Annotated in this window: 181 protein-coding genes and 16 pseudogenes (2 of these 197 cut by a window edge); 103 read left to right on the plus strand and 94 right to left on the minus strand. The window is 64.1% G+C overall.

Going from position 1 to position 230686, the window contains the following annotated elements:
- The 4 genes from PQB87_RS23690 to PQB87_RS23705 all read left to right on the plus strand — a co-directional run.
- Window positions 1-1062, plus strand: the 3' portion of a protein-coding gene (locus PQB87_RS23690; RefSeq protein ID WP_489244018.1) for an MSMEG_0569 family flavin-dependent oxidoreductase. Its footprint begins 240 nt before the window's first position; the window shows 1062 of its 1302 coding nt (coding positions 241-1302); its start codon lies off the left edge, out of view; its stop codon occupies window positions 1060-1062.
- 5 nt (window positions 1063-1067) lie between these two features.
- Window positions 1068-1901: a Pnap_2097 family protein gene (locus PQB87_RS23695; RefSeq protein WP_489244020.1), complete on the plus strand. Its 834-nt coding sequence runs from the start codon at window positions 1068-1070 to the stop codon at window positions 1899-1901.
- The gene (scpA, locus tag PQB87_RS23700) at window positions 1898-4039 is read left to right on the plus strand and encodes a methylmalonyl-CoA mutase (RefSeq protein WP_489244021.1); all 2142 of its coding nucleotides are present in this window, start codon (window positions 1898-1900) and stop codon (window positions 4037-4039) included. Before PQB87_RS23695 ends, scpA begins: the two co-directional genes overlap by 4 nt.
- 473 nt (window positions 4040-4512) lie before the next feature.
- A complete protein-coding gene (locus PQB87_RS23705; RefSeq protein WP_502291563.1) occupies window positions 4513-5058 on the plus strand; it encodes a hypothetical protein in 546 nt (181 codons plus the stop codon).
- 277 nt (window positions 5059-5335) lie between these two features.
- On the opposite strand, the gene PQB87_RS23710 is transcribed toward PQB87_RS23705, so the two are convergent.
- The 5 genes from PQB87_RS23710 to PQB87_RS23730 all read right to left on the minus strand — a co-directional run bounded on the left by PQB87_RS23710 (window position 5336) and on the right by PQB87_RS23730 (window position 13182).
- Complete coding sequence (locus PQB87_RS23710; protein WP_489244025.1) at window positions 5336-7510, minus strand: TonB-dependent siderophore receptor; 2175 nt, start codon at window positions 7508-7510, stop codon at window positions 5336-5338.
- A 180-nt stretch (window positions 7511-7690) separates the two neighbouring features.
- Window positions 7691-9715, minus strand: coding sequence for a Fe(3+)-hydroxamate ABC transporter permease FhuB (gene fhuB / locus PQB87_RS23715; RefSeq protein WP_489244026.1), 2025 nt, complete (start codon window positions 9713-9715; stop codon window positions 7691-7693).
- The gene (locus PQB87_RS23720; RefSeq protein WP_111940855.1) at window positions 9708-10682 is read right to left on the minus strand and encodes an ABC transporter substrate-binding protein; all 975 of its coding nucleotides are present in this window, start codon (window positions 10680-10682) and stop codon (window positions 9708-9710) included. The genes fhuB and PQB87_RS23720 overlap by 8 nt, the downstream gene beginning before the upstream one ends.
- Window positions 10679-11509, minus strand: coding sequence for an ABC transporter ATP-binding protein (locus PQB87_RS23725; protein WP_153489341.1), 831 nt, complete (start codon window positions 11507-11509; stop codon window positions 10679-10681). The genes PQB87_RS23720 and PQB87_RS23725 overlap by 4 nt, the downstream gene beginning before the upstream one ends.
- Window positions 11506-13182, minus strand: coding sequence for a cyclic peptide export ABC transporter (locus PQB87_RS23730; RefSeq protein ID WP_153489342.1), 1677 nt, complete (start codon window positions 13180-13182; stop codon window positions 11506-11508). The genes PQB87_RS23725 and PQB87_RS23730 overlap by 4 nt, the downstream gene beginning before the upstream one ends.
- 219 nt (window positions 13183-13401) lie before the next feature.
- Between PQB87_RS23730 and PQB87_RS23735 the strand changes: the two genes are divergently transcribed.
- The gene (locus PQB87_RS23735) at window positions 13402-14187 is read left to right on the plus strand and encodes an AraC family transcriptional regulator (RefSeq protein ID WP_124531797.1); all 786 of its coding nucleotides are present in this window, start codon (window positions 13402-13404) and stop codon (window positions 14185-14187) included.
- Window positions 14188-14266: 79 nt separating this feature from the next.
- On the opposite strand, the gene PQB87_RS23740 is transcribed toward PQB87_RS23735, so the two are convergent.
- Window positions 14267-15025: an SDR family oxidoreductase gene (locus tag PQB87_RS23740; RefSeq protein ID WP_489244028.1), complete on the minus strand. Its 759-nt coding sequence runs from the start codon at window positions 15023-15025 to the stop codon at window positions 14267-14269.
- 127 nt (window positions 15026-15152) lie between these two features.
- The gene (locus PQB87_RS23745; RefSeq protein WP_489244030.1) at window positions 15153-16097 is read right to left on the minus strand and encodes a LysR family transcriptional regulator; all 945 of its coding nucleotides are present in this window, start codon (window positions 16095-16097) and stop codon (window positions 15153-15155) included.
- A gap of 166 nt (window positions 16098-16263) precedes the next feature.
- On the opposite strand from PQB87_RS23745, the gene PQB87_RS23750 reads away from it, so the two are divergent.
- Window positions 16264-17478 (plus strand): FAD-dependent monooxygenase, encoded by a 1215-nt coding sequence (locus PQB87_RS23750; protein WP_489244032.1) that lies wholly within the window; start codon window positions 16264-16266, stop codon window positions 17476-17478.
- A 123-nt stretch (window positions 17479-17601) separates the two neighbouring features.
- On the opposite strand, the gene PQB87_RS23755 is transcribed toward PQB87_RS23750, so the two are convergent.
- Entirely contained in the window at window positions 17602-18534 is a 933-nt protein-coding gene (locus PQB87_RS23755) for an alpha/beta hydrolase (RefSeq protein WP_111940869.1), read from the minus strand.
- A gap of 61 nt (window positions 18535-18595) precedes the next feature.
- Entirely contained in the window at window positions 18596-19693 is a 1098-nt protein-coding gene (locus PQB87_RS23760) for an OpgC domain-containing protein (protein ID WP_042973026.1), read from the minus strand.
- A gap of 380 nt (window positions 19694-20073) precedes the next feature.
- On the opposite strand from PQB87_RS23760, the gene PQB87_RS23765 reads away from it, so the two are divergent.
- Window positions 20074-21228: a porin gene (locus PQB87_RS23765; RefSeq protein WP_021156938.1), complete on the plus strand. Its 1155-nt coding sequence runs from the start codon at window positions 20074-20076 to the stop codon at window positions 21226-21228.
- Window positions 21229-21270: 42 nt separating this feature from the next.
- Here the strand turns inward: PQB87_RS23765 and PQB87_RS23770 are convergent, their stop codons facing one another.
- Window positions 21271-22182, minus strand: coding sequence for a LysR family transcriptional regulator (locus PQB87_RS23770; RefSeq protein ID WP_059687109.1), 912 nt, complete (start codon window positions 22180-22182; stop codon window positions 21271-21273).
- A gap of 138 nt (window positions 22183-22320) precedes the next feature.
- Here PQB87_RS23770 and PQB87_RS23775 point away from each other — a divergent pair, with 138 nt between their 5' ends.
- Together PQB87_RS23775 and PQB87_RS23780 are read left to right on the plus strand one after the other, a co-directional pair.
- Window positions 22321-23337, plus strand: a complete 1017-nt coding sequence (locus PQB87_RS23775) for an aldo/keto reductase (RefSeq protein WP_222154388.1) — start codon at window positions 22321-22323, stop codon at window positions 23335-23337.
- A 211-nt stretch (window positions 23338-23548) separates the two neighbouring features.
- Entirely contained in the window at window positions 23549-24289 is a 741-nt protein-coding gene (locus PQB87_RS23780; RefSeq protein WP_489244036.1) for a sulfite exporter TauE/SafE family protein, read from the plus strand.
- Window positions 24290-24391: 102 nt separating this feature from the next.
- On the opposite strand, the gene PQB87_RS23785 is transcribed toward PQB87_RS23780, so the two are convergent.
- Window positions 24392-26578 carry a hypothetical protein gene (locus PQB87_RS23785; protein WP_059687107.1) on the minus strand — a complete coding sequence of 729 codons (2187 nt, stop codon included), beginning with the start codon at window positions 26576-26578 and terminating at the stop codon, window positions 24392-24394.
- 632 nt (window positions 26579-27210) lie between these two features.
- Window positions 27211-28107 (minus strand): LysR substrate-binding domain-containing protein, encoded by an 897-nt coding sequence (locus PQB87_RS23790; protein WP_060061559.1) that lies wholly within the window; start codon window positions 28105-28107, stop codon window positions 27211-27213.
- A 521-nt stretch (window positions 28108-28628) separates the two neighbouring features.
- On the opposite strand from PQB87_RS23790, the gene PQB87_RS23795 reads away from it, so the two are divergent.
- From PQB87_RS23795 to PQB87_RS23805, 3 genes are all read left to right on the plus strand, one after another.
- Entirely contained in the window at window positions 28629-29486 is an 858-nt protein-coding gene (locus tag PQB87_RS23795; RefSeq protein WP_489244038.1) for a peptidoglycan DD-metalloendopeptidase family protein, read from the plus strand.
- 219 nt (window positions 29487-29705) lie between these two features.
- Window positions 29706-30605 carry a class A beta-lactamase gene (bla, locus tag PQB87_RS23800; protein ID WP_222154385.1) on the plus strand — a complete coding sequence of 300 codons (900 nt, stop codon included), beginning with the start codon at window positions 29706-29708 and terminating at the stop codon, window positions 30603-30605.
- A 127-nt stretch (window positions 30606-30732) separates the two neighbouring features.
- On the plus strand, window positions 30733-31605 hold the full coding sequence (locus tag PQB87_RS23805) for a LysR substrate-binding domain-containing protein (protein WP_489244041.1): 873 nt from the start codon (window positions 30733-30735) through the stop codon (window positions 31603-31605).
- Window positions 31606-31631: 26 nt separating this feature from the next.
- Here the strand turns inward: PQB87_RS23805 and PQB87_RS23810 are convergent, their stop codons facing one another.
- The 5 genes from PQB87_RS23810 to PQB87_RS23830 all read right to left on the minus strand — a co-directional run bounded on the left by PQB87_RS23810 (window position 31632) and on the right by PQB87_RS23830 (window position 37429).
- Entirely contained in the window at window positions 31632-31967 is a 336-nt protein-coding gene (locus PQB87_RS23810; RefSeq protein WP_060061562.1) for a type 1 fimbrial protein, read from the minus strand.
- A gap of 263 nt (window positions 31968-32230) precedes the next feature.
- Window positions 32231-32869, minus strand: a complete 639-nt coding sequence (locus PQB87_RS23815; RefSeq protein ID WP_489244043.1) for a fimbrial protein — start codon at window positions 32867-32869, stop codon at window positions 32231-32233.
- A gap of 385 nt (window positions 32870-33254) precedes the next feature.
- Entirely contained in the window at window positions 33255-35849 is a 2595-nt protein-coding gene (locus PQB87_RS23820) for a fimbria/pilus outer membrane usher protein (protein WP_489244044.1), read from the minus strand.
- Between the two features lie 173 nt (window positions 35850-36022).
- Window positions 36023-36766 carry a fimbrial biogenesis chaperone gene (locus PQB87_RS23825; RefSeq protein WP_233343976.1) on the minus strand — a complete coding sequence of 248 codons (744 nt, stop codon included), beginning with the start codon at window positions 36764-36766 and terminating at the stop codon, window positions 36023-36025.
- A gap of 105 nt (window positions 36767-36871) precedes the next feature.
- Window positions 36872-37429: a fimbrial protein gene (locus PQB87_RS23830; protein ID WP_059687101.1), complete on the minus strand. Its 558-nt coding sequence runs from the start codon at window positions 37427-37429 to the stop codon at window positions 36872-36874.
- A gap of 347 nt (window positions 37430-37776) precedes the next feature.
- Here PQB87_RS23830 and PQB87_RS23835 point away from each other — a divergent pair, with 347 nt between their 5' ends.
- Complete coding sequence (locus tag PQB87_RS23835) at window positions 37777-38220, plus strand: hypothetical protein (protein WP_146756325.1); 444 nt, start codon at window positions 37777-37779, stop codon at window positions 38218-38220.
- Window positions 38221-38310: 90 nt separating this feature from the next.
- Here the strand turns inward: PQB87_RS23835 and PQB87_RS23840 are convergent, their stop codons facing one another.
- From PQB87_RS23840 to sapR, 8 genes are all read right to left on the minus strand, one after another.
- Complete coding sequence (locus PQB87_RS23840; RefSeq protein ID WP_059687100.1) at window positions 38311-38565, minus strand: GlsB/YeaQ/YmgE family stress response membrane protein; 255 nt, start codon at window positions 38563-38565, stop codon at window positions 38311-38313.
- A gap of 129 nt (window positions 38566-38694) precedes the next feature.
- Window positions 38695-39471, minus strand: coding sequence for an ABC transporter ATP-binding protein (locus tag PQB87_RS23845; protein ID WP_059687099.1), 777 nt, complete (start codon window positions 39469-39471; stop codon window positions 38695-38697).
- Window positions 39468-40382 carry an ABC transporter ATP-binding protein gene (locus PQB87_RS23850; protein WP_489244047.1) on the minus strand — a complete coding sequence of 305 codons (915 nt, stop codon included), beginning with the start codon at window positions 40380-40382 and terminating at the stop codon, window positions 39468-39470. The genes PQB87_RS23845 and PQB87_RS23850 overlap by 4 nt, the downstream gene beginning before the upstream one ends.
- A 1-nt stretch (window position 40383) precedes the next feature.
- A complete protein-coding gene (nikC, locus tag PQB87_RS23855) occupies window positions 40384-41298 on the minus strand; it encodes a nickel transporter permease (RefSeq protein WP_174413822.1) in 915 nt (304 codons plus the stop codon).
- A gap of 67 nt (window positions 41299-41365) precedes the next feature.
- A complete protein-coding gene (locus tag PQB87_RS23860; protein ID WP_059707184.1) occupies window positions 41366-42436 on the minus strand; it encodes an ABC transporter permease in 1071 nt (356 codons plus the stop codon).
- Between the two features lie 10 nt (window positions 42437-42446).
- The gene (locus tag PQB87_RS23865) at window positions 42447-44048 is read right to left on the minus strand and encodes an ABC transporter substrate-binding protein (protein ID WP_489244049.1); all 1602 of its coding nucleotides are present in this window, start codon (window positions 44046-44048) and stop codon (window positions 42447-42449) included.
- A 61-nt stretch (window positions 44049-44109) separates the two neighbouring features.
- Window positions 44110-44673 (minus strand): D-alanyl-D-alanine dipeptidase, encoded by a 564-nt coding sequence (gene ddpX, locus PQB87_RS23870; RefSeq protein ID WP_489244051.1) that lies wholly within the window; start codon window positions 44671-44673, stop codon window positions 44110-44112.
- A 26-nt stretch (window positions 44674-44699) separates the two neighbouring features.
- The gene (sapR, locus tag PQB87_RS23875) at window positions 44700-45593 is read right to left on the minus strand and encodes a sap1 transcriptional regulator SapR (protein WP_489244052.1); all 894 of its coding nucleotides are present in this window, start codon (window positions 45591-45593) and stop codon (window positions 44700-44702) included.
- A 259-nt stretch (window positions 45594-45852) separates the two neighbouring features.
- Between sapR and PQB87_RS23880 the strand changes: the two genes are divergently transcribed.
- The 4 genes from PQB87_RS23880 (at window position 45853) to PQB87_RS23895 (ending at window position 50492) form a co-directional block, all read left to right on the plus strand.
- Window positions 45853-46101, plus strand: a complete 249-nt coding sequence (locus PQB87_RS23880; protein WP_021161351.1) for a helix-turn-helix domain-containing protein — start codon at window positions 45853-45855, stop codon at window positions 46099-46101.
- Between the two features lie 3 nt (window positions 46102-46104).
- Window positions 46105-47439, plus strand: coding sequence for a type II toxin-antitoxin system HipA family toxin (locus PQB87_RS23885; protein ID WP_489244053.1), 1335 nt, complete (start codon window positions 46105-46107; stop codon window positions 47437-47439).
- Window positions 47440-47819: 380 nt separating this feature from the next.
- The gene (locus tag PQB87_RS23890) at window positions 47820-49076 is read left to right on the plus strand and encodes an oxalate decarboxylase family bicupin (RefSeq protein ID WP_059553582.1); all 1257 of its coding nucleotides are present in this window, start codon (window positions 47820-47822) and stop codon (window positions 49074-49076) included.
- 90 nt (window positions 49077-49166) lie between these two features.
- Complete coding sequence (locus PQB87_RS23895; protein WP_153489355.1) at window positions 49167-50492, plus strand: Nramp family divalent metal transporter; 1326 nt, start codon at window positions 49167-49169, stop codon at window positions 50490-50492.
- Window positions 50493-50524: 32 nt separating this feature from the next.
- Here PQB87_RS23895 and PQB87_RS23900 read toward each other — a convergent pair whose 3' ends face one another.
- The 7 genes from PQB87_RS23900 to PQB87_RS23930 form a co-directional block, all read right to left on the minus strand.
- A complete protein-coding gene (locus PQB87_RS23900) occupies window positions 50525-51778 on the minus strand; it encodes a hypothetical protein (RefSeq protein WP_489244054.1) in 1254 nt (417 codons plus the stop codon).
- A gap of 27 nt (window positions 51779-51805) precedes the next feature.
- A complete protein-coding gene (locus PQB87_RS23905; RefSeq protein ID WP_021161346.1) occupies window positions 51806-52348 on the minus strand; it encodes a class I SAM-dependent methyltransferase in 543 nt (180 codons plus the stop codon).
- Window positions 52349-52526: 178 nt separating this feature from the next.
- The gene (locus tag PQB87_RS23910) at window positions 52527-54116 is read right to left on the minus strand and encodes an ABC transporter substrate-binding protein (RefSeq protein WP_060061573.1); all 1590 of its coding nucleotides are present in this window, start codon (window positions 54114-54116) and stop codon (window positions 52527-52529) included.
- A gap of 153 nt (window positions 54117-54269) precedes the next feature.
- Complete coding sequence (locus tag PQB87_RS23915; protein WP_059522513.1) at window positions 54270-54605, minus strand: hypothetical protein; 336 nt, start codon at window positions 54603-54605, stop codon at window positions 54270-54272.
- Window positions 54606-54862: 257 nt separating this feature from the next.
- Window positions 54863-55192, minus strand: a complete 330-nt coding sequence (locus PQB87_RS23920; RefSeq protein ID WP_489244056.1) for a hypothetical protein — start codon at window positions 55190-55192, stop codon at window positions 54863-54865.
- A 154-nt stretch (window positions 55193-55346) separates the two neighbouring features.
- Window positions 55347-56906 carry a DHA2 family efflux MFS transporter permease subunit gene (locus tag PQB87_RS23925; protein ID WP_060061574.1) on the minus strand — a complete coding sequence of 520 codons (1560 nt, stop codon included), beginning with the start codon at window positions 56904-56906 and terminating at the stop codon, window positions 55347-55349.
- A gap of 422 nt (window positions 56907-57328) precedes the next feature.
- Window positions 57329-58231 (minus strand): LysR family transcriptional regulator, encoded by a 903-nt coding sequence (locus PQB87_RS23930; RefSeq protein ID WP_489244058.1) that lies wholly within the window; start codon window positions 58229-58231, stop codon window positions 57329-57331.
- Window positions 58232-58376: 145 nt separating this feature from the next.
- Here PQB87_RS23930 and PQB87_RS23935 point away from each other — a divergent pair, with 145 nt between their 5' ends.
- Entirely contained in the window at window positions 58377-60407 is a 2031-nt protein-coding gene (locus tag PQB87_RS23935; protein ID WP_489244060.1) for an FUSC family protein, read from the plus strand.
- A gap of 113 nt (window positions 60408-60520) precedes the next feature.
- Here the strand turns inward: PQB87_RS23935 and PQB87_RS23940 are convergent, their stop codons facing one another.
- Window positions 60521-61441 carry a bestrophin family protein gene (locus PQB87_RS23940; RefSeq protein WP_059697417.1) on the minus strand — a complete coding sequence of 307 codons (921 nt, stop codon included), beginning with the start codon at window positions 61439-61441 and terminating at the stop codon, window positions 60521-60523.
- Between the two features lie 12 nt (window positions 61442-61453).
- On the minus strand, window positions 61454-63778 hold the full coding sequence (locus PQB87_RS23945) for an FdhF/YdeP family oxidoreductase (RefSeq protein WP_174413944.1): 2325 nt from the start codon (window positions 63776-63778) through the stop codon (window positions 61454-61456).
- Between the two features lie 155 nt (window positions 63779-63933).
- On the opposite strand from PQB87_RS23945, the gene PQB87_RS23950 reads away from it, so the two are divergent.
- Window positions 63934-65355: an aminotransferase-like domain-containing protein gene (locus tag PQB87_RS23950; protein ID WP_059650396.1), complete on the plus strand. Its 1422-nt coding sequence runs from the start codon at window positions 63934-63936 to the stop codon at window positions 65353-65355.
- 52 nt (window positions 65356-65407) lie between these two features.
- Here the strand turns inward: PQB87_RS23950 and PQB87_RS23955 are convergent.
- Window positions 65408-66157 (minus strand): annotated as a pseudogene (locus PQB87_RS23955) (mechanosensitive ion channel family protein); the annotation flags it as partial.
- Between the two features lie 295 nt (window positions 66158-66452).
- Between PQB87_RS23955 and PQB87_RS23960 the strand changes: the two are divergent.
- Genes PQB87_RS23960 through PQB87_RS23975 form a run of 4 tightly spaced genes read left to right on the plus strand, consistent with a single transcriptional unit; the run spans window position 66453 to window position 71836 of the window.
- Complete coding sequence (locus PQB87_RS23960) at window positions 66453-69116, plus strand: TnsB C-terminal domain-containing protein (RefSeq protein ID WP_489244063.1); 2664 nt, start codon at window positions 66453-66455, stop codon at window positions 69114-69116.
- Complete coding sequence (locus tag PQB87_RS23965; RefSeq protein WP_143262258.1) at window positions 69082-70242, plus strand: AAA family ATPase; 1161 nt, start codon at window positions 69082-69084, stop codon at window positions 70240-70242. Before PQB87_RS23960 ends, PQB87_RS23965 begins: the two co-directional genes overlap by 35 nt.
- 1 nt (window position 70243) lies before the next feature.
- Window positions 70244-71641 carry a TniQ family protein gene (locus tag PQB87_RS23970; protein WP_489244064.1) on the plus strand — a complete coding sequence of 466 codons (1398 nt, stop codon included), beginning with the start codon at window positions 70244-70246 and terminating at the stop codon, window positions 71639-71641.
- Window positions 71642-71692: 51 nt separating this feature from the next.
- Window positions 71693-71836 carry a RidA family protein gene (locus PQB87_RS23975; protein ID WP_143262259.1) on the plus strand — a complete coding sequence of 48 codons (144 nt, stop codon included), beginning with the start codon at window positions 71693-71695 and terminating at the stop codon, window positions 71834-71836.
- Window positions 71837-72132: 296 nt separating this feature from the next.
- Here PQB87_RS23975 and PQB87_RS23980 read toward each other — a convergent pair.
- A pseudogene (locus PQB87_RS23980) lies at window positions 72133-73535 on the minus strand (GGDEF domain-containing protein).
- A gap of 206 nt (window positions 73536-73741) precedes the next feature.
- Between PQB87_RS23980 and PQB87_RS23985 the strand changes: the two are divergent.
- A pseudogene (locus PQB87_RS23985) lies at window positions 73742-74566 on the plus strand (cache domain-containing protein); the annotation flags it as partial.
- A 282-nt stretch (window positions 74567-74848) separates the two neighbouring features.
- On the opposite strand, the pseudogene PQB87_RS23990 reads toward PQB87_RS23985, so the two are convergent.
- Together PQB87_RS23990 and PQB87_RS23995 are read right to left on the minus strand one after the other, a co-directional pair.
- Window positions 74849-75096, minus strand: a pseudogene (locus PQB87_RS23990) (IS21 family transposase); the annotation flags it as partial.
- A 184-nt stretch (window positions 75097-75280) separates the two neighbouring features.
- A pseudogene (locus PQB87_RS23995) lies at window positions 75281-76379 on the minus strand (IS256 family transposase); the annotation flags it as partial.
- A 974-nt stretch (window positions 76380-77353) separates the two neighbouring features.
- Here PQB87_RS23995 and PQB87_RS24000 point away from each other — a divergent pair.
- The 16 genes and pseudogenes from PQB87_RS24000 to PQB87_RS24075 all read left to right on the plus strand — a co-directional run bounded on the left by PQB87_RS24000 (window position 77354) and on the right by PQB87_RS24075 (window position 98335).
- Entirely contained in the window at window positions 77354-77632 is a 279-nt protein-coding gene (locus PQB87_RS24000; protein WP_027791979.1) for an HU family DNA-binding protein, read from the plus strand.
- Window positions 77629-78783: a PDDEXK nuclease domain-containing protein gene (locus PQB87_RS24005; RefSeq protein ID WP_027791978.1), complete on the plus strand. Its 1155-nt coding sequence runs from the start codon at window positions 77629-77631 to the stop codon at window positions 78781-78783. The genes PQB87_RS24000 and PQB87_RS24005 overlap by 4 nt, the downstream gene beginning before the upstream one ends.
- A 103-nt stretch (window positions 78784-78886) precedes the next feature.
- Window positions 78887-79315, plus strand: coding sequence for a hypothetical protein (locus PQB87_RS24010; protein ID WP_080982102.1), 429 nt, complete (start codon window positions 78887-78889; stop codon window positions 79313-79315).
- Between the two features lie 279 nt (window positions 79316-79594).
- Window positions 79595-80446 carry an FRG domain-containing protein gene (locus PQB87_RS24015; protein WP_049098169.1) on the plus strand — a complete coding sequence of 284 codons (852 nt, stop codon included), beginning with the start codon at window positions 79595-79597 and terminating at the stop codon, window positions 80444-80446.
- Window positions 80447-80460: 14 nt separating this feature from the next.
- A pseudogene (locus tag PQB87_RS24020) lies at window positions 80461-80686 on the plus strand (integrase); the annotation flags it as partial.
- 96 nt (window positions 80687-80782) lie between these two features.
- Window positions 80783-85285 (plus strand): tetratricopeptide repeat protein, encoded by a 4503-nt coding sequence (locus PQB87_RS24025; protein WP_124919377.1) that lies wholly within the window; start codon window positions 80783-80785, stop codon window positions 85283-85285.
- 552 nt (window positions 85286-85837) lie between these two features.
- The gene (locus tag PQB87_RS24030) at window positions 85838-89446 is read left to right on the plus strand and encodes an SIR2 family protein (RefSeq protein WP_124919378.1); all 3609 of its coding nucleotides are present in this window, start codon (window positions 85838-85840) and stop codon (window positions 89444-89446) included.
- Window positions 89447-90298: 852 nt separating this feature from the next.
- Entirely contained in the window at window positions 90299-90685 is a 387-nt protein-coding gene (locus PQB87_RS24035) for a transposase (protein WP_226129905.1), read from the plus strand.
- Window positions 90673-91017 (plus strand): IS66 family insertion sequence element accessory protein TnpB, encoded by a 345-nt coding sequence (gene tnpB / locus PQB87_RS24040; RefSeq protein ID WP_133372528.1) that lies wholly within the window; start codon window positions 90673-90675, stop codon window positions 91015-91017. Before PQB87_RS24035 ends, tnpB begins: the two co-directional genes overlap by 13 nt.
- A 65-nt stretch (window positions 91018-91082) precedes the next feature.
- Window positions 91083-92615: an IS66 family transposase gene (gene tnpC, locus PQB87_RS24045; protein WP_034195837.1), complete on the plus strand. Its 1533-nt coding sequence runs from the start codon at window positions 91083-91085 to the stop codon at window positions 92613-92615.
- Window positions 92616-93041: 426 nt separating this feature from the next.
- Window positions 93042-94268 (plus strand): IS21 family transposase, encoded by a 1227-nt coding sequence (gene istA, locus PQB87_RS24050; RefSeq protein ID WP_248557994.1) that lies wholly within the window; start codon window positions 93042-93044, stop codon window positions 94266-94268.
- The gene (gene istB, locus PQB87_RS24055) at window positions 94265-95131 is read left to right on the plus strand and encodes an IS21-like element helper ATPase IstB (protein ID WP_489241748.1); all 867 of its coding nucleotides are present in this window, start codon (window positions 94265-94267) and stop codon (window positions 95129-95131) included. The genes istA and istB (PQB87_RS24055) overlap by 4 nt, the downstream gene beginning before the upstream one ends.
- 333 nt (window positions 95132-95464) lie before the next feature.
- Window positions 95465-96601, plus strand: a complete 1137-nt coding sequence (locus PQB87_RS24060; RefSeq protein ID WP_236593027.1) for a TnsB C-terminal domain-containing protein — start codon at window positions 95465-95467, stop codon at window positions 96599-96601.
- A gap of 9 nt (window positions 96602-96610) precedes the next feature.
- Complete coding sequence (locus tag PQB87_RS24065; protein ID WP_011548525.1) at window positions 96611-97480, plus strand: TniB family NTP-binding protein; 870 nt, start codon at window positions 96611-96613, stop codon at window positions 97478-97480.
- The gene (locus PQB87_RS24070) at window positions 97473-97985 is read left to right on the plus strand and encodes a TniQ family protein (protein ID WP_011548524.1); all 513 of its coding nucleotides are present in this window, start codon (window positions 97473-97475) and stop codon (window positions 97983-97985) included. The genes PQB87_RS24065 and PQB87_RS24070 overlap by 8 nt, the downstream gene beginning before the upstream one ends.
- 8 nt (window positions 97986-97993) lie before the next feature.
- Window positions 97994-98335 carry a hypothetical protein gene (locus PQB87_RS24075; protein WP_011548523.1) on the plus strand — a complete coding sequence of 114 codons (342 nt, stop codon included), beginning with the start codon at window positions 97994-97996 and terminating at the stop codon, window positions 98333-98335.
- Window positions 98336-98421: 86 nt separating this feature from the next.
- Here the strand turns inward: PQB87_RS24075 and PQB87_RS24080 are convergent, their stop codons facing one another.
- The 6 genes from PQB87_RS24080 to PQB87_RS24105 all read right to left on the minus strand — a co-directional run bounded on the left by PQB87_RS24080 (window position 98422) and on the right by PQB87_RS24105 (window position 103327).
- Complete coding sequence (locus tag PQB87_RS24080; protein ID WP_011548522.1) at window positions 98422-98640, minus strand: tautomerase family protein; 219 nt, start codon at window positions 98638-98640, stop codon at window positions 98422-98424.
- Window positions 98641-98698: 58 nt separating this feature from the next.
- Complete coding sequence (locus tag PQB87_RS24085) at window positions 98699-99907, minus strand: MalY/PatB family protein (RefSeq protein ID WP_011548521.1); 1209 nt, start codon at window positions 99905-99907, stop codon at window positions 98699-98701.
- 380 nt (window positions 99908-100287) lie between these two features.
- Complete coding sequence (locus PQB87_RS24090) at window positions 100288-101397, minus strand: alkene reductase (protein WP_011548520.1); 1110 nt, start codon at window positions 101395-101397, stop codon at window positions 100288-100290.
- Window positions 101398-101545: 148 nt separating this feature from the next.
- A complete protein-coding gene (locus PQB87_RS24095; RefSeq protein ID WP_011548519.1) occupies window positions 101546-102226 on the minus strand; it encodes a DsbA family oxidoreductase in 681 nt (226 codons plus the stop codon).
- 69 nt (window positions 102227-102295) lie between these two features.
- Complete coding sequence (locus PQB87_RS24100) at window positions 102296-102637, minus strand: carboxymuconolactone decarboxylase family protein (RefSeq protein WP_011548518.1); 342 nt, start codon at window positions 102635-102637, stop codon at window positions 102296-102298.
- 126 nt (window positions 102638-102763) lie between these two features.
- The gene (locus PQB87_RS24105) at window positions 102764-103327 is read right to left on the minus strand and encodes a TetR/AcrR family transcriptional regulator (RefSeq protein WP_011548517.1); all 564 of its coding nucleotides are present in this window, start codon (window positions 103325-103327) and stop codon (window positions 102764-102766) included.
- Between the two features lie 358 nt (window positions 103328-103685).
- Here PQB87_RS24105 and PQB87_RS24110 point away from each other — a divergent pair, with 358 nt between their 5' ends.
- The 3 genes from PQB87_RS24110 (at window position 103686) to PQB87_RS24120 (ending at window position 106180) form a co-directional block, all read left to right on the plus strand.
- Window positions 103686-104240 carry an OsmC family protein gene (locus PQB87_RS24110; RefSeq protein ID WP_011548516.1) on the plus strand — a complete coding sequence of 185 codons (555 nt, stop codon included), beginning with the start codon at window positions 103686-103688 and terminating at the stop codon, window positions 104238-104240.
- 152 nt (window positions 104241-104392) lie between these two features.
- Window positions 104393-105163 (plus strand): SDR family NAD(P)-dependent oxidoreductase, encoded by a 771-nt coding sequence (locus PQB87_RS24115; protein WP_011548515.1) that lies wholly within the window; start codon window positions 104393-104395, stop codon window positions 105161-105163.
- A 144-nt stretch (window positions 105164-105307) separates the two neighbouring features.
- Window positions 105308-106180 (plus strand): fumarylacetoacetate hydrolase family protein, encoded by an 873-nt coding sequence (locus PQB87_RS24120; RefSeq protein ID WP_011548514.1) that lies wholly within the window; start codon window positions 105308-105310, stop codon window positions 106178-106180.
- A gap of 503 nt (window positions 106181-106683) precedes the next feature.
- Here PQB87_RS24120 and PQB87_RS24125 read toward each other — a convergent pair.
- From PQB87_RS24125 to PQB87_RS24140, 4 genes are all read right to left on the minus strand, one after another.
- Window positions 106684-108126: an amidase gene (locus tag PQB87_RS24125; RefSeq protein WP_011548513.1), complete on the minus strand. Its 1443-nt coding sequence runs from the start codon at window positions 108124-108126 to the stop codon at window positions 106684-106686.
- A gap of 36 nt (window positions 108127-108162) precedes the next feature.
- Window positions 108163-109392, minus strand: coding sequence for an MFS transporter (locus PQB87_RS24130; protein ID WP_011548512.1), 1230 nt, complete (start codon window positions 109390-109392; stop codon window positions 108163-108165).
- Window positions 109393-109414: 22 nt separating this feature from the next.
- On the minus strand, window positions 109415-110353 hold the full coding sequence (locus PQB87_RS24135; protein ID WP_011548511.1) for a SphA family protein: 939 nt from the start codon (window positions 110351-110353) through the stop codon (window positions 109415-109417).
- A 78-nt stretch (window positions 110354-110431) separates the two neighbouring features.
- Window positions 110432-111385, minus strand: coding sequence for a helix-turn-helix domain-containing protein (locus tag PQB87_RS24140; RefSeq protein WP_226113973.1), 954 nt, complete (start codon window positions 111383-111385; stop codon window positions 110432-110434).
- Between PQB87_RS24140 and PQB87_RS24145 the strand changes: the two genes are divergently transcribed.
- The 7 genes and pseudogenes from PQB87_RS24145 to PQB87_RS24175 all read left to right on the plus strand — a co-directional run bounded on the left by PQB87_RS24145 (window position 111375) and on the right by PQB87_RS24175 (window position 117770).
- On the plus strand, window positions 111375-111782 hold the full coding sequence (locus tag PQB87_RS24145) for a hypothetical protein (RefSeq protein WP_226113972.1): 408 nt from the start codon (window positions 111375-111377) through the stop codon (window positions 111780-111782). The genes PQB87_RS24140 and PQB87_RS24145 overlap by 11 nt on opposite strands.
- 626 nt (window positions 111783-112408) lie before the next feature.
- Window positions 112409-113785, plus strand: a complete 1377-nt coding sequence (locus PQB87_RS24150) for a glycoside hydrolase family 28 protein (RefSeq protein WP_011548508.1) — start codon at window positions 112409-112411, stop codon at window positions 113783-113785.
- A 143-nt stretch (window positions 113786-113928) separates the two neighbouring features.
- Window positions 113929-114066, plus strand: a pseudogene (locus PQB87_RS24155) (IS66-like element accessory protein TnpA); the annotation flags it as partial.
- 1236 nt (window positions 114067-115302) lie between these two features.
- Window positions 115303-115698, plus strand: coding sequence for a transposase (locus PQB87_RS24160; RefSeq protein ID WP_011694460.1), 396 nt, complete (start codon window positions 115303-115305; stop codon window positions 115696-115698).
- On the plus strand, window positions 115698-116789 hold the full coding sequence (locus tag PQB87_RS24165) for a Mu transposase domain-containing protein (protein ID WP_011694461.1): 1092 nt from the start codon (window positions 115698-115700) through the stop codon (window positions 116787-116789). The genes PQB87_RS24160 and PQB87_RS24165 overlap by 1 nt, the downstream gene beginning before the upstream one ends.
- The gene (istB, locus tag PQB87_RS24170) at window positions 116764-117552 is read left to right on the plus strand and encodes an IS21-like element helper ATPase IstB (protein ID WP_011694462.1); all 789 of its coding nucleotides are present in this window, start codon (window positions 116764-116766) and stop codon (window positions 117550-117552) included. The genes PQB87_RS24165 and istB (PQB87_RS24170) overlap by 26 nt, the downstream gene beginning before the upstream one ends.
- Window positions 117549-117770 (plus strand): hypothetical protein, encoded by a 222-nt coding sequence (locus tag PQB87_RS24175; protein WP_011548505.1) that lies wholly within the window; start codon window positions 117549-117551, stop codon window positions 117768-117770. The genes istB (PQB87_RS24170) and PQB87_RS24175 overlap by 4 nt, the downstream gene beginning before the upstream one ends.
- A 340-nt stretch (window positions 117771-118110) precedes the next feature.
- Here PQB87_RS24175 and PQB87_RS24180 read toward each other — a convergent pair whose 3' ends face one another.
- Entirely contained in the window at window positions 118111-119124 is a 1014-nt protein-coding gene (locus PQB87_RS24180) for a LacI family DNA-binding transcriptional regulator (RefSeq protein ID WP_011548504.1), read from the minus strand.
- Window positions 119125-119359: 235 nt separating this feature from the next.
- On the opposite strand from PQB87_RS24180, the gene PQB87_RS24185 reads away from it, so the two are divergent.
- From PQB87_RS24185 to PQB87_RS24210, 6 genes are all read left to right on the plus strand, one after another.
- Entirely contained in the window at window positions 119360-120514 is a 1155-nt protein-coding gene (locus PQB87_RS24185) for an ABC transporter ATP-binding protein (protein ID WP_011548503.1), read from the plus strand.
- Between the two features lie 63 nt (window positions 120515-120577).
- The gene (locus PQB87_RS24190; protein WP_011548502.1) at window positions 120578-121816 is read left to right on the plus strand and encodes an ABC transporter substrate-binding protein; all 1239 of its coding nucleotides are present in this window, start codon (window positions 120578-120580) and stop codon (window positions 121814-121816) included.
- A gap of 90 nt (window positions 121817-121906) precedes the next feature.
- Window positions 121907-122824 (plus strand): carbohydrate ABC transporter permease, encoded by a 918-nt coding sequence (locus PQB87_RS24195; protein WP_011548501.1) that lies wholly within the window; start codon window positions 121907-121909, stop codon window positions 122822-122824.
- Window positions 122825-122835: 11 nt separating this feature from the next.
- Entirely contained in the window at window positions 122836-123687 is an 852-nt protein-coding gene (locus PQB87_RS24200; RefSeq protein WP_011548500.1) for a carbohydrate ABC transporter permease, read from the plus strand.
- 36 nt (window positions 123688-123723) lie between these two features.
- Window positions 123724-125694: a beta-galactosidase gene (locus tag PQB87_RS24205; protein ID WP_011548499.1), complete on the plus strand. Its 1971-nt coding sequence runs from the start codon at window positions 123724-123726 to the stop codon at window positions 125692-125694.
- A 4-nt stretch (window positions 125695-125698) separates the two neighbouring features.
- Window positions 125699-126994: a sugar efflux transporter gene (locus PQB87_RS24210; protein WP_011548498.1), complete on the plus strand. Its 1296-nt coding sequence runs from the start codon at window positions 125699-125701 to the stop codon at window positions 126992-126994.
- A 43-nt stretch (window positions 126995-127037) separates the two neighbouring features.
- Here the strand turns inward: PQB87_RS24210 and PQB87_RS24215 are convergent, their stop codons facing one another.
- From PQB87_RS24215 to PQB87_RS24270, 12 genes and pseudogenes are all read right to left on the minus strand, one after another.
- Window positions 127038-128201, minus strand: coding sequence for a glycoside hydrolase family 53 protein (locus PQB87_RS24215; protein ID WP_011548497.1), 1164 nt, complete (start codon window positions 128199-128201; stop codon window positions 127038-127040).
- 61 nt (window positions 128202-128262) lie between these two features.
- Window positions 128263-128950 (minus strand): annotated as a pseudogene (locus PQB87_RS24220) (PDDEXK nuclease domain-containing protein).
- Between the two features lie 19 nt (window positions 128951-128969).
- Entirely contained in the window at window positions 128970-129278 is a 309-nt protein-coding gene (locus tag PQB87_RS24225; RefSeq protein ID WP_011548496.1) for a YciI family protein, read from the minus strand.
- A 12-nt stretch (window positions 129279-129290) separates the two neighbouring features.
- Window positions 129291-129935 carry an FMN-dependent NADH-azoreductase gene (locus tag PQB87_RS24230; RefSeq protein WP_011548495.1) on the minus strand — a complete coding sequence of 215 codons (645 nt, stop codon included), beginning with the start codon at window positions 129933-129935 and terminating at the stop codon, window positions 129291-129293.
- A gap of 51 nt (window positions 129936-129986) precedes the next feature.
- A complete protein-coding gene (locus tag PQB87_RS24235) occupies window positions 129987-130430 on the minus strand; it encodes an alpha/beta hydrolase (RefSeq protein ID WP_011548494.1) in 444 nt (147 codons plus the stop codon).
- A 602-nt stretch (window positions 130431-131032) separates the two neighbouring features.
- Window positions 131033-131736 (minus strand): annotated as a pseudogene (locus tag PQB87_RS24240) (transposase); the annotation flags it as partial.
- 169 nt (window positions 131737-131905) lie between these two features.
- Window positions 131906-133909 carry a UvrD-helicase domain-containing protein gene (locus PQB87_RS24245; protein WP_027791961.1) on the minus strand — a complete coding sequence of 668 codons (2004 nt, stop codon included), beginning with the start codon at window positions 133907-133909 and terminating at the stop codon, window positions 131906-131908.
- A gap of 3 nt (window positions 133910-133912) precedes the next feature.
- A complete protein-coding gene (locus PQB87_RS24250; protein WP_051363320.1) occupies window positions 133913-135970 on the minus strand; it encodes an ATP-dependent nuclease in 2058 nt (685 codons plus the stop codon).
- Between the two features lie 874 nt (window positions 135971-136844).
- Entirely contained in the window at window positions 136845-138092 is a 1248-nt protein-coding gene (locus PQB87_RS24255; RefSeq protein ID WP_027791960.1) for a citrate synthase family protein, read from the minus strand.
- A 60-nt stretch (window positions 138093-138152) separates the two neighbouring features.
- Window positions 138153-138545, minus strand: a complete 393-nt coding sequence (locus PQB87_RS24260; RefSeq protein WP_011548570.1) for a VOC family protein — start codon at window positions 138543-138545, stop codon at window positions 138153-138155.
- A 47-nt stretch (window positions 138546-138592) separates the two neighbouring features.
- Complete coding sequence (locus tag PQB87_RS24265; protein ID WP_489244274.1) at window positions 138593-139879, minus strand: MFS transporter; 1287 nt, start codon at window positions 139877-139879, stop codon at window positions 138593-138595.
- 94 nt (window positions 139880-139973) lie between these two features.
- Window positions 139974-140732, minus strand: a complete 759-nt coding sequence (locus tag PQB87_RS24270; protein WP_011548568.1) for an SDR family oxidoreductase — start codon at window positions 140730-140732, stop codon at window positions 139974-139976.
- A gap of 313 nt (window positions 140733-141045) precedes the next feature.
- Here PQB87_RS24270 and PQB87_RS24275 point away from each other — a divergent pair, with 313 nt between their 5' ends.
- Window positions 141046-142008: a 2-hydroxyacid dehydrogenase gene (locus PQB87_RS24275; RefSeq protein WP_174416004.1), complete on the plus strand. Its 963-nt coding sequence runs from the start codon at window positions 141046-141048 to the stop codon at window positions 142006-142008.
- Window positions 142009-142078: 70 nt separating this feature from the next.
- Here PQB87_RS24275 and PQB87_RS24280 read toward each other — a convergent pair.
- The 4 genes and pseudogenes from PQB87_RS24280 to kdgD all read right to left on the minus strand — a co-directional run.
- Window positions 142079-142186, minus strand: a pseudogene (locus PQB87_RS24280) (carboxymuconolactone decarboxylase family protein); the annotation flags it as partial.
- Between the two features lie 312 nt (window positions 142187-142498).
- A pseudogene (locus PQB87_RS24285) lies at window positions 142499-142876 on the minus strand (ATP-binding protein); the annotation flags it as partial.
- Window positions 142877-142886: 10 nt separating this feature from the next.
- A complete protein-coding gene (locus PQB87_RS24290; RefSeq protein WP_027791958.1) occupies window positions 142887-144239 on the minus strand; it encodes an MFS transporter in 1353 nt (450 codons plus the stop codon).
- Window positions 144240-144331: 92 nt separating this feature from the next.
- Window positions 144332-145249, minus strand: coding sequence for a 5-dehydro-4-deoxyglucarate dehydratase (gene kdgD / locus PQB87_RS24295; protein ID WP_027791957.1), 918 nt, complete (start codon window positions 145247-145249; stop codon window positions 144332-144334).
- A gap of 207 nt (window positions 145250-145456) precedes the next feature.
- On the opposite strand from kdgD, the gene garD reads away from it, so the two are divergent.
- Window positions 145457-147046 (plus strand): galactarate dehydratase, encoded by a 1590-nt coding sequence (gene garD, locus PQB87_RS24300; protein ID WP_027791956.1) that lies wholly within the window; start codon window positions 145457-145459, stop codon window positions 147044-147046.
- A 128-nt stretch (window positions 147047-147174) separates the two neighbouring features.
- Window positions 147175-147477 (plus strand): hypothetical protein, encoded by a 303-nt coding sequence (locus PQB87_RS24305; protein ID WP_051363319.1) that lies wholly within the window; start codon window positions 147175-147177, stop codon window positions 147475-147477.
- 26 nt (window positions 147478-147503) lie between these two features.
- Here the strand turns inward: PQB87_RS24305 and PQB87_RS24310 are convergent, their stop codons facing one another.
- On the minus strand, window positions 147504-149402 hold the full coding sequence (locus PQB87_RS24310; RefSeq protein WP_226129765.1) for a glycoside hydrolase family 28 protein: 1899 nt from the start codon (window positions 149400-149402) through the stop codon (window positions 147504-147506).
- A gap of 521 nt (window positions 149403-149923) precedes the next feature.
- On the opposite strand from PQB87_RS24310, the gene PQB87_RS24315 reads away from it, so the two are divergent.
- The 4 genes from PQB87_RS24315 (at window position 149924) to PQB87_RS24330 (ending at window position 155477) form a co-directional block, all read left to right on the plus strand.
- Entirely contained in the window at window positions 149924-151480 is a 1557-nt protein-coding gene (locus tag PQB87_RS24315) for a methyl-accepting chemotaxis protein (protein WP_027791954.1), read from the plus strand.
- Window positions 151481-151505: 25 nt separating this feature from the next.
- The gene (locus PQB87_RS24320) at window positions 151506-152603 is read left to right on the plus strand and encodes a lactonase family protein (protein WP_027791953.1); all 1098 of its coding nucleotides are present in this window, start codon (window positions 151506-151508) and stop codon (window positions 152601-152603) included.
- A gap of 323 nt (window positions 152604-152926) precedes the next feature.
- On the plus strand, window positions 152927-154072 hold the full coding sequence (locus PQB87_RS24325; RefSeq protein ID WP_057056503.1) for a mandelate racemase/muconate lactonizing enzyme family protein: 1146 nt from the start codon (window positions 152927-152929) through the stop codon (window positions 154070-154072).
- 118 nt (window positions 154073-154190) lie between these two features.
- Window positions 154191-155477: an MFS transporter gene (locus PQB87_RS24330; protein ID WP_027791969.1), complete on the plus strand. Its 1287-nt coding sequence runs from the start codon at window positions 154191-154193 to the stop codon at window positions 155475-155477.
- A 951-nt stretch (window positions 155478-156428) separates the two neighbouring features.
- Here the strand turns inward: PQB87_RS24330 and istB (PQB87_RS24335) are convergent.
- From istB (PQB87_RS24335) to PQB87_RS24370, 8 genes are all read right to left on the minus strand, one after another.
- On the minus strand, window positions 156429-157172 hold the full coding sequence (gene istB, locus PQB87_RS24335; protein WP_034196178.1) for an IS21-like element helper ATPase IstB: 744 nt from the start codon (window positions 157170-157172) through the stop codon (window positions 156429-156431).
- Window positions 157132-157710, minus strand: coding sequence for a hypothetical protein (locus PQB87_RS24340; protein ID WP_060078926.1), 579 nt, complete (start codon window positions 157708-157710; stop codon window positions 157132-157134). Before PQB87_RS24340 ends, istB (PQB87_RS24335) begins: the two co-directional genes overlap by 41 nt.
- 566 nt (window positions 157711-158276) lie before the next feature.
- Window positions 158277-158978: a lytic transglycosylase domain-containing protein gene (locus PQB87_RS24345; protein ID WP_226113885.1), complete on the minus strand. Its 702-nt coding sequence runs from the start codon at window positions 158976-158978 to the stop codon at window positions 158277-158279.
- Between the two features lie 418 nt (window positions 158979-159396).
- Window positions 159397-160869 carry an NAD-dependent succinate-semialdehyde dehydrogenase gene (locus PQB87_RS24350; RefSeq protein ID WP_027791950.1) on the minus strand — a complete coding sequence of 491 codons (1473 nt, stop codon included), beginning with the start codon at window positions 160867-160869 and terminating at the stop codon, window positions 159397-159399.
- Window positions 160870-160980: 111 nt separating this feature from the next.
- The gene (locus PQB87_RS24355; RefSeq protein ID WP_027791949.1) at window positions 160981-161472 is read right to left on the minus strand and encodes an Lrp/AsnC family transcriptional regulator; all 492 of its coding nucleotides are present in this window, start codon (window positions 161470-161472) and stop codon (window positions 160981-160983) included.
- Between the two features lie 84 nt (window positions 161473-161556).
- On the minus strand, window positions 161557-162957 hold the full coding sequence (locus tag PQB87_RS24360; RefSeq protein ID WP_027791948.1) for an aspartate aminotransferase family protein: 1401 nt from the start codon (window positions 162955-162957) through the stop codon (window positions 161557-161559).
- 162 nt (window positions 162958-163119) lie between these two features.
- On the minus strand, window positions 163120-164046 hold the full coding sequence (locus tag PQB87_RS24365) for a 2-hydroxyacid dehydrogenase (protein WP_027791947.1): 927 nt from the start codon (window positions 164044-164046) through the stop codon (window positions 163120-163122).
- Window positions 164047-164058: 12 nt separating this feature from the next.
- The gene (locus tag PQB87_RS24370; RefSeq protein ID WP_027791946.1) at window positions 164059-164919 is read right to left on the minus strand and encodes a GNAT family N-acetyltransferase; all 861 of its coding nucleotides are present in this window, start codon (window positions 164917-164919) and stop codon (window positions 164059-164061) included.
- A 392-nt stretch (window positions 164920-165311) separates the two neighbouring features.
- On the opposite strand from PQB87_RS24370, the gene PQB87_RS24375 reads away from it, so the two are divergent.
- The 16 genes and pseudogenes from PQB87_RS24375 (at window position 165312) to PQB87_RS24450 (ending at window position 183618) form a co-directional block, all read left to right on the plus strand.
- Window positions 165312-165980 carry a haloacid dehalogenase type II gene (locus PQB87_RS24375; protein ID WP_021156521.1) on the plus strand — a complete coding sequence of 223 codons (669 nt, stop codon included), beginning with the start codon at window positions 165312-165314 and terminating at the stop codon, window positions 165978-165980.
- An 815-nt stretch (window positions 165981-166795) separates the two neighbouring features.
- Window positions 166796-168388, plus strand: coding sequence for an ABC transporter substrate-binding protein (locus PQB87_RS24380; protein ID WP_253567436.1), 1593 nt, complete (start codon window positions 166796-166798; stop codon window positions 168386-168388).
- Between the two features lie 76 nt (window positions 168389-168464).
- Window positions 168465-169418, plus strand: a complete 954-nt coding sequence (locus PQB87_RS24385; protein ID WP_027791944.1) for an ABC transporter permease — start codon at window positions 168465-168467, stop codon at window positions 169416-169418.
- A gap of 30 nt (window positions 169419-169448) precedes the next feature.
- A complete protein-coding gene (locus PQB87_RS24390) occupies window positions 169449-170405 on the plus strand; it encodes an ABC transporter permease (RefSeq protein WP_027791943.1) in 957 nt (318 codons plus the stop codon).
- Window positions 170405-172270 carry an ABC transporter ATP-binding protein gene (locus tag PQB87_RS24395; RefSeq protein WP_027791942.1) on the plus strand — a complete coding sequence of 622 codons (1866 nt, stop codon included), beginning with the start codon at window positions 170405-170407 and terminating at the stop codon, window positions 172268-172270. The genes PQB87_RS24390 and PQB87_RS24395 overlap by 1 nt, the downstream gene beginning before the upstream one ends.
- A 196-nt stretch (window positions 172271-172466) precedes the next feature.
- Window positions 172467-173744, plus strand: coding sequence for an NAD(P)/FAD-dependent oxidoreductase (locus PQB87_RS24400; protein WP_027791941.1), 1278 nt, complete (start codon window positions 172467-172469; stop codon window positions 173742-173744).
- A 24-nt stretch (window positions 173745-173768) separates the two neighbouring features.
- Window positions 173769-174200 carry a helix-turn-helix domain-containing protein gene (locus PQB87_RS24405; protein WP_027791940.1) on the plus strand — a complete coding sequence of 144 codons (432 nt, stop codon included), beginning with the start codon at window positions 173769-173771 and terminating at the stop codon, window positions 174198-174200.
- Between the two features lie 118 nt (window positions 174201-174318).
- The gene (locus tag PQB87_RS24410; protein ID WP_253567438.1) at window positions 174319-175053 is read left to right on the plus strand and encodes a cupin domain-containing protein; all 735 of its coding nucleotides are present in this window, start codon (window positions 174319-174321) and stop codon (window positions 175051-175053) included.
- 2 nt (window positions 175054-175055) lie between these two features.
- Window positions 175056-176381: an NAD(P)/FAD-dependent oxidoreductase gene (locus PQB87_RS24415; protein ID WP_027791938.1), complete on the plus strand. Its 1326-nt coding sequence runs from the start codon at window positions 175056-175058 to the stop codon at window positions 176379-176381.
- A 93-nt stretch (window positions 176382-176474) separates the two neighbouring features.
- Window positions 176475-177752, plus strand: coding sequence for an NAD(P)/FAD-dependent oxidoreductase (locus tag PQB87_RS24420; protein WP_034191862.1), 1278 nt, complete (start codon window positions 176475-176477; stop codon window positions 177750-177752).
- Window positions 177749-179206 carry an aldehyde dehydrogenase family protein gene (locus PQB87_RS24425; RefSeq protein ID WP_027791936.1) on the plus strand — a complete coding sequence of 486 codons (1458 nt, stop codon included), beginning with the start codon at window positions 177749-177751 and terminating at the stop codon, window positions 179204-179206. The genes PQB87_RS24420 and PQB87_RS24425 overlap by 4 nt, the downstream gene beginning before the upstream one ends.
- A gap of 247 nt (window positions 179207-179453) precedes the next feature.
- Window positions 179454-179765, plus strand: a complete 312-nt coding sequence (locus PQB87_RS24430; RefSeq protein ID WP_034196183.1) for an ATP-binding cassette domain-containing protein — start codon at window positions 179454-179456, stop codon at window positions 179763-179765.
- Between the two features lie 476 nt (window positions 179766-180241).
- Window positions 180242-181234 carry an ornithine cyclodeaminase family protein gene (locus tag PQB87_RS24435; RefSeq protein WP_489244082.1) on the plus strand — a complete coding sequence of 331 codons (993 nt, stop codon included), beginning with the start codon at window positions 180242-180244 and terminating at the stop codon, window positions 181232-181234.
- A gap of 11 nt (window positions 181235-181245) precedes the next feature.
- Window positions 181246-182217 carry a threonine/serine dehydratase family protein gene (locus tag PQB87_RS24440; RefSeq protein WP_027791934.1) on the plus strand — a complete coding sequence of 324 codons (972 nt, stop codon included), beginning with the start codon at window positions 181246-181248 and terminating at the stop codon, window positions 182215-182217.
- A gap of 36 nt (window positions 182218-182253) precedes the next feature.
- Window positions 182254-182361 (plus strand): annotated as a pseudogene (locus PQB87_RS24445) (aldehyde dehydrogenase family protein); the annotation flags it as partial.
- A 69-nt stretch (window positions 182362-182430) separates the two neighbouring features.
- The gene (locus PQB87_RS24450; protein ID WP_027791933.1) at window positions 182431-183618 is read left to right on the plus strand and encodes a M20 aminoacylase family protein; all 1188 of its coding nucleotides are present in this window, start codon (window positions 182431-182433) and stop codon (window positions 183616-183618) included.
- Window positions 183619-183788: 170 nt separating this feature from the next.
- On the opposite strand, the gene PQB87_RS24455 is transcribed toward PQB87_RS24450, so the two are convergent.
- The gene (locus PQB87_RS24455) at window positions 183789-184868 is read right to left on the minus strand and encodes a tartrate dehydrogenase (RefSeq protein WP_027791932.1); all 1080 of its coding nucleotides are present in this window, start codon (window positions 184866-184868) and stop codon (window positions 183789-183791) included.
- Between the two features lie 133 nt (window positions 184869-185001).
- Here PQB87_RS24455 and PQB87_RS24460 point away from each other — a divergent pair, with 133 nt between their 5' ends.
- From PQB87_RS24460 to PQB87_RS24475, 4 genes are all read left to right on the plus strand, one after another.
- Entirely contained in the window at window positions 185002-185901 is a 900-nt protein-coding gene (locus PQB87_RS24460) for a LysR substrate-binding domain-containing protein (RefSeq protein ID WP_027791931.1), read from the plus strand.
- Between the two features lie 591 nt (window positions 185902-186492).
- Window positions 186493-186699: a type II toxin-antitoxin system VapB family antitoxin gene (locus tag PQB87_RS24465; RefSeq protein WP_234743363.1), complete on the plus strand. Its 207-nt coding sequence runs from the start codon at window positions 186493-186495 to the stop codon at window positions 186697-186699.
- Window positions 186696-187079: a type II toxin-antitoxin system VapC family toxin gene (locus tag PQB87_RS24470; RefSeq protein WP_234743364.1), complete on the plus strand. Its 384-nt coding sequence runs from the start codon at window positions 186696-186698 to the stop codon at window positions 187077-187079. The genes PQB87_RS24465 and PQB87_RS24470 overlap by 4 nt, the downstream gene beginning before the upstream one ends.
- Before the next feature lie 43 nt (window positions 187080-187122).
- Window positions 187123-187374 (plus strand): hypothetical protein, encoded by a 252-nt coding sequence (locus PQB87_RS24475; protein ID WP_489244085.1) that lies wholly within the window; start codon window positions 187123-187125, stop codon window positions 187372-187374.
- On the opposite strand, the pseudogene PQB87_RS24480 reads toward PQB87_RS24475, so the two are convergent.
- A pseudogene (locus PQB87_RS24480) lies at window positions 187371-187574 on the minus strand (transposase domain-containing protein); the annotation flags it as partial. The gene PQB87_RS24475 and the pseudogene PQB87_RS24480 overlap by 4 nt on opposite strands.
- A 617-nt stretch (window positions 187575-188191) precedes the next feature.
- On the minus strand, window positions 188192-189064 hold the full coding sequence (locus PQB87_RS24485) for a slipin family protein (protein ID WP_011548844.1): 873 nt from the start codon (window positions 189062-189064) through the stop codon (window positions 188192-188194).
- 327 nt (window positions 189065-189391) lie between these two features.
- Here PQB87_RS24485 and PQB87_RS24490 point away from each other — a divergent pair, with 327 nt between their 5' ends.
- The 3 genes from PQB87_RS24490 to PQB87_RS24500 all read left to right on the plus strand — a co-directional run bounded on the left by PQB87_RS24490 (window position 189392) and on the right by PQB87_RS24500 (window position 198942).
- Window positions 189392-189844: a type II toxin-antitoxin system HicB family antitoxin gene (locus PQB87_RS24490; protein ID WP_489244086.1), complete on the plus strand. Its 453-nt coding sequence runs from the start codon at window positions 189392-189394 to the stop codon at window positions 189842-189844.
- Between the two features lie 62 nt (window positions 189845-189906).
- The gene (locus PQB87_RS24495) at window positions 189907-198561 is read left to right on the plus strand and encodes a glycoside hydrolase family 94 protein (RefSeq protein ID WP_489244088.1); all 8655 of its coding nucleotides are present in this window, start codon (window positions 189907-189909) and stop codon (window positions 198559-198561) included.
- A gap of 162 nt (window positions 198562-198723) precedes the next feature.
- A complete protein-coding gene (locus tag PQB87_RS24500; RefSeq protein ID WP_041489507.1) occupies window positions 198724-198942 on the plus strand; it encodes a YMGG-like glycine zipper-containing protein in 219 nt (72 codons plus the stop codon).
- Between the two features lie 123 nt (window positions 198943-199065).
- Here PQB87_RS24500 and PQB87_RS24505 read toward each other — a convergent pair whose 3' ends face one another.
- Window positions 199066-200127, minus strand: a complete 1062-nt coding sequence (locus PQB87_RS24505) for a helix-turn-helix domain-containing protein (protein ID WP_226153370.1) — start codon at window positions 200125-200127, stop codon at window positions 199066-199068.
- Between the two features lie 140 nt (window positions 200128-200267).
- Here PQB87_RS24505 and PQB87_RS24510 point away from each other — a divergent pair, with 140 nt between their 5' ends.
- The 4 genes and pseudogenes from PQB87_RS24510 to PQB87_RS24525 form a co-directional block, all read left to right on the plus strand.
- Entirely contained in the window at window positions 200268-200609 is a 342-nt protein-coding gene (locus PQB87_RS24510; RefSeq protein ID WP_153259979.1) for a hypothetical protein, read from the plus strand.
- A gap of 189 nt (window positions 200610-200798) precedes the next feature.
- On the plus strand, window positions 200799-201170 hold the full coding sequence (locus PQB87_RS24515) for a hypothetical protein (RefSeq protein WP_127479540.1): 372 nt from the start codon (window positions 200799-200801) through the stop codon (window positions 201168-201170).
- Entirely contained in the window at window positions 201167-201484 is a 318-nt protein-coding gene (locus PQB87_RS24520) for a hypothetical protein (RefSeq protein ID WP_226153369.1), read from the plus strand. The genes PQB87_RS24515 and PQB87_RS24520 overlap by 4 nt, the downstream gene beginning before the upstream one ends.
- Before the next feature lie 240 nt (window positions 201485-201724).
- A pseudogene (locus PQB87_RS24525) lies at window positions 201725-202071 on the plus strand (transposase); the annotation flags it as partial.
- A 174-nt stretch (window positions 202072-202245) separates the two neighbouring features.
- Here PQB87_RS24525 and PQB87_RS24530 read toward each other — a convergent pair.
- Together PQB87_RS24530 and PQB87_RS24535 are read right to left on the minus strand one after the other, a co-directional pair.
- A complete protein-coding gene (locus tag PQB87_RS24530) occupies window positions 202246-202449 on the minus strand; it encodes a hypothetical protein (RefSeq protein WP_006413539.1) in 204 nt (67 codons plus the stop codon).
- A gap of 140 nt (window positions 202450-202589) precedes the next feature.
- On the minus strand, window positions 202590-203291 hold the full coding sequence (locus PQB87_RS24535) for a Crp/Fnr family transcriptional regulator (protein ID WP_272543436.1): 702 nt from the start codon (window positions 203289-203291) through the stop codon (window positions 202590-202592).
- Window positions 203292-203736: 445 nt separating this feature from the next.
- Between PQB87_RS24535 and PQB87_RS24540 the strand changes: the two genes are divergently transcribed.
- Together PQB87_RS24540 and PQB87_RS24545 are read left to right on the plus strand one after the other, a co-directional pair.
- The gene (locus tag PQB87_RS24540; protein ID WP_041489508.1) at window positions 203737-203955 is read left to right on the plus strand and encodes a YMGG-like glycine zipper-containing protein; all 219 of its coding nucleotides are present in this window, start codon (window positions 203737-203739) and stop codon (window positions 203953-203955) included.
- Between the two features lie 91 nt (window positions 203956-204046).
- Entirely contained in the window at window positions 204047-205228 is a 1182-nt protein-coding gene (locus tag PQB87_RS24545) for a DesA family fatty acid desaturase (protein ID WP_489244091.1), read from the plus strand.
- A gap of 64 nt (window positions 205229-205292) precedes the next feature.
- On the opposite strand, the gene PQB87_RS24550 is transcribed toward PQB87_RS24545, so the two are convergent.
- Both PQB87_RS24550 and PQB87_RS24555 read right to left on the minus strand, forming a co-directional pair.
- Window positions 205293-205472: a hypothetical protein gene (locus tag PQB87_RS24550; RefSeq protein ID WP_006413543.1), complete on the minus strand. Its 180-nt coding sequence runs from the start codon at window positions 205470-205472 to the stop codon at window positions 205293-205295.
- Window positions 205473-205539: 67 nt separating this feature from the next.
- Window positions 205540-205812 carry a hypothetical protein gene (locus tag PQB87_RS24555; protein WP_006413577.1) on the minus strand — a complete coding sequence of 91 codons (273 nt, stop codon included), beginning with the start codon at window positions 205810-205812 and terminating at the stop codon, window positions 205540-205542.
- Between the two features lie 262 nt (window positions 205813-206074).
- Here PQB87_RS24555 and PQB87_RS24560 point away from each other — a divergent pair, with 262 nt between their 5' ends.
- A complete protein-coding gene (locus PQB87_RS24560; RefSeq protein ID WP_034196223.1) occupies window positions 206075-206269 on the plus strand; it encodes a hypothetical protein in 195 nt (64 codons plus the stop codon).
- A 58-nt stretch (window positions 206270-206327) separates the two neighbouring features.
- Window positions 206328-206675 carry a hypothetical protein gene (locus PQB87_RS24565; RefSeq protein WP_011548858.1) on the plus strand — a complete coding sequence of 116 codons (348 nt, stop codon included), beginning with the start codon at window positions 206328-206330 and terminating at the stop codon, window positions 206673-206675.
- 121 nt (window positions 206676-206796) lie between these two features.
- Here PQB87_RS24565 and PQB87_RS24570 read toward each other — a convergent pair whose 3' ends face one another.
- Entirely contained in the window at window positions 206797-206973 is a 177-nt protein-coding gene (locus PQB87_RS24570; RefSeq protein WP_027792671.1) for a CsbD family protein, read from the minus strand.
- 582 nt (window positions 206974-207555) lie between these two features.
- On the opposite strand from PQB87_RS24570, the gene PQB87_RS24575 reads away from it, so the two are divergent.
- Complete coding sequence (locus PQB87_RS24575) at window positions 207556-207702, plus strand: DUF3096 domain-containing protein (RefSeq protein ID WP_006413561.1); 147 nt, start codon at window positions 207556-207558, stop codon at window positions 207700-207702.
- Window positions 207703-208113: 411 nt separating this feature from the next.
- On the opposite strand, the gene PQB87_RS24580 is transcribed toward PQB87_RS24575, so the two are convergent.
- Entirely contained in the window at window positions 208114-209403 is a 1290-nt protein-coding gene (locus PQB87_RS24580) for a cation:proton antiporter (protein ID WP_489244277.1), read from the minus strand.
- Between the two features lie 280 nt (window positions 209404-209683).
- On the opposite strand from PQB87_RS24580, the gene PQB87_RS24585 reads away from it, so the two are divergent.
- Window positions 209684-209902: a hypothetical protein gene (locus PQB87_RS24585; protein ID WP_079999368.1), complete on the plus strand. Its 219-nt coding sequence runs from the start codon at window positions 209684-209686 to the stop codon at window positions 209900-209902.
- Window positions 209903-210167: 265 nt separating this feature from the next.
- Here PQB87_RS24585 and tkt read toward each other — a convergent pair whose 3' ends face one another.
- From tkt to PQB87_RS24605, 4 genes are all read right to left on the minus strand, one after another.
- Window positions 210168-212243, minus strand: a complete 2076-nt coding sequence (gene tkt, locus PQB87_RS24590) for a transketolase (protein WP_011548861.1) — start codon at window positions 212241-212243, stop codon at window positions 210168-210170.
- Between the two features lie 75 nt (window positions 212244-212318).
- Entirely contained in the window at window positions 212319-213098 is a 780-nt protein-coding gene (locus tag PQB87_RS24595; RefSeq protein WP_011694893.1) for a PRC-barrel domain-containing protein, read from the minus strand.
- Window positions 213099-213421: 323 nt separating this feature from the next.
- Entirely contained in the window at window positions 213422-213784 is a 363-nt protein-coding gene (locus PQB87_RS24600; protein WP_502291564.1) for a hypothetical protein, read from the minus strand.
- Between the two features lie 90 nt (window positions 213785-213874).
- The gene (locus PQB87_RS24605) at window positions 213875-214252 is read right to left on the minus strand and encodes a Spy/CpxP family protein refolding chaperone (protein WP_011548864.1); all 378 of its coding nucleotides are present in this window, start codon (window positions 214250-214252) and stop codon (window positions 213875-213877) included.
- A 340-nt stretch (window positions 214253-214592) separates the two neighbouring features.
- Between PQB87_RS24605 and PQB87_RS24610 the strand changes: the two genes are divergently transcribed.
- Complete coding sequence (locus PQB87_RS24610; RefSeq protein WP_011548865.1) at window positions 214593-214775, plus strand: hypothetical protein; 183 nt, start codon at window positions 214593-214595, stop codon at window positions 214773-214775.
- Between the two features lie 244 nt (window positions 214776-215019).
- Window positions 215020-215448, plus strand: coding sequence for a PRC-barrel domain-containing protein (locus tag PQB87_RS24615; RefSeq protein ID WP_027792673.1), 429 nt, complete (start codon window positions 215020-215022; stop codon window positions 215446-215448).
- Window positions 215449-215547: 99 nt separating this feature from the next.
- Here the strand turns inward: PQB87_RS24615 and PQB87_RS24620 are convergent, their stop codons facing one another.
- The 4 genes and pseudogenes from PQB87_RS24620 to PQB87_RS24635 all read right to left on the minus strand — a co-directional run bounded on the left by PQB87_RS24620 (window position 215548) and on the right by PQB87_RS24635 (window position 219411).
- Window positions 215548-216267 (minus strand): Crp/Fnr family transcriptional regulator, encoded by a 720-nt coding sequence (locus PQB87_RS24620; RefSeq protein ID WP_489244096.1) that lies wholly within the window; start codon window positions 216265-216267, stop codon window positions 215548-215550.
- Between the two features lie 463 nt (window positions 216268-216730).
- Window positions 216731-217319: pseudogene (locus tag PQB87_RS24625) on the minus strand (BPSL1445 family SYLF domain-containing lipoprotein).
- Between the two features lie 846 nt (window positions 217320-218165).
- Window positions 218166-218717, minus strand: coding sequence for a DUF1003 domain-containing protein (locus tag PQB87_RS24630; RefSeq protein WP_234743373.1), 552 nt, complete (start codon window positions 218715-218717; stop codon window positions 218166-218168).
- Between the two features lie 448 nt (window positions 218718-219165).
- Entirely contained in the window at window positions 219166-219411 is a 246-nt protein-coding gene (locus tag PQB87_RS24635) for a helix-turn-helix domain-containing protein (protein WP_041492845.1), read from the minus strand.
- Between the two features lie 660 nt (window positions 219412-220071).
- Between PQB87_RS24635 and PQB87_RS24640 the strand changes: the two genes are divergently transcribed.
- Window positions 220072-220590 (plus strand): 3'-5' exonuclease family protein, encoded by a 519-nt coding sequence (locus PQB87_RS24640; RefSeq protein WP_489244098.1) that lies wholly within the window; start codon window positions 220072-220074, stop codon window positions 220588-220590.
- Window positions 220591-220660: 70 nt separating this feature from the next.
- Here PQB87_RS24640 and PQB87_RS24645 read toward each other — a convergent pair whose 3' ends face one another.
- Entirely contained in the window at window positions 220661-222433 is a 1773-nt protein-coding gene (locus tag PQB87_RS24645; protein ID WP_080322612.1) for a site-specific integrase, read from the minus strand.
- Between the two features lie 365 nt (window positions 222434-222798).
- Here PQB87_RS24645 and PQB87_RS24650 point away from each other — a divergent pair, with 365 nt between their 5' ends.
- Genes PQB87_RS24650 through PQB87_RS24660 form a run of 3 tightly spaced genes read left to right on the plus strand, consistent with a single transcriptional unit; the run spans window position 222799 to window position 227616 of the window.
- Entirely contained in the window at window positions 222799-223503 is a 705-nt protein-coding gene (locus PQB87_RS24650; RefSeq protein WP_489244100.1) for a hypothetical protein, read from the plus strand.
- A gap of 9 nt (window positions 223504-223512) precedes the next feature.
- Window positions 223513-224619 (plus strand): ImmA/IrrE family metallo-endopeptidase, encoded by a 1107-nt coding sequence (locus PQB87_RS24655; protein WP_489244102.1) that lies wholly within the window; start codon window positions 223513-223515, stop codon window positions 224617-224619.
- A gap of 27 nt (window positions 224620-224646) precedes the next feature.
- Window positions 224647-227616, plus strand: a complete 2970-nt coding sequence (locus PQB87_RS24660) for a DEAD/DEAH box helicase (protein ID WP_489244104.1) — start codon at window positions 224647-224649, stop codon at window positions 227614-227616.
- Between the two features lie 362 nt (window positions 227617-227978).
- Here PQB87_RS24660 and PQB87_RS24665 read toward each other — a convergent pair.
- Window positions 227979-228500, minus strand: a pseudogene (locus tag PQB87_RS24665) (mechanosensitive ion channel family protein); the annotation flags it as partial.
- Between the two features lie 295 nt (window positions 228501-228795).
- Here PQB87_RS24665 and PQB87_RS24670 point away from each other — a divergent pair.
- On the plus strand, window positions 228796-230686 hold the 5' portion of the coding sequence (locus PQB87_RS24670) for a SulP family inorganic anion transporter (RefSeq protein WP_404824604.1). It continues 26 nt past the right edge of the window; the window shows 1891 of its 1917 coding nt (coding positions 1-1891); its start codon is at window positions 228796-228798; its stop codon lies beyond the right edge, outside the window.

Consider the following 230686-nt stretch of genomic DNA (forward strand, 5'->3'; position numbering starts at 1 on the left):
GGTGCCGATCCGCACGGCTTCATGACGAAGGACGAGATCGTCGAGTATCTCGACGGATTCATCCGCAGCGTCGATGCACCGGTGCTGGAACATACCGCCGTCGAGCGTGTGACGCGCGACGCGGACGGACGTTATCGCATCGCGACGTCGCGCGGCGCGTACACGGCGGATCAGGTCGTCGTTGCATCGGGCGGCTACCATCGGCCGATCGTGCCGCGGATGGCCGAGCGGTTGCCGGCAACGATCGTCCAGATCCAGTCGTCGGAATACCGGAATCCGGCCGCATTGCCGGACGGGCCGGTTCTCGTGGTCGGATCGGGACAGTCGGGCGCGCAGATCGCGGAAGACCTCCACCTCGCCGGGCGGAAGGTGTTCCTCGCGGTGGGCGATGCACCGCGCTGTGCCCGTTTCTACCGGGGCAGGGACGTCGTCGACTGGCTGGCCGACATGCAGTACTACGACATGCCGGTCGATGCGCATCCGCTGCGCGAAGGCGTGCGCGACAATACCAACCACTATGTGACCGGCCGCGATGGCGGGCGCGATATCGATCTACGCCGCTTTGCGGCCGAAGGGATGGAACTGTACGGCCGGCTGGAGGATTTCGCGGGCGGGCAGTTGCGCTTCTCCGCGGATCTGTCGGCGCAGCTCGACAGCGCCGACGATACGTATAACCGGATCAATGCCGGCATCGATGCCCATATCGAGAAGAACGGGATCGCGGCGCCGCCGGCGACGCGCTACGAGCCCGTGTGGCGTCCGGCCGGCGAGCGCACGGCGCTCGATCTCGCGGCCAGCGGCATCGCATCGGTCGTCTGGTGCATCGGCTTCACTCCGGATTTCAGCTGGCTGGATGCGCCGGTATTCAACGGCCGCGGTTATCCCGCGCACCGGCGCGGTGTGACGCCGGTTCCGGGGCTCTACTTCGTCGGGCTGCCGTGGCTATATACGTGGGGTTCCGGGCGATTCTCCGGGGTGGCGCGCGATGCCGCCCATATCGTCGACCAGATCCAGGTCGGGACGACGGCCGCGCGACGCTCGGCCGAAGGCCTGGCCGCCTGACGCCGATGCATACCGCCATCCATCGCTATCGGGCCGGCATGCCGCAACTCGCGCACACGGGGCTCGCGGAGAACTGGCTGCTCAAGGAGTGCGGGCAGCGTCACTGGGAAGCGTTGGCCGCGCACGGCGGCCGCGACGTCCCCGAGTTCTTCGACGACGAGGGGCGGCGCGCCTATGCGTCGTTCGTTGCGGTGCACGTCGACATGAACCGCCGTCACGCGATTCGCGAGAACGACACGTTCGCGCTTCATGTCGCGCTTCGCAGGGTCGGCCCGATTCGCCATTTCAGCGAGCAGCGGATCCGGCACGGCGACGACGAAGCCGGTATCGTGCGGATGATGTCGACGTTCGTGACGCGCGAGCACGCCGGCAGCAACCGCTCGGTGGCGAAGGCACGCATGACCGGCATCGACGGCCGCACCGGACCGGTCCCGGCCGATGCGCTGGCGATGGCGGAACGTGCGAAGAAGTTGCGCGTGCGGGATGCGTCGATCGTGCCGGCGCTCGCCGGCCTCGCGGAGGGCGACGGCGCAAGCGTCTCGTTTCTGCCGTGCCCGAACATGGATTTCAATGGCGCGGACCTGCTTTACTTCGCCAGCTTCCAGGCATTCGTCGACCGCGCGGAATGGCAGCATTACCGCTTCGAGCAGGCACCCGTGCTGGCGGCGCGTCAACTGTACTTTCATGGAAATCTCGACATCGGCGATTCGTTGACCGTGCGTTTCGCGCGTGCTCGATCCGATGCGGATGGCCTGTTGCACTGGAGCGAAATCGTGCGCGACGGCGACGGGACGAAGATTGCCGATGTGATCACGCAAAAGCGCTGGAGTCGGGCATGAACGAAGCGGCATGCAAGGAGCCGGGCACCGGCGTGGAGAACGTCGCGCGGAACGATCGAGGCGCGCGCGCGGTGCCGCTGCGGAAACTCTACACGCGCAGCGATCTCGACGCCGTCGCGCATCTCGACGGCATGCCCGGAGCGTGGCCCTATGTGCGCGGGCCGTACGCGTCGATGTATACCGATCGCCCATGGACGATCCGGCAATACACGGGGCATGCCGACGCCGCAGATTCCAATCTCGCGTTTCGCACGGCACTCGAGCAGGGCGCGCAGGGGTTGTCCGTGGCATTCGACCTGGCAACGCAGCGGGGCTACGACTCGGACTGCACCGAGGCGCGGGCCGACGTCGGCTTGGCCGGCGTCGCGATCGATACGGTCGAGGACATGGTGCGGCTGTTCGACGGCATTGCGCTCGACGCCACGACCGTGTCGATGACGATGAATGGCGCGGTCCTGCCGATCATGGCGGCGTTCGTCGTGGCCGCCGAGGAGCAGGGCGTGCCGCCCGAGCGGATCGGCGGAACGATTCAGAACGACATCCTGAAGGAGTACATGGTCCGTAATACGTGGATCTTCGAGCCGGAGCCGTCGATGCGGATCGTCGCCGACGTCGCGTTGTGGCTCGCGCGGCATGCGCCGCGCTTCAACGCGCTGTCGGTGTCGGGATATCACTTCCAGGAAGCCGGCGCCGATGCCGTGCTCGAGCTCGCGCTGACGCTGTCGAACGCGCGCGCGTACGTCGACACGCTGGCCGCACGCGGCATGCCTGCGGATGAAGCCTGCTCCCGTTTGAGCTTTTTCTTCGGCGTCGGCAGCGATTTCTATACGGAAATCGCCAAGCTGCGCGCGGTGCGCCTGCTGTGGGCGGAGATCGCACACGCGTGCGGCGCGCGTTCGCCCCGGGCGTGTGCACTGCGCATGCATTGTCAGACGTCGGGCTGGTCGTTGACGGCACAGGAGCCGGAAAACAACATCGTTCGCGTGACGGCGCAGGCGATGGCCGCGGCGTTCGGCGGCACGCAGTCGCTGCACACGAATGCGTACGATGAAGCGCTTGCGTTGCCTTCCGCGGCGGCGGCGCGCCTCGCGCGCAATACGCAGCTGATTCTGCAGCATGAAACGGGACTGTGCGACACGGTCGATCCGTGGGCCGGCTCGTACATGATGGAGTCGCTGACGGACGACATCGCGACACGCGTGCGCGCCGAGCTGGCCGCCATCGACGCGCAGGGCGGCGTGATCGCCGCGATCGAGTCCGGCTGGGTCAAGCGGCGCTTGCTGCGCGCCGCGGCCGCGACGCAGGCACTGGTCGATTCCGGGCGCCGGACCGTGGTTGGCGTGAACCGTTTCGTCGCGGACGAAACGACTGGCGAATTCATGGTGTGCGAGATCGACGGCCGTCATGTGCGTGCCGGGCAGGCGCGGCGAATCGCAGCCGTCAAGGCCGCGCGCGATCCGGCGCGGGTTGCGACGGCGTTGCAGCGGCTGGCCGATGCCGCGCGCGACGGCACCGGAAACCTGCTGGCACTGGCGATCGACTGCATGCGGGCACGTGCGACCGTCGGGGAGTGTACGCGCGCGCTGGAATCGGTATGGCCGCGGCATGTCGTGGCGGTGGAAGCGGACGGCGAGGGCGTCTACGGCGAACATCGGCGAGACGACGCTGCATGGCGGGCGGCGAAGGGCTGCGTCGACCGGCTGGCGAAACGCGTGGGACGCAGGCCGCGCATCATGATCGCCAAGCTCGGCCAGGACGGGCACGACCGCGGTGCAGCCGTCGTCGCAGCTGCGCTCGAGGACGCCGGATTCGACGTCCTGCGCCTGCCGCTGTTTCAGCAGCCGGCATGTGTGGCGGCTGCCGCGCAGGCGTATGGCGCCGACATCGTGGGCATTTCGTCGTTGTCGGGTGCCCACCTCGAACTGGTCGAGGGGCTACTCCACGCACTGGCGTCGTATGACGCCGCGATTCAGGTGGTGTTGGGCGGAATCTTTCCCGTGGCGGATGCGCGACACCTGAAGATGAAGGGTGTCGCGGCGACGTTCGGGCCCGGCGCACCGATCGACGCTATCGCCGAAGCGCTGTGCGCATGTATCGAGCGGGCTCGGTGTGGACACCTGGCGGCGGGCGCCAACTGACGCGGGGCGGCCGGCCGTTCGGGCGACAGGGGGCATCTCGCGAACGAGCGGTGGGTGCCGTGTAACGCGATCACGGCGACGCCCTCGGCCGCGCGCACGCCCAGGCCAGCGTCGAGCGCGAATAGCGGTTTTATGGTGGCGACTCGTGTGGCCGGTGCCGGGTCGTCCTGGCTGGCCTTGCTCGTCGGTGGCGCGTGTCTCGCACGGGATGCCGCGCGCTGCGCGACGCACACGGGATTCGTTATTTGCGCGCGGCAGCGAAGCATCCCAGTAATCGGTATTTTGGGCGCGCTGGAGGTTGACTAAGATCAAACCCTCGGGCGGACACCCGTATCGTCAACCGGTCCGCCCGCGCCCGGACCATGGACAACCCTACAGATTCCCCACCGCTCATTTCGCTGCCGGAAAGCGAGCATCGCCCACTCTCGGTGCGCGCGAAGGCGCTCGTGTTCGCCGATCCCGCATCGCGTGCCGTGCTGCGCTTCGTCGAGCAGATCGGGCCCAGTGCCGCGCCCGCGCTGATCCTCGGCGAGACGGGCACTGGCGCGTTTCGGCAGTCCGGCGGCGTCTATGCCGCGCTGCAGGTCGCGGGCGCGATTGCGGCGGTCGCGATCCTGTTGTTCGTCGCGCGTATCGAGATCTCGCGTGTGCGGCTTGGAATCGTCGCATTCGTCGCGATCGCGGCCGGCGGCCTCGCGATGGGCATGGCGGGTTCGATTGCGGTGAACGCCACCGGTTTCCTGTTGGTTGTCGGCTTCGACAAGATGTTCAACGCGTACATACGCAGTGCACGGCAGGCCATCATCCCGCCTCGGGACTACGGCAAGACGACGGGTGTCATCGTCTTGCTGAATAACGCGACGCAGCCGCTTGCCGGGCTGCTTGTGGGGCGCTTTTCCGGCCACGGGCGCGTTGCGCCCGTCGTGACGTTGACCTCGATCGTCATGGCGATACCGGGTGGCGCGGTCGTTGCCATTGGCGCCGGCCGGGCGCGATCGACCGCACGCGTTTCGGATTGACACCTGACGCCCGGTGTATTTGCCAGTCGTGCCTGTCCTGCCGTACGTGACGACTTCCATTGTGTTGACGTCGTGCGCCGGATCGTCGTGCGTGCGCTCGTGCCAGATCATCGTCAACGCGAACGGTGCGACCTCGACTGGCAGCGGCACCAGCGTGACCGGCATCGACAACGCGACGTGCTGCGTGAGGCGGCGCGGCAGCACCACCTTCATGTCGCTCTTCGCGACGATCATCAGGGTCGCCGTACGTCGCGACGTATTCGTCGCGCGGCGGCCCCTAGAAATCCGAACGCACGGTCAACATCACGTTGCGCGCATCGCCGAATACGCTGTAATAGGTGCTGGGCGGACGAATGTAGTACCTGCGATTGAACACGTTATTCAATTGCAAGGACGCCGTCACGTGCTTGGTGAAACGATATCCCGCTTGTGCGTCGAAAACCGCATAGCCACCCTGTTCGACGCCACGGGAAATCCGCGTTTGGGCGAGCATGCCGCCCCCGATCGAGAATCCGCGTAACGGGCCTTGCGAGAGCGTATATCGGGTCCACAGCTTGAACAAATGCTTCGGATCCGTGCCGTCGGTGAGATCGGGCGAGTCGTTCTCGTAGTGTGCGTTCAGATACGTGTAGCCAGCATAGAGATTCCAGTCCGGCGTCGGCTGGCCAGTGAGTTCGAGCTCGATACCCTGATTGCGTGCCTTGCCTGCGGACACGTAATAGAACTGATGGGCAGGATCGGCAACGGCGCGGTTGTCGTCGTTGATGCGGAACAGCGCGGCGTTCGCATTCAGGCGGCCATCGAGCAGGCTGCTTTTTATGCCTACTTCGTACTGCTCACCCGAGCGCGGCGGCAGGCCCGGCCCCGAGTACGTGCCTTGCGTTTGCGCATCGAGGAAACGCGCATAGTTGGCATAGGCCGTCAGCGACGGCACGATGTCCCACAGCAAGCCGGCGGACGGCAGGAAGCGATGATTGACCTGTGCGTTGGTCGTCCAGTCCGCGACGCTCGGCAACGTCGACTGCGTGCGGTCTTGCAGGAACGCCTCGCGGCCGCCGAGCACGAGCGTCAGCGGCGTGGCGAGCTTGATACGCGCCTGCGCATAGACGCCGTATTGCACGGTGCGGTGATTGGTGCCGAACGTGTACGGTACGTCCACGGCGGGTACCGCATTGGGATCGTAGAGACTGTAGGCGCCACCGTACGGGCCGCTCAACGCGCGGTAACCCGATTGCGCGCCCGATGTCATCACGGCGTAGTTCGCGCCGATGGTCAGCGTATGCGTCTGTCCCCAGAAGCGGACCGGGCCGGATACATTGGTGTCCGCGCCGAACCAGTCATAGCTCGTGCGCTGCCGCTGGTCTCCGAAGCGCGCGAGGCCGTTTGCGGTCGCACCGGGGCCGGAGTACGCGTAGTAGGCCTTGGAGAGTTCGTGGCGGTAGAACAGCGTGGTCGAAGATTGCCACGCGTTTTCGAACCGATGCACGAGGTTGGCGTTGACCTCCTGCAACGAGGTGTACGCGTAGTTCCAGCTCGGACTGAAGTTCCGCGTGTATTCGCTCGGCACGCGCCCGGTGAGCGCGGTACGCGTGCTGTTCAGCACGCCGCCGGCACCGTAATCGATGCCGGAAATCGGCGAGACCTGATAGCCGCCCGAGAACGACAGCGTCGTGCGCGGCGTGAGGTCCCAATCGAGCGCACCATAGGCCATCACCTCCTTGCTGCGCGTGCGCTCTATGGATTGCGTACCGGTGCTGCCCACGAGAACGGCGCGTCCGCGCAGCGTGCCGTCCTTGTTCAGCGGCCCGGTGACGTCGATCATCTGGCGCACGCTGCCGAACGAATCGACCTGTGTTTCCGTGCCGACGTGGAACTGATCCTGGGGGCGCTTGCGCACGAGATTGACGACGCCGCCCGGCTCGCCCATGCCATCGATCGAGCCTGCCGGGCCGCGCAGGATCTCGACGCGGTCGTACATCGCCAGATCGAATTGCAACTGGTACTGCAGGCCGCTCAGTGTCGGGACCCCATCGAATTCAATGCCGAGCTGCGAGCCGCGCGCGCGGAAGTACGCGGTACCGTCGCCGTAGTCGATCGAACTGACGCCGGTCACGGAGCGCAACGCCTGCTGGATGGTCGTGACGTTCTGGTCGTCCATCCGCTCGCGCGTGAGCACCGAGACCGAGTTCGGCGTCTCCTTGATCGATTGCGCGACCTTTCCGCCGATGGTGGCCCACTTAGCAGCGTAGTTGCCGCTGCCTTCGGTTGTCGCGTCGGCGTCCTTTGTGCCCACCACCGTCAAGACGGGCAGCATGCCGCCGGCCGGGGCGGGCGAGCCTTGCGCGTTCGCCCACGAGGAGGCGAGGCACAGCGCCGAAAAGGCGAGCGGGGCACCGCTGCGTCGTCCCGTCGTCACGCGCCGCGCGCGCGGGTGGTCTATTCTCGTTGTCATGGTTGATCATCCCGATGTTGAAAAAACGTCGAACTGCTTCCTCCCGCCAGCGGCGGGTTGAAAAATGGGGGGGACGATCTTTATCGACGGGCATCTGACGGCCTCGTCTGTCCTGAATCCATGCACTACCGAACAATCGCGGGACCGACATCGTGGTCGATCCCGCGACCCGCGACGCAATTACCGCCGCAACCCGCGCAGCATCACGAGCGCGACGAGCCACGGTCCGCCGAGCAGCGTGGCGACGAGGCCGGTCGCGATTTCCTGCGGAAAAGCGATCTGCCGCCCGAGCCAGTCCGCCGTCACCATCAGCAGCGCGCCGAGGGTTGCGGCCAGATAGAGCTGCGGCACGGGGCGGCGCGCACCGGAAAACCGTGCGATATGCGGCGCGATCAGCCCGACGAACGACAACGGCCCGACAATCACGGTAGCCGCCGCCGTTGACATGGCCGCCAGCAGCAGCAATGCGAAGCGCGCGCGACCCACGGGCACGCCGACGCTCGCCGCGACGTCCGTGCCGAGCGCCAGAGCGGCGAGCCAGCGTCCGGTCAGCGGTGCAACGGCGAGCGTGAGGAGCGCGAGTGCCGCGATGCTCCATGCGATGTCGGGCGCGACGTAGTAGGTGGATCCGATCAGCAGATCGACGAGCACGCCCGCGCGCGGATCGCCGCTTGACATCAGCGCGCCGACTACCGTGTTGAACAGCGCACTGATCGACAGCCCGACGAGCAGCAGGCGCTCGGGCGCGAATCGCGCGCGCCGTCCGAACCAGACGAGCAGCACCAACGTCGCGAACGTGCCGGCCACGCAGCCTGCCACCAGCGCGGCGGGAACGAGGCGGTGACCGAGAAACAGCACGGCGACCATGCCGAACATGCCGCCGGAACCCACACCGAGCACGTCGGGACTCGCCATCGGATTCGCGCTCATGCGTTGCAGCAGTGTTCCCGCGACTGCCAGCAGAGCGCCCGCCGCCAGCGCCGCGACGAGGTGAGGGCCGCGCCAGAACAGCAGGCTTTCGATTTGCGTGAGCGTTGCGACGCTCGTGCCGGTGGGGCCGCGAGAGACCGCCAGCGACAGCAGGCATGCGAGCGGCAGCAGCATGGCCCACACCAGCGCCATCGCACGAGGCGCGCGGCGATCATGCCGGGGGCCCGCTGCAGCATGCGCATCGGGCCGCGTGCGCAAACGCGGCAGCAACGCGACGAGCAGCGGCACGCCCACGATCGCGGTCGCGCTTCCGGTTGCGATCACGTGCGCGGAAAACAGGTCGGCCCGCGCGGCCGTGCGCACGATTTCATCGGTGAGCCACAGCAGCGCCGCGCCGGTGAGCGGTGACCACACGAGCCGCGCGCGCAATTGCCGCGCGCCGGCCAGGCGGGCCAGCAACGGTGCGGCCAGGCCGATGAAGCCGATGACGCCCACTTCGGCGACCACGAACGCCGTGAGCGCGACCGCGACGAACAACGCGGCGCCGCGCACCCATCCGACCGCGACACCGAGATGGCGCGCCGTGGTGTCGCCTGCGTCGAACAGACTCAGCGGACGATAGAGCAGTGCGGCGCCGCCCGCGCAGGCGGCGAGCTGCATGCCCAGATGCAGCGTCGGTTGCCAGCCGTTCTGGTCGAGCGCGCCGCCGCCCCAGATCTGCAAGCCCGCAAGCCTGTCGAAATGCACCACCGAGATCGCGAGACTGATTGCGCCGCAGTACAGGTTCACCACCATGCCGCCGAGGATCACGCCGAGCGGCGACATACGTTGCGCCCATGCCAGCGCGAACACGACGAGCATCGCGGCCGCGCCGCCCGCGAGCGCCAGCGTGCTTCGACCCATGGCCAACCAGCCGGGCATCCAGATCGTCGCGACAGACAGCGTGAGGTACGCGCCCGGGAACACCCCGAGCGTCATGGGTTCAGCGAGCGGATTGCGCAGCACCTGTTGCATCAGCGCGCCCGCGAGACCGAGTGCGGCGCCGCACAGCAGCGTCATCGCGACGCGTGGCAGCAGACTGTAGTGGACGAGCAAGGCCCCCACGTCCTGCGTGTCGGCGGTGGCCGCGAGCGCGCGCCAAAAGGATGCGCCCGCCAGTGCGCGATGCACGTCCGTGCCGGTGAGGCAGGCGGCGAGTACGGCCATGGCGCCGACCAGCGCCAGGCGCCGATCGCTTGTCCGCGCGACGCGTCCGGCCAGCACGAGGTTACGCAAGGCTGCCTCCGCCGTGCTCAAGTGTGGCGAGGGCGATCGAGACGGCCGAGGCGAAGCGCTGCATCGACACGAGTCCGCCGAAGGCCGCGATCACCGGCAGTACTGCGACGCGTTTCTCGCGCACGGCAGGCAACGCACGCCACAACGGGCTCTGGTTCAGCGCGGCACGCACGTCGGCGCGCAGCGGCCCGATCAGCAGAATGTCCGCGTGCGGGACATCGAACAGGCGTTCCAGCGCGACGGTGGCCGAGCCGGTTACGGAGGTGCGCCATGGTGTGGAGGCCGCGCGGCTCGCCGCGTCGCGAGGATGGGCAGCATTGTCGACACCGATGCGCGCGAGCACGTCGTCGAACAGGCTACCCGTGCCATAGACGCGAAAATGTCGCTCGTCGAGTGCTTCGGCGACGATCACGGCGCGCGCCGGGTGAGCCCCGGTGCTCGCGATCCGGGTGGCCACCGACGCGAATTCCCGTTGCGCGGCGGCGATCAGCTCGGTGGCGCATAGCGGCGCATCGATCGCGCGCCCCATCGCGGATGTTTCGTCGCAGAGCACTTCGAGCGGTCGTGCAGCGCTCATGTATGTGCCCAGCGTGAGCGTCGGCGCGATGCGTCGGAGCGGTGTCATCAGCGCCGCATGCGCAGGCGTGACGATGATGAGATCCGGCGCGAGCGCGAGCAGCACCTCGAAATTCGGTTGATAGAGCAGGCCGACATCGGCGACGCCGGGCGGCAACGGCGGCGTCACGATGCCGCTCGCATACCAGTCGGGCAACGGAATGCCGACGGGCGCGCGCCCGAGCGCGAGCAGCGTTTCCGTCAGTTCCCAGTTGAGCACCACGATGCGGTGCGGGAACCGTGTGACCGCGGCAGCGACGCATGCCGCGGAGAACCGTGGGCCTGAGCCGGCGAGCGCGGTGAGCGCGACGAGCAGTTGCCGGCGGCGCGGATTCGCAACGAGCAGGTTCATGCCGGAAACCCCAGGCGCCGCCCGCTGACCGGATCGGCGCTCACGCGCATCGGCACGCCGTAGATCGATTCGAGGTGTACCGGGTCCATGATGTCGGCGGCGCGTTCGCGCATCAGCAGACGGCCCTCGCGCAGCGCAACGATACGGTCGCAGAACCGCGCGGCCATGTTCACGTCGTGCAGGACGACGACGGCGCTCATCGCCCTCGTCGCGCAGAGCGTGCGCACGAGTTCGAGCACCGAGAGCTGATGGTTGAGGTCGAGCGCCGACGTCGGTTCGTCGAGCAGCATGCAGCGGCAGTCCTGTGCGACCAGCATCGCCAGCCATGCACGCTGACGCTCGCCGCCCGACAGTACGTCGACGGGGCGATCGGCGTGACGGAGCACATCCGCTGCACGCATCGCGCGCTCGACGTGCGCGGCGTCTTCGTCCCCGAAGCGTCCGAGCGCGCCATGCCACGGATAACGCCCGAGGGCGACCAGTTCGTGCACGGTCATGCCGTCGGTGGGCGGCGTCTGCTGCGGTAGATACGCGACCTGGCGCGCGAACTGGCGTGCGCCCCAGTCGGCGAGCGGCTTGCCCGCGTAGCGAATCGTGCCGGTAGTGGGGGCGAGCTGACGAGCGAGCAATTTGACGAGCGTGGATTTGCCCGAACCGTTGTGCCCGACCAGCCCGGTCACGCATGCGGGTTCGATCGCGAGATTGATCGATTGCAGCAGGGGACGGCCGCTGGCGACGTACGACACGCGTTCGAGCGAGAACGTCGCGGCATTGCCGGTGTCGCCGCATGCGGAGCGGGCTGCTTCGTCGCGCACGATATGGCTCATGCCGCGCTCGCCATGTCGTTGCCGCCCGTACGCCGCGTGTTGTCCGCGCCGGCCGTGTCCGCGGTAATCGCGGCGATGCGCCCGTTCTCGAGTTTGACGAGACGGTCGGCGAGATCGAAGTAGCGATCGTCGTGCGTGATGACCAGCACGGTCTTGCCGCGCGCCTTCAGCGCGGGCAACAGCGTGCGATAGAACACGTCCTTGAAGGCCGGGTCCTGATCGGCCGCCCATTCGTCGAAGACATAGAACGGTCGATCCTCCAGGAATGCGACCAGCAGCGCGAGGCGCTTGCGCTGACCTTGCGAAAGGGCGAGCGTGGAGAACGTGCCGCGCTCGATGCGCACCTTGTGGTCGAGTTGCAGCGCGACGAGCAACGTACGCACCATCCCTTCGCGTTCGCCGGTCAGGCCGAGCAGCGAATCGAACAGATGAAAATCGCTGAAGACCACCGAGAAACGCTGTCGATACGCGGCACGCGTCGCGTCGTCCACGGCGACGCCGTCGACGAGCAGACGTCCGCGCTCGGGCGCGTAAAGGCCGACGAGCAGCTTCGCGAGCGTGGTCTTGCCGCTGCCGTTGCCACCGACGAGATACACGAGCTCTCCGGCGTCGAACGTCAGATCGACGGGCCCGAGCGTGAACAGGCCGTCGTCGCTTTCGCGCACATAACGATGTTCGACACCTTCGAACGCGATGCGCGAGAATCCTTCGGCCGGGGCCGGGGCGGAATCGGCGTGATTGCCTGGTTCGGCAGGCAGCGCCGCTTCGAGCGCGCCGATGCGCTCGAACGCAACGCGTGCCGAGTTGAGCGACGGTAGCGCCGCGAGCAGCCCTTCGACCGGCATGATCAGATAGAGGAACACGAGCGCGTAGCCCGACATGACGTGTGCGTCGGCGCCGAACAGATGTGCGAGCACGAAAGTCGTCAGGCCGACGAAGCCGAACAGCAGCAAATTGCCCCAGCTTGCCGCGAGCGCGTGCAGCACATAGCCGCGTGTGCGCTGCACGCGCACCGCTTCCACGTGCGGTGCGAGCTCGCTGCCGACGAACGCGTCCGCGCGCGCGCGATGCAGCTTGAGTTCCTTGGCGCCGTCGAACAACGCACGAAACTGGTTCAGCAGCGTGTCCTCTCGGTCGCGCGAGGCGCGCAGATGACGCAGCGCACGGGCGCTCACCAGCTGCGTGCCGAGCGTGCCGGCCCCGAGCACGCCCAGCGCGACCGCAAGGATCGGCAGCGAGAGCATGCCAAGGTACGCGAGACAGCCGACGATCACGGCGCCCTGCATCGCAATGGAGGGCAGGCTCACGAAGAACACGACGATGCTGTCGAGATCCTGGGTCAGCGCGCCCACCGCGCGGGCCGCGCCGCACCGCTCCAGATCGCGGAACGACGCGGCGGTAATGCGTCCGATCGTCTGCATGCGCAGTTGAGCCTTGACGCGTTGACCGAGATACATGAACAGCGCCTGCGAGCCGATGCGCGTCACGAGCACCAGCGCGGCGAGCAGTACGAAGCGCATGCCCAGGTGCATCAGCTGTGCGCCCGATGCTTGCAGCGCCTGGTTGATGAGTGCCACGAGCGCCGCGTTCGCGAAGCCGCTCGCGAGACTCGCGAGCAGCGCGACCGGCAGCAACCAGCGTGAGTAGCGGAGCAATGAGGCAATCGGAGGCATAAGTCGTCGAAGGTCGTGCGGACGTGCCGGCTGCACGTGTTGTGTCTCAGAGATAAGAATGAGACGTATTAAACATGGAGGGCGGGATTTGGCCGTAACCATTGATGGATAAGGAGATTAATGCCTTCCGCAGCCGAAAGGTAGACAGGCGATATCGAATTTTTGACAGAATTTGGTGAATTTGAAATATCATGGCGCACTTCCTTTCGACCGTCTCCGATGAAGGCTTTCCTGCTCAAGCGCTATCCGCTGGCGCGGGTGCCGCTGCCGCGCCAAGTGGCCGCGACCCTCGTGAACTACCGTCAAGGCGAACGCGTGGCCTGGCATCAGCATCGCCATGGCCAGCTCGTCTTTGCAGCCAAGGGCGTCGTCCGCGTGCTCACGCCGGCCCGAACGTGGACGCTCCCGCCGTCGCGGGCGGTGTGGCTGCCGTCGGACGTCGATCACGAACTGCACGCGGTGGGCGACACCGCGCTATGCAGCGTCTATGTGGAACCCGAAGTGTTTCCGTGGCCTTGGGAAGAGCCGGCGGTCATCGCCGTGTCGGTGTTGCTGCGGGAACTCGCGCTCACGGTGGTCGACGGGGCGGATACTTATACGGCCACGAGCCGTGCCGGACTCGCCGCGTCGTTGCTGATGAAAGTGCTCGCGGAAACGCCGAGCCTCGCCGAGCCGGGTGTGCCCTTGCCGCGCGACGAGCGCCTGCTCAAGCTGTGCGAGCACATGATGAACGACCCCGCGAGCGATCTCACGCTGGACTTCTGGGGCGAGCAATTCGGCGCGAGCGGCCGTACGCTCGCGCGCCGGCTGCATGCCGAGACGGGGCTGACGTTCGTGGCCTGGCGGCAGCAGATGCGCGTCGCGGAAGCGATCACGCGCCTTGCGCTCGGCCAGTCGGTTGCGCAGGTGGCAAAGGATCTCGGGTATCGCAGCGCGAGCGCGTTCATCGTCATGTTCCGACGGATCACGGGCGAATCGCCGCAGCGATATCTCGCAGCGAGCTGAGCGGGCATGATTCGGGCCGGCCCGGCGATGCGGCGCCGCGGACGCAGGCGGCCCGAACGGGATTCGATGTCGCGCGCGCTTACCCCCGCCCGACGAACGGCATGGCCGTCGCCATGATCGTCATGTTCAGGATGTTCGTGTCCAGCGGCAGGTTCGCCATCTGGACGATCGCGTTCGCGACGTGCGTGACGTCCATGCGCGCCTCGGGTGCGAGGCTGCCGTCGGCTTGCGGGACGCCTTGCGTCATCCGTTCCGTCAGCGACGTCGCGGCGTTGCCGATGTCGATCTGGCCACACGCGATGTTGTACCGGCGGCCGTCGAGCGCCAGCGCCTTGGTGATGCCGGTCACCGCATGCTTGGTGGCCGTGTACGCGATCGTATCGGGGCGCGGCGCATGCGCCGAGATCGAGCCGTTGTTGATGATTCGGCCGCCCTGCGGCGTTTGCGCTTTCATCAGGCGCCATGCGGCCCGTGCGCACAGAAAGACGCCGGTCAGGTTCGTCGCGACGACGCCGTTCCACACGTCGAATTCGTATTCGTCGAGCGAAACTGGCGGGGCGTTGCGGCCGGCATTGTTGAACAGCACGTCGAGCCGGCCGAACTGCTGCGCGATCTGCGCAAACGCGTGGTCGACCGATGCTTCGTCGGTGACGTCCGCAGGAAACGCGTGCGCGTCGCCGCCGGCGGCGCGGATCGCGTCCTGCGTTTCGCGCAACGAGGCCTCCGTGCGACCGAGCAGCGCGACGGTGAATCCCGCCTGGGCGAGCGCGACGGCCGCTGCACGACCGATGCCGGAGCCGGCGCCGGTGACGGCTGCGAATTTCTTCGAGACAGACATGGCTTGATTTCCTGCTGGTTGAAAGAGGACGAGGCGGCCGATGACCGGGATCATCGCCGCATTCGGCAATGTAGTCGAAATGCGCGGCGCGCATGTCCGGGCGACATCGCAACGCACGCTCGACTGACTACGTCGTCCGGCCGGGCACGGCCCTGCGTGCCCGCGTGCCGGTCTGCGCAAACAGATCGACCACGACGTCGCGCAGCCACCGGTTCCCTTCGTCCTGGTTGACCCGCGCATGCCAGAGCATGTGAATCGGCGTCCCCGGCAGCGCGACGGGCAGTGCGCGCCAGCCCAGCGAAAACGGTGCGGCGAGCTGCTGCGCGAGATGCTCGGGCACCGTCGCGATCAGGTCGGTGCGCTGCAGGATGTAGCCGACGCTCATGAAATGCGGCACCGTCAGCCGCACCTGTCGCGTCACGCGACGGCGCTTCAGCCATTCGTCCACCTGCCCGTGACCGGTGCCCGCCGACACCACGACCAGATGTTCGGCATTGCGCCATGCGTCGACCGTCAGCGGCGCGTCCTCGAGCGGATGCCCCCGCCGGAACAGGCACACATAACGCTGATCGAACAGCCGGCGCTGATAGAAGCCGCCCTTGAGCTGCGGCAGCAGGCCGATCGCGAGATCGACGCGGCCGTCGGCCATTTCGTCGCCGAGGTTGATGCTCGTGTTGCGCACGGTATTGAGCGCGATGCCCGGCGCCGCTTGCGACCGGTGTTCCAGCAGCGCGGGCAGGAACACGACTTCGCCGATGTCGGTCATGCCGATCGTCAGCGTGCGCGTGGCGCGCAGCGGATCGAAACCGGTCTCGGGATTGAGCGCGGCGTGCAGGGTCGCGAGCGCGTGCGACACCGGTTCCGCCAGGCGCAGCGCGAACGGCGTCGGCACCACGCCGCCCGGCCCGCGCACGAACAGCGGATCGCCGAGCCGGCGGCGCAGCTTCGCGAGCGCGTTGCTCACGCCCGGCTGGCTCATGTTCATCTGCTCGGCGACGCTCGACACGCGCCGTTCCTGCATCAGCCGCTGGAACAGCAGCAGCAGGTTGAGGTCGATATCGCTCAGTTCCATGGGTTTTGCCTCGCCCGGTTCATTGCATCCGGTGATGATGCAGATTCATTTCATTTTATTGTGGAATGAAAGTCGGCTCCCGAGAATACCGATACGGCCCATGCAATCGGCATGGCCGCTGCGCACGTCGCACACCCCACATCGGAATATCGGAGACACCTTCATCATGCAGACGAACCTGAAGATTGCGATCGTCGGCGCCGGGATCGGCGGCCTGACGCTCGCGCTCGCGCTGCGCGAGCACGGCATCGACGCGCAGATCTACGAACAGACGGAGGTGCTGCGCGAAGTCGGCGCGGCCGTCGCGCTGTCGGCCAATGCGACGCGCTTCTACGAACGCATGGGCCTGCGTGCGGCCTTCGACGCGGTGTGCGCGGACATCCCGGGGCTCGTCTATCGCGACGGCCGCAGCGGCGCGGTGATCGGCCATCATCGCGGCGAGCCCGACTATCGCCGGCAATTCGGCGGCGCGTACTGGGGCGTGCATCGCGCGGATCTGCAGGCCGTGCTGTCGAAGGCGGTCGGCCTCGACAGCATCCATCTCGGCCACCGGTTGATCGATCTCGTGCAGCACGCCGATCGCGTCACGCTGGCGTTCGACAACGGCGTGCGCATCGACGCCGATCTCGTGATCGGCGCGGACGGCGCGCGCTCGATCACGCGGCGCTGGATGCTCGGCTACGACGATGCGCTGTATTCGGGCTGTTCGGGGTTTCGCGGCGTGGTGCCGGCCGCGCGGCTGAGCCTGCTGCCCGATCCCGAAACGCTGCAGTACTGGATCGGGCCGCACGGGCACCTGCTGCACTATCCGATCGGCGACGGCGGCGACCAGAATTTCCTGCTGGTCGAGCGTCATCCGTCACCGTGGCCGTCGCGCGACTGGGTGATGCCGTCGGAAGAGGGCGAGCAATTGCGTGTATTCAGGGACTGGCATCCAGCGGTGGTGCAGATGATCACCGCGGTGCCGATCAGCCAGCGCTGGGGCTTGTTCCATCGGCCGCCGCTCGGCCGCTGGAGCCGCGGGCGCGTGACGCTGATCGGCGACGCCGCGCATGCGCTGGTGCCGCACCACGGGCAGGGCGCGAACCAGTCGATCGAGGATGCGGTGGTGCTGGCGGCGCAACTGGCGCAGGCCGGGCCGGGCAACTGGCGCGAAGCGCAGGAAGCGTACGAGCGGCTGCGCCGCGGCCGCACGCGCAAGGTGCAGTACGCGTCGATTTCCGTGGCCGATGTGCTGCACCTGCCCGACGGGCCGGCCGCGCAGGCACGCAACGCGCGTCTGGCCGAGCGCGACAGCGTGCTGCATCACCTGGACTGGATTCACGATTTCGATGCGCTCGCCGGGGAGCCGGACGAGCGGCAGGGCGGCACGTGGCTTTGAGCCCCCCGTCAGGCCCGGACGCGCCGGGACGGCGTGCGCAGCGCATGAGACGGGGCGACGGCCTGCGGCCGGCCGGTCACCGTCGGGCTGGGTGAACACGGGCGGGGTAGCGCCCGCCCGCCGTCACTTCACGCACTCGAGCGCGTACTTCAGTCCCGTCCCGAGCAGCCCGCGCCAGACGTCCCACGTATGCCCGCCGTCGACGATGCGCAGTTCGGCCGGGTTCTGCGCGCGGCGCAGGTGCGTGTACAGCACGCTCGATTCGGCCTGGATGGTCAGGTCGTCGTCGCCGGCCGCGATGAACATCGGGATGCGCCAGCTGCGCGCGAAATAGCCGCGCATCAGCGCCGGGTAGTTGAGTTCGTGCCACACGCGCGGGTCGAACTGCCGGTCGCCGAACACGCCGACGTAGCGCGCGGCGGAATTGAGCGGCGGCTCGTTCGCGTAGATCGCGGGGCTCAGCAGCATCGCGCCGCAGAACAGCCCCGGCTCGAGCAGCGAGAAGCGCAGCGCGCCGAAGCCGCCCATCGACACGCCGCCGATCGCACGGCCCGCGCGCTGGTTCGACACCGCGAAGTGCGCTTCGACTTCGGGCAGCAGGTCGTTGAGGAACGCGCTCTGCATCTTCTCCTTGCGGTCGACGTACCAGTCGGTGCCGCCCTGCGGCATCACGATCACGACGGGCGGAATCTCGCGGCGCTCGATCAGCGTGTCGGCGGTGGCCTGCAGCCGGCCCTGCGTGACCCAGTCGTTCGCGTTGCCGGCATTGCCGTGCAGCAGGTACATCACCGGGTAGCGCGCGCCTTCCGGGTTGTAGCCGGGCGGCAGGTAGACCGTGTACGACCAGTCGCGCTTCAGCGACGCCGACCGGAACGTGCGCAGCACGACGCTGCTGCCCGGATTGAGCGCGGGCTCCTGGGCGGCCGACGGGGTCGTCGCGGTCTGGACGGCAGGCGGCGGCGCGGGCGATGCCGCCGGCGCGGGCGGCGTGGCGCCGGCGGTGGCGATGGAGCCGGCGATCAGGGCGAGGGCGAACGGAAGGGCGAGTCGGCGCATGTCGAATCGTTTCAGGAGAGGCGCCGGCTATCGTAGCAGCGGCGCATGACGGCGCGGCGCGTCATCGCCGCGATCGGAACGGCAGCCGCGCGACGAGCGGCCCGTAGAGTTTGGCGACGAGATACAGCAGGCCCATCGCGACGACGTCGGCGGTCAGCCCGAGTTTCACGTCGAGATAGCCCTCCGTCGCCTGGTAAAGCAGCGAATCGACCGCGAGCGAGATGCCGGTGCCCGCGACGAAGCACAGCAGCCCCTGCCGGCCGATCGTGCCGATCCACGGCATCGCGTGCGCGACCTTCTTCATCCAGCCGAGGTGGACGAGCTTGGCCGCGAGCCACGCGATCGCGAGGAAGTTCGCGAGCCGCAGCGCGCCGAGGTTCTGCTTGATCGACGGATCGGTCGGGAACGGTTCGATGCGCAGCCGGTAGTACGCGCCGGCCGCGACGATCGCGAGCGACACGGCCGTCAGCAGCCAGCCCTGCGGCTTGGGCGCGAGCGTCTGGTAGACGGGCTGGCAGCGCGCGATCACGCCGAGCACGAACAGGAACTGCCACGCGAACGGGTTGAAGTCCCACGGCGCGCCTTCGACGGTCGGCAGGAAGCGCGCGACATGCGGCGCCGCGAACCACAGCGAGCCGCTGAACGCGAGCAGCAGCCACGGCTGCGTGCGTGCGAGCGGCAGCGTGAGCGGGACGAGCAGCGCGAAGAACGCGTACATCGGCAGCACCGACGCGAGGTACGGCTGGCGGCGGAACAGCAGGATGTCGCGCAGCGCGGCGAGCGGCTTGTGGAGCAGGCCGTCGAGGTCGTTGGTCGGCATGTTCGGGCCGTCGATCGCGAACGCGTTCAGCACGGCCGTGATCAGCAGCATCAGGCCGGCCGTCACGAGGAACGCACGGTAGATCTCGAACGCGCGCCGGATGAAGCGCTGGCGCGCGGCGGCTTCGTCGTGCCGCTCGGCGAGCGAGTTGTACGCGATCGCGGTCGCGAAGCCGCCGAGGAACACGAACACCTCGGCTGCGTCGCACAGCGCGTACGCGTGCAGCGTCACGCGCGACAGGATGCTGCCGCCGATGTGGTCGACGACGATGACGAGCAGCACGAGGCCGCGAAAGAAATCGAGCTCGGCGTAGCGGCCGGCCCGGGCCGGCGCGGTCATCGGGCCGCCTTCCGGCGCGGGCCGCGTGCACGGCCGGCACGCGCCGCACTTGAATCGGGGTGAAGCATGACTTCGTGAAGAAATGACGAACGGATGCGCATTGTGCCACCGATGCACCAGGCCCCGGGTTTACGCGGATGGCGGCGCGTCCCGCCGCTGCCGATAAGCCGGGTCAGGCAGTCCGCGCGGCGGGGCAGTTGGACGAGCGCAACGTTTTGCGCAGGGTTCACATGCCCCGATGGACGGACGGTTTGCGACGTGACACCATTTTGTCCTCACGCGGCCGCACACCGCGTCGTCCGCCCTGCGGGCCACACATACAACAGATCAAACATTCGCCGGGCGCGCGACCCGTCCGGCCCCGGCTCCGGAGATCCGTCATGAAGAAGCACGTCATTTTTGCCGCCGCGCTGGCCGCTTTCGCCGCGCCGGTCTTCGCCCAGAACAGCGTGACGCTGTACGGTGTGATCGACGAAGGCTTCAACTACACGAACAACGTGAATGTGAATGGGGTCGGAAAGTCGAACTACCAGCTCGCGAGCGGCTATGCGCAAGGCAGCCGCTGGGGCCTGAAGGGCAGCGAGGATCTCGGCGGCGGGCTGAAGGCGATCTTCACGCTGGAAAACGGTTTTGACGTCAACAACGGCCGGCTCGGGCAGGGCGGCCGCATGTTCGGCCGCCAGGCGTTCGTCGGGCTCTCCGAGTCGCGCTTCGGCACGCTGACCTTCGGCCGCCAGTACGACTCGGTCGTCGATTATCTGGCGCCGCTCACGGCCAACGGCAACTGGGGCGGCACGCTGTTCTCGCACCCGTTCGACAACGACAACACGGACAACTCGTTCCGCGTCAACAACACGGTCAAGTATGCGAGCGCCGACTGGAACGGCCTGACGTTCGGCGGCACGTACAGCTTCAGCAACAGCACCGGCTTCTCGAACAACCGGCAGTACAGCCTCGGTGCGCAGTATTCGCTGGCCGGGCTGCAGGTCGCGGCCGCGTACCTGCAGGCGAACAACCCGGGGGTCGGCAACGCGGGCGCGATCGCCGCGGATGACGCGAACTTCGTCGCCGACCGCCTGCGGATCTTCGGCGGCGGCGTCAACTACACGTTCGGCCAGGCCACGGTCGGTTTCGTCTATACGAAGACGGACGTGAAGAATCCGGTATCGACGGTCTACCTGCCGGCTTCGACGTTCGCCGGCCTCGGGCTGACGGCGACGAAGTTCCAGAACTTCGAGATCAACGGCAAGTACCAGCTCACGCCCGATTTCTATCTCGGCGCGCAGTACGTGTACACGGACGGCAAGTTCGATGCCGCGGCCGGATCGTTCAAGCCGAAATACCACACGGTCGGCCTGATGGCCGACTACAGCCTGTCGAAGCGCACCGACGTCTACCTGCAGGGCGCATGGCAGAAGGTTGCCGGCGACAAGACCGGCACCGCGGCCGACGGCGGCTACGTGGTCGGGACGGACGGCCCGTCGGCGTCGTCGAACCAGTTCGCGGTGCGCGCCGCGATCCGCCACAAGTTCTGAACAGGCGGCAGCCGGGGCCGGGTGCACCGGCCCCGGCTGCCGTCACGTCACCCAGGGCGCGGCGCCGAGCGTCTCCGCGAGCCAGTCGACGAAGATCCGCACGCGCGGCGCGAGATGCCGCCCGGTCGGAAACACCACCGACACGGGCAGCGGCTCGGCATTCCATTCCGGCAGCACCTCGACCAGCGAGCCGTCCGCCAGCAGCGGCCCGAGCCCTTCGCGCGGCGCCTGGATCAGCCCGAGGCCCGCAAGACAGCACGCGAGATACGCCTGCGAGCTGTTGACCGACACGACGCTGCGCATCTTGACCGCGTGCAGCTCGCCCGTATCCATGTCCGCATATTCCCAGTCCAGCTCACGGCCCGTGCGGCTCGAGAAATAGCCGACCGCGACGTGGTCGGGCAACGCGTCCGGCGAGCGCGGCGTGCCGTACCGCTCGAGATACGCGGGCGCCGCGCAGTTGATCTGCGCCAGCTCGCCGATGCGCCGCGCGACGAGCGACGTGTCGGACATCGTGCCGACCCGCACCGCGCAGTCGATGCCGTCGGCGACGAGGTCGACGAAGCGGTCGGTCGTGCCGATCACGACGCGCAGGTCGGGGTAGCGTGCGTGGAAATCCGGTAGCGCCGGAATCATCTGGTTCACCGCGAAGCGCTCGGGCAGGTCGACGCGGATCGCGCCGCGCGGCGTCGCGCCGGCGTCCTCGAACAGCGTCTCCGCATCGTCGAGATCGGCCAGCAACCGCATGCAGCGCTCGTAGTAGGTCGCACCCTCGGCCGTCAGCGCGACGCGCCGCGTCGTGCGCTGCAGCAGGCGGACCTTCAGGTGCTTTTCCAGATACTGGACAGCGTTGCTGACCGTCGGGCGCGGCAGTTGCAACTGCTCGGCCGCCTTCGTGAAGCTGCCGAGATGGGCGACGCGCGCAAAGATGCGCATTGCATGCAGATGATCCATGCGGGGCGGGGGTGTGGGCGGATGGACAGGCTCCATTGTTAATCAGCGTCGAATGGTTTGGTGGAGTGTTTCGCATTTATCGTGCGTCGCGATGCGCCCAGAATCCGGCCTGTTGATTCATCACTCGAGGAAACGGACATGGATAGGCGTGAACTGGGCCGGTCGGGCCCGCGGGTATCGGCGCTTGCGCTCGGCTGCATGGGGATGTCGGACTTCTACGGGCCGGCCGATCGAGCCGAGAGCATCGCGACGCTGCACGCGGCGCTCGACCACGGCATCACGATGCTCGACACCGGCGATTTCTACGGAATGGGCGACAACGAGATGCTGATCCGCGATGCGCTGCGCGGCCGGGCACGCGACCAGGTGCTGATCAGCGTGAAATTCGGCGCGCTGCGCGATCCGGCCGGCGGGTTTGCGGGCTACGACGCGCGGCCGGCGGCGATCCGCAACTTCGTCGCGTACTCGCTGAAACGGCTCGGCACCGACTACATCGACATCTACCGGCCGGCGCGCGTCGATCCGGCGGTGCCGATCGAGGAGACGATCGGCGCGATCGCCGATCTCGTGAAGGCCGGGTACGTGCGCCATATCGGCCTGTCGGAAGCCGGCGTCGACACGATCCGCCGCGCGGCGGCCGTCGCGCCGATCTCCGACCTGCAGATCGAATATTCGCTGCTGTCGCGCGGTATCGAGGCCGGGATCCTGCCCGCGTGCCGTGAACTCGGGATCGGCGTGACGGCCTACGGCGTGCTGTCGCGCGGGCTGCTCGGCGGGCGCTGGAGCACGGCGCGGCAGGGCGAGCGCGATTTCCGCGCGGCGAGCCCGCGCTTCCAGGGCGAGAACCTCGCGCACAACCTCGCGCTCGTCGACGCGCTGCGTGCCATCGCCGACGAGAAGGGCAGCAATCCGGCGCAGGTCGCGATCGCGTGGGTGCTGTCGCGCGGCGGCGATATCGTGCCGCTGATCGGCGCGCGCAAGCGCACGCAGCTTCAGGACGCGCTGCAGGCGGCTGAGATGCAACTAACGGTCGATGACATCATGCGCATCGAAGCGGCGGTTCCCGCCGGGGCGGCTGCCGGTGAGCGCTATCCGGCCGCACAGATGGCTCACCTCGACAGCGAACAGGGACGGGGGACATTTCACGGGGACTGATCGACCGGGCCGGTAGCCGGCGCACGCGACCTGCGTTGAACGAAGGCGGGCGTGCGCCGGACGGCGGCGGCGCGGTGTGCGAAGGCGCGCGTGCGCCTGCCGCGCCGGCTCCGCGCGGCAGGCCCGAGCCAGCCTCAGGCAAAGCCAGATGGCGGGCGGCGCGATCGGGGTTCACCATCGGCGCCGTACTCAACCGGACGGAATGCCTTTCATGCACATTCACACGCTGACGATCGTCGTGGTGGTTTTCCTGCTGGCCGGCGCGGTCAAGGGAATGATCGGGCTCGGCCTGCCGACCATCGCGATGGGCTTGCTGACGCTTGCGATGCCGCCGTCGGCCGCCGCGAGCCTGCTGCTCGTGCCGTCGTTCATCACCAACGTGTGGCAGTTGTGGCTCGGCCCGTCGTTCGGGCCGCTGCTGCGCCGGCTGTGGCCGCTGCTCGCCGGCCTGACGATCGGCACGCTGACGGGCGGGTTGCCCGCGCTCGCGGCCGGCAGCACCTGGACGCATGCGGCGCTCGGCGTGGTGCTGATTCTCTACGGGCTGTGGGGGCTCGCCGCCGCGCGGCTGCCCGCGCCGGGGCGCCACGAAAAATGGCTGTCGGCCGTGGTCGGTTACCTGACGGGTGTCGTGACGGCCGCGACCGGCGTGTTCGTCGTGCCGGCCGTGCCGTACCTGCAGGCGCTGCGGCTGTCGAAGGACGACCTGATCCAGGCGCTCGGGCTGTCGTTCACCGCCTCGACGATCGTGCTCGGCCTGCAGTTGCGCGTGACGGGTGCGCTGGAGACGGTCGATCTCGGCGTGTCGGCGCTCGCGCTCGTGCCGGCGCTGGCGGGTATGGCCGGCGGGCAGTATGCACGGCGCGTGATGAGCGAGAAGGCGTTCAAGCGCTGCTTCTTCGTCGGGCTGATCGCGCTCGGCGCGTACATGGCGGCTTCGGGGTGGCTGTGAGCGGGCATCGCCGGCGAGCGTGATGCCCGCTGTCCGTGACGATCCCGAAGCCGGCTGACGAAACCGGCTTCGGGTGCATTCACCGGGCGCGGGTCACCCCGCTCAGGCCGGGTCGGCGTACTTCAGCGTCCATCCGAAGGTACGGGTCGCGCCCGCGCCGAGTGCGAACGGCTTCGTCGTGCACGCGAAGTTCGAATGCAGCTGGCCGATCGGCGTCGTCGACAGCGGATTCGTCGTGCCGTTCACCGTATCGAAGGCGGACAGCGCGCAGTTGTCGAACCCGGTCGCCGCATAACCGGTCGCGGGGCTGTTCGCGTACGCGACCGACACGCCGTCGCCGTTGGCCTGCGTCGACGCGAAATCCGCGAACGACGTGAAGTCCGTTTCGACCGACAGGTTGCCGGTGAGCGTGCCGGTGCTCAGCGTGTCGCTGCGCGCCACCGAGCCGTGCGCGAACGTCAGCACCGTGTGCACCTGGAGGTCGAGATCCGTCGTGTACGCCGCGTTCTTCGATGCGAGCCTGAACTTCGCGGTATCGAACGACACGATCACCTGCCCGTTGCCTTGCTGGACATTCAGGTTCTTGTAGTACGTGACGGGAATGTAGGTCTTGCCGTTGTACGACACCTGCGGAATCAGCAACGCGTAGCCGAGATCGGTCGTGCCGTAGGTCAGCTTGTCGGAGGACGGCACCGGGTAGTACGGCGTGAACGAGTTGTAGTCGGGCGCCTGGCTGAGGTTCAGGTTGATCACGCGCCGGCCGTCGCGCACGGTTACCAGCGCCGCGCTGTACGGATGCGCGGGGTCGTTCGGCTGGTTGTACCAGGTGAGCGTGTAGTGCGGGCGCGCGTCGAGCCATGCGTTGTAGTCGGCGTCGGCCATCGGTGCCTTGCCGCCGAAGCCGAGCTTGTTCCACCACGCGTTCACGTACAGGTACTGGTGCAGCAGGCTGAAGTTCTCCCCCATCACGCGCGGCTTGCCGCGATACGCGTCCGTGCCGCGACCCTTGACCCACATGTTCACCGAAGGCGTCGGCAGCGACGGGTCGTACCAGAACGTGTCGAAGCGATGCGCCGCCTTCGTGATGAACGTGTATGCGACCTGCTTCTCCTGGTCGGACAGCACGCCGGCGTTGGCCGCGGCCGTCAGCACTTCCATGAACGCGGAATCGCCGTACGGGCCGATCGAGCGGCCGTAGTTGAAGCCTTCGCCGTCGCCGTTCAGCTGCGGCAGGATCAGGTCGACGGACTTGCGCAGATACCCCTTCAGTTCCGGCGTGAAATTCGCTTCGTTGCCCATCTCGAACGTGCGCTCGGTCACTTCGCCGATCAGCAGCGTGCTGTAGCGGTCGAAGCGCGCCTGGTCGTAGTAGGTCGTGTGCGTGTTCGACGCTTCGTCCGAGAACCCGCCCGACGAGTCGTTGCGGATATGGTTCGTGAGCGTGTACAGCAGCGCGTCGCGCGCGCCCATCGTCGCGACCGACGGATCGGTCTTCGATGCGAACGACGGGCTGCTCCAGCCGAGCTTCTGGCGCAGCCCGGCGATTCCGTAGGACACCGCATAGTAGTTCTGTGCGGTGTTGAGCGACGCGATGTCGATCGGCGTGCCGGCGGCCGGGCACGTGTCGACCTTGCCGCTCGCGTCGGGGCCGAACATGTCGCAGAAACGCAGCCGCTGCTGCAGCGTCGCGAGCATCGCGTCGCTGAAGACTTCGTTGAGCATCCCGTGCGCCTGCAGGTTGTTCAGCGCGACGAGATAGTAGTACTCGCCCCACGACGTATTCGCATACGTATAGTTGCCGCCCGACTGCGCCATCATCGCGGTCGTGATCTTCTGGTAGGTCGCGAGGTAGCTCGCGTATTGCGGATCGTTCTTCGACTTCATGTCGATCAGGATGTACGACAGGCCGAGCGCGAGCTTGCCGGGCAGGAATTTGTCGCCGGTGTTCGTGTCGAGCACGTGGACGGGCGTGCCGTCGCCGAGATCCATCACGACCTGCGTGAAGTCGGGCGACTTCCGGATCAGGTCGAACAGCGCGCGCATCTGGCCCATCATCGTGATCGGCGTATCCGTGCCGGCCGGCACGCTCGTGTCGGCCGCGCCGTAGACGAGCGCCTGCAGCGAGTTCGACGCGAGCGCGGAGGCGGGCGGTGACGTCGGCGTCGAGTTCGACGGCGGGGACGACGAAGACGGCGGATCGGTGATGTCGTTGCCGCCGCAGGCACTGACGAACAGGACGGAAAGGGCGCTGAGCGCGGCGCCGAGCGCGAATCTGCTGCGCGGATGCATTGTGTCTCCAGTTTTGAATAGTGATGACGGACGGGCGGGTGTGGCCGTTGCCGCGCTCGATGCCCGTGCCTGGCCGCCGCCTTGCAACCCTGATCCCTGAAGACGGACAGCTCGAATCACCACTCGAGCGGGCAAGCGTTCTCCCTGCGCGGGCCGTGAAAGGCGTCGCGCGGATACATTGGAAAACGTTTTCCAAATTTAGGCATTGGACGGTGCGATGTCAATGAACTTTCACGCCGGAGGCGCGGGTAGAAACCCGGATAGTGGGAGCGGAGGGAGGAGGGGGGAGGTCAGGATTGCGCGGAAATTGCCGGGGTTTTTTCGATGGGTGGTGCGGTGCGGCGTGGAATGCAGGCGTGAATGCGGCGGGCGGGAAGGCTGACTGGTTATGCGTTCTCGTTGAGAATCGAGAGAAAACGTTATCCTTATGAATCGAATGGCGTCAGGTCGCGCGTCGGGTCGTCGGTCGCGATCAGCGCTGCTAAAGCCGAGCCTTGATCGCCGCCTTGTCGATCACCGACCAGACCGGTCGGTTCAGGCAGTCGATATCCGCGCGGTAGCGGGTGGCAAGATCGGTGTCGGCCATGGCCGTGCTTCTGTGTGTCGCAGGGGTGGAGCGAATGCGGCGGGCGTTACCGCGACGTTGCTTCGCCGGACAAAAACGCCACGAACTCCCGCGTGTATTTCGGCAGCGCATCGAACGACCGCGCGCACAGCTTCAGGCGACGGTGGCTCCACGGATCGGACAGCTCGACGAGCCGCACGTCCATCGTCTGCATCGCACGCTCGGCCGCATGGCGCGACACGATGCCGATGCCCACGCCGCTGGCGATCACGCGGCAGATCGCATCGAAGCTTTTCAGCTGCACGCGGTAGCGGATCCGCTTGCCGAGCGCGCGCGCCTGGTCGGCGAGATGCACCTGCAGTGCGCTGCCGTCGGTGAGGCCGATGAAGTCGGCATCGGCGATCGCGTCGAACGCGACCTTGTCGTGTGACGCGAGCGGATGCGCGGCCGGCACGACGACGATCAGCCAGTCCTCGCGGAACGGCTTCTGTTCGAGCCCGCCGAGCCCGACCGAATCGGCGACGATGCCGACCTCGGCCGTCTTGTTGCGGATCGCATGCACGATCTCCTGGCTCGAGCGCTCCTCGACGCTGATCGACAGCTTCGGATGATGCGGCAGGTAGTCGGCCAGCGCGTCGGGCAGGTATTCGCTCAGCGACGCCGTGTTGCACAGCAGCCGGATATGCCCGCGCAGCCCCTGGCCGAATTGCTGCAGTTCGCCGCGCATGTGGTCGATCTGCTGCAGCACGGTGCGCGCGTGGTGTTCGAGCGCGCGGCCTGCGTCGGTGGCCTGCGCGCCCGACTTGGTCCGGTGCAGCAGCGGTACGCCGAGCTCGTCCTCCATGCCGCGGATGCGTTCGCTCGCGGCCTGCAGCGTGATGTGGGTCCGCTCGGCGCCGCTCGTGATCGTGCCGGCCTCGCAGATGTTCAGGAAGAGCCGCAGGTCGGTCAGGTCGAAGCGCATGATGGGTGGGGGCGATCGCGTTGGAATGGCCGATAAGTTAGCAGGGAACCGAGGCCGGGTCTCAGGCGCAGCCTGAGGCCCGATTCGCCGGTTCCGCATTTTCGGGGCGCGATCGATGACGGATCATGGCCGCACATCAACCGGGGGAGCCTGTCATGCGGATCGATCCGTCGTGGGGCGTGTCGTTCAAGATCGCGCTGCACGTGCTGTTCCTGTGCATCGGCATCGCGTGGGCCTGTTCCGAACTCGCCGCTTGGCTGCGTTGAGCGTCGTGGTGCGCAGCAGTGGCACGCTGCGACACCTATCAAAACGAGTTCGCCATAGTTTTCTGAAACGAAAATTCTTCCGTTTTTGCGCGAAAAGACCATCAAGTTTTTCCCAATCGGACCGTATTACCGGTAGCGAATGCCGGCCGGCATCCGGTTCGTGATCGTTTGTCATCATTGTTTTCATCCGGTTACACGTCGGCCGTTCCGTTTTTGAGATGCTTGAAAGATTGTCAAACCGGAGTCGGATCGTCCATGAAATCGCACGAGATTCACCGTCACGCGGCGTGGCTGCCGGGCCTGGCCGCCGTGCTCGTCATGGCCGGTTGTGCAAGCACGCAGTCCGTTCCGCCGAGCGACACGCTGGCGGCACAGTCGTTACCGTCGAGCCCGCCGGCTGTTGCGCCGGCGGCCGCCACCCCGCCTCCCGCGCCGATTCTCGTTGCGCAGAAGTACGTCGTGAAGCGCGGCGACACGCTGACGGGCGTCGCGTCCGCGAACGGCTGCAGCATTGCCGACCTGCGCACTTGGAACAAGCTGGGCGCGAACGGCAGGCTGCGCATGGGGCAGGTGCTGCGCATCGTCAGGCAGCAGCCGTTGCCGCCGCCGGGCACGGCCGGCATGCAGGCCGCGTCGTCGGCTGCGAGCAATGGCGCGGGGAGCGGCCCGGCATCGGCGCAGGCCACCGCGTCGACCGCGAGCGACCGTCAGGTCGTCAAGGAAACGAAGCGGCATGCAGGCGGTGTCGCGCTCAAGTGGCCCGCCAACGGCAAGATCGTCGACGGGTTCCGGCCGGGCCAGAACCGCGGCATCCAGATCGCCGGCCGGCCGGGCGACCCGGTCCGCGCCGCGGCCGACGGCCGCGTGATGTACGCCGGCACCGGCCTGAACGATTACGGCAGCCTGATCATCGTCCAGCACAACGCGGATTTCCTGACCGCCTATGCGCACAACCGCAAGCTGCTCGTGAAGACAGGCGACATCGTGCGCCAGGGCGACGAGATCGCCGAGATGGGCGACCTCGACAACTCGCGTGTCGCGTTGCTGTTCGAAGTGCGGCGCGACGGCAAGCCGGTCAATCCGATGCCGTACCTGCCTTCGTCGCAAGGGTGAGGCAGGGTCGTTTCGCTGGAACGTGGCGGCGGTCGCTGCTACGCTAGGGCCTGTTCATGCGAGTCCCGTGCTTCACGCGGGGCCGACGGCCGTCTTTCGGGGATGCGCGGTGAATGCCGTCGCGGGCCGGCCGCCGGTGCGAACGGGTGCGCTTCGTTAAAGCGCGCCCGCGTTGCTTCGTGCCACCGTTTCCGACAGAAGACAGAACACACCTCATCCATGGAACACTCTCCGACACGCCGCTCGCTGTTGCTTGCCGCCGTGGCCGCGCCGTTCGTCGCCGCGTGCACGTCCGCGCCGGTCGCCGACCAGGGGCGCGCCCACGCCGCCCAGGCCGAATTGACCGCGCTCGAGAAGGCGTCGAACGGCCGGCTCGGTGTCGCCGCGCTCGATACGTCGAACGGCGTGCGCATCGCTCACCATGCGCGCGAACGCTTCCCGCTGTGCGGCACGTATGCGGTCGTCGCGGCCGCCGCGATGCTCGCGCGCGGCTCGCTCGACGCGTCGCTGCTGCCGCGCCGAATTCTTTACCGCCGCTATGAAATCGTGTCGGGCTCGCCGGTCACGGAAAGCCACGTCGACACGGGCATGACGATCGAGCAGCTGTGCGTGGCGATGCTGCAGTCGGGCGACAAGGGGGCCGGCAACCTGCTGATGGGTGTGCTGGGCGGCCCGCAGGCCGTCACGTCGTTCGCGCGCGCGAGCGGCGACACGTCGTTCCGCCTCGATCACTGGGAACCCGAACTGAATCACGCGGCGCCCGGCGACGAGCGGGACACGTCGACACCGGTCGAGATGATCGACACGCTGCAGCGACTGCTGCTCGGCAACACGCTGCCCGAACCGCAGCGCGCGCAGCTGACGGAATGGATGGTCGGCGGCGCGCGCGGCGCGACCGGCATCGCGGCGGGCGTGCCGCCCGGCTGGCGCATCGCGGACAAGGCCGGCACGGGCGGTTACGGCACGACGACCGACATCGCGGTGCTGTGGCCGCCGTCGCGTGCGCCGATCGTGATGGCCGTGTCGTTCACGCAGCCGCAAGCCGCGGCGGCGGCCCGCGCGGACGTCGTCGCGTCGGCGGCGCGCATCGTGGCGGGCGCGCTCACCGCGACGGCCTAGGGCCCGTTATCAGCATGAACAGGCCCTGACGCCTCGCGCAAAACCGGCGTTTGGCTTATCGTGTCGGACAGTGCGCGCCGGAGCCGGTGCGCGGCCCTTCCGCGCCGTTTTTGCGTTTGCCTTCTTCATGCGCCGACTTCCGCCTCTGCACGCGCTGCAGATCTTCTCGACGGTGGCCCGCCACCGCAGCTTCACACGCGCGGCCGAGCAGCTGTGCATCACGCAGGGCGCGGTGAGCCGGCAGATCCAGACGCTCGAGGCGCACTATGGCTTTCCGCTGTTCAAGCGGCATGCGAAGGGGCTCACGCTGACGGCGGAGGGCGAGCAGTTGCTGCCGGTCGTCAACGAGAGCTTCGCGCGGATCGAGGACATCTCGATGAAGCTCACGCGGCAGCGCACCGATCTCGCGCTGAAGGTGCCCACCTGCGTGATGCGCTGGATGCTGCCGCGCATCATGCGCTTCCAGGGCGAGCATCCCGATCTCCATGTGCAGATCACGACCGCGTGGCAGCACGTCGTCGATTTCTCGACCGAACCGTTCGATGCGGCCGTCGTCTACGGCACGTCGCCGGGCCCCGGCGTGTTCGCACTGCCGCTGTTCGACGAGCGGCTGACGCCCGTGTGCGCGCCCGAGCTGCGGCAGGCATCGCCGCTCGATGCGGTCGGCGATCTCGCGCGCCATACGCTGCTGCATCCGACTCGGGACCATCGCGACTGGCGCGCGTGGCTCGATCATGCGGGCGAGCGCAGCGTCGATCCCGCGCGCGGGCCGACGTTCGACACGCTCGATCTCGCGACGAACGCGGCGATGCAGGGCTTCGGCGTCGCGATCGGCGACGTGACGCTCGTCGACGACGACGTCAGCGCACACCGGCTCGAACGGCCGTTCGACATCGTGCTCGAAACCGGCGCGCGCTACTTCTTCGTGTATCCCGAGACCATCGGCAGCCAGCAGAAGATCCACGCGTTCAGCGACTGGATCGCGCGCCATCGCGACTGACGCACGGCAGCTCCGGCAGCGGGTTTCTACTGGTAGGTCACGACGGCGATCATCGGCGCATGATTGCTGCCCGCACGCTCAGGTAAAACGATTGCGCGCGAGGCCTGCGTAAAGGTCGTGGTCTTGATCGTGCGCAGGCTGGCCGCGTCGACGAACGCGACTTGTCCGCTTGCCGGACGCGGGCAGTCGGGGCGCACGTGCGCGTGGGCGGCATCGGCCGTATCGAGCGCGAACGAGCAGGGCGGCTCGACGATCATGCCGGAGAAGTGAATGATGCCGGACGCGCCGGCGGCGAAGGACGAGGACATGGCCAGAAGCGAGGCAGCCAGGGCGAACGAGGCGGCGAACAGGCGATGCTTCATGACAGGCTCCAGAGAGGAAGCGCGTCGCAGCGGGGCCGCTCGGGTGGCAGTCCGTCAACGCCGCGATGCTAAGTGCGTAAACGGCAATTCATCGGACCTCTTGAGTGAAAGATGGCGAGTGACTGGAATAAACGGATGATTTCAACCGTGTTCGATCAAATATAGGCTTGATTTTCGAGGCGGCAAGTCGGGATATTGCCTGACCCGGTGCGGCGAATGCGGCGCCATGCGGATGCGGGATCGCACGGCGCCGCCGGGCGTGATCACTGGTAATCGAGCAGCACCTGCGCGGCGGCGCTGACCGACCCGCCGCGGACGGTTTGGCCCGTCTGCACGTACGACGCGCGCAGCGGAATCGACGGCGAGCCGCCCGTGCTGCTGTTGTAGCCGACCACCGCGCGCGATTGCTGGAACGTCATGGCTTCGTTGCTCACGCCGTCGTTGATCCGGATGCCGATACCTGTCGCGGTGGCGCTCGGGCGCAATTTCAGCGTGCCGCTGACGCCGGCGACCACGCCGTCGAGCGGGGAAAGCTGATAGCCGATCCGGTTGTAGCCGGCGGGGCAGTTGTTGAGGTGGAGCTGAAAATCCGTCGTGCCCGCCGTCGAGCCGACGCCGGTGAAAACGTGATGCTGAACGGACGGCAGCGTGACGGTCTGGTCGGGAACGGAGCAGGTGCCGTTGATGAAGTTGACGCTTGCGGAGAGGTAGACGATCGTCGAGTCGCCAAGCAGCCCGGACTTGTAGCGGACGTTGAAGTACTGGGAGAAGGAACCTGAATTCAGCGAGCCATTTTTGGCGGCGCGGCTGTCGCGGAACAACTGGACCTCGGCCACGTTGCGCAGCGTCACCTGGCTCGTCTCCGTGAGCGGAGTGCCGTCGATGAGCATCCGTGTCGACACGCCGGAAACGTTCGTTTCAAGGTCCGGTCCCTATGTCCAACCCCATATGATATTGCCCTTGTTGGCCAGGCTCGAACCCGTTATCTCGCAGGTGCTGGCCCCGCAGAATTCCTGCGGCGTGATGTACTCGCGCGCCAGGACCGCTCCATGCGACGTGGTCGACGGAACCGCAACCGATCCACTGCCGAACGCCGTAAGGCTAACCACGGCCGAGGCAACGGACGGAACCAACGCGGTCGCTGCCAGCAGGAAGGCCGCGCACACCGTAGCCATGCGCGGTCGTTCGGGAACGTCGCGTGTGCGTGCATCACCGGCACGCACGGCGCGGACGGCTCGATTCCATACTTTCGATTGACGGGAGCGGAGCATTTGATTTCCTTATCGATTATTGGTTACCGGCGACTGCCGCCATCGGCGTGCAGACGCCAGTGATCTGCTGAACTGCCGTTGCCTTTCGCTGGCGCTTGATCGTAGGCAGTTCGTACGCGATCCGGCACACCGAACCGTCGTCTGCGCCCCATCGCACGGTCAGCGCGCCGCTGTCGTTCAGCCCGCGCGCGAGGATCCGGCTCGCCTGGCCGACGATGCCGATTTCCTTGTCCGTTTCGTCGTGGACGGTCGCCCCGAACGGCAGCGGCTCGCCGTCCTGTCGGTGCGCCTGGACGATCGCCGAGCGGCCGGTTTCGGTCGCGAACCGGATGAGCGGCACCGCGCCCGCGCGCGGCGCGATCTGCCGGCTCGTTTCCTTCATCTCGACGTCCATCGAGATGCCTTTCGGATCGAGCGAGATCGTGTTGAGGTTGTACGGCGTCAGGTAAGGCACGACCGCATAGCCGTTGCCGTCGATCCGCACGCCGGTTGCGTTCGCGACGCGCGCGCCGGCCGCGCCCGGCGCTTCGACGATGGCGAACGTTTCGGACACCGGTTGCGAGAACGTGATGCCGCCGCCGTGCGCGACCACCGCGCCGCGCATGCCGATCGAGCCTTGCTGGTAGTGGGCGCCGCCACCGCCGCTGGCGCTGAATTCCGCGCTGCGTGCGCGGTACGTGACGTTGGCGCTGCCGTCGGTCGTCGATGTGCCGGTGCCGGACACATGGTTGGCGCTGATGCCGTACGAAAGCGCGTTGTCGGTTCCGAGCGAGCCCGACAGCGTCGACTGAACGCGCGTGCGGCCGTAGGTGTCGCGCGACACGTTGCCGGTGAGCGTGACCGGTTGCTTGCCGCCGAGCGGGATGGAGACGCTTGCGTAATAGAGCGTGCCCATTTCGCCGCCGACGTTGCGCTGACGTGTTGCCGTGAGGCTGTACGAAACATTCCTGAACTGGTTGGTGTAGCCGAGCGAATAGTCGACGTCGGCGCCCGAGCGGTTCCAGTAGTTCGAGGCCGACGCGACGACGTTGAGGCGCCCGCCTTTTTCGCCGAGTCGCTGGGTCAACGTCAGCGATGCACGATGGCGCGGTCGCCAGATCGTCGCGGCCTCCTGACCTTCGCGTGCCTGCATTGCTTCGTTGAGCCCGAAATAGCCGCTCGTGGAATGGCGATAGGCGGCGATCGCGATGTCGGTGCCGGTGGCTGCGACCGACTTCGCAAAGCTGACGCGCGCGCTCGTCCCGTTGAAGCGCCGGACGCCGGGAATCGACGTCGTCGCGTACGTGACGTCCGCGCCGATCGCGCCGAGCGACGTATTGAAGGCGCCGCCGATCATCACCGACGCGTAGCTGCTCGCGATCGTGGCGCCGCCATAGGCGGTCAGCAGGTTGGTCAGCCCGCGCTGGTACGTCGCCTGCGCGAAGAGCGGGTGCCCGCCGCCTTGCGCGTTTTGCAGCGTGCCGGCGACAAAGCTGTAGCGGCCGATGCCGGGCCGCAGCGATAGCGGCACCGCTGCGTACGGCACGGTAAACGTGTGCACGCCGCCGTCGGATTCGGTGACGGAGACGTGAAGATCGCCGCCGTAGCCGGTCGGATACAGATCGTCGATTTCGAAATTGCCGGGTGCGACCGTTGTTTCGTAGATCGTCACGCCGTTCTGGCGAATCGTCACTTTCGCGTTGGAGTTCGCGATGCCGCGCACCACCGGGGCATAACCCCGCAGCGAGTCGGGCAGCATCCGGTCGTCTGTGGACAGATGTACGCCGCGGAATTGTGTCAAGTCGAACAGTTCGCCCGTGGTGTAGCTCTCGCCGACGACGAGTTGCGACGAGATCGACGGCAGGTCGCGCTGGACGTAGGTGGCGATGCCCTGATACCGGTGTTCGCCCTGCGACGACCAGGTATACGAGCCTTCGTGCCGGAAGCGCCAGTCGCCGACGTTGACGCCGCCGTTCAGCCCGAGATACCCCTGAGTTTGCGCCGACTGGCCCGCGCCTTTGAACGTGTAAAGGTTGGCGTTGTAGCCGAGGATGCCGACCGGCACGCCCGAGCTCCATTGATCGCGGCTGACGTATCCGCGCGCCTGGCGCGCCAGCGACGCCTGGGGAATGCTCAGCGTCAGCTTCTGTCGCGCGAAGTCGAACATGGCGCGGGCCTCCGGCACGACGCGCTCGATCGACAGGCAGGCGTTTTCTCCGCTCAGTTGCGAGACGACATCCGGCGCGAGCTTGCGGAAATCGACACCGACGCGTTTCAGCAGTGCTTCGTCGAAGCAGGGCCGCGCATCTTCCGCACCAGGCACGACCTCGAAACGGACGTCGTGGCGGCCGGCCCATTCCGGTCCGACGTAGATGTCGAGACTGTAGATGCCCGGCGCCGCGATGTTGCGTTGAGCGAAGCGCGAGATGTCGAAATCCTTGCCGACTCGATTGGCGAGAAAGGCGTCGTCGAATTCGACGTGCGCAAGCTGCATCGACGGATTCGGAGCCGGCGCCGATTCGGCGCGGACGTCGTTTGCCCACACGGCGATACAGCCGAGCACCAGCAGATGAAGCAGTTTTTCGCGCGGCGTATCGTGCAGCTTACGGTGTGAATGTCGAATGGGAGTCATTCGCGGTTCCTGTCAGGCACCCGGGCGGTTGCGATGGCTTCGGATCGCGCGAGATATCGTCGATGGACGCGCGTCGGCACCGCGCCGCGCCGGTTGGTGCGGCTCGCCTGAGTAAAAACGAGCGGGGAGGAGGGAACGCGGCGGGCCGGGCCGCCTGCCATCCGGCCGGGGCGTTACGGCGCGGCGGACAACGGACGTTCGATGTCGGTGACCGCGCCCCAGTCGTCGATGCTGCCGAATTCGACCGATGCGTTTGCGGCGGGCGGGCCGGAGAGATCCTTGATCGGGAACTGCTGCGTGGCGCCCGGCAGCACGTATCCGGCGCCTGCGTCATATTTGCGTTCGGCGGATTTCAGGATCACGTTGCCGAAATTGACGACATACGGCGTGGGATTCGTGGCCGCCAGCGCATAGCTGCCGGCATCCGCGCGAACCACGCGCCAGGTGACCTGTTGCGGTGCGGCATTGGCGTCGCCCGTCAGTTCGTGGGGGCGATACATGATCTTGATGCGCGAGCGGAAGGCGAGCTGGATCCGGTTTCGATCCTCGGCGGCATCTGCCTTCGGCGGTACTTCGAGCACGTTCAGCCAGAACAGCGATTCCTTGTCGGCCGGAAGCGGCGCGCCGGTGTGAATCAGACGCAGCGTTTGCCCGTTGCCCGGATCCATCCGGAACATGGCGGGCGCCAGCACGAACGGCACATCGATGCGCTCCGGCGCTGCATGACTGTCTCCGTTGTCGAGCCACGCCTGAACCAGCGCGGGCCGCTTGCCGTCGTTCGTCAACTGGATCGTGACTTCCCGCTCGCTTGACGGAAAGATGACGCGCGTGCCGGCGATCACGACGCTTGCATCGGCCTGGGAAACCCATGCCGCGGCGGCGGCGAAGAACGTACAGAGAAGTTTCGGTAATTTCATCGATGTGTCCGTGTGGTTGAGTGATGCGATCGGCGGTGCATGCATTTCGCCGATCGCGCGGAGCGGCGCCCGGAGATCGGCGCGAGCGATCCCCGGCGCGGGGTATCACTGGTAGATCAGCGAGTATTCGACGCGCGACGTGACGTTTCCGGCCTTGACCGCGTCGGCCGCGTAGTACTCGGCGAAATAGGCGAGCTTCGCGGCGCCGTTCGCGTCGATGTCGACCATCTGCGTATTGGCGGGGGTTTGCGAGCCGACCGGGATATGTTTCTGCTGCGCGTCGAGCACGTTGAGTTGAACGCCTTCGGCCTTGCCGGCGCCGGTGTCAGCCGTCAGGCGGCCGGTCGACTGATCGACGTTCGCGCCCGGCTCGAACAACACGCCGACCTTCACCGGATTGCCGTCGCCGGTGGTACACCCGGTCAGCGACAGCGCAAACGGCGTGCGGCCCGCGACCGTGCCGACGGAGCCGAGCGCGGCCGTGCTGACCGGGGGGAGCGTGACGGAGAGGTCGTTGGACTGGCCTTCGACCTTGCACGTCGACGAAATGACCTGGCCCGCGAACGAAACGGTGCCGTCCACTGCATGCGCGTTGGACGAAATCGCGATACCCGCCACGATGAGGAGGGACGACAGCACGCCGGGGATTGAGTTGATTTTCATATCGGAACTCCTGTTTGGATAAGGTGTGGAAACCACTTCTCATGATTTGAAAAACATGAAATGTGTTTCGGTGTTTATTTTGATGTAATGGAAATGTCAGGTTAACAGGACAAGAACGAGTTTTATTTTCATGCGTCTAGTACTCGTACCAAATGTGGTGAACATGGCGCATCGAGCCGGGCCGGGCATGTGATTCGGGTGATGCCTGAAGGTGTTCCGTCGCCTGGCGCGCGATGGGGCGCGGTGCTCGTGGTTCGAAGGACAACCACGAAGCGATCCACCTTCAGCGGGAGGTGCGGAATATATCGACGAGGTATTCGACGGGAGCCGATCGATTGGAAATGCGGATGGCACGCGAACCGGCGCACGCGTGGCTGCGTGACTACGGCCGGCTGGCGCGACAGCGTCGTACGCGGGTGCGTTCATCACGCCGACATCGGATCGTCGGGTGCATGCTCGAGCGAGAGAGGATATTTGCCGGCATCGGCAACGACACATCAACCGATGTCGGTGAACCGGTGGAGCGGATTCGCCGCGTACTCGAAGTGCTTCGGCGCGCACCGGATGCGTTCCCGCGTGCAGCGGTTCGCGTAATCCGGGTGCGTATTCTTCGAATCACGCCCGACGGGGCACGGCATGGACTGAGCAGTCCCGATATCGAATCCGACGGATGGCGGCGCATCATGCGCCATTCGTATACCGGTCGGCTCCGGCTCGATGGGTGCGTGGCGGATGGAATACGTGTGGAAAGCCGCGCATGCGAAGGATGGCGAACCGATCGACGGGTGTGATGCGGTTCAAACGGGGAGATGCGATGCAGGTGACGGGACGGCCGCTCGTGGTGAGCGACCGTTGCAGCGATTGACGCGTGGGACGTGCGATCAGCCCATGCGCTTGCGGATTGCACCCACGACGACGAGCAGCACGATCGCGCCGATGATGGACGCGATCCAGCCCGCGCCCTGGCCGGGCGCATACCAGCCGGCCGCGCGGCCGACGTAGCCGGCGACCAGCGAGCCGACGACGCCGAGCACGACGGTCATCAGGATTCCCATCTTGTCGTCGCCGGGCTTGAGCGCGCGGGCGAGGAGGCCGACGATGAGCCCGACGACCAGGGTTTCGATGAATTGCAGCATGAACGCCTCCCTATTGCTGTTGAGCTGTTGACGAAAGTAAATTGACCCGTGCAGTGCACAAGGGTTCCATGCGGCGGCAAGCCGGCGCGTGGCCCGCCGAGTATCGCATGCCGGCGCGTCGTTCAGATGTCAGGCGGCCGGCGCGCCCGTGACCGGGTCGAGACGGCGGTAGCCTTCGGTCGCTTGCAGCAGCGTGCGCGTATAGTCGCGTGCGACCTGTCCGGCCCGCACGTCCTCGATCCGCAACTGCTCGACGATCTCGCCCTGCTGCATCACGGCGACGCGCTGGCACAGGAAGCCGATCACCGCGAGGTTGTGGCTGACGAGGATCATCGTCAGGTTGCGTTCGCGATGCAGTCGACGCAGCAGGTTCAGGATCTCGGCCTGCACCGACACGTCGAGCGCGGACGTCGGCTCGTCGAGCAGCAGCACGCGCGGCTCGACGATCAGCGCGCGTGCGATTGCGACGCGCTGCCGCTGGCCGCCCGACAACTGGTGCGGATAACGAAACCGGAACGTGGGGCCGAGGCCGACCTCGGACAGCGCGCGGGCGATGCGCGCATCGGTGTCGCTCATGCCGTGGATCGACAGCGGTTCGCGCAGTGTCTGGTCGACCGTGAAGCGCGGATGCAGCGACGCGTAAGGGTCCTGGAACACCATCTGCACGTGGCGGCGAAATGCACGGTCGGGCGTGCCGCCGACCGGCCGTCCGTCGATCGACAGGCTGCCGGACGCGAGCGGCACGAGACCCGTCAGCGCGCGCAGTAGCGTCGACTTGCCGGAACCCGATTCGCCGACGAGCCCGAACACCTCGCCGTCGCGCACCGCGAAGCTCGCGTCGCGCACGGCGTCGACATGACCCGTGCGGGTCGGGAAACGGATCGATGCGTGATCGACGTCGATCATCGTGCGGCCTCCTGTCGATCGGCGGGCGTGCCGGCATGCGGCGCGGGTTCGAGCCACGCCGGATCGCGCCGCAGCACGGGCAGTTCGTCCGGCGGATTCGCGAGCGGCGGGTTCGCCGCGAGGAGCCCGCGCGTATAGGGATGGGAAGCGTTGCGCAGGTCGCGCGCGGCGCAGGTTTCGACCACGCGGCCCGCGTACATCACCGCGACGCGATCGCAGAACGACATCACGAGCGGCAGGTCGTGGCTGATGAACATCAGGCCCGTGTCGTGGCGCGCGATCATCGCGTCGAGCACCGCGAGCACCTGCATCGACACGGCGACGTCGAGCGCGGAGGTCGGTTCGTCGGCGATCAGCAGGCGCGGGCCGGTCGACACCATCATCGCGATCATCACGCGCTGGCCCATGCCGCCCGACAGCTCGTGCGGATACGCATCGGCCACGCGCGCCGGGTCGCGGATCTGCACGGCCTCGAGTGCACCGACGATCCGCTCGCGCAGCGCGCGGCCGCGCAGCCCGGGCTCGTGCAGCCGGAACGCTTCGCCCATCTGCTTCGCGACCGTCATCACCGGGTTCAGCGAATATTTCGGGTCCTGCAGGATCATGCCCATCTGGCTGCCGCACAGCCGCCGGCGTTCGCGCGGCGACATCGCGAGCAGGTCGTGGCCCGCGAAGCGCATCGTGCGTGCCGTCCAGCGCGCGGCGTCGGGCAGCAGGCCGAGCAGCGCGCGGCCCGTCAGCGATTTGCCGGAGCCCGATTCGCCGACGATGCCGAGGCGTTCGCCGGGCGCGAGCGTCAGCGACAGGTCGCGCACGGCATCGGTGACGGTGCCGTCGTGCCCGCGAAAGCCGATCTTCAGCCCGTCGATCTCGCAGAGCGGCGCGGGTGCGGTAGCGGTATTCATCGGCATGTCACGCTCCATGGCGGGGATCGAAGACGTCGCGCAGCCCGTCGCCGAGCAGGTTGAACGCGAGGCTCACGAGCAGGATCGCGATGCCGGGCAGCGTCGCGACCCACCACGCGTCGAGCAGCACGTTGCGGCCCGACGCGACCATGAAGCCCCACTCGGGGCTCGGAGGCTGTGCGCCGAGGCCGAGGAAGCCGAGGCCCGCGACGGTCAGGATGATGCCGGCCATGTCGAGCGTCGCGCGCACGATCACCGACGACATGCACAGCGGCACGATGTAGCGCAGCAGGATGCGCGGGCCCGACGCGCCCTGCAGGCGGGCGGCGTGGATGAAGTCGGCCTGCGCGATGCGGATCGTCTCCGCGCGCGCGAGCCGCGCATACGCGGGCCATGCGGTGATCGAGATCGCAACGACCGCGTTGATCACGCCGGGCCCGAGCGCGGCCGCGAATGCGAGCGCGAGCACGATCTTCGGGAACGCGAGCGCGATGTCGGTGATGCGCATCAGCACGCTGTCGACGAAGCCGCCGCAATAGCCGGCCGTCGTGCCGATCGCGAGGCCGATCGGCACGACGATCACGACGACGAGCAGCGCAATGCCGAGCGTGAGGCGCGAACCGGCGATCAGCCGCGAAAGGATGTCGCGGCCGAGCTGGTCGGTGCCGAGCCAGTGCGACGGCGAGCCGGGCGACAGCAGCCGGTCGGACAGCACCTGGCGCAGCGGATCGTGCGGCATGATCAGCGGGCCGACGATCGCGACGACGATCAGCGCGACGAGGATCGCGAGCCCGAACAGGTTGAGCGGGTTGGCGGCGAAACGGCGCCAGCGGCGATACGCGAGGCCGAGTGCGGCCTGCGAGCGCGACGCGGGCGCGTCGGACAGCAGCCACGCGCGCAGCGTGAGACGCTCGGCGTTCATGGTTGGACGACCTTCGGCATGGGCGATGAAAGAAGCAGGGTGGAAGCGGTCATGTCGTGTCGGCGCCTCAGCGCGCGCGCGGATCGAACACGCGGTACAGCGCGTCGGTCAGCAGGTTGACGGTGATGAACATCGCGCCGATCACGAGCGTCGCGCCGAGCACCGCGTTCATGTCGGCGTTCAGCAGCGCGCCGGTCAGGTACGAGCCGAGCCCGGGCCACGCGAACACGATCTCGGTCAGCACCGAGCCTTCGAGCAGGTTGCTGTACGTGAGCGCGATCACGGTGAGCAGCGGCACCGCGATGTTGCCGAACGCATGCCGCCAGATCACGCGGCGCTCCGGCAAGCCTTTCGCGCGCGCGGTGACGATGTATTCCTGGCTCAGCTGGTCGAGCATGAACGAGCGCGTCATGCGGCTGAGATACGCGACCGAGTAGTAGCCGAGAATCGCGGCCGGCAGCGCGATGTGCGATACCGCGTTGCGGAACACGTCCCATTCGCCCGCGAGCGCCGCGTCGATCAGCAGGCTGCCGGTGCGCGGATCGACCATCCCGTCGTACACGGGATCGAGCCGGCCCGGCCCGCCGACCCAGTGCAGCCGCGCGTAGAACAGCAGCAGCCCCATCAGCCCGAGCCAGAACACCGGCACCGAATTGCCGATCAACCCGACGAAGCGCGCGATGTGATCGATCGGACGGTTGTGCTTCACGGCGGCCGCGACGCCGAGCGGCACGCCGATCGCGATGCCGATCAAGGTCGCGATCGTCGCCAGTTCGAGCGTGGCCGGGAACACGCGCTTGATGTCGTCGAGCACCGGGTTCGCGGTCAGCAGCGACATGCCGAGATTGCCGTGCAGCACGTCGCGCGCATAGATCAGGAACTGCGTGACGAGCGGCTTGTCGAGCCCGAGCGCGATGCGTTCGGCCGCATACGCGTCGGCCGACGCGCGATCGCCGAGGATCGCGAGCACGGGATCGATCGGCACCTTGCGGCCGATCACGAACGTCAGCGCGAGCAGCCCCGCGAACGTGACGGCGAGCGTGAGCGCCCAGCGCAGCACGCGCAGTGCCCAGCGCACGGCCGGGCGCCGCGCGGGCAGCGTGCGCAGGGCTTCGAGGGAGGAGGCGGGAGTCGACATGCGGTGAATCTTATTGCTTCTTCAGGTTGCGGTACGACACGAGATCGTTGATCGGCCCGACTTCGAGCCCGCTCACGCCGGGCCGCGTCGCGACCTGCGCGACTTTCTCGAACATGATCACGAACGGCGAGCGCGCGAGCATCTCCTTCTGCATCGCCTGATACCGTTGCGCGCGTTTCGCGGCGGTCGGCTCGGCGAGCGCGGCGTCGGTTTCCTTCGTCAGTTGCGGAATGTCCCAGCTGTTGCGCCAGGCCAGCATTTTATAGCTCGACTTGTCGGAATTGTCGGGGTTCCATGCAAAACCCTGCGCGTTGCTGTGCGGGTCGATGTAGTCGGCCGACCATTCGCCGATGTAGATGTCGTGCTGGCGCGCGCGGTATTTCGCGAGCGTCTGCTTGTTGTCGCCGGGGATCAGCTGCACCTTGATGCCCGCCTGCGCGAAGTTCGCCTGCACGGCCTGCGCGATTTCGGTGTACGGATAATCGTTGCGCACGTCCATCGTCACCGAGAATCCGTTCGGCACGCCGGCCTTCGCGAGCAGCGCCTTCGCCTTCGCGACGTCGAGCCTGTACGGGTTCGCGTTCAGCGTGCCGAGGAAGCCTTCGGGCAGGAACGTCTGGTGGACCTTGTAGGTCGTCTTCACCACGTTGCCCTGGATGCCCGCATAGTCGACGAGCCACTTCAGCGCTTCCTGCACGTCGGGTTTCGCGAGCGTCGCATTCTTCGTATTCAGGCCGAGGTACAGCAGCGTCGCCTGCGGCGATGCCGACACCTTCGCCTTGCCGGATTTCACGACGGACGCCAGATCGTCGGGGCTCAGGTCGCGTGCCGCATCGACGTCGCCGTTCTCCAGCAGCAGGCGCTGGCTCGCGGCTTCGGGCACGTGGCGCAGCACGATGCGCTTCATCGCGAGCGGCAGCCGGTAGCCGTCGAAGCGCTGCAGCACGACGCTGTCGCCGGCGGTCCACTTGACCAGCTTGTACGCGCCGGAGCCGGCCTCGTTGGTCTTCAGCCACGCGTTGCCGAAGTCGCTGCCCTGCTGGTGCGACAGCAGCAGCTTCCTGTCGAGCACCGAGGCGGGCCAGGAGCCCAGCACGTTCAGGACGAAGGTCGGCGCGTACTTCTGGTCGGTCGTGACCGACACCGTCAGGTCGTCGAGCTTCTTCACGTTGGCGACGACGTTCGCCTTCGTGAGCCCGATGCCGGTCAGCACGGCCGCAGGCCCCTTGTCGAGCAGCACCGCGCGCTGGATCGACCACGCGACGTCGTCGGCCGTCAGCGGGTTGCCCGAGTGGAACTTGAGGTCGGGGCGCAGCTTGAACGTGTAGGTCAGCCCGTCGGTGCTCACCGTCCACGACTGCGCGACGTCGCCGTTGAATTTCGACGGGTCGCGCAGGTCGACGCGCACGAGCCGGTCGTACGTGTTCGCGACGTATTCCTCCGGCACCAGCTCGTAGACCTCGCCCGGGTCCAGCGTCGTGAATTCGTCGAGCAGCGTGGCCATCACGAACATGTCCTTCGGCGTTTCCGCGTGCGCGGCGGACAGCGGAACGGCGGCGAGAACGGATGCGGCGGCCAGCGCCGCGACGAGCCGGGATGTCAGGGGTTTCATCTGCGCTCCATGTGTCGTTGAAGTCGTTGAACGTGAACGGTGGGGGGCATGCGTCGGGCCATCACATCAGGCGCCACGGGCCGCTTGCCGCATTGTCGATCTGGGGCAGCGCATGCGAGCCAGGCAGTTCGTAGTGCCACCATTCGCTGTCGATGTGCGCGAAGCCGGCCGCGTGCATCACGCCGAGCAGCAGCAGGCGGTTGCGTTGCACGGCTTTGGGCAGCCCCGCGTGGAAGTGGCCGGATGCGGCGACCATCTCGTCGAAGCCGGTGCCCATGTCGAGTGGCTCGCCATCCGCGCCGACGAGCGTCAGGTCGAGCGCGGTGCCGCGGCTGTGATTCGAGCCGCGGCCGAGATCGGCGACGAAGTTCGGGTCGGGCAGGAAATCCCACAGCACCTGTTGCGCCTGCGGCGGCCGGTACGCATCGTAGATGCGCAGCGTGAAGCCGGCCTGCGCGGCGACGTTCACCGCGCGGCGCAACGCGGCCTCGGCCGGCGCCAGCAGCAGGCAGTGCGCGCGGCGGTAGATCGGCTTGCCGGTCAGGTTGCGGTCGGTCGCGTAGACGAGGTCGATGTCGACGCGATGGGTGGCGGGCGTGATTTCGACGAGGCGGTGGTCGTTCATTGGCGGTTCGGTTCGGTCGGGCTCGCTCAGGATTCGAATTGGTCGAACGTGTGCTGCAGTTCGCGGTTGCGCGCGACGCGCCGGTCGATCGCGGGGCCGAGGCGGTCGACCACGGCCGTGATCAGCAGGTTGAACAGGCAGGTGAGCGGTGCGAGCGAATCCCAGAACTGACCGACGTCGGTCTTCACCTGCAGCAGGTCGGCCGGCCAGTCGCGCGCCCACGGGCACGAGAGGTCGGTGACCAGCGCGAACGGCTGCCCGCGCTCGGCGGCCGCCTGGCAATAGCGGCGCGCGCTGCGCGAATACGCGCGGGTGTCGGTGACGATGCAGTACGGCCGTTCGAATTCGGAGTTCAGTGAGTCGACGTACGAGCCCGACTGGCCGTCGGAATAGAACACGCGCGGGCGCAGGTACTCGAGGTAGCTGCTGAACGCGTTGCTGATCCCGCGCGTCGACTGGATGCCGAGGATGAATACCGCGTCCGCCTGCGCGATCCGGTCGGCGACCTGCGCGAACACCGGGCCTTCGGCGAGGCGGTACACGTGGCGGATCGCATCGAGCTCGCGCTCGAGCGACGACGCGAGCGGGCCGTTGCCGGCATTGGCATTGCCGTTGCCGTTGCGGTGGGCCGGTTGCGTACCCGCGACGCGGCGGTATTCGTCGAGCCGGTCGGTGATCATCCACGGGCGATCGCCTCCGCCGCGCAGCTCGCGTTTCAGGTCGTCGAGATTGCGGTAGCCGACGCTGCGCAGGAAGCGCCCGACCGAGATGCCGCTCGTGTCGGCCTGCTGCGCGATCTGGTCGGCCGTTTCGAGCCCGAGCCGGTCGAGGTTCGCGAGCATGTAGCTCGCGATGCGCTTCGCGGTCGGCGTGAGCTCGGCGTAGCGGGATTCGACGGTACGGGCGAACGCGCAGGTCATCGGCTGTTAGATCGTTGTCGTCTGATGATCGAATGTCATCCATCTAACGAAGCCAAAATCATTCGCGCCAGCGGATAAAAACTATGGTGTGAGGATAGGTGATAGGGTCGGAAGTGCGTTTGACGGTGGGGCGGTCCGCGCCGGAAGGGGAATGGTTTTATCTCTGTCAGGCATATTTTGCGTTTATGTCTGATAGAGATAATTTGCGTTTATGTCTGTCAGGCATATACTGCATTTATTGTCTTCGGGGATCCATGCCGTGAACTTCATCGTCAATACGTCCGCGCAACTGGGCGAAATCCTGTCTTCCGCGCGTCAGGCAAAGGGCCTGACGCAAGCGGAAGCGGCCGGGAGAATCGGCGTGGGCCAGTCGCGCCTGTCGTCGCTCGAAACCACGCGTACCGAAAGCCTGTCGCTCAGCCAGTTGCTCGAGTTGACCGCGCTGTACGGTCTCGAACTCAGCATCCGCACGAAGGACGGGCACGACGCAGCCGACGTCGAGTGGTAAGCGATGGGACGCAGAACGCACACGCGCGCATTGTCGATCTGGACGAACGGCCAGCGGGTCGGCACGTGGCGGATTCCCGCGCGCGGCGACATGGAACTCCTGTACGACGCCGACTGGAAACAATCAGCCGTCGGCCGCCCGTTGTCGCTGTCGCTGCCGTTCGGTGTCGGCGAAGCACCGCTGCGCGGCGAACGCGTGAATCACTTCTTCGACAACCTGCTGCCGGACAGCGATGCCATTCGGCGCCGCCTGGCCGCCCGGTTCGGCACGGCGACGACCGAGCCGTTCGACCTGCTCGCCGCGCTCGGCCGCGACTGCATCGGCGCGGTGCAATTGCTCGGCGAGGACGATGCGCCGACCGGCCTGAATCGCATCGACGGTACGCCGCTGTCGGACGACGACGTGGCACGCGTGCTCGATCAGGCGAGCGGGGTGGCGACGGCAGGCGGGGACGACGACGATTTCCGGCTGTCGCTGGCCGGCGCGCAGGAAAAGACCGCACTGCTGTTTCATGACGGGCGCTGGATGCGCCCGCACGGCGCGACGCCGACGACGCATATTCTGAAATTGCCGCTCGGGCTGGTCGGCAACAAGCGGGCCGACCTGACGGCCTCCGTCGAGAACGAGTGGCTGTGCCTCGCGATCCTGCGCGCGTTCGGCTTGTCGGTCGCGCAGGCGGAAATCGTGCGTTTCGGCGCGCACAAGGTTCTGTCCGTCGCACGCTTCGATCGTGCGTTGCATCGCGATGGCGGGTGGCTGTTGCGCTTGCCGCAGGAGGACTTCTGCCAGGCGCTCGGCGTGCCGCCTCATCTGAAGTACGAGTCGCACGGCGGCCCCGGTGTGCCCGATCTCGCAGGCCTCCTGCGCCGCTCCGAAACGTCGCGGGAAGATCTCGACACGTTGTTCGCCGCCCTGATCGTGTTCTGGATGCTTGCCGCACCGGACGGGCATGCGAAGAACTTCAGCCTGCGCCTGCTGGCGGGCGGCCGTTTCCGGCTGACGCCGCTTTACGACGTGATGTCGATCTGGCCGGTCGAAGGCGACGGCGCGAACCAGTGGTCGTGGCACAAGGCGAAGCTCGCGATGGCCGTGCACGGCAAGCGCAAGCACTATGCGATGCGCGACATCACGCGACGGCACTTCAGCGCGATGGCCGAGCACTGCCTGCTCGGCGATATCGCGACGCCGATCGTCGAACGGCTCGTCGGGATGACGCCGCATGTGATCGAATCGGTCGCCGCGGCGTTGCCGCCCGGTTTTCCGGCACGGGTCGCGGAACGGATTCTGGGCGGCTTGAGGTTTGCCGCGCAACGGCTCGACGCGATGCCGCGAGAGTGAACCGCTTCCGGTCGCGGCGCAGGTCGCCGGGATCCGGCGTATTCGCATCCGCACGGGCCCGCTCGAAACGATCGGTGATTCGAGTCGACCGCGTCGTATCCCGATCTCGTGTTATCGCCATGCAGGGTCGTCACGACCGGGCGCAATCGTCTCCCCTCATTCACCGAAATCCGTTCCCTTCCCGCCATCCCGCTGCACCGCAATAATTACAAAATTAAAGTCGATCAGATTAAGTCATTAATTCAGGTTAATAATTCATTTAAGTTATTCGTCGAATTGTATTTAACTTGCGTGACGGGATGTTCGATTTTCGATAATCCGAAAAACGGCATGTGTTCCGTAATGGGAATTCACTTGATCGCAAGAATGAAGGAGAAGTCATGACGAATCTTTCTCGACGCAGGATGCTGGCGAATACGGCCGGCGCCATTGCTGCCGCCGGTATTGCGGTATCGGCGAAGGCCGCCTCGTTCGGCAATCCGGACAGTCCGCCGGAAGGCGCGGTCAATGCGCGCAACCGCCAGAGCCTGACCGATCCGGGGCCCAAAAATCCGGCTATTGCCAACCAGTTTCCGTCCTTTCAGGATCCGCCTGCCACCGATATCAACGGCATGCCGTTATTCTGGGCCTCGTTCAATAATGCGCATAAAAGAATTCAAAATGGCGGATGGGCGCGTGAAGTCACCCAGGACGATTTTGCGATTTCCGAAACCATTTCCGGCGTCAACATGCGCCTGACGCGCGGCGGCATTCGCGAGATGCACTGGCACCAGCAGGCCGAGTGGGCCATCATGCTCGACGGCCGGTGCCGGATCACGGTGCTCGACGAACTCGGGCGGCCATCGGTGCAGGACGTGAAAACCGGCGATCTCTGGTATTTCCCGCCCGGCCTGCCGCATTCGCTGCAGGGCCTCGGCACCGACGGCGCCGAATTCCTGCTCGCGTTCGATAACGGACGCGCGTCCGAATTCAACACGCTGCTGCTGACCGACTGGGTCGCGCACACGCCGCCCGACGTGCTCGCACTCAACTTCGGCGTGCCGGCCGACGCATTCCGGAACATCCCGCTCGACAACCTGTGGATCTTCCAGGGCGACGAACCGGGCCCGCTCGCGGAAGCCCAGCGCGCGTCGGCGTCGGCGGCAGGGGCGCCGCCGCATCCGTTCATCTTCCCGCTCGGCGACATGAAACCGGTCAGGAAGACCCGCGGCGGCGAAGTGCGGATCGCGGACAGCACGAACTTCAATGTGTCGACGACCGTCGCGGCGGCGCTCGTCACCGTGCATCCGGGCGGCATGCGGGAGTTGCACTGGCACCCGAACGCGGATGAATGGCAGTACTACCTGCAGGGCGAGGCACGGATGACCGTGTTCGACACGGGGCCGAAGGCACAGACGGCCGACTTCCGCGCGGGCGACGTCGGCTACGTGAAGAAAAGCCTCGGGCACTACGTGCAGAACACCGGCAACACCGATCTGGTGTTCCTCGAGATCTTCAAGACCGACCGCTATGCGGAAGTGTCGCTGTCCGACTGGCTCGCGCATACGCCGCCGAAGCTCGTCGAAGCGCACCTGAACGTCGCGCCGGACGTGATCGCGCAGTTTCCGCGCAACCGTCCCGACGTCGTGCCGCTGTAACGCCGCCGTGGGCGCCGCGGCCGGCAGCCGACATGCCGGCCGTGGCGCCCGACCGTCAGGAATCCTTCCTCATTCGAACGGAACACCACCATGATTCCCGTCACGAACAAACCTGCCGGCGGCTTCGCGCTGCCGGGCCTGCCTGCCGACCACACCGGCCACACCGGCCACACCGACGGCGCGGCGCGTGCCGCGCTGGAAGGGCGCCGCAGCGGCGTCGCCGCGCTGCTGCCGTTCGTCGGCCCGGCCGTGATTGCGTCGATCGGTTATATGGACCCCGGCAACTTCGCGACCAACATCCAGGCCGGTGCCGCGTTCGGCTACCGGCTGCTGTGGGTCGTACTGGCCGCGAACGCGATCGCGATGCTGTTCCAGGCGATGTCGGCGAAGCTCGGTATCGTGACCGGCCGCAATCTCGCGGAGCTGTGCCGCGACCGGTTTCCCGCGCCGGTCGTATGGGGCATGTGGGTCGCGTCCGAGATCGCCGCGATGGCGACCGATCTCGCCGAATTCCTCGGCGGCGCGCTCGCATTCGGGCTGTTGTGCCACCTGTCGCTGTTCGCGGGGATGATCGCGACGGCGCTCGCGACCTGCGCGATCCTCGCGCTCGAAAAGCGCGGCTTCCGGCCGCTGGAAGCCGCGATCGCGGCGCTGGTCGGCGTGATCGGCGCGTGCTATCTCGGCGAACTGCTGATCGCGCCGCAGGACTGGCATGCGGCCGCGTTCCACCTGGTCGTCCCGCAGATTCCGGATCGCGCGGCGCTGACGATCGCGGTCGGGATCATCGGCGCGACGATCATGCCGCACACGCTGTATCTGCATTCGGGGCTCACGCAGGATCGCACCGCGCCGCGCGACGATACGGAGCGGCGGCGGCTCGTGCGCTTTTCGAATCGCGAGGTGGTCGTCGCGCTCGGGCTGGCCGGGTTCGTGAATCTCGCGATGGTGATGATGGCGTCGTCGGCGTTTCACGCGAGCGCGCCGGGCATGACCGACATCGGCGACGCGTATCACACGCTGATCCCGGTGCTCGGGCCGGCAGCGGGCGCGCTGTTTCTCGTCGCGCTGCTGACCTCGGGCGTGTCGAGTTCGGTGGTCGGCACGATGGCCGGGCAGGTCGTGATGCAGGGGTTCATCCACCGCCGCGTGCCGGTCTGGGTGCGGCGCGCGGTGACGGTCGTGCCCGCGTTCGCGGTGGTCGCGCTCGGCTGCGACGTCACGCGCGCGATGGTCGCGAGCCAGGTGGTGCTGAGTTTCGTGCTGCCGATGCCGATGATCGCGCTGCTGATGCTGTCGGCGCGCGCGGACGTGATGGGCGCTTACGCGATGCGGATGCCGCTGCGGATCGTCGCCGGCGCGGCGACGGTCGTGATCGTCGGGTTGAATGCGTACCTGGTGTGGGCGGCATTCAATTGACCGGCGGCGGGCCGCCGCCCGCCGCATGCTGCCTACTGCTGCATGTCCGGCGCCTCGCGCAGCCGCCAGATCGCATTGCACTGCTGGCCGCCGAGGCTCGTCGAGCGCAGCGCGATGACGGTGCCGGGCGCGATCCGGTACGTGAAATGCGCCGTCAGCTCGGTGCCTTTCCGCTGCGGCTGCCCGTCGACCAGCACTTCGCACAGCAGCGGCGACGGCGACCCGGACGGGTGCGTGACGTAGACGTTCAGCCGCGCGATGTCGCGTGTCGCGGTGAACACGACCTCGTGGTTCCCGCTGCCGATCAGCATCGTGCCGCCGGGTTCGTCGATCGCCTGCAGGTAGGCGCCCGCGCTTGCCTCGATCGTTGCGGCCGCAACGGTCAGCCCGGCCGAGCGCACGTAGTCGGTTGCCGCGATGCGCGCGGCGACCGCGTCGGACTGCGCCGGCGTGCCGTCCGACAGCGCGAACGGCACGCCGTCGCGCAGCGCGGCGTCGACGTGGTTCGCGTAGTAGCGCCAGCGGTCGAGGAAGCGGATGTCGCCGGTCATGTGCAGCGCGCGGATCGGCTCGCCGTGATACCGGAGCGTCGTCGTGCCGGTGCCTGCATCGAACGCTTCGTGAATGCCGTACTTGCTGACGAAGTTCTGGACCGGGTCGAGCAGCGCCGTTTCGCCCTGGGCGCTCCACAGGTGCAGGAACGTCGTGTCGATCCCGAAGCATTCCTGGAAATCGGTGCCGATGCGGGCGGTGCAGTCGCGCAGGTGGCCGGCGTAGCGTGCCCACGCGTCGGCGGTCCCGGCAACGAGCCCGGCCTGCAACGCGCTGCCGTGGCGCGCGGAGACTTCGTCGACGACGAGGCGCCAGTGATGGTCGCGCCGCTCGCCGATCAGCGGCGTGACGACGAACGTGCAGAACAGCGGGTCGGGGCACGCGTGGAGCCGGTCGTCGCCGATCTGCGAGAACAGGTCGAACGGCGGCGCGCAGAACCAGATGTCGGCGTCGTACAGCGCGAGCTTGCGGATCTGCGGGTTGCGTGCGCAATACTCGGCGGCCTCGATGAAGCGGCCGACCGGCAGCGCATACGCGCTCGACGCGTCGATCACGTCGACCGACTGGCTCGCGAGGATCTGCCGCTTGCGTTCGGACAGCCCGTAGCCGATTACCGCGATCCGCCCGTCGTAGCCGGTGTGCCGCAGCGACAGTAGGAACGGCACGAGCATCTCGTACCACGCGCGGTTGTTGTCGTTGATCGCCACGCAGACCGCGTGTTCGCTCGATTGCATGTTCGCCCCCCGTTGCGCGCGCCCGGCTCAGTAGCCGACGTGGCGCTCGCAGACGACCGCGCCGCAACCGCGGCTGTCGTGATACGTAATATGAAACTGCTTGTTGTCCCACAGCCACTGGAACACCGCCTGGTACACGCCGGCCACGGTCATGTCGTGCAGCACGATCTTCTTGCGCGCCAGCGGGCCGAAACGGTTCAGTTCGGCGAGCGTCTGCTCGTACGTATGCGTGGTGTCGATGAACAGCAGGTCGGCGGCGAGCGGCTCCATCGCGAGATCGTCGGCGATCCGGAATTCGAAGTCGATCGACAGGTCTTTCGCCGCCTGCTCCAGTTCGGGCCGGATCTGGAAATACTCGTCGGAGATGTCGACCGACACGAGGCGCTTCGGCTGCGCGAGCAGGAAGGCCGTCGTGGTCAGGCCGGTGAACACGCCGAGCTCCAGGATGGTGTCGCATCCGGCGGCCGTTTGCGTATAGAAGTCGAAGCGGGAAGGGCTGTCGCCGAGCCAGCCGATCGGCTCGATCTTGTACTGAAGGAACTCCATTCGCAGTTGTTGTAGCGTGCGCATCCTGTTTTCCTTGGCGAAGCGGATTAGCGGATTCGATGGTCCCGATCGTCGCCGGTCGCGGCCGGCGTCCGTGGCGTCGCGCATTGTAGATCGCCCGCGCCGCACGGCATAGCACCGCCCCGGCGGCCCGCGGCGATTACCCGCGCGCCGGCAGGGCCGGGCGCGCGGGCGGGCGCCATTATTTCGCGAGCGTGCGGTATGACACGAGGTCGTTGATCGGCCCGATTTCCGGCCCGGTCACGCCGGGGCGCGTCGCGACCTGCACGACCTTCTCGAACATGATGATGAACGGCGAGTTCGCGAGCACGGCCTTCTGCAGCGCTTCGTAACGCTGCGCGCGTTTCGCGGGCGACGGCTCGACGAGCGCGGCCTCGGTGTCCTTCGTCAGTTGCGGAATGTCCCAGCTGTTGCGCCACGCGAGCATCTTCGTCGGCGACTGGTCGGAGTTGTCCGGATTCCACGCGAAGCCGCGCGCGTTGCTGTTCGGGTCCATGTAGTCGGGCGACCATTCGCCGACGAAGATGTCGTGCTGGCGCGCGCGATACTTGCCGATCGCCTGCTTCGCATCGCCCGGAATCAGCTTCACGCGGATGCCGCCCAGCGCGAAGTTCGCCTGCAGCGCCTGCGCGATCTCGAGGTACGGATAGTCGTTCGGCATGTCCATCGTCACGTCGAAGCCGTTCGGCAGGCCGGCCTTGGCGAGCAGCGCCTTCGCCTTCGCGACGTCCTGCCTGTACGGCCGCGCGTTCGACGCGCCGAGGAAGCCTTCGGGCAGGAAGGTTTCATGCACCTTGTACGTCGTGCTGACGATGTTGCGCTGGATGCCGTCATAGTCGACCAGCCATTTCATCGCCTGCTGCACCTCGGGTTTCGCGAGGTTCGGGTTCTTCGTGTTCAGGCTCAGGTACAGCAGCGCGGACACCGGCCACGACGCGACCTTGATCTTGCCGGCCTTCGTCAGCGCGGCGAGGCTGTCGGGGCTCAGGTTGCGCGCGGCGTCGGCGTCGCCGTTCTCCAGCAGCAACCGTTGCGCGGACGCTTCGGGCACGTGGCGCAGCACGACGCGCTTCATCGGGTACGGCGTGCGGTATTTCTCGAAGCGCTGCAGCACGATGTTTTCGTTGGGCGTCCACTTGACGAGCTGGTACGGGCCCGAGCCCGCGTCGTTGGTCCGGAGCCAGCCGCTGCCGAAATCGTTGCCCTGCTGGTGCGACAGCAGCAGCTTCTTGTCGAAGACCGATGCCGGGCATGCGCTCAGCACGTTGAGCACGAAGCTCGGTGCGTACTTGCGGTCGGTTTCGAGCACGACGGTCTGCGGGTCGACCACGCGCACCTTCTGCGCCACGTTCGCTTTCGTGAGGCCGAGGTCGGCGAGCACGCCGGCCGGGCCCTTGTCGAGCAGGATGGTGCGCTGCAGCGACCACGCGACGTCGTCGGCGGTGACCGGGTTGCCGGAATGGAACGTGAGGCCGGGGCGCAGCTTGAACGTGTAGGTCACGCCGTCGGCGCCGACCGTCCACGATTGCGCGATCTGCCCGTCGAAGCGCGTCGGGTCCTTCAGGTCGACGCGCACGAGCCGTTCGTAGGTATTCGCGACGTACTCCGACGGCACCAGTTCGTAAATCCCGCTCGGGTCGAGGGTCGTGAATTCGCCGAGCTGCGTGGCGACGACGAAGATGCCGGGCGGCGTGGCCGCCTGCGCCGGCAGCGCCGGGACAAGCGCGACGAGCGCGGCGCTGACGAACAGCCGGGACAGCAGGTGCTTCATGCGGGCTCCGTTGAAAGGGAATCGTGGGTGCGATTCTCTCATCGACGGCCACCCGGATGAAAATATTCGGCGTGCGCGCCGGCGCGCCGGCGCGCCGGCGGGCCGGCGCGCAGGAGCGAGCCGGGCGGGCGCCCGGCATCGGCGGGGTTCGGATCAGATCAGGCAGCGTGCGAGCGCGAAGCGCATCGTTTCCTCGGGCGGCTCGCTACCCGAGCCGCGCACGACCTTGACGACCGAACCGCTGCCCGACGGCGTCAGCGTGACGAAGTACGAGTTCGAGCCGACGGCGATATCGGTCACGCCGTTGTGCTGCGATTGCTCGGTGCCCGGCAGGCGGCTGTCGAGGCAGTTGGCGATCGCGTAGGCCGGACGTTGCGACGACACGTACATCATCGGCGCCGCGCCGGACGAGGCGGCCGAGTCGGACGACGGCGCGGAACCGCAGGCGGCGAGCAGGGCGGCGGGAAGGAGCAGCAGGAATCGTTTCATGGTGGGTCGTCGTGGGTCTCGTATCGAGGCTGGGGCGCGGGGTAGGCGAAACGCGAAGCTTCGCGACGAAACCGCCCGGAATCGGGCCATTTTTGACGGACGACGATGCGGCAGGCGGCTGACGACGGAGTATACCCGCAGCATTTGAAGCCGTTGGCGCGTTGAAACGATTCGATACACAACAAGCACCCGCTGCCGCGCGGCGGCAGCGGGCGTTTCAGGTGGTGGCGAATGGGCACCTGCCGGTGTTGTCGATCTTATTGGCCGATCTGGTGGCTGACCGCATTTTCCTGCTGGTTCAGCACGTGCTTTTCGCTCTTCGTGATGTGGCTGCGATCCTGCGCAGCCATGTCCCGCTCTTCCCGGCGGATCTTGCGGTCGTCACGGTGCAGGCGCGCGGCCTGTGCGTGCGACATCTCGCCTTCCTTCACTTCGTGACGGATCCGGCGATTCTGGTTTGCGAGGCGCTGGTTGACCTCTTCGCGGCGCGGATGCGCCTGTTGCCACGGCGTGTCGGCGAACGCGGTGTCGGTCAGTACCGACATCAGGGTGGCGGCAATCGCGAGATGGCGGGTCAGGGCTCGCATGGTGTTTTCTCCTGTCGTTGCGCGCTCGGATCGTGGGCGCTTGTCCAGAAAACGCGGCGCGGGCACCGGCTGTTGACGTTTCCGCCTGTATCGATTGCAAGTCTTTATTACGTCGGCGCATGGCGGCGCGGGGCCCGGCCGGCGCGCATGCGGATCAATGCGCGCCGGCCGCCGCCGCGTCGGCATCGCCGCCGCCCGAGCGCGACGGTTTCGTGATCCAGATCAGCGGAATGATCGCGATGAAGATGATCGCCGATACATAGAAGATGTCGTTCAGCCCCATCACGGCGGCTTGCGAATCGACCGACGTGTTGAAGAGCGCGAGCGCCGAATCGGGGCTCAGGTGCAGCAGCGAGCGCGTCGTGTCGACGTGTTGCGCGAAGGTCGGGTTGTCGATGCTCGCCTGTTCGGTGAGCCGCGCGTGATGCAGGATCGTGCGGTCGTTCCAGGCGTTGCTGATCAGCGACGTGCCGACCGCGCCGCAGAACGTGCGGCCGAAGTTCGACAGGCCGGCGGCGGCCGGGATCTTTTCCGGCGGCAGCCCGGACAGGATGATCGACGTCAGCGGCACGAAGAACATCGCCATCGGGATGCCTTGCAGCAGCGTCGGCAGCACGAGGTCCCAGCGCGACACGTCGGTGTAGAAGGTCGTGCGCATCATGAACACGACCGCGAAGCCGACGAACGCGAGCGTCGCGATGTAGCGCGGATCGGTGCGCGGCAGCAGGCGCCCCATGAGCGGAGTGAGCAGGATCGCGAACACCCCGAGCGGCGCGGTGGCGAGCCCCGAATCGACCGCGCGGTAGCCGAGATAGCCCTGCATCCACTGCGGCAGCAGCACGAGCGTGCCGAAGAACATCCCGTACGCGACCGAGATCGCGATCGTGCCGCCCGCGAAATTGCGCTGCGTGAAAAGCCGCAGGTCGACGATCGGGTTGGCCTCGTGCAGCTCCCACACGAGGAAGAACGCGAAGCCGATCAGCGCGACGATGCCGAGCGCGACGACGACGGGCGAGTTGAACCAGTCGAGATCCTTGCCCTTGTCGAGCATGATCTGCAGCGACGCGACCCACAGCACGAGCAGCAGCAGGCCGACCGTATCGATCGGCAGGCGGCGCGTGGCCGATTCGCGATCCCGGAACACGATCCACGTGACGGCGGCCGCGAAGAAACCCACCGGGATGTTGATGTAGAAGATCCACGACCAGTTGTAGTCATACGTGATCCAGCCGCCGAGCGACGGCCCCGCGATCGGGCCGACGAGCGCCGTCATCGACCACAGCGCCAGCGCGCTCGACGATTTCTGCCGCGGCCACGCGCCGAGCAGCAGCGCCTGCGACAGCGGCGCGAGCGGCCCGGCGACCGCGCCCTGCAGGATCCGCGCGGCGAGCAGTGTCGGCAGGTTCGGCGCGATCCCGCACAGCCACGACGCGAACACGAACAGCAGGATCGACGTGACGAACAGGCGTACCTGGCCGAAGCGCTGCGTGAGCCAGCCCGTCAACGGAATCGACACCGCGTTCGCGGCCGCAAAGATCGTGATGACCCACGTGCCTTCGTCGACCGACACGCCGAGGTCGCCCGAGATGGTCGGAATGGCGACGTTCGCGATCGACGAGTCGAGCACGTTCATGAACATCGCGAGCGATACCGCGATCGTGCCGATCGCGAGCTTGCCGCCCGACAGCGGGGCTGGAGATGACGGAGTGGACATGGGTTTCCTGCGTAAGAAGCGTAAGGGGCGTAAGGTGCTTGACGGCTGCGGCCCGTCGCGGCGGGCGCGCGCCACCGCGCACGCACGCGCGCGAAGGCGACGCAGGCGCGGCGCGGCTGCTGAACGGAAGGGCGCACGGCGCGCGACGCGGCCCGGTAGCCGGGGCGGACGCGTGCGATGTGCGGCTCGATCGGATGCACGAAGCCGTGGCGGGCTTCGGAAGGCGGGATGCTGCCGGTCAGGAAGGCGGGACGCGCGTGACGCGTCTGCGGGCAGCGGTCAGGCGGCTGCCGTCGCCGGTGGAGTCGTTGTGCATCGCGACAGGCTAACGATGTGGCGAGCCGCCATCAACACGGGCCGGCTCATTAATCGATTTCGCGCCGCGCAATAATCGGTGTGCGAACCGGGCCGAACCGAGCCGGTTACGGTGCGGTTCGCCATGCGGTGAACAGTTCCGCGAGGAACTCGACGAACGCGCGCACCTTGCTGTCGAGCGTCGCGCGCCGCGGGTACAGCACGTGCAGTTCGACGTCGTCGGCCCGGTGCCAGTCGGGCAGCACGATTTCGAGTTCGTTCCGTTCGAGCCGGCGGGCCGTGTAGTGCGTCGAGGCCAGCGCGATGCCGCCGCCGCTCGCGGCCTGGCGCAGCACCGTCACCGATTCGTTGGTGATCAGCACCGGCCGCACCGGCACGTCGGCGACTTCGCCGGCCGCATTGGTGAGCCGCAGCGTCTGGCCGGGCGCGTCGCGGCCGACGAGCAGCAGGTCGTGCTGCGCGAGGTCCTGCGGCGTGGCGGGCCGGCCGACGCGGTCGAGATAGGCGGGGCTCGCGGCGAGCTTCGCCTGCGACCAGCCGAGCGAGCGTGCGATGTAGCTGGAGTCGGTCAGCACGCCCGCGCGCAGCGCGACGTCGAAGCCGTGCTCGACGAGATCGAGCGGGTTGTTGTCGTAGATCAGCACGAGCTGGACGAGCGGGTAGCGCCGGCGAAACTCGGCGAGCGCAGGCTCCAGTTCGAACAGGCCGATCGAGTAGGGCACCAGCACGCGCAGCGTGCCCTCCGGCGCGATGCGCAGCGCGCGGGCCTGGCGGTCCGCGTCGAGCAGGATGTCCTCGGCGCGCAGGCAGCGCTCGTAGTAGTCGCGTCCGGCCTCGGTGACGGACACGCGGCGCGTGGTCCGGTACAGCAGCTGGACGCCGAGATCGTCCTCGAGCTGCTTGACCTTGCGGCTCACGCGGCTGAGCGGCATGTCGAGTTGCGTGGCGGCGGCGGTGAAGTTGCCGCGCTCGACCACGCGCAGGAATATGCGGATGCTTTCGAAATTCATACGGGGTGCTTGCGTGTTCGACACGCGCGCATCTTACCTTCGCCGGCCGGATCGTTCCGTGCGGCGGCGATTATCCTGCCCGGTGCAATAACGCATCCCGTCCATGCGTCTTAGTGGCGGCGGCGCGCGCCCGTATGCTCGCCGCATGAAATTCGCCTTGCCCGATCTGCCGCCGCTTGCGGCCTTCCGCACCGTGCTGCGCGACGCACGGCCCACGCTGCCGCCCGGTGCGATCGCCTTCGCGTTGCGCAACACGGCCGCGTCGCTGCTCGCGCTCTACATTGCCTTCCGGATGAATCTCGACGACCCGAAATGGGCCGCATCGACGGTGTGGATCGTCGCGCAGGGCAGCCGCGGGATGGGCTTGTCGAAGAGTCAGTACCGGATTCTCGGCACCGCGATCGGCGCGGCCGTCGCGCTCGTGCTGACCGGTGCATTCGCGCAGACCCCCGAGCTGTTCCTGCCGGCGCTCGCTGCCTGGATCGGCCTGTGCGCGGGCGTCGCGACGTTCCAGCGGAATTTCCGCGCCTATGCGGCGGTGCTCGCCGGCTACACGGCCGCGATCGTCGCGATGGATGCGGTATCCGCGCCGCTGCACGCGTTCGACATCGCGGTCGCGCGGTTCCTCTACGTGGTGGTCGGCATCCTGTGCGGCGCGCTGTTCGATACGGTCTTCGCACCGGGCACGCCGCTGGACGATGTCCGTACGCGTCTCAAGCGCTATCTCGACCGCGCGGCGGCGGTCGGCGCGGGTGCGCTGCGCCGCGAGCCGAACGTCGCGGCCGTGCACCGGCTGTTCGCGGATGCGCTCGAACTCGACACGGCGGCCGAATATGCGGCCACCGGCGCGCCGCCGGTGCGCAACGCGATCGGCCATCTGCGCTCGGCGGTGCTGGGCGTGCTGTCCGCGCAGGCCGCGGGGCAGGCGCTGCACGATCACGCGGCGCGCAGCGGCGGCACGCCGGACCCGCTGGTCGCCGATGCCGCGCAGGTGCTCGACGGCGTGGCGGCGTCGGGCGAAGCAGGCGCCGCGCTCACCGCATTGCGGGCGCGCGTGGACGACGCGGTGCGCGCCGAGGCCGCGGAGCCGTCCGGCTCGGACCCGTCGCGCCTGCTCACGCTCGACCGGCTGGCGGCGCTGCTTGCCGGGTTCGACGCCGCCTTTGCGGGCAAGGCGCTGCTGGACCTGCCGAATCCGCCGGCGTCGCGGGTGCGCTATGCGTTCCACCACGATCCGGTGCTCGCGTGGCACAACGGGATGCGCGCGTTCATCGCGGTGCTGATCGCCGCGGTGTTCTGGATCGTGACGGCGTGGCCGTCGGGCGCCGGGTTCGTCGCGATCACGGGAGTGGTCTGCGCGCTGTTCTCGACGCGCCCGAACTCGGTGGGCGCCACCGTCGGCTTCCTGAAAGGAGCAGCTTGCGCGGCGGTCGCGGGTGCTCTTTGCAACTTCGTGCTGCTGCCGGCGGTGTCGGGCTTCGAGATGCTCGCGTACATCCTCGGCGTGTTCACGATCGGCGCGGGCATCGCGATGCGCCATCCGCGTGCGGCCGGCATCGGCAGCGGCTTCTCGATCTTCTTCTGGAATTTCACGTCGCCGGACAATACGGCGCGCATCGGCGACGCCGCCTTTCTCAATTCGGCGCTCGCCACGCTGCTCGGCATCGCGTTCGGCGCGATGGTGTTCGCGCTCGTGTTCCCCGGCGATCCCGGCGCGAGCCGGCGGCGCCTGCATAGCGCGGTGCGCGGCGACCTCGCCCGCATCGCACGCAATCCGCGGGCGTGGCCGGCGAGCGCGTGGCTGAGCCGCACGGCCGACCGTCTCGGGCGCGAGCTCGGCTTCGCGGGCCGTCTGCCGGCCACCCTCATCGAGCGCGACCTGCGCGACTTGCTCGCGGCCTGGACGATCGGCGACAGCCTGTTGGCGCTGGCCGAACTGGCGGCGCGCGAGCCGGCGGCACGCCGTGCGGACGCGTTGGTGCGGGGGCGGGTCGGGCTCGCGGATTTCGCCGGGCTCGAGCGGGCTTGCGGCGCGGCGGCCCGCGTGCTGCTGCGGCGCGTGACCGAGGTCGACAGCGACGACGGGCGCGCGCTGCTGCGCGGTGTCGTGCTGCTGCGGACGATCGCGGAGACGGCGGCCGCGCATGACCGCTTCCTGCGCGGCCGCCGGGATTGAGGGACTGAGGGATTGAGGGACTGAGGGACTGAGGGACTGAGGGACTGAGGGACTGAGGGACTGAGAGGCGGAGGGGCGGAGGGCGGAGGGGCGCGCGAGCGGCGGCCCGCGCGTCAACTGAGGCGATAGGCCTTGCCGGGCGTCACTTCCGCCGGTAGCGGCTCGCGGTTCAGTTCGAGCAGCGTGCGCTCGATCGTCCGCGTCATTGCATCGAGCGCGAGATGGTTCGGCCCGTCGCCGAACGGTTCGGCGATCGCATGCGCGATCGCGTCGAGCGCGATCAGCGTATAGGCGACGAACACGGTGACGAACGGCGTTGCCGCGCCGATCGAATCGACGAGGCCGAACGGCAGCAGCACGCAGTACGCATAGATCGTCCGGTGCAGCAGCACGTCGTACGAGAACGGGATCGGCGTCGACGCGATGCGCTCGCAGCCGCTCACCATCGCGACGAGATCGTCGAGGCGTGCGTCGAGCATCCACAGTCGCGTATCGGCGAGACGCCCGGCGTCGGCGCGCGCGGCGAATGCTTCGCGCAGTTCGTGAACGATCGCGACCGGCGCATACCGGGCGGCGGCGATGCGCGTACAGGCGGCGCCGTCGAGCAGCGTGCGCAGGTCGGCCGACGGATCGGTGCCGCGCAGCTGATGCTTCAGCGCATAGACGAACGCGACGACCTTGCGCACGAACGCCTGCCGTGACGCGTCGTCATCGTCGATCGCGCCGTAGCAGAGCGCCTGCGACACCAGCGTGCGCGTGGCGGTCAGCACGCCGCCCCACAGCTGACGGCCCTCGCGGTAGCGTTCGTAGCTCGCATTGTTGCGAAACCCGGCGAAGATCGCGAGCGTGAGGCCGATCAGCGTGAACGGCGTCGGGTTCAGTGGCACCTTCTCGCCGAGCACGCGGCCGCCGCCCCACACCGCGACGACGCTGATCGCGAGCGTCAGCACGAGTTGCGGCAGGATGGTCGGCAGCACCGACCCGTTCCAGACGAGCAGCATCCGCAGCCAGTGCTCGCGCGGACGAACGATCATCGGCGTGCTCCGTCAGGCGGCGATCGATGCCGGCGCGGCCGCGCGATGCAGCAGCACGGGTACCGACTTCGACGTCGGCGTGTTGCACACGTCGCCGACGCTGTCGAGCGGCACCAGCGGGTTGGTTTCCGGGTAGTACGCGCCGATGCAGCCGCGCGGGATGTCGTATTCGACGAGCAGGAAACCGTCCGCGCGCCGCTCGATGCCGTCGTGCCACACGGTTTCCATGTCGACCCATTCGCCGGCCTTCAGGCCGAGCATCGCGAGATCGTCGCGGTTGGCGAACACCACGCGACGCTGGCCGAACACGCCGCGATAGCGGTCGTCGAGCCCGTAGACGGTCGTGTTGTACTGGTCGTGCGAGCGCGTCGTCATCAGCGTCATCAGGCGTTCGCCGTGCAGCGCGCGGGCGCGCTGGATCGGCGTGTCGGCGGGCAGCGGGTGCGCGAAGAAGTTCGCCTTGCCGGTCGGCGTGAGCCATTCGCGGTCGCGCGACGCGACGCGCAGGTGGAAGCCGCCCGGCCGTGCGATGCGCGTGTTGTAGTCGTAGAAGCCGTCGAGGGTGGCCTCGATCGCGTCGCGAATCTTCGCGTAATCGTCCTTGTAGGCGAGCCAGTCGACCTTGCCGCTGCCGAACAGCGCATGGCCGATGTGCGCGACGATCGCGGGCTCCGACATCAGGTTCGGCGAGGCCGGCTTGTTCATCCCGTACGACACGTGGACCATGCTCATCGAATCCTCGACCGTCACGCCTTGCGCGACGTTGTCCTGCAGGTCGATCTCGGTGCGGCCGAGCGTCGGCAGGATCAGCGCGTCGCGGCCGTGGATCAGGTGGCTGCGGTTCAGCTTCGTCGTGATGTGCACGGAAAGATCGCAGCGGCGCATGCCTGCCCACGTGCGCGGCGTGTCGGGCGTCGCCATCGCGAAGTTGCCGCCGAGGCCGATCAGCACCTTCACGTGGCCTTCGAGCATGCCTTCGATCGTCTCGACGACGTCGTAGCCGTGGTGGCGCGGCGGTTCGAAATCGAACACGTGGCCGAGCCGGTCGAGGAACGCCTGCGACGGCTTTTCCTCGATCCCGACCGTGCGGTTGCCCTGCACGTTCGAGTGGCCACGCACCGGGCACAGGCCGGCGCCGGGGCGGCCGATGTTGCCGCGCATCAGCATCAGGTTCGTCAGCATCTGCACGGTCGCGACCGAATGCTTGTGCTGCGTGATGCCCATCCCCCACGTCGCGATCACGCGTTCGCTGCGTGCGTAGAGCTGCGCGAGGCTGTCGATCTGTTCGTACGGCACGCCGCTTTCGGCGGTCAGCGCGGACCAGCTTTCGTTGCGGAGATCGTCGGCAAACGCGTCGAAGCCGGCCGTGTGCTCGCCGATGAACGCGGTGTCGAGCACGCGCGGCGCACCGGCGGCGCGCGCGGCGTCGTCGAGTTCGAGCACGCGCTTCGCCATCCCCTTGATCAGCGCGAAATCGCCGCCGATCGTCGGCTGGATGAACGTCGAAGCGATCTTCGTGCCCGACATCGTCAGCATCTCGATCGGGCTCTGCGGATCGGCGAAACGTTCGAGGCCGCGCTCCTTCAGCGGGTTGATCGACACGATCGTCGCACCGCGCTTCGCGCATTCGCGCAGCTCGCCCATCATCCGCGGGTGGTTGGTGGCCGGGTTCTGGCCGAAGATCAGCAGCGTGTCGGCGTGCTCGAAATCGTCGAGCGTGACGGTGCCCTTGCCGACGCCGACCGACGGCGGCAGCCCGCGGCTCGTCGCCTCGTGGCACATGTTCGAGCAGTCGGGAAAGTTGTTCGTGCCGTACAGCCGCACGAGCAGCTGGTACAGGAACGCCGCTTCGTTGCTCGCGCGCCCGGACGTGTAGAACGCGGCCTGGTTCGGATCGGGCAGCGCGCGCAGGTGGCGCGCGATCAGCTCGAATGCGTCGTCCCACGCGATCGGCACGTAGCGGTCGGTCTGCGCGTCGTACACCATCGGGTCGGTGAGCCGGCCGTGCTGCTCGAGTTCGAAGTCCGTCTGTTCGAGCAGCTCGGTGACCGTGTGCGCGGCGAAGAATTCGGGCGTCACGCGCTTGCTGGTCGCTTCGGCGGCCACGGCCTTCACGCCGTTTTCGCAGAATTCGAACGTCGATGCGTGCTGGCGGTCGGGCCATGCGCAGCCCGGGCAGTCGAAGCCGTCCGGCTGGTTCTGGCGCAGCAGCGTGCGGTAGTTGCCGCCCGCGACCTTTTCCTTGATCAGGTTGATCGTGACGGCCTTCAGCGCACCCCAGCCGGCGGCCGGGTGGGTGTACGGTTCGATGCGCGCGGTAGCGGATTTCTTTTTCATGATGCAACGGGTGTCGGGGTCGATGGCCGCAGAGTACGCGCGGGCCCCGTCTGGCTGTGTGTACACCTGTTCGCTTCAAAAAAGAGTACAGTTGCGGCCATTCAGGCAGTGCGGATCGCAACTGTGTTGTTGAAGGGAAGTTGAAAGGGAGGCGCGTGAAGCGTTACGAACAACTGGCCGACGATCTCCAGGCGCAGATCGAGCGTGGCGTATACCGGCCCGGCGAGCGGATTCCGTCGGTGCGGCAGGCGAGCCGGCAGCAGCAGCTCAGCGTCACCACCGTGCTGCGTGCGTACCTCGTGCTGGAAAGCCGCGGCCTGATCGAGAGCCGGCCGCAATCGGGCTACTTCGTCCGTGCGCGCGCGTCGGCGCCCGCCGAGGCCGAGCTGCACATGTCGGCGCCTGCCGCGGAACCGTCGGCCGTGGACGTGAGCCGGCTCGTGCTGTCGACGCTGCGTTCGATCGCGCGCGACGACGCGGTGCCGCTCGGCTCGCCGTATCCCGATGCGTCGCAGTTTCCGGTGCAGCGTCTCGCGCGTTATGCGCAGACGATCGGCCGCCGCCGCACCCGCTGGGGCGTGATCGACGATCTGCCGCCCGGCAACCAGGAGCTGATCCGCCAGATCGCGCGGCGTTACGCGGAGCGCGGGATCGCGGTCGAACCCGGCGAGATCGTGGTGACGATCGGCGCGACCGAGGCGATCAACCTGTGCCTGCAGGCCGTCGCGCGGCCGGGCGACACGATCGCGGTGGAGTCGCCGACGTTCTACGCGATGCTGCACGCGATCGAGCGGATGGGCATGCGTGCGCTGGAAGTCGCGACGCACCCGGGTGACGGCATCGATCTCGACGCGCTCGAGCGAATCCTCGAACGCGAGCGCATCGCCGCGTGCATGGTGATGCCGAATTTCCAGAATCCGCTCGGCTTCCAGATGCCCGACGCGCGCAAGCGCGCGCTCGTCGAGCTGCTGGCGAAGCACGACGTGCCGGCGATCGAGAGCGATGTCTATCACGAGCTGCACTTCGGCGACACGACACCGAGCGCACTGAAGTCGTTCGACCGCGACGGGCTCGTGCTGCATTGCGCGTCGTTCACGAAGAGCCTGTCGCCGCGCTACCGGATCGGCTGGGCGATGCCGGGCCGCTACCGCGACCAGGTCGAGAAGCTGAAATTCCTGAACACGCTCGCGACGCCCGCGATCGAGCAGCTCGCGATCGCCGAGTACCTGAAACACGACGGCTACGACTTTCACCTGCGGCGCATGCGCAAGCTGTATGCGCAGCAGGCGAGCCTGATGAGCGCGATGGTGCGGCGCTTCTTTCCGGAGGGCACGCGGCTGTCGCAGCCGCAGGGCGGGTATGTGCTGTGGGTCGAGCTGCCGAAGCAGGTCGACGCGATGAAGCTGTATGCGCTGGCTCTCGCGGAGCGGATCACGGTCGGGCCCGGGCACATGTTCTCGGCCGGCACCGATTACCGGCATTTCATCCGGCTCAACTACAGCTATCCGTGGTCGCGGCAGATCGAGGATGCGCTGAAGGTGCTCGGGCGGCTCGCGTCGGAGTGCGCGGCGCGGTGAGTGCCGCCATGCCCGGCGGCAGGCGGCCGATGACCGGCCGCCGTGTCGCGCGTCATCCCGCGTGCGGCGCTTGCAGCCCGGCTTGCCCGGCTTGCACGACGCCGGCCATCTGCCGCATGTCGAAACCCGACGGGTGCTGGTACACGCGCAGCCCGAATTCCGGCAGCACCGCGATCAGGTGATCGAACAGGTCGGACTGGATGGCTTCATAGTCGACCCAGGTCGTCGTGTCGGTGAAGCAGTACAGTTCGAGCGGAATGCCTTCGGCCGTGAGCGGCAGTTGCCGCGCCATGCAGGTCATGTCGCGGCGGATGCGCGGATGGCCCTTCAGGTAGTTCGCGACATACGCGCGGAACGTGCCGAGATTCGTCAGCTGGCGGCGGTTCGCCGGGCAATCGCCGGCCGTGCCGAGCGTGCCGTTCCATTGCTCGATCGCGTCGACCTTGTCCTCGAGATAGTCCTTCAGCAGCGTCAGGCGTTCGAGCCGTTCGATCTCGTCGTTCGAAAGAAAACGCACGCTCGTCGCGTCGACGAACAGCGCGCGCTTGATGCGGCGCCCGCCTGCCTCGGTCATTCCGCGCCAGTTCTGGTAGCTCTCGGTGATCAGTTTCCACGTGGGCACCGTGATGATCGTGTGATCGAAGTTCGCGACCTTGACGGTGTTCAGCGTGATGTCGATGACCGTGCCGTCCGCGCCGGCCGACGGCATCGTGATCCAGTCGCCGATCCGCAGCATGTCGTTCGACGACAGCTGCACGCCCGCGACGAGGCCGAGCAGCGTGTCCTTGAAGATCAGTGTGGTGGAACTCATAAAACCGGGCCTATGGAAAGGAATTGGTTCACTGACGCTTACAAGTTGCACAAGTAGTTACAAATTAGCGTGTCGGATCTGCCTGTCCCGTGAGCGACGTCAACTATTGTGGATGCTTGCGTTGTCTATCGGGTTTAGCTCCGCAACGCGGACGTCGAAACGTCGAGGAAGCGCATCGGCCAGTCGCCGCGCACGACAGGAGGTTCGACATGGTGGTTGACGTAGCGCAAAACAGCGAGCAGCGGGATGGCGTAGCGTGGGCGGCGACTGTAAAAAGGGAGTGATCATGTTGCGCTTTGATCCTGCCATGTTGTACTCGCTGTTCGATCGGTTGGGTACCCCACCCGCGACACGTCAGCAAATTCTCGACGCTTTTCGGCAGCCCGCACGCTGGACGGCGCCAACGCCCCACGCGGCGCCTAGCCGATTACCCTGTCCCAAAATGGGGATGCATGTAAATGTGGCCAACACCATTGAACGCCGGGCCGCGCTCAACTACATGTTTGACGACCAGGTATTCGGCTATCTCGATGCCGCGATTCCGCTATGTGCCAACTACGTCGGGAGGAACGGGCGAACAGTACGCTATAACCATACTCCGTCGTTCCTGGTGATGACAGCCGAGGGACTTTATTTAGATGACTGGTTACCCTGCTCTCGTGTAGAAAAGCTCGTCACGCAAGGTGGCAATCGCATTGTTGCCGGGGATGATCAACCACGCTCGCCTCCATTCGAGAAGGCGGCGCATAGCTTGGGCCTGACGTACCGTCTCCGAACGGACCACGATTTGTCCGACAGGGTAAGCCGTAACCAGGATTTTTTTCGAACTTATTTGCTCGACAGCATGTGCCCCAACCCGGGATTCGACCGGGACATTACCGAGTTCTTTCGCTTGAACGGATACGCGACGCTCGAAGAATTGTTCGATGCGATTCCGCATCGCACGAAGGATGAATTCTATTTGGCTTTGGCAAACCGACGAATGATATCTGATTGGTCGAGTGCATTTGTCAAGGACTGCAATCGATTTATGGTCTTCCGGGACACGGTCACGCTTGAGGTGTATCGATGTTCGAGCACGCGAGCCACATCGGAGCGTTTGCCGCCGTGGCGTAGGGAATTGTTGTCCATTGGAACGAAAATCTCCCTTGCTGGAACAGTTTACACCGTTGCTGCGTCCGGGGATCTCGACGTGTTGCTTCAGTCGGACGAGCTCCGAGAGCCTCTTATACTGCGGCAGTCGTTCGTGGAACGGGCCTATGCGTCGGGAACCCTTGTACTGGTCGATGACGTTGATGGTGCCCCTCAGCTGGCCTTAGATTCTCCGTGGCGATATGCAAGCACCGGCGCAGTGTTGCATGCGCAGAAGATGCGAGACCTGTTGGCCTCCTGGGAGGCGGGGGTGCGCAGTGAAGCGGTTCGGCAATACACGGACCGGACGTACCGCGAGTACGCGCAAAAGAAGCGTAAGGCGTTGGCAAACGGCACGGACGTGTTGGCAGCGTTCCTGCCGCGCTGGTCAGCGCGGGGAAATCGCCGCGCGAAAGTGAAACCGGAGGTTGACGCGCTGATTGCCAAAACGATCGAGGAAAAGTACGAGACGCTAATTGGAAAGTCCAAATGGTTTGTGTACGCCGAGCTTTGTGATCGACTGGAGCAGATCGGTGAAACGGTATCGAAGCAAACCTTCCTGAAGCGTATCAAACGAGAAGACGGCGCACGTCTGGCGCGGAAACGGCGCGGAAGGAAGGCCGCGTATCAGGTGACACCGCTGTATTGGACGATGAATCGAGAGACGCCCCTTCATGGGGACTACCCGATGCAATTTGTCCACATTGATCACACACCTCTGGAAATAGACGTAATCTCGATGGAGACCGGCGAACCGTTGGGGCGCCCGTATCTGACGTTGCTCATATGTTCATATAGCCGGCGAATTCTGGGCTTTTATCTTTCCCTGTTGAGTCCGCGATATCTGAGTTGCATGGCAGCCATCCTCGATATGATCCGCCGCTTCGGACGCGTGCCGTCGACCTTGATCTTTGATGGCGGAGCGGAGTTTGGCTCCAAGGACTTCATCAGCTTGTTGGACTTTCTGCGGATCGAAGCCAAGAGCCGCCCGGCGTCTGCTTGCCGACATGGCACGGTGATCGAAAGGTATTTTGGTATTACACAGTCGATGCTCCTTCACAATCTTCCTGGTAATACGAAGATGCGTCGATGTGTTCGTGAATTGACGCAAGAAACCGACCCTGCGCGATTGGCTAATTTGACCTTGCCAGACTTGTATGAGGGCCTCGAGAAATTCTTTTTCGAAATTTACGATACCCGGCGTCATGGGACGTTGCTGGCATCGCCACGATCGATCTACGAGAGCGGTATACAAGTTACCGGCGAGCGGCTCAATCGTCTGAAGCGCTATGAGGATTGCATACCCCATGCATTTCCGACCGTTCGGGGCACAACACGCGTTCTTGACGCGCAGCGCGGCTTGAAATTGAACTATGACTGGTATCGCAATCCTCGACTGGAGTTGACACGCTATCACCAACGAACGGTCGAGGTCAAAATGCATTTGCTGAGACCGGAAATCGCGTATGCCCATGTCGACGGGGAGTGGATTCCCATGTACTCGACCCGCTGGCAGTTGGATGAGCAAGCGACCGATTTCGTGAGTCAGGCGCGGGCCGAAGAGCGACTTGTCTTGTGCCATAGGACCCAAGTATCCCACCTGCAGTCTATGGTCGAGACAACGCGCCTGGCCGGCGAAATGATTGAACCATCGGGGCATCGAACGTCGGTTGAGGCAGTGCCGGAGACTGCGTCTGCATTGCCGGTCGCCAGTTTGACTGGCGCGAAAACGCCCAACGTGTCGATGGAGTCGAAGTTCGAGAAACTGGAAACAGGAGGTGTTCGTGGGTACCGGTACACGATCGAAGGCCCGCACTGATGTTTTGTATCCGCGCGAATTAGAGGCCGCCGCTGCTCCGGTGAGGTTGGCCTACTTCAAAGATTCAATTGTGGCGCATCCTATGTTCGACGCGAAGCTTGCCGAGCTACGATCGTTGATCGGCAGCGGCTTGCGCGGAACGATGTTGGTTCTGGTTGGACCGGCGGGCGTGGGGAAGAGCGCATTAGGCGAAGTGCTCTGTCAAATGGAGAATAGGGAGTATTTTGATGCGGTTCCTGATGATCCACATCGCATCCCGGCCGCTTGGGTGGAGGCATGGGCAGCCGAGCGTGATCGTTTTGACTGGGTCGATTTCTATGAATCAATTCTCGGTGCGCTGCAAATTCCCCTGATTGGTGAAAGTGTGCCCGAGATCAAACGCACGCTGGCGGGACGCGAGGTCGTGGTGCCGGTGTTTGACCGACATCCGCGGCCCACGCTTCGCATACTCCGTCAGCGTCTGCGACGCGCGTTGGTGATGCGCTCGCCTGCGCTCATTTTCGTTGATGAGGCGTCAAACATTCTACTATCCCGTGAGCATGAACATGTGAAGCGGCAGGCCAATACGCTCCGATCCATCGTGAATCGGGCCGACACCAGGCTTTTGTTGACGGGGGCGTACGAGCTTTACGAACTCGTGACGCAAAGTGGACAACTCGCGCGGCGGGGAGAGGTGATTCATTTCAGGCCGTATCAGCAGGATGAAGCGGAACAGTTTATGCTCGGCTTGATTGCGCTTCAAAACTGCATGCCTTTGAGCCGGCGACCTTCATTAGGGCGCTTCGCCGACAAGTTGTTCGAGCAGTCTCTGGGGTGCATTGGGCACTTGAAGCGAATTCTGGTCAGGGCGATGTCGATCGCGACGGCGGAGGGCAAGCAGATTGATGATTCGATACTCCTTCATAGTTTCTACCCTCCCGCCACGCTCGAACGCCTCCGTCAGGAAATCAGATTGGGGTATCGACGTATCGAAGGAAAGCCTCATCCCGATGACGCTGAGCAAACGGATTCAGAGCAGGGTCCCGGCGACGCGGCTACTGTCGGGCGCTCGACAGTAGGGAAATCCGTTTCGCGTTCGAAACATGTTGGTCGGACTACGCCAAGCCGCGGCTGGTTTGGAAACTAGCATGCAGATGTACGACTCGAGATATCGGATGCCGGAGCGGGCGCTGTTTGCCACGGTGCCCCAGGCAATCGATTCGGCTGCGCGTCAAAAGCTGTCTGACTATGTCGCACACATGGCTGCTGATGCCCAAGTACCGGTGAGTGTGCTGGTACGCACTTTCGTGGATTGGCCGGCTAATGCGAAAGGGAAGAAACTGCCCTTTGCCTCTGGGCAGCGACTGGGTTATGTCAATGGGGCAGGCAAAACGGCGCATGCCTGGATTCGGTGTCTCGAACCCCTCGTCGCTCGGCAAGATTTGGAGCGACTGACGCTTTTGCCTATTCACCGCACAATTGGCAACATTACCGGCTGGCTGACTAATTCGCGTCGATGGTGCCCAATCTGTCTGCAAGAAGATCTGGAGCAAGGCAGACGAATCTATGAGCGCCTGATCTGGTCCGTGGGCCTTGTTCGAAGCTGTCCGGAGCATCGCTGCAGTCTGGTCAATGTCTGCCCGCAGTGTGGGTTTACGCACTGCCACGAACTTGACCGGCGACGACTATCGGGGTTTTGCTCCCGATGTGGCAGCTGGCTGGGTGGAAATGCAGACATCGGAGGGTTCTTACTGGGGTCTCAATATGATCAATGGGTGGCCGAGAATTTTGTTGCGCTTCTGGCATTTCCCGCGGAACGGCTGAATGAATTATCGCCCCAGAATTGGCCCGGTATGCTGGAGGCCGGGATAGAAGTGATGGCGAATCGGAAGGCGGTGAGGTTCGCCGAATTGTGCGCCACCCGGGCGTCGAATATTTGTGCGTGGCGTGCGGGTAAATCGTATCCCTCGATTCGCGCAGTGCTTCGCATCTGTTGGGTGTTCGATATCCCGCTGGTTGATTTTCTGCGAGGCTCACAAGTTGCCTGGACCGATGCGACTGTTCGAGCGCTGCCAGTTGGAATGGCAACGACGGTACCGCGCGCCTTCCACCGTGATGAGGACTGGGGGTACATCAAGAACGTGCTGACGAGCTATGCGGCAGGCGAGCGTCCATGTGGCAGTATGCGTGCGGTCGCCCGAGAACTTGCGTTGGACCGCAGCGTGCTGCATAGGCATTTTCCAGAACTTGTGCGTCAAATTGCCCGGTTGGGTCAACAAGAGCGATTGGACGCGGCGGTCGCGCGCGAGATCGAGCGACGCGATAGAGTTTTCGGTTGCGCGCTGCGGATAGTTCAGATCTTGCTCGCCCAGGATATTTATCCAAGTTGGCGACGTATCGAGACCATATTGCGAGACCAGTATCAGGTAATTATCACGCGTCGTGACAACTCGTTGCTGCGACGCGCCCAAATCCAAGGTGGGGTCCTTCGAAAAAGGACTGAAAGGGCAGCAGAGGCGCGCCGCGTCATGAACTCGAGCCGTTGACAGCGGACGGACCGCTCGAGACCCCTGTGTGCACAGATCTGGGTGGCCGACATGGCGCGCGACTTCAATCTGATGAACGTCACGTGGGAGGCGTGGATGCCGGAGGGTACGGCGCCTGCTCGCGCAACGACTGAAGCCATGCTCGCGTCGCCCGCGATCCTCGTCGAGATCATGGTGACTGCGGCAGTCGCATGAGCACCGCCCGGGGAGACGGACAGGGCGCGTGCATCAGGCCGAACACGACCGGTGCGCACCGCAGACGCGGACGACGATTGCCCGCGGCGCCGGATAGCAGGCGGCTCGGACCGGCCTCTTCCGCCATGCCACGAGACGTCGTCCAGGTGCATCTGTCCGCCGCGGGCGCGCCGCAGCTGTGGGAGAATGCGTCGCGCGACGGCCCGGTCGGGGAATAGAGACGCTCGCGCCCAGCAAGCCACTTCGGCTGGGCTCGGCAGGCACGCACGCTGGGACTGCAGACGCCGTGCCACCGCCTACGTGGCGACCACCCGGTTGCGACCTTGGTGCTTCGCGCGGTACAGGCGTTCGTCCGCCTTGCGCAGCATCGCGTCGATCGTTTCCCCGTCACGGCCGAACTCGGAGATGCCCACGCTCACGGTAACCTCGATCGGCCGGCCGATGCCCGCCTCGAATGGCGAACCGGCGATCGCCGCGCGCAGGCGTTCGCCGATTGAGTGGGCGGTCTCCAGCGCGGCTTGCGGCAGCAGCACCATGAACTCCTCTCCGCCGATCCGCGCGACGCCGTCGTACGGCCGGATCGCATCGAGGCATTTCTGCACGAAGCGCTGCAACACCGCGTCGCCCGCCTGATGCCCGTAGCTGTCGTTGATCGCTTTGAAGTGATCGAGATCGAGCGCCAGCAATGAGAAGGGTGCGCCATTGCGTTTCGCCCGGGCGATTTCGGCCTCCGCGCGTTCGATGAACTGCCGCCGATTGGCGCGCCCGTGAGTGGGTCCGTTGCCGCCATGTGCTCGAGCTTCTGGTTGGTCCGCTGCAGCTCCTGCAGCGCCCGCTCCGTCCGCGCCATTGCCTCTCTCAAGCGGGCAAACAGCTCTCCCTGGCTGTAGATCTTCGAAAACGAACGCGTCGTGTGAAACGCTTGCACGACGCCGAAGCTGAGCAGGAAGAAGCCGGCCGCAAAAATCGCATGCGCCAGCCACCACATATGATTCCACGGCCGCCCGAGGATGAACGCGAGCGAAGAAAGTGCAAAGGACGCCACCGATACGCCGTAGATCGTCATCAGCGGCGAGCGGATGCGCCGCAGGACGAGCGCGACGACGTTCACGGTGGAGAACAGGAGTGCGCCGCCCTCCATCGACAGGCGTACCCACGGCGCGCCGGCCACCGGCGAGTAGGCGATGGCGGCGACCGCGACGTCGATCAGCACGAACAGCCCGATCCACTTCGCCCAGCCGCGGCGATCCGCGCGTGTTGCCTCGCTGTCGGCCGCGTGGCTGTACGCGAGTTGGCCGACAAACGTCAGGATCGACATCGTCAGGCGAGAGGCCGGCCCGTAAAGCAGAAACAGCCAGATATTGTGATGCGCCATCCCGGTGAAGGCGCCATGCAATGCATAGATGAGGGAGAAACCGAGAAAGCCCAGCGTGAGCCAACGCAACAGCGGCTCGCCCGAGAGACGATAGCAACGCCAGCAGACATAGGTGACGAACCCGCCTTCGAGCGTCGCGGCGGCTATTGCCAGCTCGTGAAAGGCATGATCCTCAAATTTCAGCGACGGATCCTGGAAGAAGTACAGGTAGGCAATCAAATACAGCGGAACCAGCGCGAAGCCAGCCAGCAGAAGCTTGGCATATCCACGGGTGACCAGTTGGATCGCGCCGGATGGCTCATCGGCGGCGACTTGTGTGCGCATGGCCTGCCTCCCGTTTCGTCAGGTGAATCCAGTATAGGTAACGGGACGCGTCCGGATCGATTTTCATGCTGCCGTTCTTGGGCCCCTGCAGGCCAATGCAAGTGGGCGACTTGCACGCGCGCACGCACGTTTTTAGTATTCGGATCGAAGCCCATTATAAAATTGCCGCGGCGCTCCTGGCGCCAGTTCGGTCAGCGCGGAGCCCCATGCAATCCCGTTCAACAACCGCTTACTACGTCGTGGCCATCGGAACCATCATTGCGTGTGCGCTGATGGGCCTCTGCGTGCTCCAGCTACTGCAAAGCCGCCACGACGCGCTTGATCGCGCGCGCGAAACCTCGCGCAATCTGGGCCTGATGGCCGAACGCGACATCGAGCGCAACGTCGAACTTTACGACCTGTCGCTGCAAGCGGTGCTTCACGGCCTGCAGCGCACGGACGTGATGAATTCTTCCGCGAGCCTGCGGCGCGCCGTGCTGTTCGATCACGCGATGACGGCTCAATTTCTTGGCGCGATGCTGGTACTCGACGCGGGCGGGAACATCATCCTGGATTCCGCCAACGACGTGCCGCGCCAGGGCAACTTTTCGAATCGCAAGTACTTCACGGTCCATCGCGACAATCCCAACGTCGGGCTTTACGTGAGCGACCCATTTGCGTCGCGTCTGCGCGGCGGCATGCTCAGTATTGCGCTGTCTCGGCGGATCTCGAACCCCGACGGCTCGTTTGGCGGCATCGCCCTGATTGCGATCAACTTGGAGTACTTCCGTCAGCTGTTTGCAGGGCTGTCGCTCGGGCAGCACGGCTCGATGTCGCTGATCGGCAACGACGGCATCATGGTGATGCGTCACCCTTACGATGTGCACACCATCGGCCGCAACATCAGCAAAGCCGCGACGTTCCGGCGCTTCCAGACGGCACCGGAGGGTTCTTTTTCGGAAACGGCGTCGATCGATAGGGTGCGCCGTCTCTACTATTTCAAGCACCTGCCAAAGCTGCCGCTGATCATCATGGTCGCGGAGGCGGAACAGGTTTGTTAAACATATGAAGATTTGTTTTTATAGGTATCAAAATATTGGGTTGAATGTGTCAGATGCGTTTTTTGGTAATGAGTTTGATCGCCTTCAGTAAAAAAGGGGCTGACCTAACATGTCCATGTGATATCACATGCGCATGTGATATCACATGGACATGTTAATTGGCGAGGCTAGGTGATTTAATATGGCCAAGTGAATCGACCCGGGCATGTTATATCTCGGAGGACTGGAGGTCGCCGACTTGTGGCATCGGGAGGGATTGGGAGAGAATGGCTAGGTGCCGGCCGGCAACGCCTGCAGAGTGGGCGCTCCTCGCTGAAGTGCTGAGCGACGACGCAGTGTGTGGTGCCGTGCACGCGGACATTTGCGACCGCGTCGAGCCTCTCGCACAGTTGGCGGTTCCGGTCGGTGAGGTTCTGGAAGCGGCGCGCCAGGAAGAAGTCCTGCCGGATATAGCGATACGGCCGCTCGACCTTACACTTGGTCTTGGCGCGATACGCCTTGCATGCGAGCGACGCGAAGCCGGATCCAGCCGAGCGCCTTGCCGGATTCGCGGAGCGTGCTGACGGCGGCCGTCAGCGCTGTGCGGTCGCGACCGTACCTTCGATAGTTTTACTGCATGACCTCTTCGCTACGCTGATGCTCGAAATCGACGTCAAGATGGCACCCACATGGACTATACCGATGAGGGTATCAGGGTTTCAGTGTTCAAGGCAGGTATAGCAATTTCACGGAAGGCCGAACGAATCGATCTGCGTAAAGGATGGCGAACTGGTTCGTGGCGGTCTTCCAGTCATGCGCGGCACTTCCCCAATTCGCGGTGATGTTGCGCAAGGCTAGCCAGATGAGCTTGGTGGCGGCCTCGTCGGTCGGGAAGTGACCACGGGTCTTGATGATCTTGCGCACGCCCGGAGAAAACGCGAAGAACGGGATGACGCGATCCCAGGCGTTGCGCCACGCGCCACTGACGGTCGGAAATTTCTGGCCCCAGGGACCTGCTGCAAATGCATCGAGTTCAGCCTGAGCGGCTTCTGCACTTGGGGGCTGCGTAGATCGGTTTGATCGCCGCAGCCAACCCGCGGCGGTCTTTCCAGCTGGCGTAATCCAGGCTATTGCGGATCAGGTGGACGATACAGGTTTGCAGCGTCGTCGCCGGAAATACTGCCGCCAAGGCCTCGGGCATGCCCTTCAGACCGTCGGTCACGGCGATCAGGATGTCGTGAACGCCGCGCGTCTTCAGATTGTTGAACACCCTCATCCAGAACTTGGCGCCCTTGGTGTTCTCGATCCACAGACCCAGGATCTCCCGGGTGCCGTCGGGCAGCACACCCAGCGTCAGATACACCGCCTTGTTGCGCACGACGGCGTCTTCGCGAATCTCGACCCGCAGGGCGTCGAAGAACACCACTGGATACATCGGCTCAAGCGGTCGAGCCTGCCAGGCCGTCACCTCGGCCATGACTTCATCGGTTACGGAACTGATGAAGTTCGGCGAAACCTCGGTGCCGTATTGCTCCAGCAGGAAACCTTGAATCTCGCGCACGGTCATGCCCCGGGCATACATGGCGACGATCTTGTCGTCGAAGCCAGTAAAGCGCCGTTCGTGCTTGGGAATCAGGATGGGTTCGAAGCTGCCGTCGCGGTCGCGAGGCACCTCGATGCGAATCGGACCGTCTTCGGTCAGGACCGTCTTGGCACCTTTGCCGTTGCGCTGATTCGTGGCATTGGTCGGCTTGGCCGCACCGGCAGGGTAGCCGAGATGATGGCTCATCTCGCCGCCCAACGCCCGTTCGATCAGAGCACTTCTTGAGTGCCAGTGTTGTCGACATACAAAAAAGGTCTCACTTATGAGAAGGGGACTGAAATGTTCAAAAAGGACCACATCTCGTATTTTGCTACGTGGAAAAGTGAGATAACTGATTGATATCAATCACCTTTATTTTCTGCTGCGTTAGGGGCCTGGGGAGTCAGCAGGGGCGTGCAAAAGTTTCCCGCCAAAAAAAGTGATTAGTATTTCTACGTTAATGTGCGTACTAGGTCGCTGTGGCAAGGGAAAGCGATATCATTTCATAAGGCTTTCAAGTTGAGGTGGGAATCCACTCAATGCGAGTCGACTGAATGACCTGACGTTGGCGCTTTCCCTGCGGGTGACAGAAGACCAAGGGAGGCCCACGGACGAACGCCGCGCCGACTGCACGGGTGGCTCAACATAGGCCCTTTTTGCGGCGACGGCAGACTTACAGGACCGCGTGACATCTCGTCGACGTTGTGGCGCTCAATCGCGAGAACTGAAGGGGAACATAGTGAGGGCTATGTTACCCTTTATTTCGGGACCCCTGCATTCATGTCGCTGAATCCATCGCTCACACAACTGAAGTTGAGTCTAGGCCCGGCTGCCGGTGGCGGGCAGACGGGAGGCAGGAGACGCGGCACGAACCGATGCCGTGGTCCGCGCAGGTCGGCCGGGCAGATTCGGCTGGAGAAACAGTCAGGTTGTGTGACACCGGAAGCCGGACCATGTAGTCTGCGCGAGTGATGACACCCGCACCGGCCCGCTAGTTGTGTGAGCGCTGGCCGGGCGAAAAACGTTCGCGATTGCTCTTGGCGAGCGTGGCTGCGACAGGTGTAAGCCGGAGTTTATTGGTGGGCTGCCCGCCGCAGGCAGTGGTGGGGACGGATGCCAGTGAGTTGGAGGGTATTGCTGCACTGATCGCCAGCGATTTGCGTGTGTGCAGCGGGATGAGGTAGGGTGCAGCTTTGACTTGGTTGCCGAGGCTGTTCATGAACAAGCAGGAACTCATTGACGCGGTCGCAGCGGGCGCGGGCGTCAGCAAAACCGACGCGAGCAAAACCGTCCAGGCGGTCCTGGACGCGATCACGGACGTGGTGAGTCGCGGCGAATCGGTACAGCTGATCGGTTTCGGCGCGTTTTCGCAGGGGCAGCGAGCCGCCCGCACGGGACGTAATCCGACGACGGGCGCGGAGATTGCCATCCCGGCCGCGAATACTGTGAAGTTCACCGCTGGCAAGGCGTTCAAGGACGTGGTGAACGCACTGTGACGCAGCGTGATGTCGGGCAGGCCGCTTATGCGGGACTACACCGTGAAATTGCCGATATAGTCGCGTCGGCGCGCGAAGCGACGGCTCGCACGGTGAACGCCCTGATGACGGCGACATATTGGGAGATCGGGCGACGAATCGTTGAGTTCGAGCAGGGCGGGGAGGAACGGGCCGCTTATGGCGAGGCGGTGATCCGCCGTTTGGGCGCCGATCTGTCAGAGCGATTCGGTCGCGGCTTCGGATGGCGCAATCTCGCACAGATGCGCGCCTTTTACTTGACGTGGCCTGCGGATCGGATTGTGCAGACACTGTCTGCACAATCCACGCCCGCCCGGATTGTCCCGACAGCGTCTGCAAAATCAACCAAGGCGGCGGTGAAGGCGCCGCCGGGCGTGGCGTTTGAGCTAAATTCTATCGCTCAGGCTTTTCCGTTGCCCTGGTCCGCCTACGTTCGCCTCCTCGCGGTGAAAACGCAAGCTGCTCGCGACTTTTACGAGGCTGAAGCGTTGCGTGAGGGCTGGTCTGTGCGACAGCTTGACCGTCAGATCAGCAGTCAGCTCTATGAGCGGCTGGTGCTGTCACGCAACAAGGCGTCCTTGCTCGGAAAGGTGGCTGTAGCGCAACCCGGCGATCTTCTATCGCCTGAGGAAGCGATCCGCGATCCGTTCGTCCTCGAATTTCTTGACATGAAGGACGAATATTCGGAGTCGGATCTCGAAGCGGCCTTGATCCAGCACTTGGCGGATTTCCTCCTCGAGCTCGGCGATGACTTTGCGTTCATAGGTCGGCAACGGCGTCTACGGATCGATGACACCTGGTTTCGAGTCGATCTCGTGTTTTTTCACCGGCGCTTGCGATGCCTGCTCATTATCGATTTGAAGGTCGGGCGCTTCAGCTATGCGGACGCGGGGCAGATGCATCTCTACCTCAACTACGCGCGTGAACATTGGATGAAGCCCGGCGAAAACCCCCCGGTTGGCTTGATTCTGTGTGCTGAAAAAGGCGCGGCCGAGGCGCATTATGCACTCGACAACTTACCGAACAAGATACTCGCAGCGGAGTATCAGACGGTCCTCCCGGATGAGGCCACATTCGCGCGAGAATTGGAACGTACCAGGATCGAACTAGAGCGCCGGGGCCGCAAGGCGTGACTTCCCGTCCGAGGTTCCGAAGTGCTTAAACACGCGCGGATCGGCGAATACGATGAAGCGGTCGCCCGATAAAATTTGATGTTGCTGGCACGGCAATCAAGCTATGCGAAAACACTCTACCGTGCGCCGACGGCCACTGACGAAGGCGCAACTACTACCTCTTCCGGTTGACCAAGTCCGTCGTCTTTCTCTCAAGCACCACCTCGCACTTGCGCTGCTTTGCGGCGGCAGTGGTGATATCGAGTCGATCGCCACGCTGTCCAATATACTCGCGCTCGCGCTCTATTTGCGTTCCGACGGCGAAGCGGAACTGTATCGCTCCGCGGATTTCGCACTCAACCAATGCATTGCGCGGGCAGAGCGGGGTGGCAAGTGGACTTTTACAGACGCGGAACGGACTGCACTCGAAGCGTTGCTTCGTGTTCATGATAAGCAACTTGCTGCGGTGCCGGTCCATCGCTATCTTGAAGCACTGGAGCAGGTGCAGCATGTTGGCACGCCTTCCTTTAACTTGCCGATCGAATCGGACTGATGCTGAACGTTTTCTGCCTGTCGTGGCGAATACGCCGGCGGTTGATATGCACGGGTAAATCTGTGAGTTGGCGCAGCCAATGCGTGATCCGTGTGTGGACCTCGTAGTCGACAGTTTCTACGTAGAAACTCTAGCAAGTGAGTCAGGGCGTGTGTAGTTGTGTCGTCAAAGGGCACCGCGATACTCTTTGTCTAAGTGGTTCTATTCCGTGGCGGGATCTAGTGGAATAAAAGGGCATTAGGATGACGGTACCCTGACCCACGAACAAAGGACTCACCGATGAGCACCTCATCCAGTCTCGATCCGAATCTCCGCGATGCCCAATGTGTCGGGGAAGCGACTGACCTCGTGAGCTTTCTACAACACGTCGACAAGTGGCTTGCCAGCGTCGACGTGATCAGCCTCGATTTCCCACTGTTTCGCGGCCAGGAGGTGGAGTCGTGGCGGCTTGTGCCCGCAATTGGACGCGCACCATACCAACTGCGGTTGCGGCCCAACACCGAGCAACGCATGCTCGACGAGTTCAAGCAGCGTGCCCTGCCTCACGTCGAATCGACCGTGGACTTGACGAACGCCGACTGGCTTGCGATCGCGCAACACCACGCGATGCCCACCCGCTTGCTGGATTGGTCGGGGAGTGCGTTGTCGGCCCTCTGGTTCGCAGTAAAAAAACCGGCCGTCGAGCAACCGTGCGAGTACCGTTCGTGTGAAAGCGAGGAGGGCCGTGGCGTGTGGCCGGGCGCCGTGTGGATGTTGCCCGTCGTGCACGACGACCTGATCTCGCCCGAGGAGAGCAAAGATCCGCTCCGACTCGGCCGAACGCGGTTGCTGAAGCCGCGCCATGTCTCTCGCCGTATCGCTGCCCAGGACGGCTGGTTCACGGTGCATCGCGGGAAGCAAAGTGGCCTCGACACGAGATACTTCGCGCTCGACACCAACCCCGGGTTTCGTGACCGACTGCGATACATCCGCATTCCAGGCGAGGCATTTGGCACTATCCGCGGGCAGCTTCAGCGGGCCGGCATCAATCGCGGCGTGTTGTTCCCGGACCTCGACGGGGTCGCCGGCCGCATCACGGATGACATCCTGTATCCCGCCGATCAACCATCGCCCGGCGCTAGCAATTTCTGAGGAGTCACGATCCCGTGGCCAATCGCCCCCAGCAGCTCGACCTACCAGTGCCGCGCACCTACACGCGTACCGAGTTCACCGTGCTGCGCGCGCGTGAAAAGTCTGCCGATCGCCGCGATCGCGCGGCTCTACTTCGACCTGGACGAGCACGAACCGCTCGAGGTCGAGCGCCTGTTGCGCACCATGCGTGACGACCTGGTGTCGATCGCGCTGCGCGAGGGCTCGCCGGTGCTCGTCGAACAGCAACGGATGTGCCAGGAGGCGGCGAAGTATCACGCGTGACTGGCAGCGCGACGCGGCGAGTAGCGGCAAAGCAATGCGGGCAGAGATCAAAACATGAAAACGAATACGAATACGAAAAAACAGACACGTCGACCGGGAAAGTCTTCACAACGCAAGTCCTCTACCGAAGGAATGGCCAAATCGGCCGCGAGTTCAGCGTCGACTGGAGGGCAGGGAGTCACATTCGAAAATCGTGCCCAGGCTGTCAAGCTGATCCACATGTGTTTAGGTGCGCCTTCCCCGGGAATTGCTGAAGGGTGGGTCATCGCAGAACTGCGCTTCCAGGCACGCGCGCATGGACCGCAAACGGACGATCTGGTTTGCACAGTCGAGAACTCGGCGGGTCACCGGCATCGCGTGTTCTTCCAAATGAAATCAGGACTGACCGCAAGACGGTCGACCAAAGCTTTCCAAGATGCAGTCGGGGGGGCTTGGCTTGACTATCAGCAACCGGAGCTGTTCTCAAGAGGCAAGGATCGCATCGTTATCGTTCATGATGCCGACGGGCGTCATCACATGAGCGGTGCGACCGCAGTTGCGAAGGCGGCAAGCCTGTCGCTGTCGAGTCGAGAGTGGCTCGAAAAAATCGATGCGGTCGGGGTTAGCAATGCACTGAAGCGAAACGCCGTCTCTGCATTCAAAACCGTTGTCGCGAGTTTTGCGCGAAGACCGATTGACGACGAGGAACTCTACACGTTCCTTCAACATGTGAGCTTCCTCGCGCATGACTTAAAGGAAGACGGCACTCCCGAGCACGTGCAACTCGTCAACCTGATTCGCTCGAGTTTGCTGTCCAGTGGCTACACTGCCGATCCCAATCACGTCTGGTCGAAGTTTGTGACATCGTGTATGTCACTCAATGCGAGCGCAGGCGGGATAGCGCTCGATTCCTTGGCCGAGGTGATTGGCGATGACCTCGCTCGCGCGTTCAAGATCATCCGCGACGCAAGCGCTCAACAATACACTCTCGGCGCGCATGCTGGTGCGTGGAATCACGGCACTTCTCCCGTTGGCGTGGCAGTCGGTATCTCAACGGCGACGCTACCGACGGGCAATACGGGAGGTCAAAGTGCGATTCCTGCCTCGCGCGAATCATCCGAAAACAAGCTCATCTCCCGACAGCTCGATCAACTCAATACTCGAATTCGGGAAGGCCGGTACCGAGATGCGCTGAATGACCTCGGAAAGCTCGGCGAGGATCTGGAACCGTTCGATGCGCATCAGCGCGCGCGTTGGTACCTCATGCGCGGGACATGCCGCTTCAATCTCGACCGTGACCAGGACGCCGCGGCTGATTTTCTAAAGGCAGCTGCCTTGTGCGATGACGACGACAAGCTCGCCGCTGCACGGGTGCGCGGTTTGTTGCTAGCGAACGATTTCGCGGCGGCGGAAAAGGCTGGCCACGAGGCGCTCGAGCGATTCCCGCAGTCGCTTTCGGTCTGGTTAATCGCCAAAAACGCGGAATTGGTGCGAGGCGGGTCGCTAGCGGAGGACGCGATTCCTTGTGAGTACCGCCAAGAGGCCGACGCGTTTCAACTGGTTGCCTTTAGCCGCTACCGAGCCGGAGATATCAATGGAGCAGCCGCGGCAGCTCGAAAGGCGTTGGACCTTCAAGACGTAAGCTTCTTCAACAGGGATAGGGCGCTGGGATATACGCTTGAGTGGGTGGCGGCTAGTCCGCTCAACATCGCCTTTCGCATGCTTGACACGGCGGAGTTGAATGCGCTGGGCGACGTAGCAGCGGCGTTCGAGCCGCGGCACGAAAAGCTGTGGACGGTCCAGTCAACAGCGACACTGAAAGCGACGGTGGTCAACCTTGGCTACGTCTATGTCCTTTTGAAGCGGACCAACGACGCCTTAGATCTGCTGCGTGAGGCGCGCGCGAGATCGATAGACGGGTCGGAATTTATCCGTTTGGAGATCGAGGCCCATCGCGGCGGTGGTGATATCGACCGCGCTTTGGAGGTTGGGCTGTCCTCACTCCACGCGATGCCCGCCGATGCCCTGGTCACATTCGCTCAGACATGTGCAAATGTAGGAAAACTCGAACCGATTGAGCGAGCAATCGAGGCTGCGGCTAACTTGCCGACCGATTGCGAACGCGCGGTCGAATCGATCAGAGTATTGCTGTGGCAAGCGCTTGCGAAGGACGGACGTCACGATGAGGTTATGAAACAGCTAGAAGCCCAGGACCTATCGACATCGACGTCTATTGCTGCGATTGCGGTCGGATCGGACATGCTTCGTCGCGCCGGCCGCTTGGAGCGGGCAGATAGTCTGCTCGCCCGCGCGGCCACACTCGTGAACCAAACGGGCGTAGAGCAGGAGCGCTATATGTTAGCGATGGCCTATTTCCAAGCTGGACGATTTGAGGAATGTGCCGAGATATACGCTGCGATGCTAAGGTCCGGGGTGCACAGTGAGCTTCATAGCGATCTGCTATTTTGCTACATGCGCCTCGGTGCGTATGCGAAGGCCCGGCAACTTCTCGACTCCCTTCACGAGAGCTGGATCGAAAACGACGGTGCGCGGCACTTGGCCATGGAACTCGGTCAGGAAGTCGGCGATTGGGCGTTGCTCAAGCAGCTCTCATTGGTTCAACTGAGGCACTACCCCGGCCAAGCGATGAGTTGGTTGTTTCGGCTGACCACGGCCGCTCGGGACTCGGATGGGGAGCTTTTGTCCGTGCTGGATCAAATTCCCGAGTTGCTCGAAGGCACCTCTCGAGAGTTGACACAAATTGCCACATGTGAAATGAGTCATGGATTCGAGGAACGCGGCCTCCGACGTCTCTATCGCATGCGCCGGTTGAATATGGCGGACGTCGATGTGGCGGCAGCGCACTTGGCCGGCCATCTCGCCGTACACAAAGCGCTGCCGCACCTCGAAGTTAGTCGACCCGTGATCGAGGAGGGGACTTACTTTACGGTGGTCGACAATGCGGGGCGACCCTTTACCCGAGCTGTCGATCCTATCGGGTTCGACGGACTTCCAGATGCCGACGAATTCCGTTCCGCGTCATCAACGGACGTTGCCCCTTTTATTGGCGCAATTGTTGGAAGCGAGGTCGCCGTTGCTCAAACATTCGATGAGCCGAAGGTGTTCAAGGTAGTGACGATCGGATCGGCGTATCGTCGCCTGCTCGACACCACCCATGAAATGCTGAAGGGCTCAATTACCCAGTCATCCTACGTTTCGGTAATCAACCTGCCCGAAGACGAACACGGGGCTCTGGATTTTTCCCAGTTGAAGGCGCAGCTCCACCGAAGCTCGGAAGTCGGTCGACAAATCATGGAGGGGTATCGAAAGGCTCCTTTTACTATCGGAGGGGTGTGCCGAATGATGGGGCGCGGCGTTGTCGACGCAGTCTGTGGATGGCCCAACCAAGAAGCAAAGTTGGATGTCGGCGGTGGCTCGGAGGCACATCGTGCCGAAGCGGAAAGTTTGTTGTCTCGGAGCGATGCGGGTTATGTCATTGATGCCGCGACTTTGATCGAACTGGGGCGGCTCGACTGCCTACACGCATTGTCGAGCCTCCCGAAGCTATATTGTTCGACGAAGACCTATGGGCTTCTACGTGATGAGCTTGAGGAGTCACAGCGCGTGCGCGCCTCAGGTACCGCGATCGAACACAATGGCGAACTGGCGATCGTCGAAGTGACTGAGCAAGACTGGGGTCGACGCACCGCAATGTTGCAGGACGTGGTTGACGCGATCGATACGTACTGTGAAGTTCGACCGTCATACGGCCCGGCAGATTGGCACCGAGCCCCACAGGGGTTTCGCGACGTCATTTCGACCGAGGAGGCGGCAACATTAGCGCTGGGCATGGAGCTGGACGCAACTTTGCTGTGTCTGGACGCGAGACTGCGGTTGATTGGGGCAAGTTTCGGACTCGCGGGCGTATGGCCGCAAGCGCTCCTTGCATCGTGCAGAGCGTCAGGCCGAATGCGTGATCGGGAATACTCGGCGGCATGCATGAAAATGTTCTGGAGTGGTCGTAACTTCATCTCGTTGACGGCCGACGACTTGATCAGTGCACTCTACCAAGGCACGGAATGGGCCCGCGCCACAGTCACTTCGCTTCGAACACATCTGGCGGAGGACGACATTGACTTCGGTTCTGCGCTCCGCGTGTCCTTGGATTTTCTCAGTAAATTGACCAACTCGGGGCGCGGGCAATTTGGCTTTCTGATCGAAGTGACCGAATTTGTCATCGGAGGACTGGCGCGACATAGGCGTTGCCCGGAGAATCTGGCGGAGACTGCCAAGAACGCATTGCAGAGCGCACCAGCAATTCGCGCTCAAGGCGAAGCCGCACTCGAGTTGCTATTTGGCGTTATTGAAAATGCGTGTGCACGAGCGCGAACCGAGGCGACGGCATTAGAGTTCAAAGGACAGATTCTCTATTGCAGCGCGCCACCTTGGTTGTTGAACGGGCTAAGCTCGCATGACGCTGCAGTCCTACGCAATGTCGCTTCAGACGAAATGCCGGTGGAGGACGTTGGCACGTTTGACCACAATTCAACGTCGGGAATCGATATAGAGAGCGAGTAACCGCGAACGCGGAGAAGATCACTCTCTGTTTGACGGTTCGCGGCGTTCGCTGCGAGCACGTCTGTTTCTCCGGAAGCTGACGCAGTTTGATGGCGCATCGGCCATCGCGTCGCCAGGTACTTCTATGGCCTACATGGCAACCTGATCCTGCGTGGGCAGATAGAGCGCGCGCTCGAGGCGGCCGAGGCGGCCGAGGCGGACCTGATCGTATTACCTGAGCACCACTACTAGGCGCTTCGGCGCTGGAGAGACGACCAATACGGATTTTGAACGAAACAGGAAATTCCTGCACATGGTCGGTACGCCGATACTGGCCGCCGGCGTCGCGCTCGGCCATGGGCTTCTACCGTGGCTGGGATAAATTCAGGTCACGATAGTGAATTTGGGCGTTTTAGCGGAAGTGCCAGCGGGCATCGCTGCAGACCACAATGATCTACTTGACCGCAGAACAACTGCGGCTCAAATTCGTATCGACAATAGGACGACTGCTTTGCTCGCCGTCGACGGGCCGCGCGGAGCGTCCACGATAATCAAGAATAAGGAATAACTGAATTGACACTCCGATTCTCTGACGACGGCCCCGCGTTTCCTAACGATCTTGTGGACCGCATGCTCGCTGGCGAAGTCGTGCTTCTTTGTGGCGCGGGTGTCAGCGCACCTCAGTTGCCGACGTTTGGAGGCCTCGTCACCCAGGTCTACGAACGTGTCGGCGTCGTGCCAACCAAAGCGGAGTCGCTCGCTATCGAGCACTGGCGATACGAGGAGGCACTCGGCGCCGTGGCGCGTCGCCTCGTCAATCCGCAGCGAATTCATGAGGAGGTAGCAGATATTCTCGCTTCGGCGAAAGCGGATTTGCAGCACCACAAGACGTTGCTTCGACTATCGCGGGCCAGCGATAACAGATTGCTGCTCGTCACAACCAACTTCGAAGGTCTTTTCGAGCGCGCGCTAGATGAGGTTGAAGGAATTGGGAGCGGGAAGATTTGGAGTCTGGCAGGGCAGGCGTTGCCTCCGCCCGGCACGGATGGATGTCACGGTATCGTTCATCTGCACGGCCGGATCCGGGACGCTGTTGTAGGCCTCGAGGCTACGCCGCTTGTGCTTACAAGCGCCGAATACGGTGACGCCTACATGCGGTCGGGTTGGGCGTCACGCTTTCTATTTGACCTTGTACGGTGCAAGACACTCGTCCTTGTTGGGTACAGCGCCAACGACGCGCCGGTTCGATATTTTCTGAACCTGATGGAAGGCGACAGGGACCGGTTCGACGATCTGCGATCGGTCTACGCGCTCGACTCCTACCAACATGACGCCGCGGAGACGGAAGCACGCTGGGACACAATCGCGGTCGTGCCGATCCCCTACCGGAAGCGGCGTGATGATGGTAACGCACACAATGCACTTTGGGAGGATCTTGGCCAACTGGCCGATCTGGTCGAGCGACCGCGGCTCGCACGCCGCGAACGAGCCAAGATTTTCGCCAGATCATTCGCTTCAGTTACCGCAACTGAACGCGAGGAGGCCGAATGGCTGCTCAAGGGAAAGAGCGACTTGTGGGATGTGGTGGCAGCGACGGTCGGGGATCCAGAGTGGTTCGAGTATTTCAACGCGTCCGGACTCTGGAAGCCTGATGATGCGCCGAAGATCATTGCGAACTGGTGCTTCCAAGCGCTGACCGAGCGAAAGCGCCTCGAGACCGCAATTCACTGGCAAAGCAGACTCGGTCGGTTATTTACCGACGGCGTGCGCCTTGCCCTCGCGCTGCAGAAGGTGCCACAGCCGTGGGCGCGGGCGTGGAAGGTGCTCGCGCAGATGCCGCCAAAGCGTCATGACGTGATCATGCATCATTTCAGACTCGCGCAGGCGCTGGAAGGGCCGATTCATGACGATCAGGATTTACGGAATGCGGTCAAGGCGATCACGCCCCAGGTCGAGCTCAAGGCGCGGTGGTGGCCGACCGGGGAAAGTGCTCGGCAGGCGCCAAAGGTGCTTCGCGATATTGTTACCGTGTCGCTTTCCCTCGACGATCCGTCCGACATGGACAGAGTTGTGAGCGCAGTACTTCAGGTAAAGGGGCGCGAGCACAGGCTAGCCGAGCTATGCAATGGCGCGCTGTCAGATGTTATCGCCGCCGCAGTTGAGCTGGATATCGTCAATTCCGAATGGGATGCACTGGATGGGAATGTGCCAGCCGTCGAGGCGCACGACCAGAACCAGTATCACGACGGATGCGTCCATTTGTGCGTCGTACTCTCGGCGCTCATCGCGAGACTCACACCGGTGGATCCGGAATACGCTCGCTCGCTGGCGCAATCATGGAAGCGTATGCCCGGCCTCCTAGGTCTGCGAATGTGGGTCAACGCGCTAAGGCTCACACCGCTTTTCACTGCCGATGAAGCGGCTTCCGGGATTCTCGAACTGCCGGAGAAGGCTTTCTGGTATATCAACCGGGAACTGGTTTTGGCAATGCGAGAACGACTCGGCGAAGCCCAAGAAGGGGCGGTCGCGAAGATTGTCTCGCGTATTCTCAGGGAGTCGCCCTCACTTTATCAGGACTACCCGGTCGAGGGTGCCGACTGGCGTCCGCAGGCGAAAGACTACCGGGTTTGGCTGATGCTAACCGCGATCCGGCTTGCTGGCGTGTTGCCAGCTGAGGGGCTCGCAGAACTGGACGCTATCGCGTTACGTTACCCTTTCATCACCGGCGATTATGAGGAAGCCGATCTATTTGGAAGCTATTCAACCGGAGTGCATTCAGTACAGGGTGACCCGGCTCCGCTGATCGACGCCGAGCCCGATGACAGACTTCGCGTCGCGCGGACGTTACGTAACGATCGCGACTTTTCGTCCAGATTGAGTTGGTCCACGTACTGCGCAGCACAACCGGCCGCGGCGTTTGAGCTCCTGAATGCAGCGGCACTCTCGAACGAGAACCTCGACCTCTGGAACGATTTTTTGGAGGCGCTCACGACGCTAACGGTGGTGAGAACCGAGGTGAAGCCGGACACAATGGGCCTTGTTCGCCGGGCATTTGATCGCCTTTGCGCCGCTGAAGATGACTTTGTAGCTCCCCTGTTGTCCGCGCTGAGCTATTTGCTCAGGGCATATACAAAGGTTTCGGAACGATACTGCGCGGGCCAGTGGTGGGACCGATTGTGGAGACTCTGCGAACAACACGAGGAACCCCTTGCGGAAGACGACGCCGGTAGGTTTTACGACCGGCTGATCAATCGTGCGTCAGGACGACTCGCGGAGCTTCTGCTACTCAGGTTCGACCACCGCAACGCGAATGGTGCAATTGCCGGGGATGACCGTCAACGGCTCGCGGTGGTAATCGGGTCCGACACAGCGGCCGGATGGTTCGGACGTGGTGCGTGCGCATACAACGCGGGCTTTATCCTACATACGGATTGGAGGCTTGCGTTGGGACCGCTCAGGGAACGACTGTCCCGTGATGACAGCGAGGGTATTGCGCTACGATCGGTGCTGCTGGGTGGCGCCCCGCTGTCGTTCGCCGCGACGCGGGCCTACAAGCGCCCGCTGTTCAAGGCGGCGATCGAGGCAGGTACGACCACCGGACATTCCGCCGTGCACGTTGCTTCCAGGTTTCTGCATCCTCTGGTTAGCTGGCGGATGAGTCCGGGCACCGGGAAGCCGCCTATTTCCACGGAAGAGGTTCGCCGCCTCCTATACAGTGCGTCGCATACCGTTCTCGCCGGCGCCGCGCAGTGCATGCGAATCTATGTTGCGCAGATTGGGCACTCGCCGGAGCGCACCTGGCGCGCTTTTGTCGGTCCGATCTTTCATGCGGTCTGGCCACGCGAGGCGCGGTTTAAGCGAGCGTCAGTTTCGAGCGACCTTGCCGCGCTGTGCGTCGGCACCGGAGCGGTGTTCGAAGAAGCATTCTTGAGTATCCGCCATTTTCTAACGCCACTGGATGGCGGTGGTTACGCAGTATCGCAGCTTGAGGAGTCCTCGATGGAAGGCACTGGAGCCCATGCCTGTTTGCAGTTCCTTTGGATCCTACTGGGTCCGGGGGCCAGCGGCCGTTCAACGGAATTGGCAACGATACTCGATAAGCTCGTCGCGATATCTCCCCGGCTCGAAGTCGACAGACGACTGCAGTGGCTGGAACAAAACCGAGCGATACGTTTTGAATGAAAGTTTGCGTGCGGAGGGTAGAGGCGGGAACCGGGAGTAAAGTCCGGCCCGGTTCGCACTGTACGGAGCAGTCCAGCATTCGGGTGTCACAAATTGAATGCTGGGCGACCCGTAGGGCATTCGTCCGTAAGGGCACGCGGCCGCTGTCGCCGTCCTCGATGCCAAGTCTGGGCTTGCCGCGGTCCGCGTGCGGCAGTCGACGGTCGCGGAATCTCGCTGACGACCGGCCCGCGGCTATTGCTTGAATCCGCGGCGATTGCAATCCGCTGCAAGCGAGTTATTCACGATTAATGGCATAAGACCTTGATCTATCGGCTCGGGATGGCTCGCGCGAGCGTCGACTACCGATGTCACCTGTGCAACGGTCCTACCGGACAGACAGGTGTTGTAGAGTTCGTTGAACTCCGGGGTTGGCGCGAAAAAGCGGACGGTATCGAGTGCTCCAGCAACGTAGGTTTGCCGCTGCTCGACCGGAAGGTCCTTATACTGCTCCGGCGAGAAAGCTTGAGCTAGCTGGCTTCTCGGCGCCGCGGAGGCGGTACAAATGACGCCTGCTGTAGGCGTTCATTATTAGCGCTAGCCGTGTTCAGAAACGTTGCTAGCGGAAATTCTCAAAGAAGCCTCGGCGAACAGGGACTTTTTGAAGCTTTCTGGCGGCTGCTTGGCCGTTGCGTTTCTGCAACAGAAACTTGGCCAATGTTCACTAACGTTGCTAGCACGTTGCACGTGTCGCGTGGATTGATAGGGATCCATATGGCTTCGATGTAAGCACCCGGGGAAGTCATCTTGATCGCGTTAGGCGCGAAGGCGAGGATCGTGTCCATCTAAATTTTTAATGGACAGATGTACACGATGGATGAGACCGAGGTGATGCAGGAGGTTGTGCAACCGACGCGACGTCGGCGGCACAGCAAGGAGTTCAAGGCACAGGTGATCCGTGCGGCGATGCAGCCAAACGTGTCGATCGCGGCGGTAGCGCTGCACTACCGCCTGAATGCCAACATGCTGCGAAGCTGGGTGGCCGCCCAGGAAGAACGGGATGCGGCCGAAGCTGCCCGCAAGTCGATGAGCGCGCCATCGGCAGAGTTTGTGCCGTTACAGCTTGAGACGTGCGGGGCTGCATCTGGGGCGACGGAGATCCAGATCGAGGTACGTCGGGGTGCGGCGACGGTGACCGTGCGTTGGCCGTTATCGTCGGCCAGTGATTGTGCGCTCTGGTTGCAGGGATGGCTGCGGTGATCCGCATCGACGCGATATGGCTGGCGACCGAACCGCTGGATATGCGTGCCGGCGCCGATACGATTCTGGCGCGTGTGGTGAAGGTGTTCGGCGCAGCGCGCCCTCACCATGCTTACCTGTTCGCCAACAAGCATTCGACGCGCATGAAGGTACTCGTCTATGACGGCTTCGGAATCTGGCTGGCTGCGCGTCGTCTGAACAAGGGCCGGTTCGTCTGGACGAACGGCCACGAAGCAATCGCCGTCGCGTTGAATCCCGAACAGTTGCGGGCGCTCGTGACGGGGCTGCCGTGGCAGACCCTGACGCACGATCACGTCATCTGCGTGGTGTAACGCGTCGTCGGTGCCGTAAACAGTTTCGCTTCCGTGGCGGTGCCGGCTCTGGCAGACTGGGCCGTATGAACCTGCCCGCCGACCTCGATGCCCTTAGCCCGGAGCAACTGCGCACACTGGCCGCTCAGTTGATGACCCAGGTCGGCGAGACGCAGCGTGAACTGCACTACCGTCAAACGCGTATCGATCAACTGACGCACGAACTCTCCGTGCTCAAGCGCCTGCAGTTCGGCAAACGCAGCGAGCAGCTTGATACCGAACAGATGAGCCTGCTCGACGAGGCGATCGATGCAGACCTGGCGGCACTGGAAGCCGAGCTCGAACAGCTTCAACCGGCCACGCGTGCCGCTGGGCCTGGGCAACAGCCGAAGCGTGTGCCCTTGCCATCGAAACTGCCGCGTACGGACATCCATCACGAGCCGGAAGACACCACGTGCCAGTGCGGTTGCCAGCGGGAGCGCGTGGGCGAAGACATCAGCGAGAAGCTGGACTATGCGCCAGGCGTGTTCACAGTCGAGCGGCATATCCGCGGCAAGTGGGCCTGTCGGCACTGCGGGACCCTGATCCAGGCACCGGTCCCGCCTCACGTCATCGACAAGGGTATCCCGACCACCGGGCTGTTGGCGCAGGTGCTGGTTGCCAAATATGGCGACCACCTGCCGCTGTATCGGCAGGAACGCATCTTTGCTCGCGCGGGCCTGGCGATCCCGCAATCGACGCTCGGCGCGTGGGTCGGCATCTGCGGCGTACGGCTGCAACCGCTGGTCGATGCGCTTCGCGAAGCGCTCCTGCAGCGCGACGTGCTGCACGCCGACGAGACGCCGGTGCAGATGCTGTCGCCCGGCAAGGGCAAGACGCATCGGGCTTACCTGTGGGCGTACAGCACGACGCCATTCGCCGATCTGAAGGCCGTGGTCTACGACTTCGCCGGCAGCCGTGCCGGCGAACATGCCCGAAAGTTCATGGGTGTGTGGCGTGGCAAGCTCATGTGCGATGACTATGGCGGCTACAAGGCTGGATTCGAACTGGGCATCACGGAAATCGGATGTGTCGCTCACGCGCGCCGGAAATTCTACGAGCTGCACGTCAACCACCAGAGCCAGATCGCCGAGCAGGCGCTGAAATACTTCGGCGCACTCTACGACGTCGAGCGTGACGTCGCCGAACTGAAGCCTGATCGAAGACAGGCCATCCGCCAGCAGCGATCCAGGCCCGTTGCCGATGCGTTGCACGCCTGGATGGTGACCCAGCGCAAGCTCGTTGCCGAAGGATCGGCGATCGCGAAGGCGCTCGACTACAGCCTGAAGCGTTGGGAAGCGCTCACGCGCTATCTCGATGACGGGCACGTGCCCATCGACAATAACTGGCTGGAGAACCAGATTCGACCATGGGCGACTGGCCGCTCGAACTGGCTGTTCGCCGGCTCACTGCGCGCGGGGCAACGTGCAGCCGCGATCATGAGCCTGATCCGGTCGGCGCAGCTTAACGGCCATGATCCGTACGCCTACCTGAAAGACGTGCTCACCCGACTGCCCACGCATCGTGCCGACGACATCGCGTCGCTGCTTCCGCATCGCTGGTCGCTCGCCGCGGCTTGATCAGCGGTACCTCACGAGCCTCGGTGCCTTTACCGGGGGCTTACGCTTCGATCGAAGAGCGGGCCGCTCGAGCAGCGAAGATTGCGTCCGTGCTTCGACTGCTTGGCAACGGCGTGCTTTCCCGGCAGCAGGCTGAACGAGCAGCACAGCTATTAGGCGTTCACTGCACCACCGTATATCGCCTGCGTCGACGTTTCCTCGCAGATCCGGTCGCCAGCACATTAGAGCCAAGGCAGCCGGGTAGGGCGACCGGGGGCAGACTGTCAGCGTCGGATAGATACTCCCCACTTTCGTCGAAGTAAATTTCCCCAGTTTTCATGAGTGCGGTGCGCGGCAGGGATGCCGCGCACCGCACTGACTGATCACCGACCATATCGCCCTTGAGATCCGTCCTGGGAGGTGTCGGTGGTCGAGCTGGGAGAAGTGATGACGATTCTGGAACTGCACCGGCAGGGGCTGAGTATCTCTGCCATCGCCGCTCGACTGAACATGGATCGCAAGACGATTCGCAAATACATCAAGGATGGCGTTCAGGCGCCGCGCTACGGCCCGCGTGCACCGCGACCGTGTGTAGTCGACCCCTTCGTCAGCTATGTGACCGAACGCGTACGCACGTTCCCGGAACTCAGTGTTGAGCGGCTGCTGCGCGAAGTCCGGGCGATGGGTTACAAGGGTGGTCGCACTGCGCTGGGCGACCTGGTACGGGAGGTTCGGCCGCCACGCCAGCGCGGCTTCGAAGTGCGCTTCGAGACCGCCGCCGGCCATCAGGCGCAGGTTGACTTCGCACACTTCAACGTTGAATTCGACGACGCACCGGGCCAGCGACGCTCGATCTGGCTGTTCTCGATCGTCCTCGGACATAGCCGGTACCTGTGGGGCCGATTCGTTGAGCATCAGGACCTGCAGACGGTGCTGCGCTGTCACATGGAAGCGTTCGAACATCTGGGCGGAGTGCCGCGCGAGATTCTCTACGACCGGATGAAGACCGCTGTGCTGGGCGAGGTCGAGAAGCACATCGTCTACAACGCGAAGCTGGTCGCGTTCGCGCAGCACTACAGCTTTACTCCACGGGCTTGCAAGGCTTATCGCGCCAAGACCAAAGGCAAGGTCGAGCGCCCCTACCGGTACATCCGGCAGGACTTCTTCCTGGCTCGCCGCTTCCAGAACCTCGGCGACATGAACCGTCAGTTGCGCGAATGGCTCGACACGGTTGCCAATGTCCGCCTGCATGGCACCACGCATCGTGTCGTCACCCAGCACTTCAGCGAGGAGCGGCCCGCATTGCAGGCCTTACCCGCTGGAACGTTTAACGGTGTGATCCGGCTTGAGCGGCGCGTCAGTCACGAAGGGCTCGTATCCGTCGGCGGCAACTACTACAGCGTGCCGGACCGTACCCGCAGGCGCACGCTCGACATTCACAGCCTGGCTCACGAGATCCGCATTTACGAGGACGGGGAGCTGCTGGCCGTTCATCCAGTGCTCGAAGGCCGTCGACGAACATCGCTGCTGCCGGGGCACCGACGTTCACACGACCGTCAGAAGCAGGCTACACAGCATGCCGCTCCACTGCCAGCGACGCCGGTTGTGCGTCGCCCGCTGGCGTTTTATGACCAGGTGGCCAAACGCCTGGCCGGTGCCGGGAGGCCTGCATGAACAGCATGCCATCATCGACACTCGAACGGATTCGCCGATACCTGGTTGGCCTGCGCATGCCGCGAGCGCTCGAAGCGCTGGACGCCACCATGAAGCGTTTCGAGCAGGGCGACAGCTCCATGATGGAGGTGCTCGAAACCTTGTTGGGCGAGGAGTTCACGACACGTGAAACCCGGCGCATCAAGATGGCACTGCAAACTGCGCGGCTCGGTACGATCAAGACGTTGGCTGGCTACGACTTCAGTTTCCAGCCCAGCCTGGACCGTGATCGCATCATGGCGCTCGCGCAGCTCGAGTTCATTGAGCGGCGGCAAACAGTTCACTTCCTCGGCCCGCCTGGAACCGGGAAGTCCCATCTATGCGTCGCGCTCGGCGTCGAAGCCGTGCGAGCTGGCAAGAGCGTCTACTTCGGCACGCTTGCCGAAATTGTTGCCTCGATGGCCAAGGCCGAGCGCGAGGGCAATCTCACGCAACGTGTGCGATTCCTTGCACGCAACAGCCTGTTGATCGTTGACGAAATCGGGTACCTCCCGATCGGCTCGAACGGCGGCAACCTGTTCTTCCAGCTCGTCAATGCCTGCTATGAGCGATGCGCCATCATCCTGACTTCGAACCGCAGCTTCGGCGAATGGGGCGAAGTGTTCGGCGATAGCGTGGTCGCAGCGGCGCTGCTTGACCGTCTGCTACATCACGCCATTGTGGTGCAAATCGAGGGGTCGTCGTATCGCCTGCGTGAGCACGCCGATCTGCTGCCTGACCATCTGCGCAACCGCACATCCTCGCTGACCCCCGTGCCCGTTGAACCCGCTCGCCGGCGACCGGGCCGCCCCCGTAGGAGTTCACCTGATCACGATGGCGGCTGATCACCGTTCGCACAGGGTGGGGATTTTTACTTCGACACTTCTGGGGAAATTACGCCCGACGTTGACAGCAGACTGGACGCCGCCGTCGAATGCGTCATCGACGAGGCCGTGCACGAATGGCTCCCTGATCAGCGACACCTTGCGCATCCTGCAACTGATCTTGTACTTGAGGTGAAACGTCGCTGCAGCGTTGCAGGTCTATCGCCTCCAAGCAGGTCAACAATTGCTCGACGGTGGCTCTCCTATCGCGAGCAGGATGCTTTGGCACGAGCTGCGCTCCCGAACGCTGCAGTTGCCCCTGGCACATTCCAGGTCCGACATCCGTTAGATATCGTGCAGGTTGATCACACGCAAGCGGACATCCTGCTCGTTAGCGAACTGGACGGACAGATTATCGGTCGACCGTGGCTGTCTGTGGCTCTCGACGTTGCTACGAGATGTGTGCTTGGCTTTTATGTCGCAATGGAGAGGCCGGGGGCTGCGACGGTAAGCTTGCTCCTCTCGCGCGTAGTTCTGCGCAAAGAGCCGTGGCTCGAAAGACTAGGCGTTGAGGCTGACTGGCCGATGCGCGGTATCCCTCGAACGCTGCATCTTGATAACGCGGCCGAATTCAAAAGCCGTGCCCTTCGCAGTGGATGCCGCGAGTACGGCATTGAACTGATGTACCGACCGGTGGGCAAGCCGCACTTTGGTGGCCACATCGAGCGGCTGAACAGGACCTTGATGGAGCGCGTACGTGGCCTCCCTGGTTCGACTGGATCGTCAGTCAAAGGGCGCAAGGCGCGCCAGGCCGAAAAGACAGCTTCGCTTACGTTGAAGCAGTTCGAGCAGTGGCTGGCTGTCGAGATCGGTAGGCGTTATCACTGCGGCCCCCACCGCGGTTTGTTGGGACTTCAGCCCGCGCAAAAGTGGCAGGAAACATGGCGAGCAGCGGATTCACGATGCTTGCCAGCTCAACCGGATGCCGAACTGAAGTTTCTGATCCGGTTCCTGCCAGTCGCATCCCGGACCATTCAGCGGGACGGCCTCAAGCTCTTCCTGATCCGCTATTGGCATCCCTTGTTCGCGGCATGGCGGGAAACACGCCGGTCCGTGACGGTCCGCTATCACCCAGAAGACCTCTCGCGCATCTTCGTAAGCGCTGGCAGAGGCAGTTTCGTTGAAGTGCGATACGCGGACTTGCGTCGGCCTCCCATCTCGCTGTTCGAACAGCGAGCAGCTTTGCGAGCTATCCGGGCTAGGGGACAACGGGCAGTATCGGAGAGGGAGATATTCGAGACTGTTGAGCAGCAGCGACAACTGGTCGTCACTTCCCAGCGGGCTACTCGAGCGCGACGCCGCATGGCACGTCAAGCTGGCGGTTTGGTTCCGAAGAGCAGCATCGAAGATCTCTCACTCACTGAACAGCGGCAGGTCGAGCAGGTAAACTACGACGCACCAGTTACCGCGTATGACGTTGAACAGTGGTAGGGGGCCAGCATGAAGCAAGATGATTTCGCGCATCTGCTACCCGCAGCAAGAGATCAGGTCCTACTCGGAAAAGAGGATCGCATAAAGAGTCTGCTACGTGACCGGTGGATCGACTATCCCCGAGCGACTGAAGCCTTACAGCTACTGCAGCGGCTCTATGACACGCCGAGACGTGAGCGCATGCCGTGTCTTCTGCTGCACGGCGACTCGAACATCGGGAAAACCAAGATAACGGCCAAGTTCAGGCGAGCGCACCCCAGCGAGTTCGACGAGAGAACCGGGGTAGAGCGGTGTCCGGTCGTGAGCGTACAGATGCCTCCCACCCCCGATCAGCACCGCTTTTACGCCGCCTTGCTCTTTGAGCTCGGTGCGCCACATAACCCCGCTGCAGGGCTTGCCACACTCGAGCGGCTCGCTCGCGACATCTTGCGGCGGATGTCGCCGCAGATGCTAATCGTAGACGAGGTCCATCACCTGCTCGCCGGAACCTACCGTGAGCAACGCGCCTCTTTGAACCTTCTAAAATACCGAGCCAACGACCTGCAGATTAGCATGGTCCTTGTCGGTACGCGCGATGCCGTTCTAGGGCTTCAGACCGATTCACAGATGATCAGCCGCTACAGACCATTCGAGATCCCAAGGTGGAGGGAAAGTGAAAGTCTTCGCAGGCTCATGGCTGCGTTCGAGAAAGTCTTGCCGCTACGAAAACCATCGAATCTGTCGCGACGTGAGATTGTCCAGCTCGTTCTCGAGATAAGCGGAGGGCTGACTGGCGCCATATCTACGATCCTCAACGAAGCAGCAGAGTTGGCGATCAGGAACGGTGACGAGTGCATCGATATCGCTCACCTAGAACGAGTTGCCCGCGCGTATGTCTGACACCCACCGGCCGTGGCCCATCGCACCTCGCCCCTTCCTGGAAGAGGCGTTTGGTAGCTGGTTGGGTCGAATCGCGGCGCGGTATCAGACGAGCGTAGACCTGATCTGGGAATCGGGCACAGGCGTAGCGATGCCTAGCCTGACCAAGGCCGGCTGGATCCTCTTTCCCCCAGTTCCATCCGCAACTCTGAGCCGTCTATCTCGCGTAGCGCGGCTCAACGATGGCATTCTGAGCATGATCCAGACGCCGCATGAGTGGGTCTTCGACCAGAAGTACTTGGTGTATTGCTTCAGATGTCTTGTTCTGAACGACGCCGATGTCACTGCATCACGGTGGAAGAGGGAGTGGCTCGATCCGTCAGCCGACTACTGCCGGGTGCACCACAGCCTGCTCGAGACTGTTCCGCAATCGATTTTCGCCAGAGCTCCGAATTTCGACGCCGCGCTGCGGGCGATATCACGTTATCGATGCCCACCGCTTAGGCTGAGCAAAACACTACGCTAGCAGTATTAGTGAACATTGCTAGCACTACTTTGGGCACGGCTAGCATTGATTGTGAACTGCTACACGAGCTGGCCGTGCCCGGCTTGCGCATCGGATTCAAATTCCGGTGGACCGCCCTCGGTGGTGGTGTAGCGACCGAGGCGAAAATCACGCAGCAAGCCCGCATGACGATCACGCCCGACCTGCCGCTGCCGTTTGACGCGCAAGCCGCCGCAAAGATCGGCGGATTGGTTATTGTGATCTCAGGCGCCTCTTGTCGTCATGCTCACTTTCGCACTGGGCGGCTGTTGAAATTCGGAGCGGTGACCTGGCCCACTCGATCAATCGCGCTGGCTGCGCGTTTTAGGTAGCATGCCGTGGAAGCAATGAAAAAGGGCTCCAACGGCATAAGCGATGGTCGCTTCACTGCCGCTGGAGCCCGTTCAGGGCCAGCCAGTTACTGGCCTGCGGCCAGTGCCTTAACCCTCTCGGTTGTTAGTGCGTTGCCGGCAATGCCCCAGTCACCGCTCTTTACTTCCTCAACGATAACCCAGGTAACGGGCCGCATGCTTTCGCCCTCGATCGACACCATGGCGTCGGTAAGGGTAGAAATGATCTTTTCCTTGTCGGCTGCGGAGAAAACGCCTTCGATGACTTTTACGTTAATGAGCGGCATAAGTGTTCCTTTGGTTCGTTTGAATTGATGCTGCTGTCTTGCCTTACGTCGGCTTGATTCAATGGTATTGCTTCACAATTGCATCTCGGATTCGTTCGAGGGACAGCCGAAGCTGCGCCCGCGGACACGCAAGATTGAGTCGCACTCTGCGGTCGCCGTTCTCGACGAACATCTCTCCGCCTTCCAGAACGACGCCTGATTTTTCAAGAAAGAAACGCGTGAGGTTGACTGAATCGTCGAAATAGGTCCGTAGGTCGATCCACGCCAGATAAGTCGCTTCCGGAACGCGAAATTTTGCTTTTGGCAAGTGATCGCTCAGAAAGTGTTGAGTCAGGGCGAAGTTCTCGTCCAGATACAGCCGCAGCGCATCCAACCACGGAGCGCCATCGCGGTACGCACCGATGGCGGCGGCGAGACTGAGCGGGTTCACGAACGGGTAGTGGCGCCGTTTCCATTCTGAGCGCAATTCCGGATCCGGGATGATGACGGTCGCGATCATCATTCCTGCCAGATTGAACGTCTTGCTAACGGCCATGCACGTGATGATGTCTGGGCTACCCGGGAACAACTTCGCCAACGGCGTGTGTGCATTTCCGGTTCTTAGCAAGTCGCAATGGATCTCGTCAGAAACAATCTTCACACCGTTTGCGATGCAGAGTTCACCCATTCGGCGCAGCTCGTCGCTTGTCCAGATCCGGCCGGTCGGATTGTGAGGGTGGCAGAGGAAAAAGAGCTTCACCGCCGGATCGCTAACTTTCGCTTCGAAGTCCTCAAAGTCGATCGAGTACTTGCCGTCGTCGGATGCGAGCATGCGTGACGTCACGAATTCGCGATCGCGCTGAAGCGCCGCGTGTTTGAAGTATCCATAGGCCGGCGTCAGACTAAGCACTTTGTCGCCGGGGCGGCACACATATTCTACGAGTGCGAAGAGGGCTGGTATGACGCCGAGTGAGACCTGCATTTCCTCGCGAGCGAAATGCCAGCTGTATCGTTGCGCACACCAGGAGTGGAAAGCCTGATAGAGCTGCTCGTCCAGGTCCGCCGTGTAGCCGAAGATGGGATGTTTGAGGCGCTCGGTAATGGCATCGATGGCGGCATCGGGGGCGGCGAATTGCATGTCGGCGACCCACATCGATATCAGCTCTTCTCTCGGCATCTCGAGTGCAAGTGCAGGTGCATCCGCTCCGAACAGATAATTCGCGAAACCTTCCTCCGCCATTGCATTTGTGTTGCGGCGGGAGATCGAGCGATCAAAGTTATAGCCCATACTGGATTCTCCATGTACGAAATCAAGCATTCAACGAGCCTCGCGCGATGCAGCTGTTGGTCTATCGCACCGACGGACGACGGCATATCCGCTTGACCTTTCGGTCCCATGACGCGCAACAGTTTCGAAGGCCTGCATTGACGTCGATGGGGAGTCTGAATGTGGCATGCAACCTGAGGCGACGCCTCGGCCGGTCCGGATCACGGTCGGCCGGCCAAGTTTCGCCAGATCTTCTGATGCTATTAAATGCCGATGGGAAGCACTTCGAACGACTTGGAAAAGTTGATTCGGAGACTTCCCATGCAAGCAGTCCGAGCCCGCCGTACCTCATCTCGCGTTCATGTCGGGGACCGGAATGATGCGTCGGCATTTCAGTCCGATTACGCGGTTTCCTGCTCGAAAGTCGGATAATCGGTGTAGCCCTTGGCACCAATGACGCCATAGAAGGTCGACCGATCGGGCTCCGTGAGCGGCCAACCGTTCTTCATCCGCTCCACCAAATCGGGATTGGAAATGAAGGCCGTGCCGAACGCGATCAGGTCAAGTTCTCCCTTCGCCAGTTCGGCTTCGGCGAGCTCCTGCGTGAAGCCGCCGGCGCCGATCAGCGTGCCTTGGTAGGCCTTGCGAAAGGCCGCACCAAAGCCATTCGGAGTACCTGCTGCAGAAATGGTCGTCTGATAGTTCAGGTGTACGAACGCCAGCTTCCGTTCGTTCAAGGCCGAGGCCATGCTCGCCCACGCATCCGCTTCCCCTTCGAAGGCCTCCATATCGTAGATGCGCCCGAACGGCGAGACCCGCACGCCCACCTTTTCACCGCCAATGGCGTCTGCCAGGGCGTCGATCGTCTCCAGCAAAAAGCGCTGACGATTAGCGATGGAACCGCCATATTGGTCGGTGCGGGTGTTCAGCGCGCTGCTCAGGAACTGGTCGAACAGGAAGGCATTGGCCGCCATCACTTCTACGCCGTCGAAGCCTGCGTCCATCGCCCGACGCGCGGATGCAACGAAGTCCTGAGTGACACGTTGCACTTCGTCCGTGGTCAGCGCACGCGGCACACTCGGGAGGACCGGGCCCTCCTTGCCGGGTTCTACCCACGCGTAGACCATGGTCGTGGTCGCCGGCACTTCGCCCGACGACACCGGAGCCGCATTGCCAGGCTGGATGGAAACGTGGGACAGCCGGCCAACGTGCCAGAGCTGGGCAAAGATTTTGCCGCCCTTTTTGTGCACGGCGTCGGTGACCTTCCGCCATCCTTCCGTCTGCTCGTCGGTGTACAGACCCGGCGTATACAGATAGCCTCGGCCCTCTTCGGACACCGGAAGACCTTCGGTGATGATCAAGCCGGCGGAAGCACGCTGCGCGTAGTAGAGCGCGGTGAGATCGTTGGGAATGTTATCGGGCGTACGCGTGCGCGTCATCGGTGCCATGACGACGCGGTTGGCGAGCTGCGTCCCGGAGAGATCGTAGGGCGTAAACAATTTACTCATCATGTTGCTCAAAATGTAGGTGCGCCAGGGCGCTGGTGAGTGTCGGGTTAAATGCGAAATGAAACGGATGGCTATCTAACAGCCGGGAATCTGCTTCACGCGCATTTCGGTCAGTCCGGAAAGAATCGATACCTTGTGAATGGGGGGCTGCCTAGTGAGCGCACCCGTCAATGCTGCAGCTCATGCCTCCGGTGTCTTCGCTTTCGTCCGGTACGTTCTCGGCGGAGTCGAACAACGCTTTTTCGAACACGGCAACTTCACGTGCGCCTGAGAGGTACGTTCGGTTGTTGAAGACAAACAGCGGAACGCCATTTGCGATTCGATTTGCCTCTGCTTCATCTCGCGCGATTTCGGACACCATCTCGCGATCGTCGAAGGAGAGCGACGCAGCAGAAATGCCGATGCTCTTCGCAAGGTCGATGAGCGCGGCTCTATCGAAGATGTCAATCCCGTCGGTCGTCGCGGCCCGGTAGATCGCTTCGATCATCCGTTGTTTGTCTTCGGACGTTTGGACACTTTTGACGAGTAGGTGCGCGTCGCTCGTATCGCCAAAGCGCATGGTCTCGAATCGGTAGTTCAGACCTTCCTGGGCTCCGGCCGAGCACACCGCATCCATCATTCTTTGCGCTGCTGTCGCGTTTCCGAACTTGGCATAAAGCGCGTCTGTAAAGCCGGTCGGAACCATGCCTCGCGCAAGACGGTAGGACTTGTGTGTCACGACCACGTCGACGTGCTGCGTCACGCCTTCTATCGCTTTTTCCAGGCGTCGTTTTGCGATCCAGCACCAGGGGCAGACAAAGTCCGACCACACTTCTACATTGACCCGCTTCATGTTTCATCCTCAGCTAGAAATTGCTGCCTCGTGGCGCTCCGCTCGCAGCGGTAGCGCCGGGTAGGACATTTACTCGCGACCGAGATGGTCCAGCGCGTCGAGGACATGAGTGCTATAGACCACAGCGGCGCCGGCATTGAGATTGATGGCGACACCAAGTGCTTCTGCGACTTCTTCCTTCGTCACACCGAGCTTGTTGGCTTCTGCCGCGTGAAAAGCGATGCAGCCGTCGCAGCGTGTTGTGACAGCGACTGCCAACGCAATCAGCTCTCGCGTCTTTGCGTCGAGATGATTTGTCTTGGCGCCGGCGGCACCGAGCAAACCAACGCCTTTGAGCGTGTCCGGGGTGTACCGTGCGAGTTCATGCACGCGACGGGTGACGGCGCCGATTGTTTCAGTCCAGTTTTCCATGGTTTTCTCCAAATAACAACCAACTAGTTGGTAGGGTAAATACTCAAATAAAAGAGCCATGTTCACGCGGAAAACGGCTCTGGCGCTGGGTGCAACGATGAATCGTTTGGGGAAGCGATCCCCTTTTTATGCTGCGGAGACGATGAGTCGAATGATGCCGCGGTCGAGCGTTTCGCCGTTCTTCATGGCCCACTCGACAAAGCTGGCTCCCTCTAGAACGCTCAATACCTGATACGCCTTCTGGCAGCTCCCCACACCGGCGGCGATCTCGCCGTCGCTGATGCCCTTGTCGATGACCCTGGTCAGCCAGCGCAGTTGCAGCTCGAAAAACCGGTGCGTGAGCTTCTGCAGTTCGGGCGGCAAAGCAGCCATCTCGGCGGCAAGCGCACCGCAGAGCGGGAGCAGGCTTCCATCACTGCTGGCGCGAAAGGTATCGAAAAATCCGTTCAAGCGGCCCCAGAAGTCCTCATTCTCGCGGTCGATTCGCTCGAACGCTTCCACCACTCTCGCGACATAGGCTTCCACAATCGCAACGCCCAGATCTTCCTTCGTCGGGAAGTGATGGTGAATGCTTGCCTTCCGGATGCCAACGGTTTCGGCCAGATCCGCATAACTGAAGGCGGCATAACCCCTCGAGCGCATCAGGCCTTCTGCAGCTTGAACCAACGCGTCGCGCGTACCTACTGCCATGCATCCTCCGGCACACTGCCATCTTCAATTGAACGAACCCAGCGAATCACTGCAAGCGGAGTCTACCTACTAGTTGGTTTTTTGTCAAGCATGACGGCGCATCTCGTCTTCGCAGCGGGCCAACCTTGCAGGGACGCCCCGCAAGCAGATGGTGGAGGAACGTGTCCCCAATTGCACTAACCGACCTCGTGCATTTTTTCATTGAGCGGGCAGAGCGGCAAATTCGTCCGATCAATCTCGAAGGAGCGTCACGACTACAAGGACGAGAAATGCCCTTGTGAAGCTACCAACTAGATGGTAGGCTTGCCGCGTGTTTGAACTTTTCCCTGCGCGAGAGCGCTCCTAGGAGGACCAGCAGATGACTACCCACCCGAACGGAATCGATGTGCCGGCTTTGCAGCAATTCGCGCAAGAAGTCGCCACGGACCCCACGAAGCGAAACGCGCGCTTCAACGTCAAGACGAAATGGGAACACCAGACGCGTTCCGTGGCGACTGTCAGCCACTATGAGCTGGGCGGGGTGACTCACCAGCGGCATTTCGAAATCGCAGCGGACGAACCCACCCAGCTTTTGGGCACGAATAGCGCGCCTAATCCGCAAGAGCTGCTCATGGCCGCGCTCAACGCTTGTTTGACGGTCGGATACGTGGTCAACGCCGCCGCGATGGGCATCACTGTCCACAGTCTGGAAATCGAGACCGATGGTGAGCTGGACTTGCGCGGTTTCCTCGGGCTCGACGAGAGCGTGAACCCGGGATACGACGAAGTGAGCTATGTCGTTCGCCTGCACACGGACGCTTCGCGCGAGCGTGTCGAGGAGTTGCACCAGGTCGTGACGAAAACTTCGGTCAACCTCGCGAATTTCTCGAAGGCGATCCGCATGGTCTCGACTCTCGAAGTCCGCGAAGGCTAACCAGCGGAGGTACTTGCGATACCGGCCGCGTTCTGCGTTCTGCGTTCTCCGCGAGGCGAGCTGATTCATGGACGCGGCAAGACGAGTAATGTCCGCGTTGGCGCGGCCGCGCATGCGGAACTGATCCAGACATTTAAATTAAGGAAGCCAAAATGAATGATTTTTCCGGTAAGAAACTTCTTGTCGTCGGTGGCACCAGCGGTATCGGGCTCGCAACGGCCAAACAAGTGCTGAAAAGCGGCGGTAGCGTCGTCTTGACGGGAAACAGGAAAGACAAAGCTGAAGCGGTCCGTGCCGAACTGAGCGGGCTCGGTCCGGTCTCCGTGATTGCGGCGAACCTCATGACCGAGGAAGGCATGAACGCCATCCGCTCGGAGATCAACGCGAATCACAAAGATATCTCGCTTCTGGTGAATTCTGCGGGCATCTTTGCTCCGAAGGCCTTCATCGACCACGAAGAATCTGATTACGACATGTACCTGTCGCTCAATCGTGCCACTTTCTTCATTACGCGGGACGTGGTCAGGAACATGCTCGCTGCGAAGCTCCAAGGCGCTATCGTGAACGTCGGGTCGATCGGAGCCCAGGCAGCGCTGGGCGACTCCGCGGCATCGGCGTATTCCATGGCAAAAGCAGGTCTGCACGCGCTCACGCGCAATCTCGCGATTGAACTCGCCGATGCGGGTATCCGAGTGAATGCTGTCTCGCCGGCGATCGTACAGACGTCGATTTATGAAGGCTTTATGGCGAAGGAAGACATTGCCGGTGCGATGAAAGCGCTCGAGTCGTTTCATCCGCTCGGACGCGTCGGTACGCCCGAAGACGTTGCAAACACGATCGTCTTCCTTCTTTCAGACAAGACCTCGTGGGTAACCGGTGCCATCTGGAATGTGGATGCGGGGGTGATGGCCGTGCGCAAATGATGGCTGTTTGGATGTACGCGCGCTAGCAGTACATGGGCGACGGAAACGTGATGAAGGAGGGGCTACCGCTGCCTCCAGCGGTGCTCCAACAGGACATTGAAGGCGTAGTCGGCGACTTCATGGACGGCGAGCAAGGAGTGTGCGATGCGATTTGCAGTCTATAAAACGGATGGGCACCGCGGCATCGCGGTGGAGCACGGCGGGCGATGGTTCGGGCTGACCGCCGAGGACACCGCCTATCCGGGCGATCTGGATGCGCTGCTGGCGCACGGCGCTGATCTTGCCGAAGTGGGCGCGCTTCTCGCGCGCGGCGCGCCGGTCGATCTCGAGGCGGTGCGCTTGCTGCCGCCGTTCGGACGGTCCGGCAAGATCGTCTGTGTCGGATTGAACTACCTCGACCACTCGACCGAGACCGGGTTTGCGAAGCAGGCCTATCCGACCGTGTTCGCGCGGTTTGCGTCGAGCCTGATCGGCCATGGCGACCCGATCGCGCTGCCGGCGCAATCGTCCCAACTCGACTACGAGGGCGAACTAGTGGCGGTGATCGGCAAGGGCGGACGCAGCATCGCGCGCGAGCGGGCGCTCGATCATGTTGCCGGCTATTCGATTTTCAACGACGCCACGCTGCGTGATTACCAGTTCCGCACGCCGCAATGGACGATGGGTAAGAACTTCGACGGGACGGGGGCATTCGGGCCGTGGTTCGTCACGGCCGACGAACTGCCGCGCGGCTGCAAGGGGCTGAAGATCCAGACGCGCTTGAACGGTGCGGTCGTGCAGGAGGCATCGACGTCGGACATGATTTTCGATGTCGAGACGCTGGTCGTGCTGCTGAGTGACGTGATGACGCTGCAGGCCGGCGATGTGATCGTCACGGGCACGCCTGCCGGTATCGGGATGGCGCGCGAACCGCAGCTCTGGATGAAAGCCGGAGACGTGTGCGAAGTCGAGATCGAGCGGCTCGGCGTGTTGCGCAACCCGGTCGCGTACGTGGGGACGGTCCGGCGCGACGCTTGACTTACGCGCATGGTGCTCTGCGCCCGGCTCGCAGGCGTTGTCAGGCAGGTTCTCTACATGCGAGGAGAGGCGGACGCGCGCGTAGGGTGCCGTGATCGTGAGCGTGACAACAGACAGAGGTGCCTGTCACGTTCGGACAGTCTTCTGAGATTTTAAGTGGGACGTCCGATGCGGTTATGCTGGTGATTTAGTCGCAGGCGAAGGATGATTACCCGTCGACGCAAAGAAGTCTGCTGGCTCGTCCGGCCTGGCGAAGTGCCTCCCGTATCTGAAAGATCGACTACAAGAGCTTGATCGGTAAAACGCGATTTGATTCCAAGGGCGATCTCCAGAATGCGACGATGACACTCTATACGTTCAAGAACGGGAAACGCGAAAGCCTGCGCGTACAACATTGAATATCGGGACACCCCGACACGACGTTCGGGGTGTCTGCTTCCTCTCTGGTCAAACGCGCCCGTGCGCTCAGTCGCCTGCAGCCAGGAAGTTCACCGGACCGTCAGTCAAACGCAAAGCGGGGGAACCCGATCCGCCCACGGTGCAGCGCGCTCAAGCTGCGCGGCGAGCGAGAACAGCAGCGACTCTGCGCCGAACGCCCCCGCGAAATGGCTGCCGATCGGCAGGCCTTGCTCGTCCCAGTAAAGCGGCACCGACATCGCGGGCTGACCGGTCGCGTTGAACCATGCCGTGAACGGAGAAAACCGATGCGCTCGATCGATGACTTCGCTCAACGACTGCGTGTCGTCCGCGGTCGCAAGTTCGGCCGGCGCAAGCGGCGGCATCGCGAGCGTCGGCGTTAGCAGCACGTCGTAGCGCTCCATCAACCGGCCGAACGTCCGGCCCAATGCATGGATCCAGTCGACGGCGCTCGCGTATTCGGCGCCGCTTGCATTGCCTTTCTCCCGCAGGATGATACGGGTGCGGGCCTCGATTTCGCCGTCGCGTACCGGAAGTCCGCGCTGGTTGCCTATCATGTCGACCAGCGCACGCGTTTGTGCGCCGATGATCGTGAATACACGGTCATAGAACGCCTCCGAATCGACCGGACTATCGAGCGGCTCGACGTGGTGTCCGAGCGAGCGCAGCAACGCGACGGTATGTGCGAGTGCGGGTCGGCAGGCCGGATGAAGCGGCCACGGTGGCGCTTGCTCTATCACGGCGATTTTTAGCGGCCGCGGATCGCGCTGCGTGGCCGCGAGAAACGTCTCCGGTTGGCATGGCGCCGCATAGGGCGCGCCGGTATCGGCGCCCGCGGTCAGGTCCAGCAGGGCGGCGCTGTCGCGAACCGAGCGCGTGATCGCGTGGTTGATGGCCATGCCGGCCCATCCTTCGCCGATCATCGGGCCATTCGGCGTTCGACCGCGTGTCGGCTTCAATCCGAACACGCCGCAGCAGGACGCGGGCACCCTCAGCGAGCCACCGCCGTCGTTGCCGTGCGCGAACGGCAGCACGCGCGCGGCGACAAGCGCTGCCGCGGCGCCGCTCGATCCGCCGGCGCTCACATGCGGATTCCACGGATTGCGTGTGACGCCGAAACGCGCTGAGGAGGTGCAAAACGACGTGCCCAGTTCGGGCGACAGCGAGGTTCCAGCGATCGGTATGCCCGCGCGCCGTAGGCGCCCCACGAGTTCGCCGTCGAAGTCGGGCCGGTAGTCGCCGAACAGGAACGATCCGTTCGCCATGCGTGCGCCGCGCACCGGCATGAAAAGGTCCTTGATGAGTGTCGGGACACCGGCGAGTACGCTCTCGTGGCCAGTGATGGTCGATGCGGCTAGTCTGGCCGTTTCGTCGAGGCGCTCTGCGACGGCATTCAGCGAGGGGTTGATCGCGTCGAGACTGGCGAGGACGGCGTCCAGCAGTTCCGTCGGCGTTACTTCTTTCTCGCGAACGAGCGCCGCGAGCGCGATGCCATCATGCGTGGCGATGAGCGTTTGGAAATCTTTCATAGGTCTATCGTTCGAGAACAAGAAAATGGGAGTGGATCAATCGTCGCCGCGGCTACGAAATGCCGGCAGCAACCACAGCAGTGCCGTGGCGGCTGTACCGGACGCGATGGAGACGATTGCGGGACGCAGTCCGCCGAACGCCTGTGCACATCCGAGCACGACCAACGGGCTGAGGAACTGGCCCAAATAGAGCGCGGCTGTGAAACCGCCCAGGGCGCGGCCACGAATCGCGAGCGATAGCCTGCGCATCAGCGGCAGGATTGCGTTTGGGACCAGCATGCCGCCGCCGAAGCCGTGAATCACGACCGCCACGACGATGGCCGGCACCGTATTGGCGCTCGCAAGCAGATACAGACCCACCGCAAGCAGCACAAGGAGCGCGACATTGACGAAGCGCCGGCCGAGCGAGTCGCGCAACCATGGCCATGCGATGGAGCCGGCCAGCGTCGATAGCAAACCGATACCCGAGACCGCACCGATCATCGTCGACGAGTGCTGCCCGATGTCGATCATCAGCTGCGGCATCTGCACCGGGACCACGAAGGAACTGACCATTCCGACGCAGATCAGCAGATAGCCAATGGCGAGCGTCGACGCGAGCTTGCCGCCGGACAGCGGCGTGCCGCCGTCGCCCGGCTCGGCGGGCCGACCATGACGCAGCGGCTCCCACAGCAGGGCGGCAATCGCAGGTATGAGCAGGATCGGCAGCAGGTAAAGATAGAACGGATAGCGCCATGCGTGCTCGCCGGCCGCGCCGCCGAGCACGAAAAAAATCGTGCCGACGACACCGATCGTGACGACCTGCCGGTTCACGTAGCGCACCCGTTGTTCACCGTGCCAGTAGTCGCCGATTAACGTCGTGCAGCACGTCATCACGCACGCTTCCGCGGCGCCGAGCGCGAACCGGCAGACGAGGATCGCGGTGAAACTGTCGAGCCATGCCGGCGCAGCGCCGACCAGCCCGTACACGAGCGTTGCTAGCAAAAGCAGCATCTTGCGTCCGACGCGATCGGCAAGCCAGCCGGCGAGCGGCGCGCACAGCGCGATCGCAAGGGCGGGGCCCGTCGCGACGAGCGGCACGAGTGCGGCGAGGCGCGGGTTGGCTGGCACGAAGTCCGCCGCGAGTTTCGGCAGGATCGGCGCGATCATGACTGCGCCCATTACGGTGAGACTGCTGCCGAGCAGCAGCACAGCACCCTGGCTGGCGCCGGCTTGCCTAGCGGCACGTGAATATGGCGCGGTATGCGCGGAAGAAAGCGGATTCATCGACTGCTCCCGAATCAGAACATCAGAACGACAGCGCGGCACGCAGCGCGATTTGGTACCCCTGCGCGTGGTTTTGCGCACCGAATTCCTTGTAAACGTGCAGCCATACCGCCGGCTTTCCCTGTTCGACATAGCTGATCGCGGGGCCCACCGCGTTCACGTGCGCGCGGTTGCCGTCGACATTCGGGCCGTGGTCGTTGCTCAGTTGCCGCTCGATGTAGCCGCCGAGGCCGGCGGTGAACGGGCCGATGTGCTGTCCGAGCGCGAATTCCTGGCGGAACCCGGTGCCGCTTCGATAGTTCGTTGCACGGTTCGTCGTGTTCTGATCGACCTCGATGCTGGTCGAGATTTCGAATCCGCTGTCGGTGATGTACGTTGCGCCGATGATCGGCGAGAAGGTCCAGTGGTTGACGCCAGGATTGAAAAGTCGAGTGGACCGATAGGCTCCCGTTGGCGCCTGCACTTGGAGTGCGACGTTGACGAACAGATTAGGCAAAGTCCACGCGAGAATCAGCGGCTGGAAATCCGCATCGCCGATATTGGTCGGATCGGCCGACATTGCGAGCGTTCCCGCGGGCGTCGGTACGTTCACGTGCCCGTTCAGATTCAGGAACGGCACGATCGCGCCGAAGCCGACGTTCGCGCCGAACAGCCTCGCGTTTGTCATTCTGATGTATGCGAGGCTCCACGACGCGGCTGTTAATGAGAAGTCGGCATTGCCGCCGTTGCGCATCGTGTGCGTCGAGTAGTACGCGAAGCGTGTGGCGAGCGTGCCGTTGGGCGTGGGTGGCGGCGTCATCCCCGCGCCGAAATCGAACACGCCGAACGGCGTGATCGGGCCGTCGTTTTCAAGCGCGCCAGCGCTCTGACATGCGAGCGTTGCCGCCAATGTGCCGATCGCGACGACGGTGGTGCGTGTGCGACAGTGCCGCACGCCATGCGGGCGTCTTAGGACTTTCATCGTGCCGTTTCCCGTACAGTTGAAATGTGTACGGAGTCTAGGAACGTCAAAATCCGGCGCGTTATCCGCTTTTGGTAATTATCGTGGGGGGCGTTTGAGCGTATCGGACGGCAGTTCGCCGAACAGTTCCCGGTAGTGCGACGCGAATCGGCTCAGGTGCCAGAAGCCCCAGCGGCACGCGACGTCGCTGACCGAAGCGCTCGCCGGGGAATGTTCGCGCAGTTCGCGACGCACCGCGTTGAGCCGTACCACACGCAAGTACCACGCAGGATGCGTGCCGAGGATTTCCTCGAAGCAGTACTGCAGCTTGCGCCGGCTCGCGCCCACCGCACGGCATACGTCGAGCACGGTCAGTGGAACGCCGGGCTGCGAGATCACGAGCTCGCGCACGCGGTCGACGATGCGACGCCGCGCGGATGGATCGAGCCGAACGGGCCGGCCGGCCGCTTCAAGCGCGTCGACGAGTTCGATCAGAATAGTGTCGCGCAGCGCCTTGCGCGTCTGCAGACGCGCAAGGCGCTGCTCCGACGTGTCTGCAGCGCTGAAACCCGCTACCAGCAAGGATTTCAACGCTTCGTAGCGGGCCACCGGCACGCGCGCGATGCTGGTTTCGCTGGACGGCGTTCCGCCGGCTTCGCCATCGTTATCGCCGAGCCATACCAGCCTGCGAAGCGTATCGGTTGGGACAGTCAGCAATACGACGTCCTGGTGGTCCGGGGTGCGCAACTCCGGCAGCGATGTGCCGCTGGAGACAAGCAGCGCTTTGTCGCGCAGCGGTGAGCCGCCGCAGTATCCGGTGCCTGAGGTTTCCAGCGGGATGCTGAACGACGTGCTACCGGCGCACTGGTCGCCACGTTTCAGCAGCGAGCGATTCACGCGTTCCCTCAGGAGCTGCATCTCGTCGAGGCGGATCGCATGGACGGTACCCTGGAAAGGCCCAGGCGAGAGCTGATCGAGGTGGATCGACCAGCCGTGCGTGCATTCGGCGAGGCTGTCGACGTCATTGCAGGTGAAGCGCCGGATGAACGGCATCCCGTCCGTCGAAGAGTCGCCGGTTGTCGCGGGCGGCAACGGGGTGTACGGCATGGCAGGTTGGGCGATGGACGAAGACCAGTGCCGACAGTGCGCACACCATAAATCATTGACAATGCGTCTTTACCCCGAGGCCGGACGTGCCCGACGCGCTCGCGGCTGGCAGACCTTCGGCCGACGACGTCGGCGGCGAATTCACGAGCCAGCCTCCGTCATCGACTTCCTGATAGCGCCGCATCAGCGGGTTGACTTGGCGAACGCTCAGACCGATCCGTTACGCTGCACGCCCGGGTTTCCAACCCATCTCGGCGATCAGCATCACCTTGGTTCGGTCAAGTTCTCGCATGGCGCACTCAGTGAGATTGAGTACCGGGAGAGTCTGGGGCTGACGACATAACCGATCGTATGTCTATGCAGTTATTACTAGTGCATACAGAAGAGAGACCTAAATTTTCAAAATAATTACAAAAACGACGAATATTAATATTCGCGTAAGAATTTGATCGATGAATTTCAAAAAGAACTCCGGAATTTTGCTAGTGCGGCGAGAATGAGGGCGCGCTGGAGAGTCGATATTTGATCTAGAGCTATTGCATCTTTTATTTATTGTTTGATCAAAAATCTGCAGTTGCTGGATGCACGTCAATGACTATGCCGCGTATAATTAAGTGAATTTGAAAGCCATATTTCATAAATTGCTTTGTACATGAGGGGCCGCCGGGAGATGCAACTTGTTTGACGCCCGGTTATCGCATAAACAGCGGCGCCATTGTGATTGCTGCTCGCACTCCCGTCAGTGCCATCACTTTGCCAACGTTCTCAACTGAGGATCATTATGGTCACCGATCCGTGTTAGTGCGCAGGGATTCGAGAAAAATCCGAGGCCCTGAGCAGTATCCTGGGATACGTGTTGTGTCCCGGCCGAGGTTCGTCCGGCGGCGAATTGCGACTCATAGGTTACCCCCCCCACTGCTTGCCGGCTGCACCTATTTCGCTCTCTTATTTTAAATACAAGGAAAACCAATGAAAGGCAAAAGCAGCACGCGCCTCGTCCTAAGGCTCTCCACCTTGGCCGCGCTCGCCGTGCAAGCGTCCGCGCAAGCGGCCACCTGCACGCCGCAGTGGAGCAGTTCGGCCAGCACCAACACCACGAATCTGCAGAACGCCATCCAACAGTGCGCTGCCAGCGGCACCAGCAGCAGTCCGGGCCTGGTCGACCTGGCCAGCAACAACGGCATCTCGACGGCGGTCATCACCAGCGTGAATCTCGCCAACAATATCGTGCTGAAGTTGGAGAAGGGCTTCACGCTGAAGGGCTCGCCCGCGCAGCCCTCGAGCGGCGCGATGCTGACCGGCAGCAATCTGAGCAACCTGACCATTACCGGCACCGGCGCGATCGACGGCGACGGACAGGACTACTGGCCTGCCGCAGTCGGGCAGAACAATACGGCCCGGCCCAAACTGATCGCCATCACCGGCTCAAACCTGCAGATTGGCTCGAACTTCACCGATGCCGGCAAATCGCAGTCGATCGTGGCCTTCCCGAGTTCGTCCAATGCTACCGGCAGCGCACTGATCATCCGCAACTCGCCGAAGGAGCAACTGGTGATTGAATCGGGCTCGAAGAACGTCACGATCGACGGCGTGTGGATCTACGCGAATCCGAACCGCAATGCCAGCGGTGACGATCTCGCGCCGAACACCGACGCGATCGACATCATCGGCACCCAGACGGCGACCATCAAGAACTGTCTGCTCGACACCGGCGACGACGATATCGCCATCAAGTCAAACGCGGGCGGGGCGGCCACCTCGAGCGTCAACGTCAGCCATTGCGTGGTGGGCGGTGGTCATGGCATCTCGATCGGCGGCCAGGAGGCGGCCGGCACCACGCTCGCCAAGCCCGGCGTCTCGCAGGTGACGGTCGACACGATGCAGTTCAGCGGCACCGACTACGGCTACCGGATCAAGACCGACCAGACCGCCAAGGACAGCGGTGCCACCACCGGCGTGACCTACCGGAACACCTGCATGCGCAACGTCCAGCAGCCCTTCCTGTTCACCTACGCCTACGCCTCGGGCACCGGCGGCGCCCTGCCGATCATCGCCAACGTCACCATCGACAATGTGATCGCCACCGCCACCAAGCAGCAAGGCGCCATAATCGGGCTCTCGAACAGCCTGATGGGCGTGCCAAAATCGGGCGACACGGGAATCAGCATCACCAATAGCCAGATCAGTGGCGGTAAGGCCTTCTCCGTGACCGACGGCGAATTGCAACTGGGCAGCCACAGCAGCGCGACGACCTCGACCGGTTCGAACGGACAAGTAGTGGGGATTCCGGATACCGGCGCGACGCTGTCCTGCCCGAGCAGCATCACGATCCCTGCGCAGATTTGAGCGACATGGGGACACGTCTTCGGTAGGGGCCAAATTAGGATCAAAACGCCTGATGCGTAAGCGCGAAATCCTCCGCACCTAGCCGGCACTGCTGAATCGATCCACGATTGCGTCCGCAACTCACACTTGCGGACGCAACCACGATGACAGCTGACACGATTGACCTCGTTTACCTGCCCCTGAAGGTGATGCACGTTTCGCCGCACGGCAAACGGTCGTTCGATCCAGATGGGAAACGCCGCCTGGTCGAAGCATGCTTGCAACCCGGCGCGTCACTATCGTTGGCCAGGCTGGCTTACCCGGATACGGGAGGCCAATCTGATCCGTTCAATGTCGTGCAAGGGCTGCTCGCCCCATAACGCGGCGTGCGAAGGCTTCTTGGGGTGCTCTTGATTTCCATGCATTTTTCCGGTTAGCCGCCTTTAAGCCCAGTAAGGCTTTTCCATGCGACCCTCAATAAATATCTATACAAATCAATATGATACTGTCTACCCCTCGCTTGAAGATCGTTGGTCGTTGTCAGAAGGTCTGGTCGGCTCGAAACCCCACCGTCGCCGGCTGTGCAAGCAGGCCCGAAAGGCCTTCTTGTTAGGCTCGTTGACTGGTTGACAGGACGGCGTTGTCGGACGCGGTACTCGGCAGGATCCGCTTCGCATAGAGCGCTGTCGATGGCGGTCAAAATCCGCGCTTTTCCGGCGGCGTCACGTCGCGGCGGCATGACACAAATGTAAAAGTCGGCGTTTTGGACGCGACCAACCTGTCGGAAGCGGGATGTTGATGCGGGGCGCGACGTAAGGAGCCCGTAGGGTGACTGGAGACGCGCCCCGCGTCGCATTGGGCGATGCGCATGGTAGAAAGGCGTTTGCCGAAGAAGAACAACAGGCGCGGCACCGGCCTCAACCGCCAAGTCCAGTACGGTGCCGCACCTCCACATAGGATCCAGATGGCAGGCCCGTCGGCCGGCCGGAGAGCCGTGTGAGCGATCAGTATCGCATTGCTCGCGCGGCCCGTCGACCTCAGTCGACTCCTCGTCTTTGGCGTTCTCGAGGAACCGCCAATGCAGCCGCCCACGGGCCGCCTGTACCTGTGCGCCCGTTGCCGGGCGCAGGTCTTCATCTGCCGCCGGTGCGATCGCGGCAATCGATATTGCCGGAATTGCGCCGCCGACGTACGCCGTGACCGTGTGCGCGAGGCTGGACGACGCTATCAGCGCACGCGCCGTGGGCGCGTTGCTCACGCGGCTCGAGCCAAGCGCTATCGGGCTCGGCGCAATAAAGTGACGCATCAGGGTTCACCTGACGTGCCCGCCGATGGTGTACTGCAACCGGACCGTGACGCCGCCATTGCACTCGCCAACGCCGCCGCCCATCCGGCGGCGGCGCAGCCGTTGCGTTGCCATTGCTGCGGCGGCTTGTTGCTGCCACTGGTGCGAACCGGCTTCGTGCGCCGTCGCGGTCCCCGTCGTGTTCGCTCCGAAGGGGCCTCCTTCGGGCGGTGCCCTGATCGCGGAGACCCCGATGACGATTCCGGTTGAACTCGAAGCGCAGATCCTGCGCCTGTATTACGCCGAGAAATGGCCGTGCGGCACCATTGCCAAGCAGTTGCGCGTGCATCGTGAGACGGCGCAGCGCGTGATTGCCCATGCCGGGCTGCCCCGGATTGGGCCGCAGCCGAAACCCTCGATGATCGAACCGTACCTGCCGTTCATCCGGCAGACACTGACGAAATACCCAACGCTGACGGCCAGCCGCCTCTATGTGATGGTTCGCGAGCGCGGCTACAAAGGGGCGCCGGACCACTTCCGGCATCTGATCTCACTGCACCGCCCCCGGAAACCTGCGGAGGCCTTCCTGCGTCTGCGCACGCTCCCCGGCGAGCAGGCCCAGGTCGATTGGGGGCACTTCGGCCACTGATGGCGTTCGTGATGGTGCTCTCATACTCGCGCGATATCTACCTGCGCTTCTTCCTTGATGCGCGAATGGAGAACTTCCTGCGCGGCCACATCGGCGCGTTTAACACATGGTGTGGACTACCAAGAGTCCTGCTGTACGACAACCTGAAATCGGCCGTGCTCGAGCGCGTTGGTGATGCGATCCGCTTCCATCCGACGCTGCTCGCGTTCGCCGGCCACTACCGCTTCGAGCCTCGGCCTGTCGCCGTTGCGCGCGGCAACGAGAAGGGACGCGTGGAACGCGCGATCCGCCATGTTCGAGAAGCCTTCTTCGCCGCGCGCAAGTACACCGATCTCGATGATCTGAACGCGCAAGCCGAGCAATGGTGCCGTACCCAGGCGGCCGACCGGCCATGCCCTGAGGATCGCACGATGACCGTGCGCGAAGCGTTCGCTCGCGAGCAGCCGTTGTTGTTGACGTTGCCCGACAATCCATACCCCGTCGAAGAGCAACTGGCCGTGAAGGTGGGCAAGACGCCGTACGTGCGCTTCGACCTGAACGATTACACGATCCCGCATACCCACGTGCGTCGCACGTTGACCGTCCGGGCCGACCTCAACCAGGTGCGGGTGTTCGACGGTGCCGAGATGATCGCCAGCCATCGACGTTGCTACGACCGGGCCGAACAGATCGAAGACCCACAGCACCTTAAAACGCTCGAGCAGTTCAAACGCGAAGCCCGGCAGCACCGCGGCGTCAACAGCCTGACCCGAGCGGTACCGGCCTGCGAGCTCCTGCTGATCCGTGCGGCCGAACGTGGCGCAAGCGTCGGCGGGCTGACGAGCTCGCTGCTACGCCTGCTCGACCGCTACGGCGCTGCCGAATTGCAGGCCGCCGTCGAAGACGCGTTGCGTGCGGGATCGGCGCATACCAATACCGTACGGGCCGCGCTGGAGCGCCGCCGCGCCGCGCGCGGCGCACCGCCTCCCGTTGCCATGAATCTGCCGGAGCACGTACGGCGCAAGGATGCGCCCGTCCAGCCGCACCGGCTCGATACCTACGATCAACTGACTGCGGAGAAAAAGGATGACGTCGACCCCGAACAACAATGAGATGCTGCGTTCGCGCGCCAGGGCGTTACGCCTGAACGGCCTCGTCGAGCATTGGTCCGAAGTCGACGGCTCCACCTGGCTTGCGCCGTTGCTGCAGTGGGAGGAAGACGAACGGGCCCATCGATCACTGCAACGGCGCATTCGCGCCGCGAAGCTGAGCAAGTTCAAGACGCTGACCGACTTCGACTGGGACTGGCCCAAGCGGATCGACCGCGCGGCGGTCGAGGACCTGATGTCGCTCTCGTTCCTCGACGACGCGACCAACATCGTGTTCATCGGCCCGAACGGCGTGGGCAAATCGACGCTGGCGCAGAACGTCGCGCACCATGCGCTGATCCAGGGCCGCACGGTGCTGTTCAAGTCGGCTAGCGAGATGCTCGGCGAACTCGCGGCACTGGACAGCGATTCGGCGCTGCGCCGCCGCTTGCATCACTATGCCACGCCGGACATCCTCGTGATCGACGAGGTCGGCTATCTCTCGTACTCGAACCGCCACGCCGACTTGCTGTTCGAACTCGTCAGCCGTCGATATGAGGCCCGATCGACCATCGTGACGACCAACAAGCCGTTCGCGGAATGGTCGGAGGTGTTCCCGAACGCCGCCTGCGTAGTGTCGCTGGTCGACCGTCTCGTGCATCGCGCCGAGGTGATCTCGATCGAAGGCGAATCGTATCGGCTCAAAGAGGCCCGCGAGCGCAACGAAGCGCGGGCCCGGCAGCGCAAGACGCGCAAACCTGCCGCAAAGAAGGGGCCGACGTCATGAGCCGCGCACCGTTGCTGCCCTCCGGGCGCCGGCGTGGCCTGCCGTTCGTCGTGCCCGACGACTGGACGCCCGAACAGGCGCTGGCTGCGTATGAACTGCTCGAGGATCTGCTCGCCGTGATCACCGACTTCTACGGCGCCCAACTCCACGAACAGCTGCGTGAGCAGCGCACGTCACGACCGGGTATCCGAACGCGAAAGCTCGACCCGCCGTTCTGAACAGCGCCACCGCCGCATCACGTCAAAGGGGCCCGAGGGCCCCTTCGTACTTGAGCGAATCACTCAGCATTGCACCGCCATTTAAGCGCGGTTTTACACCGCCATCAACAGCCCCATAGCGCGCATCGCTATCAACCTCCCGCCACGGTCCGTCGAGCCAGGCTGGATTCCAACAATATCGACACGAGACTCACTGTCTGACTGGCTACAAAATTCCGCCGCAGGTCAGGTTCGGTGATGGCTGGTTTTCGGATTCGCGACAACGGAACCTGTGCGACCGACGCCACGCCGTTCGTTCCCGGCGCAGACACCGCACGCGCACACGGTGCGTGTCGAGCCGTCAGTCCGGCGCCGTCCCGGTCGATTCGCGCACGACGAGTTCGGGTGCTCCGATCGTATGCACGGCCGCACCCGGCTCGATCCCGTCGATCATGTCGAGCGTCAGCGCGATCGCCCGCGCGGCGATCTGCGACGTAGGGAACCGCACGGTCGTGAGCGCCGGGCGGAACTGGTGCGCGAGCTGGATATCGGTCATGCCGACCACCGACAGCTCGGCCGGCACGCGCAGGCCGAGATCGGCGGCCGCCTGCATCGCGCCGATCGCCATTAGGTCGTTGGTCGCGAACAGCGCGGTGAGGCCGGGCTTCTCGCGCAGCAGCGCGGCGGCCGCTTCGTAGCCGCCTTCGATCGAATCGTGCGCCGACACGGCCGTCAGCGCGTCGGCCGGATGGCCGCGCGCCGCGAGTTCGTCGGCGAAACCGCGCAGCCTCACCGACTGCGGACCGCCCGACCCCTTGCCGACGAGCGCGCCGAACGCACGATGCCGCAGCCCGGACAGATGCGCGGCCGCCAGCGCGCCCGCCGCCGCGAAATCGACGGTCACGCACGGCAACGTGCGCGACGCATGCACGCGTTCCCACATGCACAGCACGATCGATGCGCCGTGACGCGCGATGTCGGCGAGCTCCGCTTCGGCGAGATCGGTGTTCATCACGATCGCGCCGGCCGCGAGCGTCCCCGCGATCCGCTCGAGGTAGTTGCGCGTGATCGCCGGATCGTCGTCGGTATTGGACACGAGCAGGTAATGGCCGCGCTTGCGCGCCTCGCGTTCGGCGGCCAGCACGAACTCCGGGTAGAACGGGTTCGTGATGTTCGACAGCATTAGCGCGAGCGTCGACGTGCGGCCCTCTGCGAGCGCGCGCGCAGTCAGGTTCGGCCGATAGCCGAGTTCGCGGATCGCCGCCATCACGCGTTCGACGGTCGCTGGCTTCACCTTCTGCGGATTGCGCAGCACGTTCGAGACGGTCGCCGCCGTGACGTTCGCGCGCTGTGCGACTTGCGCGAGCGTCACCAAGCGCGGCCTCCGGTCGGCCTGTCGGCATGGTGCAGCGGAAGTGAAGCGGGAGAGTGTCTGCTCATATTCTGGGAGTCTGTCCCACAAGTTGCACAGGGACAGCCGATACGCTAATTTCTCGACACATCAGAGGAAGGAGACGACATGGTACGGCGAACCGGGCAATTTGCGCCACTGAAATTTAAGCGATTAAATTTTCCGATCCGATGCGTATGACGGGCTGGAGGAGAGCGCGATGACCGCCATTTCATTGAAGGACGTCTCGAAGCGCTACGGCGACCATGCGCCGGTGCTGCGTGACGTGAACCTTGAGATCGCGTCGCACGAATTCTGCGTGTTTCTCGGTCCGTCGGGCTGCGGAAAATCCACGCTGTTGCGGATGATCGCCGGTCTCGAGGACGTGACCGAGGGCGAGCTGCGGATCGGCGGCGCACGAATTAACGACACACCGCCCGCGGAGCGCGGCGTCGCGATGGTGTTCCAGAGCTACGCGCTGTTTCCGCACATGACCGTGTTCGACAACATCGGTTTCGGGCTTCGGATCGCCGGCACGCCGAAGGACGAGATCCGCCGCCGCGTGACCGAGGCCGCGCGCGTGCTGCAGCTTGAAGCACTGCTCGATCGCAAGCCGAAGGCTTTGTCCGGCGGGCAGCGGCAGCGCGTGGCGATCGGCCGCGCGATCGTGCGTGAGCCGCGCGTGTTCCTGTTCGACGAGCCGTTGTCGAATCTCGACGCGACGCTGCGCGGCCAGACGCGTGTCGAAATCGCGCGGCTGCACGCGCGCTTCACGCAATCGAGTTCGGTCTACGTCACGCATGACCAGATCGAGGCGATGACGCTGGCCGACCGGATCGTGCTGCTGCATGCTGGCGACGACGTCGCGCGCTTCGGCAGCATCGCGCAGGCCGGTGCGCCGCTCGAGCTGTATCACCGGCCGGCCAACCGCTTCGTCGCCGGCTTCATCGGCTCGCCGCGGATGAACTTTCTGCCGGCCATCGTCGACGCGTGCGATGCGCACGGCTGCCGGCTGACGCTGGACCGTACGGGCGAAACGCTGACGCTGCGCGAGCGCCCGCTGCCGCGCCACGTCGGCTGCGGCGCGCGCGTGCTGCTCGGGATCCGTCCCGAGCACCTCACGATCGCGGCGTCCGGCGATGCCGGCTTGCCGTCGATCGTCCGCGACATCGCGCTCGTCGAGCAACTCGGCGAAGCCGCGTACGTGCATCTCGACCAGCCCGACGGCGTCCCGCTGCTCGCGAAACTGCCGGGTCAGGCCACGTTGCGGCGCGGCGAGCGCCACGCATTCCACGTGCCGCCGTCGCGGTGCCACCTGTTCGACGAAGCCGGCATCGCGTTGCCGGCCATTCACGCCGAAGCGGCGTTCGCGTAGTGGCGTAGGGCCGCCCCGCCGCGCGCGACGCGGCATTCAACACACCAATACCAGGAGACAACGATGAGACTTCGTGCGAGCCGACTGCTGCTTGCCCTGACGACTGCGGCGGTCTGCGCCGCGGGGACGGCCGACGCGGGCACGTTGAAAGTTAACGTCGCCGCGCGCGGCAACCAGCGCGCGACGTGGCAGGCGACGTTCGACCAGTTCCACAAGGCCAATCCGGACATCGACCTGAAGGTCAGCTACGTCGGCGAGGAGGCATACAAGGTGCAGATGTCCGGCTGGCTCGCGACCGATCCGCCCGACGTGCTGAGCTGGAACAACGGCGAAAGGCTCGCGTATTTCGCGAAGCGCGGGCTGATCGAGGACCTGAGCGCGGACTGGCAGAAGAACGGCTGGAGCGATACGTATGCGTCCGTCAAGCAGTCGTCGACCTACGGCGGCAAGCTCTACAGTTTGCCGCTCGGCTATGACGCGTACGGGCTGTTCTATCGCAAGGACCTGTTCGAGAAGGCCGGCATTCACGGCGAGCCGGCCGACTGGCCGCAGTTTCTCGACGCGTGCCGCAAGCTGAAGGCGGCCGGCATCGCGCCGATCGCGGTGGCCGCGCGCGATGCATGGACGCTCGCCGCGTGGTTCGACTACCTCGACCTGCGGATCAACGGCTATGCGTTCCACCAGAAGCTGATGGCCGGCGACGTCGCCTATACCGATCCGCGCGTGCGGGCCGTGTACGCAGCATGGAAGAAGCTGATCGACGACAAGTATTTCATCGACAACGCATTGTCCTACGACGTCGATTCGCTGAGCCCGCTGATCGTCAACGGCCAGGCCGCGATGACGCTGATGGGCACGTGGTATTCGGCCGGATTGCTGAGCGCGACGCGCAACCCGATCAGCTTCTTCCGGTTCCCGGTGATCGACGCGTCGGTGCCGCTTGCCGAGGACGGCCCGGTCAACGTGCTGATCGTCCCCGCGAAGGCGCACAACAAGACCGATGCGCGACGCTTCCTCGCGTTCATGGGGCAGCCGGCGGTCAGCGGCGAGTTCGCGAAGGGGATGGGGCAACTGCCGTCGAACAACAAGGCGCCCGAGCCGCAGGACCCGATCTCGAAGATCGGCTTCCATACGCTCGCGACGACGCCGGGCGGGATCGCGCAGTTCTACGACCGCGACATGACGAAGGAAATGGCCGACGAGGGGATGAAGGCGATGCAGCAGTTCCTGTCCGATCCGGCGCAGCTCGATGCGATCCTGCAGCGCCTCGAGCAGACCCGCAAGCGCATTTACCGCAAGTAATGCGCCGCGCGGCCGGGCCGGCGAGGATGTCGGCCCGGTGCTTCATCGTCACCTCGTCACCGTCACGTTCGTTTCATCGAAGGCCATCTCATGTCAACCAGCCTGTCCGAAAGCGCCGCGCGCCGCGATGCCGGCCCTCAGCGGCCTGCGCGCGCGTCGCTCGCGCGGCGGCGCAACCGCGCGGCCCTGTGGTTCGTGCTGCCGGGTTTCGCGCTCTTCACCGTGTTCGTGCTGTACCCGATCGTCAGCAGCATCTGGCTGAGCTTCCATCACTGGGACGGGATGACGCCGATGATGTTCGCCGGGCTCGACAACTATCGCGAGCTGCTGCAGTCCGATACGTTCTACGTCGCGCTGAAGAACAACGTGCTGTGGCTCGTGCTGTTCCTCGCCGCACCGCCGCTCGGCCTCGCACTCGCGCTATACCTGAACCAGAACGTGTTCGGGATCCGGCTCTTGAAGTCGCTGTTCTTCGCGCCGTTCGTGTTGCCGGGCGTCGTCGTCGGCCTGGTGTTCTCGTGGTTCTACGATCCGACGTTCGGGCTGCTGAAGCTGATTGTCGGGCACGGCATCCCGGTGCTCGGCGATCCGCGTTATGCGACCTACGGCGTGATCGCCGCCGCGCTGTGGCCGCAGATTCCGTTCTGCATGATCCTCTACCTGACCGGGCTCACCGGCATCAACGGCGAGATCGTCGAGGCGGCGCGGATGGAAGGCGCGCGCGGCTTCACGCTGCTGTGGCACGTGATCCTGCCGCAGTTGCGGCCCGCGACCTTCATGGCGGTCGTGCTGACCGTGATCGGCGCGCTGCGCAGCTTCGACCTGATCTCCGTGATGACGGGCGGCGGCCCGTTCGACAGCTCGACCGTGCTCGCTTACTTCATGGTCGACCAGTCGATCAAGTACTACCGCGAAGGCTATTCCGCCGCGATCGCGGTCGTGCTGTTCGCGATCATGCTCGTCTACATCGTGTGGCAGCTGCGCAAGCTGGTGCGCGTCGAATCATAAGGATCGCGAAAATGTATCCGATGCCCGTGTCCCGCTGGGGACGTCCCGCCCGTTGGTTGTACCGGCTGTCGCTGCCGTGCGCGCTCGCGCTGTGGCTCGTGCCGCTGCTCGCGGTGCTCGTCACGTCGATCCGCTCGACCGACGAGATCATCGCCGGTCATTACTGGGACTGGCCGAAACAGTTTGCGCTGCTGGACAACTACGGCGCCGCGCTCGCGCAGACGCCGATGCTGCATTACTTCGCGAACAGCGTTCTGATCACGGTGCCGTCCGTCGCCGCATCGATCCTGCTCGCGTCGCTCGCCGGGCACGCGCTCGCGAACTTCCGGTTCCGCGGCAACCTCGTGCTGCTCGGGCTGTTCGTCGCCGGCAACTTCGTGCCGATCCAGATTCTGATGATCCCGGTGCGGCAGATCATGCTCGGCGTCGGTCTCTACAACACCGTGTGGGCGCTCGTGCTGTTCCATACCGCGTTCCAGACCGGCTTCTGCACGCTGTTCCTGCGCAACTTCATCCGCGAGCTGCCGTTCGAGCTGATCGAGGCCGCGCGCGTCGAAGGCGCGTCCGAGTGGGCGATCTACTGGCGCGTCGTGCTGCCGCTCGTGCGGCCGGCGCTCGCCGCGCTCGCGATCCTCGTGTTCACGTTCGTGTGGAACGACTACTTCTGGGCACTGTGCCTCACGCAAGGCGACGACGCGGCGCCGATCACCGTCGGCGTCGCCGCGCTCAAGGGGCAGTGGACGACCGCCTGGAACATCGTGTCGGCCGGCTCGGTACTCGCCGCGCTGCCGTCGGTCGCGATGTTCTTCGCGATGCAGAAGCATTTCGTCGCGGGGCTCACTTTCGGCGCGACGAAGGGCTGATCCGTCCCGTCCTCTTTCTTCAGCAAGGAATCCACGATGCACCTCGGCGTTTGCTATTACCCCGAACACTGGCCGCGCGAACAATGGGAGCGCGATGCGCTGCGCATGGCCGAACTGGGCCTGACGCGCGTGCGGATCGCCGAATTCGCGTGGAGCCGGATGGAGCCGGCGCCCGGCCGCTACGACTGGGCATGGCTCGACGAAGCGATCGACACGCTCGCGCGTCAGCAGTTGAAGATCGTGCTCGGCACACCGACCGCCGCGCCGCCGAAATGGCTCGTCGATCGTCATCCGGAGATGCTGCCGGTGGCCGCCGACGGCGCGGTGTGGCAGTTCGGCTCGCGCCGCCATTACGACATCGCGAGCCCCGTGTATCGCGAGCACTGCGTGCGCATCGTGGACGCGATGGCGCGACGCTACGGCACGCATCCGGCAGTCATCGCATGGCAGACCGACAACGAGCTCGGCTGTCACAACACGCTGCCGAGCTATACGCGTGCGGCGCTCGAAGGGTTTCGCGCGTGGCTCGCCGTGCGCTATGGCGACATCGATGCGCTGAATCGTGCATGGGGCAACGTGTTCTGGAGCATGGAGTATCGCGGTTTCGACGAGATCGAATTGCCGCGCCATACGCCGACCGATGCGAATCCCGCCCATCTGCTCGACTTCCGCCGCTATCAGTCGGACGAGGTCGCGCGGTTCCACGCCGTGCAGGTCGATGCGATCCGTCCGCACGCGCCGGGCCGCGATGTGCTGCACAACTTCATGGGCTTTTTTACCGAGTTCGATCACCATGCGTTTGCGCGCGGCGGGCTCGACGTCGCTGCGTGGGACAGCTATCCGGTCCCGCGTACCGAAGTACTGCCGCTCGACGAAGCGGACAAGCGGCGCTGGGCTCGTACCGGCCACCCGGACGTTTCGGCGTTCTCGCACGACCTGTATCGCGGCATCGGCAACGGGCGGATGTGGGTGATGGAGCAACAGGCCGGGCCGGTGAACTGGGGGCCGTACAACCCGGTGCCGCACGCAGGCGCGGTGCGGCTGTGGACGTGGGAAGCGTTCGCGCATGGCGCGGAGCTCGTGTCGTATTTCCGCTGGCGGCAGTATCCGCATGCGCAGGAGCAACTGCATTCGGGGCTCAACGCACCGGACGACCGGCTGTCGCCGGGCGGTCGTGAAGTGGCGCGTGTGGCGTGCGAACTGGCCGCGCTGGATCCCGCGTTCGTCGGCGGTCCGCGTGAGACGGCCCGCGTCGCGCTGCTGTTCGACTACGAGGCCGACTGGATGATCCGGATCCAGCCGCACGGCGCCGACTTCGACTATCAGCAGCACGCGTTCGACTGGTATCGCGCGCTGCGCGAGCTGGGCCTCGACGTCGACATCGTCGCGGCCGGCGCCGACCTGTCGCGTTATGCGCTCGTCGTCGCGCCGACGCTGCCGGTCGTCACGGATCGCATCGTCGAGCAGGTTGCGGGCGGATTCGCCCACTGGCTGTTCGGGCCGCGCACGGGTTCACGCACCGCGGCATTCGCGATCGCGCCGGGTCTCGCACCGGGCAAGCTGCGCGACGTGCTGCCGGTGAGGATCGGCCAGGTCGAGTCGCTGCGGCCATCGCTCGCGCCGCGTGTCTCGTTCGATGGCGTCGACGGCCATGCGCTGAAATGGCGCGATCACATCGACAGGGAAGCGGCACCGGGCGTCGACGTGCTCGCCGCGTGCGACGACGGCGTGCCGGCACTCGTGCGGCGCGCTCACGTGACGATGGCGACCGCCTGTTTCGACCGCGCGCTGTTGCGCGCGATCGTCTCCCGCTGCGCGCGAGATGCCGGGTTGCAGGTACGGGCGCTCCCGGACGGTGTGCGGTTGCGTCGACGCGGGCGCGTCACGTTCGCGTTCAACTACGGCGACGCACCCTGCCTGCTGCCCGCGCCGGACGGTGCGCGCTTTGTGCTCGGCGGCCGGGAACTCGGCGCGGTGGACGTTGCCGCCTGGGTCGAGCCGGACTGACGCGGTGCAATCGTTGCGGCCGCTGCGGCTGCATTTCGCGCGCCTGGCCGGGATCGCGTACTTCGTGCCGCTGTCAGCGGCGGCACTGATGCTCGGCATCGCGATGTCGTTTACCGCGCCGTACCTGTCGCTGTTCGGTGTGGAAGCGGCGGGGATGTCGCCGTTTCTCGCCGGCGTCTTCATGACGTCGATCGCGGCGAGCGGCGTCGTCGCGAGCACGTGGGCCGGGCGCTGGTCGGATCGACGCGAGCGGCACCGGCCGCTGCTCGTGTTGTCGCTCGCGGCTGCCGCGCTCGGCTTCGCGCTCCTGTGCGTGCTGCGCGCGCATGGGCCGGTGATCGCCGCCGGCACGATCCTGCTCGGCGCGGGCGCCGTGTCGCTGTCGCAGATCTTCTCGTTCGCGCGCGCGGTGCTGCCCGTCGCCGACGATGCGCAGCGCGAACTCGCGTCGGCCGCGCTACGCACGATGCTGTCGATCGCATGGGTGTTCGGTCCCGCGCTCGGTGCGCTGATTCTCGCGCAGACCGGCTTTACCGGGCTCTTTCTTTCGGCTTCCGCGGGCTTCGTCGCATGCGCGGCGATCGTCGCGCGGATCCCGGAGCCGGCGCGCCGGCCCGCGACCGTTCACCTGCCGGCCGTGACCCGCGTTGCGCCGCCGCTTGACGATGCGCGTGCGGCGATCGTCGTCGCGTCGCGCGCCAGCGTGTTGCGCACCCTCGTCGCGCTGACGCTGATCGGCCTCGTGGCGAACGCGACGATGATCGTGCTGCCGCTCTTTATCGTGCGTGCGCTCGGCGGCACGCCGGCGAACGTATCGGCCGCGCTCGGGCTGGCCGCGCTGCTCGAGATTCCGATGATGCTGTGGCTCGGCATCCGCTCGACACACCTCGACAAGGCGCGCTGGCTGACCGCATGCGCGCTCGTGCATGCGGCGTATTTCATCGGCCTTGCGGCGGTGACGCGCGTGAACCTGATCCTGCCGCTGCAACTGCTGAGCGCATGCGTGGTCGCGATCACGTCGTGCCTCGGAATGACGCACGTATGCGACCTGATGCCGACGCGCCCGGGCACCGCGACCGCGATGTTCTTCAGTACCGCGCGGGTCGGTTCGATCGCATCGGGTGTGTTGTCGGGCGCGTGCGTCGACCTGTTCGGCTATCGCGCGACGTTCGCCGGATGCTGCGGGCTCGCGCTCCTGGCGTGCGTGCTGCTCGCCGTGGATGCGTACGGCGGGCGGGGCGACGCAGGCGGCGGGAACGGCACGCGCGGTGCGCGCCGCGGCTTCGGTTCACCGCACTGACGCGGCATGCGCCGGTGCGGTGAAGTCGCGACGCCGCGACGCGTCAGCGCTGCCGGAACGCGTCGAGCGACGGCAACGCGTGACCGTGGAAATCGAACAGCGTGTTGTTGTCCCACTGGTCGCCCGCGCCGAGCTTCCAGCCGACACCGCGCGTCGGGATCCATTCCGGTTCCCACCAGAACACGCCCTTGCCGCGATTGCCCGGCACGCCCTTCACGATATCGACGACCGCTGCGAGGAATTGGGCCTGGCCGGCCGGCGACGGCGGAAAGGTCGTCGATCCGGTGTTGGTCATCGCGTTCGGCTCGGAATCGCCATCGCTGGTGGTCCACGGATACGCGGTTTCGACGACGATCAGCTCCTTGTCGTAGCGCACCGCTAGGTCGTTCGCGTTGTTGCGCAGATCGTCGAGCGAGCCTTGCCATTGCGGGTAATACGACAGGCCGATCACATCGAATGCGACGCCGCGCTGCGTCGCGCTGTCGAACCACCAGCGGCTCTTGCCGTTGTCGCCACCGCTGTCGACGTGCAGCATCACCTTGATGCGCGGATCGACGGCCTTCACCGCGTCGTGGCCGGTTTTCAGCAACTGCGCGAGATTGTCCCACTGGTCGTAGCGGCCGAGCGGCCACAGCATGCCGCCCGTGATCTCGTTGCCGATCTGCACCCACTCGGGGCTCACGCCGGCGCGCTGCAGCCGGCGCAGCACGTCGGTCGTGTACGCCGACAGCAGCGCGCAGGTTTCGGCCAGGCTCTTGCCGGCCCATGCATGCGGAGGATATTGCTTGCCGGGGTCGGCCCACCAGTCGCTGTAGTGGAAGTCGATCAGGATGCGCATCCCGAGCGCGGCCGCGCGCTGCGCGAGCACGACGACGTGCGCGGCATTGTTGTAGCCCGCCGCATCGCTCTGGTTCGCTGGGAAGAAATCCGGGTTGCCGGGATCGTTCCAGACCTTGATCCGGATCGAATCGACGCCGTGCGCGCGGAGAATCTTCAGGCAGTCGCGTGGCGCGCCGCCGCGGTCGAAGAAGGCGGCGCCATGCGCTTCGAGTTCCGGCAACGTCGAGATGTCGGCGCCCATCGCGAACTCGGCCGCCGCCGCACTGTGCGGCGCGGGTCGTGCGAAGGCGGCCAGCGGACCGGCCAGGTCGAGGCAGGCAAGCGCCGCGCTCGACATGCTCCAGCGCAGCATCGATCGTCTGTTCATCGTCATCCTCCATGTCATGGACCCCGTCGGACGCGGGGTCGGTTCCAGTGTGTTTAAGCGCTTAAATTTCGACCCGCGAGACAGGGCCGAGTTGAGCGTAGCGCACCTGTCGCCGCCCATGCAAAGAACGCGCGCGTTGCCTACTATCTGGCGAGCGCCGGCACGCGCGCCGCGTCGCGCTACGACCGGTCGCGATTTCGGGCGCGCGTCGCACCCGTGATGACCGCGATGCCGAACAGGATGACGGCACACGATCTCGATGATTGCGCGGTAATTGGAGTTGACCCCTGTAGTCCCGGACACAAGATCGGGGCGTAACTCGGATCGGTTTCGTCGGGCCGCGCAGCGCATAGTCCGCCGCCAGCCGAGTTTTCTGCTTGCACTGAAGCAGGCCGATAGTTGGCTGGCCTTCCGGTGCCTTGACTTGCGCGTCGGGCGCGGAAAGGTAGAAGTGCAGTTGCCCCGTATTCGGGCTTGAACAGCATCGATTTAAGTTCGACGACGACATGGCACCGAAGCCTGAGATAGCAGAAGAGCAGATCGATGAAAAACTCGTCGCCGCGTCCCTCTAGCCAATACTGACGCCCGACGAACGCGAACCGGGCACCCAACTCCACAAGGAAACGCAAAATGTGCCGCGAGCGCACGGTCGATGTCGCGCTCCTGGCGGTTATCGTGGCGCTGTGGCGATGTGTTGATGAGCGTTGGGATAATATCCTAGAGCGCTGATCGGGATGCAGCGTCAGCACGCGTCGTCAATGAAACTGTTCAGATCGTCCTGGCACCTGCTGCCCAGTGCGTAGGAAAACCCGCCACACATATCGCAGGTTCGCAGCAGACAACATCGAACTTTGCCAATCCGTGGATATGGAACGGGTCTTCGGCAATCATTGTCTCTATATCCCGTGGTTGGCCCGCATACGCGAGCACGAAACCGCCGCTTTCTCCATGCAGCGGGCCCGCGGCAAGGATATTTCCCGCTTGCGCGTATTTGATGAGCCACGCCTTGTGAGCATCGAGATGCGCCTGGATTTCTTCGAAGGGACGGACGTAGTCGAGCTTGATGGCGAACAGCATAAGCGACTCCTGTTACTGGATGGTTTGCGCACCGGACGTGCGTATGTCGACGAGTACGTCGGTCAGGGTCGCCCTGGCAAGCGCGATGCTCTCGTCCCGGACGGCTTGACCCTTCGACGCTCCTTCGGCCCGCACGAAGCGGACGTCGGTGATGCCCAGGAAACCGAAGAACGCCTTCAGGTAGCTTTCCTGGAAGTCCATGTGTGAGAGCGGTGCGTCCGCGTAAAATCCGCCGCGCGCAGAGGCTACGATCACCTGCTTGCCGCCTGCCAGGCCGACCGGGCCGTTTTCGGTATACCGGAACGTGCGCCCGGCCTGGGCTACACGATCGAGCCATGCTTTCAACTGACTCGGCACCGAAAAGTTGTACATCGGCGCACCGATGACAATGACGTCGCTCGCTAGAAACTCCTTGACGAGTGCTTCGGAGAGCTCATGTTCGCGCGCGGTGGCGTCGTCGAGAGCACCGACGCCGATCTGCCGAAATCCTGCTGCGATCGGGCCGGTGAGATGCCGGATTTCGTCGTGGACGAGATCGCGGTACGTCACATGCGCCGACGGATGCTGCGCCCGCAGACCAGCTACCACGGCTGCGGACAGCTCTCGCGTGATGGAACTGTTGCCGAGCATGCTCGAATCGAGATGAAGGATATTCATTGAAGCCTCGCTGACAGGGGAGGAGTGAAGCGCGTCGAAACGCGCTGGAATTCATTGCGATGCCTTCCGGGCGGCCAGATCGATCAGCCTCGCGACCTCGTCCGGGTGAGATAGCATCGACATGTGGCTGGAGCGAATCGACGTGACCGTTGCCCCGATGTGCTGCGCAATGGCTTGCTGCACGGCGGGCTTCAGCGCATTGTCGTTGGTGGTTCGCAGATACCAGACAGGCTTGTCGTGCCAGGCCGCGTGCTGGATTTTCCCAGTGAAGCAGGCCGCTGCGACAGGCTGTTGAACCGATGCCAGGACGCGAGCCTGTTCGAGCGGAATGTCCGCTGCCATGACGTGCTGAAACGCTCGCGCATCGTCGAGCCAGATTAGCCCATGGGCGTCAGATGCGAGGCCGGTCATCGGCGCGTGGAGGCGTTGCAGCAGGTCGGCGACGGACTCGCCGTCGTCCGGTACCAGCGCGGACAGATAGACCAGGCCTTTCACACTGGCAGCGTTGCCGGCCTGTGTAGGCGTTCGTTATTAGCGCTAGCCGTGTTCAGAAACGTTGCTAGCGGAAATTCTCAAAGAAGCCTTGGCGAACAGGGGCTTTTTGAAGTTTTCTGGCGGCTGCTTGGCCGTTGCGTTTCTGCAACAGAAACTTGGCCTATGTTCACTAACGTTGCTAGCACGTTGCACGTGTTCTTTAATACTGCTAGCGCACGTGTCGCGTGGATTGATAGGGATCCATATGGCTTCGATCGAAGAGCGGGCCGCTCGAGCAGCGAAGATTGCGTCCGTGCTTCGACCGCTTGGCAACGGCGTGCTTTCCCGACAGCAGGCTGAACGAGCAGCACAGCTATTAGGCGTTCACTGCACCACCGTATATCGCCTGCGTCGACGTTTCCTCGCAGATCCGGTCGCCAGCACATTAGAGCCAAGGCAGCCGGGTAGGGCGACCGGGGGCAGACTGGACGCCGCCGTCGAATGCGTCATCGACGAGGCCGTGCACGAATGGCTCCCTGATCAGCGACACCTTGCGCATCCTGCAACTGATCTTGTACTTGAGGTGAAACGTCGCTGCAGCGTTGCAGGTCTATCGCCTCCAAGCGGGTGTTGCTGCGGTCCACCGCAACGCGACCGTCATGTCGCCGCTTATCTCGCCGCACGCCAGGGCGGCGCAGCAGCAACTGTTGCTCCCGCATGACCCGATACACGCGCTTGGCGTTGATGCACGGCGCACCGGTCTGCTCCCGACTGCGGCGCAGCAGCGCCCAGACACGCCGGTAGCCGTAGGTCGGCAGATGCGCCACATGGGCCTGAATTTCCTCGACCAGCCCGGCATCATTGGTCATGCGGGCACGGCGACCATCGCGCCAGTCAGACGAGCGAGCTCGCTTCACCGCCACGGCAGAGCGCGCCACGCCGAGAACTTCGCAGACCGTCTTCATCGGTCGTCCCCCGGCAGCAAGGGCGAGCACGCAATCAGGTTTTTTGAACGGCCCCATTCCACGGCTTCTTTCAGGATTTCGACCTCGAGTGTCTTCTTCCCTAGTAGCCGTTGCAGTTCCTTGATTTCCTTGATGGCGGCGGCCAGCTCAGATGCCGGCACAACGGTTTCGCCTGCCTTCACCGCTACCAGACTGCCTTCCTGGGATTGCTTGCGCCAGCCGAACACTTGGTTGGCGTTGACGCCGTGCCGACGTGCAACGGCCGACACCGACGCTCCCGGCTCCAATGTTTCCTGAACGATGGCGATTTTTTCTTGCGCCGTGCGCCGACGACGGCGCTCCGGCTCGGTCAGAATTTCGATGCTTTCCACGTAACGACTAAGCTTACCGATAGGCGCAAGACTATCCGTTATTTTAAGAGAGTCCTCGTGTCCTCAGATACGTGGGGCCGCTCCATTGGGCTCGATGCCATTCGGCTTGCACGTCACGACGAGAATGTCTCAAGTCCGCAAAAAATCCATCGCTGTACGCCTAGACTTGTACGTGCGCATCTGAGCAGCAATCAATGACAGTCCAACCTCGACCCATCAGCGTGTCGAGTTCCCCAGGCCCAAACGCATCCTTTCGCATCGCCAAGCACAGCAGATGGGTCGGGCGAGTCATCGCGACGTAATGTAACTTGAGCCGCCCGAGCGTTCTCGGGCCTTCAGGGACTTGCCGGCCCCTGGCGTTTGTCGAAAAGCCGCCTGACTTCGTGCCCAGCAACCATGGCTTCAGTTCGCTTAGATGATGCGCGTGGTAGAAACTGTCGAGGACGAGCGTCGCCGTGTGCGTTTCGCCCTTCACCGCATGGATCGAGCTCAGCCGAATGTGTACCTGCGGGGCGTCGGGCGGATAAGCAAACAAATTGTCTGCGCACGCGGCAATTGCGGCTTCGCCCTCAGCTACGGGCTGAGCCTGCGGCAGCGCTAAGAAGGTGGCAACATCCTCGCCGAGCACCTCTGCACCGCTCAGTTGCCGGATCACCGCCTCAATATGGGCTTGTGCTGCCGCGGCGCAGAGCGCAGGGGTGATATCCCCTTGGTGTGTCAAGATGATTTCTTGCAATGCGAGATATTCGCATCTCGCGTCGCTGTCGCCAAGAATCTCGACCACCCGGCGATGAGGCGATTTTCGTGCGCTCGCCCCATACGGGACGCCGGCAAGCTCGCTTGCGGCGAGGAGCGCCGCCGCCACGGCGTTGATAAGTTTGCCCGTGTTTCTGCTGCCAGCCATCTCAAAACGAGCCCGCGCAAGGTATTGGGCGAAGCTGCTCGGCGTAGACTCCTTCCGAACGCATGCCGGGTCGTAACTGGGCACATAGTGTCCCATCGCTCGCGGGATGCGATCGTCGTCTCCGGGTTCGTGAACCCCAGCCACTGCAGTGAACACTCCGTTTTCCAGTACAGCCGCATCGAAGCTATCCAGCAGATGCTGGCCATAGCGCTCCAGCACTCTCTGGACCGACCCGTCATCGAAAAGGAAGATTGCCGACGCCTTAGGATCGGCGCTGAGGTGATCCGGTGGACCGGCGCCGATTAGCGCATGCGGCGTAACCCCCAATCCCTTTACTTGGTCCGCAAGATTCTGACCAAAACGGTAGCTGCGTGGCATTGGATGTACAACAGCGCCTGGAAACTGATCCGTCGTGGCGCCGCTCTGGCTGGCGCTTTCGTAGATGGCTTGGTTGGAGTCGCCGAAACGCTGACGGCGCGACGGCGCGTCGCCGCTGCAAAAGATGCGGTGCAGCAGCGCCGATTGTGCCTCACTGTTGTCCTGCGCCTCGTCGATGAATACCAGCGGAAAGCGCCGACGTAGCATTGGAATCGTCTCAGGATGCCGATCAAGCAATTCGCAGGCCCATACGAACATTTCGTCGAAGCAAAAATATCCCTGTTCGCTCGACTGGCGACGCGCATCGATCATCGCTTGATATGTCGGCGTCTGCGGTCCGAAACGGCCTGTCTTGCCCCCGCCATAGTCAGTCTGGTCGTAAATCAGGCAGGTCTCGCTCAGATTTGCCTGCTGCAAAGCCCAGCGCCGATTCGCGGGTAACAGGTTCCACCGCTTCGCAAGTGCAATCCTGGTATCGATGCAGCGCACTTCGACTCCTTTCGACCGAAGCCAAGGCAGCGCGAGATACTCATTCACAAACGCGTGGATCGTGCCGACGAAGTGCGGGTAGCGTGTCAAGGAGACACCCAACGCCGAGCTGCTGAGCTTCGCGCTGATTTCGTTGCGCGCGGCATTGGTATGTGACAGCACGCAGATGCCCTGCTGACGGCTTGGCCAGCGCATCGCTAGAACTGCGAGTTTTGCGACCAACAAAGTCGTCTTGCCACTTCCCGGGCATGCCTCGAAGTCGATTGTGTCGAGTCGCAGCATTGCTCGGAGTCGGCTGTCATCACCCTCGACAGCCGCAAATCCGGCGGGGCCAAGCCCCATCAATACCGCTGCCCAGGTAACGTCTTCCTCGCGGACTAGATCGTCGTACATCACTCAGGCCCCCGGTGCCCGCGCCATCACTACCGCGCCGGGCTCTCCGGCTGCGCCACCTGCGAGCGGCGGTGCGAACGGCCCGGTGACATGCTCGATAGCAGCAACGATGTAGGGCGGCAGCAATGCGCGCAAGCTATGGGCATCTAGGTTATTGTAGGCGGCCTCCTTTTCCAGCAGTTCGGCAAGATATTGCGCGCCGATCGCCTTTGAGGCCCCATCAGCCTCAAACAGCGCATAGACATGTGAGGCGAGCGTCGATGGGTCATGACCCGCATCGATCAGCGCTTGATAGGCTGCATCGGCGGCGGCGAGGATGACGGCCTGCTCGGCAGTGCCGGCAGAGAGGCGGTCATTGGCTAACGCCAGTGTCCCAGCGCGGTAGACGTGCTTGCCGAGACCGTGGAATGCGAGGTCAAATTCAAGCGTCCATTCGTTAGCGACGAACGTCTCGACCTTTTGGCCTGAGGCCTTCTCCCTGCGGTCGGCTCGCCGCTGTTCAAGGTGTTCGCCCGGAAAATCGTCCTTAATCCGCCATTGCCGCTTTGAGGGAGGTCTTGGAGGGATCGGTTGCCCGTCCTCCAGCTTGCCGACGATCCAAGGCGCATTGTTGGGCATCACGTCCATGTCGGTGATGCAGGCGACGGGAATGTTAATGACCCCATCCTTCTCGACGTCTTCGCGCATGAAAATGCGTGCGTATCGGCCGAGCCCAACACCGCCGACATTAACCACGGAGACACCGTGATGGTGGAAATCGCGGTCAAGTAACCTCGCTATGACGGGCAGGAGGATGTTCTCGGCATCCCCCTCGACGATCATCACTGCGCGCGCGAAGAACAAGTTTGCCTTGGTGACGTCGAGGAAGCGCTCGAGAAATCGATAGTCTGATGCGCTGAGCTTGGTCTTACCCTCACACAGAGGGAAAGCCCGTCCGCCTTCAATCAATACGAGCTTGTCGAGTTGTAGGTCCGAAGCGAGATTGGCACTGTGCGTTGTAACGATGATCTGGATGCGCTGTCCATCGGCACGCGACTTCTTTGCCTGTGCCTGCAGGAACGACATAAGTTGCAACTGCCGCTGCGGATGGAGATGCGCCTCGGGCTCTTCGATCAGCAGCAACGGGAACCCGTCGCTTTCAGTGGCGAGAAGCAGGAGCTCGCACGCCATGAACAGCAGGTTGTTTGAGCCGAGTCCACGACTGTGCGCACTTTCGGCGTCAGACGACGCGGTCAGTACGAGCTCAAGCTTCTCAAGTAGCTGCCGCAATCTGAGGCTGTCCTCCTGCGCTCCTGCTACGCCGATCCGCGCATTCAGCATATCGTTAGCGAACGAGAGGGGCTTCAAGTACTCGTCATTGAGTCGCTTTCGAGCCTGCGTAATGCCTTCGCTCTCCCCAAGCAGATGTGTAGCATAGTCGCCGAGGCCCAACACACTCAACGTCGTCGGGTCGGGTGGCGGATCGGCAAGTTTGTCGAAAGGGTTTCCTGTGTCGCGGATTTCAGTGGTGTGCTGGAGAATCTGCGATAGTCGCGATCCTCGCCCAGAGCTCATGGCCCGCTCGGCGTCGCGCAACGGCCGCAGATACGTCGCCGTCAGCAGCGATCGTGCCCCCAGATCGAGCAATGGGCCGTCTCCCTTGGCACCCGTGCGCCACTCAGGCGGAAGAACGCGGCGCGAGCTGCCTTCCTTGGTGTTGCGTTTCGCAACCCAGGTCACGATCAGCGCGGTATTGATCGCCCCGGCTACCGTCTCATACGTGAGGAACTCGGCAAACGCACCTCGATCCGCCGTGGTGAGTCCTCTAAAAGTCAGACGGATGATAATTTCGTCGGCACTTGGACCACCGGCGGTGGGCTGATGAAAATCAAGTGGATCCACCCGCAGCAGGTCCTGGTCACGCGTGCCGACCACCAAACGTAGCGCGTCGATGACCGCTGTCTTGCCGGCATCATTCTCGCCGACCAATGCGGTAAGTCCCGGGGACAGTGCTAGCACGGGCGCTTTGTTACCGGCACCAAACAGCCGGAAGTTCTCGATTCGAATTTCTGCGATATACACAGTGACGCCCCTGCTGCGTAGAGTCCTACCGATAGGCTAATCCAATGACACATCCGAGAGACTGAAAATTGCTCGGAAATTCTAACCGATCATTGGGGCTGCAATAGGCCGGAAATAGAATTTCAGGTGCGTCTAGTAAACGGTAATCCTTCGCTTTTGACGCGAGTCGAAGGTCGCGTTTCTGTTGTGGCCACGAGCCCCTGTTTCGGCGCCATGGCGGCCAGGCCCATGTTAGGGCGCTCGTGATTGTATTGCCATATCCATTCGGTTGCGACGTGTTCAACATGCACGGTCGTCCGATTCGATTGCGACACAAATCCAACATGGTTGGAGAGTAGAGCGCGGGGACGACGTTTTCGCCACACAAGCTGATTTCATCGACTCAGATGACCAGAGAGGCCATGCGACTGAAGAGATCAGCGCGCTGCTGGTCGTGTCTGGTCCCGCAACCGCGGACGATGTGCAGGCGAATGCGTCTGGCGGTGTGTTGGTTACGTTGTCCAGGCGCTTGGGCATCGTCGTCAAGCCGGATGGCATTGCCCGCGAGGCGGTCACCAAACCCGCGTCCGAATGCCTGCTTTGTATGAGTGCCGACCGGTTGAATCCGCCGTCGTTCAGAGTCGATCGCATCGTTGCAGAACCGCCATTCACTGTCGCGTGCAGTTCGCGGCGTCGGGATCGACGCGACAGCAAGATACGGAACCATTATCACTATGCTGCGATTGCCTGCTCAAAACTCAGATTTCGCACAACGCATGACTGCCACTGCCGGCGTCGCAGGGGAGTTGACGCCGGTCTTCGTGAGTCGCGGCCGATGAAAACTTTTCATTGCAAACGGTGGCGCGTTCAATTCGGTCTACGATTGTCACGCGAGTTACTCCACCACCTTGAAAAGGCGGTTCTTGTTGATCATGCCGACTTTCGTCTGTTTGCCGTCGTCGTCAGCAGCGGGCCGCAGATGCCGATCGTCGAGCGTCGGCCCCGTATAGCGGCTGCGCGGCCGGATCACCTTGCCGACGCGCAGCTGTTCGATGCAGTGTGCGAGCAGTCCGACGCTGCGCGCGATCGAGAACAGCCCGAACGCCGCATCGCGCGGCAACTGAAGCTGCACCGACAGCATCGCCATCGCGACATCGATGGTCGGCCGCTGGCCGGTGAGCATCGTGACCTTGTCGACGAAGTGCGCGAGTTCCGTCGGCGGATCGAGCCGCGCAAGCAGCGCGGCCGCGCGCGGATCGCCGTCGGGGTAAAGATGATGGCCGAAACCGGGAATCGGGATTGCGGACTTCAGGTGATGATCGACGACGCGCTCGGCACTCAATCGTTGCACATCGTCGAACACTGCGCGCACGCGTCCCGACGCGTCGCCGTGCAGCGGTCCCGACAACGTCGCGAGCCCCGTCAGCAGGCAGCCCGCGAGCGACGCGCCGGTCGATGCGGTGATGCGCGCGGCGAATGCCGAACTCGTGATCTCATGATCGGCGACCAGCACCATCGCGCGGCGCAGCAGGTCTGCGCCATGGCTGTCGAGGCCCCAGCCGGCCGCGAGCCGCTGATGGGTGTGAAGCGGGCTTGCGCCGGCGTCGTCTTGCGCGCCGAACGCGCGCGACACGATCGCAACGAGCTGCCCGGCCTCGATGTGCAGCGCGCTGTCGAGCCGGCCGAGCGTCGAATGGCCAAACGCGGCCAGCGTCGCGAGCATCGTGAACGCACATTGCCGGTCACGCTCGCCGGGCGGCAGCACGATCACCGGCGCGTCGAACGACACCGGCGCGGTGGCCTGCCAGAGCAGCGAAGCCGTTTCCTCGAGCGTCGCGGTATCTGCGAGTTCAATGCTGTCGCGGCCGCGATACCATGCGCGACCCTTCGAGAACGTGGTGATGCCGCTGTAAATGCACGGCTCGGCGCCAAAGATCGTGCTGGCCGCGAGCGCCGCTCGCTTGCGGCCGACCTGCTTCTTGCGGCACAGCGCGACCACATCCTCGGCCCGATACAGGCTCTTGCGCGGATCGTCGGGATCCTGCATCACGGCAATGCTGCCGCGGCTGGCGTACGCGTAGACGGTCTGCGCCCGCACGCCGAGCCGCCGCGCTGCTTCCGTCAGGGTGATCCAGTTCTGCATGGGGAGTCGTGATGAGGATGCGGCCGGTGCGCGGCCGCTTGCGCCGACTATAGACCGGGTTCAGTTGAATGTCATCTCGGCCGGGCGCCGCTCGAGCACCTCGACGAGGATGTCGCCGGGCGCGCGCACGAAACAGCCGCGCACGCCGGCGCGGATCCGCGTGACGGGCTGGACGATCTCCGCGCCGTTGTCGACCAGATGCGCGTAAGCCGCATCCAGATCCTCGACCAGCACGCCCAAGTGGTCGATCCCTTGCATGCGCGCGCCGTCCGGCACGATCGCCGGACACGCGTCCGGCAGCGCCGTGATGAAGAGGTTGATCGCCCCGATCCGCAGGTCGACGCGGCCGGGGCGCCGCACGATTTCGGCGTTCAGGCAGCGCGCGAACCACGCGGCGGTGGCCTCGGCATCAGCCGAGCAGAGTTGCAGGTGATCCCATTTGAATTCGATCATGGTCGTGTGCGGTACGTGCAGTGGAGCGTAAAAGGGGGCGAACCGGGTCAGAGCTCGATACGCGACAGCTTGCCGAGCAGCACCGAGTACGACAGCGTGCCGAGGAGGCAGATCGCACCCATCAGGATCAGCGCCCAGAAAAAGTTGCCGGTGTGCTGCGTCACGTAGCCGATCATCAGCGGCGTGGTGACGGCTGCGATATTCGCGGCGAGGCTCGTGATGCTGCTGGTGAGCCCGACATAGCGTTTCGGCGCAATCTCGGACACCGCCGCCCACGACATCGAGCCGATTCCCTGTGCGAAGAACGCGACGGTCAGGATCGCGATCACCAGCGCGTTCGAGTGCACGAAGTTGACGAGCATGATCGATGCGCCGAGGAAGGTGCCGATCACGAGCGGCGCCTTGCGCGACGACGACATCGATACACCGCGCCGGATGCAGAGATCGGACAAATAGCCCGCGATAAGGATCCCGAGCGTCGCGCCGATGAACGGCATCGCCTGGAAGAAACCGACCTTGATCATCGACATGTGCCGTTCCTCGACAAGGTAGGTCATGAACCAGGTCGTGAAGAACACCAGCAGCGTGTTGTTGCAGAACTTGCCGAGACAGATCGCGAGGATCTGCCGATAGCCCAGCAGGCGCAGCGCCATGCGCCAGTCGAACCGGTCGCGCGCCGTCACTACCGGCTGCCCTTCGGTGATGTACTGCAGCTCGGCCGCGTTGACGCGTGGATGGCGCGACGGATCGCGATAGAGCCGGTACCAGACGACGCTGAACAGAATGCCGAACGCGCCGGTCGCGAAGAACACGGTACGCCAGCCGAACGCGGATGAGATCCACAGCAGCAGCCCGGTGAAGAGCGGCGTGCCGATGTACTGACCCATCACGTACACGCTCGTCGCGAAGCCACGCTCCTGGACCGGGAACCACATCGTCACGGCGCGCGCGTTCGACGGAAACGCGGGCGCTTCGAGCGCGCCCATCGCTAGCCGCGAACCGAGCAGCATGTGATAGCCGTGCGCGAGCCCTTGCGTGAGCGTCGCCAGCGACCATCCGACGAGCGACAGCGCATACGCGACGCGCGAGCCCAGCATATCGGCGAGCACGCCTGCCGGCAGCAGCGCGATAGAGTATGCGAGGCCGAACACCGCGAACAGCTCGCCCATCTGCACGCGGGTAAGCGCGAGATCCTTCGACAACGCCGGAGCGACGATGCCGAGCGCCGAGCGATCGACGTAGTTGAGGACGGTGGCCACCAGCAGCATCGACAGCACGCCGTAGCGCACCCGCGATCGCCTGGCGGCGCCTGCGTGCGCGTCGAACCCGCGCATGACCGAAACCTGTTCTTCAGCGGTTTTCAATGTCGTCTCCTGTTTTGTGATGGTTGTGCTGGTGCACCTGCCGCGTGTGCCGGCGCGCGTCCGGTCAGCCGCGTCCGACGAAGGGCATCGCGCTTGCCATGATCGTCATGTTCAGAATGTTCGCTTCGAGCGGCAGGCTCGCCATCTGCACGATCGCGCTCGCGACATGCACGACGTCGACGCGCGGCTCGGGCGCGATGCGGCCGTCGGCCTGCAGCACGCCGCTGTCCATGCGCTCCGTGAGCGAGGTCGCGGCGTTGCCGATATCGATCTGGCCGCAGGCGATGTTAAACGGTCGACCGTCGAGGGCAAGCGAACGCGTGATGCCGAGGACCGCGTGCTTCGTGGCCGTGTACGCGATCGTGTGCGGGCGCGGCGTGTGCGCGGAGATCGAACCGTTGTTGATGATGCGGCCGCCTTGCGGCGTCTGGCGCTTCATCTGGCGCCACGCGGCGCGGGCGCACAGGAACACGCCGGTCAGGTTGGTGGCGACCACGTCGTTCCAGAACTCAAGCGAATAATCGTCGAGCGGCACGGCGCCTGCGTTGCGGCCCGCGTTGTTGAACAGCACGTCGAGGCGGCCGAAGTCATGCGCAATCCGCGTGAAGCTCGCATCGACCGACGTTTCGTCGGACACGTCGGTTGGAATCGCCGCTGCGACGCCCCCGGCCAGCTCGATGATCTCTTGCGTCGCGAGTAGCGGATCGATGCGCCGGCCGAGCAGCGCGACGCTGAAGCCGGCTTGCGCGAGCGCTACCGCAGCGGCCTGTCCGATGCCGGTGCCGGCACCCGTCACCGCCGCGATTTTTTTCTCTGCCTGCATTTTCACGCCCTCGTCTTCAGTCCGTTGAACATGCAAAAAGCATTGCGCGGCGACGATTTCGCAGCAATCTTGATTCTTTCAATCAACATCAACCGCCCCGTCACGACGGGCTGGCGTCAGGGTTTTCCTGAGCTCGCGACTGCGCCGTTCGCGCGCCGGCAAGGCATCGCGCATAGCAGAGGACATGATCGGAATCGGTCGAGTATCCGGTCGCTCAATGCCGCGCGAACATGTTGATCGAACCAATCAATATTGACCTGCGCCGACTGCGCTTCGTAGGCTGTGTTCCGTTTTCCGACCCAAGGACGAGACCATGCCTGACAACAATCGCACCCGCCTGTTGGTTGCGCGACGCGTTCCCGCCGCAGTCGCCGCACGCGCAGAATCCGAATTCAACGCGTATGTAACGGACGCCGACATGGACGCGTCGTCCGTCGTCGAGTTCTGCAATCGCTACGAGACGCCGGCGGTGCTGATCGGCAAGAAATCGGGGCTGCAGGCCGAGCACATCGCAGCATTGCCACCGAGCGTGAAGATCATCGCGAACGCGAGCGCCGGGTACGACCACATGGATGTCGCCGCCGCACGCGCACGCGGAATCGCGGTCAGCAACGCCCCCGATGCGCTGACCGACTGCACGGCCGATTTCACGATGCTGCTGGTGCTTGCCGCGTGCCGGCGTGCATCGGAGTACGAGCGTATCGTGCGCGCGGGGTGGGGAAAGTCGTTCGGCATGACCGACATGCTCGGCACGCGCGTGAACGGCAAGACGCTCGGAATCGTCGGTTTCGGGCGGATCGGCCGTGCGGTCGCGCAGCGCGCGCGCGGCTTCGGGATGAAGATCGTCTATACCGACCGACGTCCCGCACCGCCCGAGATCGAGGCCGGCGCGCGCTATTGCGCGGATCTCGACACGCTGCTCCCGCAGTGCGACATCCTCACGCTGCACGTGCCCGGCGGCGGCACGCCATTGATGACCCGCCGCGAATTCGGCTTGCTGCGCGACGGTGCCGTGTTCGTGAATGCGGCGCGCGGCAGTCTCGTCGACGAGGATGCGCTTTACGATGCGTTGACGTCGCATCGGCTGTTCGCCGCGGGGCTCGACGTTTACCGGAGCGAACCCAACATCGATCCGCGCTTTGCCGCGCTCGACAATGTGTTTCTGTCGCCGCACATGGCGAGCGCGACCGTCGAGACGCGCGACCAGATGGGGTTTACCGCGCTCGACAACGTCGCGGCGGTGCTTGACGGGAAGGGGGCGCCGAACGCGCTGTGATGACGGCGGGCGCGAGCGCTTGCCCATGCCGGGGTGTCCGATGACGGAACCCCCGGCTTCAACCGCGTCGTTACTTCAACACCCCCTCCGCCACCAGCACCTCATGCGCGGCATTGAACGCGCTGAGACGATGCGGAATACCCGAATAGGCGGTCGCATGCAGCAGGGTCGCTTTTATTAGGTCCAGGGGAGTGACGACGGATGCCCTAATGTCGAGTTGCGATAGGGCTTCCGCCTAGGTCTCGCGTGATGCGCCAAACCATGCCGCCGCTCGGGCCTGTCAGGAATTTTGTGTTTAAGGCATAACATGCTCCCAAGGAGAGTTTATGCCTCGCAAACCGAAAGCCCAGCCGCGGCTCTGCCGGCGATTCCGGCCGAGTTGCTCGAGCAGTTCGGCAACGGTCCGATGACGGCCGAAGCCATCAACGCCGCGACGCTGGCGTGTTGATTTCCACTGAATCTTGACCCACCCCGAGACAGCGTAGTACATCTATTCCGGTGTGGATAACTCCTCACTGCCTGCTGCTTTTGCTGCTCTCTTTCTGGTTGCCTTCGCCTTGGCAGAACTGGACTTGAAGCGCCATGATTCATTGCCTGTTTCGACGATGTGGCAGTGATGGGTGACGCGGTCCCGCAGCGCCGTCGTCATCTTTGCGTCCCCGAACACGGTCGCCCACTCACCGAAGCTGAGGTTGGTGGTGATCGCGACACTCGTGTGTTCATACAGCTTCGAGAGCAAGTGGAACAGCAATGCGCCACCGGTTTGGCTGAACGGCAGGTAGCCCAGTTCGTCGAGGATCACCAGGTCGACGTACATTAGCTTATGGGCGATCTCGCCTTGTTTGCCGATGGACTTCTCCTGCTCCAGTAACTTTGGACTAGTCGTGACTAAGCTCTACGCGCTTGATCTCTTTAACGATGACGAGATAACAGAACACTGTAATCAGCGCATTGGCACCTACAAAAGCCAGGGCGCCGTTAAACGAGCCACCAGACCGTGCGACGAGATACCCGATCACAATGGGGGTGACGATACCGGCAACGTTGCCAAACATGTTGAAGATCGATCCAGACAGGCCAATCGCTTCCTTGGGTGAGGTGTCTGCGACCACAGCCCATCCAAGTGCGCCCAGACCCTTCCCGAAGAAGGCAAGCGACATAAGGGCAACGACGACCCAATCGGTATTGACGTAGTTGCATCCGACGATGCAGCACGACAGCAGCATGCCGCCAACGATCGGCGTCTTTCGTGCGACGGTGAGCGAGCGACCATGTCGTATAAGTGTGTCCGACAACACGCCACCGAGAACGCCGCCACCGAACCCGCAGATGGCCGGCAGGGAAGCGATGAGCCCTGCCTGGAGGATAGTCATGTGCCGGGCCTGAACGAGGTAGATCGGAAACCACGTCAGGAAGAAATAGGTAAGCACGTTAATGCAGAATTGTGCGAGATACACGCCGAGCAGCATGCGATTGCCCAGCAGTTGCCGCACAACGCCCCAGCCACCGCGATGACTGCGCGAACCGGCGTCGGCTAGTTTTCGGCCGTGAATGAGGCCACCGCCCTGGTCAATATACTCGAGCTCCGGTTTATTGACGCCCGGATGGTTCACCGGGTTTTTCATGACCTTGAGCCACGTTATTGCTAGCAGCAGTCCGGCAAAGCCCATGACGACGTAGACGTAATGCCAGCCGAAGGCGTGGGTAATCCACGCCATCAGCGGAGTAAACACGACAGCTGCGAAATATTGCGCCGAATTGAAGATAGCGGAGGCAGTACCGCGTTCCTTTGTAGGAAACCAGCTCGCTACGACCTTGGCATTTGCAGGGAACGCCGGCGCCTCAGCGGCCCCCATGACAAAGCGCAACATGAATAGCGTGGTTACCGCTGATGCGGCGCTCCCTGCCAGGCCGATCGAGCTTTGAAGCAATGTAAAGAGAGACCAGAGGAAGATGCTCGCGGCATACACTCGGCGTGCTCCGAAGCGATCGAGCAGCCAGCCGGCTGGAATCTGACAGAGAACATAGGCCCAGCTAAATGCGGAAAAGATGTATCCCATCTTGACCGCATCGAAGCCGAACTCTCCCCGCATTGCAGATCCGGTGACCGACAAGGTCGCGCGATCTGCGTAGTTCAATGTCGTGATGACAAAAATAAGGGCCAGAATGACGTGGCGGACCTTCGTACGCTTGAGTGCGTCCGCGGGATTTGCCGTGCGGCTCATTTCCATGACGATCTTCCTCTGTTTAAAGCGAGCGGGGTGCCTGTGTCGCTGTTGGGCATAACTGCGCGGCTAGCCCCGCCTGTCTCCTCGTGGCGTGCTTACTGCGCGCCGAGCTTTTTGATCAAAGCGTCAAGCTGGCTCAGTTCTTCGTCGTTGAGGTCCGTGAGCGGAGCGCGAACCGGGCCGGCATCGTGGCCAACGAGCTTTGCGCCCGCCTTGACGATGCTGACTGCGTAACCCGCACGGCGATTACGGATTGCGAGGTAAGGAAGGAAGAAGTCGTCAATCAGCTTTCCAATCGTTGCGTGATCGTCCGATGCGATTGCACGATAGAAGTCCATGGCGGTCTTCGGAATAAAGTTGAAGACGGCGGACGAGTAGACCGGAACGCCGAGGGCCTTATACGCGGCTGCATAAACTTCAGCCGTCGGCAGGCCGCCGAGATAGGAAAACCGCTCACCCAGGCGGCGACGGATCGTCACCATGTTTTCGATGTCGCCGACACCGTCCTTAAACCCGATCAGATTCGGACAGCGATCGGCGAGGCGCTCGAGCATGTCAGCGTTCAGCTTCGAATTGGCCCGGTTATAGATGATCACGCCCAGATTGGGCACTGCCTTGCACACTTCCTCGGCATGCGCTGCGATCCCGTCGAGCGAGGCCTCCGTCAGGTAATGCGGCATCAGGAGGATGCCCTGCGCGCCATTGCGCTCCGCTTCTTTCGCGTACTCGATGGCAACGCGCGTCGGACCACCCGCCCCTGCGAGGATTGGCACCTTGCCCTTGCAGACTTCGGTCGCCGTACGGACGACGGCTGTGTAGTCATCACGCGTAAGTGAGAAGAATTCGCCCGTGCCGCCCGCTACGAACAGTGCCGTTGCGCCGTAAGGCGCGAGCCAGTCGAGGCGGCTTGCGTACGTATCGGCGCGGAAATTGCCCTGTTGGTCAAAGTCCGTGACCGGGAAGGAGAGGAGGCCGTCGGAGACGATTTGCTTGAGTTCTTGCGGAGTGGTCATGATGGGGCGTTCCAAGAAATTCGGTTCGATTTCGGTTTCTGCTTATATGTCATCGTACAACTGGGCTTTCGGCTGAGCAACTGGAAATGGCGGTTTTCAGAGATTTCCCAGGGTAAATAGGTATCCAAAAAGAGGTTGTACGTTGTATGATGACGTAAAACTAAGCAGGGTCATTGGGCGAACCCCGCCGCTCAGAGGAAGATGCAAATGGAACAGACACCGCTTTATATTCGCGTGCACCCCAATGACAACGTCGCGATCGTTGTCAATGACGGGGGACTGGGGGAGGGAGCGACTTTCCCAGATGGTCTGGCACTTCGCGAACGGGTGCCGCAAGGCCACAAGGTCGCGCTGAAGGATTTCGCTGAGGGCGATGAGGTCGTCCGGTACAACGTTGTGATCGGGTATGCGAGCCAGGCGCTGCCCAAGGGAAGCTGGGTGAACGAGCACGTCATCCGGATTCCAACCCCTCCCGGCCTCGACGATCTTCCGATCGCGACCATCAAGGCGCCGGTTATGCCGCCTCTGGAGGGTTACACGTTCGAGGGCTACCGCAATAGCGACGGTTCGGTCGGTACACGCAACATTCTTGCGATTACTACGACTGTTCAGTGTGTTGCAGACGTCGTTCAGCACGCCGTGACCCGGATCAAGAGCGAGCTGTTGCCGAAATATCCGAACGTCGATGACGTGGTCAGCCTCGGGCACACGTATGGATGCGGGGTTGCGATTGACGCTCCCGATGCAGTGGTGCCGATCCGAACAGTACGCAACATCGCGCTCAATCCGAACTTCGGCGGCGAAGTCATGATGGTGAGCCTTGGTTGCGAGAAACTGCAGCCCGAGCGTCTGATGCCTCCCGGGACGATTCCTATTGCGACTGTTACGGAAGCGGATGACGTCGCGGACGTCGGTGACCTGCCTTCGGACGTGAATGGTGACGTCGTGGTGCTGCAGGACGACGCCCATGTCGGTTTTGAATCAATGATCGAATCGATCATTCGGATGGCTGAAGGTCACCTGATCCGGCTGAATAGCCGGCGCCGGGAAACCTGTCCGGCTTCAGACCTGGTATTGGGCGTTCAGTGCGGTGGCAGCGATGCTTTTTCTGGCCTGACCGCAAACCCGGCAGTTGGTTTCGCCACCGATCTTCTCGTGCGCGCGGGTGCCACGGTCATGTTCTCGGAGGTGACCGAGGTGCGCGATGGTGTCGGTCAGCTCACAGGGCGCGCCGCTAATCCCGAAGTTGCCGCTGCGATCATTCGGGAGATGGACTGGTACGACAACTATCTGAAGCGCGGCGGAGCGGATCGTAGCGCCAACACGACGCCGGGGAACAAGAAGGGCGGGCTGTCGAACATTGTCGAAAAGGCGATGGGCTCGATCATCAAGTCCGGCAATTCGCAGATATCTGGCGTACTCGCGCCGGGCGAAAAGGTCAGGCAAAAAGGGCTGATCTACGCTGCGACACCCGCGAGCGATTTTATTTGCGGCACGTTGCAGGTGGCAGCCGGGATCAATCTGCACGTTTTCACAACAGGCCGGGGTACGCCGTATAGCCTCGCCGAGGTGCCCGTCGTGAAGGTCGCAACCCGTTCGGACCTGGCACGTCGCTGGCACGACCTGATGGACGTGAACGCAGGCACGATCGCGACCGGTACTGCAACGATCGAAGATGTGGGCTGGGAGTTGTTCAAGCTGCTGCTCGACGTCGCGAGCGGACGCAAACAGACGTGCGCTGAAAAACTGAAGCTCCATAACGCTCTGGTTCTCTTCAATCCTGCGCCGGTGACCTGATCGCCGCTCGCTGCGCTGTAGTTGGACATCGCCGCCAACGCACCGGCCGATAAAAACCAATGAGATATGGACAGGCGACTCGCGCCTGGACCGGCCAGCCTTTCGTAGACATCTTCGAGCCATAATTTATGGCAACCGAGGAGGTCGATATGAGCGGCAAGCGGTACACGGATGAGTTCAAGATCGAAGCAGTCGAGCAAGTCACCGTGACCCTGCCTCGTTTTCACGTACAGCATGTCATGCAGCAGCGCGTAGGGTTGCGTCAGCGTCTGGCCTCAGGGCTCGTCGTCCAACTTTTGGTCGCGTTGAGTCATTGCAGGCATGGCCGATTGACTGGTGGCGCGCGGCAACAGGCGACCGGCGAATCGTTGGAAGGCTGCCTGCTGAACGTCGTCCGGGGGCCGGCCCGGCCCCCGGGTACTTCCGCGTGAGATCCACGTGCGCGGTTCCGTGGGGATCAGCGAAGGTCGGTGATCGTGGTGTTGTAGAGTTGCCCCGCGATCGACACGTTCTGCAGGCTAATGCCGTTCACGTTCCACGCATAGATCGGCCCCGGCGTGGTGGTGCTGGCCGGCCCCGTTGCGGTGGGCGAGCCGAAGTCGCAGTTCGAGATGGTCACGCCGGTGATGGCGGGAATCGTCGGGGTCGGCGCCGGACCGTTGTAGTCGAACGCCACCGGGCCTTGCGCGACGATCGCCTGGAAACACGAGCCGGTCGCGCTGCCGAGCGTGACGTTGGTGGCCTTCACGTTAGTGATGTTGACGTTCTGCACGAGCGCCGGGCGCGTCCGGATCGCATCGCCGGCGGGTTGGTAGTCGCAATCGAACGTGATCAGGCCGCCCTGCGATGCCGACGGATTGCCCGACGCCAAGGTTGCCACGCCGAGCGGCACGGTGCTGTTGATCGGGCTGCCGGCCAGCATCTTGCTGCCGTAGCCGCCGCCCGTCAGGCTCACGCCGTTCGGCAGTGTCACGCCGTTCACATAGAAGTTGCGCACGAAACCGCCGCGATTCATGTTGGTCTTGATGCGGATAGCAATGTTCAGCGAATTGGTCGCCCAGTGCTGGTTCAGCATCGTCAGGTTGCGCGCGTAAACGTTCTCGATGCCGCCGCCCATCTCGCTGCCGAGTGTGATGCCGCCGTGGCCGCTGTTCATGGTGCAGTTTTGCACCACGTGGTTCCGTGCCGCGCCGTATTGCGTATCGAGATCCTTGCCCGACTTGATCGCGATGCAATCGTCACCTGTGTTGAAGATCATACCGTCGCACAGCACGTTAGTGCAGGCATCGGGATCGAAGCCGTCGTTGTTCGGGCCGATGCTGTCGGCCATCACGCCGCGAATCACCACGTTTGTGCAGTCGGTCGGATGGTGCTGCCAGAACGGCGTGTTCTGGGTGTGATAGTTCTCCATTAGGACGTCGGTGCACCCGATGAATTCCACCATGCAGGGCCGCAGGTAATGGCCCAGCCCGAAGATGCACTGCGCTACCGGCACACCGGCCTCGGACAGCGCGGGCAGGTAGTTCTGATCCTGCTGCCACGGCGTGGCCGGATTGGTCAGCAGCGAATACAAAGCGTCCGGAATACCGGGCGCGGCCGTTTTCAGGTCAACGTTGTTCGGGTTCGTATAGGCCTGCGACGGCGTGGAGGAGCCAGCGCAACCGTAGACACCCGTGTTGCCTTTGTAGGTCCACCAGCAGGTGGCAGTGTTGCCCGAGCCGGCGAACGGCGTCATCGCCTGCCCGTTTAGGATCGAGGTGGTGCCTTCGCCGGTAAGCGCGATATGGCTGGCGTTGCGTGCGTACACTAGCGCGCCGAAGTTCAGGCAGTCGTTGGCCTGCCAGCGGCTGTAGAACAGCTTGCCGTTGGCGCCGCAGTCGACGGGGCCGTCCTTGGCGTAGTCGGCCGGGTTTTGGCTGAAGAAGATCGTGCAGTTCGCGCTCAGGTGAAAGTTGACGTTGCTCTGCAGCACGATCGGCCCCGCGCAGTACCAAGCGCCGGCCGGCACCACCACGCGTCCGCCGCCCGCTGCCGAGCAGGCTGCGATCGCAGCCAGGAAGGCTGGACGCGAATCCACCGCTCCAGCACCTGGGGTGGCGCCGGCGCCTGGGCTGAGCGGCGATTTGGCGGCGTCTGTATACGGGCTGGTTTGCGCAACGACCGAACACGGCTGGGCGCCGTAGGCCTCAACCTGGAAATCTAGGGCAGGGAACGACGACTGCGCGATGCCATTCAGCGAGGCGATGATGTTGGTCGCCAGGCCACTCGGCCCCCAGATCGGATCCGCCGCAGGCACGCTGGCGGGGGGCGGAGTGTTGTCGGTACCACCGCAAGCGCCGAGCAGGGCGCTGCCCATCAGGGCACCGCCGTAGCCGAGGAAATGGCGTCGAGTGATCCCGGGTATGGAGGGATGCCGAACGGTGCCGCCGGGTTGTGTATCGAAGTCGTTGTCGGTCACTGCTGTCTCCGTCCTTTTCTTGTGATCTTGTCGATGAGGTGATACCGTCGCCAGGGCCGTTGTCATACGATGACACGATGATATTATCGCTGAATGCACCAACGCTCCCGTCCGTGTCTACCCTAAGAACAAGCCGTCAGATTGCGCGTTATTATTGCCTTCCATGCGGCATATGAGGTTCACCGGGGTTTAGGCGGATTTCGGTCAACCTCAAAAGGGGGAGAGGTTTCCTGTGGCACAGCTCGAAAATCGTGTATAAGAAGTACGATGTCACATATCAAATTTCGCGACCCATACGCGGGTCACCACGTAACGCACCCCGCAATCCACCCAACAATGCCAGAACGTGCGTGGCTGATGCCCGGGACGGCCCACGTGCCGTCACCGCGGCTGATGACCAAGCAGAGACAGGAACCAAGATGCGCAACATGACGGTGCGAGCCAGCCTGCTCGCGGCACTGACGATGTTTGGGGTGGTGATCGTGATTGGCGGCATCGCCGGCATCGTGTCGCTGCAAATGGCCGATGCGAACGCGCAGCGCCTGCATGAGATTTCGCGCCAAACCATCCTCGTCAACGACGCATACAAGGACAGCACCCGCACGCGTTCGGCGCTGGTGCGCGCCTATAGCGCGCTGAAAGAGCGCAACGACACGGCGGCGCGCGATTCGGCCTTGCAGAGCGCGAATCGCACCTTCGAACGCTCCGCGAGCGAAACCAGCGCATATCGCGACGCAAGTGCGTTCGACGGCATGGATTCGGAGCTCAAACGACAGCTCGTGGCGTCGTCGGACCGGCTTGCGGCCCTTATCGCGCGCGCGGCCGACGCGCTGCGCAATAACGACACTGCCGGCTACGTGACCATCAACGACCGCGATGTCACCCGCGCGGGCATGGTGTACTCGGAAAACGTCGAGAAGCTGCAGACACTCGCGAACACCCTGACCGAACAGGCGCTCAACGACGGCAACGCGCGCTACCGGTGGATCCTGGGCTTCGTGGTGGTGGGCGTCGGGCTGGCGCTTGCGCTGATGGTCGTCACGCACGTCGCGCTCACGCGCATCGTGACGCGCCCGCTCGGCGAAGCGGTGGCGGTGCTCGACCGCATCGCGTCGAACGATCTGACTGTGCGCGTGCCCGAGGCGGGCCGCAACGAAATCGGCCTGCTTTTTGCGGCCATGCGGCGGATGCGCGACGGACTCTCGCGCACCGTGAGCGGCGTGCGAGACAGCTGCGACGCGATCCACACGGCTGCACGCGAGATCGCCGCCGGCAATCTCGACCTGTCGAGCCGCACGGAGCAGCAGTCGGCGTCGCTCGAGGAAACCGCCGCGAGCATGGAGGAACTGACCTCGACGGTCAGGCAGAACGCGGCGAACGCCACCGAGGCGAGCACGCTCGCGAGCGGCACGGCGGACCTCGCGCGCCGGGGCGGTGACGTGGTCGGCCGCGTGGTCCGGACAATGCAGGATATCAGTGCAAGCGCGCTCAAGATCGCCGAGATAACGAACATGATCGACAGCATTGCGTTCCAGACCAACATTCTCGCGCTGAATGCGGCCGTCGAATCGGCGCGCGCGGGCGAACAGGGGCGTGGCTTCGCGGTCGTCGCGGGCGAGGTGCGAACGCTCGCGCAGCGCAGCGCCAGCGCGGCGCGCGAGATCAAGGAACTGATCGGCGCCTCGATGAACGAGGTGCGAAACGGCAACGCGCTCGCGGCCGAAGCGGGCGCGGCGATGGAGGAGATCGTGGGCGCCGTGCGCAACGTGGCGACCATCTTGGTGGAAATGTCGTCGGCGACGAGCGAGCAGAGCGCCGGCATACAGCAGGTGGGCGTCGCCGTGAGCCAGATGGATCAAGTCACGCAGCAGAATGCGGCGCTCGTCGAGCAGGCCGCCGCCGCCGCGGATGCGCTGGAGCATCAGGCGCAATCGATGAAGGACGCCGTGGCGGTATTCCGTCTCGGCGAAGCTTGACGGCTTTCACCAACAAAAGGACGAAATGAAAACGACGATGAAGTTGCGCCGCGTGGCGCTGGCGCTCTCGGGCCTGGCCGCATCTTTCGCCGTGCACGCGGCGACGTACGCCTACGTTTCCAACGCCGACAGCCAGGACATCTCGGTGTTCCGCCTCGACGCACGGGCCGGCACGCTCGCCGCGGTCGAAACCGTGCCCGTGAACGGTACCGTTATGCCGATGGCGCTCTCGCCCGACCATCGTCGTCTGTATGCGGGGCTGCGCTCCAAGCCCTACAGCGTCGTGAGTTTCGCCATCAATCCGCTCGACGGCGACCTCGTCGAACTGGGCCGTGCGCCACTCGCCGAAAGCATGGCATACCTGTCGACCGACATGACCGGCCGCTACCTGATTTCGGCGTCGTACGGCGGCAATCTGCTGGCGGTGAACCGCATCGGCGCGAACGGGGTGGCGGCCAATGTGCAGCAGACCGTCAAGACCGGGCCGATGGCGCATGCCATCCGCGTGTCGGCGGACAACCGCTATGCGTTCGCATCGGTGCTGGGCGCCGACGCGTGGTTGCGTCTCAAGTTCGACGCCAGCACCGGCACGCTCACCGAGGACGCGCAGCCCGCGTATTCCCTGCCGAAGGATTCGGGGCCGCGCCATTTCGTGTTTTCCGCTGATCATCGCTTCGTCTACCTGATCGACGAGCTCGACGGCAAGCTGCACGTGCTTGCCTTCAATCGGGCCAACGACACCATCAGGCCGGTCCAGACGATTTCGATCTTGCCGCCCGACTTCAAGGGTGACAAGCCGTGGGGAGCCGATCTGCATCTCACACCGGACAGCCGCTTCCTGTTCATCTCCGAACGAACCTCGAGCACGCTGGGCGCCTATCGCGTGAATACGGCCACGGGCAAGCTGGTGCGGATCGGCACGTACGCGACCGAAAAGCAGCCTCGCGGCTTCAACATCGATCCGTCGGGACGGTATCTGCTCGCGGTGGGGCAGCTGTCGCCGACGTTGAGCCTCTATCGCATCGACGCGAAAACGGGCGGGCTTGCCACGCTCGGCCAATATCCGGTCGGCAAGGGCGCGAACTGGGTCGAACTGGTGAACTTCGACGGATCGAATCGCTGACCGATCCAGGCTGGCTTGGCCATCGACGCAGGCGATGCCGACCCGGGTCCCGTTCACCATCGGCCCGGCGCCCGCGGTTCCATTTTTCCGCCTGTAATAGTCATAAGATGTCGTATGATGTACCTATGTATAAATCATCCCGTCTTTGAGGGGAAGAGGTCAGGATATATAGGTTGCCGCCGGATAGTGCCAGTTGTACGATGACAGACTATTGTGGGAGCCGACGTGACGCAATCGAACGACCTCGCAAAGCTGCCATTGCATCGCACTTTCTGCCGTCGGCCGCTTCCATGCCACCGACCCGCCGCACCGGGAATCTGTTCGTGAAAATCGTCACCATCGAAGTCATTCGCATCTCGCTCGCATTCGATGCGGGCCGCCGTCCCGTCGCCGCTGTTGAACCGACCGTCGCCGACACGTATAACGCCGCAGACCGCTCGCTGCGTCGCATGGAGTCGCTGCTGGTCAGGCTCACCGATGACGCAGGGCGCGTTAGCTGGGGCGAAGCATTCGGTCATCTGATCAATCCCGTCACGTTCGCCGCGCTCGAAGGCCCGGTTGGCCGTTGGTTCAAGGGCGCCGAATTCGAGCCGACGCGGCACGGGATCGCCGCATTGCGTGACGCGGCCGATCGCGCGCTGCATTCGTTCGGCCGCACCGGACCGGTGCTGTACGCATTGTCCGCGATCGACACGGCGCTGCACGACCTCGCCGCGCAGGCGGCCGGTGTGCCGCTATATCGTTGGCTCGGCGGCCATCGCGGGGAGATCGACGTGTATGCGAGCCTGGTCAGCTACGACAACGACCCCGACGAAGTCGCGCGCCACGTGCGGCGGGCGTCGGACGAAGGGTTTCGGCGCATCAAGCTGCACGAGACGCAACGTGCGGCCATCGCGGCCGCGCGTGCGGCACTGCCGGCCGGCAGCGAACTGATGGTCGACGTGAACTGCCCGTGGACGGCGAGCGACGCGCTGCGGCATGTGAGCGAGCTGGCCGACCTGCGGCTCGGCTGGATCGAGGAACCGGTGTGGCCTTGCGACGACGCGGACGGCATCGCGCGTGTGCGCGGCGCCGGCGTGCCGATCGCGGCGGGCGAGAACGCGTCGGGCGTCGCGGGCTTTCGCGACCTGTTTGAACGCGGCGCGCTCGACGTCGCGCAGCCAAGCATCGCGAAGATCGGTGGACCGACCGGCATCGCGGAAGTGATCGCGCTTGCGGCGGAGCACGGCGTGCGGGTTGTGCCGCACTGTTTCTATTACGGAGCGGGGCTGCTGGCGACCGCGCACGTGGTCGCGACGCTACCGGACGATGTAGCGCTCGAAATTCCCTATCTCGACTGGCCCGAGCGGCTGCATGACGGGCAGCGGCCCGGGGCGCGGCTGCGCTTGCCCGATGTGCCCGGGCTTGGCTTCTTGCCGGACGAAGCAGTGCTGGCACGCAACACGATCGCGCACGCGACGATCGGTTGAACGCAGGAACGGTGCGCTCGGCGCACGCACGCGAAGCCGTTGCCGGTGTGGCGGCGCAATCGGAAATCAGGAAGCCGGGCGGATGCGCAGGCACGTGCCCGGCTCGACAGGAGACAACATGAAAACGCGTTACCGCTGGTGGATCGGCGCGCTGCTGTTCGGCGCCGGCATGCTGAACTATCTCGATCGCGCGGCGCTGTCCGTCGTCGCGCCGATCATCAAGCGCGAACTCGGCATCGACGACGCGCAGATGGGTATCCTGTTCAGCAGCTTCTTCATCGGCTACTGCGTGTTTTGCTTCGTCGGCGGCTGGGCCGCGGACCGGTTCGGGCCGCGTCGCGTGTTCGCGTGCGCGGCGGGCGTGTGGTCTCTGTTCTGCGGCGCGACAGCGCTCGCCGGGTCGTTCGCGCACCTACTGATCGTGCGCGTCGCGTTCGGGATCGGCGAAGGGCCGATGGGGACGACCACCAACAAGGCGATCTCGAACTGGTTCCCGCGCCGCGAAGCGGGGCGCGCGGTCGGCTGGACCAACGCCGGGCAGCCGCTCGGTGCGGCGATCGCGGCGCCGATCGTCGGCCTGGTTGCGCTGCAGTTTGGCTGGCGCGTTTCGTTCGTCGTGATCGCCACGCTCGGCTTCGTGTGGCTGGCCGCGTGGTGGGCGTTGTTCAGCGACGATCCGGCGAGCCACTCGCGCGTGTCGCCGGAAGAGGTTCGCGAGATCGCATCCGACCGGACGGTCGGCGTCTCACTGGATGCGCATGCGGACGAGCGCGCCGCGCGTCCGCTGCTGCGCGATCTGCTGTCGCGGCCGGTGCTCGGCGTCGCGCTCGCGTTCTTCAGCTTCAACTACGTGCTCTATTTCTTCCTGTCATGGTTGCCCAGCTATCTCACCGACTACCAGCATCTAAACATCAAGCAGATGAGCGTCGTCGGGATTCTGCCCTGGCTCGGCGCGACCGTCGGTTTCGTGGCCGGCGGCACCGTGTCGGACCGCATCTACCGGCGCACCGGCGACGTGCTGTTCGCGCGCAAGATCGTGATCGTCGTCGGGCTGGCGGTGGCGGCGGCGTGCGTGCTGCTGGCGTCACGGGTGAGTTCGCTCGGCGCGGCCGTCACGTTGATCGCGATCGCAAGCCTTTTCGCGTTCATGGCACCGCAGGCTTGCTGGTCGTTGCTGCAGGAAATCGTGCCTCGCGAACGCGTCGGCTCGGCCGGCGGGTTCGTTCATCTGCTCGCGAATCTCGCAGGCATCCTGTCGCCAAGCTTGACCGGCTGGCTCGTCCAGTATGGTGGTGGGTATGCAAGTGCGTTCGTGCTTGCGGGCGCGTCGGCGCTCGCCGGTGCGGTTATCCTGACGTTCGCGGTGCGCGCGCGGGCCGTTTCGCAGATGCGCCGGGCCGCCTGATGAAGTAATCCGTTGAATTGGCTACGCTGGAGTAAGTGTGGCCGTACTTGCCTCCTCCACCGGACACAACGAACATCGTCCCAAGAGAGAGGATAGCCGGTGCAGCGCATTCCCGTGGCTCGGGGCGCGCCGCGGACCGGGCGTCATCCAAGCATTCCTAGATACATCGGTGGCACTGCCGTCAGGCCAGCATGTACGCTGCGGGTGTAGGCGTTCATTATTAGCGCTAGCCGTGTTCAGAAACGTTGCTAGCGGAAATTCTCAAAGAAGCCTCGGCGAACAGGGACTTTTTGGAGCTTTCTGTCGGCTGCTTGGCCGTTGCGTTTCTGCAACAGAAACTTGGCCTATGTTCACTAACGTTGCTAGCACGTTGCACGTGTTCTTTAATACTGCTAGCGCACGTGTCGCGTGGATTGATAGGGATCCATATGGCTTCGATCGAAGAGCGGGCCGCTCGAGCAGCGAAGATTGCGTCCGTGCTTCGACCGCTTGGCAACGGCGTGCTTTCCCGACAGCAGGCTGAACGAGCAGCACAGCTATTAGGCGTTCACTGCACCACCGTATATCGCCTGCGTCGACGTTTCCTCGCAGATCCGGTCGCCAGCACATTAGAGCCAAGGCAGCCGGGTAGGGCGACCGGGGGCAGACTGGACGCCGCCGTCGAATGCGTCATCGACGAGGCCGTGCACGAATGGCTCCCTGATCAGCGACACCTTGCGCATCCTGCAACTGATCTTGTACTTGAGGTGAAACGTCGCTGCAGCGTTGCAGGTCTATCGCCTCCAAGCAGGTCAACAATTGCTCGACGGTGGCTCTCCTATCGCGAGCAGGATGCTTTGGCACGAGCTGCGCTCCCGAACGCTGCAGTTGCCCCTGGCATGTTGATTTTCACGCAGTCTTAACCCACCGTTTTCATCTAAATCTGACCCACCCAGGGACAGCGTAGTACATCTATTCCGGTGTGGATAACTCTTCGTTTCCAGCCGGTTTTGCTGCTCTTTTTCTCGTTGCCTTTGCCTTGGCAGAACTGGTCCTGAAGCGCCACGATTCATTGCCGGTCTCGACGATGTGGCAGTGATGCGTAACCCGGTCCAGCAGTGCTGTCGTCATCTTTGCATCCCCGAACACGGTCGCCCACTCGCCGAAGCTGAGATTGGTGGTGATCGCGACGCTCGTATGTTCGTACAGCTTTGAGAGCAGGTGGAACAGTAAGGCGCCACCGGTCTGGCTGAACGGCAAATAGCCCAGTTCATCGAGAATCACCAGGTCGACGTACATCAGCTTGTGAGCGATCTGGCCTTGTTTGCCGGTGGATTTCTCCTGTTCCAGAGCGTTGGTCAGCTCGACGGTCGAGAAGTAACGCACACGCTTGCCGTGGCGCTGTACGGCCTCGATTCCGATTGCCGAAGCGAGGTGCGTCTTGCCGGTGCCGGGGCCGCCGATGAACACAACGTTGTGTGCGCTCGCAAGGAACGACAGTTCGCTGAGTTCACGAACCAGCGCTTCATCAACTTGCGCCTGTGCGAAGTCGAAGCCTTTCAGGTCGCGATGAGCCGGGAAGCGTGCGGCGGTCATCTGGTAGGCGATCGAGCGCACCTGCCGTTCGGCGGTCTCCGCCATCAACAGCTGCTTCATGAAGCGCTCCGGCTCGAAGTCAGTGTGACGCGCCTGCGTTCGTCGCCTGCTGGGCAGCATAGAGCTGCCGCCCCGTCACAGCGTCGGTGCTGCTCGCGTTCAACGAGGCGTCCGTGAGGTTGGTCAGGCTCACGGGCGAACCTGATGCACCGAGCGTGACGCGGGTATGCGACGCGTCGTCATAGCTAACTGCGCTCGCGCCGATTGCGCCCGTCTGGCCTGCCACGCTCTGCAGCTGCAGCAGGTTGACCGCATCGGTGCCGTCGATGCCCGCGGCAACGCCCTTGACCTGACGCGGTCCAGATGTGCCGGCCACGTCGAGGGCCGTACCACCGGTGTTGGCCCCGACCATGATCGGGCCACTGCCGGTACCGCCTGCTTGCTGAACCAGACCAACGGTCCCTGCAGCCAAAGCGGACTGCATTGCCGAGAGTGTCGCGCCATCGCCCGCCAGGCCAGTCGAAAGAGACGAGATCGATCGGCTTGTCGTAGTCGACAACGTCGCAATCGCGCTGGCCGTGCCCGTCGACAGACTTCCGATCGTTTGAGCGGTCGACGTCGACAGCGACACGAACCCGGCAGCGGTGTTCGTGGACAAGCTCGTGACCGTCGTGCCGATAGCCAGCAGCGCGGGCCGGAGGTTGTGCTCGCGCCGCTACATGCGGCGCGAGCACGATTCAGGGGGAAAGTAGTTAAACGAACAATCGAACCTTCATTACGGATTACTTACTATCTTGTTTCCTCCTTGGTCGAGTGGTGAATCGGTGAGCTGCGCGGACTAACGGCCCGCCAGGTGCTTCGACGCGGTCCCGACCGCGGCGCCCGCGGTGCAAAGCGTTCGATTCGCCACCTTCGCGACTCGGTGGACATGTCGGATTCGCGGGTGCAGGGATCGGTGGCGCGTGGCGATCGGCGTGGAAGGCGCTTGAATGGGCCGGGTTTCTGCGGCCGATACAGGGAGCAATAGATTCTCTTGAACGACAGGCGCCGGCGCCGCGAGGTGCTTGATCGTCGGTTCAGGGCACGTGTCGCCCGAACAGAACACGTAGCGGCCGGAGCCGGGTTCGCCGATCTGCGTGACGTCGTAGTCCGGAAGACGGGAAGACGCAAAGCAGGCTTGCGTAAGGGTCCCGACAATCAGGCCAAGAAGAGGGACGAGGCGCATCATCGCGCGCCCCCTTCGGCGACCTTGCCGAGCGCCGACTGGGCGCGATAGCCCGCATATGCGCGCTGCACCAGCCGGACATAGCGAGCCTGGGCGGCGATGTTCGTGGAACCGGGCCCTGTGTTGTAGCAACCGACGGCGGCCCAGGTCGCGCCCTTGGCCTGTATGCAGTTGGCGAGCACCCACGCGCTGAGCTTGAGGTTCACGCAGGGGTTCAGGAGGTCGCGTTGGGTGACGCCGTAGCTGACGAGCTCGGGAAGATGCACATCGTTGATTTGCGCTGCTCCCCATGCCCTGTGGCCGTCCGGCAAGCGCGGCCCAATGGCGCCGGGCACGCCACGGGATTCGACCCAGGTTATCGCCCGCAGGAGATCGGGATCGAGGTGATAGAGGGCTGCCGCCTCATTGAAGATATTGCCCTTGCAAACGTCCGCGGTCGCAGGCGGAGCAGCGAGCAGGGCGATCGTGGCAGCAACTGCCACGCAGAAGGTGCGCATCGCACGCGATGAGTGGCGACGCACGGAATAAAAAACGTAGCGAACCGGGTCGACCCGGTTCGCTACGAGACCGCCTGCAGTCGAGGCACTGAGAGAAGAAAGCGACAGGCGGGATACGAGCGAAAGCTGCTCGTACCGAAAGAGCAACATGGAGCAAAAAGGAGGTATGTCCGAATAGATGGGAGAGCCTTGATTTCCATGCATTTTTCCGGTCAGCCACCTTTAGGCCCAGTAAGGCTTTGCCTAGTGCCCCCAATAAATATCTATATAAATCAAAGCGATACTGTCTGCCCCTCGCTTGATGGTCGCTGGTCGATCCTCGGGTTCTGCGCGAGGCACCGGTACCTGGCGTCAGGCGCGGATAGCGAACGGGCGACCTGGGGCCCGCCACGCAAGGAGGGGCTCTGGGGACGCGCGGAGATTTCACGCCGCAGGCCGCGGGCGTGATCCGGCGCATCCGCGTGCGTTCCCGGCGCACCGTGCCGCGGATCACCGTGGCCGCCGCGCGTGCGACGGCCTGGTCGAGCGCACCGCGATGCTCAGCCAAGTGCCGCGCTCGCGCGTCGAATGCCGTTCGCGGCGCCGGGCCGCGCATCGACGGCGCGCGCGGATGCGGCGCGATTCAGTCGAGCACGCCCTGGCACAGGTACTTGATCGACAGGTAGTCGTCGAGGCCGTAGCGCGAGCCTTCGCGGCCGTAGCCCGATTCCTTGACGCCGCCGAACGGCGCGGCCTCGCTCGCGAGCGCGCCTTCGTTGATCCCGACGATGCCGGTTTCGAGCCGCGCCGACACGCGCGCGATGCGCCGCACGTCCTGCGTGTAGAAATACGCGGCGAGCCCGAACGGCGTGTCGTTCGCGGCGTCGACGGCTTCGTCCTCGCTATCGAACCGGAACAGCGCGGCGACCGGGCCGAAGGTTTCCTCGCAGGTCAGCTGCATGTCGGCGGTCGCGTCGGCGAGCACCGTCGGCGCGTAGTAGTGCGGCCCGAGTTCGGTCAGGCGCTTGCCGCCCGTCAGCGCGCGCGCGCCGCGCTCGATCGCGTCGCTCACGTGCCGCGCGATCTTGTCGACCGCGCGCGCGTTGATCATCGGGCCGATCTGCGCGGCCGCATCGGTTGCCGGCGCAACCTTCAGCGCGGCGACGCGCGCGGCGAGCTTCGCGGCGAAGGCGTCGTAGACGCCGGCCTGCACGTACACGCGGTTCGGCGACACGCAGGTCTGGCCGCCGTTGCGGAATTTCGCGGCCATCAGCCCGTCGACCGCGGCGTCGAGCTCGGCGTCGTCGAACACGATGAACGGCGCATTGCCGCCGAGCTCCAGCGACAGCTTCTTCAGCGTCGCGGCCGACTCGCGCGCGAGCAGCTTGCCGACGGGCGTCGAGCCGGTGAACGTGATCTTGCGCACGCGGCCGTCGGCGAGCCAGTCGGCCACCGCGTCGATGCCGCGTTCGCGCGACGCGGCGATCAGGTTCAGCACGCCGGGCGGCAGGCCGGCTTCCTGCGCGAGGAAGGCCAGCGCGAGCGCGGTCAGTGGCGTGTCCTCCGCCGGCTTCGCGACGACCGTGCAGCCGGCCGCGAGCGCGGGCGCGATCTTGCGCGCGATCATCGCGAGCGGGAAATTCCACGGCGTGATCGCGGCGACGATGCCGATCGGTTCCTTCACGGCGCTCAGGCGCTTGCCGCGCTGCTGCTGCGGAATCAGGTCGCCGTAGGTGCGCGTCGCTTCCTCGGCGAACCACTGCACGTACGACGCGCCATATGCAACTTCGCCGCGCGCTTCGGCGAGCGGCTTGCCCTGCTCGCGCGACATCAGCTTCGCGAGATCGTCGGTGTGCGCGACGATCGCCGCGTGCCACGCGCGCAGGATCGCCGCGCGCTCGCGAGCGGGCGTTGCGCGCCATGCGGGCAGCGCGCGCGCTGCCGCGTCGGTGGCGGCGCGCGCGTCGGCGGGGCCGCTGTCGGGGGCGTGGGCAACGGTGTCGAGCGTCGCCGGATCGGTGACGTCGAAGCGACGGCCGTCGAGCGCATCGCGCCAGGCGCCGTCGATGAGGTTGGCTGAGCGCACGAGTTCGGTTCGGGACAGCGTAAGCGGCATGACAGGTCCTTGGATGATGCGGTCCGGCGATGGCGACGACGGCGGCACGGGCGCGCGACGACCCCGCGCGGCCAGCGTGCTGCCGCGTTGCCGGGTGTGGCGCGCTGTCCGTCAGTGACGTTCGCCGAACAGCGATTCGAGCGGGTAGTGCCGTTTGACGAACGGCGACTTGATGATCACGTAACTGAAATACTTCTCGATGCCGATGTTCTGCTCGAGCAGCCCTTCGACGATCGTCTGGTAATGGCTCACGCTGCGCGTGATGAACTTCAGCAGATAGTCGTAGCCGCCACTCGCGAGGTGGCACTCGACGATCTCGTCGACGTTGCGGATCGCCGCGACGAAACGGTCGAAATCTTCACGGCGGTGGTCGGCCAGTGTGACCTCGGTAAACACGACCTGCACGTCGCCGACTTTCTCGAGCTGGATGTGCGCGCCGTAGCCGCCGATGTAGCCGGCTTTCTCGAGCCGCTTCACGCGGATCAGGCAGGGGCTGGGCGACAGCCCGACCGCATCGGCCAACTCGACGTTGGTCATGCGGCCGCGCTTCTGCAACTGGGAGAGGATGCGCAGATCGATGCGATCCAGCTTGCTGTCCGTCATGTTCACGTGAGAGGGAAAAATGGAATGTCCGCTTACTTTAGAGTCGAACGATGGCCGCCACAAGCCCGGCTTTCCCTTGGCCGGTCAGGCCGGCTGCGCGTGCGCGGCGTCGAGGGCGCGCTGCACGCCCGGATCGGCCAGCACGTCGTCGAGCGTCTTGCGCACGCGTTCGAACATCAGGTCGAACTCGCCCGCGGTGAAGCTCAGGGCCGGCGCGAAACCGAGCACGCCGTCGCCGAATGCACGGAACACCACGCCGTTCGCATACGCGGCCGCCGCGATCTTGTCGGGCACGTTCAGCGCCGCGTCGAAGCGCGTCTTGCGCGCCTTGTCGGCAACCAGTTCGAGCGCGCCGAGCAGGCCGGCCGAGCGCGCGTCGCCGACGAGCGGATGCGCGCGCAGCGCGTCGAGCCCGGCCGCGAAGCGCGGCGCCAGCGCCTGGCCGTTCGCGAGCAGCCCGCCTTCGTGATAGAGCTTCAGCACCTCGAGGCCGATCGCCGCGCTCACCGGATGCGCGGAATACGTATAGCCGTGGCCGACCGCGGCCGATTCGGTGCGGCTGCCCGCGATCCCTTCGTAGATTTCGTCGGACATCAGCACCGCGCCCATCGGCGCATAGCCGGCGGTCAAACCCTTCGCGAGGGTCATCAGGTCCGGATCGACCTGCTCGGTCTCGCACGCGAACAGCGGGCCGGTGCGGCCGAAGCCGGTGATCACCTCGTCGGCGACGAACAGGATGCCCAGGCGCCGGCATGCGTCGCGCATCGCCTTCAGCCAGCCGGCCGGCGGCACGATCACGCCGCCCGAGCCTTGCACGGGCTCGCAGAAGAACGCCGCGACGTTGTCCGCGCCGAGCTCGGCGACTTTCGCCTCGAGCGCGGCGACCGACGCGGCGATCAGCGCCTGCGGATCGTCGCCGAGCGGATGGCGATACGGGTAGGGCGACGGAATGTGGTGCTGGTCCGCGCGCGGCAGGTCGAAATGGCGGTGGAACGCGGGCAGCGCGGTGAGCCCGGCGCCGATCGACGACGAGCCGTGATAGCCGCGCTCGAGCGCGATCATCTGCTTCTTCGACGGGCGGCCGGTCGCGTTGAAATAGTGCGTGATGAAGCGCACCGCGGAGTCGACGGCGTCCGAGCCGCCGAGCGTGAAGTACACGTGGTTCAGCGACGGCGGTGCGAGCGTCGCGAGCCGTTCGGCGAGCTCGATCGCGGGCTGCGAGCCGAAATGAAAATAGCCGGTCGCGTAGGGCAGCTTCGCCATCTGCTCGGCGGCGGCCTTCACGATGCTGTCGCGGCCGTAGCCGACGTTGACGCACCACAGGCCCGAGAACGCATCGAGCAGCGTATGGCCGTTGGCGTCGCGCAGGAACACGCCGTCGGCGGATTCGAGCAGGGTGACGCCGCGCGCCTCGTGCACGCGGTAGTTGACGACGGGGTGGATCAGGTGTTGACGATCGGCTTCGATCAGCGCGGCTTGGTTCATGGCAGTGCGGGACTCTCTGTCGGGTGTCAGCGATGAGTTCATGCTAACGGGCGAGAAATCCGCGCGCGCCTTCAATTTGCCGCCTGAAACGTATGGCCGCGGCGTTTGCACGGGGCGCTTCGGCATTTTCTGCTGCGCGCCCCGCGGGGCCGGGCGGGCGCGTCAGTAGCCGCGCGCGCGATCGACGACGCCGATCATCGGCTGCCCCGCGCGATGGCGCGCGAGGTTCTCGAGCACGGCGTCGACCGCGGTGTCGGGCCGCGTCGCGCTCGCGATGTGCGGCGTGATGCGAATGCGCGGATGCACCCAGAACGGGTGGCCGGCCGGCAACGGTTCGGGGTCCGTCACGTCGAGGATCGCGCTGTCGAGCCGGCCGCTGTCGAGCGCGGCGAGCAGCGCAAGCGCATCGAGCTGCGGGCCGCGCCCGACCTGCACGAGCGAGGCGCCGGCCGGCAGCGCGTCGAACACGCGCGCGCCGAGCAGCCCGCGCGTGCTGTCGGTGAGCGGCAGCAGGCAGATCAGGATGTCGGTGCGGGCCAGGAACGCATCGAGCGCCGCGTCGCCCGCGTAGCAGTCGACGCTGTCGAGCGTGCGCGGCGTGCGGCTCCAGCCGGCGCACGGAAAGCCGAAGCGGCGCAGCGTATCGAGCACGGCCTGGCCGAGCGTGCCGAGCCCGAGCACGCCGATGCGACGCGACGCGGCCGCGCGCACCGGCTTCTCGTGCCACACCTGCGTGCGCTGTTGCGCCGCATAGTCGAACAGGTCGCGATGGATCGTCAGCACGGCCTGCGTCACATATTCGACCATGCCTTCGACGATGCCGGGCTCGATCATCCGCACGACCGGAATGTGCGCGGGCACGCGCGACAGGTCGAACTGATCGATGCCGGCGCCCACCGAAAACACGATCTCGAGGTTCGGCAGCAGCGTGGCCGGATCGTCGGGCGGCTGCCACGCGGCGAGATAACGGACGGCTTCAGGATCGCCGATGTCCGGCCAGATCCGGAACGGAAGCTCGGGTGCCTGCTGGGCGAAGCGCTGTGCCCATTGCGCACCGCGCACCGGGTCGGCCTTGTAGAGAAAGCTCATTGTGGGTACCGCTCAACCGAGGGCCTGGTTCACGATCGCGAACGCGCGCAGCGCCGGGTCGCGCGCGGGCGTTGCGCCGCGCGCCATGGCGACGACGGTATCGACGCGCGGCAGCCCGAGCCCCTGCAGCCAGTCGGACAGCCCGCTGTCGCCCGGCACGTCGAGCCGCACGAACTTCCCTTCGTGCAGCGCGAGCCAGTGGCTGATCAGCGCCTGCGCGCGCTGCGCGTCCGGCGCGACCACCGGGCCGATCGCATGGCCGCGGCCGAAGCGGCGGAACAGCGCGAAGCCGAGCAGTTCGCCGTCGCGATCGAGCGCGATGCCGTTCGCGACGCCGAGCAGCGCCTCGATCACCTCGTCGCGCCCGTAGCCGGCCGCGCGCGACGCGAGCGCCGCTAGGCGCGGGCCGTCGTTTGCGCCGATGGGCCGCAGGCGCTCGCCGGGCGGCAGCGATATCAGCGGCGGCTGGAAGGCGGCACCCTGGTGCTGATCGATCGTATCGATCACCTCGAACCCGAATTTCGCGTACAGCGGCTCGCCGGCCGGCGTCGCGTGCAGAAAAATGGTTCGCGTGCCGAAGCTGTCGACCACGCGGGTGAACAGTTCGCGCCCGATGCCGCGGCCCTGTTGCTCGGGCGACACGATGACCATGCCGAGCGACGCGTGTGCTTCGCCGAAGCGCCAGCCGAGCGCGGTACCGACGATGCCGGTTTCGTCCTCGGCGACGAAGCCGTCGCCGAGCTGGAGCACGAAGCGCCAGTCGTCGAGCCGGTGCGACCACTTGACTGCTTCCGACAGACGATGCGCGGCGGGCAGGTCGGTTTCCGCGAACCGACGATAAATAAGCGTGCGGGAAGGGTTGAGATCGGACACGCTGGACTCCGGATGGGTAGGAATGACATACCGACTCTGCCAGCGACACCGCGGCACGGATAGGACGATTCGCCTGTTTTCCGGCGACGGCGGGCGTCCGTGCAAGATCGACGCAAACCGGCTCGATCGGCGCATGCGAACGCGCGGATCGAGCCACCGCGGCCCGTCAATCCGACAGCGCCTGCTGTGGGAACGGCACTACGATGAAAACACCGGTGTCGCGGCCGCTTGCCGGCGCCGCAGATCGTGCTGCCCGCGCCGCGCAACACGCGGCGATTCTGCGTTTTGGGCAGCGTCGAACGACGTGCGCCGGGTTTTTTGCCTTGATTCAATTTCATACCATCCAGCCCGTCCCCGGCCCTGCCGGGGCTTCACACCGACAGGACGTCACCATGATCCAATTTGAACCGAAGTACATCACGTTTGACTGCTACGGCACGCTGACCCGCTTCCAGATGGCGGATCTGGCGCGCGAGATCTACGCGGACCGGCTCTCGCCGGTCGCGATGGAGGATTTCGTGCGTGCGTTCGCCGCTTACCGGCTCGACGAGGTGCTCGGCGCATGGAAGCCGTACCGCGACGTCGTCGTCAACGCGATCCGGCGCACCTGCGCGCGAGTCGGCGTGAAGTTCGACGAAGCCGAGGCCGAGCGGTTCTATCATGCGGTGCCGACGTGGGGCCCGCATCCGGACGTGCCGGCGGGCCTGTCGCGGCTCGCGACGAAGTACAAGCTCGTGATCCTGTCGAACGCGATGGACGAGCAGATCATGAGCAACGTCGACAAGCTCGGCGCGCCGTTCCATGCGGTGTTCACCGCGCAGCAGGCGCAGTCGTACAAGCCGCGGATGCAGGGCTTCGAATACATGTTCGGCAAGCTCGGCTGCAAGCCCGAGGACGTGCTGCACGTGTCGTCGAGCCTGCGCTACGACCTGATGACGGCCGAGGATCTGGGCATCAAGCACAAGGCGTTCGTCAATCGCGGCCATGAGCCGGGCACGCCGTTCTACAACTATTACGAAGTGTCGGATATCGGCCACCTCGCGACGCAGCTCGGCCTGTAAGCCACACATCGGTTGCGCGGCGTCCCGTCGCGCGGTTTGCGGCCGGACTGCCGAGTGCGCGGTTTTTCCCGGGCATCGCGGCTGGCCGGCAACACGGGAAGATCGTGTGCGCGCGTTGCCTGTCGGCACGCGCGCCGCGCTTGTCGTCTTCATCCCCCTCGCCGGCATGCGCCGGTATGCGCTGCGAAGCGACGCGTCATTTGTCCGCTCCTGATGCGGCGCGCCGCGTCGTCTCTGCCCCCTTCACGTTGTGCCCGGCCAATGGCCGGCGTGCCATCGAACACACCAGCATCGAACGTGCCCTGACCGGATCGCGATCCGTGACCCGGCACGCGAGCGGGCCGCGCGCCGGTGTCGCTTAGGGTGGTGTCGAACGCGCCCGCAATCGTCTGAACGTTCGTGCGGGCGCGCGGGATGGAGCGGCGAAGTCGCCCGCCCGCCATTTCGACACAAACATACGGTTTGCGCGCGCCGAACGCGTTTGCGCTGCCGAACGGGCAATTTTGTCGGCGCAATCTGCGGCGGGCGCCGCTTTACGAGTTCCCTTGTCGCGCCGTTGTCAGTCGATCGCCGCGACATCGCATCGCGCCAATGGCGACTCGCGCGGGCGCGCAGCTAATCATGCTGCGCAGGCGGCCCAAAACGGTCGAATCGTATCGTGAGGCCACCCCGAATCGCGATAACCCGCATTTTGGCGGTGCTTAAATGAACTCAATACGCAGGACGTCGCGCCCGCTACCAGCAGGCGGGCGCGACGGGTTTCTCGAACCAGGCTGGACCCCAGGACCCACTTTCCACAGTCAGGAGCAGTTCGGATGAGCGACGATATCGACAACGGCGGCAAGGGCGGCAAGGGCGGCATCACGCGCCGCGACATGATGCGGGTCATGGCGGCGAGCGGCATGATGGCCGTTGGCGGCGGCGGGCTGCTGACCGGCATGCAATCCGCATTTGCAGCACCGGCACCTAAGCGCGGCGGCAAGATCAGGGTCGCGAACGAATCGAGTTCGACGGCCGACACGCTCGATCCGGCCAAGGGCTCGACGGGTGCCGACTACATCCGCTTCTTCATGTTCTACAGCGGCCTCACGCAGCTGGATCAAAGCCTCACGCCGCAGATGAACCTCGCCGAGTCGCTGCACACGACCGACGCGAAGACCTGGATCATCAAGCTGCGCAAGGGCGTCACGTTCCACGACGGCAAGCCCGTCGGCCCGGCCGACGTCGTGTTCTCGCTGATGCGGCACAGGAACCCGGCCACCGCGTCGAAGGTCAAGACGCTCGCCGACCAGTTCGCCGATGCGAAGGCGAGCGGCCCGGACGAAGTCACGCTCGTGCTCGCCAGCGCGAACGCGGACCTGCCGGTGATCCTCGCGACGCCGCAGCTCGTGATCGTCAAGGACGGCACGACCGACTTCACGACCGGCATCGGCTGCGGCCCGTACAAGCTGCAATCGTTCAAGCCGGGCGTGTCGACCGTCGGCGTGCGCAACGACAGCTACTTCAAGCCGGGCATGCCGTACCTCGACCAGATCGAGCTGATCGGCATCAGCGACAGTGCTGCGCGCCTGAACGCGCTGCTGTCGGGTGACGTGCACCTGATCAACGCGATCGATCCGCGCTCGACGCAGCGCGTCGCGTCGACGCCGGGCTACGCGCTGAAGGAAACCAAGTCTGGGCTCTATACCGACCTGATCATGCGCAGTGACAACCCGATCGTCGCGAACCCCGATTTCGTCGAAGGGATGAAGTACCTATTCGATCGCGAGCAGATCCGCTCGGCGGTGTTCCGCGGTTACGCGGTGATCGGCAACGACCAGCCAATCCCGCCTGGGCATCGCTACTTCAACGCGTCGCTGCCGCAGCGGCCGTACGATCCGGACAAGGCCAAGTTCCTGTTCAAGAAGGCCGGCGCGCTCGGCACCGCGCTGCCACCGATCTATGCGACGTCGGATGCGAACGGCTCGATCGAGATGGCCGTGCTGCTGCAGCAGGCCGGCCAGAAGATCGGGCTGAACCTGCAGGTGAACCGCGTGTCGCCCGACGGCTACTGGTCGAACCACTGGATGAAGCATCCGCTCGGGTTCGGCAACATCAACCCGCGCTCGAGCGCCGACGTGCTGTTCACGCAGTTCTTCAAGTCGGATGCACCGTGGAACGAGTCCGGCTGGAAGAACGCGAAGTTCGACCAACTGCTGCTCGCCGCGCGCTCCGAGACGGACGATGCGAAGCGCAAGCAGATGTATGGAGAGATGCAGGTGATCGTCTCACAGCAGGGCAGGATCGGCATCCCGGCGTTCATCAGCTTCCTCGACGGCTACGACAAGCGGATCGCGGGCCTCGGGTCGATCCCGACCGGTCCGATGATGGGGGGCATGTTCGCAGAGTACGTGTGGTGGAACGCGTGATGCTGTCGCTTGCCGCCACGCGCCGGGTGCGGGCGACCGCCCCGGCCGTACCTGGCCTTTTCGGGAGTGTCGCCTCATGAACAGAATCCTCATCGGGCTGATCGGCCGGCGCATCGCGGTCACCGCGCTGACGCTGCTGATCGTGTCCGCGATCATCTTCACGATCACGAACCTGCTGCCGGGCGATGCCGCGCAGGCCGCGCTCGGCCAGTCCGCGACGCCGGAGACGGTCGCCGCGCTGCGTGCGCAGTTCGGTCTCGACATGCCGGCGCACGTGCGCTACGTGCACTGGCTCGCCGGCTTGCTGCACGGCGATTTCGGCCGCTCGCTGTCCGGCGACATGCCGGTGTCGGAGATGATCGGCGGGCGGTTGCCGAAGTCGCTGGCGCTCGCCGCGATCACGACCGCCGTGTCGGTGCCGATCGCGCTGCTGCTCGGCATTCTCGCGGCGGTCAAGCGCGAGTCGGTGGTCGATCGCGTGATCAGCCTCGGCACGCTGTCGCTCGTCGCGACGCCGGAATTCCTGATCGCGACGGTCGCCGTGCTCGTGTTCGCCGTCAAGCTGCACTGGCTGTCGGCGCTGTCGTACAGCGGCCCGATCGACAGCTTCCACGACTTTCTGCGCGCGTATGCGATGCCGGTGATGACGCTGTGCGCGGTCGTGATCGCGCAGATGGCGCGCATGACGCGTGCCGCGGTGATCGAGCAACTGAGCGCGTCATATGTCGAGATGGCCGTGCTCAAGGGCGCGAGCCCCGCACGGGTCGTGCTGCGTCATGCGCTGCCGAACGCGATCGGGCCGATCGCCAACGCGATCGCGCTGAGCCTGTCGTACCTGCTTGGCGGTGTGATCGTCGTCGAGACGATCTTCAACTATCCGGGCCTTGCGAGCCTGATGGTCGATGCCGTCGGCAATCGCGACTTCCCGCTGGTCCAGGCGTGCACGCTGATCTTCTGCGTCGCGTATCTGTCGCTCGTGCTGTTCGCCGATCTATGCTCGATCGTGTCGAACCCGCGACTGCGCACCTGAGTGTTTCGTCCTTCTTCCGAGATACCGCCCATGCATCCCGAACCCGTTCAACGAATCAGCACGCTGCCGCCGTCCGGCGATCCGCGCCCATCGCGGGACGGCGCGCCGCCGCCGGCCGCACCCGCTCCCGACCAGCCGCGCAAGCGCCGCGCCGCGCGCATGAAACTGACGACCGGCGGCCGTGTCGGCCTGTCGATGGTCGGCCTGATGCTGTTCATCGCGGTGTTCGCGCCGCTGCTTGCGCCGCACGACGTCGGCGCAATCGTCACGCCGGACGTGTTCGCGCCGTTCACGGCGAAGCTGCCGTTCGGCTCCGATTTCCTCGGCCGCGACATGCTGAGCCGGATCCTGTACGGCACGCGGCTCACCGTGCTGCTCGCGCTCGCGGCGGTGCTGCTCGCCGCGCTGACCGGCACGACGCTCGGGTTGCTCGCGACCGTGTCGGGCCGTGCGGTCGACGAGACGATGAGCCGGCTGCTCGACGCGCTCACGTCGATTCCGTCGAAGATGTTCGCGCTGATGTTCGTCGCCGCGTTCGGTTCGTCGCTGCCGCTGCTGATCCTGACCGCCGCGGTCAGCTACATGCCGGGCTCGTACCGGATCGCGCGCGCATTGGCGGTCAACATCAGCACGCTCGAATTCGTGCAGGTAGCGAAGGCGCGCGGCGAAGGCGCGCTGTACATCGCGTGCGTCGAGATGTTGCCGAACATGATCCATCCGATGCTCGCGGATACCGGCCTGCGGTTCACGTTCGTCGTGCTGCTGCTGAGCGGCCTTAGCTTTCTCGGGCTGGGCGTGCAGCCGCCTTACGCGGACCTCGGCTCGCTCGTGCGCGAGAACATCGCGAGCCTCGGCGACGGCTCGGCCGTCGCGATCATGCCCGCGGTCGCCATCGCGATCCTGACGGTGGGCGTCAACCTGATGATCGACGGTCTGCCGCATCGCGGCCGCCGCAAGGGCGCCGCCGGCGCCGCCGGAGGACACTGATGCAACACGAATCGAACCCGCTCGTCGAGGTGCGCGGGCTGCGCGTGGTCGGCGGCCGGCCGGGCGGCGAGGAAACGACGATCGTCCACGGCGTCGACTTCGATATCCGGCGCGGCGAAGTGCTCGCGCTGATCGGCGAGTCCGGCTCCGGCAAGACGACGATCGCGCTGTCGCTGATGGGGCATGCGCGCGCCGGTTGTCGGATCGCCGGCGGCTCGGTGAAGCTCGGCGGCACCGACGTCTGCACGCTGTCCGCGCCCGCGTTGACCGCGCTGCGCGGCCGCAAGGTCGCGTATATCGCGCAGAGCGCCGCCGCCGCGTTCAACCCGTCGCGCACGATTCTCGACCAGGTGATCGAGAGCGCGCTGATCCACAAGACGATGACGAAGCGCGACGCGCAGGCGAAGGCCGTCGAGTTGTTCCGCGCGCTCGCGCTGCCGGAGCCGGAGACGATCGGCAAGCGCTATCCGCACCAGGTGTCGGGCGGGCAGTTGCAGCGCCTGATGGCCGCGATGGCGCTGATCACCGATCCGGAGCTCGTGATTCTCGACGAGCCGACCACCGCGCTCGACGTCACCACGCAGATCGACGTGCTGCAGGCCTTCAAGAGCGTGATCCGGCGGTGCGGGATGAGCGCGGTGTACGTGTCGCACGATCTGGCGGTGGTCGCGCAGATGGCCGACCGGATCGTCGTGCTGAGCGACGGCGTGATCCGCGAGGCGGGCGATACCGAACAGATCCTGCATGCGCCGGCACATCCGTACACGCAGAGCCTGATCGCGGCGGTCACGCCGAGCGACGCCCAGCGCGACGCGAAGCCGGAACCTGCCGCACCGGCGCCGCTGCTCGACGTGCGCGGCGCGATCGCCGGCTACGGCGGCCGCGCGGCGAACGGCTGGCCCGCGAAAGTGATCCTGCACGAAGTGGACCTGCGCATCGGGCGCGGGCAGACGGTCGGCGTGATCGGCGAATCGGGCTCCGGCAAGACGACGCTCGCGAAGGTGATCGCGGGCCTCGTGCCGGCGACGGGCGGCGAGATCCTGCTCGACGGCGAGCCGCTCGCGCGCGATATCGGCAAGCGCACCAAGGAGCAGCACCGCCGCGTGCAGATCGTGTTCCAGAACGCCGATACCGCGCTCAATCCGGTGCATACCGTCGAGCGTACGCTCGCGCGGCCGCTGGCGTTCTACCACGGGATCAAGGGTGCCCGTGCACGGCAGCGCGTCGCGGAGCTGCTCGAACTCGTGCGGTTGCCGCCGGCGGTGGCCGGGCGGCGGACCGGCGAGCTGTCCGGCGGGCAGAAGCAGCGCGTGAACCTCGCGCGCGCGCTCGCGGCCGAGCCCGACCTGATCCTGTGCGACGAAGTCACGTCGGCGCTCGATACGGTGGTCGGCGCCGCGATCATGGATCTGCTGCGCGACCTGCAGGCGAAGCTCGGCGTGTCGTACATATTCATCACGCACGACATCGCGAAAGTGCGCGCGATCAGCGACGACATCGTCGTGCTGTACGCGGGCCGCCGCGTCGAAACCGGCAGCCGCGACGCGCTGTGCGCACCGCCTTACCACCCGTATTCGCACCTGCTCGTGTCGTCTGCGCCGGAGCTGCGCGCGGGCTGGCTCGACGATGCGGCCGAGCGTTGCCACCGGCCGCTGGTGCCGATCGGCGAGCGCGAGAACGAGGCCGAGCTGTGTCCGTTCCTGTCGCGCTGCGCGATGCGTGTGGACGGCGTGTGCAACCGCACGGCCCCGTCGCTGCGCACGCTCGGGAACGGCGCGCAGGTGCTGTGCCATCGCAGCGAGGAAGATCTCGCACGCTTCCAGGCGGAGCCGATTTCCGCTGGCGTCGCGCCGGTACAGCTGTAGTGCGAGGCGCGCGAACCGTTCATCGCGCGGTGCGGTGGACGGCCCGCCGCATAGTCTGCTGCGGCGGTCGCGCAAAACGGCAATTTGCACGCGTGCCGCGCGCGAATACGCGGCAACTGCGGTTTTTGACGGTGCTTAAATGATTCTCATTGAACGTTCGCCGATCGACATTGCCGGCATGCACAAGAAGGATCCAATGAAACTGGAATCGTACTGGCTGGATACCCGCCCCGCGTTTCGCGCCGGAAGCGTTGGTCCCGTCGAAGGGCGGGCCGACGTCGTCGTGATCGGCGGCGGTTTCACCGGCTTGTCGGCGGCGCTCGCGCTCGCGCAGCGCGGCGTGTCGGTGGTCGTGCTCGAAGCCGCGCATGTGGCCGGCGAGGCGTCCGGCCGCAACGGCGGCCAGTGCAATACGGGCGTCGCGCAGGACTACGCGTCGCTGGCCGCGCGCATTGGCGCCACGCAGGCGAAGCAGTTTTATCTCGCGTACGAAAGCGCGGTGAAGAGCGTCGAGACGATCGTGACCGAACAGGCGATCGATTGCGATTTCCGGCGCGCGGGCAAGCTGAAGCTCGCCGCGAAGCCGCAGCACTTCGCCGGGCTCGAAAAGACCTTCGATGCGTTGCGCCGCGACGTCGATCCGGATATCGAGCTGATCGAGCCGTCGCGGATCCGCGATGAAATCGCATCCGACGGTTTCTACGGCGGGCTCCTGCAGCGCAACGGCGCGCAGATGCACATGGGCAAGTTCGGCGTCGGCCTCGCGCAAGCGGCCGTGCGTGCCGGCGCACGCGTGTACGAGCAGGCAGCCGTCACGCAGCTCGACCGGCTCGACGGCGAGCGTCACTCGATCACCAGCACCCGCGGCACGATCGTCGCCGATCGCGTGCTGGTCGCGACCGGCGCATCGCAGCACGGCCCGTTCGCGTGGTTCCGGCGGCGCATCGCGCCGGTCGGCAGCTTCATCGTCGTCACCGAGCCGCTGGCCGACGCGCAACTGAACCGGCTGTTCCCGCATCGCCGCGCGTACGTGACGTCGCGCCAGATCGGCAACTACTTCCGCGTGACGCCCGACAATCGGCTGCTGTTCGGCGGCCGCGCGCGTTTCGCGATGTCGAGCCCGCGCTCGGATACGAAAAGCGGCGACGTCCTGCGCGCCGGCATGGCCGGCTACTTTCCGGAACTGGCCGACGTGCGGCTCGACTACTGCTGGGGCGGCCTCGTCGACATCACCGCCGACCGGCTGCCGCGCGCGGGCCAGCACGACGGGCTCTATTACTCGATGGGCTACAGCGGCCACGGCGTGCAGATGTCGGTGCACATGGGCCGCGTGATGGCCGACGTGCTGTATGGCGCAGCCGCGTCGAACCCGTGGCGCGAGCTCGAATGGCCGGCGATACCGGGCCATTTCGGGCACGCGTGGTTCCTGCCGCTCGTCGGCGCGTATTACCGGATGCAGGATTTCCTGCACTGAAGCGAGCGCCCGGGAGGATACGACATGACAGTGCAACTCGTTGGCTCGTCTCGTGTCGCGCGGCCCGTCTCGCCGGCGATCGGCGACGTGCTGCGCGCGATCGATGCATCGTTCGCGCAGCCGCTGAACCTCGACACGCTCGCGGCGGTGGCCGGATTGAGCGTGTCGCGTTTCACCGCGCGCTTTCGCAGCGAAACCGGCTTGTCGCCGCACCGGTATCTGTGCCTGGTGCGGGTACGCCGTGCGCAGGACCTGTTGCGCGCCGGTCTCGCGCCGTCGGTCGTCGCGACCGACGTCGGTTTCTTCGATCAGAGCCATCTGTGCCGGCATTTCCGGCGGGTGCTCGGGATCACGCCGCGCGATTACGTGGTCGCGCGGGCAGGCGGTGCGACGGCGCGCACGTCTTCGACGCGCAGGCATGCCGAGCGCCGCGAAGCGTCGTGTCACGCGGCGTAGGCGCACACACGCACGGTTCGCATGCCGGGGAGGTCCGGCAGCAGAGCCGGCGAACGACGATTTCCGATATCGCGCGGCGGCGTTCAACCGCACCGCCGCGCGCCGCACAGGAGCAGATATGACCGCAGTTTTCGTGTTGCACCGCGCCGATGGCGCGCCTTCGTCAACCGTATTTCGCCAGCAGGCGTTCGGCGCGAACGATCCTTTCGCGCAAGCCCGGGAGATCGCGTGGGAAGGTCCCGACGCGATGGCCGCCGGACGTGTCGCGTTCACCGGCGAACTCGACGTGGCGAGCTTTCCGCACATCGAAACCATCGCGATCATCGAGGGCGAGCTGACGCTCGAAGCGGCCGGCGCCGCGCCGCTGGTGCTGGGCCCGGGAGACGGGGCCGTGATCGGCGGCGGCACGGCGCTGCGCGTGACCGCGGCATCGCGCGTGCTGTTCACGTTCTGCGCCGCCGCGTGCGCGGCACCGACCCGGTGCGGCGTGTTCGCGCTGCGAGCCGATGCCGACTTCAAGCCGTCGGCCACGCTGCCGGCGGAGGTGCTGCTCGGCCCGGCGCCGCAGTGCCGCAGCGACAACGTGTTCGTCGACGACGGCGCCGCGTACTGCGCGGGCACATGGGATTCGACGCCCTATCACCGGATCGTCCGGCCGCATCGCGTGAACGAATTCATGTTCCTGCTGGACGGCGACGTACGGTTCGCCGCGCCGGACGGCAGCGTGCTGTCGCTCGGCGCCGGCGATGCGCTGTTCGTGCCGCAGGGCACGCCGATCGGGTGGGAAAGCAGCGAACGCGTGGCGAAGTTCTACGTCGTGCAGAACGTCAACGCATCCACCGAGCGAGCCTGAGCATGACTCCTCCGCTACGCCATATCGAAACCCCGGCCACGCTGCCGGCTTCGGCCGATGTCGTCGTGATCGGCGGCGGCATCATCGGCGTCTTCACCGCCTACTATCTGGCCCGGCGCGGCGTATCGGTCGCGCTCGTCGAGAAGGGGCGCATCGGCGCAGAGCAGTCGAGCCGCAACTGGGGCTGGTGCCGGCAGCAGAACCGCGATGCGCGCGAGTTGCCGATGGCAAGCAAGAGCATCGACCTGTGGGAACGATTCGCGATCGAATCGGGCGAGGACACGGGTTTTCATCGCTGCGGCCTGTTGTACCTGAGCAATGACGAGGCCGAGCTGGCCCGTTGGGCCAGCTGGGGCGAGTTCGCGAAGACGGCGGGCGTGGCGACGTACATGCTCGACGGCAAGCAGGCCACCGAGCGCGGGCACGCGACCGGGCGGCCGTGGAAAGGCGGCGTGTTTTCGCCGACCGATGGCACGGCCGACCCGGAAAAGGCCGCGCCGGCCGTCGCCGCCGCGCTGATGAAGCTCGGCGGCAGTGTCCACCAGTACTGCGCGGCGCGCGGCATCGAACGCGAGGGCGGACGCGTGAGCGCCGTCGTCACGGAGTCCGGCGTGATCAAGACCAAGACCGTCGTGCTCGCGGGCGGTGCCTGGGCGTCGTCGTTCTGCCGCCAGCTCGGCATCCGTTTTCCGCAGGCGTCGATCCGTCAGTCGATCCTGAGCGTGTCGCCGGTCGAGCATCCGCTGCCGGATGCGATGTACACGTCCGGCGTGTCCGTGACGCGCCGCAGCGACGGACGCTACGCGCTGGCGATCAGCGGCCGCGCTCGGGTGGACCTGACGCCGCAGTTCCTGCGATTCGCGCCGCAATTCGTGCCGATGTTCGCGAAGCGCTGGCGCAATCTGCTGCCGGGCGGGCTCGAAGGGCTGCGCGGCGGCCATGAAACGCTGAAGCGCTGGCGCCTCGATGCGCCGACGCCGATGGAGGCGGTCCGCATCCTGGATCCGAAGCCGGACATGTCGACGGTCCACGAAACCTATCGCCGCGCCGTCGAACTGATGCCCGAACTTCGCGACGCGAAGATCACGCACGCGTGGGCCGGGTTCGTCGACAGCACGCCGGACGGCGTGCCGGGCATCGGCGAAGTGCCGGGCGTGCCGGGGCTGATCCTCGCGGCGGGCTTTTCCGGCCACGGCTTCGGGATCGGGCCGGGCGCCGGGCACCTGATCGCGGATCTTGCGACGGGCGCGCCGCCGCTGGTCGATCCGGTGCCGTACCAGCCGGCCCGGTTCAGCGATTCCGCATGGGGCAAGGTCGCCGATTTCTGATGCAAGGCCGCGACGCTCGCACGCGAGCGGCCGGACCGGCGCGGCGAACCTTCGCCGGCCTGACCGTCCGGCGCGGCCACCTGGGAGTGACGGATGCGTTTCGGTTCCTACTGGCTCGATACGTCGGAGCCATTTGCGAGCAACTCGCCGGCGTTGCGCGACGGCAGTTGCGACGTGCTGGTGGTGGGCGGCGGGATCACCGGCTCGGCGGCCGCACTGGCGCTGGCCAGGAAAGGGGCGCGCGTGATCGTCTGCGAGGCGGGCACCGTCGGGCAGGCGGCATCGGGACGCAACGGCGGCATGTGCAACAACGGCTTCGCGCAGGATTACGCGGCGCTGTCGCAGCGCATCGGCACGGAACTGGCCAATCGGCTCTATCGCGCGTTCGACGCAGGCGTCGACACGGTCGAGCGGCTGGTCAGGGAGGAGTCGATCGATTGCGATTTCGTGCGCCGCGGCAAGCTCAAGCTCGCGGCGAAACCTGAGCATTACGACAAGCTCGCGCGAAGTCAGGCACTGCTCGCGGCGAGCGTGGACCCCGACACGCGCATGGTGACGAAAGCCGAGCTGCGTGACGAGATCGGCTCGGACCGTTATCACGGCGGGCTGCTGTTCGGCAAGAGTGCCGGGATGCACGTCGGCCGTTACGTGCGCGGCCTGGCACGCGCCGCGCAAGCGCGCGGCGCGCACGTCCTCGAGCATGCGCCGGTGCTCGGGCTGAAGCGGCAAGCGGGCGGCGCTTACGCGGCGCGTACGCCGCTCGGCGAGATCCGTGCGCGCCAGGTGCTGCTCGCGAGCGGCATTTCGCAGGTCGGCCCGTTCGGCTGGATTCGCCGCAGGATCGTGCCGGTCGGTGCGTTCATCATCGTCACCGAGCCGTTGCCGGACGACCTGCTCGACCGGCTGTTGCCGACGCGCCGGATGGTCACCGACACGAAGAACTTCGTCAATTTCTTTCGCGTCACGCCCGACAACCGGATGCTGTTCGGCGGCCGCGCGCGGTTCGCCGCGTCGAACCCGCGTTCGGACGAAAAGAGCGGGGCGATCCTGCGGCGGCAGCTGGCCGCCGTGTTTCCCGAACTGGCCGGCGTACGCATCGACTACTGTTGGGGCGGGATGGTCGACATGACCGCCAACCGACTACCGCGCGCGGGCGAGCGCGACGGCGTGTACTACGCGATGGGCTATAGCGGCCACGGCACGCACATGGCCACGCTGATGGGCACGCTGATGGCGGAGATCATGGACGGGCGCGCGGATCTCAACCCCTGGAAAGACTTCGACTGGCCGGCCATTCCCGGGCACTTCGGCAAACCCTGGTTCCTGCCGTTCGTCGGTGCCTGGTATCGACTCAAGGACACGCTGCAATGAATTCACCTGTTGTTCACCTGATGCAAAACGGAAGGCTCGATCGCCTCTTCATCGACGGCGACTGGGTCGTGCCCGACGGCGGCGACCGGTTCGTGGTCGTTAGCCCGTCCACTGAAGACGGACTGTGCGAGATCCCGCTCGGCAACGCGCGCGACGCCGACCGGGCCGTCAGCGCCGCGCGCAGGGCCTTCGAACCGTGGGCGGCCACGTCGCCGCAGGCGCGCGCCGCGCTGCTCGATCGCGTGCATGCGTTGATGCTGGAGCGCGCGGAGCTGTTCGCCGCGGCGCTGGCCACGGAAATGGGCGCGCCGATCAGCTATGCGCGCGCCGCGCACGTGCCGCTCGCGGCCGAGCATATCCGCGTCGCGCGCGACAATCTCGCGCGTTATCCGTTCGTCTCGCGGCGCGGAACGACCGCGATCGTGCGCGAGCCGATCGGCGTGTGCGCGCTGATCACGCCGTGGAACTGGCCGATCTACCAGATCACGGCGAAGGTCGGCCCGGCGCTCGCGGCCGGCTGTACGGTCGTGCTGAAACCCAGCGAGCTGTCGCCGCTCAGCGCGCTGCTGTTCGCGGAAGTGATCGCCGATGCGGGCGTGCCCGCGGGCGTATTCAACCTGGTGAGCGGCGACGGCGCGGTGGTGGGCGCCGCGCTGTCTTCGCACCCGGAAGTCGACATGGTGTCGATCACCGGCTCGACGCGTGCCGGCGTGCTGGTGGCGCAGGCGGCGGCGCCGACCGTCAAGCGCGTCGCGCAGGAGCTGGGCGGCAAGTCGCCGAACATCGTCTTGCCGGATGCGGACCTGCAGCGGGCCATTGCGCCCGGCGTGGCCGCCGCGTTCCGGAACATGGGTCAGTCGTGCAGCGCGCCGACCCGCATGATCGTGCCGCGCAACCTGCTCGGCACGGTCGAGGCGCTGGCTCTCGCGGCCGCGCAGAAACTGGTGGTCGGCGATCCGTTCGACGAGGCCACGACGCACGGGCCGCTGGCCAATCGCGCGCAGTTCGGGCGGGTCGCGCAGATGATCGACGTGGGCATCAACGAACGCGCGAAGCTGATCGCGGGCGGCCCCGGCCGGCCCGCGGGGCTCGACAAGGGCTTCTATGCGCGGCCGACGATTTTCTCCGACGTGCGCACCGACATGGCGATCGCGCAGCAGGAGATCTTCGGCCCGGTGCTCGCGATCCTGCCTTACGACACCGAGGAAGAAGCGGTCGCCATCGCGAACGACACGGTCTATGGGCTCGGCGCACACGTGCAGGGCACCGACATGGAGCGCGTACGCGCGGCGGCCGCCCGCATCCGCTCGGGCCAGGTGCATCTGAACTACCCCGCATGGGACCCTCAGGCGCCGTTCGGCGGATACAAGCAGTCGGGCAACGGTCGCGAATACGGGATCGAAGGGATGGAGGAGTATATGGAGGTCAAGTCGGTCCTGGGCTACTACGATTGACGAGGCCATGCGTGAGATGCGGCAGCCGAGATTTGAACTGGTTTGGAACGTGGCAAACAAGGTGGGTACACCGCGGGCGCCGGAAGGGCTGACTCGACAAACGCGCAGTGAGACCAACTCACGTCTTCGGTTCCACTCGGCTGCGGAACAGCACCGTTTGGAATAGTACGCTCAATGAAACAGTAGTGCGTCGTGAGCGTTCCGCCCTCAACGGCGAATCTGCAGACAAGGTGAAGTGAGGTTGCAAATGATCGAAATGACCGACCTGCACAAAAGCTTCGGCGACGTGCCGGTGCTTAGGGGTATCACGTTGAAGGTAAACGAGTGCGAGGCAGTGTGCTTGAGTCCGGCGTCGGGCTCCGGCAAGTCGACGCTGCTTCGGTGCATCAATGCGTTCGAGGCCTACGATTCGGGCGAGATTAAACTTCTGCATCAGGTTGTTGAGCAGCGCTCGCGCCATATTAATCGGCTTCCCTACAAGGTCGGTATGGAGTTCCAGCGCTTCAACCTGTTCCCATATCGCATAGCGGGAGGAAACGTGATGGAGGGGCCGGCGTAAGTCAAGCGTGAGCCAGTTGAGCCTGTAGGAGTTCGGTGGAGAAAGTCGCGTGGGCTTCTCTTTGATGAGAGGCTGCCGGAACTGCTGGATTTTGGCGCGCGACGGAGAACGGTGCGCGCTAGTACGAGCGCAGTGAGCTGATCTATACGGGAAACACAAGAACCCTGACTGAGTCAATCGACATTCGCCGCTTCGTAAGCTGAGCCGCCGGTACACCGGACACTGAGATCGGACGGTCGATCACGACATCGCCCATTGCGCGGCTCTGTAGCGCGATGACAAAGGAAACTGGACTTTTCGTCTGGAATATCGCCAGAACCATGACTACCGTGCGGTTGGACCATCGACCGAGATGCTTGGAAATTGACGACCGGCTCAAGGCCGAAATTACATCCCTTCGATTGCGATGGGACGCTGATCAACATTGGAGCCTGGTTCACCGCCAGCAATGCTCAAAAAATAGATAGGTGATGCAAATGAAAACATTGTTGCTCAAAAAAAAGGAAGTAAGCCAACTGATATCCATGAAGGAAGTCATCGGTACGGTGGAGGAAGCATACAAAGCCTTCAACAGTGACCAGGTGGTGCAGCCCGACTATATTGGGATAGATCTCCATCCGCCACGTGGGGATATCGATTTCAAGCTTGGTTACTACAAGGGCAACGAAATCATCTCCATGAAAGCGTCTTCCGGCGGCTTCCCCAATAACCCGACAGAGTACGGCGTGCCAAGCGGCATGGGGACGATTCTCCTGTTTGATGCCATGACCTGTGCGCTGATCTGCGTGATGGATGGCAGTTTGATCACAGGCCTCAGAACCGGGGCATGCGGAGCCGTGTCGGTCAAAGCACTGGCAAGGAAGAACGCGAAAAAGATCACATCGATCGGAACCGGGAATCAGGCCCGGATGCAGATCCGTGCAATCAAGGAGGTCATGCAGATCGAAGAGATCCATGCATGGGACCACACTGCGGAGTCTGCGGCAAAGTTCAAAGTGGATATCGAACGTGAGTTTGAGATTCCCGTTGTGAGCGCGAATTCCAAGAAAGAAGCAGTTGAGCAGGCGGATATCCTGATTACGACGACACGTGGGAAAGGATCCCTGGTGGAAGCCGACTGGGTAAAGCCCGGGACACACATCGTTGCGATCGGAACCGATGCAAATGGGAAGCAGGAGTTCGATCCGGAAATCTTCAGGAAAGCCAAAGTGGTCGTCGACTCGATCATGCAGTGCAGCGAAACAGGAGAAATCCAGCATCCGTTGAACAAGAACATCATTACCAAAGACAGCATCCATGCAGAGATCGGCGAGGTCTTGCTGGGCAAAAAGCCTGGTAGAGAGAGTGATGAGGAAATCACGATCTTCGACTCCACCGGGATGGCCATCCAGGACAACACGACGTCGACGAAAATCTACCGGAACGCCATTGAAAGCAAGGTCGGAACATTCTTCGAGTTTTTTGAATAAGGACTTTTCAAATGCGCAACTACCCTACCATCCAGGACATTCGCGAAGCCCAGGAACGGCTGAAGCCCCACATCAAGCATACGCCGTTATTGCGCGCGGAAAAAATCGAGGACGCCGTTGGTTGCCAGCTCTATCTCAAACCTGAAACCCTGCAAATCACGGGCGCCTTCAAGATTCGAGGCGCTCTGAACAAGGCACTGTCACTCACGAGAGATGAAATCGCCAACGGCCTCATTGCGACTTCTTCGGGCAATCATGCCCAGGGGATCGCCTATGCCGCCAGGATGCTGGGGGTCAAGGCGATCCTGGTCGTTCCGGTGACTACACCCAAAATCAAGATCGAGAACACCAAAGCCATGGGAGCGGAAGTGGTTCTTTTCGATGGCGACACGGCCGCCCGATGGAAAAAGGTGTGCGAGATCGCCGAAGAGAACAAGTACGCGGCGATCCACGGCTTCGAGGACCCGCTGGTCATGGCCGGCCAGGGAACCATCGGGTGCGAAATCCTGGCGGATCTGGAGGATGTCGACACCATCATCGTTCCCCTGGGCGGCGGCGGCCTGATTTCAGGCATCGCTACCGCCATCAAGGAAACGAAGCCGTCGGTGCGTGTTATCGGCGCAGAGCCCGCCTTGACCCCGAAGTATTATTACAGCCGGATCAATAAGGAACGCACATCGCTTCCATTGAAAAATACCATTGCGGATGGGGTGCGAATCAGTGTTCCGGGCCAAAACCCGTATCCCATTATCGAAAAGTATGTGGATGAGATTGTTCTCGTTGAAGACGAACATATCATCGCGGGCATGCGTGCACTCGCCAGGGATGCGAAATTGATCGCTGAACCAGCCGCCTCGATTGGTATTGGTGCTTTGCTGGCTGGTTCCATCAAAGTCAAGCCGGATGAAAAAGTGTGCGCGGTTTTGAGTGGCGGAAACTGGGATTTGTCCGACCTTGCCGACGTATACAAACTGGCTGAGTAAGCTTGTCCGGAAAGGATGTTAAAAGTTCCCCTCCAAGAGGCGCCGTTCGGCGGCTACAAGCAGTCGGGTAACGGTCGCGAGTACGGGGTCGAAGGGATGGAGGAGTACATGGAAATCAAGTCGATCGTCGGCTTTTACGACTGACGCAGCCGCGGGGTGCGAACGCGGCGGCTGCACGGACTGGAAGCCGCATACTTTTCGAAGGTGCCGAAATTGGAAAAACCAGTCATTCCCGACACGTCGCTGCAAGCGCATCACGCGCACTGGGCAAGGCTGCGGCGCGATCTGCATGCGCATCCCGAGCTGCGATTCGAAGAACACCGGACCGCCGACGTCGTCGCCCGCGAGCTTGACGCGCTCGGCTATGCGGTATCGCGTGGGCTGGGCGGCACGGGTGTCGTCGCGAGCCTGCCCGGTGCGGACCCGGCGCGCGGCATCGTGCTGCGGGCGGATCTGGATGCGTTGCCGATCCAGGAAGCCAACGACTTCGCGCACGCATCGGGCACGCACGGGATCATGCACGCATGCGGGCATGACGGCCATACCGTCATGTTGCTCGGCGCCGCGCGCATCCTGAAGGAACTGCCGCCATTGCCGGGTGCCGTTCATTTCGTGTTTCAACCGGGCGAAGAGGGCGGCGCGGGCGCGCGCAAGATGATCGACGACGGGTTGTTCGAGCAATACCCGACCGAAGCGGTGTTCGGCATGCACAACTGGCCCGGCTTGCCTGCCGGGCATTTCGGATTGCGTACCGGCCCGATCATGGCCGCGGGCTCGCGCTTCAGGATCAAGGTGACCGGCAAGGGCGCGCACGCGGCGCAGCCGCATCTGGGTGTCGATCCCGTGCCGCTCGCGTGTTCGATGGTGCTGCAGTTTCAGACCATCGCCGCGCGGCACAAGGATCCCGTGGACCCCGCAGTCATTTCCGTCTGCATGATCCATGCGGGCACGACGGACAACGTCATTCCGGACAGCGTCGAGCTGCGCGGGACGATCCGCACCCTGTCGTCCGCGTTGCAGCAGAAACTGCAGACAGACGTGCAACTTACGTGCGAGGGGCTAGCGCGCGCGTATGGCGCGCAGGTCGACGTCGAGTTTTTTCAGTACTACCCAGCGACGGTCAACACGCCGGCCGAGACGGCGTTGTGCGAAGCGGTGATTCGCGATACGTTCGGTGATGAACGCCTGTACCGCGACGTGCCGCCGAACATGACGTCGGAGGATTTCGGCTTCATGCTGGAGGAGCGGCCCGGCGCTTACGTGCTGATCGGTAACGCTACGCCGGGCGCGGCCGCACCGTCCCTGCATCACCCGAAATACGATTTCAACGACGAAATCATCCCGGCCGGTGTCAGGTATTGGGTCGCCCTGGCGCAGCATTACTTCGGGCAATCGTCGTGAACGCGTGCCTGTAGCCGGTTACCAGCGCTCGCAGGTGCGATGTATGCGCCACGAGCATCGGGGCGCGGGCGTCGTCTCGTCGAACAGCCGATTCGATCGCCTTGCGCGCTTCGTCGTGCCCCGTTAACGCTTGCCTGATGAAACCGGAACACGCGTCGGCAGTTCGCGAATCATGCGAGACGATCCGCAATGGCGGCGCCCATTTCCGCCGTGGTCGCGGTGCCGCCCAGGTCGCCGGTGCGCGGACCGTCCTCGAGCACGGCTTCGATGGCGGAAAGGATCGCGTCATGTGCTTCCCGCTCCTCGCCCTGGCCGTTGCCCAGAAAGTCGAGCATCATCGCCGCGGACCAGATCATTGCGATGGGATTGGCTATGCCCTTGCCTGCGATGTCGGGCGCGGAGCCGTGCACGGGTTCGAACAGCGACGGAAGCGTGCGGTCGGGGTTCAGGTTCGCCGACGGCGCGATGCCGATCGTGCCCGTACAGGCCGGCCCGAGATCCGACAGGATGTCGCCGAACAGGTTGGACGCGACCACGACGTCGAAGCGGTCCGGCTGCAGCACGAAGCGCGCACACAGGATGTCGATGTGCTGCTTGTCGACGGCGATGTCGGGATAGCGTTCGGCCATCTCGACCGTGCACGCGTCCCACCACGGCATGCTGATCGCGATGCCGTTGCTCTTCGTCGCGACGGTGAGACGCTTCGCGCGGCCCTGCGCGAGTTCGAATGCGAATTTCAGTACGCGCTCGGTGCCGTGACGCGTAAAGATCGACTGCTGCATCACGATCTCGCGATCGGTGCCTTCGAACATCGTGCCGCCGACCGACGAATACTCGCCCTCGGTGTTCTCGCGCACGATCATGAAGTCGATGTCGCCTGCGCGGCGGCCGGCGAGCGGCGACGGCACGCCGTCGAACAGGCGTGCGGGCCGCAGGTTGATGTACTGGTCGAACTCTCGGCGGAATTTCAGCAGCGAGCCCCACAGCGAAATGTGATCGGGCACCGTCGCGGGCCAGCCGACCGCGCCGAACAGGATCGCGTCCATGCCCGACAGTTGCGCCTTCCAGTCGTCCGGCATCATCTTGCCGTGCTGCGCGTAGTAGTCGCAGCTCCCCCACGCGACATGCTGATAGTCGAGGCCGATGCCATATCGCTTTTTGACGACGTCGAGCACGCGAATCGCCTCGGGCATCACTTCCTTGCCAATGCCGTCGCCAGGAATCGTTGCGATGCGATAGGTGCGGGCCATTTACGTGTCCTCGTCGGGAAAGTGTCGCGTTGGTTCGGAAAGGACCGTTCGTGACGGTCCTGCATAGCCACCAGTCTATTCCCGCTTGACCGTCATGGAATCCTGAATACGGTTAAGCCACTATGCACGAACTGTGAATAAATTCCCGAACCTCGATGATCTGCGCGTGTTCTGCACTGTTGCACGCAAGGCCAGCTTCAGCGCAGCGGCCGACACACTTTCGGTATCGGCGGCCTATGTGAGCAAGCGCGTAAATGTGCTCGAAGCCGACCTGGATACACGCCTCTTCCATCGCTCGACGCGCCGCGTCGCGATCACGGAAGCGGGCGAGCGCGTCTATGCATGGGCGGAAAAGATTCTCGACGACGTCGATCGTCTCGTCGAGGACGTGTCGACCACCCGGCGTGTGCCGCGTGGCACGTTGCGCGTATCGAGCAGCTTCGGTTTCGGTCGGCACGTGGTGGCGCCCGCGCTTGCACGGCTGACGGAGCGCCATCCGCAGTTGAGCGCGCGGCTCGACCTGTTCGATCGCATCGTTGATGTGGCGGGCGAGGGTTTCGATCTCGACATCCGCATCGGCGATGAAATCGCGCCGCATCTGATCGCAAAGCGTCTTGCGTCGAACCACCGTGTGTTGTGTGCAGCGCCCGCCTACCTGAAGGCGTACGGCATTCCGCGTCAGCTTGCGGACCTGGGCATGCATCAATGCCTTGCGATCAAGGAACGCGATCACCCGTTCGGCATCTGGCGTCTGACGGAGCGCGGCGAGACCGTGACCTTGAAAGTAACCGGGCCGCTATCGACCAATCACGGCGAAGTGGCGGTGCAATGGGCCGTGGCGGGGCGCGGCATCGTGCTGCGTTCGATTTGGGACGTGCGCGCACTGCTCGACAGCGGCGCACTCGTGCAGGTGCTGCCCGGCGTCGTGCAGCACGCGAACGTGTGGGCGGTGTATCCGGCACGGCTGGCTTCGTCGGCGAAGGTGCGGGTTTGCGTCGACTTTCTGGCGGACGAATTCGACCGCATGGCCTAGCCTGGCGCATTATCAGTAATGGTTCTGCGAGACGAGCGCGCCGGAGCGATAGAACACGTCGAACAGGCGAACGGAGCCGATCTATGCAGACCTCGGGTGGGCGCGACCATGGTGAAATTCATGGCTAGGCATCTTGCAGGCTGCAATCCTTTATTTGACATAATTAACATTACCACATATATGGGGTCGGAGTCATAATTAATGCTCCAGACCTTGCGCGCATTTCGGTTTCCGGCTGCACCGAAATAATATGCCTCCAGTCACAACAACCTTTCGCGGCCGGGATTTGTGCAGTAGCGCGCTGCACAATTACCGTGGTGACACGACAAGACTGACGACAGCCCGTACCTGCCTTGGTATGCGGATTCGAGCACGGATGGCCGCGCAGCGTGTTGACCATAACACCCGCCCAGACGTGCGCCAGCAACGTCGTGACGAATTTTCGCCAGCCGCGACCGTCTTCGTATTCGGCTCTGGCCCACGAAAGTGTCACGGCCCCAGTTCAGGCCGGCGGGCGATCCGTTTATCAGCGACTGAGCTGCTATTGAATTGATGCTATAATTGATGCGAAAATGCATCGAAGGAGGCATCATGCGTACCACCGTCACCGTCGACGACACTCTCTATGCGCGCGCACTCGAACTCGCCGAACCGGGCATGCCGCCGGCCGACCTGTTCCGGGCGGCACTTGAAACCTTCGTGCGTGTTCAGGCCGGTCAACGCTTAGCCGCCCTGGGCGGTCGCGCGCCCGACATGGCAGATGTCCCGCGCCGCGCCGCTGAGGCAACCGCCCGATGAGTGTCTTGGTCGACACGTCCGTGTGGGTCGAGCATTTCCGGCGGCCACTCCCGGCGCTTATCCAACTTCTGCGCGTCGATAGCATCCTTACACATCCGCTGGTGATACTTGAGCTCACGTGCGGGACACCACCCGAACCGCGGGCACGAACGCTGGGAGATCTCGCGTTATTGCGCCAAACGCGCCTCGCGACGCCAGGCGAAGTAGCGGACTGGATCGAGCGGGAACGGCTGTATGGGCGCGGATGCGGTGCCGTGGATTGCACGCTGCTTGCATCGGTGCTGTTGACCCCGAGCACCCGGCTCTGGACGCGTGATCGGCGGCTCGCGCAACTGGCAGAGCGATTCGGGGCCCAATACGTACCGCCTGACCTGCATTGAGCGTAAGCGTGGCACCGACACCGTATTGCTTTAGCATGGCGGCTTGGAACTAGCCAGCGAGAACGCAAACGCTTTTCTGGTTCCTGCATCCGGTAGCGATCCCGATGCCGCTGCCAAGCGTTGGTTACAGAAGCACTGGCAGGTCATTTTCGAACGCATGCTCGAGGACTGGTATGTCGACGAGCGTCTATGGCCGCAAGGTCGTACGCTCAAGCTATTCAAGGAGTGGTGCGAGATCCGCATGCACTCGATTGTCCTGGATTGCGCCGAAGCGCCGATCTCGTACGAGGACTAAGCCAGATCCTGTGCCAGATGCCAGGGCAGCAGGTCATCAATCCGGTTGATCGGATGATCCGCAATGCGCGCCAGCACATGGCGCAGATATGCTTCCGGATCGACGTCATTGAGCTTGGCGGTGACAATCAGGCTGTAGATAGCGGCAGCGCGCTCGCCACCTGAGTCTGCCCCCGCGAACAAGTAGTTGCGCCGTCCGATAGGGGGTAACCTTGATCTCCGTGCAATTTTCCGGTTAGAGCGATCTGGACTGCATGCGGGGTTGCGCCCCGCCGCCTCTAAGTATTTGTTTAAAATCAAATGGTTGCTGTCTGTTTTTCAAGCCGGCGGGCTACAGACATACCATCCAACCAACGAGTAACAAGAAATGAAGGCACGGAAAAGGGCGTGTGGGTCGCCCGCAAGGTGATGCACCGTCATCGCAACGCTTGTCGGCTCGGTTGCCGACGCGAACGAGGCGAATTTCGTAGCAACAGTCGCCTGGCGCGTCGACGGCATCGTCTCGGTGACGAACCAGTTGCAATTCGACGATCAGCCTTTGTGAGGTGAACGCGGCCACTATCTTCTTGCAACGATATGTTCATGGCGGTCATCAATCGATGCTATGTGAGGATCCACGGCCGACCTCGAATGAGAGGGGGACTCGCCCCCGCCGCGACCAACCCCGCGTTGTAATGTGATGAAGCAATTTCCGCCTCCTGCCCACGGTGGAGTATTCGCAACAGTCTCATCATCAAATCGTGTGGGGTACCCCCCGTTCTAGCAATGTCCGGGCGATCTGCGCAAGGCGTCGCGGGGGAGCGAATACGAGCTAGCGATCACGCTGCTGTCTTGAGCGCAGGCACCGGCGCGGCGCCCGCCGCGTCATACCCGGCAATCGCAAGCGCGAGCACGGGATTCAGGCTGTCAACCATCGCACTGGGGATCAGGATCGTCGCGCCGCGTTCCTTCGTCGTTTCGTAGATGATGTTCATCGCTCGCAACTGAAGCGCACCTGGATGATTTTCGTAGACCTGCGCCGCTTCGACGAACTTGGTCGCGATCTCGGCCTCCGCCGAGCCGAGGATCACCCGTGCCTGCTTTTCGCGCTCGGCTTGCGCCTGGCGCGACATCGAATCCTGCAGCGCGACTGGGATCGCAACATCGCGGGTCTCGACCGAGCGGACGGTCACGCCCCAATCCACGGTCTTTCTGCCGATCTCGTCGCGCAGGTGCATGTCGGCCGCCTTGCGATCCGACAACAAGGCAGCCAGCATCGATGCCCCGATCATTTCCCGCAGCGAGGTTTGCGCAACGCGGTCGATTGCCTGCCGGTAGTCGGTGATGGCGAGCGCGGCTTTCTGCGCGTCATGGACGTGCCAGAAAATCACGGCGTCGACGTTGACGGGCACGGTGTCCTTGGTCAGCGCTTGTTCGGCGTTGAAGGCGGTGGTTTGAATGCGTTCGTCGATGATCGCGACAACATTGTCCAGGATTGGAATGATCATGAAAAAACCGGCACCCTTGACGCTTTGCAGCTTGCCAATCCGCAGGATCACGAACTTCTCCCAGACGTTGGCGACCCGCACGGACAGTGCGATCAGGACCGCGACGATGAAAAGGGGGGCCGCAAGATACAGGTGGCCCCACGCGCCGATGGCGAATGCCGCGAGGACGAACGCGGCAGATAACACGAGTGTGATGGGATTCATGGTGACGCTCCGTTTCGGTGACGACAACCTGGCGCATGAGCGATGAGGCGCACTGCATCTCGGGTCGTCTTGGGCGTTCTGGCAACAGGGGCAGAAGCCCTGATGCGAGCGTGCGCCCTATCGCCATGCCGATCGGTACGGTGCCGTACCTCGATCGCGCGCGCTGCGCTTGCGTGACCGGATAGCGAAATATCGGGCGATCCGGTGTGTGAACGACGTGCAGCGCACCACGAAACGCTTCCCGGAGACTGTTCTTCAGCGTACCGACTCGACGAGCCTGCGCGATGCACGATGACGTTCGTCACGTTCTTCAGCCGGGAGCGGTTCATGAAATATCCGATCTACATCACGCAGCATGGGCAGCCCCGCTATCGCGGCGCGCTTCCGGATTTCCCCGAGGTCGGCGTGGAGGGCGACTCGTATGGCGAGCTGCACGCGGCCGCCGAACAACGGGTCATGGCCCGCTACGACCGCTCCGCGCGTCTCGTTCCGCCACCGACCACGGACATGTCGGTATTGCAGGCGTCGGAAGTTGATGCCGGGGACGGGATCTGGCGGTTCATCGATCTGGACCTGAGCCGGATGACGTCGAGTTCGGTGCGCATCGAGCTGTGCTTGCCAAAGCGCATCGTGCACGACATCGATCGGACGGCGAACGTGCTGCATACGACTCGCGATGCCTTCGTGTCGCTGGCGTGCGAGAACGCAGCCGTCCGATCCGCGCAGCACGGACCGTTGCGGTGCGAACCCATCGCGAAATCGCTGTCGGAAGCGGCCTGACGGCCCGGGTGTGCCGGGCATGAAGCCGCTGCGGATGGTGCGGCGATGGGGGAGGAGGCGCCTTGAAGATTCACGTTGCGCGAGTGTCGCGACGCCGGACATCGCCATGGAGCAATGCCCGGCCGATTCGCGAGGAGTTCTTCGGCGAGGAGCGACTGGCGCAGCATGCGGGCAGCCTGGCTCGCGCGCAGAAGGTGTTGCCTGGTGTGATCTCGGGCCCGTCGCTCGCCACACGGCTGAGAGACAATGCGGATCATCTGCTGAAGGCCTATCAGAACACGGCGGCCGCAGACGCACGCGGCGAAGAGATCATGCCTGCCGCGGAGTGGCTGCTCGACAACTACTACCTTGTCGCAGAACAGGTGCGACAGATCCGGGACGATCTCTCCCCGCGTTATTACCGCCAACTGCCCAAGCTCGGCAACGGCCCGTTCGCCGGTTATCCGCGCGTGCTCGAGATCAACTGGGCCTTCGTCGCCCATACCGACAGCCGTTTCGATCCCGACGCGCTATGCCGTTTCATGCTTGCCTATCAGGCCGTGGAACCGCTGACGATCGGTGAACTATGGGCGGTGGCGATCACGCTGCGGATCGTGCTGATCGAAAATCTGCGGCGGCTCGCGGATCAGATCATCGACGACCGGCGCGCGCGGCTCGACGCCGACGCGCTCGCGGATCGCCTGCTCGGCGAACGCGGGCAGGCGCGGGCGGAGACGGAGCCGCTCGTCGCGCGTTATGAGCAGATGGTATCGCACGATGCGTTCGCGGTGCAGTTGATCCAGCGGCTGCACGATCCCGATCCGGCCGTCGCGCCGGCACTGGCGTGGCTGCATCGGCACCTGGCAGCGCGCGGCGCGACGCCGGACCAGATCGTCGCCTCCGTCAACCACGAGCAGGGCGCCGCCAGCCTAACCGTGCGCAACGTGATCACCAGCATGCGGCTGATTTCGGAGGTGGACTGGACCGAGTTGTTCGAGCGCATCAGTCTGGTCGATCAGGTGCTGCGCAGCCACCCGGGTTTCGCGGAGATGGATTTCCCAACGCGCAATCTGTATCGCGACGCGGTTGAAGCGCTTGCCCGCGGCGCGCCCGTCAGCGAGCTCGAGATTGCCCGTCGCGTCGTCTCCGATGCCGCGGCCCAGGGGCCAAGCCAAGCGCCGGCCGCCGGCGTGATACCTGGCCGCGAGGCGGACCCCGGTTACTACCTGCTGGCGGACGGCCGCGCCGCATTCGAAGCGGAGATCGGCTATCGGCCGCCCGTTGCGTTGTGGTTGCGGCGCCTCACCCGCCACGCCGGTCTCGGCGGGTATCTCGGCCGAATCGGGCTGATTACCGCGCTGCTGCAGATGGGTATGCTGGCATGGCTCGCTCGCATCGAGCCGCCCGGTCAGTGGCTGATCTGGCTCGGCATCGCCGGCCTGCTACCGGCGCTGGATGCCGCGGTCGCGCTCGTCAATCGCGGCGTGATGCGCGATGTCGGTGCGAAGATCCTGCCCGGCCTCGCATTGCTCGACGGCATTCCGCCGGACCTGCGCACGATGGTCGCCGTGCCGGTGCTGCTGACAACGGAAGCTGTGCTCGGCGAGCAGATCGAGCAACTGGAAATTCATCATCTGGCGAGCCCCAACGGCGCGCTTTACTTCGCTTTGCTCTCCGACTGGATGGACGCGTCCACGCCGCACGCCGACAGCGACGACGGGTTGCTGGCATCCGCGACGGAGGGCATCGACCGGTTGAATCGCCTTTATCCGGCTGCGCCGGGCGAAGGCGAGCGCTTCCTGCTGCTGCACCGCAAGCGCGTATGGAACGACGGTGAACGGTGCTGGATGGGCTGGGAGCGCAAGCGCGGCAAGCTGCACGAGCTGAACCGATTGCTGCGCGGCGCATCGGACACGACGTTCATCGCGGCGGCCGGCCGGACGCCGCACGTGCCGCCGGACGTGCGCTACGTGATCACGCTCGATGCTGATACGCGGTTGCTGCGCGATACCGTGCGCCGCCTGGTCGGCAAGATGACGCACCCGCTCAACCGGCCGGTATTCGATTCGGCGAGCCGGCGCATCGTCGGCGGCTACGGCGTCCTTCAGCCGCGCGTCACGTCCTCGCTCGCGAGCGGCGACGAGGGTTCGCTGTTCCAGCGCGTGTCGTCGAGCGCGCACGGCATCGATCCTTACGTGTCAGCCGTATCGGATGTCTATCAGGATCTGTTCGACGAAGGCTCCTATGCGGGCAAGGGCATCTACGACGTCGATGCGTTCGAGGCGGTGCTCGCCGGTCGCGTGCCGGAGAACGCGGTGCTCAGTCACGATCTGTTCGAAGGTATTTTCGCGCGGGCCGGACTGGCGTCGGATATCGAGGTTGTCGAAGCGTCGCCGTCCCGCTACGACGTCGCCGCGAGCCGCCTGCACCGATGGGCGCGCGGCGACTGGCAGCTCCTGCCCTGGTTGCTGTTCGGCCACGAACCGTTGACGGCGGTCGGCCGCTGGAAGATGCTGGACAACCTGCGCCGCACACTCACGGCGCCCGCCATGCTGGTCGCGCTACTGGCCGGATGGATGCTGCCGCTCCCCGTATCGCTCGCCTGGAGCGCCTTCGTGCTGGTGACGATCGCGCTGCCGTTCCTGTTGCCTGTATTGAGCGGGCTGGTGCCGCGCTGGCGGCGCACGCACGTGAAGATGACCACGCGCAGCGTGCTCCATGCATGGTCGATGGAGTTGCGGTTCGCGTTGACGCGGTTCGGCCTGTCGATCGTCATGTTGCCGCAGCAGGCGTGGTCGATGGGCGACGCGATCGCGCGTACGCTGTTTCGTGTGGCGATCAGCCGTCGCCATCTGCTCGAATGGACCACGGCGGCCGCAGCGGGTGCGCGCGACCGGCGGACCCTCGCGCCCACCTATCTGCAAATGCGCGGCGGCGTGACGCTCGCGCTGCTTGTCGCGGCTGCCAGTCTGATGGCGGGCTGGCGCTTCGATCGTCATACGGGCTGGCTGGCCGTGCCGTTCGTACTCGTCTGGCTTGCCGCGCCGGCGATCGCGTATTGGCTGAGCCGCGCACCACGGTCGGCGGGCGAGTTGCCGGTGGCCCCGCACGATGCGCGTCAACTGCGGCGCGACGCGCGCCGGACCTGGCGTTATTTCGAGACGTTCGTGACGGCGGACGATCAGATGCTGCCGCTGGACAATTTCCAGGAGGACCCGAAGCCCGTCGTCGCGCACCGGACTTCGCCCACCAACATCGGGCTATACCTGCTGTCTGCCGTCAGCGCCCGCGAGTTTGGCTGGCTCGGTACGCTGGACGCGGTGTCGCGGCTGGAGGCGACCGTCGCGACGATGCGACTGATGTCACGCTATCGCGGCCACTTTTATAACTGGTACGACACGCGCGACCTGCGGCCCCTCGAGCCGAAGTACGTGTCGTCGGTCGACAGCGGCAATCTTGCCGGCCACCTGATCGCCCTCGGCAACGGTTGCCGGGCCTGGGCGAATCAGCCCGCCGGTGTGGGGTGGCAGGCCGCGTACGAAGGGATCGGTGACACGCTCGCGCTGTTGCGCAAGGCCGTGTGCCGCGATGGCGATGCCCGGACGACCTTGCACGGCGAATTCGAGCAGGCCGCGACCGAGCTGGATGAGACGCTCGCCGCGCCGGCCCGGGAAGTCGGCGCCCCGGACGGCCCCGCAGCGCCGGAATGGTCCGAGATCACGATCCTCACCGCGACGGTCGCCGATGTCGCGCGCGCGCTGACGGACGAGGTCGGCGGGGTGCGGGGCGGCGACGTCGACGACGTCGACGACGTGCTGTTTTGGGCGCAGGCGCTGGAGCACGCGGTGCAAGGGCATTGCCGCGACGCGACGCGCACGCCGGACGAAGCGGACGTGCTGAACAAGCGCCTGCATACGCTGGCCGATACCGCGTTGCAGATAGCCTATGCGATGGAGTTCGGCTTTCTGCTCGACCCGGTGCGCAATCTGCTGTCGATTGGTTACGCGGTGGGCGACGGGCGGCTCGATCCGGGCAACTACGATCTGCTGGCATCGGAGGCGCGCCTCGCGAGTTTCGTCGCGATCGCGAAGGGTGATGTCCCGGCGCGGCACTGGTTCCGGCTCGGCCGCCTGGCGACGCCGATCGGGCACGGCGCGGCGCTGATCTCGTGGTCGGGATCGATGTTCGAATACCTGATGCCGTCGCTCGTGATGCGCGCGCCGGACAGCAGCCTGCTCGCGCGCACCAATCAGCTGGTGGTGCGTCGCCAGATCGCCTACGGCGACGGGCTGCGCCTGCCGTGGGGCATGTCCGAATCGGCGTACAACACACGCGACATCGAGCTAACCTATCAGTATTCGAGCTTCGGCGTGCCGGAGTTGGGGCTCAAGCGCGATCTCGACCAGAACCTGGTGGTCGCGCCCTATGCGACCGCGCTCGCGGCGATGGTCGCGCCGAACGCCGCCGCGCGCAACTTTGAGCGGTTGCGTGCAGCCGGCGCGTGCGGGCGCTTCGGCTTCTACGAAGCGCTCGACTACACGCCCGCGCGCGTGCCGGAAGGCATGCCAGTTGCCATCGTGCGGGCATTCATGGCGCATCACCAGGGCATGTCGATCGTGTCGATCGCCAATGCACTGCTGGGCGGGCGCATTCGCGCCTTCTTCCATGGCGAGCCGGCCGTGCGCGCCACCGAGTTGCTGTTGCAGGAACGGGTGCCGGGCCGGGTCGCGGCAGGGCGGCCGCGGGTCGACGCCAGACCCGCCGGCAGGATGCATGGCGTCGACGCCGGCGTTGCACGGCGCCTGCTGTCGGCGGACGATCCCGCGCCCGTCACGCATCTGCTGTCCAACGGCCGCTACGCCGTGATGCTCACGGCCGCGGGCTCCGGCTACAGCCGCCGCGACGATCTGGCCGTCACGCGCTGGCGGGAAGACGCGACGCGCGACGATTGGGGTAGCTATCTGTATCTGCGCGACGCCGAGAGCGGCGAGGTCTGGTCGGCCACGTGGCAGCCCACCGGCGTGGTGCCGGACAGCTACGAAGTGACGTTCACCGAAGATCGCGCCGAGTTCGTGCGTCGCGACGGCACCTTGACGACGTCGCTTGAGGTGGTGGTATCCGCCGAGGACGATGCGGAAGTGCGGCGGGTGTCGGTGGCCAATACCGGCTCCCGGCCACGCGTGATCGAATTCACGTCCTACGCGGAAATCGTGCTCGCTCCGCCCGCCGCCGATCACGCCCATCCCGCATTCTCGAAACTGTTCATCGAAACCGAGTACGTGCCGGCGTCTGGCGCGATTCTGGCGACGCGGCGCAAGCGCGCGCCGAACGAGGCGGAAGTTTGGGCCGCGCATCTGGCCGTGACCTCCGGCGAAACCGTCGGCGCGGAAGAATTCGACACCGATCGATTGCGCGTCATCGGACGCGGGCGCAGCGTTCGCCTGCCGCTTGCGCTGACCGAACAGCGTGCGCTGGGCGCTTGCGAAGGCGCGGTACTGGACGCGGCGTTCACGCTGCGGCAGCGGCTGCGCATCGAGCCGGGCGCGAAGGCGAGCATCGTCTATTGGACCATCGTCGCGGATTCGCGCGCGCAGCTGCTCGACCTGATCGACAAGCATCGCGACGGCGAATCGTTCGCGCGGGCGGCGATGCTCGCGTGGACCCAGGCGCAGGTGCAGCTGCGGCATAGCGCGGTGAGCCTCGACGAGGCCGCGTTGTTCCAGCAACTGGCCGGATACATGCTCTACAGCGATGCGTCGATGCGGCCGGGGTCCGCCGCGCTGATACGACATGCGGCGGCGGTGTCCGTGGCGGGCGGCGTGGGCGCGGCGCCGCTATGGACCCATGGCGTATCGGGCGATCTGCCGATCCTGCTGGTGCGGATCGACGACATCGAGCACATCGCGATGGTGCGGCAGCTGATCCGCGCGCACGAGTACTGGCGGATGAAGCGGCTCGAGGTCGATCTGGTCATCATCAACGAGCGCGCGGCGTCGTACGTGCAGGATTTGCAGGCGGCGCTCGAGGGGCTGGTGCGGACCCGGCAGCAGCCGGACGAAGCCGGGCGCGGCAGTATTTTCGTGCTGCGCGAGGATCTGATGGCGGCCGCGGCGCGCGCGCTGTTTCCGGCGGTCGCGCGCGCCGTGCTCGCCGCGCGCAACGGCCGGCTGGTGGACCAGTTGCGGCGCCTCGCGGGTTCACCGCTGCCCACGCGACCGGATCCCGCGCGCGCGCCGCTGCCGCCGCCCACGATTGCGCCGCCGAAGGGCGCGCAGGCCGGCGCCGGTCTCGAGTACTTCAACGGAATCGGCGGTTTCGCGCGTGGCGGCCGCGAATACGTCGTGATCCTGCAGCCCGGTCAATGCACGCCGATGCCGTGGGTCAACGTCGTCGCGAATCCCTCGTGCGGCTTCCTGACGTCGGCGGAGGGGGGCGGCTATACCTGGGTGACGAACAGCCGCGAGCATCCGCTGACGCCGTGGTCGAACGACCCGGTCACCGATCCGCCGAGCGAAGTGTTCTACATCCGCGACGACGAGACCGGCGTGCGCTGGGGGCCGCAAGCGGCCTCGATCGGCGACGACGCGCCGGGCGCGACCGCTTTCGTGGCGAGTCATGGCCAGGGCTACAGCCGGTTTGCGCATTCCGCCGCCGACGTCGCCGTCGAGTTGCTGCAGTTCGTGCCCCTGGCCGATCCTGTCAAGATTTCCCGCCTGACCTTGCGCAACCTGTCCGACCGGACTCGCCGGCTGTCCGTCGCAACCTATGCGGAGTGGGCGCTGGGTGCGTCGCGCAGCGTCGCGGCGCCGCACACCGCGAGCGAGATCGATCAGCCGACCGGAGCGCTGTTTGCCCGCAACGACTGGAGTCAGGTGTATCGCGGCAGGGTGGCGTTCGCCGATTTATGCGGCCTGCAAACCTCGTGGAGCGCGGACCGGCGCGAGTTCATCGGCCGCAATGGCGTCCTGAGCGATCCCGCCGGTTTTCCGGGCAGGGCCGGCGCGTCGCCGTTGTCGGGCCGCGTCGGCGCCGGGCTCGACCCGTGTGCCGCGTTGCAGACCACGGTCGATCTCGAACCCGGCGGCAGCATCGAAATCGTCTTGCTGCTCGGCGAGGGCGCCGACGCGGCAGCGGCGCGACAGTTGATCGCGCATTACCGTCAGGCGGATCTCGACGCGATATTCGCCGCCGTGACGGCGTTCTGGGACGAGACGCTCGGCGCGATCCAGGTCGAGACACCGGACCGCGCGATGGATCTGATGCTGAACCGCTGGCTGCTGTACCAGACGCTGTCTTGCCGGATCTGGGCGCGTGCGGGCTTCTATCAGGCGAGCGGCGCGTACGGCTTTCGCGACCAGTTGCAGGACGGCATGGCGCTCGCCATCGCCCGCCCGGCCCTGGCGCGCGAGCATCTGCTGCGGGCGGCGGCGCGCCAGTTTCCGGAAGGCGACATGCAGCACTGGTGGCTGCCGGAAAGCGGCAGCGGCGTACGCACACGGATCTCCGACGACCGCGTCTGGCTCGCGCATGCGGTTGCGCACTACGTCGACGTCAGCGGCGACCGCGCGATTCTCGATGTATCGATCCCGTTCATCGACGGACGACCGCTGGCCGCCGACGAGCAGGACGCGTTCTTCATCCCGCGCATCTCGGAAACGAGCGCGTCGCTGTTCGAGCATTGCGTGCGCGGGCTGGAGTCCTGTCTGGCGCATTTCGGCGAGCATGATCTGCCTCTGATCGGCACGGGCGACTGGAACGACGGCATGAACCGGGTCGGCGAGGCCGGACGAGGCGAAAGTGTCTGGCTCGGGTGGTTCCTGCATGCGACGCTCACGGCGTTCGCCCCGCTCGCCGCGGCGCGCGGCTCGGCCGACCTGGCGGCGCGCTGGTCGACGCGTGCCGCCGCGTTGCGCGATGCGCTTGCCGATGCGGGATGGGACGGCGCATGGTATCGGCGCGGCTACTTCGACGACGGTACGCCGCTCGGCTCGGCCGGCAACGCCGAATGCTCGATCGACGCGATCGCGCAGTCGTGGAGCGTGCTGTCGCGCGCGGCGGACCCGATGCGCGCCGCTCAGGCAATGGACGCGCTGGAAGCGCAGTTGATCCGCCGCGACGATGGCCTGGCCCTGCTGTTCGCTCCACCGTTCGATCGTTCGTCGGTCGATCCCGGTTATATCAAGGGCTATCCGCCGGGCATCCGGGAGAACGGCGGCCAGTACACGCATGCGGCCACGTGGTCGGTGCTCGCGTTCGCGCAAATGGGCGACGGCGATCGCGCCGCGAATCTGTTCGCGCTGCTCAATCCGGTCAATCGCAGCCGCACGCGCAGCGGGGCGAATCGTTATCGGGTCGAGCCGTACGTGGTCGCGGCCGACGTCTATTCCGTCGCGCCGCATATCGGCCGGGGCGGATGGACCTGGTACACCGGCTCGGCGGGCTGGCTGTATCGTGCGGGCGTCGAAGGGCTGCTCGGCCTGCGCAGGCATGGCGACATGCTGTTGATTCAGCCGTGCATCCCGCGATCCTGGCCGGGTTTCAGGGCCACGCTGCGTCACGGGGCGTCGCACTACGACATCGTCGTCGAAAATCCGGGCGGCGCCAGCGGCGGCGTCGCCCGCCTCGTGGTCGATGGCGTGCGGCTCGCCGCCGGCGAAGCGGCGGTGCGGCTCGTGGACGACGGTCGCCGCCACAGCGTGGTCGTGACGCTGGGGGCGGCGCAAGCGGTGTTTCAGTGACGCGGCAGATCGGCATCCGCGCCGGTACGTTAGCGGACCGACTGCGCGCGATCGACCGGCCATCATGAACCGATGTCCCGAATTTCATCGAGATGTCAGCGCATGGGCCTCCGTACGCCGTGCCGGATCAGACGGCGCCGCGGCACCCCAAAGGAGATGATCATGAGAAAGCTAGATTCCGTGGCACTCGAGATGGCGATAGTCACCATGACGATTGTCGTGCTGGCAGGTTGCGGTGGGATGTCTCACCGTGGAACGGACACCGTGATCGGGGCGGGTGTCGGCGGCGTCGCCGGCGCGGTACTGACGGGCGGCAGTGCATTGGGCACGGTGGGCGGCGCGGCCGTCGGCGGGGTGGTCGGCAATCAGGTCGGGAAATAGATCGGGCGTTTTCGGAAGACCCGGTACATGGGCAATTGGGACAGCATGGACATCGACTGGCTGAGAAACGTGTTCGGCAGGCATCCGTGTTATGTCGATGGCGGGACGCAGCCCAGGCAGTACCTACTTTTGCGACAGCAGCCGGTCGCTTTCCTTCTTGACTACCATGTAGCATTCGCACACGCGCCGCTCGAGGGCGCTGCGATCGACGACTTCAATCAATCCGCGCGAATAACGGATGATGCCTTCTTCCTGAAGCCGTTTTGCGGTTTCCGTCACGCTGGCTCTGCGCACGCCGAGCATGTCGGCAATCAGTTCCTGCGTCATCCGCACGTTGCGCGAATCCAGCCGGTCAAGGCTCAGCAGCAGCCAACGGCAGAATTGCTGCGCGATCGAGTGATGGCGATTGCACACGGCCGTCTGCGCCATCTGGGTGATGAGCGCCTGCGTGTAGCGCAGAAACACGCGCTGCAATGCACCGCCGCGCGCGAATTCCTCTTTCACGATCTGTCCGCTCAGGCGGAACGCTTCGCCCGCGCTCTGGACGATGGCCCGGTTCGGCATCGTTTCACCGCCCATGAACAGCGCGACGCCAAGCAGCCCGTCGCGTCCGACCACGGCAATTTCCGCGGACGAACCGTTTTCCATCACGTACAGCATCGAAATGATCGCCGTCGTCGGCAGGTAGACGTGGCTCAGGTGATCGCCCGGTTCATACACCACATGCCCGAGCGGCAGCGCGACCCACGACAGATGGGGCTCGATGCGCTTGCGCTCGTCCATGGGCAATTCGCCGAGAAGATTGTTCGCTACTACGGGCGAGTCGGCCGCGTCGTCCCGCTCTGCGGGCACGACGCCTACTCCCGATCGGATTCGGTCGATGCGCGCAAGAAGCTTTGCATGCTGTGCTGCCTGTGTTTCCCGGTTTTTCTCGGGCAGCAAGCTCGACAGCGACGTACGCAACGTGTCGTGACCCAGTGCATCGAGGATCTTGATCTTGGTCAGGATGCCGAGATCGCTTTTGCCGGTGCGCCATGCCGAGATTTGCGCGCGCGTAAGCCCCAGGCTGTCGGCCAGTTGCGCATCGCTGCCGAACTGCCCCTCGCGCTTCAGTTCGTCGAACAGCTTGCTCCAATCAAATCGCATCGATCGATAGTTAAGTTTGGTGTCAAATTGATTTGACACCACGCCTGGTCGATGAAAAAATACGATGAGCGTTGGTATGTCAAATCCTAGAGACACTTATAGCATAGGCGCCTTCCGTCGTGAAACAGCGTCCGTGCTTCGGGCATTCACGCCGCGCTCGTGCGTTTCACGAGATCCGCATGAGTGATCGCCCGTCTTACATCCGTCTTCCTCCTTCGTTGTCCGACAGTGTTCTCGCCGTTGTGCCACCTTCCGTGGGCGATGACGAATTTGCCGCTCACCAGATCGAATTCATCCAGCGCGTTTTCAGTTATAGCGCTTATCTGCGCGAGCATGCGCGTGAGACGCCCGTCTCCGATTCCTTCCTCATTGCATTCGTTAGCCTGCTCGAGGCGATCGATGCAAATGCCCCCGAGGATGCTCGCCGATGCGCGCGGCAACTGCAGCAAATTCTCCGGATGCTCGTTGATGAGCCCGACGGCAGCCCACCTGAACCGGCTGCACCGCCCGCAATCTGTTGACCGGCTATTCCACGCCGCGCGGCCGCGTGCTGCGCTCGGCGGCAAATCCCGGGCACGGTAGCGGACAGAAGAATTGTTCGCACGATACTAGACTGCTCAAGCACTCAGACGGATCGATCGGCATACCGATTGATGATGATTAAGCCATCCATCGAAGGGTGGCTAAGCGATTGCTGGGGGAGCGGCGACATGAATATCGAAGCACTGGCTGCCCGACTGGCGCAGACGTTCGGTCCGCAGAGTCTGGCCGGACTGGCGCTCGCCGAATTGAAGCGCTGTCGGGCGAATGGCGAGCGTGCGGCCCTCATTCTGGAAAAGGGCACATTTGCCGTTGTGCACGACAGACTCAATCCCGACGATTTGCCCACTACCGTCAGGAAGCCAGCATTCGATTGCAGGGATCGCGTGGATGGCGGTAGCGGCAGACGCTTGCGATACCTCGCGCATTCGAACGGTTACGTCATCGTGTGCTGGACCGAGGGCACGCCTTTCGTTGTAAACGAACGGCACTGGCTTGTGATGAGGGTCTGCTCGCATCGCCATCGGATGTCGCCGGCGTGATCCCCGACCAGGCCGTGCTGCCGCTCGTCGCCACGAAAAGCCGCATCCTCGCCGGCGCGAGCCTCGCGACGTTCGACGCGGAAATCGTGGCGGGGCTTTCGATCGAGACCGTCCGCCTGTGGGCGTCGCTTCCCCGCATGCAGATCGCCGTCCGGAATGACTCCGGGGTTCCCTATCGCATGATCGCCGTCGAATCGATGCGCCAGTGGCACTGCTTGATCCAGTGGTTCCAGGATAACCGGTTCGCGGATGAACTTTCCGGCCGTTGCTTTTCCAGAAACAAATTCGACGCCATCTTCCGCAAGTTAGTGTGACCGGCGCGTCTAGCGGGCAGGGCATCCGTACGATGCCGCCTTCAATCGAACTTGAAAAGGCAATCTTTCTCGATCACTTTACCGCCCTTCATCAAGATGCTTCGCGGAAAATCGTGGAGGGCTTGAGGGCGATTGCGTAATCTGACGCCTGACCTTAAAGGGAGCGGGAAAGATAATTACTCGACCCTAGGCACTTCAGGCGCCGGGTTGCTGGGCGAGTTATTGGTTAAAGCGTGGGGAATGGCCGATCCGATTGGCCGGTGAGTGCTGTGGGTTGGGGGGGATGGATGGCTCGCGCGACACGTTTCGAACCTGCATCGAACAGTTGCCTGAAGGCATCGCCGCGCGCATCGAAACGGTCACCATCGACATGACTACGGCCTATGAGCTGGGGATCAAGGCACAGTGCCCGCAAGCAGAAATCATCATTGATCTGTATCGCGTCGCGGCAAAGTTCTACCGCAAGCCGGCCTGGGCGAAAAAGGCTTGGGAGGCAATGATTCGAACAGGCTCGGGAAAGCGGGATGGCCGCCCTGCAAAAGTTCGCCGGACGTTTGCAGGGCTACTGGCATGGAATCGTGACCCGAACGGAACAGCGCGGATCAAGGCCATTGCCGAATTCTTGATCCGCCTGTGCCAGTAGGCCCGATGCCGGAACGTCGGCGACGTAGCCTGCGGGACGCGCGCACGACAACGCGGAGCGCGAATGTCATGCTCCGCCTGTGTCGGGAGCAACGCCGTATCATGATCACAGTGCGTGCTCAATTCGGCGGATAGGCCATACCCCAGCGCTTTCTCGAATCGGCGATCCGTTGCTTCGCGGTCCGCAATCGTTCTTGCTCGGTCGGGCACGTATGCGTCGGCACTTCGGGCGCGGCGGGCATACCGTCGTCCGTTGCATTGTCCTGCTCGTATTTACGGCGTTGCTGCCCGACAGCGTCGTCTTTCTGCTTGCGGTCGTTCATCTGCCTGCTCCCGTGAATTCGCCTTGCGCGGGCGTATCGGCATCGACGACGCACGCGTGTCGAATACAGGATGACCGGGCCGGACGAAGAAGTCGGTACGATGCCGCGCAGTGTCGGCCAGCGCCGTTGCTGACGGATTCCTAGAGCCGCTTCAGGTCAGGAAGCAGGCGATCGAATTCGCGTTTGACCACGCTGTAGCATTCGCACACACGCTTTTCGAGCCCGGGTCGGTCCAGCACCTCGATATGGCCGTAGTTGTAGCGGATGAGGCCAGCGTCCTGCAGTTTCAATGCCGCTTCCGTCACGCCCGACCTGCGCACGCCCAGCATGTTGGCGATCAGCTCCTGCGTCATGCGCAACTGGTTCGATGGCAGACGGTCGAGGCTGAGCAGCAGCCAGCGACACAGCTGCTGATCGATCGAGTGATGACGGTTGCATACCGCGGTCTGCGCCATCTGCGTGATGAGCGCCTGCGTATAGCGCAACAACAGACGCTGCATCGAGTTGCCGCGCCGGAATTCTTCTTTCAGGACGCTCGCGTCGAGCCGGTAGGCCTGCCCAGCGCTTTGCACGACGGCGCGACTCGGCGTTGTTTCACCACCCATGAACAGCGACACGCCGATCATGCCCTCATGCCCGACGATCGCGATTTCCGCAGACGAGCCATCCTCCATCACGTACAGCAGCGACACGATCGTCGTGGTCGGAAAATAGACGTGATGAAGCTGGCCGCCCGATTCGTACAGCACTTTCCCGAGCGGCATGTCGACGATCGTCAGGTTCGGGATGATGCGTGCAAGCTCGTTCTCCGGCAGTGCGGCAAGCAGGTGATTTTCAGTGATGGGGGGGGATGTCTGGCATGCGTGGTTCCTAGGCTCGCATCTGGCGCGATGGCGTTGTCTGGTCGCTTCGAGCGCAGCGGGGAGTGAGCGGGATTCACTATCGTATCTCGTCGTTCGCAGCTTGACGGTACGGTAGCTGAAAATAAGCCCGATTTCCTGACGAGCCAGGGACGGCCGTGATCGGCAAGGCTCAGGGAGCTGTTCGCCGCGCGATGTCGACTACAAGGAAGTCAGGTCAACGCCGGCTTTGGCGCCGGGCGCGGTGCAAGCGGCGCTTCCGTGAGACGGTCGGCCGGCATCCAGTCCGGTACGTTAGCGGACGGACTTCGCGCGATTTACCCCCCATCGTGATTCGACGTCTCGAATTTCATCGGGACGTCAGCCCAGGGGGGGGCCGCGCGCCGTGCGGGATCGGACAGCGTAGCGGCGACCCGAGGAGATGATCATGAGAAAGCTACATTCCGTGCCGGTCGGGACGGCGATAGTCACCATAACGATGATCGTACTGGCGGGTTGCGGCGACATGTCCCACCGCGGAACGGATACCGTGATCGGGGCGGGTGTCGGCGGCGTCGCCGGTGCGGTCCTGACGGGCGGCAGTGCGTTGGGCACCGTTGGCGGTGCCGTCGTCGGAGGGGTTGTCGGCAATCAGGTCGGGAAATAGGAGGCTCGTCGAAGGGCAGGGAATCGGCACGCGCACGCGTCGTCACGGCGAAGCGTGCGCGGATACCAGTGTGGCGCGGAGTGCGAACGGAATGTCGGCATTTCTTCTGAACGGCGAACTGAGGCTGTCCTGGTTGCAGCTTGCGTGGGTCGTGTTCGTGCTCACGCATGTCACCATCATCAGCGTGACCGTGTACCTGCACCGCTGCCAGGCGCACCGGGCGCTGGATCTGCACCCGTGCATCAGTCACTTCTTCCGGTTCTGGCTGTGGTTGACGACCGGCATGCTGACCTCGCAATGGGTCGCGGTGCATCGCAAGCATCACGCGCGGAGCGAGACCCCGGACGATCCGCATAGCCCGCGAACCCGCGGCCTCGCGACCGTGCTGCTGCGCGGCGCGGAACTGTACCGTGCGGAAGTGCGGAACGAGGAAACGGCGCGCAGATACGGATCGGGGACGCCGGACGACTGGCTCGAACGCCACGTCTATGCCCGCTATCCGAATCTCGGCGTCGGGCTGCTGGTCGTGATCGACGTCGGGCTGTTCGGGTTGCCCGGCGTGGCGGCGTGGGCGATCCAGATGATATGGATTCCGTTCTGGGCCGGTGGCGTGATCAATGGCTTAGGCCATTTCAGCGGCTATCGGAATTTCGCGACACCCGATGCGAGTACCAACCTTTTCCCGCAGGGCATCCTGATCGGCGGCGAAGAGCTGCACAACAATCATCACGCGTACGTGACGTCCGCCAGGCTGTCGAATCGCTGGTTCGAGTTCGATATCGGCTGGGCGTACATCCGCCTGCTGGCGGCATTGCGGCTGGCGACCGTTCGGCGAGTCGCAACGCAGCCGCGCCTGCTCCCGGTCAAGGCAGTCGCCGACGACGCGACGCTGCAAGCGGTCATCCGCAACCGGCATGCGGTGATGGCCGCCTTTGCGCGCACGCTCGAGTCCGCCTGCCGGCGGGAACTGCGCCGCGTCGAGGACATGAGTCGAGACGACAAGCGCGCGTTCGCGCTCGGCATGAAACACTGGCTGCGCCAGGCCTGGGGCCATCGGAACAAGCCCGACCTGCGCGTGCTGACGAGCCCCAATGCCAACCGGCGAATACGCGTGTACGTGGATATTTACGACGCGTTGCTCGAGCTATGGACGTGGCCACACGCGTCGCACGAGCAATTGCTGGCTCAGTTACAGGATTGGTGCCGCTGCGCGGAGCAGAGCGGCATCGACGCTATCGCCGAATTCTCGATACACCTGCGCCGGTATGCGTGATCCCGGCCCGCCCGCGACCTGCGGTGCGGGACCGGTGTGCCACGGCGCGTGGCGCATCCGTCGCTCATCTCGCCCGATTGTCGGGGCGCAAATAACGCCACTTGCTCGCATTGGAGTTGATGCCGGCATCCTGACGGATGCGCTTTTCGGCGCGTTCGACATCGGCACGCGCGAGATCGTCCCGCTGTTTTTTCCGGGTCGCGTCATCGCGCCGGTCGATCGAGGTGCTTGAGTAATATTTCATGGATCGCTCCTGAGTGAGATGTGCTCGCGTCGCGAGACGCCGCATCGAGTCCGATGCGGCGGATGGATCAGATCGCCGTAGGGGCGATTCTGCCGTCGACGATGTCCTTGCCGAATTGCATCGCCAGATCGAGGGCGAGCGCCGCCGTTTGCGGAGCGCCATGCTCGAAAATGGTCGAGTAACGCGGCGCCGTTGCCGAGGTCGACGGAATCGTGTCGATGCGTACGATTGAACCGAAACGTTTCGGACCGGGGGCGTGGGGATCGCCGAACGGCGGGAAAAGCATTTGTGAATAGACGCGGAGTTCACGGCCGCGATATTCGAGAGTGGGAATGGTCATGATGTGCTCCTGACAGAGCGACCGTTGGCGCCGAAGGATTCGAGGGCGCCGATGCCTTGACAACGAACCGGCAGGTCTCTGTAGTGTGCGCGTTCAAAACCGGTTGCGCAATAAAAATATCGGATACCGAATCATATTGTCGATTCAGGTTGATCATCTGGCGTCAGCGAGGTGCCGCAAAACCTGCGTCCAAATAGTCGATACCGTACAGACCCGCGCGTGTCGCTCGGTTCAACATAAAGTCAATACCGAGGAGGCCGCCATGTGCATCCCACTTTCACCCGAGGTTGTCGAGACCCTCAAATCGCTTGATCGGATTCCCGATTCACAAGCCGATATTCCACGCGTCATAGCCGATGAACTGTTGACTCACGGGCTTGCATACGAGTCGCGCACCGGCGGTTCGATCAACATGACCGCCGCAGGCCGGCTGTGGCTGAATCGGTGCGCCGATTAGCGCGCACGCGTCGACCGGGTTTTTCCTGTACAACGATCCATGGACCCATGAGGCAACGATGAAAATCCAATCTACACGATGGTTTACGCTGGACCAATATGCGCCTGTGCGCGACGGATGGTATGAGGTTCGACTGGTGAGCGGAGACACGGCGTTTGCGAAGTTCGGCGACGGCGAATGGACGGAAAAGCCGATGCTCACCTTTACGCGCTGGCGAGGCTTGTGTTCCGATCCGGCCAAGTCGAGCGACCAGGAGACGCTTGCAGTGGATGCGACCGCAGATGCGACCGCGGCGAAAGGTGTCCGGGACGCGTGGGACACGTTCTTTCCCGGCGTGGGAGACGCGCAGCACAAGCCGCTTGCCGACGTGCACAGCGACCACCCTCGACGCATTGCGATATCTTGAAGGTCGGTCGGGAAGCGGGTAGCGCCGGATGTTGCCTGCACGCGCCGTCAACATCCGGTGAATTCGCGTCACGTTGCCCGATCGCGCGGTGCGATAGAACCGAACCGTTCGCGTGAGCATCCTACGGCCGCTTCCTGAGTTGCTCCTTCGCGTCACCGAATGACGCTTGCGTCTTTCCGATGACCTGTTCGACCTTGCCCTGCATCCTGGTCGATCGATTTCCCATGATTCTGCCGACCATTTCCTTCAGTTTGCCCTTCGCTTCCGCGATGCGGCCTCTCATCTGATCCCTGTTCATCATCTTGCTCCTTGACATGGATCGCATGTTTCACCGGTACGAAATCCTGAACCATCGAAGCGTCGTACTGGTGCTTCGGCGCGCGACAATCAGGATGCCGGAATACAGGTTGAGCGCGTTCGTGACGGAAGTCGGTACGATGCCGTACGTGAACCGGCACCGCCACGCGAGCAGGTGTATGCGGGCGGCTCCCGGGTCGATCGCTGCGAAGGGTGGTTGTCTGTTTTTACATGCTTGGTACGCTTTCGTACCGCATTCACGTTCGCCAGTGTGTAGCGTCGGGGATATCCACGAACTGCCTGAGGCGAATCATGCAGCGAAAAACACTTACATGAGGTACGCAGGGATCGCGTCTTGCTATCTGCGTCGTGGTGCAGGGATGCACGACGACCGGCACATCCGACGCGAGCGGCCGCCAGATCGACGAATGCCACATCACCGCCGCCGGCGTCGGCTCGCTCCTTGCGCGCTCTTGCGCGACCGCCAAGAGCCCGCGTGTCGCCTGGGTCAAGTCGCTGTAACGAGCATCGGAGGCAGCGCGGATTCGTATCCATCTGTCGTTTTCAATCTTGCGGAGGGCATATGCACATCCTCACGAGCGCGGGCCCACTGGTTTCGCTGATCGCCGGCATTCTGATTCTCGTCGTGCCACGGCTGTTGAATTACATCGTTGCGATCTACCTGATCGTCATCGGGTTGCTCGGTTTGTTCGGAGGGCATCTCCACTGAACCGGGTCCCGTCACCCGAAAAAGCAGGTGACGAACTTCGCAGGTGGTACCCACGATCGTCGGCTCGTCGGTGTCGACAGGTCGATCCGTCGCGCGGTGCCGTGCGTCCGGTACGTCGCCGGACATACTCCACGCCCGCGTCCGCCTACCTTGATATCGAAAGAGTCGATGCACGTCCCGAACCGGGTGCATCGCGCACGAGCCCTGCATGAAGAAGCAGGACGACTTCCGTCCGGGGAACTCCGACATTCGAGAGGCGACACCGCGAGTTTCGACGCGACCGGCGACGAACAGCGCGTGCGCGCGTCGACGTGGAATCGCTCGGGAGCGTATCGACGGAAACATCGGTTCGATTGCATTCGGCGAGGCCATCGATGCCCACGCATCGCGTCACTACGCCCGTCCTGGGTCTCACGCATAACGACGCATCAGCGGCGCGGCTGAAATGCCGTGCAGCACGATCGACACGGCGATGATGGCCAGTACCCACGGAACCAGCGGCAACAGTTGCGCGCGCGGCTCTTGCTCGATGGCCAGCATCAGGTAATACAGGGAACCCACGCCGCGAATGCCGAACCAGCTGATCAGCCGGCGCTGGTGGTGCGACGCCCGGGAGCCGATCAGCGCAAGCTGGGTGGCGGCCGGCCGGATGACGAACAGCAGTGTCGCGACCACGGCCGCGCCCGCCCAGGTGAGCATGTCAGCCCAATACCGTGAGACGAGCGCGCCGATCAGCAGGATCAGGACGGCTTCGACGATGTGTTCAAGCTCGATTGTGAATCCCATGACCGATTCCGCGACGAAGGCATGGGCTTTGTCGGGATCGGTGGCGGTGGCTTCGACATCCTCGCTGTTCACGACGCCGACCGTCTCCTTCGACGTCTTCTGGCCGCTCGTTCGATGTTCGACGCGCCGCATCGCGACGCCCGCCGCGAACACGGCCAGGAACCCGTAGCCATGAATGGCGAGCGCCATACCGTACGACAGCATGATCAGGCCGAGCGCGAAGAACCCTTCGAGGCCGAGCGCCTGGCCGTGACGGCTGCGCAGGAATGCGACGAGCCGGGCCGTGACGAAGCCGAGCAGCCAGCCTGCGCCCGCACCAGACGCGATACCCCATGCAATGCCGCCGACCATGCTCCAGTGAACCGCCGACGTCGTGCCGGAACCGCACAAAAGCATGCCGAGTACCGCGCACGGGTAGGCCGTGCCGTCGTTGATCCCACCTTCGGCGGACAACGAAAAACGTACCAGCTCGACGTCACCCGCGTCGCGCACGCCGACGTCATGAGCGAGCACGGGGTCGGTCGGCGCGATCATCGCGCCGAGAAGTACCGCGACACCGAGATTCAAATTCAGCACCAGCACGCCGAGCGCGGCGATCGACGCCACGGTGAAGATCATTGCGACGACGCCGAGCCGCAGCGGCAGCATCCAGCGGGGATCGGCGGGCGGGACACGCAGCCTCAGGCCGATCGCGAACAGCGAGATCAGCAAGCCGATTTCGGCAGCAATGCGCAAGTTCGTGACGTCGTCCGGCAATTTCAGCGACAGGAAGCCGGTGCCGGCCGGTCCGACCAGAAAGCCGATCCCGAGATACACCATGGCCGCACTCAGCGGCAGGCGCTTAAGCGACGATCCGATGAGTCCCATGAAAATCAGCAGGGCTCCGAAGATGAGGCATCCGATCGTTTCGGTCACTTTGCATACCTCGCATGGATCACGTTGTGCTCGCCGCGTGTCGGCCGCAGGTCGCCATGCGGCGTCGTGGAGGGTGGTGCGCGGCACGCACGGGACGGCTCGCGCCGGACGGGGCGCCGATGCCCCCGCGCCCGTCGCACAGTATCGCGCCAGGCGCCTGCATTGCGGCCGTCGCTGCCGGGAAGTGCCCCGCGCGCATGCGATGTACGGTAGCGGGCAGAGCGGCGCAGTGCTTCGGCATAGACTGTCCGCCGTTCCTCACGACAACCGGAGCATTGCCATGGCCCACACAGCAATCGAGGAAGACCTCCGTTCACTCGAACGACTCATTGCACGCGTCGCCCCCGGTGAGCCTGCGCCATGGGCACTCTGGCGAATTAGGCTGGAATCGATTCTCGAACACGGCAGTCCGACGCCATCTGAACGCATGCATTTCGTCAGCATCATCGCCCTTATTCTCATGCTCGAGCGCCGAGCCGGCAAGCCCGCCACCGCTTGAGCATGGCGGGTGGCGGAATGGGCGGCGCTTCGCGCGTTCGGTTGGTTGTGGAAGGTCCCGGCGCCCGCCGTCCGCCACGCGCATGCCGGCAGTCACGGCCCGTGCGCGAACGAGAATGCGCCAGTGCCTCATACAGGAGAGCGGAGCGGATCACGTGGCGCATCGTGCCCGATGCCCAGTCGATGGTCGACGCGGTACTCGAAGCCGGTATGTGCCATGCCAGCTGCGGCCCGAACGGTTGATACGCGTACGGGCCGTCCACGGATCAGGCGAGCAGTTTCAGTGCGTGATCGCAGACGTTCTCGACCGTGAAGCCGAAATCTCGCATCAGCTCGGCGCCCGGCGCCGACGCGCCGAAACCCGCGATGCCGAGTACGTCGCCACGATCGCCGACATAGCGGTGCCAGCCTTGTGACACACCCGCTTCGATCGCCAGCCGCGCGCCGACCGACTTCGGCAGTACGGCGTCCTGATATGGCTGGGGCTGAGCGTCGAATAATCTCCAACAGGGCAGCGACACCACCCGAACCGCTACGCCGCGCGCGAGCAATTCGACTTGTGCCGCCAGCGCGAGCGTGACTTCCGAGCCCGTCGCGATCAGGATCAGCGTGGGGTGGCCATCGGGAGCATCGGCCAAGACGTAGCCGCCACGCCGCAAGCCCTCGGCCGGCGCGAACCGGAGGCGATCGATGGTCGGCACGTCCTGGCGGGTCAGTACCAGCGCAGTCGGTCGCTCCCGCGCTTCGAGCGCCACACGCCACGCGACGGCGGTTTCATTGGCATCGGCCGGTCGAATCACCAGCAGGCCCGGGACCGCACGCAGTCCGGCAAGCTGCTCCATCGGCTGATGTGTCGCACCGTCCTCGCCGACGGCGAGACTGTCGTGCGTGAACACGTAGATCACCTGCAGACGCATCAATGCGGCGAGCCGGATCGGCGGACGCATGTAGTCGGAAAAGATCAGAAAGGTCGCGCCGAATGGCCGGATGCCGCCGTGGGCCGCCAAGCCGTTCAGGATCGCGCCCATCGCATGCTCGCGCACGCCGAAATGCAGATTGCGGCCGCTACGGCTCCAGCCGCCGCCGTCGGACCCTTGTCGGTCGAGCGCGTTCACGCCGGCGGCCTCGAAATCGCCGAGCCCGATTAGCGCGGTGAAGGTGGAGGGGTTTAGGTCGGCGGAGCCGCCGACCAGCGACGGGACGCGGGAGGCGAGGGCGTTCAACACCTTGCCGGATGCGACCCGCGTCGCCATGCCTTTCGGATCGGCCGGAAAGACCGGGATATCGCGGTCCCAACCGTCGGGCAGCTTGCCGTGCACAGTGTTCAGCAGCATCCGAGCCAGCTCGGGGAACGCGCGCGTATAGGCCTCGAACCGCGCGTTCCACTGCTCTTCCCGTACTCGCCCCTCCGCCAGCGCCCGGCGAAAATGCGCGAGCGCCGGTGGGGGAATATGAAACGCGGGATCGGGCGGCCAGCCGAGGTTGTGCTTGGTCAGGCGCACCTCGGCATCGCCGAGTGGCGATCCGTGAGCCTGGTACGTGTCTTGCCGGTTGGGCGAGCCATAGCCGAGATGCGTGCGCACGAGGATCAACGACGGACGTCGCTGCTCGGCGCGTGCGTTGACCAGCGCCGCATCGATGGCGGCCAGGTCGTTGCCGTCTTCGACCGTTTCGGTATGCCAGCCGTAGGCGTCGAACCGTTGTGCGCGATCTTCGGTGAAGGTGATCGCGGTGCCGGCGGACAGCGTGACGCGATTATCGTCGTACAGGCAGATCAGCTTGCCGAGCTGGAGATGGCCGGCAAGCGATGCCGCTTCCGCCGCGACGCCTTCCATCAGGTCGCCGTCGCTGACGAGTGCGTAGGTGCGGTGATCCACGATCTCGAAGCCGGGACGGTTGTAGCACGCGGCGAGCTGCGTTTCCGCCATCGCCATGCCGACGGCGTTGGCGAAACCCTGGCCGAGCGGGCCGGTCGTCGTCTCGACACCCGGAGTGAGGCCGCGCTCCGGATGGCCGGGCGTGAGGCTGCCCGATTGCCGGAAGCGGCCGATCTGATCGAGCGGCAGGTCGTAGCCGGTGAGGTGGAGCAGGCTGTACAACAGCATCGATCCATGTCCGGCCGACAGGATGAAGCGATCGCGATCGAACCATGCCGGATTGGCCGGGTGATGCTTGAGATGACGCATCCATAGCGCATAGGCCATCGGCGCGGCGCCGAGCGGCAGGCCTGGATGGCCGCTCGCCGCTTTCTGCACGGCATCGATCGACAGGAAGCGCAGCGTATTGATGCAGAGCGCATCGAGTGCCGCCCCTTGGATTGACGGGAAATCGGTTGAGGTCATGCAACTGCTCCTTGGCGTTCGGTCACGCAACATCCCAAACGGGATGGTGGTTGCGTTGACGGCCCGTCGTCCGCGTTATCGGTCTCGGGGCCAGTAGCCGTGCTTGCCGTAGAATTCGTGCAACTCGATTTCGTAGCTTCGATGCACGAGCTGCGAGTCGTCGTAGGGAGGGCTGCGGCGGATCGCGTCGCGCGTGAGCGTGGCCGACACCGTTTCCGTATGCCATTCCACCTGGTCAAGCCAGTGCGTCGCGATCAGGACTTCCTTGCCGGTCGACCACCAGCTCGACGTGTCGATCGCCAGATAGCGGATCACCCAGGCTTCATCGTCGTAAATGAAGTCGGACACGTGACCGATATGTCCGTCCGTGGCTTCGAGCCGATATCCGTCGACCTCGCCGGTGCTGCGCAAATGCGTATCCGCCGGCGCACTGGCCGGCGCGCCGTGCGAGAACAGCGGGTCGCCGGCATCGAGATCCTGCGACGGTCCGGCCGGATCGAAAGCCGGGTAAGCACCCATCCCCCAAAGGTTCGGGCCGCCCCAGTAAGTCGGGTAGTTGTAGTAACGCAGGTACTCGATCTCGTGCTGGCGCGATACCGGCTTGTGCGTGTCCAGATTCGGGCTGTCTCTCACCTGCTCTTGCGACAGACTGACATATAGCGTGCGGAATTCGGGATGTGTTACGGAATATGGCGAGATTAGAACCCGTCTGTCGTGCAGCCAGTCGCCCGTCTCGACGACGAGGTAGCGAATACACCAGTTGTCGTCGTCGAAGTAGGCCTGGTTAATGTGCCCGATATCGCCGTCCTTCGCTCGAACCGTGTCTCCGTGCAACCTTCGGATGCTTCGCAACATGATGTCCTCGTCAGAGCGATGCCCGGCACTTCGGTGATCCGGCTGACCTGCCTGCCGTGCAGTGGTATCCAGCCGTTCGCCCGCCGATGCGGAGCGATGCCTGCCAAGCGCGTCCCCTCGGGTGGCCGGCATGATTGAGACGCTACACGCGACGAATGCCCGATGCGGTACGAAACCGTACAATGCGCGCACGGGCGCGAACCGCCCCTCCCGGCATGTCGCGACACCTCCTCGCCAGCTTCGTCATCAGGATCACGAAGCAGTGAGGATCGCCACATCCACGTGCCGCCAGGTGTACCCGTCCGCCGGACTGGATTCGTACGTCAACGCAGCCGCAGCGGGATGAACAGCGAGACGCCGGGCGCCGGTGCCGGCTCGTAAACCATCGGAGGCGCGGCATAAGCGTCATCCTCGCCATCGTAATAGCCGTCGCCTCCATGCCGGTGATGGTCGTAGTAGCGACCGCCCTGATGCGTCATGCGCGCGTGATTGCCCTTGTCCCAGCCGTGATTCATTCTCTCCGCATGCAACTGCGGTGCAACGACAAGGCAGCCGAACGCAACGATCATGCCGACGAGCCGCGTGCCTGATCTCGGCGCCACCGTGTTTCGACGTGCGTGTCCGGCAGAAACGTCCATCATGTTCTCCCGTGTACGATCCGAAATCTGCCGGTCAGCGGCTGTCATCGACAGTCGGTATCGGCAGAAGGTCCGGAACTATTGCTCCTTGATCAGGTGGCGACCGTTGCCGCGGAAAATCGCATTCGCGTTCTGCTTTTACGTATCGGACATCTTGTCGTAAAGCGGCTGAAACGCCGTGGTCAGCTTTTTGACGCCATCTGCGTGCACGTTGGTGACTTCGCCATAGGAATGAAGATCGCCCATCGCGCTCATGTCGTTCGCGTGATCGCTACGTGCCTTCCTGAGCGATTCCATCGCGTTCGCGTTGTCGCGCATCACCTGCGCCACCGGCTGCCACAGCGATTCCTGGCCAGGCGTGATGCCAAGCCGCTGGTGCAGGCTGTTGATGCGCCCGTCGATCGACCTTTGCGCCGCCACGGGCATGATGTGGGGCGGTGCTTGATCCGGTGCGGAGCCGCGGGCATTCGAGAGTGAGGGGAAGACGGCCGCGCCGAGGGCGACTGTCGCCGCCACGGAGAACTCGCCGGCAATCTGTCGGGGGAGAGCGAGAAGAACGAGTGTCGTGGCGGATCCTGGTGAAAAATTGGGAAGAAGTCGACGTACCGCGACGCATCCGGTCGGCGGCGAATTTCGGCCCGGTAGCCCAGCTATACGCGGGATGCGCGGGCTCAGTCTGTCCGATGCCGGACGGTTTGCCGGTGTACGTGGCCGTTTCGCGATGTCCGGCGGATCACGCTCGCACCGGGCGGAATATTCCAATCGGGCCTATGCTGGCATCGTGACCGGAGGCGTTTCACGCTGGTGGGCCAGATGAATCCGGCCCGATCCGACCATCAACTCCACGGAGGCGGTTATGCGCAGCAGGTATCGAGAGCAGCATACGAACGGTGGCAAGAGCGAGCGCAATGTCGACGAGGCGGTGGAGGGGACGTTCCCCGCCAGCGATCCGCCGTCGATCGGTGGTGTCACGAGGATGATCTCCCGCCCGGCCCATCGAAAGCATCACCGGAAGTCGTTGCACATCAAGCACCGCTAGCGCAGGGGCAGCGCCCTGCGAGACTACGAAGGATCGAGTCGTCGCCGGTATTCGGCGATATCGATAAGCGTGGCGGAATCGGTCGGAGCGTCGGCGAGCCAATATTCCCGAGGTGCTCGGGTACGGAACCGTACCGACTTCCAATGCCGGTGCGCGCAGCGTTTCCTCGTGCGTCGAGTGCCGCTTTCGATGTCGAGGCCGTGTACGAGACGGATATTCCCGGAACTTGTCCAAGGAGGACATCATGAGGATGCTCCACACCCCCGACCGATCCGGGGATGACGGCAACGGGGGCAAGCTCGTCGAACGCGATGCTGGCGATGAACCCGGTCATATGGTGACGACCGCCGATGTCCTGAGGGGCAGCAAGATCATCGCGTCGGACGGTGAGGATATCGGCAACGTGTTCGACATCGTGCTCGATTTGCACCACGGCAAAATTGCCTACGCGGTAGCGTCCAGCGGCGGCATGGGCGAGATGCTTTGTGCCATTCCGTGGAGTGCGATGAAATACGATGTCGGTGACAAATGTTTCCACCTGGACGTGACCGCCGCGCATGTCAAAAGCACCCCTGGCTTCGACGACGAGCATTGGCCGGTGATGACGCAATCGCAGTGGGGATTGTCGCTTCACCAGTACTACAATCGGGCGCCGTACTGGGTCGTCGGATGAGGCGAGGTTGGCGGCAAGGTGTCGATCGGCCGCTTCCGGGCCTTCTCGGGCATCGAGTGCAGTTGCGGGGAAGGCCGGCACGATGCGGCTCAGTGGCGGCTAGAGTCTCTTCAGATCGGGAAGCAGGCGATCGAATTCGCGTTTGACCACCGCATAGCATTCGCACACGCGCGTTTCGAGCCCGGGTCGGTCCAGCACTTCGATATGGCCGTAGTTGTAGCGGATGAGGCCCGCGTCCTGCAGCTTCAATGCAGCCTCCGTCACGCCCGACCGCCGCACGCCCAGCATGTTGGCGATCAGTTCCTGCGTCATGCGCAACTGGTTCGACGGCAGGCGGTCGAGACTGAGCAGCAGCCAGCGGCACAGCTGCTGATCGATGGAATGATGGCGGTTGCACACCGCGGTCTGCGCCATCTGCGTGATGAGCGCCTGCGTATAGCGCAACAACAGGCGTTGCATCGCATTGCCACGCCTGAATTCTTCTTTCAGGACGCTCGCGTCGAGCCGGTAGGCCTGCCCAGCGCTTTGCACGACGGCGCGACTCGGCGTCGTTTCGCCGCCCATGAACAGCGACACACCGATCATGCCCTCATGCCCGACGATCGCGATTTCCGCAGACGAGCCGTCCTCCATCACGTACAGCAGCGACACGATCGACGTGGTCGGAAAATAGACGTGATGAAGCTGGCCGCCCGACTCGTACAGCACCTTTCCCAACGGCATGTCGACGAGCGTCAGGTAAGCGGCGAGGTGAGCGCGTTCGTTTTCCGGCAGCGCGGCAAGCAGGTGATTTTCGGTGACGGGCGGGTTGTCCTGCATGCGTGGCTCCTGCGCTCGCGCTCGGGCGACGATGAAGAATCCAGCCATTAGGGGCGCAGTGGGAATCGGCGGGAGAGGCCAATCCTCACACTTTACCGATCCGACGACCGGACGGGATGGCGGCAGCAATATGTCCCTTTTCTCGATGAGTTCGGGAGACCGTTCGAGCGGGAATCCTGCATCAAAAATTATAGTGCCGGCACATGTCTCATCAAGGTGGGCGCAATCACGCGCACTCGATACGGAACCGATATTTCACGGAGCAGTTGACGGGAAATCGATCGCGGTCGGCAGGCCTGAGCGGTGTCGACCGCGGAAGGATGAGCCGCGATGAAGCGCGCGCGCGTCCGCTCCGTTGCCGGACAGGTGCCACACGAGCACGGTTACGCGCCGTTCAGGCGAGTCGAATTCAGATCCGCCGCCGCGTCCTCAGGGCGCCGCGTCTGCCGGCTCACGCTGAGCACTACAGTGTCTTCAGCTTCGAGATCTTCGTTCCTTCAAGCGTCACACCCGCCATCAACCCGCTGTTCGTCAGCACGAATGCTTCGATCGGCGCGGTCGCGGTGATGGTGTCGACATTGCCGTTCGCACCAACTTTCAGGACTGCAACTGATGCGTCGCCGCCTGCCGACCAGCCTTCGCTGCTACGGAACCGATTAAGCGCGTCCTCGGTCATGAACAGGAAAATGATGGCTTTCGATTGTGCGCCGATCTGCAGCCCGATCGAGCCGGTCGTGGTGCTGTAGTACCCGACGGTGCTGCCGGCCACGCGCAGCGAGCCTTCACCGTACTGACCGCCGATCCAGAAGCCGGCCGCGATGACCGATGGGAACACCAGCACGCCACGCGCCTTACCGACAAGTTCATGTAAGCCGTTGGCGCTGGAGTAAAGACGTGCGAGGGTCGAGTCGACGCCCGCATCGATGGTGTGGCGTTTGTCGGTCTGGTGGCCGCTGGCGTCGGATGTTCCGGTCATCGTGCAACCTGAAACCGCGAGGGGAAACAGCCAGGATCGATCCCGGCGTACCCCATAGAAATGTTCGTCGTAGCATCATCGTCTCCTGATTGTTGCCCGAGCTTTCGAGGCTACGTCAGGACGGCCACGGATGCGGTACGACAGCGTACAAAGGCGCAACATCCGCGTTGTCCCGCGTCGCGTTCGGCTTCGCGGCACGTGCAGCGTGTGCGGGTGAATGTCGGTCGATGCCGCGCAACCGGTCCGTCTCCGCAAGCGTCCTTCACCGTACAGACACGCCATCTCGTTGTCGGGACGATGTCCTCTGCAACCATCCGTTCGTTCGTGCGTGACCTGTACACGCACATCGACGTGGTTCACGTCAGCGGTGAATGATTCCGTCATTCGTCTCCGGTCGATCAAACGAAGCAACGTGCCTGGATCCGACCGGCAAGGAGAGCAACATGCGTGCGTCTGTCTACGTCTGTCTTGCGGCTATTGCGACCGTGCTTGCCGGATGCTTTTGGGTACCCGGTGAGGGCTATCGCGGCGATCGAAACGGGGGGTATGGCGGTGCGTATGGCGGCAATCACGAAAGCGGATGGAATCGAGGCGACACTTCGCGCGACCACATGAATCATTCCGGGCGTTCCGATGACCAGGGGCCGCATGGGGCAGGGCAACGGGAAGGATGGTAGGTCAGGGCTGCGGGCGTCACATGAAAACAGCGTCCTTCCGGTGCGCTTCATCATGACCGATGCCGCGGCTCGGCAACGCACACGTCGCCGTGTCGAAGTTCGCCTTTCATATCCCGTTGTACGGCGATTCTCCCAAACAGATCGATCGGAAGAAACGACCGGCAGTCGCCATGGATGGCCGGGCCGCGTCGTTCGCCATTCGATCGCGTCGTTTCGCGAAGCTGGCGCCCCGGATACCCCATTGCTCACGTCCTGCCAGACTCGAGCAGGTTCTTCAGCGCCGCCATTTGTTCCTTCTGCATGTTCAGCAATTCAGTACATTGCTCCTCGCGCAACCCGTCCAATTTTTCATGGAGCAACATGATCTCGAGTTCGGCCTTCAGATTGATTTCGTAATCGTGTTCGGCAGAGACCCGGTCCTTGTATGACTGCCGGTTCTGCGCCATCAGGATAATGGGTGCCTGGATAGCTGCCAGCATCGAGAGAAACAGGTTGAGCAGGATATACGGGTAAGGATCGAAGGCCTTGCTGTACGTTGCCAGAATCAGCGAATTCAGACTGACCCAGGCGACCATGACGACGACAAAGCACGTGATGAATATCCACGACCCGCCGAAGGCGGCAACGGCATCCGCTGCGCGCTGGCCGCGCGTTGCCGCTGCATCCAGTTCTTTCGTGGGGTCTCTCGCGACGTGCTTTCGCTCCGAGATGAGATGTGCAACATTCTTCGTGCGCTCGTCCAGTGATTCATAGGGGACGCCAAAGAATTTTTCGGCAAGCTCCGCAGGTTTACGCATGTTGCTCTCCGCGCGCGGTCGCACAATCAGAACAGAATAGAACCGCAGTCAGGTCATTGCAAAAGGCTGGTTGCTCGGCAACCGCGAAGCAACGAAACCGAAACGGCCCGAACAGCGGCCTCTCCCGGTTTCGTTGCCATCCGACCCAATGGACAAAGTCCCGCGCGATCCCGCACCCTACCGGAACCGGAGCGGTATGAACAGGCTGACGCCTGGCGCCGACTGCGGCGCATAAACCACGGGTGAGAGCGAAGTCCGAGCGTGGCCGACAGCCAGGAACAAATTGCAATAGAAACGGGAACAGCTTTACGGAAAAGAGCGGCAGCGGCTCGCGGATTCCATTTGGATCATTTTAATTTGACATAATGGAATTTGCCATCCGACCGTGCCTTCGCAACTACGTGCTGCAATTCAGGTTGTCGTGGCCCGCGCGCAAAACACTACTACTTTAGAGGCCGGAGCTTTTCAGAAGCTTTGATGGCGAAATATTCAGCGCGTCAGCGATTCGGATGAGGTTGAGAATGGTCAAATTGCGCTGGCCTCTTTCGATGCGGCCCATGTGACTTCGATCGATTCCTGTGAGAAGGGCAAGGGCTTCCTGCGAGACGCCAAACTCCAGCCGGCGAGCGCGGACCGTCGCGCCAATCGCGGCCAGATGTCCTGCGTCGTCCCGTTTGCCAGATACCCTTTGCATCCAATGATGGTCGCGGTATGATACTCGTTTGGCCACGGCATTTACGACCCATTTTCCTTGGGGGCGGCCAGTTTCTCTAGCTGCAAGGCATATGTTTTTGATTCAGGATGGGAATCGTCTACCGCTTCAGTCGGCGATGGCCGGTGCAACTGTATGGGCTGTGATGGAGCAGTGGACACCTGGCGACTTACTGGTTCTACGAGTGTCTGAAAAGCGAGCGCGTGGGGTTCCCTGCGTGATCTGGACGGATCTCACATCCGGAGCGGCATCGTTGAAGCAGTTTCTTGGCGGTAGTAATGTGCTGCGTGGAGCAGCAGTCGTGAGCACGCGCCGCGCGCGTCAGGTAGATGACTGGTATCTGGATCCATTGAGCGAGATCCGAGTTGGGGCGACCGAACTCAGCGAGGACGATCGCACACTGCTGACGGTGACGCAGTTCACGACAGTGACGGGCCGAAAGTTTTCCGTGCCAAGTGGATTCGCGACGCGCCACGCCCGCGGAAGGCGGGTATGGCAAGCACATCGGTCGCACTCGGGCCCTGCGTAATGACCGAGTGGTGCGTTGTGTTCAGATGAACAGGCCGTGCGAGCGGCTTCCGCTACTCCTGGTAGGGCGGGAATCCAGGTGCTATTTGATGAATGCGCCCTGGTTGAGCAACTATGACAGATACCCGCTTCCGCAACGGACCGACTTGGTCGGTACCTTCCAACGGCCATAGTAGTTGGGGAAATCGTTTCTTCGTCGATACCGAGTTCACGGATTTCGAGGCCCCCCAACTCATTAGTCTCGCCATCGTTGGGGAAAACGGATCCGAGTTCTATGGCGAGTGCACGGACTATGATGCAGCGCGCTGTAGCGACTTCGTTCGAGCTGTGGTACTGCCCCAACTCGGCCGGCACAAGGGACGCGCGATGCCGTTTGATCAATTTCGTCAAGCGGTGCGGACATGGATCGACGGTGTCCCGACTACCTCCCAGCCGGTGCTGTGCTACGACTTCGACACGGATTTAAGCCTGCTGCGCTCCCTATTGGATGGCGCGTTGCCCGATGGTTGGGCGCTTGAGGACATTAAGGGGCGGATCGACGCTGGTCGGCGGGCGGCCTACTATGCGCGCCACGGCGGAGAGCACCTCGCATTGCATGATGCTCGAGCAAACGCGCAAGCCTATAATGGTTAAGTGCGCCTCAATTGAAGTTTCAGCAGTGCCTGCCAGCTACGCCGCGTCCGGATTCGGATGTTTTGCGCGGTTATCGGGTCGCGCCGGACGCGTCTCGACGAGGTGATCGGCGTGCCTGACGCTGGAAGGCGGCACTAACCTGGCGCGCGCGTTTTGCCTCTTCGCCGTGAAGATAGGTCGACGTGGTGGCCACCGATGCATGGCGAAGATTGTCCCGTACCGCAACCAGCTCGACGCCGGCGTCGAGGGCATGGGTGGCGTGCGTATGGCGCAGCCAGTGCGGGCTCGCCCGCCGCAGCTTGCCGGCCAGCGCCGGATGGCGCGTGTTCACGCGCTCCGCGGTCTCCCGAAAAAACTCACCTAACACCTGCCGCAACCGCGCCGCACTGATGTGGGTGCCGCCAGGGCGTGCTGCACGATGGACCACATTGAGGTCGGCGACCAACGGGGTGGATGGCTGCCAACGGGGGCGTGTGACCGGCAGACCCCGTGCCTTCAGCGTGCGCCGAAGCGCGTCCCGCGCGAGCGGCGGCAGGGCCACGCGCCCCGATTTCGCCCCTTTTCCCGTTACCTGCAGCCATAGCGCACCGCGGGCGTCCGTCGCGATGTCGCCCAGCGTTGCGGCCACCAGTTCCTGCACGCGCAGGCCGGTCGCGTAGCCGAAGTCGAGCACAAACCGCAGCCGCTCGGCAGCCGGGGCGCTCCAGTCGGTCCGCTCGAGCTGGTCGGCTGCAGTTCGCACGACCCGCCACTCCCGGTCAGTCAACGCCCGCCCGGTATCGAACGGCGCGCGCGTTGCGCCGCCGCGGACGGTCACCCCAGCAAACGGATTGAGCACGACATAGTGCTGGCCGACCAACCACCCGAAGAGCGCGCGCAGGACGGCCAGCGCATAGGCTGTTGAGCGCGTTGTCAGGTGCCCGGCAAACGGGCGCCAGGCCGGTGTGGCGCGCGGGCACGGCGGCCCGATCCAGCGCGCGGCGGGCGTCGGATGTCGCAAGAAGGTGCGATAGGCGATCGCGTCGTCGGTGGTGAGCGATGAAAGTGGGACGCGCCGTTCCACGATCGCCCACAGCAACAGCCGCTCCGCCTCGCGCCGGTAGGCACGTGCGGTGTGCGCCGATTCGTGCAGTGTCAGCCAAGCCTCGATCGCCTGGTAGTCGTTGGTCGCGGCGAGGCCACAGGTGTCGCGCGGGGCCCGGAAGCGGCCGTGTGAGCCATCGAGGGCCGCGGGCAGGGACTCAAGTGACCACAGTGGGACGAGTCGAGCCCTGTCGGCCTCGTAGGCGACGAGCGCGGCGACGCGCTGGGCCAACTCTTGATGGGCTGCCAGGAAAGTCTCGAGGCTTTGCGCGCCCTGACGGCCGAGGCCCGCAATGTTCCGCCACCAGCGCTTGCGCCGCGCCCGGTGCACGAGCAGGTCGGCGAGGGAGTTGATGTGGGCGGTGGCGAGGGCGCGGGCGGTGCGCGGCGGCAGCCACCGGTTCACGGGGTCGGCTGGCTGCGGTGCGGGAATGGGCGTGGTGCGCAGCACGTCGAGGGCGACAACGACCTGCGCTGCATGGCGGGTGCGGTCCGCGGCCGGGTGCGTGAACAGTGGAATCAGGTCGTCGCGCTGGCGGGCCGTCGCGCATGCGACGAGCTGACGACGGATGCGGCCCAGGAGGCCACGCGACGATTGTCCATCGGCCTTGCGGTGCGGCAGGTAGCGCGCGACCGCCGCGCGTGCGGTGAGGCCTTCATGCCAGGCGCGCAGGGCGGCCAGCGACGCGAGATCGGGCAGGGCTGTCCCAGCGAAATTTCCGTCGCCCGGCCGTGCGGAGGAGGTCGGGGCAGTACACATGCATCCAGTTTAGGTCGCCCATAGGCTCCATGCGATAAGAGTATTTATCGCAAATGAACGATTGTTTCATCCGGCATCACGGACAGAGTTGAGCCGAGACGGGCTGCGGTGACGGCGACCCTCGACGCTGGGAAGCGGGAGCGTTGCTCTGCGCGCGGGCGGTTGACTGATCATCGAGCGTCTTGGGTCACGATCCCGCAACGGGGCCCCGTGCGCCCTGTTTGCGCTCGCCAGGATTGTTCGCGCCTTGCGGCCTTCTGGCTTAAGACCACGCCCCCGTGGGGCCTCTTTCCGTTGGCGAAAATTTCCGCTTTTCCGGCCTCGACTTGAGGTACACTTTCCGGAAACTCTGACAAGGAGCCAGCGTGTCCAAATCCAAGTTCAAATTGGCATACTCGAACGCCTTTGCGCCCCGGGCCAAGGCAGTGACCGAACCGGCGCTCGTGGAAGCACGGCTGCAGGAGCTGTCGGCTGACCTAGCCGTCAGCCTCCTGTACAACGCTATTCAAGGTGGGCTTGGCGCCCGCAACGATACGACGCGCGCATCCGCGGTTACTGCTGCAGGTGTGCAGCAGTGGCTGAAGACGGTTGAGGTGCTGCGCACTCTGCTGAGTGAAAGGCAGTGGCGTATCCACAACGAAAAGAACTGCCCGTTCATCAGTGCGCCGGATCAGTCCGTTTCCATTGTGGTAATGACAGGTAACAGCGAAACGGGCAAAGAGGGCTTTGAGGATCCCACAAACCAGGCCGAAAAAGGCGTGGTGGTTCAAGGTTTTGTGCATTCCAATCGCCAGATGGAATTGTTCAATCAAGACGCATTTAAATTCGCGAAAGCGAGGCAGAAGGAAACACAGGTCTGGGCCTTTCTGTACCACTACGACAAGACGTTGAACGAAGTGCGGTTCGAACTTTCGTACCCTACCGGCTTTGGCAAGAGAAAGATTACCGAGTGGGGCGAGCGGCTGATTCTGGGAAGCATTCCCAATAACGCGACGGATTTCGAAATTCGCGAGGATACGCCGAATGCGCCTGCCACCGTCGATGTCGAACCCAAATCAGGTACTTTTTGATTAATCATCATGGTAGAAGTCAACCCTTCGCAAATCACGTTTGCCCGGGTTAGAAGACGCCTGACAAAGGCGCAATTGGCCAAAGAACTTGGCGTCACAAGCCGAAGCATCCAGAACTACGAAACTGGGACTTCGACTCCTGACGCCGAGACTCTGGAAAAAATGGGGAAACTGCTGAACTTTCCTCAGCAGTTTTTTTTCATTGAAGAACGCATGCCGGTCATCGGCGAGCATGCGGCGAGTTTTCGCTCACTCTCAAGGATGACTGAGGCCATGAAGAACTGCGCACTCAGTGCGGGCGCGATTGCGTTCAAGGTCAACGAGTGGATGGAGGAGCGGTTCAATCTCCCCTCAGCCGATCTGCCCGATCTTAGTGACCTTGGGCCCGAGGAGGCCGCTGCCACCTTGCGCCGCATGTGGGGACTGGGCAATGCCCCCATCCCGAACATGATTCACCTGCTGGAGTCCAAGGGGGTCCGCATTTTTTCTCTGGCTGAAGAAGCGCGCGAGGTGGACGCCTTCTGTACATGGCATGACGGCAGGCCATTCGTCTTCCTCAACACGATGAAGTCTGCCGAACGCAGTCGATTTGATGCAGCCCATGAACTCGGGCACCTGGTCCGCGATGTCTATAGCTTGCAACATGGGGAGGCGCGTGGCCTGGAAATGGAGCGCCAGGCGGACGCATTCGCCGCTGCATTTCTTATGCCGAGGGAGAGCATTGTTGCTAACCGGCCTCCGGTATTCAGTATCAAGTACCTGATGAAGCTGAAGCACTATTGGGGCGTCTCATTGATCGCGCTTGCTTACCGCTATAACACGGTAGGTCAGATCACTGAATGGAACTATCGCAATCTGTGCATTGAAATAGCCAAGCACGGTTACCGTACAAATGAGCCGGAACCAATGGAGCGTGAAGGCTCACAGTTGCTGTCCAAAGTACTGGACGTCCTGCGGAGTCACAAGTTAGGGCGAGGTGAGATCGCGAAAAGCTTGTGCGTCAGTGTTGACGAGATCAATGCACTAACCTTTAAGCTGACGCGCTTGTCGGTGCTCTCGAGTGATGTCTCTGCTGAAATGCTCAAGCAACAACCGCCCAAGCTCCGACTGGTGTAAGCAATAAATAGATTCGAGTACAGCGCCATGGCAGACTACTTTCCGGAGAATCGCGGAGCATTGAATTTGGCGGTGCAAGGCGAAATTCCGAACGAGGGATTTCGCCCAGGGCAGGTCGGCGCATTGCACGCGGTGCTTGCGCATATCTCTGTCCACGATGACCCAGCTATCGTGTGTCTGCCAACAGGGTACGGCAAAACTTCCGTGATGATGGCCCTTCCCATGTTGCTCGGAGCGAAGCGTGTCCTGGTGGTGGAGCCCTCGGATGCGCTTCGTCGGCAAGTCTCTTCCCATTTTCGGGAGCTGTCGACACTCCGACGTATCAAGGTCATTGACTCCAATTTGCCGAATCCAGCTGTGCATCGGCTCGAGGGCAAGCCCGAAAATGCGGACGCTTGGCGTGCATTTGAGGAGTTTGACGTGGTGGTATCTACCCCCGCGAGTTCATCGCCGGCAGTTGCGCCTGGTGCGGCACCAAACCTTTTCGACCTAGTCGTTTTCGATGAAGCTCATCATGCACCGGCGGACACGTGGGCAGCATATCTTGATCATTATCGATCCGCGCGTTTTGTATTTTTAACTGCGACACCATTTCGACGGGATGGACGAGTCATTCCGGGCAGATTAGCGTACCGATATCCGGTGATGAGGGCACTCGAGGAAGGTGCGTTTCAACCGATCTCGTTCCTCGCGGCTCCGGTCGAGGACGCGCTCGACGACGAGCACGTGGATAAGGTGATTGCCGAACTTGCGGTGCGACAACTTCAGGCTGACATTGAAGCGGGCTACGATCATCGCCTATTTGTGCGAGCGGCGACCATCAGTGCTGCGCGGGCGCCGGTACCGCTGTACAAGGGACTGGGCGTGAATGTAGAGGCTATCGATAGCAAGGTCAGCAAACGCACGCAAGACGATTGCGAGCGCCGTTTGGTGAATGGAGATCTCCAGGGAATCGTCTGTGTTGACATGTTCGGCGAAGGCTATGACTTCCCCAAACTGAAAATCGCTGCGCTGCATGCGCCTCATCGATCTCTGGTACCGACAATTCAGTTCATCGGGCGATTTGCTCGTGTTGACGGAGCGACAGGAAAAGGCACTCTCATCGCTCCGCTAGCTCGCGTCCAGAATGCGACTACCGCGCTCCTGAAAGAGGGTGTTGATCTTGCGCGAATGATTGATGAAGCGGCCGCCGCTGAGCTGGCGGGGGATGCGGAAGGCCAAGCGCTACTCGAACGCCTTCCTGTCAAGCGAATCGCAGAGTCTGACTACGAAGCGGTTTCGCCTTTGGCACTGGAGCTTTACGCCCACGTGCGGGTATTCCACTGTTCTCAAGCTCCCGACTTCGCGGCAATCGGGGACCGCATCACGTGCCACGTGCGGGTGATGAAGCAATGGTCCTCGGACGACGGGACCGTCAGCCTTCTACTTACTGCCGACGAAAATCCGCCCAGTTGGGCAACGTCGGATGTGCTGTCGAACATTCGCCATGATGCATTTCTTTTTATCTATTATCCGACTACCCAGCGGTGTTATATCGGCTCGACACGACGTACAGAGAAAATATACCTTGGGCTAATGAACAAGGTCTGTCCGTCGGCACATCGAGCACTAAGCTATGAAGAAACGAGTCGTGCGCGCGCGGGACTGCAGGCCGTTAAGTTCTGTAACGTAGGCCTAAAAAACAATACGTTCAACTCGCAAGCGGAAACCTATAGAACTCTTACAGGGCCAGCCGCAGAGCGGGCGGTGAATGCGGGAGACGGTCGTGCTTACTCTCAAGGCCACTACTTCGGAAGCGGTATAGCTGGTGACATCAAGGAGACCATTGGTGCGAGCAGCAGTTCTCGGATTTGGAGCAATCAGCGACTAACTGTAGCGGAGTTTTTGAGTTGGGTAGGGAGAATAGACGCTCGGCTGACAGGAAGTGCACCGTTTGCAGCAACACAGCTGGACCTGGTTCGCGCGACCACAACATTGCGCGTGCTTCCGGATACGGTTATAGCTGGGACTTGGCCGAAGGCAGGCTTCAAGGCGAATCACCGCATACGTTACCGCCATGGTGCCGGAGCGCGACCAATGTACCGACGACTTACTGACTGGGAGTTTTGCAGTTTTGAATCGCACCCCGCTGAAGCACGGTTGCATTTTTCGGTGACGTCCGAGGATATCAGCGTGCGCATGAGATTCGCAGTCGGCCAGGGCAATATGGTTTCGCAGTCCGAGGAGGACGCAAGACTGGAAATTGAGTCGGCTATCGACTCGTGGATGCCCCTCGCTGAGTGGTTGTCCGAGCATCCCCCCATTTTCTACGCAGCTGATAAATCATCATTTGAAGGGATGAATTTGATGGCGGCGCCACAGCTCCAGAGCCGTGCACTCGCCCAAGGTGACGCCGAAGTGATTGACTGGAACGGTTGCGATGTGACCTTAGAGTTTCTCGTCGATGATGGCACACCGCGCGCGCTGGAGCGCAGAGAGCAACTTGCAGGGCGCGCGACTGTGCAAGAACACTTGGAGCGACATCTTCTGGACCAGGTAGACGTCGTTGCGCTGTTCTACGACCACAGGTCTGGCGAGGCTGCCGACTATATAGCTGTTAGTGTTGGGCAACACGCGGACGTCAAGATTACCCTGTACCACTGCAAGGGGGCCGGTGGTCCTCCGAGTGGTGGGCGGGTTGGCGACCTGTACGAAGTCGCGGGGCAGTTGGTCAAATCGGTCTACTACTGTGATGCGAGCATCCTGCTTGGGCATATGCAAGACAGAATGAACGCCCGCTACGCATCGCCCTCACGATTTTTGCGTGGTAGCTTGGACATGCTTCGGCAACTAATTGAGGACACGATGGCAACGAAGCTAAGCTTTATCGTCGTGGGCGTCCAGCCGGGAATTCGACGCAGCATAGTCAATGAACGTCTGGTCGACCTCATGGTGTTTGGGGTCGACTATGCCCGGCAGGGTGGCGCAGCGAATGCTTATTGGCTGATAAGCGAGTAATGCCTTGCGCGTCGCGTGAAGCAGTTGCGGCAAGTAGGTTTCTGAGAACGACGGATAAGCGGGTCCTATGTTCTTCGTCAGGCGTAAAGGGGCGGCCTTGCGTTGAATGATGCCGTCGTGCAGCTTGGCGAACAGAGCTGGCGCTTCCATTGATGCGGGTTCGCGCCGCGACGGCGGCTCTGGATTTGATCATCGCTGGGCGGGCGGGTTGAGAGTTCGGCTGCTCATGGAACATTTATGGTTCAAATGCCGTACACATGGAAGATTTATGGTGTATGTGGTCGTTTATGGTACCGGTTTCTTCCCTTCGTTTTTGACAAAGCTTGGAAGTTATATGGTTGTTTCGCCGGAAGCCAATTGAGTTCCTCCACAATCAGCATCAGCACCGCCGACATCGCACCGATGCCGGACAGCAGCAGGCCGATCTGCTTGCCGGTTGCGTCGCCGATCACGACGAGCGCGGCCGTGATGAACATCACGAGCTTGACGAGCTGCATCGCGCCTTTCAGCGACAGGCGCGGCTGGTCGCGCTGGTACGTGCGATGCGCGTGTTCGAGCGCCGAAAGCGTCGCGCTCACGGTCATCGTCACGAGGAACACGATCAGCGCGAACAGCGCCTTGTCGGCGACCTGCACGGCCGTATCGGGAATGCCGGGCACCGCGCCGAGCCCGAGCTTGATCACGACGAACGGGACGATGCGGTTCAGCCACTTGAATGCGCCGAACTCGAACAGCGCGTCGTCGACGCGCGTGGCGGAAAGCCGCGCGAGCCGCGCGACCACGCGGAACAGCAGGAAATGGACGACGGCGGTGATCGCGCCGGCGGCGGCGAGCAGGATGAGGATGCCGACGAGCGGCTCAAACCAGGATTCGTTCAGGGTCATAGGGGAAAACAAGGGCCTTCTCGTGCGTTGAACCGGCGCCGCGACGCGGCGCGCGCCCGGTGAAGGGCGCATGAAAGGGACCGTGATTGTGCCATCGGGTTCCAGGCACGTCGCCGTGAATGCGCGGCGCGCGGCTCCCGCATCGGCTCACCATTGCGCAGGTCTCCTCTGCAATCGGGTGAGGGCGGACGACGAAAGCGCGTCACCGCAAGCCGGTGCGCGCGCTGCTTGCCGGACGCGCCGCCGGTTCATCCGGAATCGGCGCGACGCCGCTGCGGCGGGCCTGCGCGCTTCAATGCGCGTGCACGGCGATCCATGCAATCATGCGGGCGTCGCAGGGTTGTCGACGTGCCGTCCGCCTTTGCGCGCGGGCCCTCCGTCGACGGTGAGCGACACGTGCCGTTTTCGCGCACTTGCCATGCGATGCCTGCCAGGGGCACGATGCGCGAACGACTTCGCGAACCACGTCACCCCGTATTCACGCACTTCACGCATGCAAGATTCCAACGAAAGCCGCCCGTCAGGCGTGCGGCTGCTGAAAGGCATCCTCCCGATCCGCCGTGGCGGGGCCGTCCGCGACATTCTCGCGGGCATTTCGCTCGCGTCGATGGACATCCCGCAGGTGCTCGGCTACGCGCGCATCGCCGGCATGCCGGCCGTCACGGGCCTCTACACCGTGTTCCTGCCGCTCGTCGCGTTCGCGATCTTCGGCGCGTCGCGGCATTTGGTGGTGGCCGCCGATTCCGCGACCGCGACGATCTTCGCGAGCCGGCTGTCGTCGATGGCGCCGGCCGGCAGCGCCGAATACGTGGCGCTGGCCGGCATGGTCGCGCTGCTGACCGCCGCGATGCTGCTGCTCGCGCGCATCTTCAAGCTCGGTTTTCTCGCCGATTTCCTGTCGCGCACGGTGCTGGTCGGCTTTCTCGCCGGCGTCGGCGTGCAGGTGTCGATCGCGATGCTCGGCGACATGCTCGGGCTGGCCGTACCGTACCCGGCGTCGCGCAGCCTGGCGCAGCTCGACTACGTCGTCACGCATCTCGTCCACACGAACCGGCCGACGTTCGCGCTCGCGGCGCTCGTCGTCGTCGCGATTCTCGCCGGCAAGCGGTTCCTGCCGCGCGTGCCGATGCCGATGATCGCGGTCGCGGGCAGCATCGCGGCGAGCGGCACGTTCGGATTCGCCGCGCACGGCATCGCGGTGCTCGGGCCGGTCGCGGGCGGGCTGCCGCCGTTGCGCTGGCCGTCCGTCACGTGGCAGCAGTTCCTCGATCTCGTGCCGGTCGCCGCGTCGTGTTTCGTGATGATCATTGCGCAGAGCGCGGCCGCCGCGCGGGTGTTCGCGCAGCAGTATCGCGAGGACGTCGATACCAATGCCGACATCCTCGGCCTCGCGGCCGCGAACGCGGCGGCGGCGGTGGGCGGCGCGTTCGTCGTCAACGGCAGCCCGACGCAGACGGCGATGGCCGACGGCGCGGGCGTGCGCAGCCAGATCGGGCATCTCGCGTTTGCGGCCGTGGTGGCGGTGGTCCTGCTGTTCTTCAGCACGACGCTGCAGTATCTGCCGCATGCGGTGCTGGCCGGCATCGTGTTCACGATCGCGCTCGGGTTGATCAACGTGCGCAGCCTCGCCGCGATCCGCAAGGAAAGCCCCGGCGAGTTCACGCTTGCGCTGGTCACGGCCGTGGCCGTCGTGACGGTCGGCGTCGAGCACGGCATCCTGCTGGCCGTCGCGCTGTCGCTGATGCGGCACGTGCGCCACAGCTACCAGCCGCACACGATGGTGCTCGAACCGGTCGAAGGGAACGGAAGGTGGCAGCCGGTGCCCACGCGGCGGGGTGCGATGACGGCGCCGGGGCTGATCGTCTACCGGTTCGGCTCCGACCTGTTTTTCGCGAACGATCACCTGTTCGCCGCCGAAGTGACCGAGCTCGTCGATGCGGCGCCGGTGCCGGCGCGCTGGTTCGTCATCGATGCGGGGGCCGTCACCGACATCGATTATTCGGCCGCACGCACGCTGACCGATCTCGTCAGGATGCTGCACGCGCGCGGGATCGGCGTGCTGTTCGGGCGTGTCAACCGCTACCTGCGCGCGGACATGGATCGTCACCGGATCACGGAGATCGTCGGCGCGTCGTGCATCTTCCCGACGCTGCACCAGGCGCTCGAGGCCGCCGGCACGACGCCGG

Source organism: Burkholderia sp. KL41, assembly GCF_057005415.2.

Coding starts and splice junctions, on each gene's coding strand:
- bla (WP_222154385.1), top strand. CDS start 29,706: ATGGAACACTCTCCGACACGCCGCTCGCTGTTGCTTGCCGCCGTGGCC.
- PQB87_RS24500 (WP_041489507.1), top strand. CDS start 198,724: ATGAGAAAGCTAGATTCCGTGGCACTCGAGATGGCGATAGTCACCATG.
- PQB87_RS24175 (WP_011548505.1), top strand. CDS start 117,549: ATGAGCCGCGCACCGTTGCTGCCCTCCGGGCGCCGGCGTGGCCTGCCG.
- PQB87_RS24080 (WP_011548522.1), bottom strand. CDS start 98,640: ATGCCGCTCATTAACGTAAAAGTCATCGAAGGCGTTTTCTCCGCAGCC.
- PQB87_RS24455 (WP_027791932.1), bottom strand. CDS start 184,868: ATGGCCCGCACCTATCGCATCGCAACGATTCCTGGCGACGGCATTGGC.
- PQB87_RS23805 (WP_489244041.1), top strand. CDS start 30,733: ATGCGCCGACTTCCGCCTCTGCACGCGCTGCAGATCTTCTCGACGGTG.
- istB (WP_034196178.1), bottom strand. CDS start 157,172: ATGCTGCCCAGCAGGCGACGAACGCAGGCGCGTCACACTGACTTCGAG.
- PQB87_RS24070 (WP_011548524.1), top strand. CDS start 97,473: ATGTCTGACACCCACCGGCCGTGGCCCATCGCACCTCGCCCCTTCCTG.
- PQB87_RS24065 (WP_011548525.1), top strand. CDS start 96,611: ATGAAGCAAGATGATTTCGCGCATCTGCTACCCGCAGCAAGAGATCAG.
- PQB87_RS23770 (WP_059687109.1), bottom strand. CDS start 22,182: ATGGATCATCTGCATGCAATGCGCATCTTTGCGCGCGTCGCCCATCTC.
- PQB87_RS24510 (WP_153259979.1), top strand. CDS start 200,268: ATGAGTGATCGCCCGTCTTACATCCGTCTTCCTCCTTCGTTGTCCGAC.
- PQB87_RS24485 (WP_011548844.1), bottom strand. CDS start 189,064: ATGAATCCCATCACACTCGTGTTATCTGCCGCGTTCGTCCTCGCGGCA.
- PQB87_RS24595 (WP_011694893.1), bottom strand. CDS start 213,098: ATGTTGCGAAGCATCCGAAGGTTGCACGGAGACACGGTTCGAGCGAAG.
- PQB87_RS24600 (WP_502291564.1), bottom strand. CDS start 213,784: ATGACAGCCGCTGACCGGCAGATTTCGGATCGTACACGGGAGAACATG.
- PQB87_RS24395 (WP_027791942.1), top strand. CDS start 170,405: ATGCAACACGAATCGAACCCGCTCGTCGAGGTGCGCGGGCTGCGCGTG.
- PQB87_RS24115 (WP_011548515.1), top strand. CDS start 104,393: ATGAATGATTTTTCCGGTAAGAAACTTCTTGTCGTCGGTGGCACCAGC.
- PQB87_RS24365 (WP_027791947.1), bottom strand. CDS start 164,046: ATGAGCTTTCTCTACAAGGCCGACCCGGTGCGCGGTGCGCAATGGGCA.
- PQB87_RS24330 (WP_027791969.1), top strand. CDS start 154,191: ATGAAAACGCGTTACCGCTGGTGGATCGGCGCGCTGCTGTTCGGCGCC.
- PQB87_RS23850 (WP_489244047.1), bottom strand. CDS start 40,382: ATGCCGATGAATACCGCTACCGCACCCGCGCCGCTCTGCGAGATCGAC.
- PQB87_RS24205 (WP_011548499.1), top strand. CDS start 123,724: ATGCACCTCGGCGTTTGCTATTACCCCGAACACTGGCCGCGCGAACAA.
- PQB87_RS24015 (WP_049098169.1), top strand. CDS start 79,595: ATGAGCACCTCATCCAGTCTCGATCCGAATCTCCGCGATGCCCAATGT.
- PQB87_RS23920 (WP_489244056.1), bottom strand. CDS start 55,192: ATGCGAGCCCTGACCCGCCATCTCGCGATTGCCGCCACCCTGATGTCG.
- PQB87_RS24470 (WP_234743364.1), top strand. CDS start 186,696: ATGAGTGTCTTGGTCGACACGTCCGTGTGGGTCGAGCATTTCCGGCGG.
- PQB87_RS24355 (WP_027791949.1), bottom strand. CDS start 161,472: ATGACGGACAGCAAGCTGGATCGCATCGATCTGCGCATCCTCTCCCAG.
- PQB87_RS23905 (WP_021161346.1), bottom strand. CDS start 52,348: ATGCGCACGCTACAACAACTGCGAATGGAGTTCCTTCAGTACAAGATC.
- PQB87_RS24615 (WP_027792673.1), top strand. CDS start 215,020: ATGAGGATGCTCCACACCCCCGACCGATCCGGGGATGACGGCAACGGG.
- PQB87_RS24185 (WP_011548503.1), top strand. CDS start 119,360: ATGACCGCCATTTCATTGAAGGACGTCTCGAAGCGCTACGGCGACCAT.
- PQB87_RS24635 (WP_041492845.1), bottom strand. CDS start 219,411: ATGCAAAGGGTATCTGGCAAACGGGACGACGCAGGACATCTGGCCGCG.
- istA (WP_248557994.1), top strand. CDS start 93,042: ATGACGATTCTGGAACTGCACCGGCAGGGGCTGAGTATCTCTGCCATC.
- PQB87_RS23825 (WP_233343976.1), bottom strand. CDS start 36,766: ATGAAATTACCGAAACTTCTCTGTACGTTCTTCGCCGCCGCCGCGGCA.
- PQB87_RS24290 (WP_027791958.1), bottom strand. CDS start 144,239: ATGGAAATGAGCCGCACGGCAAATCCCGCGGACGCACTCAAGCGTACG.
- PQB87_RS24150 (WP_011548508.1), top strand. CDS start 112,409: ATGAAAGGCAAAAGCAGCACGCGCCTCGTCCTAAGGCTCTCCACCTTG.
- ddpX (WP_489244051.1), bottom strand. CDS start 44,673: ATGAACGACCACCGCCTCGTCGAAATCACGCCCGCCACCCATCGCGTC.
- PQB87_RS23765 (WP_021156938.1), top strand. CDS start 20,074: ATGAAGAAGCACGTCATTTTTGCCGCCGCGCTGGCCGCTTTCGCCGCG.
- PQB87_RS24215 (WP_011548497.1), bottom strand. CDS start 128,201: ATGAACAGACGATCGATGCTGCGCTGGAGCATGTCGAGCGCGGCGCTT.
- PQB87_RS24120 (WP_011548514.1), top strand. CDS start 105,308: ATGCGATTTGCAGTCTATAAAACGGATGGGCACCGCGGCATCGCGGTG.
- PQB87_RS24655 (WP_489244102.1), top strand. CDS start 223,513: ATGGTAGAAGTCAACCCTTCGCAAATCACGTTTGCCCGGGTTAGAAGA.
- PQB87_RS24320 (WP_027791953.1), top strand. CDS start 151,506: ATGAAAACGACGATGAAGTTGCGCCGCGTGGCGCTGGCGCTCTCGGGC.
- PQB87_RS24245 (WP_027791961.1), bottom strand. CDS start 133,909: ATGTACGACGATCTAGTCCGCGAGGAAGACGTTACCTGGGCAGCGGTA.
- PQB87_RS23945 (WP_174413944.1), bottom strand. CDS start 63,778: ATGAAAAAGAAATCCGCTACCGCGCGCATCGAACCGTACACCCACCCG.
- istB (WP_011694462.1), top strand. CDS start 116,764: ATGACGTCGACCCCGAACAACAATGAGATGCTGCGTTCGCGCGCCAGG.
- scpA (WP_489244021.1), top strand. CDS start 1,898: ATGAACGAAGCGGCATGCAAGGAGCCGGGCACCGGCGTGGAGAACGTC.
- sapR (WP_489244052.1), bottom strand. CDS start 45,593: ATGACCTGCGCGTTCGCCCGTACCGTCGAATCCCGCTACGCCGAGCTC.
- PQB87_RS23910 (WP_060061573.1), bottom strand. CDS start 54,116: ATGAAGCACCTGCTGTCCCGGCTGTTCGTCAGCGCCGCGCTCGTCGCG.
- tnpB (WP_133372528.1), top strand. CDS start 90,673: ATGGCTGCGGTGATCCGCATCGACGCGATATGGCTGGCGACCGAACCG.
- PQB87_RS24530 (WP_006413539.1), bottom strand. CDS start 202,449: ATGAACGACCGCAAGCAGAAAGACGACGCTGTCGGGCAGCAACGCCGT.
- kdgD (WP_027791957.1), bottom strand. CDS start 145,249: ATGACCACTCCGCAAGAACTCAAGCAAATCGTCTCCGACGGCCTCCTC.
- PQB87_RS23900 (WP_489244054.1), bottom strand. CDS start 51,778: ATGCAATCGAGCGAACACGCGGTCTGCGTGGCGATCAACGACAACAAC.
- PQB87_RS23865 (WP_489244049.1), bottom strand. CDS start 44,048: ATGAAACCCCTGACATCCCGGCTCGTCGCGGCGCTGGCCGCCGCATCC.
- PQB87_RS23750 (WP_489244032.1), top strand. CDS start 16,264: ATGCAGACGAACCTGAAGATTGCGATCGTCGGCGCCGGGATCGGCGGC.
- PQB87_RS24645 (WP_080322612.1), bottom strand. CDS start 222,433: ATGTGTACTGCCCCGACCTCCTCCGCACGGCCGGGCGACGGAAATTTC.
- istB (WP_489241748.1), top strand. CDS start 94,265: ATGAACAGCATGCCATCATCGACACTCGAACGGATTCGCCGATACCTG.
- PQB87_RS24190 (WP_011548502.1), top strand. CDS start 120,578: ATGAGACTTCGTGCGAGCCGACTGCTGCTTGCCCTGACGACTGCGGCG.
- tkt (WP_011548861.1), bottom strand. CDS start 212,243: ATGACCTCAACCGATTTCCCGTCAATCCAAGGGGCGGCACTCGATGCG.
- PQB87_RS23725 (WP_153489341.1), bottom strand. CDS start 11,509: ATGAGCCATATCGTGCGCGACGAAGCAGCCCGCTCCGCATGCGGCGAC.
- PQB87_RS24570 (WP_027792671.1), bottom strand. CDS start 206,973: ATGAACAGGGATCAGATGAGAGGCCGCATCGCGGAAGCGAAGGGCAAA.
- PQB87_RS23860 (WP_059707184.1), bottom strand. CDS start 42,436: ATGTCGACTCCCGCCTCCTCCCTCGAAGCCCTGCGCACGCTGCCCGCG.
- PQB87_RS24360 (WP_027791948.1), bottom strand. CDS start 162,957: ATGAACCAAGCCGCGCTGATCGAAGCCGATCGTCAACACCTGATCCAC.
- PQB87_RS24640 (WP_489244098.1), top strand. CDS start 220,072: ATGACAGATACCCGCTTCCGCAACGGACCGACTTGGTCGGTACCTTCC.
- PQB87_RS24100 (WP_011548518.1), bottom strand. CDS start 102,637: ATGGAAAACTGGACTGAAACAATCGGCGCCGTCACCCGTCGCGTGCAT.
- nikC (WP_174413822.1), bottom strand. CDS start 41,298: ATGAACGCCGAGCGTCTCACGCTGCGCGCGTGGCTGCTGTCCGACGCG.
- PQB87_RS23735 (WP_124531797.1), top strand. CDS start 13,402: ATGAAGGCTTTCCTGCTCAAGCGCTATCCGCTGGCGCGGGTGCCGCTG.
- PQB87_RS24255 (WP_027791960.1), bottom strand. CDS start 138,092: ATGCAGAACTGGATCACCCTGACGGAAGCAGCGCGGCGGCTCGGCGTG.
- PQB87_RS24085 (WP_011548521.1), bottom strand. CDS start 99,907: ATGGGCTATAACTTTGATCGCTCGATCTCCCGCCGCAACACAAATGCA.
- PQB87_RS24025 (WP_124919377.1), top strand. CDS start 80,783: ATGAAAACGAATACGAATACGAAAAAACAGACACGTCGACCGGGAAAG.
- PQB87_RS24305 (WP_051363319.1), top strand. CDS start 147,175: ATGGCAACCGAGGAGGTCGATATGAGCGGCAAGCGGTACACGGATGAG.
- PQB87_RS24090 (WP_011548520.1), bottom strand. CDS start 101,397: ATGATGAGTAAATTGTTTACGCCCTACGATCTCTCCGGGACGCAGCTC.
- PQB87_RS23810 (WP_060061562.1), bottom strand. CDS start 31,967: ATGAAGCATCGCCTGTTCGCCGCCTCGTTCGCCCTGGCTGCCTCGCTT.
- PQB87_RS24440 (WP_027791934.1), top strand. CDS start 181,246: ATGCGCAACTACCCTACCATCCAGGACATTCGCGAAGCCCAGGAACGG.
- PQB87_RS23730 (WP_153489342.1), bottom strand. CDS start 13,182: ATGCCTCCGATTGCCTCATTGCTCCGCTACTCACGCTGGTTGCTGCCG.
- PQB87_RS24390 (WP_027791943.1), top strand. CDS start 169,449: ATGCATCCCGAACCCGTTCAACGAATCAGCACGCTGCCGCCGTCCGGC.
- PQB87_RS24350 (WP_027791950.1), bottom strand. CDS start 160,869: ATGCCGCTTACGCTGTCCCGAACCGAACTCGTGCGCTCAGCCAACCTC.
- PQB87_RS24125 (WP_011548513.1), bottom strand. CDS start 108,126: ATGAAAGATTTCCAAACGCTCATCGCCACGCATGATGGCATCGCGCTC.
- PQB87_RS24465 (WP_234743363.1), top strand. CDS start 186,493: ATGCGTACCACCGTCACCGTCGACGACACTCTCTATGCGCGCGCACTC.
- PQB87_RS24035 (WP_226129905.1), top strand. CDS start 90,299: ATGGATGAGACCGAGGTGATGCAGGAGGTTGTGCAACCGACGCGACGT.
- PQB87_RS24435 (WP_489244082.1), top strand. CDS start 180,242: ATGAAAACATTGTTGCTCAAAAAAAAGGAAGTAAGCCAACTGATATCC.
- PQB87_RS24225 (WP_011548496.1), bottom strand. CDS start 129,278: ATGCTGTTCGCCATCAAGCTCGACTACGTCCGTCCCTTCGAAGAAATC.
- PQB87_RS24515 (WP_127479540.1), top strand. CDS start 200,799: ATGAATATCGAAGCACTGGCTGCCCGACTGGCGCAGACGTTCGGTCCG.
- PQB87_RS24575 (WP_006413561.1), top strand. CDS start 207,556: ATGCACATCCTCACGAGCGCGGGCCCACTGGTTTCGCTGATCGCCGGC.
- PQB87_RS24165 (WP_011694461.1), top strand. CDS start 115,698: ATGGCGTTCGTGATGGTGCTCTCATACTCGCGCGATATCTACCTGCGC.
- PQB87_RS24130 (WP_011548512.1), bottom strand. CDS start 109,392: ATGAATCCGCTTTCTTCCGCGCATACCGCGCCATATTCACGTGCCGCT.
- PQB87_RS24610 (WP_011548865.1), top strand. CDS start 214,593: ATGCGCAGCAGGTATCGAGAGCAGCATACGAACGGTGGCAAGAGCGAG.
- PQB87_RS23975 (WP_143262259.1), top strand. CDS start 71,693: ATGGCGCGCGACTTCAATCTGATGAACGTCACGTGGGAGGCGTGGATG.
- PQB87_RS23935 (WP_489244060.1), top strand. CDS start 58,377: ATGAAATTCGCCTTGCCCGATCTGCCGCCGCTTGCGGCCTTCCGCACC.
- PQB87_RS24315 (WP_027791954.1), top strand. CDS start 149,924: ATGCGCAACATGACGGTGCGAGCCAGCCTGCTCGCGGCACTGACGATG.
- PQB87_RS24585 (WP_079999368.1), top strand. CDS start 209,684: ATGGCCCACACAGCAATCGAGGAAGACCTCCGTTCACTCGAACGACTC.
- PQB87_RS23695 (WP_489244020.1), top strand. CDS start 1,068: ATGCATACCGCCATCCATCGCTATCGGGCCGGCATGCCGCAACTCGCG.
- PQB87_RS23795 (WP_489244038.1), top strand. CDS start 28,629: ATGAAATCGCACGAGATTCACCGTCACGCGGCGTGGCTGCCGGGCCTG.
- PQB87_RS23755 (WP_111940869.1), bottom strand. CDS start 18,534: ATGCGCCGACTCGCCCTTCCGTTCGCCCTCGCCCTGATCGCCGGCTCC.
- PQB87_RS24195 (WP_011548501.1), top strand. CDS start 121,907: ATGTCAACCAGCCTGTCCGAAAGCGCCGCGCGCCGCGATGCCGGCCCT.
- PQB87_RS24540 (WP_041489508.1), top strand. CDS start 203,737: ATGAGAAAGCTACATTCCGTGCCGGTCGGGACGGCGATAGTCACCATA.
- PQB87_RS24000 (WP_027791979.1), top strand. CDS start 77,354: ATGAACAAGCAGGAACTCATTGACGCGGTCGCAGCGGGCGCGGGCGTC.
- PQB87_RS24565 (WP_011548858.1), top strand. CDS start 206,328: ATGAAAATCCAATCTACACGATGGTTTACGCTGGACCAATATGCGCCT.
- PQB87_RS24260 (WP_011548570.1), bottom strand. CDS start 138,545: ATGATCGAATTCAAATGGGATCACCTGCAACTCTGCTCGGCTGATGCC.
- tnpC (WP_034195837.1), top strand. CDS start 91,083: ATGAACCTGCCCGCCGACCTCGATGCCCTTAGCCCGGAGCAACTGCGC.
- PQB87_RS23885 (WP_489244053.1), top strand. CDS start 46,105: ATGGGACGCAGAACGCACACGCGCGCATTGTCGATCTGGACGAACGGC.
- PQB87_RS24560 (WP_034196223.1), top strand. CDS start 206,075: ATGTGCATCCCACTTTCACCCGAGGTTGTCGAGACCCTCAAATCGCTT.
- PQB87_RS24345 (WP_226113885.1), bottom strand. CDS start 158,978: ATGCATGGAAATCAAGGCTCTCCCATCTATTCGGACATACCTCCTTTT.
- PQB87_RS23820 (WP_489244044.1), bottom strand. CDS start 35,849: ATGACTCCCATTCGACATTCACACCGTAAGCTGCACGATACGCCGCGC.
- PQB87_RS23835 (WP_146756325.1), top strand. CDS start 37,777: ATGGCACGCGAACCGGCGCACGCGTGGCTGCGTGACTACGGCCGGCTG.
- PQB87_RS24230 (WP_011548495.1), bottom strand. CDS start 129,935: ATGAATATCCTTCATCTCGATTCGAGCATGCTCGGCAACAGTTCCATC.
- PQB87_RS23790 (WP_060061559.1), bottom strand. CDS start 28,107: ATGCGCTTCGACCTGACCGACCTGCGGCTCTTCCTGAACATCTGCGAG.
- PQB87_RS24135 (WP_011548511.1), bottom strand. CDS start 110,353: ATGAAAGTCCTAAGACGCCCGCATGGCGTGCGGCACTGTCGCACACGC.
- PQB87_RS23930 (WP_489244058.1), bottom strand. CDS start 58,231: ATGAATTTCGAAAGCATCCGCATATTCCTGCGCGTGGTCGAGCGCGGC.
- PQB87_RS23785 (WP_059687107.1), bottom strand. CDS start 26,578: ATGCATCCGCGCAGCAGATTCGCGCTCGGCGCCGCGCTCAGCGCCCTT.
- PQB87_RS24490 (WP_489244086.1), top strand. CDS start 189,392: ATGAAATATCCGATCTACATCACGCAGCATGGGCAGCCCCGCTATCGC.
- PQB87_RS24275 (WP_174416004.1), top strand. CDS start 141,046: ATGCCTGACAACAATCGCACCCGCCTGTTGGTTGCGCGACGCGTTCCC.
- PQB87_RS24400 (WP_027791941.1), top strand. CDS start 172,467: ATGAAACTGGAATCGTACTGGCTGGATACCCGCCCCGCGTTTCGCGCC.
- PQB87_RS24270 (WP_011548568.1), bottom strand. CDS start 140,732: ATGCAGGCAGAGAAAAAAATCGCGGCGGTGACGGGTGCCGGCACCGGC.
- PQB87_RS23745 (WP_489244030.1), bottom strand. CDS start 16,097: ATGGAACTGAGCGATATCGACCTCAACCTGCTGCTGCTGTTCCAGCGG.
- PQB87_RS24415 (WP_027791938.1), top strand. CDS start 175,056: ATGACTCCTCCGCTACGCCATATCGAAACCCCGGCCACGCTGCCGGCT.
- PQB87_RS24140 (WP_226113973.1), bottom strand. CDS start 111,385: ATGCCGTTCATCCGGCGCTTCACCTGCAATGACGTCGACAGCCTCGCC.
- PQB87_RS23760 (WP_042973026.1), bottom strand. CDS start 19,693: ATGACCGCGCCGGCCCGGGCCGGCCGCTACGCCGAGCTCGATTTCTTT.
- PQB87_RS24010 (WP_080982102.1), top strand. CDS start 78,887: ATGCGAAAACACTCTACCGTGCGCCGACGGCCACTGACGAAGGCGCAA.
- PQB87_RS24660 (WP_489244104.1), top strand. CDS start 224,647: ATGGCAGACTACTTTCCGGAGAATCGCGGAGCATTGAATTTGGCGGTG.
- PQB87_RS23840 (WP_059687100.1), bottom strand. CDS start 38,565: ATGCTGCAATTCATCGAAACCCTGGTCGTCGGGCTCATCGTCGGCCTC.
- PQB87_RS23940 (WP_059697417.1), bottom strand. CDS start 61,441: ATGATCGTTCGTCCGCGCGAGCACTGGCTGCGGATGCTGCTCGTCTGG.
- PQB87_RS24375 (WP_021156521.1), top strand. CDS start 165,312: ATGATCCAATTTGAACCGAAGTACATCACGTTTGACTGCTACGGCACG.
- PQB87_RS24310 (WP_226129765.1), bottom strand. CDS start 149,402: ATGGGCAGCGCCCTGCTCGGCGCTTGCGGTGGTACCGACAACACTCCG.
- PQB87_RS24425 (WP_027791936.1), top strand. CDS start 177,749: ATGAATTCACCTGTTGTTCACCTGATGCAAAACGGAAGGCTCGATCGC.
- PQB87_RS23895 (WP_153489355.1), top strand. CDS start 49,167: ATGATTCCCGTCACGAACAAACCTGCCGGCGGCTTCGCGCTGCCGGGC.
- PQB87_RS24630 (WP_234743373.1), bottom strand. CDS start 218,717: ATGCGTAAACCTGCGGAGCTTGCCGAAAAATTCTTTGGCGTCCCCTAT.
- PQB87_RS23970 (WP_489244064.1), top strand. CDS start 70,244: ATGCAGATGTACGACTCGAGATATCGGATGCCGGAGCGGGCGCTGTTT.
- PQB87_RS24545 (WP_489244091.1), top strand. CDS start 204,047: ATGTCGGCATTTCTTCTGAACGGCGAACTGAGGCTGTCCTGGTTGCAG.
- PQB87_RS23780 (WP_489244036.1), top strand. CDS start 23,549: ATGCACATTCACACGCTGACGATCGTCGTGGTGGTTTTCCTGCTGGCC.
- PQB87_RS24385 (WP_027791944.1), top strand. CDS start 168,465: ATGAACAGAATCCTCATCGGGCTGATCGGCCGGCGCATCGCGGTCACC.
- PQB87_RS23845 (WP_059687099.1), bottom strand. CDS start 39,471: ATGATCGACGTCGATCACGCATCGATCCGTTTCCCGACCCGCACGGGT.
- PQB87_RS24145 (WP_226113972.1), top strand. CDS start 111,375: ATGAACGGCATCCCGTCCGTCGAAGAGTCGCCGGTTGTCGCGGGCGGC.
- PQB87_RS24620 (WP_489244096.1), bottom strand. CDS start 216,267: ATGCAGGACAACCCGCCCGTCACCGAAAATCACCTGCTTGCCGCGCTG.
- PQB87_RS24200 (WP_011548500.1), top strand. CDS start 122,836: ATGTATCCGATGCCCGTGTCCCGCTGGGGACGTCCCGCCCGTTGGTTG.
- PQB87_RS23720 (WP_111940855.1), bottom strand. CDS start 10,682: ATGAACCTGCTCGTTGCGAATCCGCGCCGCCGGCAACTGCTCGTCGCG.
- PQB87_RS24410 (WP_253567438.1), top strand. CDS start 174,319: ATGACCGCAGTTTTCGTGTTGCACCGCGCCGATGGCGCGCCTTCGTCA.
- PQB87_RS23775 (WP_222154388.1), top strand. CDS start 22,321: ATGGATAGGCGTGAACTGGGCCGGTCGGGCCCGCGGGTATCGGCGCTT.
- PQB87_RS24110 (WP_011548516.1), top strand. CDS start 103,686: ATGACTACCCACCCGAACGGAATCGATGTGCCGGCTTTGCAGCAATTC.
- PQB87_RS23915 (WP_059522513.1), bottom strand. CDS start 54,605: ATGAAACGATTCCTGCTGCTCCTTCCCGCCGCCCTGCTCGCCGCCTGC.
- PQB87_RS24095 (WP_011548519.1), bottom strand. CDS start 102,226: ATGAAGCGGGTCAATGTAGAAGTGTGGTCGGACTTTGTCTGCCCCTGG.
- PQB87_RS24105 (WP_011548517.1), bottom strand. CDS start 103,327: ATGGCAGTAGGTACGCGCGACGCGTTGGTTCAAGCTGCAGAAGGCCTG.
- PQB87_RS24405 (WP_027791940.1), top strand. CDS start 173,769: ATGACAGTGCAACTCGTTGGCTCGTCTCGTGTCGCGCGGCCCGTCTCG.
- PQB87_RS24265 (WP_489244274.1), bottom strand. CDS start 139,879: ATGCGCGGGTTCGACGCGCACGCAGGCGCCGCCAGGCGATCGCGGGTG.
- PQB87_RS23830 (WP_059687101.1), bottom strand. CDS start 37,429: ATGAAAATCAACTCAATCCCCGGCGTGCTGTCGTCCCTCCTCATCGTG.
- PQB87_RS23960 (WP_489244063.1), top strand. CDS start 66,453: ATGTTGCGCTTTGATCCTGCCATGTTGTACTCGCTGTTCGATCGGTTG.
- PQB87_RS23890 (WP_059553582.1), top strand. CDS start 47,820: ATGACGAATCTTTCTCGACGCAGGATGCTGGCGAATACGGCCGGCGCC.
- garD (WP_027791956.1), top strand. CDS start 145,457: ATGGAACAGACACCGCTTTATATTCGCGTGCACCCCAATGACAACGTC.
- PQB87_RS24420 (WP_034191862.1), top strand. CDS start 176,475: ATGCGTTTCGGTTCCTACTGGCTCGATACGTCGGAGCCATTTGCGAGC.
- PQB87_RS24430 (WP_034196183.1), top strand. CDS start 179,454: ATGATCGAAATGACCGACCTGCACAAAAGCTTCGGCGACGTGCCGGTG.
- PQB87_RS24555 (WP_006413577.1), bottom strand. CDS start 205,812: ATGACCATTCCCACTCTCGAATATCGCGGCCGTGAACTCCGCGTCTAT.
- PQB87_RS24550 (WP_006413543.1), bottom strand. CDS start 205,472: ATGAAATATTACTCAAGCACCTCGATCGACCGGCGCGATGACGCGACC.
- PQB87_RS24160 (WP_011694460.1), top strand. CDS start 115,303: ATGACGATTCCGGTTGAACTCGAAGCGCAGATCCTGCGCCTGTATTAC.
- PQB87_RS24380 (WP_253567436.1), top strand. CDS start 166,796: ATGAGCGACGATATCGACAACGGCGGCAAGGGCGGCAAGGGCGGCATC.
- PQB87_RS23710 (WP_489244025.1), bottom strand. CDS start 7,510: ATGACAACGAGAATAGACCACCCGCGCGCGCGGCGCGTGACGACGGGA.
- PQB87_RS23925 (WP_060061574.1), bottom strand. CDS start 56,906: ATGTCCACTCCGTCATCTCCAGCCCCGCTGTCGGGCGGCAAGCTCGCG.
- PQB87_RS23740 (WP_489244028.1), bottom strand. CDS start 15,025: ATGTCTGTCTCGAAGAAATTCGCAGCCGTCACCGGCGCCGGCTCCGGC.